Below are 230,686 nucleotides of genomic sequence, written 5' to 3'. Positions count from 1 at the left end.
TTATTGTTTTTTCTGAAAATTCAAGATTTGAATTTTTTAATATTTGAAAATCATGCACTTTACCATTATCAGCAAAAATATCAACAATTTTTTTATTAAAAAAATCATATACAATTTGAAATTTTATAGAATACATTCAACTTTTACCAGAAAAATATTCTAACTGTAGTTTTTTTTAGTTGGTCTTTCAATTTCAATCTCAGTTGAATCAATTAAATAAAATTGAAATTCATTTGAATTTTCTTGTTTTTTATCAATTTTTAATTTATATCTTTCTTTTAAAAATTGGTAATCTTTGTGGTTACTAAGTTTATTTTCTACTCAAGTAATATTTCGAAAACAACTTGATGGGCTCATTTTAGATTTAATACTCATTTGAAAAAAAGTATAATATTCTTTTCAGTATAATAAAGTCATCATTAATCTTTCTTCTACTGAAAGTTTATTTTTTCGACCTTTATTTTTTTCTAATTTTTCTATTTCAATTAATTTTTCTAACATTTCATTAAAATGAAAACGTTTTATACCAAAATATCTATAAAATTCTTCATTTTTTAATTTTTTTAAATTTTCAAAAATCATTTTTATCAACACTTTTCTAAATTTATTGTTAATAACAAAATTATAAAATAAATTTTAAAATTATTAATTGACTTTTAAAAAATTTAATTACGGAATATGTCTATAATTTATTACCTATGGAAACTAATCATATTAATACTGAAATGCAAGAAACACCATTTACTAATGAAACTGCAAGATTAATTAATGATAATAGATTCACAATTAATAGTGAAACTGCAAGTCAATATTATGGTAGTGATAATATGAGCGAGGTACCATTAAATCATGATAATGCTTCATTAAATTGAGATTATAACCACATGAGTTTATAATGTTACCTTTAATTATTAGAATTATCTATTCTGCATTAGAAACTAATGATATTAGAACTGCAATTATTAGTTTATTAAAGTTATATAGTAAAAATCAAAGTTTAAAATCAGTTTTAGATAGTGAAAATGTTAATGAAGAAGAACTTGACCAACCATATTCAACTTTTAATCCAAATATTATTAAAAAACTTATTTCAATTTTAAAACCTAGTGAATTAACTGAATTAAAAACTCAATTAGATAAATTAGTGTTTAAACCTATAAAGAAAATTAATAAATTATTTAAAGATAATGATAATAAAGAATCAGAATCTAATGAAGAAGATGATAAAGATGATAAAGGTTGAATAATATTATCAAGTTCTTGATTTAAAAAGGGTTTATTTTATAAATCTAATCAATCATTAAAATTTGGTGTATTACAAGGTTTATTTCAATCAGATACAAGTAAAAATAAACGTTGATATGGTGTATATACTTATCCAAATGTACCAGAAGAAACTTGAAATTTAATGAAAGCAGCAAAAGGTAAAAATGGTAATGGTGCTGGAACAATATTTTGAAGATATTTTTTAAGAGGTTTTTTACCCAGTCAAATCCGTTCATATGTAAAGAAACAACTTAAAGAACAGAAAGGTATTAGTAAAGGTAAACAACGCTATAACATTATTAAATCAACTAATATTAACGTTTTAAAAAAAACTGCATTTATTAATAAATTAGAACGTGGTTTTTTTAAACTTAAAGAATTTAAAACATTACCAAAAACTGAATTAGGTAGTAGAGCATGAAGAGTAGAAAGAAAAGAATATTTAACTTTTCATAAAACTAATAATTTAAATAAAAATATTCGTATTTCAATTTATAAAAATAAAAGTAAATATAAAACATGAAAGTAGGTGATAATTATTATTGAATTAGATAAACCAATTAAACCAATTGGTATATGAAATACTATTAATCCAATATCAAAAGATAATAAAGAATATAAAAGATTAAATAAGATTTGATTTAATAAAAATAGTACTCATATAGATAAAATAAAAATTTTAATATCAAATATTTTAAAAATAACAAGTCATATTATTGGTATGTTAATAACATTATTTTTTACAATAACACCATGATTAATACCTAAAATACCAATAGAAATGGGAATTGGAAGTTATACAAGTCAATATAATTTTACTTGACCTGACCATTTAATATTAACTTTATTTCCTATGTTTGGTCATATTGGATTAAATTTAGTAACTAAATTAGGTAATTATGGAAAATTAATTAAATATTTATTAATAACTATACCAATTATTATTACAAGTCCTTATTTAATATATCAATATAAAAAAATTAAAAAACATAAAAAAGAATGTCATTTATGTAAACAACATTCAAATAAAATACAATTGGAGGAATAAAAAATGAATTTTTCAATAGAATTAATATCAGCAGTAATAGGAGGAGCAGTTGCTAGTGGAATATGTATTACTTTAGCATTTCTATTATTTGGAAAATCAATAAAAAAATCAAAACAATCAAATTTAGCAAAAGAATTAAAACGTAATAAAGAATTAGAATTTATTACAGCAAATATTAAACAATTAAATACTCATTTACAATTAGAAACTACATCAACTGCTAAATTACTTGATAGTTTTAATGTAGATAAAGAACAAGTAGATAATTTTGTTTTATTACAAAAATCTAAAAAGAAAGAATTAACTGAAAAAGATAAACAAAAAGCAACTAAATTTAAAATTTAAAGGGTTTAAATACCCTTTATTTTACATTAAGGAGTAAATTATTATGGCTATTAAAGACCCAATTTTATTTATAACAGTTGAAGAATTTAAATTATCTAAATATTTTAATGAATTATTATTTGATAAAATTACTACTCCAGATAATGAAATTTGATTTGCAATATCTGTAGCAAGTAGTAACATTGACTATTTAAGTGGTTTTACTATTTCAAAAAAATGACCAGAAATAACACCAACTGATTTTACAGATAATATTCAAACTGCAACTACTCATTATGTTAGATTTTTATTAACTAAAGATGTAGATTATTTACGTGGTCAAGGTTCAATTAGTCAAGGTGGATTAACTTATAGTGAAACTAATCCAGATGACCCATATTTTATCCCACCAGAAGTATTTAATTGTTTAAGAAAAATTAAAGAATATCCAAATATTAAAGGTTTTAATTTAAAAGGTATAGAACCACAAAAAAATAATTGATTTAATAAATTTATTTCAAATTGTGGTGAAGATAGTCCGTTAAATGCATACATACCTTATAATAATATAAAATCATTAGATTCTAGAACTAAAATTACTATATATCATCCACAAAATATGTTAAGACCAATTGTTAATATTGATACTAGGGGTATTAATACAAGTACTACTATACCAGAATTTAAAAGTCCTAAAGAAACTATAGATATTAAATATTATGAATCTAATCATACTGTAAATGCTGATATTAGTAATAAAATACAAAATGAAATAGATAAAAAACAAAATAAAAGTGAAACAGTTTTTATTTGAAAAAGTAGTGTTGGTTCTAGTGGTAAATATGATGGTGGTGGGTATTTAAGTATGTCTAATAAGCAAATTACTAGTCTTGGAACTCCTACATCACCAAGCGATGCAACTACAAAACAATATGTTGATGATAAAGTAAATATTAAACAAGATAAATTAACTGCTGGTGAAAATATTACTATTGATGAAAATAATAAAATTAGTGCTACTGGTGGTGGTAGTGAATCATTATGAGAAATAGACCAAAATAGTCCAAATATAATACAACCTAAAGAAAAAAGAATTATTACTTTAAATAATACTAGAATGGTTGATATAGCAGACCCTATACAAGCACAAGATGCTGTAAATAAAAGATATGTTGATAATAAGATACAACCAATTCCAAGTATTCCACAATGAAAAGAAGTAGGAACAAAAATAAATATAAATCATATTAAATATACTTTTAAATCAAATACTAAATATAAAATTTATTATAATTTTGAAAGTCAATCAAGTAGTAAAAAATTTGCTTTTATTTGTAAAGAATTTTTATACGGTGAGTTAAATACTGATGTTCAAACTTTGGATTGAGATAAAGTTAATGATAGAATAATGGTTTCTTTACAAATGCAAAATGATACTATTGCTATTGTTAGTGACCCTACAAGATATGGTCAACTTTTAAAATTAGAAGAATTACAGGAATAATATTATGAATAAAGAATTTACTTATTTACATGAAATTAGTTATTGATTATTAAATAAAAGTGATTTTACTCATAGTGAATATAATTTAAGTGGAAGTAGATATTCAAGTAAAACATATAGTATTGCAGAAGAATTAGCAATATTAATTGCTATTTCAATTAAAGTTAATAAATCAATTGCTGTATATTGTTTTAGAAAATTAAATAAAGATATTAATGATTTAGTTAAAGAAATTTATAATGCTTTAATAACAATTGGATTAAATGATTATAAAGATTTTACTTTAAAATATCCAAATAAACAAGCAGATTTTCGTTTTAAAGGTAGTAAATCATTTATTAGAGTAATGGGTGTATATAGTAATAGTAATGATAGAATACCTTTAAAAGGGCTTTCTCGTAGTGAAATAAAAGGTTTTGATTTAGCAATTGAATGATGTGAAGAAGCAAATGGGGCGCATTTCAAACTTGGATATGATTTAATAAAAATATAAATGAGAGATAAAACTCTCATTTTTAATTGTTGAACAATTATAATTAATTATTTTATTAAACCAGCACTTTATTAAAGTAATTAATTATTCCATAACTAAATAAAAAATTATGTAGGCTATTGTGCTGGAATATACCAATAGTAATTTTTGTCATGCTCTTTGAAAATTTCAGAAATTTTGGTTCCCTTCCGCTAGAACCCCTACCCTCCAAGGCTTTGCTACTTACAGTAGCATAAGCCTTACGTAGAGTAGTAGAAGTATTAGTTAGTAGTATATAAGCCTTTTATCACTGTAGGTGATAAGGCTTATACGTAGAAAGGATTTGTAATGATTAATGTTAATTTAGATTTAAATACAAAAATACAAGAAACAAAAAATGGTGGAATATTATTAGAAATTGGTGAATATGAAACATGATTTCCTAAACAATATACTAGTATTGACGAAAATAATAAAAAAATAGCATTAAAAATATTTGAAAATTTTGATTATAAATTAGGTAAAAATTCAATTACAGAAAATATGAAAAGTATTAAAGGTAGTGAAGTTTTAAAATATATAAAAAATATTCCAGATATTACTACAAATGAAAATGAATTAATATCTTGTGAATTTTATGAACAATATAATGGTTATTATATTTTTAAAAATGATAAAAATCAAGAATGTTTTAAATATAACATTACATGAGAACAAGATATGAAAAGTTTTAAAATAAATAATCCATATAATGATAATGATTTAGCAATAAATTATATTGTTACACCAATGAAAGATATAAATACTCATAATGAAAAAATATTTTATTTAAAGTATTAAAGGAAATTAATATGTTACTTAATGTTGAAAAAATAGAATTAATTAAAAATTTATGTAATGAAAAATTACTTAAAAATAAAAAATATATAGAAATTGAAGAAATATTAAAAATTATAGAAAGGGATTAAAAATGGAAGAAATAGATAATTTAGAAATACAAGAAGATAATAAAGAATTACAAAATAAATTATTAAAAGAACAAATTGAATTAATTGAAGAACAAAAAGAATTTTATAAAAAATCATGAAAAAGTAGAATTATATTTTTAACAATTGGAATAATTATTATGATTTTAACATTAATAATTATTGCTTCTAAACATTAATGAAAGAAATGAATAATTATGGAATGTAGAGAATATAGAATTAAAGGCTCATGTGATATATGTCATAAAAATTCATCATTTTCAAATAGAACTTGTAATAAATGTTTTTATAAATTAATAGGTGAAAAAAATGAAATGTAATATACATAATGAAAAATATATATGATTTTCTGAATTAGAAAATACATATTATTGTAATAAATGTATTGATGAAATGATTGAAAACGATATGTATTTAACATCAAATAATTGAGATTACTTATATGAATATTATATTAATGAATTACAATTAGAAAATTTTAAAGGAGAATATTAAAAATGAAATATGCTTATTTATTAAAATATAAAGTTAATTATGTTTATGAAACAAAATATAAATTATTTTCTACAATTGAAAATGCTAATAATTTTCTTAAAAATTATAAACATCATGTATTAACTGGTAGTTATAATGCTCAAAAATATCAAGAACCAGCATTTATTACACATTATGAAATATTGGTAATGGAAATAGATATAACTATAAATAATATTGAAAATATTTACGTTAATAAAAATACTTTAAAAGGAGTGTAAATATGAATAGATTAGAATTACAAAATGCAATGAAATTAATAGAAAAATTTGAAGAATTACAAGAAGAATTTAATAGTAAATATGAAGATTTTGAAGTTGAAATTGATAATGATGGGGATTTAAAAATTAGTAATGATTATTTTATATATGAAGATGTAAACAAATTAGAACAAGCAATTATTGATTATAAAAAGATTATTAAAGGTTAAAGGAGATAAATAAATATGGTAGCAGCAGCACTTAAAAAACATGAAGATAAATTATTAATTAAAAATTTAAAAATTCGTCTTACTAAAAATGACCATTATGAATTAAAAACATATTGTTATGAAAGAAATATAACTATGAATGATTTTGTAAGGGATTTAATTAAAAATGCAATTAAAAAAAATAGAAAGAGTGATTATAATGAATAATTTATATAAAAAAATACTTAAATTACAATTAGAAATTGGTAGTACACCTAAAAATGGTTTTAATAAATTTGGTAATTATAAATATTGATTATTAAGTGATATTTTTAATAAAGTTAAATTATTATGTAAAGAATTAAATATTGTTATTACACATGAAGATATATTAACAACTGATAGAAAAATAAATTATTTAGATAATAATAAAGAAGTAGAAATAACTTATTTTAAAAGATATACAATTATTGATTTAGATAATGATAAAGAAATAAAATATTTTGATATACTTGCTTGTGCTAAAAATACAGATATAGCAAAAGCAAAAGGTAGTGCAGAAACTTATGCTTATAGATATTTTTTAATGAATTTATTATTATTAAGTGAAGATGAACTTGACCCAGATAATGATAATGTTAATTTAATACAAAATAATAAGCAACAAAATAATTATATTAATAATAATGTAAAAATACAAAATGAAAAATGAGAACCAAGTGAAAAACAATTAGATTATTTTGAAAAATATATGATTACAAATACAGTTTTATTTGATGAATGTATAAGAGAAGATATGGAAAGATTAAATCCAAGTAATAATAAAGATTTTTTAATATTAATGGGTGAAAATTATTTAAAAACTTTATTTGATAAATTTAAAGAAATTCGTGAAAGATTTAAAAATTTAAAAACTAATAATAAAAATGAGTATAGAAATTATGAATAAATGTAAATATTGTAATAAAAGAATTTGATTTTCTCAATATTGATGTATGAATTGTTTAAAAATATTAGTTATAAATTTAAATAAAAATAAGGAAAAAAAATAATGTATTGTCAAGATTGTGGAAACCTTGATTGTAATTTAATGAATTATGAAACATTAAAACATTTTAAAGGAGAATAAATAATGAATAAAGAAAAATTAGTTAGATACATTAATGATGAAATAATGAAAAACGATATAAATAGTGAAATGTTGCTATCTAATTTAAAATTAACAAAATTAAGTTTCAAAATTATGAATGGTGAATTTGATAATGACTAATTATTTACTTTCAATTGACCCAAGTATTAAAAATACTGGATTTACTTTATGAGAAAAAACAAAAAGAATTAGTGAATGTGAAGTTGATTATAGAGAAATAGAATATATATACAAATGAAAACCAATATGAGTAAAAAGTTTTGATTTTAAAAATATTAAAAAAGATGATGATTTTTATAAACAAATAAAATATTTTATTTCTAAAAAAATTCATTTTGAAGAAAAAATAAATGGTATTTTAGATTTAATTATTGAACGTGGTACTTTTCATTCAAAAAATGGTATTGGTTATGAAACTCAAGAACATTTACGTGGTTTTATTGCAGGACAATTTAATAAATTAATAACAAAAAATATGTTAATTAGTCCAAGTGAATGAAAGAAATGATATTTAAAAGAATTAAGATATGATGAAGATGATTTATTTAAAGATAAAAAATGAAATAAAGAAAAATCATTATATATAGTTAGAGGTTTAATTAGACAACAAAATTGAAATATAACAATATCAAATCATGATGAAGCTGATTCATTATTAATGGGTTGATATTATTTAAATAAGGAGAATAAATAATGCTTGAAATATCTAATGCTTTAAAAAATTATTTATCCAATAAACAACCTTATAAAGGTTCAAAAATGTGAGGTATTTATATTTTATATAATAAAAAAGAAAATAAATTAAGTTGTTATAATATTGAAACAAAAGAAGAATATTGAAATTTAATTTTAAATAAAGAAAATATTGAAAATATATGAGAAAGATATAAATTTTATTCATTTGAAAGAGATAATTGTGTTACTGCATATAAAATAGGAAATTTTAAATCAACACCAACCTTAATTGATTTTCAAATATCAACAGATACATTATATTTACATTATATTTTAGGGTTAATTTTAATGGATTTATTAAAATAGAAAAGGATAATAAAAATGACTAAACAAGATATTTTAGAAATAATAGATAAATTAAAAAAAGTTAAATGAAATATTGAAATATTTGAAGGTATGAAAAAAAATATTATTTTTGAAGTAAATAAATATGAAATTTTTAATAAAATAATTAAAAATAATAAGGAAGTAAAATAATGCAAAAACAAAAAGAAGAAAAAGTATTACTTAAATGTATTGTTAAAGATTGTAATAGTAAAGTATTAGTTACTTTAAAAACTTTAAATGTAGAAGATAGTGTAGTTCAATTTTTTAATATGTGTTATTTTCATAAAAAACAATTTAAAAATAAAGTAAAAGAAATTAAAAATGAATTTAAAAATAAGGAGTAAATAATGGTTTGATGAGAAATATTAACTATAGTATCAGTATCAGTAATATTGTTTTTAATGACAATTTCAGTACTAACAGATGTTATAACTAAAATTATTAATTATTGATAATATAACTAAATTGTCTATATTTAATATAGAAAATATTATATAATTAATAAAGAGAAGTTAACTCGTTTCTAATTATTTATAACTTCTCTTTTTTATATTTTAATTTATAATATTAAATATAAAAAAATTAAAGGCGGTTAAAAATGAAAAGATATTTTATCTTTGGAATAGCTAATAAAACAAAAGATAAAATCATACATGAAATTGCTTTTAATCGTTCAAGAAATTTAATGTCAAAAAAAGGTAAAAATACAGTTATTATTCATACTAATAATTATTCAGATATAAAAGTAAATATTGGCGAAATAAAAATTAATTTTGATAAAGAATTTCATGAAAATTTATTAAAAATAGTAACTGAAGCAATATATTTAGTTAAAGAAACTCATACTTCTTATGGAATGGAAAAATGTGATTACAGAGAAAGAGATAAAGGTGGAATAAGTTCTACATTATATAGTTTAACTACAATATGGTATCATAATAGAAAAAATATTGATATATTAGACTTAGCAATTGATTTATTAATAAGAATATGTACAGGACATTTAATTTTTAATGGAAATAAAAGATTATCTGTAATTACATGTAGTATATTTTTAAATTCAATGGGATTATATTTAAAATGAAGTAGTGAAACACATGCTTATTTAAAATATTGAGAAGATTTAATGACCAATATTGCAGATAATAAATATGGAAAAGATATAAAGGAAATAAAAGAAAATAAAGAACTTAATATTAAAAATTTATTTTTAAATTCTATAATGATAAGTAATAAATGAATTTGACAATAAATTATTTAAAAAATGATATAATATATACACATATAAAAGTAAATAGGTGGTTTTAATGACAAAAAAAAGAAAACAATTTAAATATAATGAAAAAATAATACAAAATGCAGTTAAAAATGCTTATGAAGATGAAAAATTAATTAAAATAGTAAAAAGATTAGAGAGGCTTTTATGTAATCTGTGTATCTTTGTTTTACAAAGTACTAGTTTAGATTAATTCTATCTTCAAATTTTATCATAAAATGAGCAATTGCTGTATTTCAATTTTGAATGGGCATTGTTCATTTTTTTGTTATATTTTCAATTGCTAAATAAAATATTTTAAAAACTGCCATATCATTAGGAAAAACTTTTTTATTTCTGATAACTTTTCGTAATTGACTATTTACAGATTCAATAGCATTTGTTGTATAAATAACTCTTTTGATTTCTGTAGGATAACTAATAAAAACCATTAAATTATCTCAATTTTTATATCAAGATTTAGCAATTTGAGGATATTGTTTATTTCACTTATTTTCAAAGGATTCTAAAGCCTGCATTGCTTGTTCTTCACTACATGCAGTATAAATTGGTTTTAAATCTGCAACTAGAGATTTTCTATGCTTATATGAGACATATTTCAAACTATTTCTAATTTGATGAACTATGCATAATTGATGTTTTGTTTTAAGATAAACTGATTGTATTGCTTCTGACATGCCTGTTAAATTATCACTGCAGGCAATAAGAATATCATTTAAGCCACGATTTTTCATTTCTGTTAAATTTGCTAATCAAAATTTAGCACCTTCATTTTCACTAATTCATAAACCTAAAACATCTTTTTTACCTTCTAAATCAACTCCTAAAGCTATATAAACTGATTTATTAATAATCCTTTTATCTTGTCGTACTTTCACTACTATGCAATCAAAATAAACAATCGGATAGACACTTTCTAATGGTCGATTTTGCCATGCTTTTACATCATCAATAACATCATCAGTAATTTGACTAATAACACTTTCACTAATATCAGCACCATGATATAACTCTTGTAATTGCATTCTAATATCTGATAATGTCATACCTTTTGCATATAAAGAAAGAACTTGTTGATCAAAACCATCAAATCTTCTTTGTCTTTTTGCAACTATTATAGGATTAAAATTACTATTGCGATCTCGTGGTACATCAATCTCAATTTTACCTTGTTGAGTTATTATTTTTTTTGAACTTATACCATTACGAGCATTGTCACTATTACTATGTTGATTCTTTTCATATCCCAAATAATTTTGCATCTCAGAATTCAACATTTTTTCTACTAATCTTTTTGTTAATTCTTTATACAATCCTCCCTCTTTAAAAACTGTTGTTAAATCTTCAGTATTTTCTAATAATAAATCTACTGCTTTTGATATTGGATCATTATTATTAATATTTTGCTTTTTAGCCATCTGTAACTCACTCTTTCTAGTCATTTAATTATATTTACTAGAATTAATTAAACATAGTTATTTTTGTAAGTTACACAGATTACTAAACATTACCAGATTAGAAAAAAAATAAAAGTTACCTAAATGGTAACTTTTTAATTAGGTGCCAACCTAATCATATACCGATATACTTACCTAAATGGTAAGTATTTTCACATTATACATTATTTTAAGATTGTGGGGGAATATTATTTTCAAAAGAAAGCAAAAAATAGAGAAGCAACTATTATCATCAAAATTATTGTTGCTGTCATCATAATAGTTATTAAAAAAAACTTATTATTATAGATTTTATCAACAAATTTTTCCTTTTCTATTTCATGAGTTATAACATTTTTTTGTATCCATAATTTACTCCTTGATTATTTAATAATATTATATTATCATAATTATCTTGAATTTAGTATTATTTTATATATATTTGCTTTAATACTATTAATATATATTCTAGAATATGCTTTATCATCTTCGCCAATTTTTCCTGTAATATATCACATATCTTCAATTTTACCTAATGTTGATTGTAAATAAAAATTTCATCTAAAATTTTTATTATCAATTATACAAAAACCTAGAAATTTATTATTTTCATATTTTATATTTCAACCACCAATATTACCATTATCATTTATAGTAAAATTATAACTATTTAACTGATAATCAGTATCAGTTCTTCCATACATATATGCTATTCCACTTTCTTTTTCAAGTTGTATTGTAGTACCTTGTTTATTGTGATTTCAATGATAAATATGATTTCCATTACGTGGTTGTGTATCTCTGAAAATTAAATCTTTAAGCATAATCTCTTGAAATCCATTATGTTTCTTTGGATTTAAAAAATTTTCTTCTATGGAAAAATCAGTATATAAAGTTGATGTTATAGTAGGAATTGAATTATTATGAATTTCTTTTTTTGTTTCAATATCATAATCATAATAAATAGTTATTGATTTATAATATCTTTTTAAGTTATTAAAAGGACATATTCCGTAATTAAATTTAATTAATTGTCAATAAAATTGTTTTAAAACTATTTAGTGTTATTGAATATAGAAATAAATATTTTTTGAAAAAATAGTTTAAAAAATGAGTTTACATTTTAAACAAAAAATTGTTAATAATATTTTTATATTAACTCGATAAAAATTTAAATTTTAAAAAAATATTTTTAATATTTTTTTTATTTTAATGGTTTTATTTTATTAAAAATTTCACAAAGTAAGTTAAATCTTAAGTACATAAGTCTAAATTTAGATTTTCTACATTTATTTACTAAAATTTTGAATCTTTTCAATCAAGCAAAGACATGTTCAACTTTAATTCTAATTTTAGATACAATCTTATTGTATTTTCTTTCTTGTTTAGTTAATTTTTTATTTTTAGTTCTTTTAATTGGTATTATTGTATTTTTATAAATATTTTGTATACCTTGATATCCTAAATCACCAATAATTATTGTTTTTTCTGAAAATTCAAGATTTGAATTTTTTAATATTTGAAAATCATGCACTTTACCATTATCAGCAAAAATATCAACAATTTTTTTATTAAAAAAATCATATACAATTTGAAATTTTATAGAATACATTCAACTTTTACCAGAAAAATATTCTAACTGTAGTTTTTTTTAGTTGGTCTTTCAATTTCAATCTCAGTTGAATCAATTAAATAAAATTGAAATTCATTTGAATTTTCTTGTTTTTTATCAATTTTTAATTTATATCTTTCTTTTAAAAATTGGTAATCTTTGTCGTTACTAAGTTTATTTTCTACTCAAGTAATATTTCGAAAACAACTTGATGGGCTCATTTTAGATTTAATACTCATTTGAAAAAAAAGTATAATATTCTTTTCAGTATAATAAAGTCATCATTAATCTTTCTTCTACTGAAAGTTTATTTTTTCGACCTTTATTTTTTTCTAATTTTTCTATTTCAATTAATTTTTCTAACATTTCATTAAAATGAAAACGTTTTATACCAAAATATCTATAAAATTCTTCATTTTTTAATTTTTTTAAATTTTCAAAAATCATTTTTATCAACACTTTTCTAAATTTATTGTTAATAACAAAATTATAAAATAAATTTTAAAATTATTAATTGACTTTTAAAAAATTTAATTACGGAATATGTCTAAAGTATTAATTAATAATGTAGGGTCTAATAAAGATTTTAAATCAACTTCATAATTAACTTCTTTACTTTTATTAGCAAGTCATCAATTTTCAGTATTATCTTTTACTGGAATTGAACTTGTATCTGTTAAAGGTAAATTATTTGCTATCATTTCTATTTTTAAATTTGGAATTATTATAATTGATTTTGCTATATTTTGTGGACTTGGTGGCAATATTTTTGCTGGATATGAAAATGTAGTTTCTTCACTTTCTTCATATTCATCATGATTTAATTTATACAAAGTAGTTCAATTAAAAGCATTACCAGTTAAATAACCCATATTATTATAACGAAATTGCGCAACTGATATTTCATTATAATCACCTTGATAAGTAAAAGGATTATCACTATAAAATGTATGTCTTTCTTCACCTTGATGTAAACTTTGTGTAACAATTGTATCAATAATATAAGCATAATTTGAACCATCAATAACTCCATTACTTGTAGGATTTCATTGACAATCTTTATCTTCATTTGTAAATGGTGAAGCTATATCTAAAAACTCTGTATCTTCTGCTACAATATAAACTTTATTATTTTTCTTTTGTGATAAATCAACTGTACTTATTTGTTCTTTAACTTCTAACTTTTTACCAGTAGTAGGGTCTCATGGATAAACACTTACTCTATCACTTAATTTCATTGTCATAGCAGTTGTTGAAACATTTGCACCTAATAATTTACCAATAGTAAAATCATTATCATTTGTAAATACATTTAATGGAATTAAACCACCATTACCAATAATACTTTCTAAATTACTTGTAAAAAATGCACTCATAAAACCATTAAAATATAACATTTTTTTATATTGTTGAGCATTTTGAGTAATAACTCAACTACTTCATATACCTAATGTTAAAGCATTTAATAATTTACCAATTAAAGGAATATCACTTAAAGCAAAAGGTAATCATTGTTGACTATCATAAGGCATTTGTATTAAAGGACTAAATACAACTGAATTAAAATTTAATATAGCAGACATATATTTTTGAGATATTTTACTATAATCTACAGTTGGACTACCTATAATTAAATGCGTATCTGGGTCTTTATATTTAAAATTACTACTCATATCAACATTATAATTACCAGTTAAATTATTTATATTTCATTCACTATCTCAAAAGAATTTTGCTTCTCCTACTGATGTACCATTACTTAATCTTGCTTTATCTTTATCAAAAGAAAGCATACCTTTAAAATCTTTTGTTACAAATAAATTATCTTGAAAATTTAATGAAGTTTTTAATCATTCTGTAAAATTTTTAAAATTAGTAAATCCAGTAGGTTGTGCATTCATTATATTATAAAATGTAGTTTCTGGATGACTACTTGTTGTTATTTTATCATTTATACCAGCAATTAAACCACCATTAGTTTTAGTATCAGTTGTACATAAATCATTATTACCAGCAATAAATAATCTTCTTGAAGCAAATACTTTACTTTCAAATATTTCTTCATTATTTTGTTGAATTGGTTCTTGACCTTGAAGAATAGGTCTTCCATAATAATAACAACTTGATAATAATTCTAATCCATAACTTTGTCTATGAGAATATCTTACTCCTATATCACGCATTAAAGTACGATTTAAAGTTACTTTTCCTTGTTGAATAGTAGGGAAAGCATAACCACTACCTGGACTTGCATATTGTACAAAATCAAGTGTATTTTGACCACTAGAAACTACTCTATCATTTAAACTACTAAAAGTTAATACTTGCATACTAAATGCACCATTATAAGGACTATAATAATTTGTTACATTTGAAATATATAATAATTGTCTATCTTGATTTTTACCACTATTACCCCCAATATTTTCATTTTCATCATTAAATACTACAAAAAATTGTAAATAATCATCAATTGTAATATGTTCTTCAAACATTACTAAAGTATATTGTCTTTTAGTTTGTACTGTTTTAAATATTTGATTATTTGGTAAATTACTAAAATCAACACCACTTGTATCATCAATTAAATAAGCATTTCAATAATCTCCAATTTTATATTGTTTTGTATAAAATTCATCTTGACCACTAGATTTATGAGTTTCTGGGTCAATTTTACCTTTATTTTTTTGATATATTTTTGTACTATTTTTTCAAATACATACAACTGGAGTAGTACCAGTTAATATTAATTCATATTGTCCAAAATCACTTATTTTACTATTAATTGGTTTATAACCAGTTTCAGTTAAAGGAATTGCACCATTATTTATAACAAATGGAAATATTTTTCAATAACTACATCTTTTAATTAGCAATTGTTGTCTTTTTAATTGAAGATGTAGATGTTTCATTAATTGAATTTGTTGATGTATCATTTTTATTTTCTCCTAATAATTTTATTTCTTCTTTATCTTCTTCCATTATTTCTTTATAATGTTTTTTTGCTTGTTGTTTTGTTACTTCATCTAATTCAGCAATAGCTTGTGTATATGACATTGTTCTATCTGCTAATCTTTGACTAATCATTTCTTGTTTTAATAATTGGTCAGTCATAGCAATAGGTAAAAATTTAAAACTATAAGGTCTATCACCAATACCATCTCATAATTTTTCATGAATTAATAACATATCAAAAAATCTATAAAAATAATATGAATAATGACTTATTTTAGTTTCTGTAGTTTCCATATCATTTTTATTATTAAATAATGATTTAGTTTTATTTTCATAATTTACACCAGAAAATTCACTATAATCATAACCAGCACCATTTCATATATCTTTTCCTAAATCATCTTTATCTAAAATATAATTACTAGCTTTAAAATCACCTTGAATAACTTCCATACCACCAGCACCAGATTTATTATAGCTAGCAGTACCAACATTAACTACAATATTTTTTTTAGGATTATCAATTATTTTTCCATGTTCAATCATATTTTTAACAGTTTCATTATCAAATGCACCAAATAATGTTGTAACATTTAATTCTCTATCAACATTTCTTTGAGTATAAGATTTATGATAATATTCAATTAAATTTCAAACTGGATAAGTATCTGGATATGCATTTAAAGTTGTTGAATTACCATAAAAATTAACCATTGGTAAATTTGTTATTTCTAATATTGGTAAATAATTTCAAGGATTTTTAATTTCATAACTATATTTTGGTATTAAATTAGGTTTTAATTTTGTATGTGCTGTTCCTAAAATAATTTCTTTTTCATTTTTATTATCATTTTTATAAGTTTCAAATCTTATTTTTCCATTTTCAGCAATTACTCAAGTTAATGTTGCACTATCTGCTTGTTCATTTATAAAAAAGAATTCTGCACATTGTTCTTCTTCATTATATTTAGCAACTCTACCAGCAAATGAATTAGGTAATACTTTTAAACTTGTACTATTATCTTTATAAATAATAGGCATTATATATACTTTTCCAAGTAAACTTTCTTGTATTCCAAATTTATATAATTTTTCAAATCATTTATCACTAATAATTTTATTAGTAAAATATTTTAAAATATTTTCTTTTTCACTATCAAATAATAAACCTTTACCTAATCATAATTTAGTTGATTTTTGAGCAATTCTCATAGGAATATTACTATATCATTCTCTTCTATTACAAGAAAGATATTCTAATGGATTATTCATTTTTATCATTCCTAAAATTTATTTTTATTAATTAATAATTCATTATTAATATTATTAATTAATCATTTCATTTTATGCATTGAAGCATACATTCTTGCATCTCAATAATTATCATATAAATCAAGCATTTGTGGTTCATTATTTGAATTTTCTAATTTAGATTTTGCTAATCATTGCATTTTTGATAATTCTTCATGTGTATTAGGACATCTTTTTCAATTAATACTTAATATACCTTTAATCATACAAATAGTATCTCAATCAATTCTATCTCTTAAATACATTGTAGTTTTATCTACTGGAGTAAAATTTAATCAATTTATTTTTCTTTTTTCTACTTCTTTTTTAAGAATATCAATAACTGCCAGTCCACCACTACCATAATCAACATAACAAGTAAATCCAAATTTCATTGCTTGAAATTTAATACTTTCATCTAAATAATAATCAATAATATTATTAGCTAATTCATATGTATCTTTAAATTTCATAATAGCATTACTATGATAAAATTCACTTTCTTGATGTATTCTTCTAGTTTTTTCATTTTCACCAATAAAACATAAAACAGCAACAGTAGGATGAGCTTGTGAACTTGTAGCAAAACCTAAATCTAAACCACCAACTATTTCATTAACATTAAAATCTAATTCAGTTTTAAGTTTATTTAAATATCTTGCAAATATAGAACCAGTTAAAACATTAGGTACACCATAATATCAACTTTGTGCTTTAATAGGGTCTAATTCTTTTAATTCTTCTAAATCATTAATTTTATCTTGTTTTAAATTATGTTCATTTAATTTTCAATTTGAATAATGAAATAATTTAAACATTTGATTTTCTTCTATTGATTTTATTTGTTCATTATTACATTTCATTATTTCTAAATTAAAAGGTACTCTATTATTCATATATTCAATAAAATATTGATAAATATTATCTGGATTACAACTTCTAATTTTAATTATTTTTTTAGCATTACCTAATGCAAATGTAATTGCTTGAAATTCAGCTTGACTAAATTCATTTGCTTCTTCACATCATTCAATTGTTAAATCAAAACCTTTTATTTCACTTCTAGAAAGCCCTTTTAAAGGTATTCTATCATTACTATTAGAATACACACCCATAACTCTAATAAATGATTTTGAACCTTTAAAACGAAAATCTGCTTGTTTATTTGGATATTTTAAAATAAAATCTTTATAATCAAAACGAACATTAATTAAAGCTTCATTAATTTCTTTAGTTAATTCATTAATATCTTTATTTAATTTTCTAAAACAATATATAGCAATTAATTTATTAATTTTAATTGAAATTGCTATTAACATTGCTAATTCTTCTGCAATACTATATGTTTTACTTGAATATCTACTTCCACTTAAATTATATTCACTATGAGTAAAATCACTTTTATTTAATAATCAATAACTAATTTCATGTAAATAAGTAAATTCTTTATTCATAATTTTATTCCTGTAATTCTTCTAATTTTAAAAGTTGACCATATCTTACAGGGTCACTAACAATAGCAATAGTATCATTTTGCATTTGTAAAGATACCATTATTCTATCATTAACTTTATCTCAATATAATGTTTGAACATCAGTATTCAACTCACCATATAAAAATTCTTTAGACATAAAAGCAAATTTTTTAATACTTGATTGACTTTCAAAATTATAATAAATTTTATATTTAGTATTTGATTTAAAAGTATGTTTAATATGATTTATATTTATTTTTGTTCCTACTTCTTTTCACTTCTCTTTATTTATCATATTTTGTTCATCATTTGTTAATCTAGTTAATAAATCATCAACTCTTAATGCTAATTCATTAATAGCACCAAAAATTGATTTAGAAGATGTTTTTAATGAGCCACCATAAGTATTAATTTTTAATAATTCATTTGCTACACCAAGTGAAGAATTTGGATTTGTATCAACTATTAATTTATTATCTTTTCATTCAAAATAATCATTATTAAAATATTTAGTTCATGACATTAAATCAATAATTTCTTGTTTTGTTTTTAATATTTCATTAATAGCACCAGCAATAGTTTTATTAGTAGTTTCTAAATTAGGAATTTTAGTACCAATAGTATTGATAGCAAAAGCATATTGAAATTGTTCTTTATTCATTTTATCTTCTAATTTTTTATCTACTTCTTCTTTTTTATAATAATCTGATAAATCTGCACTTCCACCAGTAGCACTAATTTTATTATTTTCATCAATAGTTATATTAGTACCAGCAATTAATTTATTTTGTTTTTTATCTAATAAAGTATCAACATATACTTTATTTGTAGAATCAGTTTCAAAAGTAGGTGTTCCAACATCAATTATTCTTTTATCATTTGCACTAATACCTTTATCATCTTTTGAATTTATAAAATTAGAATTATCTTTATTTACTTCTCATAATGAATTACCACCAGTAGCACTAATAACTTTCTTTTCTTGACCTTCTTTACCATTTACTAATTTCATACTATCATTACTAAAATATTTAGTAAATAATTCAATTGTTGTTAAATTATCAAATGATTTAATACCAGTAGTATCAATTCATAATTGAGTTCCAATTAAATGTTTAGGATTTTTAGGATATATTTTTACTCTTGTATCATTTGTTTTTAAATTTATTAATTCTAAATATCTTGTTAAAGGACTATCTTCACCACAATTACTATAAAAATTACTAAAAAAATAATTTCTTTTAGGTAAAACATCTAAATTAAAACCAGTAATATTTGGATATTCTTTAATTTTTCTTAAACAATTAAATACTTCTGGAACAATAAAATAAGGGTCAGTAGGATTATTTTCACTATAAGTCATTCCACCTTGACTAATACTTGATTGACCACGAATATAATTACTATCTTTTGTTAATAAAAATCTAACATAATATGCAGTTGCAGTTTGTATTTCATCAGTAAATTCTGTTAATGTAGTTTCTGGTCATTTTTTACTAATTTCAAAACCACTTAAATAATCAATATTATTACTTGCAACTGAAATAGCAAATCAAATTTCATTATCTGGTGTTGTAGTATCATCAAATTCTAATTTATTAAATCCTTTTCAATTTTTAAATTCTTCAATTGTAATAAACATTAATGGGTCTTTAATAGCCATAATAATTTACTCCTTAATGTAAAATAAAGGGTATTTAAACCCTTTAAATTTTAAATTTAGTTACTTTTTTCTTATCTTTTTCAGATAATTCTTTCTTTTTAGATTTTTGTGCTATTACAAAATTATCTATTTGTTCTTGTTCTACATTAAAACTATCAAGTAATTTAGCAGTTGATGTAGTTTCTAATTGTAATTGAGAATTTATTTGTTTAATATTTGCTTTAATAAATTCTAATTCTTTATTATTTTTTAATTCTTTTGCTAAATTTGATTGTTTTGATTTTTTAATAAATTTTGATAAAAATAATAAAACAATAGTAACAATTACTCCACTAGCAACTGCTCCACTTAATACTGCTGATATTACTGTTGTAGATAAATTCATTTTTTATTCCTCCAATTGTATTTTATTTGAATGTTGTTTACATAAAAGACATTCTTTTTTATGTTTTTTAATTTCTTTATATTGATATATTAAATAAGGACTTGTAATTATTATTGGAATAGTTATTAATAAATATTTAATTAATTTTCCATAATTACCTAATTTAGTTATAATATTTAATCCAATATGACCAAACATAGGAAATAAAGTTAATATTAAATGGTCAGGTCAAGTAAAATTATATTGGACATATTCCGTAATTAAATTTAATTAATTGTCAATAAAATTGTTTTAAAACTATTTAGTGTTATTGAATATAGAAATAAATATTTTTTGAAAAAATAGTTTAAAAAATGAGTTTACATTTTAAACAAAAAATTGTTAATAATATTTTTATATTAACTCGATAAAAATTTAAATTTTAAAAAAATATTTTTAATATTTTTTTTATTTTAATGGTTTTATTTTATTAAAAATTTCACAAAGTAAGTTAAATCTTAAGTACATAAGTCTAAATTTAGATTTTCTACATTTATTTACTAAAATTTTGAATCTTTTCAATCAAGCAAAGACATGTTCAACTTTAATTCTAATTTTAGATACAATCTTATTGTATTTTCTTTCTTGTTTAGTTAATTTTTTATTTTTAGTTCTTTTAATTGGTATTATTGTATTTTTATAAATATTTTGTATACCTTGATATCCTAAATCACCAATAATTATTGTTTTTTCTGAAAATTCAAGATTTGAATTTTTTAATATTTGAAAATCATGCACTTTACCATTATCAGCAAAAATATCAACAATTTTTTTATTAAAAAAATCATATACAATTTGAAATTTTATAGAATACATTCAACTTTTACCAGAAAAATATTCTAACTGTAGTTTTTTTTAGTTGGTCTTTCAATTTCAATCTCAGTTGAATCAATTAAATAAAATTGAAATTCATTTGAATTTTCTTGTTTTTTATCAATTTTTAATTTATATCTTTCTTTTAAAAATTGGTAATCTTTGTGGTTACTAAGTTTATTTTTTACTCAAGTAATATTTCGAAAACAACTTGATGGGCTCATTTTAGATTTAATACTCATTTGAAAAAAAGTATAATATTCTTTTCAGTATAATAAAGTCATCATTAATCTTTCTTCTACTGAAAGTTTATTTTTTCGACCTTTATTTTTTTCTAATTTTTCTATTTCAATTAATTTTTCTAACATTTCATTAAAATGAAAACGTTTTATACCAAAATATCTATAAAATTCTTCATTTTTTAATTTTTTTAAATTTTCAAAAATCATTTTTATCAACACTTTTCTAAATTTATTGTTAATAACAAAATTATAAAATAAATTTTAAAATTATTAATTGACTTTTAAAAAATTTAATTACGGAATATGTCTATTGATTAGTTTGATTATCAATAATTAAATTAGTGATTGGATGAGTATAATTACCTATTCCCATTGATATTGGTATTTTAGGTATTAATTAAGGTGTTATTGTAAAAAATAATGTTATAAACATACCAAGACTATGACTAGTTATTTTTAAAATATTTGATATTAAAATTTTAATTTTATCAATATGAGTACTATTTTTATTAAATCAAATCTTATTTAATCTTTTATATCCTTTATTATCTTTACTTAATGGATTAATAGTATTTCATATACCAATTGGTTTAATTGGTATATCTAATTCAATAATAATTACCACCTACTTTCATGTTTTATAAAAATTAGAATTTTGTTTAATTTTTATTTATTTTCTTGTATGTAAAGAATTTTTTAATAATTGTTTTCTTTCATATCTTCATTGTGTACTTCCAATTTCATTTTTAGATAAAGTTTTATATTCTTTTAATTTAAAAAAACCTTTTTCTAATCTATTAATAAAATGCATAGTTTTTTGTACATTAATATTATTTGGATAAATTACACTAGTATCTTGTGAACCATAATATTTACCTTTTTTAGCTAATTCACTTTTAACATATTTTCTTAATTGACTTGGTAATCATTTTCTATTTCAAAATTTTCAAAATATTGTTCCAGCACCAGAACCATTTTTACCTTTTGCTTGTGTCATTAATATTCATATTTCTTGTGGAAATGTTGGATAAGTATAAGGACCATATCATATTTGTCTTTTATCATTATCACTTTGAAATAATGTTGTTAAAGTTCCAATTTTTAAATTTTTATTATCAACAATAAATCTACCTTTTTTAAATCATGAACTTGATAATACTTCTCATGCATTATTTGGTATTTCTTCTTCATTTTCTTTAAATAAATTTGATAATTTATTTACATAATTTTTAACTGTTCTAATTTCTGTTGGCATAATAGAATTTTTAAAACTATTTATTGGATTTTTAAATTTATTAATTTCATTTTGTAATATAGATAATTCACTTGGTTTTAATATACTTGTTAATTTTTTAAGTATATTTGGATTAAAAACACTATATGGTTGATGTATTTCTTTTTCACTAATATTTTCACTATCAAATACTGCTTTTAATGATTGATTTTTATAATAAGTTTTTAAAGCATTTATTAATGCTAATTTAATATCATTACTTACTAAAGCATTATATATTCATTCAATAATTAAAGGATTCATTATAAACTCATGTGATTATAATCTCAATTTAATGAAACATTATCATGATTTAATGGTACTTCACTCATATTATCACTACCATACTGACTACTTGTTTCACTATTAATAGTAAATCTATTATCATTAATTAATCTTGCAGTTTCATTATTAAATGGTGTTTCTTGCATTTCTTGGTTATGATGTGTTGTTTCTATTGGTAAAAGATTATGGATTATTTCACTTGCACCAGCAACTATGGTAGGTACTGCATAAGCATTATTAAAATCATTATTTATCCCCATTGCTACACCACTACTAATCAAACATCCACCAGTAGCCATATTACAAATCTTTCTTATTGTTTCAAATTTATTAGGTATTAACTCAGTTAATCCACTAATAAGATTTGAAATACCATAAGCATTTAAAGAAAAATATGTATCTCAATCCATTAAATGATTATCAGTGCTATTATTACTAAATAATAAATCATCTGGAAAAGGATTAACTGGTGTTGTACTTGGAAATGGATTAGGAGTTGGATTAGGATTAATATTTATATTAGTAAATTTAGCATAATTAACTAAACCAATTGTTCCTAATCCTAATGCTATTTTTTTAGAACTATTAATTAATTTAGTTTTAGTATTTGGTCTTTGATTTAAATTTCAAATATCTAAACCTAATTTTTTACCAAATAATAAACTATTAATTGAACCTAATACTGGATTATCTATTACTTGACCATAATAAGCACTTGTACCAATCATTGCTGATAATGGACTAATTGAAGAACGAATTATCTTTAATAAAGTATAATTATTTAATTGTATATCTTCAGAAATTGGCATTTTCATTAACTCCTTTTACATTAGTTTGTTTTTCTATTTTAATTATTACTTTACCTTCACAATGTATATTATCTCCTAAACATATAGCATAACTATCATGTACATCACTAACAATAAAATAATCATTTCTTAATTTAGGATATTCATCTAATAAAATTGCTCTAATATCATTACTAGTAGTTAAATCTTGTGGTTTTGGTGAATAAATAGTAATATGTGCTTTTTCATCAAAATATTTATAAATATATTCCATAATTATTTTTTAGTAAATTCTAAATTTACTACTCCATAATAATCACTATTATTACCAGTCATAGTTGCACTTGTTGATTTAATATCAAATTTTGCTTTACCTTTTTCATAACCAACATTACCAGCATTTATTATTGCATTTTCTAATTCATCATTAGTAGGAGTTGCACCAGCCATAGTAATTTTTCCTAAATTTCTATAATAAATAACATCTTCTAAATTTAATTTATTTATATCATCATATAAAGTTGATTGATAAGTTGCATTTTCATTTTTAGGATTAGTTAAAAAATCTTTTGCTCTTGCTTCTTTTATTTCTTCAACTGTAGGCATAGTTGGTCTAATTAAATACATTAAATTTGGTCTAATAGCACTTGGTAATGCAAATAAACATTTACCAATAATTTTAATATTATCTGTATCATTATCTAATTTTTGTCTTATTTTAGTAAATGAAATTGGCATACCTCACATATATCTATTAACTACAAAACCATGTGTATTTTTTAAACTATAATCTTTTTCTAAATGCATTGCTTTTTCAGTATCATGAATAAATTCTTGTTCTAAATAAAAACTTTCTCAAAATTCCATACCAGCAATTAAACTTGTATATCTTCTACCATATGCTAATGTATCTGCTGAAATTTGACTATAATTTAAAACAGTAAATGCTTTTGATAAACCTAAATTACTATCAATTCCAGTTGCTCCCATTAAATCTTCTCTATTAGTTCCTACAGTAATATAATTTACTAATTTAATTAATTTATTATTTCTTGCTCAAATTTTATAATAAGCTTCTTTTGCTTGTTCTGCATTCATATTAATTAAATCTAATGGTAATACTAATGATTTAGCAATAGCATAATCTTGAATACCATTTAAAAATATTAATTCTAAGTTTTCACCTAAATTTCTCATAAATGAAGCTGTTCAATTTGAAACAATTTGTACTGCAATATCTTTTGGTGCTTTCATAAATCTTTCAATATCAAATTCTGGAATTTCAAAATCAATTGTTAAATATTTATTAATTTCTAATTTAGTTGTATAAACATCACCTTTTTGTCTTTTAGTACCTTTATCTCATTCTCATGTTGAACCTCATAATACACGAACTGTTGCTCTAAAAATAGCAATACCAACTCCAGCCATTTCACCAATTTGAGCAGCACTACAAGTTCCACGCATAAACATGGTTGATTTTTCACTTGTTAATTCACCACGTACTTGTGCTTCAAGTACACTTAAAATAGCATTTTCTGTTGGATTATTACCTTTAATAAAAAATGCTTCAGGTATTTTTATAGCTCCCATAATAAAACTTCTTTCTATTTACTAATAGATTGAAAAGCTTCATTTCTAGTAATTTCAACTAAATCTTCTAATTCTTTTTTATTAGTCATTCCTTGTGTCGTTGCTTTATTTTTTAAATCTTGAGCAATTTTAAAATGGTCTAATGAATTATTATGTAATTGTAAAATTAAATCAGTAGGATTAATTGAATTATCTTGTTGTTTATTTTCTTGTTTAATAGGTTCTGTTTTATCAATTAAAAAATCTTTATAATCTTCATTTATTTTATTAAATGCTTCTTGTTTAGATAAAGATTTATAATTATCAGTACTCATTAAATTTTTAATTAAATTTACTTTTTTAGTATCTTTAATATTTGAAAATAATTGTTGCTCTTCAAAACTATTAATTTTATTTTCATATTCTTTTATTTTTGTTTCATATTCATTTAATTTATTTTTTGTTGGTTCTAATTCTTTTTTAATTACTTCATCTTTTGCTTCTGCAAATACAACATTTCTTTGTTGTTTTAATATATCTTGTAATTCTTCAAAAGAATAAGTCTCTTTTTTATCAACATTAAAATTATTCATTTTAAATGTGCTCCCTTGTTAATAAATTTTTGATAAATTCCCTTGTAAATTATGTTAATAAATAACATAATCGCTTTATTAAATTATATCATTTTTATCCTTTAAAATAAAGAAAAAAACCTATATTTATTATAGGTTTCTAATCATTATTTTCTATTTTTCTAGGTTCAGAAATATTAATAATTATATTACTTTTTTCGTTATTTTCTTCTACTTCTTGTGGAAATGCTAATCTTCAATAATCAAATTTTAATTGTGGAGTTGCTAATGCTTCTTTTAATAGTTCAACTTCTATTTTTTGACATGCTTTATCGTATTCAATGATAAAGTTTTTTGCTCATTTTGGGCTTCTGTGTCGCCAATGAAATATGTTTTTTCTATCAATTCCTAATGCTAAATTTAATCCTTGCTTAGTATATGGTTGGTTTTCTTTAGAAAAATATTTTCTTATTTTTAATTTATAATTTCCTAATTCTTTTCTTTGTTTTGGCATATTATCACCTTTAAATCATTATTATCATTAAATATATTATAACATTTACTACTATTCTTATATATAATCATTTGTAATTAAAAGAAAGGATTAATGCCTATGATTTTACTATCTGAAAAACTTGATAACTATCAACATAAAATAAATCATGAAAAACAAATGTTATTAGATTATGATAATAAAATATTAAAATATGATAATGATTGATTTTTAAATCAATATGATAGAAGTAAATATAAAGTAATAAAACGTAGAAAACATTTAATAAAAAGTGAATTTGGAATATCTTATTTACCATTACATACATATAAAAATAAATTAACAAATGAAATTATAACTCCAACAAGAACATATATTGATATTGATAAATATAAAAATTATACAAATTGAGTTAATAAATTAATAATAATTAATGCAGATTTAAATAATATTACATATCCTATAATTAAACATAATTTAAAAATAGATATATCTTTATCAACTATTTGTAGAAGAGTAAAGAAAACTAATATATTTGTACAAGAATTACCAAAAGAAAAAATAAAAATATTACCAACAGATTATATTTATATACAATCAGATGAATCTTATAATAATTTAATTGATAATAAGAAAAAAATAAAATTTAGGCATAGAACAGTAAGTATTAGTACTGGTTTTGATTTAAATAAATCTACTGATAATAGACATGTTTTAGAAAATAAATATATTTTTGTTATTTCAACTAGAAAAGGTCAAAGAATTACTAAAAAAGAATTTGCTAAATCTATAATAACTAATTTAGATAATATTTTTATTGGTTATACTAATGAAAATTTAAAATTAACTGGTGATGGTGCAACTTATCTTAAATCTACTGCTAATTATTTAAAAATTGATTATGCTGTAGATAAATGACATCCATTACAAAAATTAAAACAAGTATTTATTGTAGGAAAAGGTAAAAGAACAAAAGAAAATAATAAAAAATTAAATTATGCTTATTATAAATTATTTTTAAATGGTAATTATTATAAATTATTAGATTATTTAAAAGAAAATAATGCTGATGAAAAAATATATGAATATTTTAAAAATAATAAAAAAGGTATTGAAAATCAAAATGCTATTTGAAATATTGGTTGTAGTGCTGAAAGTGATGTTTATCATTTAATAAAATCAATATCTAATAATAATGCAAAAATTTATTCAAAAGAAGCATTTTTTAATTTATTAAAATTAAAACAAGCAAGAATTAATAAATTAAAAGTGTTTGTTTAAATTTATAAAATTTAATAAATCTAAACCTAAATAGTTAGGAATTTTTATTTTATAAAATTTAATAAAATCTATATTAAGAGTTGACATTAACCCTATTTAGGGTTATAATATTTATAAAAATTAATAATTTATTTTATCTTTTATTTAAAGAAAATTAAATTATATCCACATTTGAAATACGTTCAGCAAATGAATTTACTCAAGCAGAATTTCAAGCAATTACTTTTGCATTAGGTAATGCTAAAAAAAGAATTAAAATAAAAAGTTGTAATCCAGATAATATTTATCAATATTTTATTGAATATATGGATAAAATAGTACCTTTTAATTTAGAAATTATGAAAGAAAATAATGAACAAATTAAATCAATATTTGACAATAATATTTTTAAATTATTTCATTATTCAAATTGAAAAGTAAATGCTCATAATCTTACATTAGATATGATTAATGATTTAGAAGAATTAAAAGTATTAGACCCGATAAAAGCACAAAGTTGATATTATGGTGTACCTAGTATTCTTACTGGTGCTATATTTGCAAGATATTTAGATAAAGTAGGTACTAAATTAGATTTTCAAGTTGAAAGATTAACTGGTGGATTAGATATTGGAATGGCAACAAGTTCAAGTGGTCATCCAACTGCTGCTTCATTATGATTTATTGGTGAAAATGATAATAGTAGAAGAGCACATAAAGAAAGTGAATTTTATCATAGTAATGTTACTATGCAATATAAAGATACTGATACTTTAGCAAATGATATTATTAATTATTATTTAAATGAAAGTAAACGTTATATAGCAATGTTATTTGGTTTTATTTGTTATGTTGATTATGGTAATGGTGGATTAGTATTTATTGATGTTTTAAAAAGTTGAGTTAAAAAACGTAATATAACATGATTAAAATTTATAGCAGTAGATAAATCAACTTTATATTTAAATGATAGAATTGATTTTACAACATTTTGTATGCTTAAAAATATTATTAGTTTTAATTGAGAAAGATGTTCAGAAACTAAAAGACAATATAGTTTAATGCAATGATTAGATAAAAAGAAATTAGATAGTATGCATAATTGATGTTCTGTTTTAAGATAAACTGATTGTATTGCTTCTGACATGCCTGTTAAATTATCACTGCAGGCAATAAGAATATCATTTAAGCCACGATTGGATGGGTTACAATTTATTGGACACTAATTACGTAGACAAGTAAACAAATTTGTTAAAAGAAAGGAACTATAATTATGGCCAATATTAACTCATATACCGATGAATTTAAAAAACAAATAGTAGCTTTATATCAAAGTGGCAAATCAGTATCTTGCCTTGCTAAAGAATATAATGTTACAAGAGCAGCTACTTACAATTGAATTAAGCAATTTAGTAATTCAGGAAGTTTTAAAACTAAAGATAATCGTTCTTTTGAAGAAAATGAATTAATTAAATTAAGAAAAGAATTAAAGCAATTACGAATGGAAAATGATATTTTAAAGCAAGCAGCACTAATAATAGGCAGAAAATAGAAATTATTGTCAAAAATAAAGCTAAATATAAAATTCGCACAATGTGTCGTTTTTTAAAAATATCTAAATCAACATATTATTTTAATTTAAAGAAAAAAGAAAATAAAATCAAAAATAATATTTATGATGAAGCTGTTATTAGTGCTTTTAAAGAAAATAAAGAAGTTTATGGTACTAGAAGATTAAAAAAAAATTCTAGAAAACCAAGAAATTTATTTATCGCGCAGAAAAATTAAAAAAATTATGAATGAACATAATTTAATATCAAAATATACTAAATTATCATTCAAAAATCATAATAACAAAGTTAACGATAGTCAAATAACTAATCTTGTTAATAGAAAATTTAAGAATAGGATTAAAAATGAAGTTATTGTTAGTGATTTAACTTATGTACAAGTTAATGGTAGGTGAAACTATATTTGCCTATTAATAGAACTATTTAACCGCGAAATTATCGAACATAGTGTTGGAGTTAAAAAAGATGCATCATTAGTACATCAAGCATTTATGCAATCAAATCGCTGTTTAAAAGATATTCAAATATTTCATAGTGATCGCGGTAATGAATTTAACAATAAAATTATTGATAAACTTTTACTAGCATTCAACATTAACCGTTCTTTAAGTAAAAAAGGTTGTCCTTATGATAATGCTGTTGCTGAAGCAACTTTTAAAACTTTTAAAACCGAATTTATTAATGATAAAAATTTTACATCATTAATCCAATTAAAATTAGAATTATTTGATTACATCAATTGATATAACAATATAAGGATTCACAGCACTTTAAACTACTTAACTCCAGTTAAATATCAACAACAAATGTTTACCAAAAAATAGTCCTAAAAAGTGTTGCCATTCCACATCATCAGTAATTTGACTAATAACACTTTCACTAATATCAGCACCATGATATAACTCTTGTAATTGCATTCTAATATCTGATAATGTCATACCTTTTGCATATAAAGAGAGGCTTTTATGTAATCTGTGTATCTTTGTTTTACAAAGTACTAGTTTAGATTAATTCTATCTTCAAATTTTATCATAAAATGAGCAATTGCTGTATTTCAATTTTGAATGGGCATTGTTCATTTTTTTGTTATATTTTCAATTGCTAAATAAAATATTTTAAAAACTGCCATATCATTAGGAAAAACTTTTTTATTTCTGATAACTTTTCGTAATTGACTATTTACAGATTCAATAGCATTTGTTGTATAAATAACTCTTTTGATTTCTGTAGGATAACTAATAAAAACCATTAAATTATCTCAATTTTTATATCAAGATTTAGAAATTTGAGGATATTGTTTATTTCACTTATTTTCAAAGGATTCTAAAGCCTGCATTGCTTGTTCTTCACTACATGCAGTATAAATTGGTTTTAAATCTGCAACTAGAGATTTTCTATGCTTATATGAGACATATTTCAAACTATTTCTAATTTGATGAACTATGCATAATTGATGTTCTGTTTTAAGATAAACTGATTGTATTGCTTCTGACATGCCTGTTAAATTATCACTGCAGGCAATAAGAATATCATTTAAGCCACGATTTTTCATTTCTGTGAAATTTGCTAATCAAAATTTAGCACCTTCATTTTCACTAATTCATAAACCTAAAACATCTTTTTTACCTTCTAAATCAACTCCTAAAGCTATATAAACTGATTTATTAATAATCCTTTTATCTTGTCGTACTTTCACTACTATGCAATCAAAATAAACAATCGGATAGACACTTTCTAATGGTCGATTTTGCCATGCTTTTACATCATCAATAACATCATCAGTAATTTGACTAATAACACTTTCACTAATATCAGCACCATGATATAACTCTTGTAATTGCATTCTAATATCTGATAATGTCATACCTTTTGCATATAAAGAAAGAACTTGTTGATCAAAACCATCAAATCTTCTTTGTCTTTTTGCAACTATTATAGGATTAAAATTACTATTGCGATCTCGTGGTACATCAATCTCAATTTTACCTTGTTGAGTTATTATTTTTTTTGAACTTATACCATTACGAGCATTGTCACTATTACTATGTTGATTCTTTTCATATCCCAAATAATTTTGCATCTCAGAATTCAACATTTTTTCTACTAATCTTTTTGTTAATTCTTTATACAATCCTCCCTCTTTAAAAACTGTTGTTAAATCTTCAGTATTTTCTAATAATAAATCTACTGCTTTTGATATTGGATCATTATTATTAATATTTTGCTTTTTAGCCATCTGTAACTCACTCTTTCTAGTCATTTAATTATATTTACTAGAATTAATTAAACATAGTTTTTTTGTAAGTTACACAGATTACTAAACATTACCCATTTTTACCATAATTTAAACTACTACTTCCTAATATTTTAGTTTTTTTTTCTGATTTATTAACTTTAGTTTTTAAAATTTTAATATCACTTTCTAACTCATTAATTTTAGTATTTAATCCATTATGTTCGCCAATTAATTTATCAAAACTATCCTTACTATATTTATTATTAATTGCTTTAATTTTATTACTTTTTCACATTCCACAAGTTAAAAATTTAAGTGGTCAATGTCACCATCTTCTTGCTAATTGTTTTTCATTTTTGAAATTCAAATTAAAATTATTAATTTGTCCACATATTTTATTTTTAGCTTTTTTTAGTATTTTTAAATCATGTATTTTTTCTTGCATTTCTTTAAAAATTTCATTAATGTCTGAACTATCATATAGTGTTAAATCATCTAAACTTTTAGAACTATCTCTATGCTTTATTTCAACTTCTAAATCAGTTTGTGAACCTAATACAAATAATTTATCTTCTGAAGTAGTTAAAACATTACTTAAATCATATTTATATATATTTTTAAAATCTATTGCCAATGTTCCCTTATTTGCTTGTGCTTCTAAAAAACTAATAGTTACAGTAAACAAAGATAAAATTGGCATTATTGCTTTATCAGAATATTTTTTAGTACTTTTTCCGCAATTATCTTGAAGATATTTAAGATTTTTAATAACATTAGGAATATCTGCAACCAAAGATATACCTTTTAATTCTTCAATAATTCTTTTAAAATAAGGAATTTGAGTATTATGTTGTTTTTGATATCTTAACTTTATACTTTCAAGTTTTTTTATTAACTCTGTTGCAGATGACAGTTTTTCTTTTACCATTTTTTAATTTCTCCTCTTTTAAAAAATAAAAAAACCCATTTATTTTTAATAAAAATAAGGGTTAGAAAACTTATATTAAGTTTATGATTTTTATTATACTATCTTTTTTTTAAGATTTTATTAATATACTTTTGTCATAAAATAATAATTAGTTTTTCTAAATTTTAAAAATTATTTATGTAAAAAAACTAAACATTTTCCTTTTTTAATAATTAGTTTTGGTCTTTCTTCTTTGTGAACATCTAGAATAAAGTAGACACAGAATTGTAACCTTTGTGTTAAAAATACTTTAAGGAAGGTGTTAATTTTTTTTATGGCTAAATGACTATCAAAAGAAGAAAAGTTAAAAATAATAAAAATAAGTAAAATTAAAACGATTGATAAAACTGCATTAGAATATGGTATTGGCCGATCATCAATAAAAGAATGAATTAAAGCATACAAATTATTAGGTGAAGAAGGTTTAGAATATGGCAATGGAATTCGTGCTAAAAAAACCAAAAGAACAGGTCGAACCAAATCTTTAAATTTTAATGAAATGACAAAACAAGAATTAATTCAATATATTGAGGTAATGAACGATATAAAAAAGTATTTAGAAAAATCGACAAAAAAGAAGAAATATTTTCTGATTTTCTCCTTGAAGAAAAAATATCAGATTAGTTATTTATGTTGATTTTTAAAGGTTTCAAAATCAGGATATTACAAATGAATTAAAAACGGAATGAATGAATTTAATAAATGAGATAAATTTTTAGCTAATATAATTAAAAATATTTTTTATGAATTTAAAGAAATTTATGGTTATAAAATGATAACTTTATTAATTAACAAAATTTATAATTTAAAATTAAAATTTCATGTTGTATATAGATATATGAGAAATATGGGTTTAAAAGCTAAGGTTCGCATAAAGAAATTTGATTATAAAACTAAATCAGGAAGTTTAAGATATGATAATTTATTAAATCGTGATTTTTCAACTACTGATTTAAATCAAAAATTAGGTACTGATATAACTTATTTATTGACTAATGGTAAAACATATTATTTATCAATTGTTAAAGATTTTCATAATAATGAAATATTAGATTATAAAATAAGCGCAAGTTTAGATATGACATTTGTTGTCCAAAACATTATTCAAGCTTGAGTTAATGCTCAAAAACCTACTTCATGAATTTTACAATCAGACCAAGGATTTCATTGGACATATTCCGTAATTAAATTTAATTAATTGTCAATAAAATTGTTTTAAAACTATTTAGTGTTATTGAATATAGAAATAAATATTTTTTGAAAAAATAGTTTAAAAAATGAGTTTACATTTTAAACAAAAAATTGTTAATAATATTTTTATATTAACTCGATAAAAATTTAAATTTTAAAAAAATATTTTTAATATTTTTTTTATTTTAATGGTTTTATTTTATTAAAAATTTCACAAAGTAAGTTAAATCTTAAGTACATAAGTCTAAATTTAGATTTTCTACATTTATTTACTAAAATTTTGAATCTTTTCAATCAAGCAAAGACATGTTCAACTTTAATTCTAATTTTAGATACAATCTTATTGTATTTTCTTTCTTGTTTAGTTAATTTTTTATTTTTAGTTCTTTTAATTGGTATTATTGTATTTTTATAAATATTTTGTATACCTTGATATCCTAAATCACCAATAATTATTGTTTTTTCTGAAAATTCAAGATTTGAATTTTTTAATATTTGAAAATCATGCACTTTACCATTATCAGCAAAAATATCAACAATTTTTTTATTAAAAAAATCATATACAATTTGAAATTTTATAGAATACATTCAACTTTTACCAGAAAAATATTCTAACTGTAGTTTTTTTTAGTTGGTCTTTCAATTTCAATCTCAGTTGAATCAATTAAATAAAATTGAAATTCATTTGAATTTTCTTGTTTTTTATCAATTTTTAATTTATATCTTTCTTTTAAAAATTGGTAATCTTTGTGGTTACTAAGTTTATTTTCTACTCAAGTAATATTTCGAAAACAACTTGATGGGCTCATTTTAGATTTAATACTCATTTGAAAAAAAGTATAATATTCTTTTCAGTATAATAAAGTCATCATTAATCTTTCTTCTACTGAAAGTTTATTTTTTCGACCTTTATTTTTTTCTAATTTTTCTATTTCAATTAATTTTTCTAACATTTCATTAAAATGAAAACGTTTTATACCAAAATATCTATAAAATTCTTCATTTTTTAATTTTTTTAAATTTTCAAAAATCATTTTTATCAACACTTTTCTAAATTTATTGTTAATAACAAAATTATAAAATAAATTTTAAAATTATTAATTGACTTTTAAAAAATTTAATTACGGAATATGTCTATTATACAAATCCTTCTTATAAAACCTTATGTGACGAATTAAAAATAAAAATTTCGATGTCTAGAAGAGGTAATTCTTGTGATAATGGTGCTACTGAATCTTGATTTGGAACAATGAAAACAGAATTTCTATATCAAATTCTAAGAAAAAACAGAACTATTGAATGAATAAAAGAAAATTTACCCAAATATATTTACTTTTATAATAACGATAGACCTCAAACAAAATTAAAAGGAATGAGTCCAATCGAATATCGATTAGCTCATTCCAAATCAACAAATAATTACTTCATATCTACAAATTTAACACTTACAAACACTATTTTATAAAATTTAATAAAAGGTTACTTTAATTGTCCACTTTTCTTGACAAATTCACAGTTTCAACACCAATAAAAATTGGATTAATAAATTGTTCTCAATTTAAATTATAATCACGACAAACAATTACTAATTGTTTAATATCACTATTTTTCATAATTTGTTAACATCGCAACTTGTTTTTTTACTGAATTATCACTATTTAATAAATAACTACCCGCTACTAGGTAATTAGCACCAGCAGCAATACAATCATTTGCTGTTAAATTATTAATGCCACCATCAACAGCAATTGTAATATTTGGAAAATTATTATCGATATGTTTTACTAACATTTTAATTTTATTAATAGTTAAATCTAAAAAACGTTGTCCACCCGCACCTGGTTGCACACTCATAATTAAAATTGTATCAAGATCTTTCAAATAATCATAAATTTTTGAAATTGGTGTATCAGGATTAATGGCAATTCCTTTTTTAAAACCAGGATTTTTTCACTGCAGAAATTCTTTTAATTGTTCTTCTGTTAATGCTTCATAATGCAAAGTAATATTTTTAACTTGCGGTAAAATTATAAATGGTTTTAAATAATCACATACTTTTGATGTTGTTATCTTTACCATCATATGACAATCAATATTGATATTAGAACTAAATTTACATACATCACTTAATATTTTTGCACCAAAACTTAAATTTTCAACAAAATGATGATCCATAACATCAAAATGAATTCAATTAATTCCTGCATTTTGTAAATTTAATAAATCATCTTTTAAAGATAGAAAGTTAGCAGTTAAAATGCTAGCGGCAATTGTTACTTCTTTTTTCATATATTACCATCCTTTATTTTAAATTATTAATTTTATTGAATTCTATTAAAATTTTACAATAATCTTCATAAAAAAAACTAGAAATTATTTTATTTGCAACTGCTTTTTTAATTGCACATTCTGGTTCTTGCTGATGTAAGCAAGTACGAAACTTACAATTTTGTCAAATATTAGTAAAACTAGGAAAATTAGTAGCAATATCAATACTACTTAGACCTTGTAACTGAAAGACCGAAAAACCAGGTGTATCTGCAATAATACCATCATGTAAAAAATAAAGGCGAGTTTTAGTTGTGGTATGTTTACCACGATTTAAACTTGTAGAAATATCCTGTGTTCATAATTTTAAATTATTATCCAAACTATTTAAAGTTGAACTCTTTCCCACTCCTGAAGTACCTGTTAATATTGATAACTTGTTTGTAAAAACTTTTTTTAAATCTTCAATACCATTTTTTTTAACATTTGAAATAAAAATTGTTGGTAAATTTAAATTCTGATATGCTTTAACTTTTGTTCAAACTTCATTATCTTTAGTTACCAAATCAATTTTTGTAAATATTAAAATTATTTTTAAATGATAATAATTAAAAATTGTTAATAATTTATTTAATAGAAAACTACTAAGAAAAGGATTAACAAGAGAACTAACAATTAATACTTGATCAACATTAGCAATGCTTGGTCGATATAGTTCATTAAATCGAGGTAAAATTGATTCAACCAAAGGATTTTTATCATCTTTAAAATTAACTTTAACATAATCACCAACTAAAATTTTTGCTGTTTGAAATTTTAAATTTCCTTTGATTAAACAAGAAAAAATTTGATTTTCAATTCTTACTTCAACAAAGTTATTTGCAACTCCAATAACTATTCCTTGTTTAAAATTCATAGTGTCCTCCAATTAATATAAAATTAATATGCTTATAATAACACCAATAAGTAATAATATAATTAAAATTAAAAATAATAAAAATTCTTTTTTTAAATAAAATGGTTTTTTTAATTTTTGTGAATTTAAGTAATTTTTCTTAAATAACATATTATTTTTATTTTCCGTTTTTAAACAACAATCTAAATCATTACTCAATTCACTAATTGTCCGATAGCGATCATTAATATTCTTAGCAGTTGCCTTCAAAATAATATTTTCTAAACTTTGTGGAATATTCTTATTAATTTCATGAATTAATTGCATTGGTTCTTTAATATGTTTAGCGGCTAATATTTGTGGATTTTTATGAAAAAAAGGTGGTTTACCAACTAATAATTCATATAATATAATACCCAAAGCATAAATATCACTTTGAATTGTTGGTTTTTGAAATTTTACTACTTCTGGAGCAATATATTTCATTGTTCCTACAACTTGATTAGCATGTTTTTTAACTTCATAATCATCAATAACAGCAATACCAAAGTCTAAAACTTTAATTGCTCCACTACTAGTTAAAATAATATTTTCAGGTTTTAAATCACGATGAATAATATTGACTGAATGACACGCATTAACCCCTTTTAAAATTTCTTTCATAATAACTATAACTTCATTAACTGATAAAACCGAATAATTACTTAAATATTCTTTTAATGTTTTACCTTCTAATAATTCAAAAACTAAGCATCAATCTTTCTTATCAATAAAAACATCATATACCAAAATAACATTGGGATGTCTAACTCTAGATACTGCTCTAATTTCTTGCAAAAATCGTTCTTTTATTAAGTCATCTAGCGGTGAAATTGGATTAATTACTTTTAAAGCAACTTGCCGATTTAAATATTTATCTTGTGCTTCATAAACTTTAGCCATACCACCCGAACCAATAATTTTTAAAATATGATAACGATTATTCAATAATTTATTTATTTCCATTAGTTTCACCATTACTTTTAAATTTATTTTTTAAAAATTACTAACTTATTTATAATTTATATTTTACACAAAAATATCAAAAGACTAAAATTTTATTTCCATTAATAATGCAGTAACATTATCAGTTGAAACATTAAGTAATGCTTGCTTAATTAATAATTTAACTTTATTATTAATATTTCCATTTTTTTCTAAAATATTAACTATTTCATATTCTTCTAAAAAATCATGAACACCATCACTAGTTAAAAGAAAATATGATGGAATTATTAATGGTAAATGAAAAATATCGGTTTTTAATGGCTTACGTGGACCAAGAGCACTAGTCAATGCCTTTCAATAAGTGTGATTTAAATCAAAACTTGATTCTTTAGTTGTATTTTTTTGTAAATATAAATTTAAAATATTATGGTCAACTGTTAACTGTTTTAATCCTTGTTCACTATATTGATAAATACGTGAATCACCAATATTTACTAAATAAGCTTTGTTATTAGTAATTAAAATTATTACCATAGTTGTTCCCATATCAAGCGCTTGTTCATTACTTAAACTAAAATTATTCATTTCAATTTGAATAATTTCTATCTTTTCTTGTAATCATGCATGAATTTGTTTATCATGTTTTAATTTAGTAAAATCTGTTGTTTCAAAAAATTTTTTTAACATACTAACAGCCATATTACTGGCCACTTCACCACATTTATGACGACCCAATCCATCACAAACAACACCAATAACTTGTCCAGTGTTATTTGTTAAATATAAAACGGCATCTTGATTATTTGTACGATAATTACCAACATCTGTTTTATAACTAGCATTTATTTTCATAAACTGTCCCTCTATATTCCTTTTTTTAATTTACAAATATAAAATCCATCAGTATTGTTATTAAAACCAAAAAATTGTTTTTCTGCAATGATTGTCATATCTGGGTGATTTTTAACAAAATTCTCAATTTGATTTTGATTTTCTTTAATATTGAAAGTACAAGTAACATACACAACTATCGCTTCAGGTTTTAAAAGTTGATAAGCCTTATTTAATAATTTTGCTTGAACAGTAATTAACTGATTAATTTCTTCTTTACTTTAATTGATAAGTTTAACTTCTGGTTTTCTTTTAATTAAACCTCAAGCAGTACTAGGAGCATCAATTAAAATTTTGTCAAATTTATTATTAAAATCTAATATTGTAGAATCACCATATTTAAGTTCAGTATTTGTTACGCCTAATTTTTTCAAATAAGTAGCACCAATTTTTAATCGTTCTTCATTTATATCACAAGCAACTATCTTACCGTGATTAGACATTAAAGCTGCCATATGGGCTGTTTTACTAGCAATTCCTGCACACATATCTAATACTTCATCATATGGTTGTGGATCTAAAATATGACTAACTAGCATACTTGCTTGATCTTGTTTAATAATTTCACCATTTTCATATAATTTTGTGTTAAAAATTGACTTTGAACTAATAATACCATCAGATACTATCTCGCTTAAACAAAAGTTAAAAGATTTATAATTTTCATTGTTTAACACTTTATTAACAGTAGTTTTTAATGTATTAACTCTAAAACTAATTAATGGCATTCTTAAGTTATCTTTTATCAATTGATTTGCAATATTAATACTAAATTGTGATTTTATTAAAGAGTATAATCAACTAGGATAACTATATTTAATTAATTTAATATTTTGTTTACTTTCGTTTTGTAAGTTAAATTCTGATCTAAATTCAGTAAAACATAAATCTAATACTTTAGAAATAATAAATGTTAGTTTATTATCAATGGTGCTTACTTTTTTTAAAGTATTTTCAATGAAGATTTCTTTATTAGTAATTTCTAAAAAATAGATTTCATATAAAACTATTCATAATAAAATAGTTATGTGAAAAGGAATAGTAATTACTGATTTCAAAACATTTCATATTTGATTTAATAGACTTCTTGCAAAACTATGATATTAATCATATTTTTTAAGTTTAAAAATTTATTTTAATAACACTTTTAATATTTTTTAAAAATTATTATTCAAAATATGTTTTATTTTTTGTCATTAAAATACAACAAAAATTATTATTTCAAATAAAAAAATAAAATATTAAATTATCAAATATATTTAAATTAATAATTGTAAATTATAAATTGAAGCTATTAAATTAAATCTTAATGCAAATTTTTTTCTTCTATTTCGATATTTTTCACTAATAATTTTAAATTTTTTAAGAATCGCAAAAACATGTTCAATAACAACTCTCATTTTTGAAATAGCCTTATTATTTTTCTTTTCTTCTTTAGTTAAAGGGTTTTTCTTTGATTTTCGTTTAGGTAATAAGACATTTTTATGTATGTTTTGTATACCTTGATATCCTAAATCTACTAAAATAGTTGTTTCTGATAAAAATTTCGTTTTTGAATTTTTTAAAATTTTAAAATCATGATTTTTACCATAAGAAAAATAAGAACTTATAATTTTTTTACTATCTTTTTCAATTATGACTTGAGTTTTTATTGTATGTTTTTTCTTTTTTCCTGAATAATATTGTTTTTGACTTTTTTTGGGCGTTGAATAGTACTTTCAGTCACATCAATGATAACTGTTTTATCTTTAAAATTATTATTTAACAGTGATTTTTGCCCATCAAGTTGTTGAAAATCAGGATGTTTTATTAAAGTATTTTCTATTCACTTGATATTCCTATAGCAACTACTTTCACTAATTCCATAACTTTTAGCAATATGAAAATAAGTTCGATACTCTCTTCAATATTCTAAAGTCATTAATAAACGATTTTCTAATGATAATTTATTAGGTGTACCACCATTTTTAAACTTTTTTACTTCTTCTGTCTTTAAAATTTCTAGAATTTTATTAAAAATAATATCATTTATACCAGTTAATCTTAATAATTCTGGATTATTAATAGTTTTTAATTTATCAAACATCATAGATTACCTATCTTTTTTATTTTTAATTTTATTTTAAAAATTTAATTTTTAATAGATAGGTTTTGCAAGAAGTCTAATATATAATCTAAATAAATTTGATTTTTTAAGGTTCCTAGTACTATCTTTTCAATTGCTTCTTTTTCTGATAATGTTAGATTTTTATCTCGCATCATTTGTGCTAATAAAACATTACAATGACCTTTTTCTAGGATTACTTGTACTAGAATTTTATAAACATCATTTTGAATTATCATTATTTAACCCCACAGAATTTTTAATTATAAATATATTATAACTTAAATTATATTTTTAATTTTGATAAGTATTTTACTACTATAACTATTAAAAAATGCATCATTACAATGCATTTTTAGTAATAAATTATTATTTTTAATAAAAAATAAACTATTAAAAGTCACTCTTTATATTTACTTTACCTTTTCATTTTTTACAATCTTCACCATATTTATACATATTATTAATTTTAATACCAAGAATAATTCCTGATCATATTGCACAAGGTGTATTAGGACAAATTATAACTAAATCTTTCATTAAAATTGTTGATTCAGATCCACCATGATATGATAAATGAATAATGCCCCATAATACTCATAAACTGTTAGCTGTTGTATAAAGAATAAATGTAAGTAAAGAAATACCATCTGTTTTTTTAGTTTTTATTGTTTTTAAAGACTGTGGACAAAATGCTATAACAGCAATAAGTGCTCCAATAATCCCTATTATAGTAATAATTCATCATTCAGTATTTGCCATTATTTTTATTCCTCCAAAGTTTTAGCATTTTTGCCCAACGTTTTCATATTTTTTACTTTAACATAAATAATACAATTAGTTGCAGTCATTGTTACTGTATACGGTATTATTAAGGTAGAACCTCAAATTGCAATTTCAAGAGTATCAGCACCTTCTGGTCACATTACTGGTAATGTTACTGAAAGTATTCCAAATATCAAGAAAAAAAGATTAGCAATATTATAAATAATATAAGTTGATAAGATTATATGTTTAGTTTCCTTAGTTTTTATTGTTTTTATTGCTTGTGGAATAAATGTTATAATAGACAATATTCCGGCTAAATAACCTATAATTCCAATAAAAGTTTGCATTTTCATCCTCCATTAAATTTTAAAAATATCTTAGTAGTTTTTTTAAAACTATTAATATACTTATTTCTTGTTTTATTAACAATAACATTATTTTACTTTTTATCATTTAAAATAGAAAGTGTTTAGTTAATATTTTTTCAAATAAATCTAAAAAAATGAAAAATAATTTATAATAAAAAAATAAAAAACCACTAAAATAGTAAAAATTTATTTAAAATAAAATAATAAATTTAAAAAATATTAGTTAAAAATTAAATAAAATTTTAATTTTAATTTTACAATAAATATAAAATTATGAAATAAATTCGCCTTTTTATAAAAAAGTGAATTTATTATTGTATATTCATTTTTTCAATTATAGACTTAAATTAAGATTTACTTAGAATTCAAAAATAAACAATAAATAATAATTTTTCAATTAAAACTATATTCTATAAAAAAATAATTTGTTATCAATTTATGTTATTAACAATATTTTTAATATTGTCATAAATTTAACTTATCATTTTATTTTTTATAAATTTACAAACTAATTTAATGTTCTTACACCATTTCATATTTTTTTAAAATCCTAAATATTATAAATATAATCTATGTTCTAAGTAAATCTTAAATTATGGGAATATATAAAAAAGTATTGGAGTTAAAAATGAAAAAAAATAATTTTATTTATGCGAGATATCATAAAGAAGATAACTGTTTAGATGTTTATGACACTATGGAAGAAGCAATATTAAAAGTTTACCACATTGATAAAACTAATAAAAAACGCTATTATCAAGTCTATAATAATATTTGTCGTTCTTATCAAAAATATAAAAATAATTTTGGAAATGTTGTTTGTTATGAAGGTTTTTGATTTAAAATACCACTAAATGAAAATGGCTATTAAAATTAAAAAAATAAAATAGTTATACTATGAAATGGTTAAGGATACTTAATAAAAATATTTTTTAATTTTATAGTTAAAACTCAATAAATTAAAAAACCATTACTTTGATTTATAAATATTTATTTTATTAAATTTTTTCAATTATTTCTTTAGTTTAAAACTTTAATTATTAATAAGAATTTAAATCATAATATTTAATATTTTATTATTTATAAGTTGAAAAAATCTGAATGTTAGTAAACTAAATTAACCTTTACTAACATTCTTTTTTAGATTTAAAGTTTTTTATATATTTTCTAAAAAACAGAATACTTAATCATTTTTTATAAAACTACTTTTTTATTAGACTTCTTTTACTCATTGATTAGGTACTACTGAAAAACCAATAGTATTATTACCAGTATGTGTTTTTAAAATATTACATAATGGTTCAACTTTATATTTGGTAAATCCTCTATTTTTTACTTTTTTAATTGCTTCATCAATAATATCTTTTCTACATCAACCATCAATAATATATATTGTTTCTTTAGTAACATCTTTAATTTTAGTAATAATATCTAACATTTCTTCCATAGCTTTACTTAAGGTTCTAACTCTACCAATATTATCAATTGTTTCTTTACATCTTAAAATTGGTTTAAAACGTAAAAAATTACCAATTCTTGCTTTACTCATTGGTAATCTACCACCACGAGCCAAAAATTTTAAATCATTAGGAGCAATATAAGATTCATAAGTTTTACGAAATTTATTTAAAATTCCTAAAATTTCAGGAATTTTTTTTCCATTTTTAACAAGAGTAAAAGCAATTAAAACCATAAATTTTAAAGTTATTGAAGCAGCACCTGTTTCTAAAATATGAACTTTATTTTTATATTTTTCTTCTTTTTGTAAAACTTGTGAACTTGCATATTGTCCTGAAGCATTATTAGCAATTGGTAAAAATAAAATTTGATCATATTTACTTAAAGCATTATCTCAATATTGTTCAAGTTTACCACGACTAGTTTGACTAGTTTTTAAAATACAGTGTTCATCAATCATCTTTTTACGAATTGTTTCGCTATCAATATCAATGTTATTATCATCATAAGCATTTTCTCCTTCAATAATATTTAAAGGAATAATTATTATTTCAGGATATTTTTTCATATCTTCAACGGTAAAACCAGTAGCTGAATCACTTACAATTCCAATTTTCATTTTGTTTGCTCCTAACCTTTTATACTAATAAATTATAGTAAAATTATAACAAATTTATTTTACTATATATCGTTTTAATTTGAAAAAATATAAAGTGACTATAAACTTATTAGTAGTAAAAATAAAAATGGTCTTAATTAGTCAATAATTAAGACCATTTTTTAATTACTTTTAAGTTAAATAAATAATACGATCAGCAATAATTTCTGTATAGTAAAAATCATTAGCTTTATTAGCAAATGTTTGAATTCTACCTTTAATACCAATAATTGCATTTTTTCTTAATAGTGTTTTTAATTCCTCTGTATTAGCTATTCAAGTTTTAATAGTGATAAAATCAATTTGAAATTGATTTTGACGATTTTTAAAAGGTTTTTCAACAGCCATTATAAACTGGCCGTATCCCAGATATGACTAGATTTTAAACCAAGTATATAGGGGCTTTGCCCCTAGTTGCTTCGCAACTCACCCCAGTGGCGTAAACGCCACGGCCAACCAACCAAGGTTCTGGTTGGTTTCGACCAATAATATAGGTTTACTCTTTTTTAACATCTTTCTTATTTTTCTTAGAATATTTATTTCTATAATAACAAGTACGGCATACAGTATTTTCAGTTTCTTTCTTTTCAGTTTGTAATATATTAGCCAACTTATCTAATCCTACTGCTCTAATATCATCAACAGTAAAATCTAATGGTTGTGATTGTTCATAGTCTTTAACAGTACTTAATTCACTCTTTAACGAATGAATATAATTTAAAGCACGACTATTATATCTTTGTAAATAAGACCTAGGAAATCATAAACTAAAAGTCATAGTTTCACCACTATAACTAGGTGGTAATCCACCACGTTTAATTATTCGCTTTGTTTGTCTTTTAGATAATACAACTTTATTATAATCATCAACATTAGTATAAATATTTAGTTTAAACTTAACTAAAAATAACAAAATACGCATTGTTTTAACTTGCACAATATATTCAACTTTTTCACGTGCTTGTTTTGGTATTCTATCGGGATGTTGTTCAATCATATACATAATTCCATTAAAGTTATGACCTATTAATTTACAAAACATTCCTAAACTTTCTTGTGTTTCTTTAAATTCGGGCGACAAATCATTACTATTAATTTTCAAACCTAACTCATCTAAAACAACCATATCACACTCTTTAAAAGCATAATTACTATTTAATTGATTAAATTTAAAAACATCATCATAAGAACAACGATAACTATACTCATTAGGAACTTTAATAGGAATAGGACTTACTACCCTACCCTTATGTTTTTGTGCTAAACAACAAGCAAGAGCAGATTTACCAGTACGTGGTGGTGCTGAAATTATATAACTACCTACACGTTGTAATATTTTTATATTTTTTCTAGTTATTAAAAATGGATAAAATATTATTAATAATATAACTCCTAAAAGTAAATAACCATATCAAGGCATTATTTAACCACCTTACTTTTATTTTTAAACTTATTTTTAATTCAAAAACAAAACTCTACAAAATATGAACTTAAAATAAAGGGAAAAATAAAATCAAAAAAGAAAATTAAAATTTTTGAACCAAAACTAGCATTTTCAAAAAATAACTTTAATTTGTCTACATCAAAATCAAAAAATAACGCAGTAAGCGATGATATTAAAAAACAAAAAATAACTCCACTACAAATTTCAAATAAATCTTTCTTTTTCATAATAAACTCCTAACCAACTAAAAATCCTACTGCTTTTAAAAATACTCATAAAGTTAAAACTTGTTCTAAACCACTAGTAAAATCAACATTTAAAACAGAACTAATAGTATCATCAAAAATACGTCTCAATAATCCGTCAAGTTTAGCAAAAAATTCTCTTAAAGGTTCAACGGGTAAAACTTTACCAACAACACCATAAAGTACTCATCTAAAAGCATTACGCAATTGACCAAAAACATCATATCAACTAACTCGTTCATACTCAGGATTAAAAGGACTATTTGGTGGAACTGGTGTTACTTTCTCACTTGAAAAAATATTAACTTGACCAAATAAAACATCTGGTGGAATAGTTAAATCTGTAGTTCCATGAATATCAAAAAATACAGTTAAATGTCTTAAATTTGGAACACGCACCGGCATAGATATAAAATTAGACTTCTTGCAAAACCTATCTATTAAAAATTTAATTTTTAAAATAAAATTAAAAATAAAAAAGATAGGTAATCTATGATGTTTGATAAATTAAAAACTATTAACAATCCAGAATTATTAAGATTAACTGGTATAAATGATATTATTTTTAATAAAATTCTAGAAATTTTAAAGACAGAAGAAGTAAAAAAGTTTAAAAATGGTGGTACACCTAATAAATTATCATTAGAAAATCGTTTATTAATGACTTTAGAATATTGAAGAGAGTATCGAACTTATTTTCATATTGCTAAAAGTTATGGAATTAGTGAAAGTAGTTGCTATAGGAATATCAAGTGAATAGAAAATACTTTAATAAAACATCCTGATTTTCAACAACTTGATGGGCAAAAATCACTGTTAAATAATAATTTTAAAGATAAAACAGTTATCATTGATGTGACTGAAAGTACTATTCAACGCCCAAAAAAAGTCAAAAACAATATTATTCAGGAAAAAAGAAAAAACATACAATAAAAACTCAAGTCATAATTGAAAAAGATAGTAAAAAAATTATAAGTTCTTATTTTTCTTATGGTAAAAATCATGATTTTAAAATTTTAAAAAATTCAAAAACGAAATTTTTATCAGAAACAACTATTTTAGTAGATTTAGGATATCAAGGTATACAAAACATACATAAAAATGTCTTATTACCTAAACGAAAATCAAAGAAAAACCCTTTAACTAAAGAAGAAAAGAAAAATAATAAGGCTATTTCAAAAATGAGAGTTGTTATTGAACATGTTTTTGCGATTCTTAAAAAATTTAAAATTATTAGTGAAAAATATCGAAATAGAAGAAAAAAATTTGCATTAAGATTTAATTTAATAGCTTCAATTTATAATTTACAATTATTAATTTAAATATATTTGATAATTTAATATTTTATTTTTTTATTTGAAATAATAATTTTTGTTGTATTTTAATGACAAAAAATAAAACATATTTTGAACAATAATTTTTAAAAAATATTAAAAGTGTTATTAAAATAAATTTTTAAACTTAAAAAATGGAGGCTTTTATGTAATCTGTGTATCTTTGTTTTACAAAGTACTAGTTTAGATTAATTCTATCTTCAAATTTTATCATAAAATGAGCAATTGCTGTATTTCAATTTTGAATGGGCATTGTTCATTTTTTTGTTATATTTTCAATTGCTAAATAAAATATTTTAAAAACTGCCATATCATTAGGAAAAACTTTTTTATTTCTGATAACTTTTCGTAATTGACTATTTACAGATTCAATAGCATTTGTTGTATAAATAACTCTTTTGATTTCTGTAGGATAACTAATAAAAACCATTAAATTATCTCAATTTTTATATCAAGATTTAGCAATTTGAGGATATTGTTTATTTCACTTATTTTCAAAGGATTCTAAAGCCTGCATTGCTTGTTCTTCACTACATGCAGTATAAATTGGTTTTAAATCTGCAACTAGAGATTTTCTATGCTTATATGAGACATATTTCAAACTATTTCTAATTTGATGAACTATGCATAATTGATGTTCTGTTTTAAGATAAACTGATTGTATTGCTTCTGACATGCCTGTTAAATTATCACTGCAGGCAATAAGAATATCATTTAAGCCACGATTTTTCATTTCTGTTAAATTTGCTAATCAAAATTTAGCACCTTCATTTTCACTAATTCATAAACCTAAAACATCTTTTTTACCTTCTAAATCAACTCCTAAAGCTATATAAACTGATTTATTAATAATCCTTTTATCTTGTCGTACTTTCACTACTATGCAATCAAAATAAACAATCGGATAGACACTTTCTAATGGTCGATTTTGCCATGCTTTTACATCATCAATAACATCATCAGTAATTTGACTAATAACACTTTCACTAATATCAGCACCATGATATAACTCTTGTAATTGCATTCTAATATCTGATAATGTCATACCTTTTGCATATAAAGAAAGAACTTGTTGATCAAAACCATCAAATCTTCTTTGTCTTTTTGCAACTATTATAGGATTAAAATTACTATTGCGATCTCGTGGTACATCAATCTCAATTTTACCTTGTTGAGTTATTATTTTTTTTGAACTTATACCATTACGAGCATTGTCACTATTACTATGTTGATTCTTTTCATATCCCAAATAATTTTGCATCTCAGAATTCAACATTTTTTCTACTAATCTTTTTGTTAATTCTTTATACAATCCTCCCTCTTTAAAAACTGTTGTTAAATCTTCAGTATTTTCTAATAATAAATCTACTGCTTTTGATATTGGATCATTATTATTAATATTTTGCTTTTTAGCCATCTGTAACTCACTCTTTCTAGTCATTTAATTATATTTACTAGAATTAATTAAACATAGTTATTTTTGTAAGTTACACAGATTACTAAACATTACCAAAAAATGTGATTAATATCATAGTTTTGCAAGAAGTCTAATATATTTTTGAGCCATTTTTCTTCTTATTTTTTCAACTTTAATCATATGTTCTTCACAAAAATATCTTACTTGTACATTATCTTTATCTAATTTTGTTGGTAAATTAGTACAATTTGTTATATGTTTACCAAGTTCATTAACTTCACTAAAACAACATGGTATATTTTCTTTATTCATAATTTAACCTTTCTTTTCTAACTCTTTTATTTTGTTTTTGCTTACATAAGTTATTAGAACCTGTTTGGAATCTTTTGAAAAATTATTAATACAGTTTTTGAGTTTTAATTTATGTTAAAAATAACATGATTAAATGTATTTTATTTTTTTTATTTTTATTATTAAAAAAAATATAAGTGCTTTTTAAATAATTTGCCTGTATTTTGTTAAAATTTTTTGAACATGAAAAAAGATCCTAAACAGGTTCTTACATTTATGGGAATAGACTCTACCATAACCACATTTATTATTCTTTTTAATTTTTATTATCATTATTTTTAAAACAATTTTTACAATTTGGTCAATTATAATGTTGTTTACAATCAATACACATTTTCATTAGTTATTTCTCCTTCTTATTTTTTTGGATGTTGAAATTGAACAGCTTTACAATTATTACATCTAAATATTAATTCAATACTTACATCTTCATGTTCACAATTAGTCATTAGTTAATTTCTCCATTTTCTATTTTTTTAATTAATAAACCGAAAATTCCTCTAAAATTTATATTTTTAATATGTTCAAGTAATTTTTCTTTATTAATTTCAACTTTTTTCATTATCTAATACCCTTTCTATGTTCTCTTACATGTTCAATATTTTCTTCATCTCCAATTATTATTTCTCCACAAAAAACACATTTATACTTTGTTCAATATTCCATTATTTATTCTCCTTAATTTCAATAACATAATCAATTTTTATATTTTTATAATTATTTAAATGAGTTTTACATAATCCTAATTTTGTATTTTTTGTAATTGAACAAACATATATTTCTTGATTACTATTATTATTTTTACAAGGATAACTATCACAATATCATATTCAATCATAATCATTAATCATATTATTTATTCTCCTTATTTTTATCTTTCTTTTCTAAATCTTTTGCAATTGAATTTAATAGATTTAAAACTTTATATTCATTTTTTAAATCTATAATTATATAAATTAAAAATATTAAAATAGTTATACTTGTTATTAATATCGGTACTATTAATAAAATTTTTCATAATATCATTTTTTACTCTTTTCATTTTTTAAATCATTTAACATTGATTGAACAAAATGCACGATTTATATTCATATTTCAATTATTAAAGATTTCACCAGTTACTAAAATTTCATCATTTTTGTTTAATAAAATACATCGATTATAAAGTTTTGGGTTATTAAAAATTAAAGTAACATAATTTAATCCATTTCATTGACCACGAACACTATAATATAATTCTTTATTACCTTTTTCGTAATATTTTGCTTCAATACTGTTACTCAGTTTTACTGTTAATTTGACATAATTTGCTTTATCTTTCATGTTTATAATTTCCTTAAATAATATTGAATATGCTTATATGCATCTTGTTCATGTTTTGTAAATTTTATATTTCCTTTATAATTTTCTATTTTAGTTTTATTTTTTGGTTCACTTTCTTGATAATCTCAATTCATAACATCTTGAACTAATACCATTAATGCACCAATAATTTTAGGAGTTGCTAATGGATTAGTTAATAATTGTTTTGAACTTAAAAAGAAATTTTCTACAGTAACTAATATTTTATGATTATCAAAAAATTTTTTTATTCCTGAAAGGTGTTTTTTATAAAAGTTTTTACTTTCTAAAACAGTTTTTGTTTTAAATGTGTTATAAAATAAAATACTATTAGTTTCGCTTGAATATATAACAATTCCATTATTGCCAATACCAGCAGGGTCAATACCAATAATTAAGTCATATTTCATTATTCAAAGTCACCATTTTAATTTCATCTCTTAATTTAATAATAAATCCGAATGGAGTTAAACCTTGTGTATCACCAATATAAAAGGTTTCATAATCAAGTATTCTATTAATTATTTTTTCTTTATATTCATTAATTACTTCTTTTTTAAAATCTTTTCTTAATTTTTCTATATTATTTAAATATTCTTCTGTTATTTCTTTACTACGTTTTTTATTATATTCATTAATAATTTCTTGGTCTTTAACAGAAAATGGTTTTTCTTTATCCATATTTATGCCTCCTACTTAACCTAATATTTAAAATACAGTCATAACAAATTGCTTTACTATTTTTATCTCTTAAAAAATATTTTCTTGTTTTTATATCATCAGTATTAAAGAATAAATAATCAAATTTATGTTGTTTACATGTTCAACAAAAATACTTTTTCATTATGAGTTGAAAGTTCCTTATAAGAAGTAACTATATAATTAATTGGTAAAGCATCATGTTTATATGGATTATTTATTTTAAAACCTTTTCTGTTTTCTTCTCACGTAATGTTATATTTAAAACAAGGATTAGTAATTGGATGGGTTACAATTTATTGGACACTAATTACGTAGACAAGTAAACAAATTTGTTAAAAGAAAGGAACTATAATTATGGCCAATATTAACTCATATACCGATGAATTTAAAAAACAAATAGTAGCTTTATATCAAAGTGGCAAATCAGTATCTTGCCTTGCTAAAGAATATAATGTTACAAGAGCAGCTACTTACAATTGAATTAAGTAATTTAGTAATTCAGGAAGTTTTAAAACTAAAGATAATCGTTCTTTTGAAGAAAATGAATTAATTAAATTAAGAAAAGAATTAAAGCAATTACGAATGGAAAATGATATTTTAAAGCAAGCAGCACTAATAATAGGCAGAAAATAGAAATTATTGTCAAAAATAAAGCTAAATATAAAATTCGCACAATGTGTCGTTTTTTAAAAATATCTAAATCAACATATTATTTTAATTTAAAGAAAAAAGAAAATAAAATCAAAAATAATATTTATGATGAAGCTGTTATTAGTGCTTTTAAAGAAAATAAAGAAGTTTATGGTACTAGAAGATTAAAAAAAATTCTAGAAAACCAAGAAATTTATTTATCGCGCAGAAAAATTAAAAAAATTATGAATGAACATAATTTAATATCAAAATATACTAAATTATCATTCAAAAATCATAATAACAAAGTTAACGATAGTCAAATAACTAATCTTGTTAATAGAAAATTTAAGAATAGGATTAAAAATGAAGTTATTGTTAGTGATTTAACTTATGTACAAGTTAATGGTAGGTGAAACTATATTTGCCTATTAATAGACCTATTTAACCGCGAAATTATCGGACATAGTGTTGGAGTTAAAAAAGATGCATCATTAGTACATCAAGCATTTATGCAATCAAATCGCTGTTTAAAAGATATTCAAATATTTCATAGTGATCGCGGTAATGAATTTAACAATAAAATTATTGATAAACTTTTACTAGCATTCAACATTAACCGTTCTTTAAGTAAAAAAGGTTGTCCTTATGATAATGCTGTTGCTGAAGCAACTTTTAAAACTTTTAAAACCGAATTTATTAATGATAAAAATTTTACATCATTAATCCAATTAAAATTAGAATTATTTGATTACATCAATTGATATAACAATATAAGAATTCACAGCACTTTAAACTACTTAACTCCAGTTAAATATCAACAACAAATGTTTACCAAAAAATAGTCCTAAAAAGTGTTGCCATTCCAAATTTTAGTTTTGTTATCAGTTATTTCACCCATAAATCAACTATTATGCTGTTCATAAAATGTTAATGGTTCAAGTTTTATATCATTAAGATAATATTCTTTTGGAGTCGTTGGTTTATTAACAGTTATTTTTTGCTCAGAAATATATGGTTCTAATAATTTTACTAATTCATTACCATTTAGTTCTCTTTTAACATTGTCTAAATTAAAAACTCAATATGTGTAACTGTTATCAACAATAAAAGAATTATTTTTAATCATCCATTTTGGAAGTGATAATTTATATTCAACATAATCAATAAGAATAGATTGTGGTTTATCTTTAACAATTTGTTCTTTTTTAAATTCTATTTGCATATTAATCTGCACATCAATCACAAACATATCCATATGGATTTTTATAATCCAAATGTTCTTCTATATCATAATCATCTTCATATTTTTTAATATCATGTTGTTCTGCTTCTAATTCTGTTTTAAAGCGATAAAGCATATTCATTTTGTCATCTTCATATAATTCATTACATTCAACACATCTTTTTCTTCTTTTTTTAATTTTATTATCAATCTTTCTTAGTGCTTCATAATCAAGAATTTCTATTGCCATAATAATCCTTTCATAATATGTCCTGTTGCTTTCTAGCATAAAGGACATATATTTTAATTTTTATATTATTAATACTATTCGTTTTATTCATTCCAGAAATTCTGGGCTCAAAAATAAATTGTGAAATTTTAAAAAACATTGAGGCATTCGATTCAATATTTATTTAATTTGTGTTTAACAAATTAATATTTTAATTGAACCGGCACTGCTCAATTTTTTTTACAAGTTTGAAATTTATTTTCTCGCCCAAAAAATTTTTCAAAAAAAATAAAAAATAAAACCAACACTTGCTCACTGGGGAGTGGCAAGGTTGGTTAAATAAAGAATAGAATTAATACAATAGGTCCCTACAACAGGTCTATATATACTAGTTTCCAATTCGCTCCCACCCCAAGAATTACCATTACTGGTTAGTATATTTTATTAGGTATCACTCCACTTTTTATTTATCCATGCAAGTCCACATGTTCTAGCTACTATTTTTAACAACTGTGTTGTAGTTCACTGTTTTAGTTCCCTAACACGTGTTGATAATAGCGTTAAAGAGGGTTATTAATTATTAACTTTCTCCTACTTGGTCATTGCGTGTAGTAGATATTTAAAGGATGTTAATAATAAAAATTTTAAAATTTTACAATTACAAAAAAAAAGACAAGATTTTTATTCTCGTCTTTTGTCATTTATTTTTAATTCAAGGGTAAAAAAAGAAAGGAGCTATTTTTAAAACTTTTTAGTTACCGACATCTTCGACACGCTCCCATAAATTTTTAGAAATGAAAATATAAAAATAATAATTAAAATACTATACAAATTTTTAATTTTAATCAATTTAAAAATTTAAATTATATTAGAAATTTTTTATCATAACAAAAAAATTTGAAAAATAATTTAAATTATCAAACATTAGTATCTGCTTTTTTAATAATTCAATTATCAAATAAAATATGATTATTTTTATGATTCTTAATCATTCCAGTTAAAAAACTAGTGTTTGCATAACGAATAGTTAAATAATTATAACCATGCATACCACCCGCATTTCTTTTAACTTTAAATGTATTATCATCTAATTTTTCCACACTATTTATATCACTTAAAGTAGTATTTTTTGCTCCTTTTCAAAGACCATTTAAAGTAACTGAAATATTACCTTTAATAAGATCTTCGCTTGTAGCTTTAGAATTTATTTTTGAACTAATATAGTCACTAATATCACTCATTTTTTTATTATTTTGAACAAAGTCATCAAAATCTCCAGGATTCATATATATTGTTAAATTATTATTAGTAGTTATATCAATACGCCCTTCAGCAAATGCACTTTTTGTATAAAATATTTTACCTAATGCTATTGCTGTTTGCTCTGCTCATTCACCTTGCGTTTGATTAGGACTAATATTAATAAAATCTAAATTCATTGGTGTTAATCTTAATCCTGAAATGCTTCAATCACTAATAGTGATTTTTCCAAAAGCATTAATTTTCTTTTTATTTTCTTCAGGCACTCCTTGTTTTCCAACAAGTCACTTAGTAATCTCATCTGAAAAAGCTGTTGCTGTTGGTGATAAATAATTTTTCAAAGAATCAATTGCTTCATCAATTGTAGGTTTAGTAAGCGCTTCATACATATGATCACTACTAGCATAAACATCATTTTTTTGAAGCACTTCTGATTGAGCATTAATATCAACTTTAGTAATATTAACTTTATTGTTATTAAGTTTTTCAGTAATTAATTCTTTTGCTTTTTGTAATAAACTTTCACTATCAGTAGTGGCGTTTTCCATTTCTATCATAAAATTTTTTAATACTTTTGTTACATTACTAGTTGAAGCTTCAATTAAATCTTTTAAATTAGCACCAGTATTAGCGTAATTAAAATCAAAAATATTAGATACTTCAATTTCTGTCTTTTTGTTACTTTCATCTTTATAAGATAATTTTAATTTTAAATCTGCAGTAAGTTTATATCACATTGTTATGTTATACGTTGCTGGATCATAATTTTCAATACCAAAATCAGCATTTTCCTTAGTTCAATTGAATTGTTTATTTGTCATTGTTGTTTCATTAAAATCAATTTTTAAAATTTCACTAGTAGTTATATTATTAAATAATGGTTTTAAATCAGATGGTTGTAATAAATAATCCTCAATAATAAGATTTGTAATATCTTTTTGAAGCCTAGTTAAAAATATATCTTTTATTTTACTATCAACTAGAGTGTCACTATCTTTAGATAAACTATTTAAATTATTAGTAATATCTTTTCCAGATTCACCAAATTCATCTTCAAAAGTTAAATTCTTATATTCACTAATTAAATTTGCAAGTCCTAAACTAATTTGCTCTTTAGCTTTTTTTAATAATTCTTGTACATCAGCATTTTCCGATACTTCATCATCAGTATCAGAACTATTACCATTTCCACATGCCATTACATTTACTGCTAATGGTGCTGTTAATCCAAAAATTGCTAATAATTTTAATATTCCCTTCACTCTAGTACCCTCCTAAAATTTCTTTTAATATCTTTTATTAAAGTTTTAGTAAATTCTATAATATTTATAATTAAAATGTTGTGAATATATTAATTTTAATATTTATGTAAACTAATAATTTGATTATTTTTCTACTTATAATATATTATAAGTATTAATAGAAACTAAACTATTCATATTCTATATATAAATTAATTTATTATAATTTTTGTAATAGACTTCTTGCAAAACTATGATATTAATCACATTTTTTAAGTTTAAAAATTTATTTTAATAACACTTTTAATATTTTTTAAAAATTATTGTTCAAAATATGTTTTATTTTTTGTCATTAAAATACAACAAAAATTATTATTTCAAATAAAAAAATAAAATATTAAATTATCAAATATATTTAAATTAATAATTGTAAATTATAAATTGAAGCTATTAAATTAAATCTTAATGCAAATTTTTTTCTTCTATTTCGATATTTTTCACTAATAATTTTAAATTTTTTAAGAATCGCAAAAACATGTTCAATAACAACTCTCATTTTTGAAATAGCCTTATTATTTTTCTTTTCTTCTTTAGTTAAAGGGTTTTTCTTTGATTTTCGTTTAGGTAATAAGACATTTTTATGTATGTTTTGTATACCTTAATATCCTAAATCTACTAAAATAGTTGTTTCTGATAAAAATTTCGTTTTTGAATTTTTTAAAATTTTAAAATCATGATTTTTACCATAAGAAAAATAAGAACTTATAATTTTTTTACTATAGACATATTCCGTAATTAAATTTTTTAAAAGTCAATTAATAATTTTAAAATTTATTTTATAATTTTGTTATTAACAATAAATTTAGAAAAGTGTTGATAAAAATGATTTTTGAAAATTTAAAAAAATTAAAAAATGAAGAATTTTATAGATATTTTGGTATAAAACGTTTTCATTTTAATGAAATGTTAGAAAAATTAATTGAAATAGAAAAATTAGAAAAAAATAAAGGTCGAAAAAATAAACTTTCAGTAGAAGAAAGATTAATGATGACTTTATTATACTGAAAAGAATATTATACTTTTTTTCAAATGAGTATTAAATCTAAAATGAGCCCATCAAGTTGTTTTCGAAATATTACTTGAGTAGAAAATAAACTTAGTAACCACAAAGATTACCAATTTTTAAAAGAAAGATATAAATTAAAAATTGATAAAAAACAAGAAAATTCAAATGAATTTCAATTTTATTTAATTGATTCAACTGAGATTGAAATTGAAAGACCAACTAAAAAAACTACAGTTAGAATATTTTTCTGGTAAAAGTTGAATGTATTCTATAAAATTTCAAATTGTATATGATTTTTTTAATAAAAAAATTGTTGATATTTTTGCTGATAATGGTAAAGTGCATGATTTTCAAATATTAAAAAATTCAAATCTTGAATTTTCAGAAAAAACAATAATTATTGGTGATTTAGGATATCAAGGTATACAAAATATTTATAAAAATACAATAATACCAATTAAAAGAACTAAAAATAAAAAATTAACTAAACAAGAAAGAAAATACAATAAGATTGTATCTAAAATTAGAATTAAAGTTGAACATGTCTTTGCTTGATTGAAAAGATTCAAAATTTTAGTAAATAAATGTAGAAAATCTAAATTTAGACTTATGTACTTAAGATTTAACTTACTTTGTGAAATTTTTAATAAAATAAAACCATTAAAATAAAAAAAATATTAAAAATATTTTTTTAAAATTTAAATTTTTATCGAGTTAATATAAAAATATTATTAACAATTTTTTGTTTAAAATGTAAACTCATTTTTTAAACTATTTTTTCAAAAAATATTTATTTCTATATTCAATAAAACTAAATAGTTTTAAAACAATTTTATTGACAATTAATTAAATTTAATTACGGAATATGTCCTATCTTTTTCAATTATGACTTGAGTTTTTATTGTATGTTTTTTCTTTTTTCCTGAATAATATTGTTTTTGACTTTTTTTGGGCGTTGAATAGTACTTTTAGTCACATCAATGATAACTGTTTTATCTTTAAAATTATTATTTAACAGTGATTTTTGCGCATCAAGTTGTTGAAAATCAGGATGTTTTATTAAAGTATTTTCTATTCACTTGATATTCCTATAGCAACTACTTTCACTAATTCCATAACTTTTAGCAATATGAAAATAAGTTCGATACTCTCTTCAATATTCTAAAGTCATTAATAAACGATTTTCTAATGATAATTTATTAGGTGTACCACCATTTTTAAACTTTTTTACTTCTTCTGTCTTTAAAATTTTTAGAATTTTATTAAAAATAATATCATTTATACCAGTTAATCTTAATAATTCTGGATTGTTAATAGTTTTTAATTTATCAAACATCATAGATTACCTATCTTTTTTATTTTTAATTTTATTTTAAAAATTTAATTTTTAATAGATAGGTTTTGCAAGAAGTCTAATATTTAAATTTTTAAAAAGAAAAAATAAACTACTCAAATTGAGTAGTTTTAAAATATTTTAGTTAATTAAAATATTCGATAAATAGGCATTATTACTAAAACAATATACTTTAATTTAAAATGATAGAAAAATTTGGGAGATTGTCAAAAATCCGGAATAAATTAATTCATATAGTCGTATTATAATTTTAGACAAGAAATAATTTGGATTTTTATGAAATTGTATTTAAATAATATATTTTTTTAAAAATATTGCAACTAAAATACTTATAATTAAATTTAGTAAGTGCTAAACTTATGAAATAATGTTAAGGAGAATTTAAAGATGACAATTAAAGCACTTAAAAAATTACAGTTAATAACCGTATTACTATTTATTTTTAGTATTTTAATTATGACTATAGGTTTAACTCTTATAGGTTCTTGTGATTATCATTCTCATATTTATAATTTATTAACAAAAAAACATATAAATCTAGAAAAAAATGGATTTGAAATATTAAGTACAACCAGTATAATCCATATTTTAGGTTGTTCTCCGAAATTTGTATGCTCAATAACTAATTGTAATGGAAATTATTATAATTGAATTCAATTACAAATTGGAGTGATTTTTTGTCTAATTTTAGTACCAATTTTAATAATTATAATTTTATCATTAACTTTTTTCATTATTGGTTTAAAAGTAAAAATAAAAAATAATAATTTTTGAGATGCTATTCAAAATTGTGAAATAATAAGTAACTATTACATACATTAAAACTATGTTTCTAAATTTATCTTATTACATTTAAAAATAACCATTTTAATATAAATATCTATACTATATGTTCTATTACCAAGCATTTCTTTTAAAATATATCAAATATTACTTTCAGCAAAAGTACCAATATTTCATTTTGCACCTTGATTTTCAATTCCTTGTTTATTATTTTTAAAAATTCTTAAAGTTTCTTTATTAACTTTTGTTTTAATTAAAAATTTTATTAATTCATCATAATTACCATTACAAAAATAATCTTTAGCAATTTTATAATTATTATATTTTTCTTTATTAATAATTAATTTTCTTTTACCAGAATTAGGTTTATATGCTGTTCATAAATATTTTAAACCATGATATTTATCAAAAACATAATATGCTCCTAAATATTTTGCTAAAGTTCTAATTCAAGTTGCACTATCACCACAAATAATAATTTTTGCTTGTTCAATGTTTTCATAAAATTTTTGACAATGTTCTTTAACAAATTCAGCAGTTTTTTTAATTCCAATTGCTGTTTTTGTTGGCCTTATAATTGCTTTTACTCTTTTATTTTGTACTTTGTGATTAATATTATCTGTATATGTTACTATTAATCGCATAGAATGTTTTATACCTTTACGTTTAAAATTTCAAAATTTTCGGTGACCATCATCAATTGCTACAAAAATAGGCTGATTTTTTTTAATTTTACTTTTACTGGATTTGCTTCAATTATTTCAAAATTTTTAAAAACTCTATGAATAGAACTAAGACTAATATTTGCTTTTTTTATAATAGACTTCTTGCAAAACCTATCTATTAAAAATTAAATTTTTAAAATAAAATTAAAAATAAAAAAGATAGGTAATCTATGATGTTTGATAAATTAAAAACTATTAACAATCCAGAATTATTAAGATTAACTGGTATAAATGATATTATTTTTAATAAAATTCTAGAAATTTTAAAGACAGAAGAAGTAAAAAAAGTTTAAAAATGGTGGTACACCTAATAAATTATCATTAGAAAATCGTTTATTAATGACTTTAGAATATTGAAGAGAGTATCGAACTTATTTTCATATTGCTAAAAGTTATGGAATTAGTGAAAGTAGTTGCTATAGGAATATCAAGTGAATAGAAAATACTTTAATAAAACATCCTGATTTTCAACAACTTGATGGGCAAAAATCACTGTTAAATAATAATTTTAAAGATAAAACAGTTATTTGATGTGACTGAAAGTACTATTCAACGCCCAAAAAAAGTCAAAAACAATATTATTCAGGAAAAAAAAAAAACATACAATAAAAACTCAAGTCATAATTGAAAAAGATAGTAAAAAAATTATAAGTTCTTATTTTTCTTATGGTAAAAATCATGATTTTAAAATTTTAAAAAATTCAAAAACGAAATTTTTATCAGAAACAACTATTTTAGTAGATTTAGGATATTAAGGTATACAAAACATACATAAAAATGTCTTATTACCTAAACGAAAATCAAAGAAAAACCCTTTAACTAAAGAAGAAAAGAAAAATAATAAGGCTATTTCAAAAATGAGAGTTGTTATTGAACATGTTTTTGCGATTCTTAAAAAATTTAAAATTATTAGTGAAAAATATCGAAATAGAAGAAAAAAATTTGCATTAAGATTTAATTTAATAGCTTCAATTTATAATTTACAATTATTAATTTAAATATATTTGATAATTTAATATTTTATTTTTTTATTTGAAATAATAATTTTTGTCATTAAAATACAACAAAAATTATTATTTCAAATAAAAAAATAAAATATTAAAAGTGTTATTAAAATAAATTTTTAAACTTAAAAAATGTGATTAATATCATAGTTTTGCAAGAAGTCTAATATCTCAAATATCTCTGTATCTTTTTCCATTAGCAAAATATTCAATGATAGTTTGCTCAATATCTTCACCGATTCTTTTATATTTTGGTAGTTCTAGTATTTCATCAACTAAACAAATACGAACTCATTTTTGTAATTTTTCATCAAAATATTCATAAATTCTTCTTTTATAAGTTACCATTCCATATATAATTTTTCTTGTTCGATATTGAAAATCAACAATTTTATATTTCTTTTTATCTCTTGTATTTTTTATTCTTCAATCTAGTTTTTCTCATTTCTTTGTTATATGTTCTAAAACTAATTTATCAATTTTTGCACTTTGTTCTCTAAAATTTCATTTATAATTAAAATTCACATTTACTTCTTCTAACTATTTTAAAAAATTCTAAATTTATTGTAAAGATATTTAAAAAATTAATTTACTTAATTATTATATAAATATATAAGTGTAATTTTAAATAAAATAAAAATTATTTAAAAAATAACTTTCATATTTGCTATATAATAAACAATTTCAATATAATTAATAGTATAGGTATTACAAAATAAACATCTTTAATTTAGGCGTTTATTTTGCATTTAAAAGCATACTTGTAAAAATAATCAAAAATAGTATAATTTATAGGTAAAATCAAGGAAAAAGGAGAAAAAAATGAAAACATTAGAATTGGAATATAATTGAGTTTTTAATTTTTTAAAATCTGCACAAATTAATAATGGTAATGAAGAAGTAATTAAAAATAAAGTTGAACTAGCAAAAACTACAATTAATGATATGAATAATGAAATAACAAAAATTAAAAAACAACCAAAAGTTAAAAATTTTTTTATTACACTTTTTAGTTTTGGGATTATTAACAAAAACAAAGAAAATAAAAAGAAAATTTTTGAAATTAATGAAAAAATAAAAAGATTAAATAAAGAAATTAACATATGAAATTTAATTTTTAAAAAAAGACAAAAAAATACTAATATTCAAAATCTAGTAAATCATATAAATAAAATGCCAAATAATGAACAAAATCATTATTATTCAAATAATCGTACAGTTTTATAAAATTTAAAAAAGGAGTAATTTAATATGAAAACATGAATAAAAACAAATTTAAGTAAAATAACATTAGCATTAGCATTAACTGGTGCTACAACTGGAACAATAGGATTAATCATGGGGGGTTCTTACCCATGAAAATAATTTCAAATATTCATATGAAAAACCAGACCATAGTATAGTTTTGAGGCTTTTTAATAATCTGTGTTTCTTTGTTTTACAAAGTTACTAATTCAGATTAATTCTGTCTTCAAATTTTATCATAAAATGAGCAATTGCTGTATTTCAATTTTGAATGGGCATTGTTCATTTTTTTGTTATATTGTCAATTGCTAAATAAAATATTTTAAAAACTGACATATCGTTAGGAAAAACTTTTTTATTTCTGATGACTTTTCGTAATTGACTATTAACAGATTCAATAGCATTTGTGGTATAAATTACCCTTTTTATTTCTGCAGGATAACTAATAAAAACCATTAAATTATCTCAATTTTTATATCAAGATTTAGCAATTTGTGGATATTGTTTAGTTCATTTATTTTCAAATGATTCTAAAGCTTGCATTGCTTGTTCTTCCCTACATGCAGTATAAATTGGTTTTAAATCTGCAACTAGAGATTTTCTATGCTTATATGAGACATATTTCAAACTATTTCTAATTTGATGAACGATGCATAATTGATGTTCGGTTTTAGGATAAACTGATTGTATTGCTTCTGACACGCCTGTTAAATTATCACTACAAGCAATCAGAATATCATTTAAGCCACGATTTTTCATTTCTGTGAAATTGGCTAATCAAAATTTAGAACCTTCATTTTCACTAATTCATAAACCTAAAACATCTTTTTTACCTTCTAAATCAACTCCTAAAGCTATATAAACTGATTTATTAATAATCCGTTTATCTTGTCGTACTTTAACTACTATACAATCAAAATAAACAATCGGATAAACACTATCTAATGGTCGATTTTGCCATGCTTTGACGTCATCAATAACATCATCAGTAATTTGACTAATAACACTTTCACTAATATCAGCACCATGATATAACTCTTGTAATTGCATTCTAATATCTGATAATGTCATACCTTTTGCATATAAAGAAAGAACTTGTTGATCAAAACCATCAAATCTTCTTTGTCTTTTTGCAACTATTACAGGATTAAAATTACTATTACGATCTCTTGGTACATCAATTTCAATTTTACCTTGTTGGGTTATTAATTTTTTTGAACTTATACCATTACGAGCATTGTCACTATTACTATGTTGATTCTTTTCATATCCCAAATAATTTTGCATCTCAGAATTCAACATTTTTTCTACTAATCTTTTTGTTAATTCTTTATACAATCCTCCCTCTTTAAAAACTGTTGTTAAATCTTCAGTATTTTCTAATAATAAATCTACTGCTTTTGATATTGGATCATTGTTATTAATATTTTGCTTTTTAGCCATCTGTAACTCACTCTTTCTAGAAAATTAATTATATTTACTAGAACTAATTAAACATAGTTATTTTTGTAAGTTACACAGATTACTAAACATTAACATAGTTTTTGGTAAGTATCAAATTTGAGTTGATAAAACAACTTCATCAGATGTATTTTCACTATATTTTTCATCTGTTAAACAACATAAAGTTGATATAGAATGGGATGGTAAATATCCAAATGGATATTTTGATTGATAATTAAATTTCTAAATTTATATAAGAGATATTTTCATTATATTTATCGAATAAATTAATATTTTTTAAATCAATTTCTTGTTTCTCTGTTATTAAAATTAAATCATAATTTCCAGAACCAAATATTCCGCTAATTTCAATCCGATTTAAATTATTAATCGGATTTTCAATTTGTAATTCAAATTCAATATTATTATCAATTTGTGAAATTTCTTTATAAAATTCTAATTTAGAAAATAATTGAGATTTATTTGAACCATATAAATTTAAAACATTTTCAATTTTAATTTTATTAATAATTACTATTGTAAAATATTTTCCATATTCTCCATTTCCTAATGTTCAATCAGCAGGAATTAATGACGGAATATTATTACTTTCTAATTCATTGGTAATAGATAATCAATTAAATTGATTATCATCTAGTTTAAATAATTCATTTTGACTAATATCATTATTTTTTAAATTAATATTATTAATATCTGTAAAATCAAAATATTTAGATTTTAATATTACCTTTACATCTTTAAATTCTCAAACTTTACCAGTATCTGTATGTATAGGATTTGATTTTAATTCAAAATAATAAGGTAATAAAATTTTATTATCGTCATTTAATCCTTTATTAATTGACATATTTGAATATATATTATTTGATAACATAATAATTAATTGTTTAAATATTTGAACTTGTGGTAAATTTATATAATTTGGATAATCTAATTTTCATTCTTTAAATAAATTAGTAATAACATCATCAGGCTTTTGACCTTCAAATTTTTGTCTTAATTTAGCAATATCATTTTTAGGATTTCCGTTTTCATATACAGCACCATCAAAATTTCTGTTATAAGTATATGTATAAGTTAGCATATCTAATAATAGTTGTTGTAAACTATCAATTGGTGGTTTATCATTTATTTCAATTTCAATTGAATTAAAGTTTTGTGATAATTCAATAGCAATAACTCTACTTGGATATGGTGGGTTTGGTTCTTGATGACTATATAAGAAATATTGTTCGTTCTTTTTCATTTCAAAATCTGGTAATTTTTTCGGTACTGGTTTTCCACCATCATATTTACCAATTTTAGCATATGTTATTTTTGCATTATTAATAATTTCTTTTCTTGTTTCACTTCCACCACCAATAGCAATTAAATCTAAAACTGATTTTTCTTCTCCAATAAATTGTTTTGCAAGATTTCAAGGTAATATTTGTTCACTGAATCATTGTTGTAATATTCTAACTTTTGGTTGAGTTTCAATAGGCATTGATAATAGCGGAAATGCTATCTTATCTTTAACAAACAACTTTGGGTATACTTCCATATTGTCAACTTCACCAAGTACCTTTATATTGCCAAAAATGATGCTTCTAGGGGCTTTAATTTTTAAACCAATAACTATGGTATCTTTATCTAATGGTTTTTGTAATTTAATAATGATTGGATAACCATCTCTTGTTTTAAAATCTTTAATTTTAATAATAGTAATACTTTTAGTACTTCTTGTTTTTGGATTTTGATAAGGTTGTGAATAATTATTAATGATATATAAATTATTAATATTAGCTTCTGTTAATGGTTCATTAATAGATACAGCATATAACTTAAATTGATTTAATAAATTTATTTCTTGAAATATTAGCCTTCTTGCAAAACCTATCTATTAAAAATTTAATTTTTAAAATAAAATTAAAAATAAAAAAGATAGGTAATCTATGATGTTTGATAAATTAAAAACTATTAACAATCCAGAATTATTAAGATTAACTGGTATAAATGATATTATTTTTAATAAAATTCTAAAAATTTTAAAGACAGAAGAAGTAAAAAAGTTTAAAAATGGTGGTACACCTAATAAATTATCATTAGAAAATCGTTTATTAATGACTTTAGAATATTGAAGAGAGTATCGAACTTATTTTCATATTGCTAAAAGTTATGGAATTAGTGAAAGTAGTTGCTATAGGAATATCAAGTGAATAGAAAATACTTTAATAAAACATCCTGATTTTCAACAACTTGATGGGCAAAAATCACTGTTAAATAATAATTTTAAAGATAAAACAGTTATCATTGATGTGACTGAAAGTACTATTCAACGCCCAAAAAAAGTCAAAAACAATATTATTCAGGAAAAAAGAAAAAACATACAATAAAAACTCAAGTCATAATTGAAAAAGATAGTAAAAAAATTATAAGTTCTTATTTTTCTTATGGTAAAAATCATGATTTTAAAATTTTAAAAAATTCAAAAACGAAATTTTTATCAGAAACAACTATTTTAGTAGATTTAGGATATCAGGGTATACAAAACATACATAAAAATGTCTTATTACCTAAACGAAAATCAAAGAAAAACCCTTTAACTAAAGAAGAAAAGAAAAATAATAAGGCTATTTCAAAAATGAGAGTTGTTATTGAACATGTTTTTGCGATTCTTAAAAAATTTAAAATTATTAGTGAAAAATATCGAAATAGAAGAAAAAAATTTGCATTAAGATTTAATTTAATAGCTTCAATTTATAATTTACAATTATTAATTTAAATATATTTGATAATTTAATATTTTATTTTTTTATTTGAAATAATAATTTTTGTTGTATTTTAATGACAAAAAATAAAACATATTTTGAACAATAATTTTTAAAAAATATTAAAAGTGTTATTAAAATAAATTTTTAAACTTAAAAAATGTGATTAATATCATAGTTTTGCAAGAAGTCTATTATTTTAATTTAAAGAAAAAAGAAAATAAAATCAAAAATAATATTTATGATGAAGCTGTTATTAGTGCTTTTAAAGAAAATAAAGAAGTTTATGGTACTAGAAGATTAAAAAAAATTCTAGAAAACCAAGAAATTTATTTATCGCGCAGAAAAATTAAAAAAATTATGAATGAATATAATTTAATATCAAAATATACTAAATTATCATTCAAAAATCATAATAACAAAGTTAACGATAGTCAAATAACTAATCTTGTTAATAGAAAATTTAAGAATAGGATTAAAAATGAAGTTATTGTTAGTGATTTAACTTATGTACAAGTTAATGGTAGGTGAAACTATATTTGCCTATTAATAGACCTATTTAACCGCGAAATTATCGGACATAGTGTTGGAGTTAAAAAAGATGCATCATTAGTACATCAAGCATTTATGCAATCAAATCGCTGTTTAAAAGATATTCAAATATTTCATAGTGATCGCGGTAATGAATTTAACAATAAAATTATTGATAAACTTTTACTAGCATTCAACATTAACCGTTCTTTAAGTAAAAAAGGTTGTCCTTATGATAATGCTGTTGCTGAAGCAACTTTTAAAACTTTTAAAACCGAATTTATTAATGATAAAAATTTTACATCATTAATCCAATTAAAATTAGAATTATTTGATTACATCAATTGATATAACAATATAAGAATTCACAGCACTTTAAACTACTTAACTCCAGTTAAATATCAACAACAAATGTTTACCAAAAAATAGTCCTAAAAAGTGTTGCCATTCCACCATCCAGTTTTTAATTTATCAAACATCATAGATTACCTATCTTTTTTATTTTTAATTTTATTTTAAAAATTAAATTTTTAATAGATAGGTTTTGCAAGAAGTCTACTTAATACTAATATATTATATATTAATTTATAATTCAAAAATAAAAAAAATTAATAATATAAAACATACTAAAAAAATAACAATTACTAAAAACCTATCACTAATTAAAATATCTGATTAATCATAGGTTTTTAATATAACTTTTTATATTCTTAATAAATCAATTGATTTACATCTTTATTATAATTTTTAATTTGATTTAAATAAAAAAAAATAAACAAAACTGTTTATTTCATAATTTCACATATAATGGTGGGACTAAATGGACTTGAACCATCGACCTCACGCTTATCAAGCGTGCGCTCTAACCAGCTGAGCTATAGTCCCAAAAAGAGCAACAGAGATATTATATATTTGTTCAAGCACGATTGCAATATATAATAACAATATTTTATTTAATTTTTATTTAATTTTTATTTAATATTCTTATAATAAAAATTTATATTTTTAAAAGTAAAAAAAATTTTTTGTATAATTTATTCATACAAGGTTTTATTAAAAGGGGATTCAGAATGACAAAGATTAAAATACATATCTTAAAAATTGAAAAATGAAATCAAAATTTAGGAAAAGAAGCAACACTAAATGATGATGATATAAAAGATATAAATGAGAATGAGAATATAGAGAAAATTAATGATGATATTATTGCAAAATCACCTACGTTTTCATAATCATATTTTTATTGTATATTTATTAAAATTTTTTAATAAAAAATACTAAATATGAATTAAGTAAAATGATATAATTTATATATAATTTAGTTGTTAAATTATATAAGTTTGAGAGGTAAAAAAATGAATGGCAATAAAAATGAAATGAAAATAAAACTCAAAGAAATTTATTTATTAAAATATAAAACAAATCAAAGTGATGACATAAAATATAAAGCATTTGAAACATTAGAATTAGCAACACTATTTCATCTAAGTTTTAAAGAAATAGTGACAAAATTTGGATATCCTAATCGCGAAATTATTCACTATGAAATTATTGTAATACCATTTAATTTAGATGCAAGTAGAATATTGAATCAAATTAATAAATCAAAATAATATTAAGAAAATATTCAAATATTTTCTTAATATTATTCATTTATATAATTAATTAAAACTTTGCTTATACAATCAATAATTGTAAAAACAATATAAATTTGTTATCATTTTTACATAAAATAATATAGTTCTTAACTTATTATTTTTATTATCTAAAAATGTTTTTTTTATATTTAAAGAGGTATCAAAATGAAAAAAGTTAAAATATTACAGTTAACAACTATAATATTATTTGCAATCATGGTTTTAATTATAATTACTGGTTTATACTTAATTTGATTTAGTAACTTTTATTTTAAATTCGATAATAAGGAACAATGTCATTCAAATTTTAAAGATGGATATACAATATTAAAACATTTTGGTTTAAGTTATACTATTAGCACTTCGGCAAGTTCTTTCTGTAACTTAAATCATTTTCCTGATAATTACTATCCTTGAATTCAATTACAGATTGGAGTTATCTTTTGTATAATTATCGTTCCAATTTTATTATATACAGTATTTCTATTCATAGTAATTATTTTTATTTTTAAAATAGAAGAAAAAAATAATAATTTTTGAGATGCAATCGAAAATTGTGAAATTATTAATAATTACTATGTTCATTAATTTTTATTAATATACTTTATCTTATTAATATTTTAAAAACTAAATATTTTCTAAATATTATAATATTTTTATTATAATGTTTTTTATTTTTTTAATAATTTTATTTTATTCTTTTAAAAAATAACTTCCCTTGATAATTTTGATTAGTTTTATCACTATAGTTTTTGCTTCCAATATATAAATTATTATCTGCAGCTAATAAACTTACTACCGCACCATAATCTTTATTTCAACCAAATACTTCAGTAAAAGTAATACCACCATCAGATGACTTATATAATCCACCTTTAAAAAATTTATTATCAATAACTTGAACTCTACTTCCAACATATAAATCATTATTAACAACAGCTAAACTTCAAATTTCACCATAATTTTTATTATTTCTTCAACCAATAGTTTCTGTTATTTTTTTCTCCTTTAAGAGAAAGTTTAAATAGTCTACTTTCATATAGTTGATTTCTACTTCCAATATATAAATCATTACCAAAAACTATTAAACTCCAAACTTCACCATTATTTTGGACATATTCCGTAATTAAATTTAATTAATTGTCAATAAAATTGTTTTAAAACTATTTAGTGTTATTGAATATAGAAATAAATATTTTTTGAAAAAATAGTTTAAAAAATGAGTTTACATTTTAAACAAAAAATTGTTAATAATATTTTTATATTAACTCGATAAAAATTTAAATTTTAAAAAAATATTTTTAATATTTTTTTTATTTTAATGGTTTTATTTTATTAAAAATTTAACAAAGTAAGTTAAATCTTAAGTACATAAGTCTAAATTTAGATTTTCTACATTTATTTACTAAAATTTTGAATCTTTTCAATCAAGCAAAGACATGTTCAACTTTAATTCTAATTTTAGATACAATCTTATTGTATTTTCTTTCTTGTTTAGTTAATTTTTTATTTTTAGTTCTTTTAATTGGTATTATTGTATTTTTATAAATATTTTGTATACCTTGATATCCTAAATCACCAATAATTATTGTTTTTTCTGAAAATTCAAGATTTGAATTTTTTAATATTTGAAAATCATGCACTTTACCATTATCAGCAAAAATATCAACAATTTTTTTATTAAAAAAATCATATACAATTTGAAATTTTATAGAATACATTCAACTTTTACCAGAAAAATATTCTAACTGTAGTTTTTTTTAGTTGGTCTTTCAATTTCAATCTCAGTTGAATCAATTAAATAAAATTGAAATTCATTTGAATTTTCTTGTTTTTTATCAATTTTTAATTTATATCTTTCTTTTAAAAATTGGTAATCTTTGTGGTTACTAAGTTTATTTTCTACTCAAGTAATATTTCGAAAACAACTTGATGGGCTCATTTTAGATTTAATACTCATTTGAAAAAAAGTATAATATTCTTTTCAGTATAATAAAGTCATCATTAATCTTTCTTCTACTGAAAGTTTATTTTTTCGACCTTTATTTTTTTCTAATTTTTCTATTTCAATTAATTTTTCTAACATTTCATTAAAATGAAAACGTTTTATACCAAAATATCTATAAAATTCTTCATTTTTTAATTTTTTTAAATTTTCAAAAATCATTTTTATCAACACTTTTCTAAATTTATTGTTAATAACAAAATTATAAAATAAATTTTAAAATTATTAATTGACTTTTAAAAAATTTAATTACGGAATATGTCTATAATAACAAAGTTAACGATAGTCAAATAACTAATCTTGTTAATAGAAAATTTAAGAATAGGATTAAAAATGAAGTTATTGTTAGTGATTTAACTTATGTACAAGTTAATGGTAGGTGAAACTATATTTGCCTATTAATAGACCTATTTAACCGCGAAATTATCGGACATAGTGTTGGAGTTAAAAAAGATGCATCATTAGTCCATCAAGCATTTATGCAATCAAATCGCTGTTTAAAAGATATTCAAATATTTCATAGTGATCGCGGTAATGAATTTAACAATAAAATTATTGATAAACTTTTACTAGCATTCAACATTAACCGTTCTTTAAGTAAAAAAGGTTGTCCTTATGATAATGCTGTTGCTGAAGCAACTTTTAAAACTTTTAAAACCGAATTTATTAATGATAAAAATTTTACATCATTAATCCAATTAAAATTAGAATTATTTGATTACATGAATTGATATAACAATATAAGAATTCACAGCACTTTAAACTACTTAACTCCAGTTAAATATCAACAACAAATGTTTACCAAAAAAATAGTCCTAAAAAGTGTTGCCATTCCAAGATAGTATATATTAATAATAAAGAAACTGATGTTGAACAAAAAATAATAGAACAATATAGAGTTTATTTTTGTAAAAAAGAACTTTTAGAAGAAAGTCAATTCATAAAAAATGAAAATGATAAGCAAGTAGTTATTAGAAAAAAATCTATTTTAGATTTTAAAAATAAAGAAAATATTAATGGTGTCAATAATAATGATGAAAAGATTAAAGAAAGTAAAAATACTTTAGGTAAACGATTAGGTAGGTGAGTTGGAAAATTTTTTATTTTTGCCTTTGAAACTTATATTTTTGGTGTTGTTTCAGGAATTATTTCTGTTCTTGCACTTAAAATTTCTTTTGCAATGGCGCTTTGCTGATGAACTCCTGGGGCTTTAGGAATAGCAACACTTACTGCTTTGCCTATAGGTTGATGTGTAGTTTTAGCAATTGTAGCAGTATTAGGTGTTCAGATACTAAAAGAATATGGAATTAAACCTTTATTAAAAAAAATGTGAAACTTGGTAGAATCAAAAAAAGCAAAAAAACTAGAAATGGAGGACTTAAAAGAAATAGATTTTCATAATATCAATTCTAGAGTTTTAAAAAACTATTTAAGTTCTCAAAAAAACATACCTTTTGATGAAATTAGACCAAGTTTTGAACAAAATATTAATATAATTAAAAATAGAAAATTGTCTCATCAAACTCAAGAAAAATTTGAGGGCGCATTACAAACTTGGATATGATTTAATAAAAATATAAATGAGAGATAAAACTCTCATTTTTAATTGTTGAACAATTATAATTAATTATTTTATTAAACCAGCACTTTATTAAAGTAATTAATTATTACATAACTAAATAAAAAATTATGTAGGCTATTGTGCTGGAATTAACCAATAGTAATTTTTGTGTTGCTCTTTGAAAATTTCAGAAATTTTGGTTCCCTTCCCCTAGAACCCCTACCCTCCAAGGCTTATGCTACTGTAAGTAGCATAAGCCTTACGTATAGTAGATAGAAGTATTTAGTTAGTAGTATATAAGCCTTTTATCACTGTAGGTGATAAGGCTTATACGTAGAAAGGAATTTATATGACAACTGTTAATTTTGACATTAAAAGTAAAGTTGGAGAATCATATAAAAATGAAAAAAATAAAGGTGGTATATTATTAGAAATTGGTGAATATGAAACATGATTTCCTAAACAATATACTACTATTGATGAAAAAAATAAAAAAATAGCATTAAAAATATTTGAAAATTTTGATTATAAATTAGGTGAAAAATGAGTACAAGAAAATATTGAAAGAAATATTGAAAGTATTAAAGGTAGTGATATTTTAAAATATATAAAAAATATTCCAGATATTACTACTAATGAAAATGAATTAATATCTTGTACATTTTATGAACAATATAATGGTTATTATATTTTTACAAATGATAAAAATCAAGAATGTTTTAAATATAACATTACATGAGAACAAGATATGAAAAGTTTTAAAATAAATAATCCATATAATGATAATGATTTAGCAATAAATTATATTGTTACACCAATGAAAGATATAAATACTCATAATGAAAAAATATTTTATTTAAAGTATTAAAGGAAATTAATATGTTATTAAATGTTGAAAAAATAGAATTAATTAAAAATTTATGTAATGAAAAATTACTTAAAAATAAAAAATATATAGAAATTGAAGAAATATTAAAAATTATAGAAAGGGATTAAAAATGGAAGAAAAAGATAATTTAGAAATACAAGAAGATAATAAAGAATTACAAAATAAGTTATTAAAAGAACAAATTGAATTAATTGAAGAACAAAAAGAATTTTATAAAAAATCATGAAAAAGTAGAATTATATTTTTAACAATTTGAATAATTAGTATGATTTTAACATTAATAATTATTGCTTCTAAACATTAATGAAATGAATGAATAATTATGGAATGTAGAGAATATAGAATTAAAGGCTCATGTGATATATGTCATAAAAATTCATCATTTGCAAATAGAACTTGTAATAAATTTTTTTATAAATTAATAGGTGAAAAAAATGAAATGTAATATCCATAATGAAAAATATATTTGATTTTCTGAATTAGAAAATACATATTATTGTAATAAATGTATTGATGAAATGATTGAAAACGATATGTATTTAACATCAAATAATTGAGATTACTTATATGAATATTATATTAATGAATTACAATTAGAAAATTTTAAAGGAGTGTAAATATGAATAGATTAGAATTACAAAATGCAATGAAATTAATAGAAAAATTTGAAGAATTACAAGAAGAATTTAATAGTAAATATGAAGATTTTGAAGTTGAAATTGATAATGATGGGGATTTAAAAATTAGTAATGATTATTTTATATATGAAGATGTAAATAAATTAGAACAAGTAATTATTGATTATAAAAGAATTATTAAAGGTTAAAGGAGATGAATATAAATGGTAGCAGCAGCACTTAAAAAACATGAAGATAAATTATTAATTAAAAATTTAAAAATTCGTCTTACTAAAAATGACCATTATGAATTAAAAACATATTGTTATGAAAGAAATATAACTATGAATGATTTTGTAAGGGATTTAATTAAAAATGCAATTAAAAAAAATAGAAAGAGTGATTATAATGAATAATTTATATAAAAAAATACTTAAATTACAATTAGAAATTGGTAGTACACCTAAAAATGGTTTTAATAAATTTGGAAATTATAAATATTGATTATTAAGTGATATTTTTAATAAATTTAAATTATTATGTAAAGAATTAAATATTGTTATTACACATGAAGATATATTAACAACTGATAGAAAAATAAATTATTTAGATACTAAAGAAGTAGAAATAACTTATTTTAAAAGATATACAATTATTGATTTAGATAATGATAAAGAAATAAAATATTTTGATATACTTGCTTGTGCTAAAAATACAGATATAGCAAAAGCAAAAGGTAGTGCAGAAACTTATGTTTATAGATATTTTTAATGAATTTATTATTATTAAGTGAAGATGAACTTGACCCAGATAATGATAATGTTAATGTAATTCAAAATAATAAGCAACAAAATAATTATATTAATAATAATGTAAAAATACAAAATGAAAAATGAGAACCAAGTGAAAAACAATTAGATTATTTTGAAAAATATATGATTACAAATACAGTTTTATTTGATGAATGTATAAGAGAAGATATGGAAAGATTAAATCCAAGTAATAATAAAGATTTTTTAATATTAATGGGTGAAAATTATTTAAAAACTTTATTTGATAAATTTAAAGAAATTCGTGAAAGATTTAAAAATGTAAAAAATAATAATAAAAATGAGTATAGAAATTATGAATAAATGTAAATATTGTAATAAAAGAATTTGATTTTCTCAATATTGATGTATGAATTGTTTAAAAATATTAGTTATAAATTTAAATAAAAATAAGGAAAAAAAATAATGAATAAAAGAAAACAATTTAAATATAATGAAAAATTAGTTGAACATGGAATTAAAGTAGCAAAAAAAGATAAACAATTAATGAAAATATTAAAAAAACTAAGTTTAAATTAAGGAGAAATAATTATGAATAATTATTTACTTTCAATTGACCCAAGTATTAAAAATACTGGATTTACTTTATGAGAAAAAACAAAAAGAATTAGTGAATGTGAAGTTAATTATAATGAAATTGAATATGTATACAAATGAAAGCCAATATGAATGGGAAGTTTTAGTTTTAACAATAAAAAATTAGATTTTATTGATTTTCAAGGTGAAATATTTTTTCAGAGAAAAAGAGATGAAGATATAGATTTAATTATTGAACGTGGTACTTTTCATTCAAAAAATGGTATTGGTTATGAAACTCAAGAACATTTAAGAGGTTTTATTGCTGGACAATTTAATAAATTATTAACAAAAAATATGTTAATAAGTCCAAGTGAATGAAAAAAATGATATGTAAAAAATGATAAATATTGTTCTGCTATTACATTTGTAAATGGTATAAATTATAAATGAGATAAAAATGTTTCTTTATTTACGTGTGAAAATTTAATAGAAGAAAATAATTGAAATATAACAATATCAAATCATGATGAAGCAGATAGTTTATTAATTGGTTGATATTATTTAAATAAGGAGAATAAATAATGAGCAAAGAAAAAATAAAAGTTATTGAAGAATTGATTTATTTAGAAAAGAAAAAATTTATTCAAAATCCTACTATTTTAAATTATAAAAAAATGGAAAAAAATGTTGATGAATTAAAAAAAGTTAAATGAAATATTGAAATATTTGAAGGTATGAAAAAAAATATTATTTTTGAAGTAAATAAATATGAAATTTTTAATAAAATAATTAAAAATAATAAGGAAGTTAAATAATGCAAAAACAAAAAGAAGAAAAAGTATTATTAAAATGTATTGTTAAAGATTGTAATAGTAAAGTATTAGTTACTTTAAAAACTTTAAATGTAGAAGATAGTGTAGTTCAATTTTTTAATATGTGTTATTTTCATAAAAAACAATTTAAAAATAAAGTAAAAGAAATAAAAGAATATTATAAAAATAAGGAGTAAATAATGACTAAACGTGAATTTTTAATTAAATGAAAAGTAGATAAAGAAGTAGATATTAAATTACATTATGTTGGTAAAGCTAATTTAGTTTTAAAACATGAATATGAAAATGAATATGATGAAGAAAAATTTGATTTTGTAAAAAATGATATTGATAATTATATTGAATTATTAAATGATTATAAAAATATTGAATGAGATAATAATTAAATTATCTATATTTAATATAGAAAATATGATATAATTAATAAAGAGAAATTACTCATTCCTAAATAATTTCTCTTTTTTTATTTTTTTTAATTTATAATATTATTAACAAATAAAAAAATGGGAATGAGTTTTTATTTATGAGTAATAATATAAAAGAATATTGAATATTTATTGATGATAGTGGTAAATTATATGATAATAAAAAATTTGCAAACTATACTGCAGTAGTATTTGATAATAAAGAAAAATATTTAAATTTTAAAAAATGTTTTCGCGAATTACTAAAAGAAATTAATGGTGGAAAAGAAATAAAAGGTTCTAAATTTTGAAGTAGAACATCACATAAAAATAAAATCTTAAAATTATTAAGTGAACATAATATTAAAAGTTTTTCACTAATGATTAATATAAATAAACTTAAAAACAAATATAAAAATGATATTCAAACTGAAAGAATACTAAATATTTGTATTGCAATTTTATCTCAATATATTATTAATCAACTTAATTTATTAAATTGTAAAATATCATTATATATTGATGAACAAATTAGAAATCAATTTAATAAATTAAATGGAAAAAGTATTGAAAATTTTTTAAATTATAAATCTAATAATGATAAATATACTATTTTTTCACAATGAATTTTTAGAGAAAAAAATATAATATTTTATGTAAAAGATGATTGTAAATCACATTTATATAGTGGTATTATGGTAGCAGATAAAATAGCAAATGGAATTAATAGAATATATAATGATAAAAACAAAGAAGTTGAAAATTATTTAAAAATTCATAATATTAAAGTAAAAAAGAAATTTTGACCTAAATTTTTTGAAGAAATATTTTAATTTAAATGTGGTATAATTATATTATGTTAGTATGGTATTCATTTGAAATAATAATGAACTAAGTACATTAGTGTTGCCTTACTAATATTTTTTTATATAAAAAAAGTTACCTAAATGGTAACTTTTATATTAGGTGCCAACCTAATAATATAACAGTGAAAATTATATACTTATCTTTCTCTATAACCCTTGATAAGTATTACAATAAATTATACATTAATATTTAAGATTGTGGGGAAATATTATTTTGGTTAGATTTTATCTTATTTTTTGTAACTTTTAAAATTACTCAACCTATAAAAAAACCAATAGAAACCACAAATCATAAAGATAACATTTTAATTAAAAAAATTCTTCCACTACTAAAATATTTAGTCATATCATCAGTAATAATACTTACATTATCATAAAATTTATCTCAATAAATTAATGTCCCTAAATAATAAATTGATATAATTAAATAAATAAAACTAATAACTATTAATCATGTTTTTTTTTCTTTAAATTTTATTTTTTTTAAAATATTTTTCATATAATAGTACTCCATAAAAACATTTATCATAAACATAAATATTTTAACATATAAAATAATTTTTATCTTGAATTTAAAATTATTTTATAAATATTAGTTTTAATATTACTGATATATCTTTTTCCATGTGTATATATTAAATTGTTTTTTCAATCATTTATACATTCAATTTTACCTAAATTTGCTTGTAAATAAAAATTTCATTTTAGATTTTTATTATCAACAATACTCATCGCAATACATGAATTTGTTTCATAATTTTTATTTACTGTTCTTGCTAAACTTCCAAAATGTACTGATAGATTAAATTCATAACCAGTTAAATTATATGGCATTGAATTATTATTACTATAAGTATAAATATATGCTAATCCATTTTCATCATTATTATCATTTGGATGTAAAAATTCTTGTTTATATTCATTAATTGTTGGATTATTATTACTTAATATTAAATCTTTTAAATCAATAGTTTTACTTATATTTTGACTTTTTGCCGGTCTAAAAGTTTCGTTTGTAGAATATACTACTAATTTATTATCATGAGAATTTTTTATTTCTTCTTTTGTTTCAATAACATAATCGTAATAAATAGTTATTGATTTATAATATCTTTTTAAATCATTAAAATACTTAATTAATAATGTAGGGTCTAATAAAGATTTTAAATCAACTTCATAATTACCTAATTTATTTGAATTATTAGTAAGTCAAACATTAAAATTAGGTTTATATGATACCGAACTTGTATCAATTAATGATACATCATTTGTTGTCATTTCTACTTTTAAATTTGGAATAATAATTATTGATTTTGCTATATTTTGTGGACTTGGTGGTAATATTTTTGCAGGATAACTAAATGTAGTTTCTTCAGTTTCTTCATATTCATCATGATTTAATTTATATAAAGTAGTTCAATTAAAAGCATTTCCAGTTAATGCACCCATATTATTATATCTAAACTGAGCAACTGATATTTCATTATAATCACCTTGATAAGTAAAAGGATTATCACTATAAAATGTATGTCTTTCTTCACCTTGATGTAATGATTGAGTTACAATTGTATCAATAATATAAGCATAATTTGAACCATCAATAACTCCATTACTTGTAGGATTTCATTCACAATTAGTATCTTCATTTGTAAAAGGACTTGCTATATCTAAAAACTCACTATCTTCAGCTAAAATATAAACTTTATTATTTTTCTTTTGTGATAAATCAACTGTACTTATTTGTTCTTTTTCTTTTAATTTTTGTCCATTTTCAGGATTTCATGGATAAACACTTACTCTATCACTTAATTTCATTGTCATAGCAGTTGTAGAAACATTTGCTCCTAATAATTTACCAATAGCAAAATCATTATCATTTGTAAAAGCATTTAAAGGAATTAAACCACCATTACCAATAATATTTTCTAAATTACTTGTAAAAAATGCACTCATAAAACCATTAAAATATAACATTTTTTTATATTGTTGAACATTTTGAGTAATAACTCAACTACTTCAAATACCTAATGTTAAAGCATTTAATAATTTACCAATTAAAGGAATATCACTTAAAGCAAAAGGTAATCATTGAGTACTATCATAAGGCATTTGTATTAATGGCGAAAATACAACACTATTAAAATTTAATATTGCTGACATATATTTTTGACTTATTTTTGAATAATCAACAGTTGGACTTCCTATAATTAAATGAGTATCTGGGTCTTTATATTTAAAATTATTTGACATATCTACATTATAATTACCTGTTAAATTATTTATATTTCATTCACTATCTCAAAAGAATTTTGCTTCTCCTACTGATGTACCATTACTTAATCTTGCTTTATCTTTATCAAATGCTAACATACCTTTAAAATCTTTTGTTACAAATAAATTTTCTTGAAAATTTAATGAAGTTTTTAATCATTCTGTAAAATTTTTAAAATTAGTAAATCCAGTTGGTTTAGCGTCCATAATATTATAAAATGTAGTTTCAGGATGACTACTTGTTGTTATTTTATCATTTATACCAGCAAGTAAACCACCATTATTTTTAATATCAGTTGTAGATTTTTCATTATTACCAGCAATAAATAATCTTCTTGAAGCAAATACTTTACTTTCAAATATTTCTTCATTATTTTGTTGAATAGGTTCTTGTCCTTCAATAATAGGTCTTCCATAATAATAACAACTTGATAATAATTCTAATCCATAACTTTGTCTATGACTATATCTTACTCCTATATCACGCATTAAAGTACGATTTAAAGTTACTTTTCCTTGTTGAATAGTAGGGAAAGCATAACCACTACCTGGGCTTGCATATTGTACAAAATCAAGTGTATTTTGACCAGTAGAAACTACTCTATCATTTAAACTACTAAAAGTTAATACTTGCATACTAAATGCACCATTATAAGGACTATAATAATTTGTTACATTTGAAATATATAATAATTGTCTATCTTGATTTTTACCACTATTACCCCCAATATTTTCATTTTCATCATTAAATACTACAAAAAATTGTAAATAATCATCAATTGTAATATGTTCTTCAAACATTACTAAAGTATATTGTCTTTTAGTTTGTACTGTTTTAAATATTTGATTATTTGGTAAATTACTAAAATCAACACCACTTGTATCATCAATTAAATAAGCATTTCAATAATCACCAATTTTATATTGTTTTGTATAATATTGGTCTTGTGAAGACACTTTATGAGTTTTTTCATTAATTTTACCTTTATTTTTTTGATATATTTTTGTACTATTTTTTCAAATACATACAACTGGAGTAGTACCAGTTAATATTAATTCATATTGTCCAAAATCACTAATTTTACTATTAATTGGTTTATAACCAGTTTCAGTTAAAGGAATTGCTCCATTATTTATAACAAATGGAAATATTTTTCAATAACTACATCTCTTTATTAATTGTTGAGTTTGTTTTAATGCTAGATGTGCTTGTTTCATTAATTGAATTTTCATTGCGTTGCTTATTATCATTTGTATTATCTCCTAAATGTTTATTTAAAAATTTACTTTCTTCAATAATATGTTCTAATTTTTGTTTTGCCATTAATGTATCAATATTTTCATATAAACTAATTGCTTCAATTACTGATAATGTACCATTATTTAATCTACTATTAATTAATTCATCTTGTACTAATTGGTCAACCATAGCAATTGGTATAAATTCAAAACTATAAGGTCTTTCACTTTTACCATTTCAATATACTTTTCCATTTTCATTTTTAGAAGAAGTTACTAACATATCAAACATTCTATATAAATAAGTTGTATAATGTGTTATTTTTACTTCTGTTGTTTGCATATCAAATTTATTATTCATTAATGTTTTAGTTTTATTTTCATAATTAATTCCATTAAATTCATCATAATCATAACCAGCACCATTAAATATTTGTTTTGCTGTACCATTATAATCAAGTCAATATTCACCAAATTTTGGATTACCTTGTACAATATCAACTCCACCATTACCACCTTTTACATAATTTGCAGTAGTAATATTTAAAAATGCGTCTTTAATAATTGATTGAAAATCATCACTTAAATTTAAAGCTTTAAATTTTTCATTATCAATAATTCCATAAAATCTAGTTAAATTTAATATTCTTTCTTTTCTTTTTTGTTTAATAATATGTTGTAAATCTCATATTAAATTTCATACTGGTGCACAATCTGGATATGCATTCATTTGTGTACTATTACCATAAAAATGAATTTGTGGTAAATTTGTAATTTCAACAATTGGTAAATAACCAAATGGATTTTTTAATTCATATTGTTGTTTTAATTGACTTTCTGGTTTAATTTTTGATTTTGTACTACCTAATAAAATTTCTCTATTACCATTAAATATTTCAACTTTTACTTTTGAATTTTCTATTGTTACTCATGTTAAACTACCATTATCACTTTGTTCATTCATAAAAAATAATTCTGCTGATTGTTCTTGTTCATTAAATTTAGCAACACGTGACATAAAACTTGGACTTGGTAAAGTTAAACTTAATTCACCATTTTTAGTTAACATTCATATTAAAAAACATTTACCTAATAATGAATTTTGAATACCAAATTGATATAATTTTTCATTTCATTTATCTTTATCTTTTAATTTATTTAAAAAATTTAATAAGTCTTTATTTTCACTTTTAAATAATAAACCTTTACCTAATCATAACATTGTACTTTTATTTGCAATAATTCTAGGTATATCTAATTCTCAATTATCTTCATGTATACTAAAATATTCTGTTGGACTATAATTCATATTATCACTCCTTATTATTAATAAAACTATATTGTTTACCAAATTCAAATTTAGTTTTATTAATTAATAATTCATTATTTATTTGTTCAATTAATCATTTCATATCATTCATTAATGCATAACAATCACTATCTCAAGTATCATCATATAAATCTAACATTTTAGGTTCATTATTTGAATTTTCTATTTTAGATTTAGATAATCATTGAATTAAACTATATTGTCTTTTAGTTTCTGGACAATTATTTCAATCATAACTTAATATATTTTTAATTAATCCAGTAGTAGTAAAATCAATTCTATCTTTTAAATACATTACTGATTTATCTACTGGTTCAAAATTTAATCAATTCATATTTCTTTTATTTTTTTCTACATTTAAAACATCAATAAATGCTTGACCACCATTACCATAATCAACATAACAAGTAAAACCTTTAAACATAGCAAAATATTTTTGTGCTTCAATTAAATAATAATCAATAATACTATTTGCTAATTCATAAGTATTTTTAAAATACATTGCTGGTTGACCATTAATATTAGCATTACTATGATAAAATTCACTTACTTTATGTGCTCTTCTTCCATTATGATTTTCACCAATAAATCATAATGAAGCAGCAGTTGGATGACCACTACTACTTGTTGCCATACCTATATCTAATCCTCCAGTTATTTTAGAAACTTGAAAATCTAATTCAGTATTTACTTTATCTAAATATCTTGCAAATATAGCACCTTGTAAAACACTAGGTACACCATAATATCAAGATTGTGCTTTAATAGGGTCTAATACTTTTAATTCTTCTAAGTTATTAATTATATCTTGTGATAAGTTATGTTTATTTAATTTTCAATTTGAATAATGAAATAATTTAAATTTATTATTATCAAATACTGATTTTATTTGTTCATTTTTTACTTTCATTATTTCTAAATTAAAAGGTACACGTTCATTCATATAATTAATATGATATTGATATATATTATCTGGATTACAAGTTGTTATTTTAATTCTTTTTTTAGCATTACCAATAGCAAATGTTATTGCTTGAAATTCTGCTTGACTAAATTCATTTGCTTCTTCTTCTCATTCTATTGCTAAATCAAAACCTTTTATTTCTGCTCTAGAAAGACCTTTTAAAGGTATTCTATCATTACTATTACTATATACACCCATCACTCGTATAAATGATTTATTACCTTTAAATCTAAAATCTGCTTGTTTATTTGGATATTTTAAATTAAAGTCTACATAATCATTAAATCCAGCAGAAATAAATGCTTCATATATTTCTTTAACCATATCATTAATATCTTTATTTAATTTTCTAAATCCATAAATAGCAACTTTTTTATTTAATTTAATTGCTACTGCAAATAATACTGGTAATATCATTGCAACATTAAATGTTTTACTACTATATCGTGATCCACTAAAATTATATTCATCATGTGTAAAATCAGATTCACCTAATAATCAATAAACTATTTCATATATAAATGTAAATTCTTTATTCATAATATTATTCCTGTAATTCTTCTAATTTTAAAAGTTGGCCATATCTTGTAGGGTCACTAACAATAGCGATTGTATCATTTTGCATTTGTAAAGAAATTATTATTCTCTCATTAACTTTATCTCAATATAATGTTTGAACATCAGTATTCAACTCACCATATAAAAATTCTTTACACATAAAAGCAAATTTCTTATTACTTGATTGATTTTCAAAATTATAATAAATTTTATATTTAGTATTTGATTTAAAAGTATATTTAATATGATTTATATTTATTTTTGTTCCTACTTCTTTTCATTGTGGAATACTTGGAGTTGGTGTATTTTTTAATTCAATATCTCAAATATTTTCTTCTATTTCATTTGTAGTTAAACTACCAGACCTTATTTGTAATTTTGATTTAATATCAACTTTAATAGTATCTTGTAATTCTTCTAATGAAAATATATTCCCATATTGTTTATTTTCTCCAATAATAATTAATTGACTTTTTCTATTAACAGTTCCTAATTTAATAATTAATGAAGCATCTTCATTATCAATTTTACCTTTAACAAGCATATAATCTCCACCTATATGAGTAGAACTAGATTTAAATTCTATTTTTAGTTTTACACTTGTTTGATTAAAAGGTGGTTTATCTCATGTTATAAATGCTCTATAATATTTATTAAAACTAAGAGCAAAATCTTCTCATGTACGATTATCAAGACTTTTACCTATTATTTTTCAATTTTCTTTATCTTGTTTTTTATCAATATTAATTTTATTTTCATTAATAGCACCAACAATAGTTTTATTACTAGTTTCTAAAGTAGGAATTTCTTGACCAATAGCATTCATAGAAAAAGCAATTGGAAATTGTGATTTTGTATCTTCTAATTTTTTATCTACTTCTTCTTTTTTATAATAATCTGATAAATCTGCACTTCCACCAGTAGCACTAATAGTATTAGTTTTTTCATCAATCTTAATATTTTCACCAGCAGTTAATTTATTTTGTTTTTTATCTAATAAAGTATCAACATATACTTTATTTGTAGAATCAGTTTCAAAAGTAGGTGTACCAACATCAATAATTCTTTTATCATTAGCAGAAATACCTTTATCATCTTTTGAATTAATAAAATTAGGATTATCTTTATTAACTTCTCATAATGAATTACCACCAATAGCACTAATAACTTTCTTTTCTTGAGTTTCTTTACCATCAACTAATTTCATAGTATCATTACTAAAATATTTAGTAAATAATTCAAGTGTTGTTAAATTATCTATTGATTTAATACCCCTAGTATCAATATAAAGTACTGAACCCATAATATTTTTTGGATGACTAATAGTAATTTCAGTTCTAGGGTCTGATGATTTTAAATTAAGAGTTTGTAAATAAATTTCTCATGGATTTTGTTCACCACCATTACCCATAAATTTTTTAAATCAATTTTGTTTAGGTGAAACATTAAGATTAAAACCTTGCATAGTTGGATATTCATTTATTTCTTTTAAATAATTAAATACTTGTGGAACAATATAATAAGGTTCTTCTGGATTATTTTGTGAATAAGTAATACCACCTTGACCAATACTTGCTTGACCACGTGCATATTCAACACCTTTACCTAATAAAAAATTAACATAATGAGTAGTTGCTGTTTGTATATTTTCAGTAAATTTTGTTGGATTTATTTCTGGTCATTTTTTTGAAATAGTAAAACCACTTAAAAAATCAATATTACTACTTGCAATTTCTATTGCATATCTAATTTCACTATCTGGTGTTGTAACTTCATCAAATAATGATTTATTAAATCCTTTTCAATTTTTAAATTCTTCAATTGTAATAAACATTAATGGGTCTTTAATAGCCATAATAATTTACTCCTTAATGTAAAATAAAGGGTATTTAAACCCTTTAAATTTTAAATTTAGTTACTTTTTTCTTATCTTTTTCAGATAATTCTTTCTTTTTAGATTTTTGTGCTATTACAAAATTATCTATTTGTTCTTGTTCTACATTAAAACTATCAAGTAATTTAGCAGTTGATGTAGTTTCTAATTGTAATTGAGAATTTATTTGTTTAATATTTGCTTTAATAAATTCTAATTCTTTATTATTTTTTAATTCTTTTGCTAAATTAGATTGTTTTGATTTTTTAATAAATTTTGATAAAAATAATAAAACAATAGTAACAATTACTCCACTAGCAACTGCTCCACTTAATACTGCTGATATTACTGTTGTAGATAAATTCATTTTTTATTCCTCCAATTGTATTTTATTTGAATGTTGTTTACATAAAAGACATTCTTTTTTATGTTTTTTAATTTCTTTATATTGATATATTAAATAAGGACTTGTAATTATTATTGGAATAGCTATTAATAAATATTTAATTAATTTTCCATAATTACCTAATTTAGTTATAAGATTTAATCCAATATGACCAAACATAGGAAATAAGGTTAATATTAAATGGTCAGGTCAAGTAAAATTATATTGATTAGTTTGATTATCAATAATTAAATTAGTTATTGGATGAGTATAATTACCTATTCCCATTGATATTGGTATTTTAGGTATTAATCAAGGTGTTATTGTAAAAAATAATGTTATAAACATACCAAGACTATGACTAGTTATTTTTAAAATATTTGATATTAAAATTTTAATTTTATCTATATGAGTACTATTTTTATTAAATCAAATCTTATTTAATCTTTTATATTCTTTATTATCTTTACTTAATCGATTAATAGTATTTCATATACCAATTAGTTTAATTGGTTTATCTAATTCAATAATAATTACCACCTACTTTCATGTTTTATAAAAATTAGAATTTTGTTTAATTTTTATATATTTTCTTGTATGTAAAGAATTTTTTAATAATTGTTTTCTTTCATATCTTCATTGTGTACTTCCAATTTCATTTTTAGATAAAGTTTTATATTCTTTTAATTTAAAAAAACCTTTTTCTAATCTATTAATAAAATGCATAGTTTTTTGAACATTAATATTATTTGGATAAATTACACTAGTATCTTGTGAACCATAATATTTACCTTTTTTAGCTAATTCACTTTTAACATATTTTCTTAATTGACTTGGTAATCATTTTCTATTTCAAAATTTTCAAAATATTGTTCCAGCACCAGAACCATTTTTACCTTTTGCTTGTGTCATTAATATTCATATTTCTTGTGGAAATGTTGGATAAGTATATGGACCATATCATATTTGTCTTTTATCATTATCACTTTGAAATAATGTTGTTAAAGTTCCAATTTTTAAATTTTTATTATCAACAATAAATCTACCTTTTTTAAATCATGAACTTGATAATACTTCTCATGCATTATTTGGTATTTCTTCTTCATTTTCTTTAAATAAATTATCAAATTTATTTACATAATTTTTAACAGTTCTAATTTCTGTTGGTATAATAGAATTTTTAAAACTATTTATTGGATTTTTAAATTTATTAATTTCATTTTGTAATATAGATAATTCACTTGGTTTTAATATACTTGTTAATTTTTTAAGTATATTTGGATTAAAAACACTATATGGTTGATGTATTTCTTTTTCACTAATATTTTCACTATCAAATACTGCTTTTAATGATTGATTTTTATAATAAGTTTTTAAAGCATTTATTAATGCTAATTTAATATCATTACTTACTAAAGCATTATATATTCATTCAATAATTAAAGGATTCATTATAAACTCATGTGATTATAATCTCAATTTAATGAAGCATTATCCTGATTTAATTGTACTTCGCTCATATTATCACTACCATATTGACTAGTTGTCTCACTATTAATTGAAAATCTATTATCATTAATTAATCTTGCAGTTTCATTATTAAATGGTGTTTCTTGCATTTCTTCAATATGATTTGTAGTTTCCATAGGTAGTAAATTATGAATAATTTTAGAAGCACCAGCAATTATGGTAGGTACTGCATAAGCATTATTAAAATCGTTATTAATACCCATTGCTACACCACTACTAATCAAACATCCACCAGTTGCCATATTACAAATTTTTCTTATTGCTTCAAATTTATTAGGTATTAACTCAGTTAATCCACTAATAAGATTTGATATACCATAAGCATTTAAACTAATATATGTATCTCAATCCATTAAATGATTATCAGTGCTATTATTACTAAATAATAAATCATCTGGAAAAGGATTAACTGGTGTTGTACTTGGAAATGGATTAGGAGTTGGATTAGGATTAATATTTATATTAGTAAATTTAGCATAATTAACTAAACCAATTGTTCCTAATCCTAATGCTATTTTTTTAGAACTATTAATTAATTTAGTTTTTGTACTTGGCATTTGATTTAAACTTCATATATCTAAACCTAATTTTTTACCAAATAATAAACTATTAATTGAACCTAATACTGGATTTCCTATAAGTTGACCATAATAAGCGCTTGTACCAATCATTGCTGATAATGGACTAATTGAAGAACGAATTATTTTTAATAAAGTATAATTATTTGATTGTACAATGGTGTCATTTGGCATTTTCATTAACTCCTTTTACATTAGTTTGTTTTTCTATTTTAATTATTACTTTACCTTCACAATGTATATTATCTCCTACACATATAGCATAACTATCATGTACATCACTAACAATAAAATAATCATTTCTTAATTTAGGATATTCATCTAATAAAATTGCTCTAATATCATTACTAGTAGTTAAATCTTCTGGTTTTGGTGAATAAATAGTAATATGTGCTTTTTCATTAAAATATTTATAAATATATTCCATAATTATTTTTTAGAAAATTTTAATTCTATTTCTTCAATATAATCTTTATCATTACCAGTCATAGTAGCACTTATTGATGTAATATTACTAAATGTTGCTTTACCTTTTTCATAACCATTATTACCAGCATTTATTATTGCAGTTTCTAATTCATCATTAGTTGGTGTATCACCAGCCATTTTAATTTTTCCTAAATTTTTAAAATAAATTAAATCATTTAAACTAATTCTAAAATCATCAAAATCAGCAATTTTAAATGTTACTGGTGCTTTTTCTCTTTTTTCTGGAGTTAATTTAATTCAATTAGTTCAACAATGTTTTTGTGCTTCTTTAATTTCATCAACAGTTGGCATTTTTTCCATAATAATAAATGATAATCAACCACGAATTGCTGTTGTTATACCATAAAGTGCTTTACCTAATGTTTTTTGATTTAATGTATTATTATCAATTAAATTTACTATTTTTTGAAAACTATTAGGTTGTGCAAATGCATTTTTATGTACAAAAACTCCTAATACTTTTTTTAAATCAAATGTTTTTTCTAAATGTAAACCAGTTTTAGTATCTTTAACCATATCTTTATTTAAAAACATATGTTTATATAAATACATACCAAATACTGATTGTTTATATAATTGACCACTTGCTACAGTATCAGCAGCAATTTGACCATAATTTAATCTTAAATATGCTTTTGTTAATTGTAACATTGGAGTAAATCCTAATGCACCAATAAAATCACTTACATTTGTACCAATTTCAGTTTCAGTTATATTTCCTAATAATTCATTCATTTTATCACCAATTTGATAAAATGCTGATTTTGCTGTATCTTCTGTCATTTCTAACATATTAATAGGAATTACTTGTGATTTAGCAATACAATAATCTTTAATACCTTGTAAAAAAATACATTCTTGAATAAATAAATAATTTCTTAATGCACTTTCTGCTCATATTGATAACATATTTGCTTTTAATGGAATTGGACTTGACATAAATCTATTCATATCAAAATCTTCAGTTCTTCAATCAATAACTAATATTTGGTCTAAAATAACACTAGTTGTTCTTAATGTTGTTCATTGTTTATTTGTTCCAACTTCAACATCATATTTTGAACCTCAACGTAAACGTTCAGCAATACGATAATATGCTTCTACTGCTCCAGGTATTTCACTTATTTGTTCTGCAACTGCACTTGCTTTTAAAAACATCATACTTTCATCATTATAAAGTATACCTTTTACTTGTGCTTCCATAGCAGTTAACATTGCTTTATTTCCATTATTACCACCAGTAATTAAACCAGTTGGAACTTGTGGAATAGCCATAATATCTCTCCTTTTGAGAAATATTTAATTATTTACTAAATAAAAATTCTAAAAATTTAATCATTTCTTGTTTAGTTTTTGCACCAACAACTTCTGTATTTTTTAATAATTCTTCATTTTTAGATGTAATATTATTATCTAATTCAAAAAGTGTTTTTGGATTAAAAAACTCTTGTTTAGATTCTTCATTTTTAATAATTTCTTGTTTTTTAATTTCTTTATTATGTAAATTATTATTAAATATTTCTGCATAATCTTCTTTTATTTTATTTAAAGCAGAATGTTTATCAAGTTCTTTATATTCAGTATTAATTAATGATTTAACTATTTTTAATTGTTTATCATTAAAACCATTAAATAATTCTTTTTCTTGATATTCATTAACTTTATTTTCATATTCTTTTAATTTTGTTTCATATTCATTTATTTTTGGTTCTAATTCAGTTTTAGTATTTTTATAAACAAAATTTCGGTGTTGTTCTAATAAATTTTCTAATTCTTCATTAGTATAATTTTTATTTTTATCTCAGTTAAAGTTTTCCATATTTAACTCCTAAACTCACAGAATGGCTACTGTTTCCTTAATATTAATTATATCATTTTTATCCTTTAAAATAAAGAAAAAAACCTATATTTATTATAGGTTTCTAATCATTATTTTCTATTTTTCTTGGTTCACAAATATTAATAATTATATTACTTTGTATGTTATTATCTTCTTCATTAATATCAAATTCATTAGGATGAGATTTTAATCAATGAGTATTACTATCTGAAAAACTTGATAACTATCAACATAAAATAAATCATGAAAAACAAATGTTATTAGATTATGATAATAAAATATTAAAATATGATAATGATTGATTTTTAAATCAATATGATAGAAGTAAATATAAAGTAATAAAACGTAGAAAACATTTAATAAAAAGTGAATTTGGAATATCTTATTTACCATTAAGAACATATAAAAATAAATTAACAAATGAAATTATAACTCCAACAAGAACATATATTGATATTGATAAATATAAAAATTATACAAATTGAGTTAATAAATTAATAATATTAAATGCAGATTTAAATAATATTACATATCCTATAATTAAACATAATTTAAAAATAGATATATCTTTATCAACTATTTGTAGAAGAGTAAAGAAAACTATTATATTTGTTCAAGAATTACCACAAGAAAAAATAAAAATATTACCAACTGATTATATTTATATTCAATCAGATGAATCTTATAATAATTTAATTGATAATAAGAAAAAAATAAAATTTAGGCATAGAACAGTAAGTATTAGTACTGGTTTTGATTTAAATAAATCTACTGATAATAGACATGTTTTAGAAAATAAATATATTTTTGTTATTTCAACTAGAAAAGGTCAAAGAATTACTAAAAAAGAATTTGCTAAATCTATAATAACTAATTTAGATAATATTTTTATTGGTTATACTAATGAAAATTTAAAATTAACTGGTGATGGTGCAACTTATCTTAAATCTACTGCTAATTATTTAAAAATTGATTATGCTGTAGATAAATGACATCCATTACAAAAATTAAAACAAGTATTTATTGTAGGAAAAGGTAAAAGAACAAAAGAAAATAATAAAAAAGGTATTGAAAATCAAAATGCTATTTGAAATATTGGTTGTAGTGCTGAAAGTGATGTTTATCATTTAATAAAATCAATATCTAATAATAATGCAAAAATTTATTCAAAAGAAGCATTTTTTAATTTATTAAAATTAAAACAAGCAAGAATTAATAAATTAAAAGTGTTTGTTTAAATTTATAAAATTTAATAAATCTAAACCTAAATAGTTAGGAATTTTTATTTTATAAAATTTAATAAAATCTATATTAAGACTTGACATTAACCCTATTTAGGGTTATAATATTTATAATAATTAATAATTTATTTTATCTTTTATTTAAAGAAAATTAAATTATATCCACATTTGAAATACGTTCAAATTTGATGCAAAGAGTATTAATAATATTCCAATTTCAGCTAATACTTGAAATAAAGTAAAATGTTTATTTCAACATAATTAATAAGTTAACAATTTTGTTGATAATAATAAAATTTTAATCTATAAAATTAATACTATTTTCTCTTTTCTCTTATTTTATGGCTAATATTCATGTTATTATTACTAAGTAATTAAAAAAATATTAATGAGGTATAAGATGAGTATTGTCACAATTGAGAATTTAACACATGCTAATGGTGGAAAAGTTTTGTATAAAAACGCCACTTTACAAATTAATAAAGGTGAACATGTGGCATTAATTGGTATGAATGGTGTTGGTAAAACAACATTATTAAATATTATTAATGGAACAGTATCTGCAGATCATATTAATTTAAATATTCATCCTAAAATTAAAATTGGCTATTTGGATCAACATCAAGAGGTTAATTTAGAATTAACAGTTTTACAATATTTGCGTGAAAGTTATCAAAAACTTTTTGAACGTGAACAACAAATGGAAAACTTATATGCAGAAATGGCTAATAATTATAATGAAGAGTTATTAACGAAAGCAATGAAAATTCAAGATGAATTGACACACCAAGGATTTGATACTATTAGTAAAAAAATTGGTCTTTTAGTTGATGGATTGGGTATTAATTTACAGCTTTTAGAACAAACTTTAGGTAGTTTAAGTGGTGGTCAAAGAGCAAAAGTGTTATTAGCAAAATTATTATTAAATGAAGATGATTTTTTATTACTTGATGAACCAACTAATTTTTTGGATATTGAACAAATTAATTGATTAGCTAAGTTTTTACAAAATTACCCTAGTGCATTTTTATTGGTGTCACATGATCGTAATTTTATTAATACAACATGTAATATTATTTTTGATATTGATAATTATATGATTACTCGTTATGTTGGTAATTTTGAAAGTTTTTTAGAACAAAAAAGTTTACATCATCGTCAATATGAATCAGCATATTCAAATCAAAAGAAATTAATTGAAAAATTAAAAACTTATATTAGTAAAAATGCAGCACGTGCTTCAACTGCTAAAAGTGCTGAATCAAGAAGAAAACAATTATCTAAAATTAATGTTTTAGAAAAACAGCAAATGCAGTCTCCTCCAAAGTTTTATTTTAAGTATTATAAAACAACGAGTTCAATTGCTGTGCAAGCTAAAAACCTTGAAATAGGTTATCATAAACCATTAATTAAGCCACTTACTTTTGTTATTAAGACTGGTAGTAAGTGAGTTGTTAAAGGGTATAATGGAATTGGTAAAACTACTTTCTTGCAAACATTAGCCGGTAATATTCCAGCACTTGCTGGAAATATTAATTTAGATGATCGAATGCAAGTAGCATATTTTCATCAGACTGAAGTAATGACTAGTACTACTCCATTTAATTATTTAAAAGAGTTAGATATTAAATTAAATGATGTTGAGATTAGAAGAATTTTAGCAAGTTTTGGCTTGCGTAGTAATTTAGTAATGAAACCAATGAACTTACTTTCTGGTGGTGAACAAACTAAGGTTAGATTAGCAGCATTGGCATTAAAACCTTACAACTTATTAATTTTAGATGAACCAACTAATCATATTGATGTTTTAGCTAAAGAGTCTTTATTAAAAGCATTGCAAGAATTTGAAGGCACTGTATTATTGACAACTCATGATACTAATTTTAATAATAGTTGAGTTGATGGTGTTTTAGATTTTGAAAAATTAACAAATTAGTGAAATTAAAATAGTTATTTTTAATATTTAAATTATCCTTTACGATTACGGTCGTCACGGTCTCGTCTGCTAAATCCACCACTGTTTCCTCAACTAGAATCACCACGGTCAGAACGTGGTCTAAAGTTTCCACGATCAGAAGAATTTCTATCCCCTTGTGTTCTTGCTCCACGTTCAGCAAAACGTTTTTCACGTTCTTCTGTGATTTTTACAAGTGTTGTTAAAGTTGCATTAATAGTAATTACTGTTTCTTTTAAAACTTTAATTTCTTCTAATAATGCTTCGATTGTTTGATTGTTTTCCATTAACAATGCCTCTTCTTTCTGGCGCCTAATTGATAAATCTGATAATAATATCTGATATAATGAGATTAATAAGCACTTAATTAAGTATAGCATTAAAATTAAAATTGTATAGTATATAGTCATATATTTTATAGTTAAAAATAATTATTATTATGATAACTATAATTTTTTATTAAATATCTAGTAAATAATATTATTAAAATTAGTTTTTTATTTTACTAAAGTAATACTTTTAAATTTAAAAGTACGTATACCTTGAAAATCAATTAAATTTTCAATATCAATAGCAGTGATAATAAAATGATATGTAGTGTTTTTAATTTTATATGTAAAATCATATTTTAAATTAATTGTTTCAATATTATTGATGGTAGTTTTAGTCATAGTAATATTAGAAGTATTACCTATTTTTTTATTAATGCCGGTTGTGTTATCAGCATCAAAATAAACTTCATAGTTATCTTTAATTCATTGATTATTATTAGTAGTAATAATATTTTTAATTCCTAATTTATGACTTTCATCAGTAGTACCAAGTAATAAATTTAAGATATTATTTAGTTGACTGTGTGGTTCAAGCATAGTTTTTTGTAAAATATCCAGTATTGAACCTTGAGTAAAAGTTGGATATTCTGGATCATCTTTATTAATGTGTCCACTTAATGATTTATATAATTCTTCGACATCGGTTGCTGTTACATCACTTTTATTAATTATGTTTTTTAGAGTAACAATAGTATCATTTTTAAAAATTATTAAGAGACCAGTAGTATTATTAAATAAAAAATTCTCTAAATCTTGTAAATCAATATTAATACCTTCATTACCTGGATATTGTTCTGAAATTTTGGTAATTAGATCAGTAATACTAGTAATAATGTTTTTAACACTATCTGTATTAATTGCTTTGATAATGGTATCAATTAATGGACTAGGATCATATGCACTATCACCAATAAGCCCGCCTAAGGTTAAATTTGCTGATATAGGTAAAAGACCAATTTTAACTTTTAAATTAAGTTTAACATCATAAAGAAATGTATCGAAACCACGAGTTTCTGCTGTAGTTTTACCAAATACGGTTAGAAGTATTTGTTTTAATTTTTCTGGTTGGCTAATTAAAGATTTTATAGTATTGATAATATCAAGTAAATTATAGCTACCAGCACTTGGCTTTGATGAATAACCATTACCAATTGTTAAATTTTTAACACCTTCAGTAATATCGGGCATATCTAATATTCATTTTTTAATAACCGGAATAATTGCTTCAATAATTGTTAAGATATAAAGTGGGTTAGTTAAAAGATAGGGAAAGTATTTTTCAATATCAGCAAAAAATCCTTTATCATCAATTTGAACATCCGGTGGATTTATACAATTAACAGTTATATATTCTGAAAGAATATTACCTAAATACCTTGGAGTTTTACCATCTTTACCAAAAATTTTATTGTCTTCACTCATTTTTCAAAACAAGTAATTAATTAAAGTGCCACCATGATATAAATCATAATCTTGTTTTGATTTTCAATTTTCAACTTTATGACCAGGAAATTGACCAAAACTTGGACTTATTTTTCATTCTCCATCATCATTTCAAGCGCTATAAGGTTGACCACTATCATCTTTTCAATTATTCATAAACTTAGTTAATGTTTCTTCATCAGTGGGTGTCGAAGTTTGTTGATCAGATCAACTGCCATTGACTAAATTACCAAATATTCTAGTTAGCGGATTTAAAAAATTAGAACCATAGTTATTAATTAAATTGGCAACTAATTGTAATCCAGCTGGTAAAGTGCTTAAGTCACCTTGTAATGATTTTAAAAAACTAGAAATGGGGTCCATACCAGCACCTACAACTATATTTTCTAATTGTGGGTTAGCCATAATTGATATAGTTCTAATATAATCAAGTGATGAAAAAATATCATTAACTTGTTTTTTACTATTGATGGTTTTAGTTAATTCACCTGTTCCAGAAGCTTTAAAAAAAATATCAGGATCAAAATTATTTACATCAATTTTTCGATTTTCCCCTCAACGTGTTTGTAAATCACCTCAATTATCTAAACTAGTATTTTTAGTTAAATTATTAATACTATTATTTTTAATTTTTCCCATAATATCATCATTAGTACTACTAGTATCAGCACCTAACTCTTTTGACATAACCATACTTTTAATTAAAGCAGAAGTTTGGTCAGCAAAACTTTTAGCGATACTATTAGTTACACGGTTAACATAAAAATTAAAGGTACAAGCTGATAGAGGTAAAATAGTGGCACTTGCTATTAAGATAATTCCTAACTTGGTAAATACTTTTTTCATAGCAGTTCTCCTTAAATAAAGTGTTATTTTTGTCAATTTTATTTTACTAAAATTTAATACATTTAACTCTGAAAATAATTAAATTCATTTCTTACAAATTGTATCATTAGTTATTTTAATTTTAAAATTTATTTAAATAAACCATTTAAATATGGTAATATATCAAACAGAGAAAAATTAAACATTAGACTTCTTGCAAAACCTATCTATTAAAAATTTAATTTTTAAAATAAAATTAAAAATAAAAAAGATAGGTAATCTATGATGTTTGATAAATTAAAAACTATTAACAATCCAGAATTATTAAGATTAACTGGTATAAATGATATTATTTTTAATAAAATTCTAAAAATTTTAAAGACAGAAGAAGTAAAAAAGTTTAAAAATGGTGGTACACCTAATAAATTATCATTAGAAAATCGTTTATTAATGACTTTAGAATATTGAAGAGAGTATCGAACTTATTTTCATATTGCTAAAAGTTATGGAATTAGTGAAAGTAGTTGCTATAGGAATATCAAGTGAATAGAAAATATTTTAATAAAACATCCTGATTTTCAACAACTTGATGGGCAAAAATCACTGTTAAATAATAATTTTAAAGATAAAACAGTTATCATTGATGTGACTGAAAGTACTATTCAACGCCCAAAAAAAGTCAAAAACAATATTATTCAGGAAAAAAGAAAAAACATACAATAAAAACTCAAGTCATAATTGAAAAAGATAGTAAAAAAATTATAAGTTCTTATTTTTCTTATGGTAAAAATCATGATTTTAAAATTTTAAAAAATTCAAAAACGAAATTTTTATCAGAAACAACTATTTTAGTAGATTTAGGATATCAAGGTATACAAAAGACATATTCCGTAATTAAATTTTTTAAAAGTCAATTAATAATTTTAAAATTTATTTTATAATTTTGTTATTAACAATAAATTTAGAAAAGTGTTGATAAAAATGATTTTTGAAAATTTAAAAAAATTAAAAAATGAAGAATTTTATAGATATTTTGGTATAAAACGTTTTCATTTTAATGAAATGTTAGAAAAATTAATTGAAATAGAAAAATTAGAAAAAAATAAAGGTCGAAAAAATAAACTTTCAGTAGAAGAAAGATTAATGATGACTTTATTATACTGAAAAGAATATTATACTTTTTTTCAAATGAGTATTAAATCTAAAATGAGCCCATCAAGTTGTTTTCGAAATATTACTTGAGTAGAAAATAAACTTAGTAACCACAAAGATTACCAATTTTTAAAAGAAAGATATAAATTAAAAATTGATAAAAAACAAGAAAATTCAAATGAATTTCAATTTTATTTAATTGATTCAACTGAGATTGAAATTGAAAGACCAACTAAAAAAAACTACAGTTAGAATATTTTTCTGGTAAAAGTTGAATGTATTCTATAAAATTTCAAATTGTATATGATTTTTTTAATAAAAAAATTGTTGATATTTTTGCTGATAATGGTAAAGTGCATGATTTTCAAATATTAAAAAATTCAAATCTTGAATTTTCAGAAAAAACAATAATTATTGGTGATTTAGGATATCAAGGTATACAAAATATTTATAAAAATACAATAATACCAATTAAAAGAACTAAAAATAAAAAATTAACTAAACAAGAAAGAAAATACAATAAGATTGTATCTAAAATTAGAATTAAAGTTGAACATGTCTTTGCTTGATTGAAAAGATTCAAAATTTTAGTAAATAAATGTAGAAAATCTAAATTTAGACTTATGTACTTAAGATTTAACTTACTTTGTGAAATTTTTAATAAAATAAAACCATTAAAATAAAAAAAAATATTAAAAATATTTTTTTAAAATTTAAATTTTTATCGAGTTAATATAAAAATATTATTAACAATTTTTTGTTTAAAATGTAAACTCATTTTTTAAACTATTTTTTCAAAAAATATTTATTTCTATATTCAATAACACTAAATAGTTTTAAAACAATTTTATTGACAATTAATTAAATTTAATTACGGAATATGTCCAAAACATACATAAAAATGTCTTATTACCTAAACGAAAATCAAAGAAAAACCCTTTAACTAAAGAAGAAAAGAAAAATAATAAGGCTATTTCAAAAATGAGAGTTGTTATTGAACATGTTTTTGCGATTCTTAAAAAATTTAAAATTATTAGTGAAAAATATCGAAATAGAAGAAAAAAATTTGCATTAAGATTTAATTTAATAGCTTCAATTTATAATTTACAATTATTAATTTAAATATATTTGATAATTTAATATTTTATTTTTTTATTTGAAATAATAATTTTTGTTGTATTTTAATGACAAAAAATAAAACATATTTTGAACAATAATTTTTAAAAAATATTAAAAGTGTTATTAAAATAAATTTTTAAACTTAAAAAATGTGATTAATATCATAGTTTTGCAAGAAGTCTATTATAAAAACTATCTATTATTTATTTTAAAATTATCCTATATATTAATTTTGTATAAGTGTGATATTATTAATCCATATGTGAAGTTAATAATTAAAATTAAATGCAAAATTTATGCAAAATTTTAATTTCAGGAATTAGGGAGAACTGTAATGGCAAGGTTAAATAAACGCGAAAAAGCGAATGATAAAAAAATGGTGTCTACTAATAAGAAAGCAAAAAAAAGTTTATTTAAGAATGCGTTACTATTAAAGCAGACTTTAGTTGCTACATGAAAAAGTAAATTACAATTAGTTATTTTATTATTACTTACTGCTTTTGCAACTTCGTTGGTTACTGGAAGTTGAATTTCGTACGTTAGAATGATTGAAAGAAGCAATCAATTAGGATTAAATGATCTTAAGTTTGATGCTGTTTTACCTTATTCACCAGTGTCGCAAGGTATTAAACAAATTGCTAATCAAGCTTTTAGTTTAAAGTTAGGTCGATTTTATGTTCAAAATGGAACTGATAGTAAAAGTACTAAAGCGCTTTATTTTGATGATACAAAAATAGGCACAGATCAAGAAATCCTACCAATCACTAAAGATAACTTAACTATTGATTATACTCGTGATAATACAGGTAATATTACTGGGTTTAATGATATAAGATGAACAACCCCAGATAATCCTTTAATTTTTAATTTGAATAATAATAATGTTAAAGCAAGCATCTATGGTCAATTATTATTAAAGTCAAAAAATGCTGCTAATGAGAATTTAAAAAACCATTTTAAAACAGCAGCAGATGATTTATATCGTGATGTTTTTTTAAAAAAAACAGCACCCAATATTCTTCAATCTATTAATACTTTTATTAAGGAATGGATTACAAAACATTCAACAGAACCGATATTAAAGGAGACTGATAATGATAAAGTTACCACTTGAATTTTAGAAAATAAAATAAATTTTAGATCTTCTTCTAATGATGCTACTATTCCTGATAGTGTTAATTTACAAGATCAAACAGAAAGAAATGAACTTTTTATTAAAGTAGTTAAGGAAACTGAAATTGATCCAAGATTAGATAATGAGTATGGTATGAATGGTCAATGAATGAGAATTTATCGTAATTTTTCTGCAACAGAATCAGATAGTAACATTTATACTAATTTTACTAATACTTCTATTGGTTATCATTCACCTTTTAACTATAATATGATTAGTGATGGCACTGAAAGAGACGCTTTTTCTTCATATTTAATTCGTGCGGTTGCAGCATTACAAATGCGTGATTTATATGTTCGTAATCAATTTACTGCCAGTGCTGGAGTAATTAATAATACTCAAATTAATACTAAAATTATTGATATTGGTTTACCTAATGCTTTAAATCATACTAATCTAAAAGTATTTGAAGGTGTTGCACCAACAAGTAAAAATGAAATAGTTATTACGCCACAATATGCAAGAAAAAATAAAAGTAATAAAGCGTATAAACCAGGCGATCATATTAATATTAATGGTACTGACTTTATTGTTAGTGGTATTGGTGGTGATGCTTATGATATTTATCCAACGATTAGTGACTTAGATCCAATTCCCAATACAAGAACTGAATTTATTGCTTATGTTACACCTTCAGCATGAAATGATGGAAATTGATATAAGACAGCAGATAAAACTGATAATACTTTAATGTATTTTACAAAATGAAATAATGTTCCTAAAAATAGTATTCATGAATTTGATGTTGATTTATTTAATGATTTTTTTCAAAAAACAATATTTAGTGATAATGGTGTTAGTGATTTAAATCAATATGATTATAATAAGTATTTAGTTGAGAAATATGGTAATACAGTTCCAACACCACAATCTTCTTCTACATATCTTATTAATCCAAATCCTGTAGTTACAAGTAGTAATAGTCAGTTTTCGCTTTATAATAGTAAAGAAAAGATATTTAATTCAGCAATAATTGGATTTTTATTTGCAGCAATAGCAGGAGTATTATTTTTACTAACGGTTGTTATTTTTATTACTACTTTAATTGTTAAAAAAGCAATCCAACATGGACAAGTTTCAATGGGTATTTTAAAATCAATAGGTTATAAAACATGACAAATTACGATTTCTTATTTGGCATATCCATTATTAACACTATTAATTGCAATTCCAATTGGCTGAATTGTTGGTCTTGTAATTCAGGTATATTTAACTGAGATTTTTAATACTTTATTTGTTTTACCATATAATGTTTTTAACTTTGATGTTGTTCCATTATTTATTTCAATTGTTTTAATTATTGGTTTTATTACAATTGTTACTTTATTAACTGCCTTTCGTCTTTTAAAACGTGATCCTTTATTTTTAATTAAAAAAGATAGTGATTTAGCTTTAGGTGTTCCTAAAAGTAGAGCTAGCAAGTTTTTACAAAATAATTTTCGTCTTCGTTTTTTATTATCATTATCAAAAACTAGTTGAAAAAAAATTTTAGTTACTTCGGGAGTTATTACTTTAGCTTCACTTTCAATTGTAGCAACAACACTAGTTCCTGCCACTATTAATAGTTTAAAAGTTAATTATTTCAAAACTCAAAAATATAAAAATTATTATGAGTATCAAACACCAATGCCGAATATGCCAATGAGTAAATATGGATTATATTCATGAGATTTTTTTAATCGACCAAGCGGTGAGAAATATTATCCAACTTATGGTGCTATGCCTTGACCTGAAGATAAAATTGTTTATGATGAGAAAAAGGCACGTGTTGGATGATATAATCCATTATTGTTTAAAAAAGAAAAATTAACTAATAATTTTGCTGATATTTTTACTTTTGATTCATCTTTTCCTGAATCTGAAAGAGCAGAGTTTATAAAAAAAATGTCCTCTTATTATCAAGAACAATCAACAGGGACATTAGATCTTAATGATTTAGTTTGATCATATAGTTGATTAGGTGGCAAAGCCTTTAGTAATCAGTTAATAACTGATTTAAGTAAAGAAGATAATACACCATCAAAAATATTTTCATATAATATTGTTAATTTTGCAAGTGGCCAATTACCTAATATTTTGCAAGTTCACAATCCTGGAGTGCCACCTGGTTCAGAGGCAATTAAAGAAATTTTAAAGCAAGTATTACCAGGCTTTGTTCGTCAGAGTATTGATAGTTTGCCAAGACCTAATATTAAAGAAGATCCTTATGATTATTTTAGTATTGGTCATAATACTATTGCTTTTAATCCAAAAACTACTAATAATGGTGATATTAATGGACCAGATGAAGAATTAGTAACACAGTTTAAAGTTGGTGTTGATGAAAGTACAAAAATTGCTAAAAAAGAACTAATGGATGTTATTGGTATTAATCCCAATACTGCGATGTTGGTATTAAAAAATGATGAAGTTAAAGCTTTAAAATATAATGCTAATGCTAATGCTATTCCAATGGTTATCAATCGTGCTTTTCAATCTAAATTTGGATTAGATGTTGGTTCACAATTTAGTGGTGTACCACAAGTTAATACTCTATGTTATAAAAATATTGATGGTAAAAGTATTCCTTTACCAAAAGAAAATTGATATTACGGTGAAACACCACCAACAGATTCTTATACTACAAATGGTGGCATTTGATCAAAAAGTGGAACAAAATGAAATTATCGTGGTGATCAAAAAATAAAATTATCTGATAATAGTAAAGAATATAGTGATATCCACGGCACTAGGTATAATGGTATGTATGATGAAAAAGGACAACCAATTATAAATAATGAACCTAGTACTTGAAATAATGTTAATGATATTTGATTAAAATTGCCTTCTGATATTAGTGATAGTGCTAAAAGTGGTAAAATTCCAACAGCTGATAATGCTAAAACAATTGATTTTGATTTATCACGTATTTCCGATTCAACAGGTGAATGAATTAGACTTTTTTCATATGATTTGGTAAAGCCATATAATGGATTTGATCCTAAAGATCCATTAAGTATTTTATTAAACCGCCCAGCAGAATGATTTATGGGAATGGTTAATAATAATATTTTAACTAAAGAAAATAATATTAATGCTGATAGTTTACAAGCAGATATTAAAAATAACATGCCAACATGATGAAAAAATATTACGGGTAATGATAATCCACTTCATACATATCAAGTTGTGGGAGTTCAAGATTCTTATGATACTCCTAAAGCCTATGTTGATCAAAAATGAGCTAATGAAATTATGGGTTATAGTTATATTGATGATAATCCTTATTATTCAGGAACGGATGTATTTCAATGATTTAATGGTAAGTTAAGTGCTAATGCTAATGTTTTTGATTTAATTGGAAGAATGAGTTTTAAATCAAATTTAGATGATTATACTATTTATGCAACCACTAGTTTAAGTGGTAATCAAAATATACCAATGGTCAAAAAAAATTATTTATTATCAAGACAACAAGCAATGCTTACTAAAATGTCAGATATTGCTTTCAGTGCTAGTGCTTTATTTATTGTGACAACGATTATTTGTTCAATATTAATTGTTATTATGATTACTGATTTATTTACCGATCAATTTCGTCGTTTTATGGCTCATATGAAAGCAGAAGGATATACTAATTGAGAAATTAATTCTTTTACTTTAGGTATTTTTACACCTTGAGCATTACTTGGTTATATTGTAGGATTTGCTCTAGGTTTCCTTGCTATTTATGGTTTAATTTCTATTCTTACTAGTTTTGTTGGTGTGGCTTTACCATTTACAATAACATGATGAATATTACCAGTAAGTTTTACCATAATTGGTGGTATATATATATCAACATTTATTATCAATAATCATGAATTAAATAAAATGAATTTAATTGAATTATTAAAATCTGATGAATAAAATAAAGTTTACTAAAGAATGTTTGGTAAATTTAAATATTTAAATTTACCAAATTAATAGTCAAATATGTATACTTTATTTGAAAACTAAATATAGTTTTTAACTCATTACTTTATTTTAAAGTAAATGGGTTTTTATTTTGAAAGGAGAAAAAAAGAAATTTGAAAGATGAATCATTAATTTCTAATTATTATGATATATTAAATGTATTACCAACAGCATCAGTAGCAGAAATTAAAAAAAAATTCAAACAGACTGCTCTAAAAACTCACCCAGATAAAAATAATAATCCTCAATCAAAACTTAAAATGCAAGAATTGAATGAAGCAAAAAGAATATTAACGGATGAAAACTTAAGAAAAGTTTTTGATCAAAAACTTTTTATTTACTTTTTACAAAATGGTAATAATAAGGTAGTTATTTATTTTATTAGTAAGAAAATAAATAATTTAAATATAAATGAAAAAGATAATTCTGGTAATACTCCTTTACATTATGCATGTTTTCATAATTTTTTAGAAACTGCAGATCTATTAATTAAATATGGTGCTAATATAAATGCCAAAAATAATAGCGATAATACTCCTTTACATTATGGTATAATGGGTAATGCTGATTTAAAATTTATTAATTAATTAATTAATAAAGTTGCTAAATTTATTGAGAAAGATAAAATGGGTAATGATAGTTTATCTTTTGCCAAAGATTTTTCAAAAGATAAGAAAGTTTCTAAATTTTTTTTAAAAAAAATGCAAAAATTAAGAATAAAACAAAATCAACAAATCTTATTAAATATAACTAAAAGAATTACTAATATTGAAAGAGAAATTATCAATATTGAAAGAGATATTGCACATTTTGAACAGAAAAAAGCAAATTCAGTATTAAATTATATTATTATTATTTTTACTTTTGGTTGTGTTAATAAGAACAAAGATATAAATAAGGATATTTTAATTAAGACTGATCAACTTAAAAATTTATTTTTAGAAAAAGAAATTGCTAATAATGAGAAACATGTATTTGAAGAAAAAATAAAGCGATTAAGTTTTAATAAAACTAAAAAAATAAATGCAATGGATTTAGAAAATCAACCTTCAACAAATGGATATAACCCATCAAATTCATCATGTATTTAATAAAACAAGTTAAAAGATTGCAAAAGCAATCTTTTATTTTTAGCTAAAATCAAGAAAAAATGATTGATATTTTTTGGATTTATTATTAAATTAAAATATAATAAATTACTTATTAAATAAAACTTTTAAATCGTACTATTAATATTTTAATAAAATTAAAGTATTAATGTCATAAATAACTAGTTATTTATTGGTATAATAAACAATGTAGGTGAAAATATGGCATTTTTTAAAAATTTAAAGACAAAATTATTTGGTCAAAAGACAACTAAATATGATCAGGGCCTTAAAAAGTCAAGAACATTATTTGCATCTAAAATTAAAGCATTAGCAGCGCGTTATCATCAACTTGATGAACAATATTTTGAAGAATTAACTGAAGTATTAATTTTAGCAGATGTTGGATACAAAATGGCAGAAACTATTACTGATGAAATTCGTCATGAAGCTAAAATTCAAAAATTAACAAAACCAAAAGATATTAATGATATTATTATTGATAAAATGTTTGTTATTTATACTGATGGTCAGTTGGTTTCTACAAGATTAAATTTTAGTAGTAATAATATTTCGTTATTTTTAGTTGTTGGTGTTAATGGTAATGGTAAGACAACATCAGCAGCTAAATTAGCAGCTAAATTAAAAACACAAGGTAAAAAACCAATTCTAGTTGCTGCTGATACTTTTCGTGCTGGTGCAGTTGAACAATTGCAAATTTGAGCAGAAAGAATTGGTATTCCTTGTTATTTAGGAACACCAAAGCAAGATCCAGCTAGTGTTGTTTATGCTGGAATTGAAGCAGCTAAATCTGAAGGTTGTGATGTTATTATTGTTGATACAGCAGGGAGATTAGAAAATAAAGTTAATTTGATGCAGGAGTTAAAAAAGATTAATAAAATTATTACTCAGAAATTAGGACATGAAGCTAATGAAACATTGTTAGTAATTGATGCTACAACTGGACAAAATGGTATTAATCAAGCGCAAGAATTTATGAAAATTGTTTCTTTGACTGGCATTATTTTAACAAAAATGGATGGCACTGCTAAAGGTGGCATTATTCTTGCTATTAAGGAAGAATTAGATATTCCTGTTAAATTAATGGGTTTTGGTGAAGGTATTAATGACTTGGAAGAGTTTGATTTAGATAAGTATATTTTTAGTTTAACAAGTGATTTGTTTGTGGAGTATGAAAATGAATAGTTTAGAAAAACAAGTTTTATATTATACTTTATTTGCTTTTTATAATACATTATTAACAGCAAAACAAAAACAATATTTTACAAATTACTTTATTGAGAATTTATCTTTACAAGAAATCGCTGATTTACAAAAAGTATCACGAACGGCTGTTCATGATAGTCTACAAAAAGTTATTATTTTATTAAATAAATATGAAAGTAAGTTGCATCTTTATGAAAAATATAAAAAACGACAAGTAATATATGAAAAATATACGGAAAAGTATAATTTTATTAAAGTTTTACAAGAAATTGATAAAATAGAATAAAGCAGGTGGAAATTAATGAAAATTTTAATAATTGGTGATATTTACAGTATTGTTGGTAGACAAATGGTTAAATATTGAATTCCTAAAATAAAAAAGGAATATGAAAATCAATTTAAGATTGATTTAGTAGTTGCGAATGGTGAAAATACTACTCATGGTAAATCATTATGTAAAAAACACTATGATGAATTAAAAAATGCTGGTATTCATATTATTACTACCGGTAATCATATTTTTGGTCATCCTGATGTTGCTAAGTATATTAATACAACTCCCGATTTATTGCGTCCTTTAAATTATAATCCTTATCATCCAGGTAATGGTACAATTTTAGTTAAAGTTGGTAATAAAAAAGTACGTGTAACAAACTTAATTGGTCGTACTTTCATGGATAAATCTGATAATCCTTATTTTGCTCTTGAACAACTTATTACGATTGATAAACAAAATAGTGAAGAAAAAAGTGACATTCATATTATTGATTTTCATGCTGAAGCAACAGCGGAAAAGTTATCTTTTGCTTGAAATTTTGATGGTCAAGTTACTTGTGTGGTAGGGACTCATACTCATGTTCAAACAGCAGATAATCGTTTATTACCAAAAGGTACTGCTTTTATTAGCGATGTTGGAATGACAGGTCCGTTTTATTCTATTATTGGTGCTAAAGCTGAAGAAGTTATTATTCGTGATAAAAAAAGTATGCCGGCAAAATTTAGTCCAGCTGATGGTGAAGGTCAATTTTCAGCTGTTTTATTAACTATTAATGATGAGACAAATAAAGCACAAAAAATTGAACGTATTTTTATTCATCCACAAGCACCTAATTTTAAAATTTACGAATAATTACAAATATAGGAAGGGACTAACTTTAACATGATATGAAACAATGCTAATTTTTTTACTGATAAAAATGGTTTATATTCGATTTTAATTGGGATTAGTATATTAATTATTTTAATAATTTTAAGAATTTTATTAATGGCAAAAATTAAAGATAATGTTCATGTACAACAAGCTGCTGAAATACGAGAAAAGGTAATTATTTTACGTGATGGTTATGAAGTAAAATTATTTAAGCAAATGGTTGATAAAAGTACAGTCATTATTATTGGTGCTCATGGCTTGCAAGGTCAAAAAGATGATTTTAAATTATTAAGTTCTTTTTGTAAAAAATCACAACTATCTTTAATTACTTATGATCGAAGAGGTAATGGTAAAAATGGACAAGATTGAAAATTTAAATCATTAGGTACTGATATTAATGATTTAAAAGATATAATAAGTGCAGTAAAATCTAAATATCCTAATCAAAAAATTATTGTTTTTGGTGAATCATTAGGCGCAGCTATTGCCAGTCATGTTGTTAAAAATAATTCACAAGTATCAGCATTAATTACTAGTAATTTAGTAACTAAAAAAAATCTTTATCAATTTTCATTAAGTTTTATTATTTGTTTTTGTTTTGCTTTTATTTTTAATTCTAATATTCAAATGCCAATCTATGTTGAAAATCAAGATATTTCTAGTAATAATGCTCATATTACTAATATAAATCAAAGATATAGTAATCGTCAAAATTGATCATTACGTTTTTTACTACAATTTAAAAAAATTAATAAAAAAAGTATAATGGAAATTAGTAATTCAAAACTTCCAACGTTAATCTTGCAAAGTGCTGATGATGTATTTAGTGATTTTCATCAACTTAAAATTAATAAAAAATATTGGAAGAAACATCATAGTTATGTTTTTATTTTTGATGGTAAACATGCTTTAATTAATGAACCTAATATTAAAGATATATTTGATAATGAAATTATGCCATGAATTACAAAAAAAATTTTACTTGAGAAAGGTTAAAAAATATGAAATTAATACCTAATATTACCCATCCTCTTTTTACTAGTGAGTCTGTTGCTCCTGGTCATCCTGATAAGATTTGCGATCAAATTGCTGATGCAATTTTAGATGCTTTTTTAAAACAAGATCCACATGCCAAAGTAGCATGTGAGGTTTTTATTACTATAAATTTTGTTTTAATTGGTGGTGAAGTTCATAGTCATGCTCAAGTTGATTATCAAGCAATTGCGCGAAAAGTTATTACTGAAATTGGTTATATAAATGATGAAATTGGATTTAATGGTTTTACTTGTGAAATTAAAGTGTTAATTCATGAACAATCACCTGATATTTTACAAGGTGTTGAATTAAAAAATCATCAAATTGGTGCTGGTGATCAAGGAATAATGTTTGGTTATGCATGTCAACAAACATCAGAATATATGCCATTAGCAATTATTTTAGCACATGAATTAATTAAACGAGCTACAAAATTACGAAAGGAAAAAAAATTTAAGTATGCACTTCTTGATATGAAAGCGCAAGTTACTATTGATCAAGAAGACCCTAAAAATTTAAAAATACATACTATTTTAATGAGCATTCAACATCAAGCAAATTATGATGAAAAACAATTTAAAACATTTATTCATAAAGAAATTATGCAATATATTGCTAATAAATATCATTTAAATATTGATTTTAAATATTTAATTAATCCAACTGGTAAATTTGTAATTGGTGGACCTGCTGGTGATACTGGTTTAACAGGAAGAAAATTAATGGTTGATACTTATGGTGGAGCTGCTTGTCATGGTGGGGGAGCTTTTTCAGGAAAAGATCCCACTAAAGTTGATAGAACGGGTGCTTATTATGCTAGGTATATTGCTAAAAATATTGTTGCTGCTAACTTAGCAAAGATTTGTGAAGTACAATTAGCTTATGCAATTGGAACTCCTGAACCAATTGCAATATTTGTTAATACTCATCAAACTATTATTTCCGGTTTAACAGAGGCAAAATTAACAGAAATAATTTATCAAGTCTTTGATTGTTCTGCTAGTGCTATGATTGATAAATTAGAGTTATTTAAACAAAATTATCAACAATTATCAACTTATGGTCATTTTGGTAGAAATGATTTACAATTACCTTGAGAGAAATTAGATAAAGTTAGTTTATTGAAAACTTATTTATCAAAAAAATAAGATGGGGAGAGATATTTTATGTTTTTAGAAGTAATAGCTACATCTTTAAAAGATATAGAAAAAATTAATAATTCTTTAGCTAATCAAGTTGAGCTTTGTACTGCTATGGAATTTGGTGGTTATACTCCAAATTATGAATTGATTGCTGAAGCATGTAAAATTTCATTGAAACCAGTAATGGTTATGGTTAGAAATAATAATAATAATGGTTTTAATATTACTGATAATGATTTTAAAATCTTTAAAAGAGATATTGAATTTATTAAAACAACTCATGCATCAGGTATTGTTTGTGGTATTTTAACTAAAGATAATAATATTGATGTTGAAAGAATGAGTGAAATTATTAAATTAGCAAAGCCTTTAAAAATAACTTTTCATGGTGCTTTTGATGAAATTTTTAATAAAAAACAAGCTTTAGAACAGTTAGTAAAATTAGGTGTTACTACAGTTTTAACTTCTGGTGGTCAAGATAATATTGTAAATAATATTAATAAATTTAAAGAATTAAAGAAATTAAATTTACCAATAAAAATTCTTGCTGGTGGTGGAGTTAATTTAGAAAATATTAATGTTTTATTAAAAAATGGTATTAATGATATTCACGTTGGAAAATGTGTGCACGAAGATAATAATTTTAATAATCCTATTAATTATCAATTAATTAATAATATTAAAAATATGGCATAAATAATAAAAAGTTTTATAATAGATAAGATTAAACATTTAACAAGGTTACTGTTCTGAATTTGTCAAGAAAAGTGGACAATTAAAGTAACCTTTTATTAAATTTTATAAAATAGTGTTTGTAAGTGTTAAATTTGTAGATATGAAGTAATTATTTGTTGATTTGGAATGAGCTAATCGATATTCGATTGGACTCATTCCTTTTAATTTTGTTTGAGGTCTATCGTTATTATAAAAGTAAATATATTTGGGTAAATTTTCTTTTATTCATTCAATAGTTCTGTTTTTTCTTAGAATTTGATATAGAAATTCTGTTTTCATTGTTCCAAATCAAGATTCAGTAGCACCATTATCACAAGAATTACCTCTTCTAGACATCGAAATTTTTATTTTTAATTCGTCACATAAGGTTTTATAAGAAGGATTTGTATAATGAAATCCTTGGTCTGATTGTAAAATTCATGAAGTAGGTTTTTGAGCATTAACTCAAGCTTGAATAATGTTTTGGACAACAAATGTCATATCTAAACTTGCGCTTATTTTATAATCTAATATTTCATTATTATGAAAATCTTTAACAATTGATAAATAATATGTTTTACCATTAGTCAATAAATAAGTTATATCAGTACCTAATTTTTGATTTAAATCAGTAGTTGAAAAATCACGATTTAATAAATTATCATATCTTAAACTTCCTGATTTAGTTTTATAATCAAATTTCTTTATGCGAACCTTAGCTTTTAAACCCATATTTCTCATATATCTATATACAACATGAAATTTTAATTTTAAATTATAAATTTTGTTAATTAATAAAGTTATCATTTTATAACCATAAATTTCTTTAAATTCATAAAAAATATTTTTAATTATATTAGCTAAAAATTTATCTCATTTATTAAATTCATTCATTCCGTTTTTAATTCATTTGTAATATCCTGATTTTGAAACCTTTAAAAATCAACATAAATAACTAATCTGATATTTTTTCTTCAAGGAGAAAATCAGAAAATATTTCTTCTTTTTTGTCGATTTTTCTAAATACTTTTTTATATCGTTCATTACCTTAATATATTGAATTAATTCTTGTTTTGTCATTTCATTAAAATTTAAAGATTTGGTTCGACCTGTTCTTTTGGTTTTTTTAGCACGAATTCCATTGCCATATTCTAAACCTTCTTCACCTAATAATTTGTATGCTTTAATTCATTCTTTTATTGATGATCGGCCAATACCATATTCTAATGCAGTTTTATCAATCGTTTTAATTTTACTTATTTTTATTATTTTTAACTTTTCTTCTTTTGATAGTCATTTAGCCATAAAAAAAATTAACACCTTTCTTAAAGTATTTTTAACACAAAGGTTACAATTCTGTGTCTACTTTATTCTAGATGTTCAGTATTATTTTCTATTAAAAATTGAACTATTTCAATGTGACCATAATCAGCGGCTGTTATTAAGGCACCCTCCATATCGAACTTATTGTTATCAGGATTAAGTAGTAAAGTTTTAACTGTTTGTAAGTCACCTTCTTCAATAGCTGTTAAAAATTTATTTTTAGGCATTTCTTTATCTTCCTTTTCTAAATTAAAACAAAAAACCTATTTATTTTGAAATAAAGTAAATAGGTCAAAAACTTATATTAAATTTTAATAATATAATATCACATTTTCTTTACTAGTAATAGATAATTATAATTTTTAATTAAAAAATAATTTTAAAATATATAAAAAAGAAAAGAAATTTTTTAAAAAATAACTTAATTTACAAGTATTTTTGCATATTAAAGTTATATTGTAAAATATTCGGTTTTCATATATTATTAATTCAAAATCTTTATTGGTTTTTAAATTAACTTATTATTTTTAAGCGAGGTAAAAAATGAAAAACTTAGTAAAATTATTATCGATCTTAACAATATCAACACCAATACCATTATCAGTTGTTGCTTGTGATAATAACACAACACAAAAAACAGAATTAAAAGATAAAATTACTAAACTAACAACAAATATTACTGTAGATGTTAATAAAAGTAATAAAAAATTAGATACATTAATAAATAATACAATAGAAGTTAAAAACTTAAATCCAAAGTTAGGTAACCCTGTAATTAAATATTTTAGTGATAAAGAAGCTAAAAATGATATAACTACTAAATTACAAAAAGTTGGTGATTTATATATAGTTATTACTAGCAATAGTAATGATTTGAATTATCAAGGTTCAACAGCGCCAATTAAAATAAATATAAAAGAACAATCTGATAAAACTGATTTAAGTACTATTACTCAATTAACTGGTTTAGACATTATTGCTAATCCAAGTAAAAGTTATAAAGAATTAATTAGTAATATAAATAGTTTTGATGAATTTAAGTCAATACCATTAGCTGCTGGTTATCAACTTCAATTTTATAACGAAAATAATGAAGAAATAACAAACAATAAACAAGAACTTGAAAAAGTATCTAAAATAGTTGTCAAAATAAGTAGTAATTCAAATGATCCAAATTATCAAGGTTCAACAATGATTGATATAACTAAACAAACAATTATTTCAGATATTGATATGCAAAATTATTTTGCAAAGACAACTTTGCCATTCGCTTCATGAGCACCAGCAACTTCAACTAAAGCAACAATGAATAAACAAGAAGCAGTAACAGATGTTATAAATAAATTAAAAAAATTACAAAAAGATTCAGAATTAGCTGTTAAAGTTTTATTAAAAGGTATGTATAAAGAAAAAATTGATTTTAATAAGCTTAGAAATGAAAATGAAATTTATGATAAAAATGAAAAGCCAGTACCTAATGATTGATTTAAAGATAAAGAATCAGATAAAGAAGCAAATGTATTGATTTTTTATGGTAATACAGAAACTGGTTATTTTTATCCTATAAAAATAAATATAAATTAATTTATTAAAATTTATGATAAAAAATAAACTCTCTTTTAATTAAAAGAGAGTTTTTATTATTTAAACTTTTTTATTTTTTTCTTTTAAATTTTGATGTTTATAGAACATTCTATTTTCAATACTTGCAATACGAGCAGTTGATTCACCAACATTAATATTAACCAATGCTTCATCAATTGCATAGATCTTTGCATCTAAGTTATCTAAATGATGTAAAATTTCAGCTTCTATTGTTTTTGGTAAGACAGGTGAACCATATTCATATTTACCATGACTAGCTAATATTAGATGCTGTAATAAAACTACGATTTCTTCTTCTAAGTTAATATTTAATTCCTTACAAGCGAGTGTAACTTGCATTGCGCCTAATGAAATATGACCAATCATTTTACCTGATAGTGTATATGAACTAATAGGATTATTATTTAATTCAACCATTTTTCCATAATCATGCATAATGATTCCTGCATATAATAGTTCACTATTAATATTACGATCATTATAAAGTGCTACTACTTGTTTTGCCATTCTTAACATTGTTACTGAGTGTCATAATAAACCGCTTTGAACAGCATGATGCATTTTAACTGCTGCTGGTCACTTCTTATAATCATCAATATTTTTTTTATTAAAACATTGGATTAATACTTTTTTTAAAATTGGATTTTTAAATTCCTTTATTGTTTGACTAATTTCAGTTCATGCTTCAATAATATTAATTGGTGCTTGTGTAAGTAATAAATCATAATATTCACTAGGATTAGTAATAATAGTTCAATTATTAATTTTTAGTTGTATTTCATTATTATAATTAATGCTATTTGCTTCAATTTTAATTACTTGTCCTATTGTTAATTGTTCAATAGTTTCTTTGCTTACGTCTCAAATTCTTGCTGAAATTGTCCCAGTTTTATCTTGTAATTGTAAGTTTAAATAATTAGTATTGTTAGAAGCAACACCTTGAATTACTCGATTAATAATTACTACTAAACTTAAAACATTATTAGGTTTAATATCTTTAATTACAGTCATTTTTTAGTTCCTTTCTATCATTTTATATCTTTGATATTTAGATATTTGATAGCTAATTCTTCATACATTTTTCTCATTTTTAATTGTGCATCATTAATGGTTTTATCAACACAAACAAAATAGAATTTAATTTTTGGCTCAGTTCCACTAGGTCTAACAGCAAATCATGAACCATCACTGAAGTAAAATTTTAGTAAATTTTGCGATGGCATTCCATGTAAACCAGTTTGATAATCTTCAACTTTAATTGTTTTAATATTATTAAGTGTTGGTATTTTACTAGTTCTTAATGTTTCTAACATATTATTAATAGTATTTTGTCCTGTTTTGCCTTTTAAAATAAGATTAACAGTATAACAGTAATAATATCCAAATTTTTGATAAATATTTTCTAAAACATCAACTAATGTTTTTTGTGACTTTTGATAATATCAAGCCGCTTCTGCTGCTACTATTGCTGATTGAATACCATCTTTGTCACGAGTAATATCTTTAATAACATAACCATATGCTTCTTCAAAACCAAAAACAAAGTTAATGTTACGTGCTTTTTCTTTTAGCATTTCTGCACCAATTCATTTAAAACCAGTTAACGTTTTAATAACTTGACATCCATATGATTTAGCAATCATATCAGATAAATTTGAAGTAACAAATGTATTGTACATAACAGGATTTTTTGGCATTGTTTTATTAAGTTGATAATGGCTTAATAAATATTCTAATAAAATTGGTGCTGTTTCATTACCTGTTAATAATACATAATCATTATTATGTTTTACAGCAATACCAATGCGATCAGCATCAGGATCATTTAAAATAATTAATGGTGCATCATGTTTTTTAGCATGTTTAATTGCTAAATCAAATGTTGGTTTTACTTCGGGATTGGGCGACACTACACCTTTAAAATCAGGATCATAGTTAGCTTGCTCTGTTACTAAAATAATTTCATAACCGCATTTTTCTAAAATTGGTTTAACTCATTCACGACTAGTACCGTGTAGATTAGAAAATACAATTTTAAAGTTACGATTTTTAACTTGTGGATAAAACTGTAAATTTTTAATATCGTAACGATAATTATCTTCTACTGTTGAAGGCACTTCTTTAATTAGGTTAGTATCATAATCGAATGTTAATTGAAAATCATCAGGCAATTGTTCCATTTTATTGCTAATTATATTGGTAACATTAGGAAGAAATTGACAGCCATATTGATCATAAATTTTATAACCATTATATTCAGGAGGATTATGACTGGCTGTAATAACAATTCCAGCAAGAGCATTAACTTTTCTAATACTATATGAAAGTACTGGTGTTGGTCTTAAATCATTATTTTTAAATAAAAAAACAGGAATTTTATGTTTAGCTAAAGTTTTTGCTGTTAACATTGTAAATTCTGCTGAAAAGTGACGATTATCATGAGCAATAATAACACCACGAAGTAAGTCTTTTTCAGAAAAGGCAGATTTTAAATATTGAATAAATGCGACAGTTGCCTTCATAATAATAATTTCATTAATTCTGCCGGTACCAACTCCAGTAATACCACGCATGCCAGCTGTACCAAATTCTAAAGTTGTAGTAAAAGCATCTTCAATTTCATTTTTAGACATTGTAGTTAATTGTTTTTTTAAGTGTTGCGGTAAGTTTTGCTTTTTTCAAATCTCATATGTTTTTAGTACATTCATTATTATTTCTCCTTTATAATAAAAAATTAAGTTTATAGGTAAATCATACTATAAAATAAGAAGAAAATAAATTTTAGTAGTTAATCTAAACATAAACTTTGAATTAAATAATAAAAAATAAAATTATTAAAAATTTCAATTTCAATCTTTAATAATTTTATTTTATTTTTATATTGATTGTGAATTGGTTTTATTTATAATTGTTGTTGGTTGTTTGTCATTTTTAATAGAATTTATTGCTTTAATGTTTATTTTTTTATTTGGTTCTGAACTTTTAATTAGTTTATATAATGGTACTTGTTTGTTATCTTTATTAAGATACTGATCACTAGTAATAGTACCAACAAGTTTTTCATTATTATTTAGTAATATTTCAGCAAGAGATGTTGTTATTGGTAATTGTGGTTTAATTTTTCTTGAATTTGTTGTTGTTTTTTCTTTTTCTGTTATAAGATTTTCTGATTTTTTACTATATAGCACTTCTAAATATCTCCTTTTTCAAATTAAAAACCTATTTACTTTAAAATAAAAGTAATGGATGGGTTACAATTTATTGGACACTAATTACGTAGACAAGTAAACAAATTTGTTAAAAGAAAGGAACTATAATTATGGCCAATATTAACTCATATACCGATGAATTTAAAAAACAAATAGTAGCTTTATATCAAAGTCGCAAATCAGTATCTTGCCTTGCTAAAGAATATAATGTTACAAGAGCAGCTACTTACAATTGAATTAAGCAATTTAGTAATTCAGGAAGTTTTAAAACTAAAGATAATCGTTCTTTTGAAGAAAATGAATTAATTAAATTAAGAAAAGAATTAAAGCAATTACGAATGGAAAATGATATTTTAAAGCAAGCAGCACTAATAATAGGCAGAAAATAGAAATTATTGTCAAAAATAAAGCTAAATATAAAATTCGCACAATGTGTCGTTTTTTAAAAATATCTAAATCAACATATTATTTTAATTTAAAGAAAAAAGAAAATAAAATCAAAAATAATATTTATGATGAAGCTGTTATTAGTGCTTTTAAAGAAAATAAAGAAGTTTATGGTACTAGAAGATTAAAAAAAATTCTAGAAAACCAAGAAATTTATTTATCGCGCAGAAAAATTAAAAAAATTATGAATGAACATAATTTAATATCAAAATATACTAAATTATCATTCAAAAATCATAATAACAAAGTTAACGATAGTCAAATAACTAATCTTGTTAATAGAAAATTTAAGAATAGGATTAAAAATGAAGTTATTGTTAGTGATTTAACTTATGTACAAGTTAATGGTAGGTGAAACTATATTTCCCTATTAATAGACCTATTTAACCGCGAAATTATCGGACATAGTGTTGGAGTTAAAAAAGATGCATCATTAGTACATCAAGCATTTATGCAATCAAATCGCTGTTTAAAAGATATTCAAATATTTCATAGTGATCGCGGTAATGAATTTAACAATAAAATTATTGATAAACTTTTACTAGCATTCAACATTAACCGTTCTTTAAGTAAAAAAGGTTGTCCTTATGATAATGCTGTTGCTGAAGCAACTTTTAAAACTTTTAAAACCGAATTTATTAATGATAAAAATTTTACATCATTAATCCAATTAAAATTAGAATTATTTGATTACATCAATTGATATAACAATATAAGAATTCACAGCACTTTAAACTACTTAACTCCAGTTAAATATCAACAACAAATGTTTACCAAAAAATAGTCCTAAAAAGTGTTGCCATTCCAGTAAATAGGTAAAAACTTATATTAATTTTAGGAAAATTATATCATAGTATCTATATTAAATATAGATATTTTTCATTTATTTTTGTATTAGATAACTATTGTTTAATTAGAAATAGTTACCTCCTTAGAAGTTTTATAATTGAATTGTTTATAAAAAATACATGTATATGAAATTAAATATTAATACTTATATAAGTGTTAATTATAATTTTCATCAAAAGTATTATTTTTTATGTTATTATATATTCATAATTTAATAACTGTTCAGTCTTAATATAGATATATCTCTATGTTAGGATTTTTATTAAATTAAAGTTTTAAAGAAAAGTAAAAAAGATTAAAAGAAATTCCTAAAGATAAAACTAAAACAAATTAATTAAAGTAGCAGTAAGCAATAGAACAGTTCTTGCTTATGCTTGAGACCCCAGGTTAGTCAATAAGAAACATTGTGAGGTTGAGTTACAAATTATGAAACAAATGATTATTTTTGTTTCTATTGTTACACCTGACTATGTAGAGATGAAAAGATTAGTTAAAAAAATGACAAAAACAAGTGAGTGATTTAATAAATAAAACTGAAGTTCCAATCAGTGAATATAAAAAATTTTGTTTTAAAAACAATTTCAGGACAATTATAAATAAAGATTACATTTGTAATCTTTATTTATCTCTTTATATTAATTTTAAGTTATTAATTTTTTTTATTGATTTTACTTGGAATTTCTTGTAAATGAGTTACAATTGTATTAAAGTTTTAAAGGAACTTTGGAACAAAATATTTTGGTTTTTTTATAGACCTCGTTTAAATTTTTGTATTTAAATTAGGTTTTTTGTTTTATTATATCGTTTAAAGGAGTGAGAAATATGAAATCACAATTTTATAGAGATGGAATAATTTATTATGCAATGAATTTAGAAAAGTGAGCAAATCTTGAAAATAAAACTTACTTTATAAAATATCATGATGTGATTTTAAAATTAACTGATATCATTAATTGTTATGATTTAAAAAATATTTCTGAAGTAAAAGTTTATAAGTTCTTAGCAGATGCTTTTAATAGTCGAATTTTAAAAGAAGTAGGGGATAACTAATGAAAATTAATTTAGAAGAATGCACAAATAATAAAATAAAATATTTAGAATCATTACCAGAAAGAACTAATGGAATGTCTTTAGTTATGTATCCAGTAAATTCATGAGCAGAAATAGTTAATAAATGTGCTTGCAATAATTCTAGTGATGAAGAAACAGCAGCAGTACTACAAACTAAAAAAGGTCCTAAAATATAAACCATTATAAAATAAAAAAAGGCTTATTAATTAGGGCTTTTATTTTTTTATAATGGAGCGGGTGATGGGAATCGAACCCACGTCTTCAGCTTGGAAGGCTGTAATAATACCATTATACGACACCCGCAGTTATGTTAACCACCATGTATTTATATCATATTACTAAAATTAAAGTCAACTACTTTTGATAAACAAGTTAAAAAAAATTATTTTTTAATCTTTTTTTCAATATGTTTATTTTTTTTCTTTTTAAATAAAAGAAGTTTTTCTTTAAAGAAATAAGAAACAATGACAAAAATAATTGAAGCTATAGCAAAAAAATGAGCAATTAATCATATAATTCAGAATTTATTAATATTTAAACTAAAAAGAAAAGTTGTGGACAATATTGTGATAATTAGTGACAATGTTAAAAATACTAATAAAATTTGTTTTTTATTAGTAACTCATATTGGCATAATAAAAATAAATAGAATTATACTAGTAATTGGTCAAATCATAATTTGAATTGAAGTATTCATAATTTTGGCAACAAATGAGTTTTGAGATTTAGGAAAAAAATTATTAGTCATAAACATTAATCAAACTAAAAATAAAAATAAAGAAGCAATTGTTAAAGTTATTTTGCTAATTAATAAAATTTGTTTTAATTTATTTTTTTCCATTTCACTCACCATTTAATAATAAGTTTTGTAATCTGGCATCAAAATGCCAGATTACAAAAAAACCTAATTATAATACTTTATCATAAGTATACTAAAATATTTTAAAAAATATTATTCTTTGTTTTTTTCTTTTCTTTTTTGTTTTTTATGACTCTTAAAATCCATTATGACAAAGAAAATAAAAAGACCAATAATACTTACTAAAGAAATTACCATTAAAATAATTGCTCCAACATCCATGTTTTTTAACCTCTTTCAGTTTTTGTTTTTATTTTAAATAATTTATTAAAACCATTATGAATATTTTTATGATAAGTTAAGATAAAAGTTAAAAGTAAAACTAACCCAACACCAAGTGTTAGACCAACTGTACCATAAACAAAATTAGCATTGATAATATTAATAATAAAATCATAGATACCAGTAGCAATATTAATTAAAATTAAAATTGGTGCGATAATTAAAATTACTATTTTATATCCTTTTGTTCATTTCATTCATGAATTTTCATTATTATATAATTTTAATGTATCATATAGTTTTCAGCCATATGGACTAATACCAATTAATAAAATAAACCCAATTATTAGTAGTCAAATTTGTGCTACTCAGATTGCTAGCCCATTAAACAGCGCTGGTGAATTACTAAAGGTGAATAATACTGATACTGCCATTGCTCCTAATAATGATATTGCTAATGCTTGTTTGCGCTTTAAATGAATTTCATATTCTAGACCATTTACCATTGATTCAACTTGACCAATTAGTGAGGACATACCCGCAAAGAAAAGTGTAACAAAAAATAATATTGCTAAAATATTTCCTAAAATAGGAACTTGATTATTAATAATAGCAAATAATTGTGGTATTACTTGGAAAATCAAAGCAGGTCCTGCTTGAAATACATCTTTAATATCAGTTTTACCTTGATTTTGAGCAATTGCACCTATTGAATTAAAAACAATAATTGTTGTTAATATACCAATAACGCTAGTACCAAAGGCTACTACAAAAGCTTGATTAGTACTATCTTGTTTTTCGGGAGCATGAGCTGCATAAATATAAATGGTTCCTGTACATGTTGATAACATAAAGAATGATTGACCAAAAGCATCTTTTCATAATCCAGGATTTAATAATTCTTTAGCATCTAAATCAAACATTAGATTTAATCCAAGTTTAGCACCTGATAATGTACTAGTATAAATTGCTAAAATAATAATCATTAAAAATAAAAATGGAATCATAATTTTATTGGCTTTTTCAATTCCTTTTTCAACACCACCTAGTAGAATGATACCCAAAATAATTCAGACACCAATTGTTGCAAGTAAAATCATTCAATTTAAGTTACCTAGGCTATTTAAATTGCTAATATCTTGATCATTTGTTTGTTGTAAAATATTATGATAAAAATAAGAACCTTTATTTAAATTAGAAGTAAAACTAATAATAATATTAATTAAAGTTCATCCTACTAAAACACTATAATAAGTACTTAGTAAAATAACGGTTGTTGAATGCAATCAAGAGAAAAAAGCACCCTTTTTACCTCCAACCTCACTAAAAAATTCAATATGATTTTTTCGATATTTATTACCAATTGTCATTTCAATAAATAAAACTGGTATTGCACAAATTACCATACATATTAAAAAAGGGATTAGAAAAGCACCATGATGGTTATACATTTGAGTTGGAAATCCTCAAATACCACCTAATCCTACTGCCGAACCCATTACTGAAAGTAAGAATCCTAATTTTGAGATATTTAAGCGTTGTTTTTTCATATTAATAAATGACCTCCTTTATAACAGTTAATTATACAAAAAAAATATTTTATTAAAACCAATTTCAGTAAATAAAATTTTGCGATGTTATTTATTAATAATGTGTATTGGAAAATATATAGAAAATCAAAATTTTATTTTATTTAATAAAATGATATTATTACAAATAAATAATAGACTTCTTGCAAAACTATGATATTAATCACATTTTTTAAGTTTAAAAATTTATTTTAATAACACTTTTAATATTTTTTAAAAATTATTGTTCAAAATATGTTTTATTTTTTGTCATTAAAATACAACAAAAATTATTATTTCAAATAAAAAAATAAAATATTAAATTATCAAATATATTTAAATTAATAATTGTAAATTATAAATTGAAGCTATTAAATTAAATCTTAATGCAAATTTTTTTCTTCTATTTCGATATTTTTCACTAATAATTTTAAATTTTTTAAGAATCGCAAAAACATGTTCAATAACAACTCTCATTTTTGAAATAGCCTTATTATTTTTCTTTTCTTCTTTAGTTAAAGGGTTTTTCTTTGATTTTCGTTTAGGTAATAAGACATTTTTATGTATGTTTTGTATACCTTGATATCCTAAATCTACTAAAATAGTTGTTTCTGATAAAAATTTCGTTTTTGAATTTTTTAAAATTTTAAAATCATGATTTTTACCATAAGAAAAATAAGAACTTATAATTTTTTTACTATCTTTTTCAATTATGACTTGAGTTTTTATTGTATGTTTTTTCTTTTTTCCTGAATAATATTGTTTTTGACTTTTTTTGGGCGTTGAATAGTACTTTCAGTCACATCAATGATAACTGTTTTATCTTTAAAATTATTATTTAACAGTGATTTTTGCCCATCAAGTTGTTGAAAATCAGGATGTTTTATTAAAGTATTTTCTATTCACTTGATATTCCTATAGCAACTACTTTCACTAATTCCATAACTTTTAGCAATATGAAAATAAGTTCGATACTCTCTTCAATATTCTAAAGTCATTAATAAACGATTTTCTAATGATAATTTATTAGGTGTACCACCATTTTTAAACTTTTTTACTTCTTCTGTCTTTAAAATTTTTAGAATTTTATTAAAAATAATATCATTTATACCAGTTAATCTTAATAATTCTGGATTGTTAATAGTTTTTAATTTATCAAACATCATAGATTACCTATCTTTTTTATTTTTAATTTTATTTTAAAAATTAAATTTTTAATAGATAGGTTTTGCAAGAAGTCTAATAAGAAAAAACAAGGTTTTTAAGTAAACTTTAAAAAAGTAATATTAAAAAATAAAACTCCTCCTTATATAAGGAAATAATAAAAATTTATTTTTAATATTATTAATTTAATTATTTAAGTTATTAAAATTATTTTTCATAATTTCAATATTAATGATTATATTACTTTCATTTATTTAATATAGGGTTATAATACAACAAGTAATAAATAAAGACTAGAGTTTAGCTCATATTTAAGCATTGTAATTCTTAATATGGGTGTTTTTATATTAATTTTATTACTTTAAATTATTTTTTAGAAAGGATGAAAAATATGGATTCATCACCAGCAAGAAGTTATTCTTCTACAGAACAATTATTATCAAATGATTTAATATCAACTAATGATAGAAATAGGGTAGTATCTACTATAAGAGATGTGTTACTTACTCTTGGTAATTGAATGGTAACTGGGGGTAACTATTTATTATATCAAGATGGAGTATTATCACTAGCACCAGCATTATGTTTTATGGGGGAAGGAGCAATTAATTCAAAAATTTCGTTAACTAATTTAATATTAAGATATTGAAATATTAATAATGTAAGGATTAATAATTTATTAACAGTAGAAAGTTTTGCAACAGCACCATTATTACCACTAGCAGTAGCTTTACTTAACTGACCAACACTCAATCCAGATACATTACCTGTTACATATGCTTTTATTACAGCAGCAGCTTCAAGTTTAAATCATATAGTGACAATTAGTAAAAAAATATCAGAATGTTGTGCACCTAATAATGAAGAAAATGCAATAAATCAACAACGTAATATATGACAAAAAATAGGTAATACAGCTGCAAGTTTATTAGCACCAATAACTATTGCTAGTGCAATTACTGGTGTTAGTCTTTTTGCATATCATGAATTAAGTAATCCAAATAATAATGATGATGATCAACCATTTTATAAAAAAAGATCAACGGCTTTTTGAGAAACAATAGCTGGTCTTGCAATAGTTGGTAATGGTTTATTAGTAAATACTGGAATGGAATTATATGAAAATTGATGTGCGGATGTTAATGATTTTGATGAGGAAGATAATTATGAAAATATTTCTAGCAGTACATCTTCACCATCATCATCAAGTTCTGAAGATAGTGATGATAATAATCCATTATTAAATAAACCTTTTAATCCAGAAAAAATTAATAATGGAGAGGAAACACAATCAGTCATGTCAACTTCTCATGTTGTTGAAATAGCTGATCCTAAACCACTTAATACAGCAGCATTAAATTCTGAAGAACGTTTGCCTGTTAAACAACAATTTTTAGAACGTCGATTATCAGTTTAATAATATTTAATATTATAAAAATAAAAAGGTATTCTTAAAACAATACCTTTTTATACTAGTAATTTAATATTAGTGGTGCCCAGAGCGGGACTCGAACCCGCATGATTTCTCGGTAGATTTTGAGTCTACTGCGTCTGCCATTTCGCCATCTGGGCAAAATATAGTTTACTTGCTTATAAAAAATGAGGAATACTTCCTCGTCATTAATAAATATATAAAATGGTGCCCAGAGCGAGACTCGAACTCGCACAACCTGTAAAAGTCATCGGATCTTAAGCCCGACGTGTCTGCCATTTCACCACCTGGGCATCAAATGGTGTCCCCGGCAAGGATCGAACTTGCGACACCTCGGTTAAAAGCCGAGTGCTCTACCGCTGAGCTACGAGGACAAATTAATAAAATATATGGCTGAGGTGGTTGGATTTGAACCAACGCATGACGGCGTCAAAGGCCGTTGCCTTACCGCTTGGCTACACCCCAATAAGTAATATGGTGGAGGGGGAGGGAGTCGAACCCCCGAACTCGAAGAGATCTGGTTTACAGCCAGGTGCAGTTGGCCACTTTGCTACCCCTCCATAAATAATAATGGTGCTGATGACAGGAATCGAACCTGCAACCTACGGTTTACAAAACCGTTGCTCTGCCGGATTGAGCCACATCAGCAGGTAAATGGTGGAGTATGACGGACTTGAACCGCCGACCTATTGCTTGTAAGGCAATTGCTCTCCCAGCTGAGCTAATACTCCTTATTTATTGTTTTATTAGAATTATTTATTCTTAAAAAACCTTAATCATTATAATAGATATTTTTCACATTTACAATTATTTTTTAAAGATAATGTAAAATTATTTTATTTTTAATTATTTTTTACAAGTCTTATTATTTTTGGATACAGTTGTTATTTAAAAGTAGTAAAAAAATAAAAATAGCAATTTATTAATTTTAAAAAATTCTTATTTTTCACATTAAAGTAAGAATTTTTTTATTTATTTTATAGCAGTAATATAACAATGATATAATTAAAAAAAATAGGTGATAATAATGATAACTAAAAATTGATGAAAAAAATTACCTCTTGATGAAAAAATAATTACTATTTTATTTTTTTCTGGTTTTATATTTTTGTTATTAGGGTTAATTATGTTATTAAGTATTAAAATAGAAAACATTTTTAATGGATTTAATTTTATTTATATAAATGGTGTAATTGATAGTTTAACCTATCAAAGTAGTCAGGGAATAACAATAGATATTTTCTTTTTAAAAGTAGGAATTATTTTTACTATTTTCTTAATGCCAATTTGTTCTGGCTGTAGTATAATTTGATTTATTATTAAACGATTAATTTTTAAAAAATAGAGGTGAATAATGAAAAATAATGATTCATTTATTGAAATTATAAATAAAACTTTGGATAAAACAGTTAATTTAAATTTTAAAACTTTAAAAGGTCATAATATTATATTTATTGTTGATATGGTTAATGGCTTTGCTAAAAAAGGAAATTTATTTTCACCCAATATTAATTCAATTATTAAACCAATTAAAAATTTATTAGCAAAAGTAAATACTAATGAAACTAAAGTTATTGCTTTTAATGATGCTCATAATGAACATAGTCCCGAATTTCATACTTTTCCTAGTCATTGTTTGGAAAATACTATTGAATCAGAGTTAGTAGAAGAATTAAAATTTGACAATATTAAGATTATTAAAAAAAATAGTACTAATGGTTTTTTTGCTTTTGATTTTAAGCCAAATTTACAATGGGATAACATTATTATTGTTGGTTGTTGTACTGATATTTGTATTTATCAATTTGCTATTAGTTGTAAAACTTGATTTAATCAGCACAATAAAGAAGTAAATGTTATTGTTCCAATGACAATGACAAATACTTATGATCAACCAGAGCATCCAGCTCATATTTTAAATCAATATGCATGATATTCAATGCTTAAAAATGGCATTACTATTGTTAAGGATGTTATTTAATTAAAGTAGAATTTTAAATAAAATAAATTTATATAAATAATAAATTTTTATACATATTATTTAATAATTTTTATATTTAGAATAGAAATTATGATAAAATGATAAAATAATTTAATAAATGTTTATACCTAATATAGAAATTATTCTATATTAGGTTTTATTAAATTAAAATATTAGAAAAGGAAGATTAAAAGATGGCTAGTAAAGTAATTCAATCAGAAAGCGAGTATCAAGAATTTGAAAATCAGCAATTAATAATAAATATTTTTGAAAAATTTGAATTTAATTTAAATTTTAGAAATATGAGTTATGAAGATTTATCAATATTAAATATAAAATTATTAAATAATGAATTTAATGATGTTTATCAAGAGATTATTAAGAATAATGAAATAAATGAAAAATTATCTTTCATTTTTATTGAATGTATTAATCAAGGTTTTTCTGAAAAAAAAGCACAATATTCTATTCAAGAGCAAATAACTAAGCATATAGTAGAAAGTTTTTTAATTAAAGAACAAGAACAAAAAATGGTAAATGAAATAAATCAATTTGATTTTATAAATGCACCATCAACTAGCACTGGTATATATCATTTACCATCATTTAAAATACAACTTAACTTATAATTACATTTATTTAGATTATTATTTACAAAAAAATGTCATAATATAATATTGTAAATTAATAAGTGAAGAACAACTAAGTAAGTTATATAAAAACCATTCTTTTCAGAATGGTTTTTATATAACTATATTTTAATGTTTTATTAAATTTATTATTAGGAAATTATTTTTTACCTAATAATGTAAACATTTTCTTTTTGTATACTTCAACACCAGGTTGGTTAAATGGGTCAACACCTAATAATTTTGCACTAACAGCACAAGCCTTCATAAAGAAATAACTAGCATAACCAAACATTTTGCCATCCATTGTATCCCATTCTAATAAAATATTTGGTGTTTTTCCTACTATTTCATCACTATGAGCTTCAATAGTTCCTTGTAAGGCAATATTATTAATTTCATGTAAAGAATGTTTTGTTAAATAGTTTAATTGATCATTGTTTTCTTTATCAAGTGGAATTTTGATATCTTTATTAGGTTTTTTGATTTTTATTACTGTTTCAAAAAACATTTTTGAACCTTCTTGAATAAATTCGCCCATTGAATGTAAATCAGTTGAAAAAACAACACTAGCTGGTAATAATCCTTTGCCATCCTTACCTTCTGACTCACCAAATAATTGTTTTCATCATTCACATAACATTTGCATTTGTAATTCATAGCTTACTAAAATTTCAACTGCTTTATTATTAGTTTTATGTAAATGATAGCGAGAAACTGCATATAAATAGGCATCATTAACATCAATTTTATCACTTTTACATTCTTTTGCTGCTAATTGCGCACCAGCAATAATTTCTTCACAGTTAATTCCTGCTACCATCATCGGAAAAATACCAACAGGAGTTAAAACAGAGTATCTACCACCGATATTATCGGGAATAACAAAGCTTTCATATCCTTCTTCTTTTGCCAAATCATGGAGTACTCCTCTTGTTTTATCAGTAGTAGCGATAATTCTGTTATTAACAATATTCTTATTTTTCTTTTGTTTAATTAATAGTTCTTTTAACAAACGAAAGGCAATTGCTGGTTCAGTAGTAGTTCCTGATTTAGAAATAACATTAATGGCAAATTCTTTATCTTTTAAATATGATAAAACTTGGTGAACATAAGTTGAACTCATGGTATTACCCATATAAATTACTTTAACAGGAGCCATATTATTAAATAAACCTTGCACCATATCAATTCCTGCTCTAGCACCTAAGTATGATCCACCAATACCAATTACTACTAAAACTTGTATTTCTTTTTGTAGTTTCAATGCTAGAGTTTTCATTCGTTTTCAAGACTCTTGAAAAGTAATGTCTTTTTGGTATGCAAATGGAAAATCAATTCATCCTAATCAACCATCTTCATTTTTAGCATTACTTTCCAGTTCAGCGTTAATCACCGTTACTTTTTCTTGATATAAAGTTGATAATTCTTTCATATCTAAATTAGTAAACTTTAAATTAGTTTTTATCACTATTCTATAACCTCCTTATAGTATTTAAAATTAAAATATTAATTCGTAATAATACTATTTAATATTTATAATAAAAATATAGTTGTAAAAATTTTAGATTGCAAGAAAAAAATAAAAAATATTGCTATTTAATGGCAATATTTTTTATTATTTGGAAGAAAAATAGTATTTTAATTATTTTCTTCTTTTTTAAATCAATTATCAACAGTTTCTCTTATTGGTGCAAATCCTTTACCATTTTCTTCAATTGAAGAATTATTCTTTGCAACTAATCCTTGTTCTTTTGTACTTAAACTTAATTGTTGTTTAGTATGATCAATACCTGTTATTTCTGCTTTAACTGATGTACCAATTGTAAAATAATCACTAACATTTTTAACAAATTTAGGGGTAATACGACTAATGTGAATTAAACCAGAAAATCCATTTGGACACTTACAAAAAACTCCAAATTCCTTTATTCCAGTTGGAGTTACGGTAATAATGTCACCAACTTGAAATTGTTGAACATTTGATTCATTTTCTTCATTTTTAATAATTGTACTCATAATAAGTTAATTCCTCTTTCTTTTGTATAATTTAATAATACATAAAAACATTATAACATTATATTTAATCTTGAAGTTAAAATTAATATTATTAATTTTATGAATTTTTAAACATTAGAATGAGAAATTATTAATTGATTTTAAATTTAAAGATTATTAAAATATTAAATTTGTTAGCAATTTCTTTATTTTTAAAGAAATGAATGTTACTTGTAACAATATTACTAATTTTTTTTAATATTTTTCTTTATTTTATACTTAAAATGGTAAGTTAATATAGATATTTTCGACATATTCCGTAATTAAATTTAATTAATTGTCAATAAAATTGTTTTAAAACTATTTAGTGTTATTGAATATAGAAATAAATATTTTTTGAAAAAATAGTTTAAAAAATGAGTTTACATTTTAAACAAAAAATTGTTAATAATATTTTTATATTAACTCGATAAAAATTTAAATTTTAAAAAAATATTTTTAATATTTTTTTTATTTTAATGGTTTTATTTTATTAAAAATTTCACAAAGTAAGTTAAATCTTAAGTACATAAGTCTAAATTTAGATTTTCTACATTTATTTACTAAAATTTTGAATCTTTTCAATCAAGCAAAGACATGTTCAACTTTAATTCTAATTTTAGATACAATCTTATTGTATTTTCTTTCTTGTTTAGTTAATTTTTTATTTTTAGTTCTTTTAATTGGTATTATTGTATTTTTATAAATATTTTGTATACCTTGATATCCTAAATCACCAATAATTATTGTTTTTTCTGAAAATTCAAGATTTGAATTTTTTAATATTTGAAAATCATGCACTTTACCATTATCAGCAAAAATATCAACAATTTTTTTATTAAAAAAATCATATACAATTTGAAATTTTATAGAATACATTCAACTTTTACCAGAAAAATATTCTAACTGTAGTTTTTTTTAGTTGGTCTTTCAATTTCAATCTCAGTTGAATCAATTAAATAAAATTGAAATTCATTTGAATTTTCTTGTTTTTTATCAATTTTTAATTTATATCTTTCTTTTAAAAATTGGTAATCTTTGTGGTTACTAAGTTTATTTTCTACTCAAGTAATATTTCGAAAACAACTTGATGGGCTCATTTTAGATTTAATACTCATTTGAAAAAAAGTATAATATTCTTTTCAGTATAATAAAGTCATCATTAATCTTTCTTCTACTGAAAGTTTATTTTTTCGACCTTTATTTTTTTCTAATTTTTCTATTTCAATTAATTTTTCTAACATTTCATTAAAATGAAAACGTTTTATACCAAAATATCTATAAAATTCTTCATTTTTTAATTTTTTTAAATTTTCAAAAATCATTTTTATCAACACTTTTCTAAATTTATTGTTAATAACAAAATTATAAAATAAATTTTAAAATTATTAATTGACTTTTAAAAAATTTAATTACGGAATATGTCTTTTATTTTATAAATATTATTAAAAATATTAGGATTTATTATAATAATCCTGATTTTTCAAGTAATTCTTCTAGAAAAGTTCCCTTGATTTTTTTTAATGCACCTCTACGGAAAATTTTTAAGATGAGAGGAACTGAACATCTAGAATAAAGTAGACACAGAATTGTAACCTTTGTGTTAAAAATACTTTAAGGAAGGTGTTAATTTTTTTTATGGCTAAATGACTATCAAAAGAAGAAAAGTTAAAAATAATAAAAATAAGTAAAATTAAAACGATTGATAAAACTGCATTAGAATATGGTATTGGCCGATCATCAATAAAAGAATGAATTAAAGCATACAAATTATTAGGTGAAGAAGGTTTAGAATATGGCAATGGAATTCGTGCTAAAAAAACCAAAAGAACAGGTCGAACCAAATCTTTAAATTTTAATGAAATGACAAAACAAGAATTAATTGAATATATTGAGGTAATGAACGATATAAAAAAGTATTTAGAAAAATCGACAAAAAAGAAGAAATATTTTCTGATTTTCTCCTTGAAGAAAAAATATCAGATTAGTTATTTATGTTGATTTTTAAAGGTTTCAAAATCAGGATATTACAAATGAATTAAAAACGGAATAAATGAATTTAATAAATGAGATAAATTTTTAGCTAATATAATTAAAAATATTTTTTATGAATTTAAAGAAATTTATGGTTATAAAATGATAACTTTATTAATTAACAAAATTTATAATTTAAAATTAAAATTTCATGTTGTATATAGATATATGAGAAATATGGGTTTAAAAGCTAAGGTTCGCATAAAGAAATTTGATTATAAAACTAAATCAGGAAGTTTAAGATATGATAATTTATTAAATCGTGATTTTTCAACTACTGATTTAAATCAAAAATTAGGTACTGATATAACTTATTTATTGACTAATGGTAAAACATATTATTTATCAATTGTTAAAGATTTTCATAATAATGAAATATTAGATTATAAAATAAGCGCAAGTTTAGATATGACATTTGTTGTCCAAAACATTATTCAAGCTTGAGTTAATGCTCAAAAACCTACTTCATGAATTTTACAATCAGACCAAGGATTTCATTATACAAATCCTTCTTATAAAACCTTATGTGACGAATTAAAAATAAAAATTTCGATGTCTAGAAGAGGTAATTCTTGTGATAATGGTGCTACTGAATCTTGATTTGGAACAATGAAAACAGAATTTCTATATCAAATTCTAAGAAAAAACAGAACTATTGAATAGACTTCTTGCAAAACCTATCTATTAAAAATTAAATTTTTAAAATAAAATTAAAAATAAAAAAGATAGGTAATCTATGATGTTTGATAAATTAAAAACTATTAACAATCCAGAATTATTAAGATTAACTGGTATAAATGATATTATTTTTAATAAAATTCTAGAAATTTTAAAGACAGAAGAAGTAAAAAAGTTTAAAAATGGTGGTACACCTAATAAATTATCATTAGAAAATCGTTTATTAATGACTTTAGAATATTGAAGAGAGTATCGAACTTATTTTCATATTGCTAAAAGTTATGGAATTAGTGAAAGTAGTTGCTATAGGAATATCAAGTGAATAGAAAATACTTTAATAAAACATCCTGATTTTCAACAACTTGATGGGCAAAAATTACTGTTAAATAATAATTTTAAAGATAAAACAGTTATCATTGATGTGACTGAAAGTACTATTCAACGCCCAAAAAAAGTCAAAAACAATATTATTCAGGAAAAAAGAAAAAACATACAATAAAAACTCAAGTCATAATTGAAAAAGATAGTAAAAAAATTATAAGTTCTTATTTTTCTTATGGTAAAAATCATGATTTTAAAATTTTAAAAAATTCAAAAACGAAATTTTTATCAGAAACAACTATTTTAGTAGATTTAGGATATCAAGGTATACAAAACATACATAAAAATGTCTTATTACCTAAACGAAAATCAAAGAAAAACCCTTTAACTAAAGAAGAAAAGAAAAATAATAAGGCTATTTCAAAAATGAGAGTTGTTATTGAACATGTTTTTGCGATTCTTAAAAAATTTAAAATTATTAGTGAAAAATATCGAAATAGAAGAAAAAAATTTGCATTAAGATTTAATTTAATAGCTTCAATTTATAATTTACAATTATTAATTTAAATATATTTGATAATTTAATATTTTATTTTTTTATTTGAAATAATAATTTTTGTTGTATTTTAATGACAAAAAATAAAACATATTTTGAACAATAATTTTTAAAAAATATTAAAAGTGTTATTAAAATAAATTTTTAAACTTAAAAAATGTGATTAATATCATAGTTTTGCAAGAAGTCTATTGATTAGTGTATTTAATTTTTAGATTAAAATATTAATTAGTAAAAATATAGTCTAATGGTATATCTCAATTATCGTGATTAATTATATAAGGAATTTTTTGAATAGCAAAACCAAGTCCTATTTTACTAAAGTTAAATTTATTTTTAGATAAATAACGATCGTAAAAACCTTTACCATAACCAATACGATAATAATCTTTATCAAAAGCAATCAATGGTACTAACATACAATCAATTTGACTTCCTATAACTTTTTGGCAATTTAAACTTGGTTGTCCAATTTTAAAATCATTATCAAATACGATATCGTTTCAACTATTAATAAAGTAAAATTCCAAATGCTCACCATTCATTCTTGGTAAACAAACTTGTTTTAGATTTTTTCATAATAATTCAATAATTTCTTTAGTTTCTACTTCATATGGTAAGGAATTATAAAGAGCAAATACATTATTTTGTTTAAAATAATGTGATTCATTAAATTTATTCAAAATAATTTTATTTCACTTTTGATAATTATTTTTAGAAACATTTTTTAATTTTTTTAAATAAATGGTTCTTAAACTAATTTTATCCTTAATTTCCATTTCCATTTTTTTCACATTCTTTCTCAATTATTTTATTAATACCATTAATACCAATAAGGGCACATTTAATTCGATTACGTTGTCTTGGTACATTTTTAAAAGCAAGCATATTTTCAATTATTTTATCATTAAATTGCTTTTCTGATAACATTGCTTGATAATTAATAATAATTTCTTTTATTTGTGATATTGTTTTACCTTCAATTAAAATACAAAAAAGATCGGTTGCTGCAGTTGAAATAGCACACCCAATTCCAGTAAAGCGTGCTCTATTAATAACTTTATTTTTGATAGAAATTTCAACATGAAAATTATCAACACATGATTCATTGTTTTGATGATATGTCAAACTATTTGGTAAATTTTTAAAACCTTTATTTTTTGGATTACTATAGTGTTCAACAATTAGTTTGCGATAATAGTCTTGATTGTTATTAAAAGAATTCATTTAAAAAATCTCCTCCTTCATTAATCCCTTTTTTTAAAGCTATTACTAATAAGTCAATATCTTTTTTGCAATTGTATATGTAAAAACTAAGACGAATTGTTACTTCAGCGTTAATTATATTAGGTAATAATTTAGCACAATAAGTTCCACTGCGGACGCATATATTTTGTGTTCCTAAAAAATTAGCAACATCTTGTGCAAATACTTTTTTAATATTAAATATTATGCTACTACTATTGCCATCAATATTATAAATTTCAATGTTATTTCCTAACTGTGCTGTTAATTGTTCAATTGCGTATTTTTTTAGTAAAATTTCATGATTTCTAATATTTTCAATACCAATGTTTAATAAATACTTAATAGCTGCACCTAGCCCAAATACACCCGCAATATTTTGTGTTCCACCTTCAAAACGATAAGGACTATCTAATAAGTTAAATTTACCATTTTCATAAATATCACCATTCATGCCTCCACCCAATATTAGTGGATCTAGCATATTTAATCATTCGTTTTTTCCTCAAAAGACACCGATTCCAGTTGGACCAAAAACTTTATGACCAGAAAATCCAAAAAAATCAATATTTCAATTTTTAACATCGGTTTTTATATGTCCTATTGATTGTGCACCATCTATTATTACTAAAATATTTTTAAAAATTCAATTATCACTTTTAACATTTTTTTTACCATATTCTTTAATAAAATTAGTTAATGTTTCAGTATCATTTTCTATTGTTAAAGAATTATTAATATTTGCAAAAGCAACTATTCTGGTTTTAGGTGTTAAAAGTTTTTTTAAATTTTCAACAGTAATGACTCCTTGTTTATTTGTTTCAATAAATTTTATTTTAATTTTTTTAGTTTGTATCAAACGATAAAATGGTAAGAGTAATGAGCTATGTTCTAAAGTGGTTAATAAAATTTCATCATTTTCTTGTAAATATTTTTCTAAGCCAAAAGCAATTTGATTATAAGCAAAAGTTGCTGAAGGACAAAAAACTATTTCGTTTTCGTTACTATTAATAAATTTACTAATTGTTTTTCTAGTATCTTCAAATATATCATTTCCCTTAACAGCAAGTTGATAATCTTGACTATGTGGATTAATACAATATTTTTCATAATAATCCCTAACAGCATCAATAACTATTTGTGGTTTTAGTGAAGAAGCCGCTGTATCTAAATAAACTAAATCAGGATTATTTTTAAAAAAGGGAAAATCAGTTTTAAAGGTATTATCATTAATGTTTATTTTTTTATTCATATTTACTCCTATATCATTACACCAAATATAATATACTTATACTAATGATTATACACTTAATTTTGTGCTAATTTTCTTAAAATTAAAAAATGAATAAAATATTAGTTGTGCACTATAAAGTAATAATATTTTAAAAAATTAATATTTTAAATTTTTTAAAATAAATAATTGGTAATTAGTTATTTCATTTTAAAATTAATTAGAAAAAACTATCCCTTAAATATAAATTTTATGTTAAGATATCTTAGTAAAATAAATTAAAAAATCTTTTTTTGCTATAGATTTAATTAAAAGGAGTGAATAAAGTGCGCAATATTCTTGCCTTAGTTGCAGCTTTCACGTTATCATCAACATCAACTATGTCTATTATAGCTTGTAATAATTCAAATGAAAGAGGCACAACTAATGTTTTCGACTGAAATAGTGCTTTTATAGATACAAGTACTACGACTGACACCTTTTTTAATTACTTATTAAATAATCCCAATAGTGGATGAGGTAAAACATTATATACTGATATTAATCAATATATTAATCTTTCAATTTTAAAAAATACTCCAGAATATAAAGATGATTATCTTGCTGCTTTGACAGCAGCTGAATCTGAGATGGAAAATAAAATAAAATCATTACAAGCAAAATATGGTCGTTCATGAGAAAAACAATGAAAGAAAGTATTGGGCGATGATGATGTTAATACTTACATTGATAATATTTTAAAAAAGAGTGCTTTAGGTATTATTCAACGTAGTTATGTTACTAGTAATTATAAGGATTATAAATACTACAATCAAAATGAAATTAATATTTGATTAAAGGATTTATGAGAACAAGTAAAGAGTGAAAACAATCCAAATCGTACTTATGATAGTGTAAAACAGTACATTAATGGTAAAACAAGTATTACTGATGCTGGTAAATATTCTAGCAAAATTTGAGTTGTTGCTAATGCCAATAGTTTAAATCCTGATCTTACCGATTTTAAACAATTAGATGATGCTGTTAAAGCTGCTAAAACATGAACTGGTGTTAATATTAGTCTTCCTGTTGTAAAAACTAGTGATGATAAAAATGATAGTAATTATGAAATAGATTCATACAATACTATTGATGGCTTATTAAGTGATAATCAATCTAAAATAGCTAAAGTAATGTTAAGAAATCAAGAATTAATTTGAACTCGTCAAATTGTTATTCCTTTTGATTCTAATGCTAAACCTTTACAAGAAAAGATTAGTGCTTCTCAGTTTTCTCAAAATAAAACTAAAATTAATGAAATTTTAAAGAATATTAGAACTAATGGTTTTGATCAAACATTCACTGAAGAAAAAGGGGCCGCTACTACTGATGTTACTAAAACTGGTGATTTAGGATTAATGAATATTACTAAATCTTCACAAGAGAATAGTCCTTTTTATTATTACTTATATCGTTATGTAACTAGTGCTGAAGGTGTTGGTAAAAATGTTGATGGTATTCAACCATATAAATTAACACAATTTACTTCACCAAATGACAAGGAAAAGGGTTTAGATGACTTAATTCCTTATATAGACCGTGATACTATTAAAGATAAAGGTAAAGATGGTACTAGCCAATATAATGATTTAGTTTATATGAAAGATATAAAAGGACCACAACTTCCTGATGCTGCAGTTAATAATGGACCTGGAGTTGGCATTTTTATTGATACTGGTGGTATTCATTTTATTCAAACGCCAGGTATCACATATCAACAGCAAGACAAACCTAAAAGCGATCAATCAACTTATAATATAATTAAAACATTTAAAAATCATAGAAAAGATACTTATCAGTGAAAAGACTTAGCACCGTTATCTGAGCGTCCAGGTGGATTATCTGATTCTCCTTATCTTGATTATTTACAAACTGGTTTTTTACTACAAAAATATACTCCAAATACAACTCTTACTTTTAATTTAAATGATGCATTAACAGCCTTTACTGGAGGTACTGGTAGCCTTGGTGATGCAACTTGATGAGATTATAATTTATACTTTAATAATAACTCGAGTTTAATTCATTGAAATTTACAGGATATATTTGGTTCAAGTCCTCTTGATCCAACTGATACGAAAATTAATAGCTTTGTTGAAAAAATGAAAAGTTGATTTGATAAAACTAAAGAAAATCGTTGAAACAATAGACAAGGTATTAATATTAATGCAACATTTAAGGATAATATTATAAAAACTAATAATACATGAGATGGCTTTACACAAGATGCACCAGTTGCTCGTATGGATACTAATATTGCTAATTATCTAGATGTTGTTGGGAAACGAACATTATGATGATATGATCCAAGTATCATTAGTTCTTAGACGGGAGGTATAAAAAATGAAAAAGAGAAAAAAGATTTTACCATTATTAACTTCAGTTACTCTTTTATCTGGCCCTGTATTATTATTAGTTGCTTGTGATAATGAACGTGATATGAGTAATTTACCTAGTGGTAAAATTCCTGATGATTATAAAAATCGTGTATTATTTAATTTTTTAGGAGTAAATTTTAATGAAACGATTTCTGCTCAGTTTAAGAATACTTATTCACAAGGTCTTGATTTTATTTTAAAAGATGTTGAAGGAACAATTGCTCAGCAAAAATTTTATGAATTTTTTCATAAGAAACTTCATTATAGTGAAGACACAAAAAATGCAGATGGTACTACTGCAATAATGGGAGAAGCCAATAAAGCTTTTATAAAACTTAAAGATGATTTAGGATTAAGTTTATTAACTCAAAAGTACTTAAGTGGTATTAATACAGCCAATTCACTAGATAAAGTATCAGCAGCAGATAATAATGAGTTATTATTTCAAAATCAAAGTTGACATCAGGATGGTACAAGTAAATTTAATTATCAAAATGTAGATTTTTATAAAGAAAAAAATAAAGATACTGGTAAAGTTAATGATCCTGATCAAATATTTACTCCTGATAGTTTATATAAAGATTATGGTGATAAAGATGCTGCTTTTGATGAACAATTAGCTGCCATTGCTAAACATCCAGATGACAATTATAGTAATGAAATTGGTAAATTATTACCAAATGATGCTAAAAAATGAAATAGTAGTGCTGGTATTAATAAAACACAAAAAAGTCTTTCTGGTACTGATATTCCAACTTATTCAAAATATTTAAAACGTTTCCAATGATGATTACGTTTTCGTTATCAACAATATTATCAATATGAAATTTTACCAGCATTAAATCAAACTTTATTTACAATGTCTTATATTTTAGACAATATTATTGATATTAAAGATAATGAAGCAGGTAAACCTATAATTTCAACACAAACAAATAATCTTTACATAAGTCAATTACAAGATACTACTGGTTGACAAAAGAGTAACTATAATGTAAATTGAAACTTTACTACTGATTTAGCAAATGCGCAAAGCATTGATAAAAAATGAAATAGTAGTCCTTCTGAACCTCCAAAGTGAGAATCAATTGTTAAAGATGATGATTCAGGAAAAGGAAAAACTTTAAATTCTGATTTTTTTACTCAATTAACAAGCGGTAATGCCTCAACTATTAGTGAAATTGATCCTAATTTTGGTGCTAATGGTTTCTTAAGTACTGCAACTAATAATCAATTGGCTGCAGGTTGAGTATCTAATGGTGGATTACATTACACTACGAATAATAATATTGCTACATTTACTTACTCTGCTCCTATTTATTTCCTAAACCTTTTACAAAATTTAGATTTTAGTTTTTTAATTAATAAAAACGAAGGCTGAGTTCCAGAAATTAGTAATTTAATTCATTCATGAAACATTAGTGGTAATGCTAGTCTTAAGACAGATTTCTCTAAGTATATAAGAGCTGATGGTAAGGAAAGCACTATTACCCAAGAAACAAAGTGAAATATATTTTGACAAATGTTATATTCTATATCTGCTACTGATTCTGCAACTAAAGATTCACCAGCAGCTGAAAACTTTAAAATCGCTGCCCAAAATTTATTTCCAACATATATTCCAAAAAATAATATATATGAAGAAGAGTTTTGAAATAAGGTAAAAGAGTTTTATCCATAATAATACTTAATATTTTAAGTTATACTTATAAAGTAAGTTGAGGTGAAATATATGACAAATAAAGCATGCATTTTTTGTACAATTATTAAAGATACAAATAACTTAATTTTTGAAGATACAAATACAGCAGCATTCATGGATATCAATCCCGTAACTAAAGGACACATTCTAGTAATTCCAAAGCAACATTTTGAAACTTTTATTGATACTACACCTAAAATAGTGAGCGATGTTAGTATCACAACTCATAAAATTGCTAATTTGCTAATAAAAACTATTCCCGAAATTAAAGGATTTAATATTTTAACTAATAATGGTAGCGAAGCATTTCAAGAAGTATTTCATTATCATGTTCATATTATTCCAAAATATATTCGTGAAAAAGGGTTTTTAATTAATAGGACAAAAGAAAATGTTACAATTGATGATATTAATAATCTTAAAAAAATACTAAAATCACAATTAATGTAAAACAAATATTTAAGGAGGAAAAAAATGAAAAGTCTTAAGTTATTAACTTTACCTAAAATATTAATGCTAATTGGTGCTGTATGAATTATTGTTTTTAGTTTATTGTATGCAGCGGGAGTTATAACTTATAGTTTCTATGGCTGAAATGAAAATGGAGCTACATTAGTTATAATAGGTATTATTTATATTCTAATACCATTTTCAGTTAAACCCGGATTATGATCAAGACTATGAGCACTATTTATATCATTTCTTTCAGTTATAATAGTTATTGGTTTATTTGTTGGCAAAGATGTAGATTATAAGTCAACATGAACTTATATTAATGCTTTACCACATATTATCATGGCGTTTGGTTCTATTTTATGAATATTTAATAGTAAATAAGTCATAAAATAATTATTAATAACTTAAAATATTGGACAATACATTATCCAATATTTTTTTTATAATTTTGGTTGAAAATAGTATTAAACCAATTTTTAATAAATAATTAATAATATTTTTAGAATTTATTTTCAACATAAATAATAAGAAAAAAATATTATAATAGTTATTATTATCAAATTTTATAAAAATTATTAATTGATGAGTGGCATAACTACCTTTTTGTTTTCATCAAAAAAGCATTTTTTATTAATGATGCTATAATTTTAAGCATTAATAAAAAAAAATAAAGGAGATTGAGATATGAAAAAAAGAAAAGTGTTACATTGTTCAAGCTGTAATAAAGAAATTAATGGTAATGATTTAGCTTCAAACTCAAAAACAGCAAGAAAAATTATGAAATGCCCAGAGTGTGCTAATCAATAATTTTTTGATTATTAATAAAATTTATACTATTATCAATAGCCGTTATCAACTAATTTTACAAATTTTTACTGATTGTTTTAGATTTCTAAAACAATTTTCATCTTAATTGTTAATAAAACAAATTAGAATTAAAAACAATACTAGTCTATATCTATTGATATCAAAGGCAAGAATATAAAGAACTTATTTCTGAAATCAAAATATGGAGGAGTATTATATGTCTAAAAAAAATAAAAATTCAAAAATTATTGCTGGAATAATTAGTTCTGCGGTTTTAATTAGTGGTGCAACTACTGGTATTTTATATAATTCTGAAATGGAAGAAAATATTGAAGAAGAAATTGAAATTGAAAAGAAAAAAAACTTAGAAATAATTTTTCTTAAAGGAAAAAGAAATTTAGGTAAAATTTATATTGGACAAGACATAACTACTATAAATGATGATGAAAAAGTAAAAAAAGAAATTATAGATATTTTTAGTAATAAATATAATATAGATGTAACTAGTTTGGAAATTAAAATTGTTACTAATCAAAATGAAGCAATAATTACTTCAATAAATGAAGATATCTATATTGGAACAGTAAAGCTTAAGTATAGTCCTAATAGATCTTTTGTAACGTTAGATTATATTGTTCCTGATTTGAATATAAGAGATAAACAAGTTCCTACTTACTCTTATCAACATCATCAAGAAATTTTATTTGGAAAAAATGATATTTTAAATGATAAGGAATTTAAAAATTTACCTGCTGTAAATGATTTTATTAATATTTTAAATGAACAAGTTAAATTTAAAGCAAGTGAAGAATCAAATAATGCTTTTAAAAAGTTAGAAAATAATAATGATAATTTTAAAGATTTTGAAGATTTAAAAAAACAATTTAATGATCATTATCTTTTATTTGATGGCAAAATTGATTTTGAATCATTTATTAAAACAATTAGTAATTATCATATAAATGCAAATATTGATGAATTAAAAACAGGAATATGTCGGTTTTATAATATTTTAGCTCAATTATATGGAAAAAATAATGTTTTTAAAATGTTAGAAAAAATTGAATTAGATCAAAAGTTGTGAGAACAATCTAAAAATAAATATGTCAGGAGAAGCACATTTTGGTTCTTGTAATGATAATATGTGTAATACTAAAATAATACTTGATACAGATATTTTTAGAGATATAAAGTATGGAATGGAAGTTATGGTACATGAATATGGTCATATTTTGGATTCTTTAATTCGTAATAAACAAAATAATAATTTTGATGCAAGAAAATATATGATTTCATCATTAGCAAACGGAACTAAGATTAATAATAGACTTCTTGCAAAACCTATCTATTAAAAATTTAATTTTTAAAATAAAATTAAAAATAAAAAAGATAGGTAATCTATGATGTTTGATAAATTAAAAACTATTAACAATCCAGAATTATTAAGATTAACTGGTATAAATGATATTATTTTTAATAAAATTCTAGAAATTTTAAAGACAGAAGAAGTAAAAAAGTTTAAAAATGGTGGTACACCTAATAAATTATAATTAGAAAATCGTTTATTAATGACTTTAGAATATTGAAGAGAGTATCGAATTTATTTTCATATTGCTAAAAGTTATGGAATTAGTGAAAGTAGTTGCTATAGGAATATCAAGTGAATAGAAAATACTTTAATAAAACATCCTGATTTTCAACAACTTGATGGGCAAAAATCACTGTTAAATAATAATTTAAAGATAAAACAGTTATCATTGATGTGACTGAAAGTACTATTCAACGCCCAAAAAAAGTCAAAAACAATATTATTCAGGAAAAAAGAAAAAACATACAATAAAAACTCAAGTCATAATTGAAAAAGATAGTAAAAAAATTATAAGTTCTTATTTTTCTTATGGTAAAAATCATGATTTTAAAATTTTAAAAAATTCAAAAACGAAATTTTTATCAGAAACAACTATTTTAGTAGATTTAGGATATCAAGGTATACAAAACATACATAAAAATGTCTTATTACCTAAACGAAAATCAAAGAAAAACCCTTTAACTAAAGAAGAAAAGAAAAATAATAAGGCTATTTCAAAAATGAGAGTTGTTATTGAACATGTTTTTGTGATTCTTAAAAAATTTAAAATTATTAGTGAAAAATATCGAAATAGAAGAAAAAAATTTGCATTAAGATTTAATTTAATAGCTTCAATTTATAATTTACAATTATTAATTTAAATATATTTGATAATTTAATATTTTATTTTTTTATTTGAAATAATAATTTTTGTTGTATTTTAATGACAAAAAATAAAACATATTTTGAACAATAATTTTTAAATAATATTAAAAGTGTTATTAAAATAAATTTTTAAACTTAAAAAATGTGATTAATATCATAGTTTTGCAAGAAGTCTAATAAATCGGACGTATGAGATTAACCCTTAGAATTATGAGTAACATTAACAATATAACTGCAAATTCTATGATTTGTTATTTAAATTATAACATATATTTTAAAAATATTAAAAAATATAATTACAAAATTACATTTAAACAAAACAAAAATTCTAATATTAAAATTAGGTTTTAAAAATATTAAGTTTCAACTTATTAAGTACTATTTATATAACTTCTAGCATTTAAATAATTTGCTTTTGCTATTAACATATTATTTAATGTTTGATAATTATATATTTTTGCTCCATTAGTTAAAGATTTTAAAAAATGATAAACATCACTTTCAGCAGAACAACCAATATTTCAACTAGCATTTTGATTTACAATACCATGAGCATTATTTTTAAAATAATTATAAGTTTTTTCATTAACATTAGGTTTTAAAAAAGAAAGTAATTGATTACAATCACCACTTGAAAAAGTAGTAGCACCTTCAATATATTTAGTTCAATCATGAGTTTCTTTTTTCTTACCACGAACTCCAACAAAAGATTTTCATAAATAATTTAAAGCATGAAACTTATCTAAAATATAATAACATCCCAATCAACTTGCCATTGCTTTAATTCATAATGCACCATCACCAGCAACTACTAAATTATAATTATGATATTCTCATTGAACACCTAATATATTTAAATTAATATCATAATGATTAAGAATAGTTTGTGTTGTAAAATTATATAATTGTTCTTGATTTAAACCATTACCAGATTTAAATAATAAAAATGCAGTTATTTTCTTATCTAATTTATTTCTATATGAATAAATTTCTTTTTTTCCTAAATTAAAAGTTAAAATTCTACAACAATATTGCTGTTTTAAACCATTTTCATCTCAACAAGTAATAAAAGCATCATCTGCACATATATTTAATTTTTGATTATCTAATACTTTAAATTTTTCTTCTGGTATTCATTTTGCAATTTTTGCATTTTTAAAAATTCTTGAAATAAGATTTTTAGAAAAAGAAGTATATTTAAATTCTGATTGAATATTAAAATAACCCTTTTTACTTATTAAATTTTCAATTAAATTATCTAATATATCAAAATATAAATCATTAGTAATTCTTGCTCTTTTTTTAATACCAAATTCTTCATAAATTGGATAATAAGTTTTTTTATTTATTTTATCTCAATAAACTCTTTGTCTAAAAGTTCCTATTCCAATGGGAGTATTTACTGTTCTATTACATGTTCAAGCAACTTTATATTGATTTTTATCTCTATTTAGAAAAAAATATTCATCAAAAACCTGTATTTTTTGAAAATATTTTGCTAAAATATCAGTGATTTCAGATTTTAGAAATTCTTTAAAACTAAACATTTTTTAACACCTTTCTATTTATTTTTTAACTCCAAGTATTCTATCAAATTTATTAAAATATTGTTGAAAAATGTTTGGTTTTAGAGTATAATATTAAAGAACGATAAAATAAACTGCAAATTCTATTTACGTTTAAAAGATAACTAATAAAAGTTATCTTTTCTTTTTTAATAAAATAATGTACAATAAAGAAAAATATAAATAGAAAAGGAAAATAAAAAAATGCTAGAAAGAACATTATGGATATTATTAATAATAGTAGTAGAGATGACATGAATTTTATTAATACATTATGGAATTAAATATTGTAATAATGATAAAATTTTTGGTATTTTTTTGATAACAATTCCATTGCCTATAATAGGTACTTTTATTGGTTGCATGATTATATATAAATCACAACATCCCGAATATAAATTTTGAAAAATTTTAGAAAATAAAATTAAGAAAATATTTAAATTTAAAAAAATAAAAAATAAAATTAAAAATGGAATTCCTAATGTATAAAAATATTATTAAAATAGATAAAAAAAGTGATATTAACAAAAAATGACCAAATTTTAATAATAAAATTAAGAGTTATAAATTAGTTTTAAAAAATAAAGAATATAATTTATTTTTTGCCTATGGTGAAATTATTAAATTAAATAATATAGAACTGGATATAAGTGAAATACAAAAATATGGAGGTTGGGGTCTTGCTTTAAAAGGATTAGTAAGAGAACATTGATTAAGAGATATTGAAAATAAAACAGAAGAAGAAATATTAAAAGATAAAGAAAAATTATTTAAAAAAGGAATAAATGGTAAAAAATAGCATTATACTGCTATTTTTTGTTATAATTATATTATAAAAATTAAATAAAAAAATATATGAAGTAATTAATAAAGTTAATAAGTTATTACGAGCAAAGTCTAACTTAAAGATTATATTAATTATAGCATAAATTTTTGTGTTTTTAAAGCATATGAAAGGAGATTTTTATGTGCAAGAAGAAAAAATAAAAATAAGAACAATTTTTAATGATGCAAAAGTCTTAAAACAAGAATTAGTAAATTATTTTACTCATTGTAATGATAATAAAGAAGTTCCTACTAAGTTAGGTATGTTAATTTATTTAGATATAACTGAAAATACTTTAAAAAAATGAAAAGAAAAAAAGAGAAATACTTTTTTACAACAAATTAATTGAGCGCATTCTCAAATTGAACACTTAAATTTACAAAGATATTTAAAGTCACACTCTTCTAATTCTTCATGATATTTAGAAAGAGCATATGTTAATAAATATCACTTATCTACTAAAATTGATATAAAAAATAATGATAATACCACCCCTATAGCAATTAGTTTAGAAAATAAGAGTAAAAATAAATGTTAGAACATTTTGGATATCTTAATGATATTTTAAAACAAATGTATTATAAAAAATCTTTAACTGTTAAAAGAATTGACCAATTAGGTAGTCGTAAATCTGGTAAAACTATTCAAGATTTTGATTTTGAATGTAAAGCAACTGTATTACCTAATACAAAAGTTAAAACTTATGTTTTTAGAAATATGAGTGAACAATTATATGATACTTGAAAACAATTAAAAAATAGATGAGTATTATTTGCTATTGGTTTAGAATATACAATGTCTGAAACTCGTAAAACTATTAATTATAGAGATAGTGAAATTGAATGTCGTGCGTTATATAAACAAAATAATAGTGAAATTAAATTAACTGGTTTACCAGATAATTCAAAATATGATTATGTAATTAGACATGTTGATGAAGCACATCAAATTGCTGAAAAAGATTGACAAGATATGGCAGATGCTATTCGTGGTTGTAGTCAATTATTAGAAATTAATAGTTGTAATCCTTGAAGTATTTTAAATTATTATATTAAAAATGTAGTTACATATTGTCCACAAAATGAAAAACAAATAATTAATGAATATGAACAATTTTATTTTAATGAAAAAGATAAAAGAATTGTTCATTATCAAAATTGAAAACTTAATTATTTATTACCAAAACATGAAGGTCAACGATTATTAGAATTAGAAAAATTAGACCCAATATCTGCAAGAGTAAGAAGTCATGGTTTAGTAGGTTATGAATCTGGTGGAATATATACACATTTAATTCATAAAATATCACGTTTATTACAACCAAGTTATAGATTTAGTGCTGGAAGATTATGGGTTTAAAGATGATGCTATGGCATGTTTATTAATAGGTTTTGATTATAATTTTAAATTTGTTAATGTTATTGATTGTTTAAAAATAGAAAATAAATTAATTCGTTATGATAATAAACAATTAGCAAGATTAGTAGTAGAGTTTTATATTAAATTAGCAAAAGAAAATAATTTGTTATATGAATATGGATTAACTGTATATTGTGATTTTAGTAATTATACATTTATTGAAATGTTAAATGATACAGTAATTAAATATAACGTTAATTCATGGCTCTATTTTAAAGATTGTGTGAAATTAAGACTTGAGTTTAGAATAGGTAAGAATGTGGCTTTAATGGCTTCAGAACGCTTAAATATTAGTATGAATGCACAAGAATTATTAGATGAATTTAGATTAGCAATATGAGATGAAAAAAGTATTAAACAAATACCTTTGCCGGGCAATGACCACCTCAGAGATGCTTTTGATTATGCTATAGAACCATATATTAGAAATTTAAGTGCAAATATAAATCCTTATTTTGAAAGGAAGTAACATATGAATAATCATAATACTGAAATATTAACTCCTAAGTGATGTATGATAAATCTTCAAGAAATAATAGCAAATCATGCTTCAAAATTATTATGAGGTAATGGTTATACTTTAACAAGTGAACATCCAGAATATAAAAATGCTATTGAAAAATTAAAAGAATGAAATAATTTTGATAGTTTATTTTATCAAGATTGTCATATTAAATCTGGTTATGGTTATAGTATTGTTCAAATTGATAAAAGTAAAACTGGTAGAATATCATTAAATTTTGCTCAGCCATATGCTCAATCAAGAGTTGCAAGAGTATTAGAAACTGAATATAGTGCATCAACATGGTCAAGAGTACAGTATGATGACCAAAGTATTTATGTTAAAACAACATATACTCGAAATCAAATAATTAGATATTTTACAAGTGATTATGTTACTTTAGATGGTTTACAAGAAAAAATAAGTAAAGATTTACAATTACCATTAATAGAAAATCATAATTTAGGTATTATTCCAGTTAAATTTATGCAAAATTTACCTAAAAAGAATTTCTTTGGTGGAGTTATTGGTGATTATTATCCAGATATGACTGCTTGTAAAGGATTACAAAAATTATTGAATAAAACATTTGAATCAATTGAACATGAACTTGAATATAATGTTACTCGTGTATTTTTAGATATTACTGAACAAGAAATAAATCAATCTAAAACTGCTTTTGATTTAAAAAAATTAATAGGTAAATTTATTTTACAAGCAAATTTAAGAAGTTTAGGAAGTACTAGTGGAACACCACCAATTGCTATTTTACAAGGTAATCCCATTTTAGATAAATATGGTGAATTTATACAATTTATTATTGATAAAGCATTTGAGGGTAGTGGCTATAGTCCAGTAAATGATACTACAAGTCAAAAAACTGAAGCAGAAGTATTAATTACTAATTCAAGAGATATGGAAACTACTAGAATTAAAAGAACTTTAAATCAAAGTGATTGAAATGAAATATTTCAAAGATGTTTTATTTTAATGGGATTAGATGGTGATAAATCTAAATGAACATTTGAAATTAAAGAAAATACTATTATAGATAGATTAAAATCATTAGAAATTAATGAGAGAAAATTAGCATTAGATTTAACTAATAGAAAACGTATTCTTGTGCAAGAAGAAGGTGTTAGTGAAGAAGAAGCAATGAACATTCTTGAAGAAAATAGAAGAATGAGAAAAGAAGAAATTGATTTTGATAATAAATTAGTAAAAGATATTGATGGAGAAACTAAAAATGATACCGAAAATAAATCATCAATTAATTAAAACTGTATGAAAAAGTACAGGTGAAATTGAAAAAGATTTTACACAAAATAAAGATTTACAATTTCGTGTTTGTCCTTTTACTATTATTTTAGGTGCTATAAATTCAACAGAAACGGGATATAAACCACCAACTAGTATTCCTAATGATTATACTTCATTTAGTAAGATATTCACTGGTAGAGAAGCAATACAAGCAGTTTGAGACCATTCTTATTTTCCTATTCAAAAGACATATTCCGTAATTAAATTTTTTAAAAGTCAATTAATAATTTTAAAATTTATTTTATAATTTTGTTATTAACAATAAATTTAGAAAAGTGTTGATAAAAATGATTTTTGAAAATTTAAAAAAATTAAAAAATGAAGAATTTTATAGATATTTTGGTATAAAACGTTTTCATTTTAATGAAATGTTAGAAAAATTAATTGAAATAGAAAAATTAGAAAAAAATAAAGGTCGAAAAAATAAACTTTCAGTAGAAGAAAGATTAATGATGACTTTATTATACTGAAAAGAATATTATACTTTTTTTCAAATGAGTATTAAATCTAAAATGAGCCCATCAAGTTGTTTTCGAAATATTACTTGAGTAGAAAATAAACTTAGTAACCACAAAGATTACCAATTTTTAAAAGAAAGATATAAATTAAAAATTGATAAAAAACAAGAAAATTCAAATGAATTTCAATTTTATTTAATTGATTCAACTGAGATTGAAATTGAAAGACCAACTAAAAAAAACTACAGTTAGAATATTTTTCTGGTAAAAGTTGAATGTATTCTATAAAATTTCAAATTGTATATGATTTTTTTAATAAAAAAATTGTTGATATTTTTGCTGATAATGGTAAAGTGCATGATTTTCAAATATTAAAAAATTCAAATCTTGAATTTTCAGAAAAAACAATAATTATTGGTGATTTAGGATATCAAGGTATACAAAATATTTATAAAAATACAATAATACCAATTAAAAGAACTAAAAATAAAAAATTAACTAAACAAGAAAGAAAATACAATAAGATTGTATCTAAAATTAGAATTAAAGTTGAACATGTCTTTGCTTGATTGAAAAGATTCAAAATTTTAGTAAATAAATGTAGAAAATCTAAATTTAGACTTATGTACTTAAGATTTAACTTACTTTGTGAAATTTTTAATAAAATAAAACCATTAAAATAAAAAAAATATTAAAAATATTTTTTTAAAATTTAAATTTTTATCGAGTTAATATAAAAATATTATTAACAATTTTTTGTTTAAAATGTAAACTCATTTTTTAAACTATTTTTTCAAAAAATATTTATTTCTATATTCAATAACACTAAATAGTTTTAAAACAATTTTATTGACAATTAATTAAATTTAATTACGGAATATGTCCAAAATAAAGATAATCCAGATGAAGCATATAAACAATTACAAGTTGGTGATGTATTTTATGGAAATATTTTAAGTGACCAATTAGGTATTACTTATTCAGCAACACCAGCAAATAATGCTTTTATTCAAGAACAAGCAATTAAAAATGTAGTTATTAATATCCCAAATGAAAAAAAGAATTTTGATTTTATTAATAATATTGTTTCAAATTTATATAAGTTATATATGATTCCAGAAATTAATAAAGTTATAAATACTGATAAATCAATTAAAGTTGATAGACAATGATATATTCTTGAAGTTGCTAGTAAAACTTATAATAATGAAAATAAAGAACTTGCATATATTCAATGTACTTTTAGTTCATTAAATGATAAATTAGCACATAGTGGATTAGCAATTAATCAATATGTACAATTAGGTGCGCCTGCTGACCCCGTTCCATTACCAGCATTAGATGAAAATAATAATATTATTTTAGATAGTAATTATTTAACACCATTACCAGTTACTCATTGTCAAATATCTTTTTATGGTTCAGTAAAACCTATTTCAATAGCATTATGGGGTAGAGATATTGATAATAATCATGAAAATACTAAACAACATAAATATAGACAATATCCAAGTAAATTATTATTTCCATGAGAATATCAATGTTCAACTTATGACCCAGTAAGTTTTCAAGCATTACCAGAAACTAATTATGTTTTAACTGTACGTGGTGAAAGTACAATGGATAGTTATCAAGATTGGCAAAAAGTAATTGCACCAAATTATGATGATGGTGCAACAAAACATTATGAAGGTCATTTAAGAACTAATGTTGAAAAAACAACAACTACAAATAAACTGGATGCTTCTAAAAGATTAGTAAATTATTGAGATAATAATTTTTTAAATGGTGCTGAAATTGAATATTATAATTATGCAACTGCTGGTAATCCATATTTTCAATATTATAATAAAAATAATAAAAAATTTATTGGTAATACTCATTATAATATGAATAATAATAAATTTAAACAGTTAAATACTATAAATGCATTACATTATTTTATTTAGGACATATTCCGTAATTAAATTTAATTAATTGTCAATAAAATTGTTTTAAAACTATTTAGTGTTATTGAATATAGAAATAAATATTTTTTGAAAAAATAGTTTAAAAAATGAGTTTACATTTTAAACAAAAAATTGTTAATAATATTTTTATATTAACTCGATAAAAATTTAAATTTTAAAAAAATATTTTTAATATTTTTTTTATTTTAATGGTTTTATTTTATTAAAAATTTCACAAAGTAAGTTAAATCTTAAGTACATAAGTCTAAATTTAGATTTTCTACATTTATTTACTAAAATTTTGAATCTTTTCAATCAAGCAAAGACATGTTCAACTTTAATTCTAATTTTAGATACAATCTTATTGTATTTTCTTTCTTGTTTAGTTAATTTTTTATTTTTAGTTCTTTTAATTGGTATTATTGTATTTTTATAAATATTTTGTATACCTTGATATCCTAAATCACCAATAATTATTGTTTTTTCTGAAAATTCAAGATTTGAATTTTTTAATATTTGAAAATCATGCACTTTACCATTATCAGCAAAAATATCAACAATTTTTTTATTAAAAAAATCATATACAATTTGAAATTTTATAGAATACATTCAACTTTTACCAGAAAAATATTCTAACTGTAGTTTTTTTTAGTTGGTCTTTCAATTTCAATCTCAGTTGAATCAATTAAATAAAATTGAAATTCATTTGAATTTTCTTGTTTTTTATCAATTTTTAATTTATATCTTTCTTTTAAAAATTGGTAATCTTTGTGGTTACTAAGTTTATTTTCTACTCAAGTAATATTTCGAAAACAACTTGATGGGCTCATTTTAGATTTAATACTCATTTGAAAAAAAGTATAATATTCTTTTCAGTATAATAAAGTCATCATTAATCTTTCTTCTACTGAAAGTTTATTTTTTCGACCTTTATTTTTTTCTAATTTTTCTATTTCAATTAATTTTTCTAACATTTCATTAAAATGAAAACGTTTTATACCAAAATATCTATAAAATTCTTCATTTTTTAATTTTTTTAAATTTTCAAAAATCATTTTTATCAACACTTTTCTAAATTTATTGTTAATAACAAAATTATAAAATAAATTTTAAAATTATTAATTGACTTTTAAAAAATTTAATTACGGAATATGTCTTTATAATCCTATTAGTGAAATACCTTTAACAGTTAGAGAAACTATTAAAATTAATCTTAATACTATACCAGTATTTGGTTCATTTATGAATGCTTTTGTTGGTGGTTTAGATATTGGTGCAAAGTTAAGTAGTAATTTATTAATACCTCAATTTCCTTATATAAATGGCTTAATATCTGCTGAATTATATAATTTTTATACAACATTATTATATAGTTCACAAAGTACTAATCCAGCATTAATTCCATTAGATGTATTTAGAAATGAAACACCAGATACTATTCAATCTGTATTAGGTACAGCAAGTCATATGACATCATTTACATTTAATTTAACTGATAATCTTAATATGACTAGATTTAATGCAGAAAATGGAAGTATATTATTTGATTCAGTAGAAACAACTGAAAATTTAGGTCAATTTTCATCTGGTAGTCCTGACCAAGTACGGTTATTACCAAAAGATGATTCTACAAATTCATTATTACAAACACCAGATTTTACTAATACAAATATTGTTAAATGAGCAATTGATATGATTGATATAAAAGTTGTTGGTAAAAGTAATTTTAAAATAACATTTTATTCAATGCCAGATAATAGAAGTGGTGCTGTTAATGATAATTTTAGTATTTGAAGTGGTACTTATCAAACAGTTGGTAAAGCAAGTAATAATAGTAGATTAATTCAAAATACATTTATTTTAGCAAATAATACTTTTAAATTTGACCAACCATTTAATTATCCACAAACAATTCAACCACCCCCATTAATAGAAAGAGCGCATCCTATATTTATTGATTTAAGTAATCAAAGTCAATATGGAATTAATAATGATATTAATAGAACATTAGAAGCATCGCTAAATGATATTTTTCAAATGAGACCGCATACTTTAGAAGATGTTAAAGGTAAGTTTCATAATAGTATTGGTATTTATGTAAATCAATATGGTTATGATAATATTGATAAATTTAAAGAAGATTATGAAAGTATAACATTTAATTTTACATTAAATATGAAGGATAATTGAAATTTTTCTCCAGATAATCCGAGTTATACTAATTCAAAAAGTTGATTTACACCTATTAAAATAAATTTAAATGATATTGGTAATTTGCCAGATAACCAAAATGATACTGCGCTTTTTCAAAATAAGGATATTATTTATAATAATAATTCTGGAAATCATAATGATAGTAATAATAATTGAATATTTAATATAAATAATCGTACTAGTTTACCAATTAGTCAAACTGCTTCTTTAACAAATGCAGAAAGATTAAATAATATATATATTAATGATTTATTATGAACAAATGATACTCCAAGTAGTGGTCACACAATACCTTCATCAACATGATTTAAAATAATGGCTTTTAAAACAAAAGCATATCAAAGTGAAGATGATAACTTAATCGTAAGACATATTCCGTAATTAAATTTTTTAAAAGTCAATTAATAATTTTAAAATTTATTTTATAATTTTGTTATTAACAATAAATTTAGAAAAGTGTTGATAAAAATGATTTTTGAAAATTTAAAAAAATTAAAAAATGAAGAATTTTATAGATATTTTGGTATAAAACGTTTTCATTTTAATGAAATGTTAGAAAAATTAATTGAAATAGAAAAATTAGAAAAAAATAAAGGTCGAAAAAATAAACTTTCAGTAGAAGAAAGATTAATGATGACTTTATTATACTGAAAAGAATATTATACTTTTTTTCAAATGAGTATTAAATCTAAAATGAGCCCATCAAGTTGTTTTCGAAATATTACTTGAGTAGAAAATAAACTTAAGACATATTCCGTAATTAAATTTTTTAAAAGTCAATTAATAATTTTAAAATTTATTTTATAATTTTGTTATTAACAATAAATTTAGAAAAGTGTTGATAAAAATGATTTTTGAAAATTTAAAAAAATTAAAAAATGAAGAATTTTATAGATATTTTGGTATAAAACGTTTTCATTTTAATGAAATGTTAGAAAAATTAATTGAAATAGAAAAATTAGAAAAAAATAAAGGTCGAAAAAATAAACTTTCAGTAGAAGAAAGATTAATGATGACTTTATTTTACTGAAAAGAATATTATACTTTTTTTCAAATGAGTATTAAATCTAAAATGAGCCCATCAAGTTGTTTTCGAAATATTACTTGAGTAGAAAATAAACTTAGTAACCACAAAGATTACCAATTTTTAAAAGAAAGATATAAATTAAAAATTGATAAAAAACAAGAAAATTCAAATGAATTTCAATTTTATTTAATTGATTCAACTGAGATTGAAATTGAAAGACCAACTAAAAAAAACTACAGTTAGAATATTTTTCTGGTAAAAGTTGAATGTATTCTATAAAATTTCAAATTGTATATGATTTTTTTAATAAAAAAATTGTTGATATTTTTGCTGATAATGGTAAAGTGCATGATTTTCAAATATTAAAAAATTCAAATCTTGAATTTTCAGAAAAAACAATAATTATTGGTGATTTAGGATATCAAGGTATACAAAATATTTATAAAAATACAATAATAGCAATTAAAAGAACTAAAAATAAAAAATTAACTAAACAAGAAAGAAAATACAATAAGATTGTATCTAAAATTAGAATTAAAGTTGAACATGTCTTTGCTTGATTGAAAAGATTCAAAATTTTAGTAAATAAATGTAGAAAATCTAAATTTAGACTTATGTACTTAAGATTTAACTTACTTTGTGAAATTTTTAATAAAATAAAACCATTAAAATAAAAAAAATATTAAAAATATTTTTTTAAAATTTAAATTTTTATCGAGTTAATATAAAAATATTATTAACAATTTTTTGTTTAAAATGTAAACTCATTTTTTAAACTATTTTTTCAAAAAATATTTATTTCTATATTCAATAACACTAAATAGTTTTAAAACAATTTTATTGACAATTAATTAAATTTAATTACGGAATATGTCCTCAGTTGAATCAATTAAATAAAATTGAAATTCATTTGAATTTTCTTGTTTTTTATCAATTTTTAATTTATATCTTTCTTTTAAAAATTGGTAATCTTTGTGGTTACTAAGTTTATTTTCTACTCAAGTAATATTTCGAAAACAACTTGATGGGCTCATTTTAGATTTAATACTCATTTGAAAAAAAGTATAATATTCTTTTCAGTATAATAAAGTCATCATTAATCTTTCTTCTACTGAAAGTTTATTTTTTCGACCTTTATTTTTTTCTAATTTTTCTATTTCAATTAATTTTTCTAACATTTCATTAAAATGAAAACGTTTTATACCAAAATATCTATAAAATTCTTCATTTTTTAATTTTTTTAAATTTTCAAAAATCATTTTTATCAACACTTTTCTAAATTTATTGTTAATAACAAAATTATAAAATAAATTTTAAAATTATTAATTGACTTTTAAAAAATTTAATTACGGAATATGTCTGTAGTTCAATATCAATTTATAACTACATTTGATGCACCTACAAAAATTCTCAAACCTGGATTTGCTAATGCTAATTGAAACTTACAAACTACATCATTGGTAATTAATCCAAAAAGTTCAACTTAGAAAGGTGGTGGTAATTATGTTAAATGAAAATGAAATGAAAGAAGGTAATAGTATGGAAGAAAAAGAAAAAGATGAACAAAAAGAAACTGAATCAAATTGAACAGAAAATGAATCAAAAGAGCCAAAAAGTGAATCAAAAACCGAAGAAAGTGAATCAAAAGACAATGAAACTGAAGAATCTAAAGAACCAACTTTAGAAGATAAATATAAAGAATTAGAAGAAAAATATAAAGTTTTATATAAAGAAAAAACTGATAAAGATAGAGAAATTAGACATTCAGAAAGTTATAAAAAATATGATTTATCACAAGAAAATATTGATTTATTAAAAAGATATCTTGGAGATAAAGAAGATATTGAAGAAGAATTATCATTATTAAATAAAGATTTTCCACATTTATTTAATAAAAATAAAGATACAAATATTAGTAATTCTTTAGATATAAAAGATAAATTTAAAGAAGAAAAAGAAGATGAAGTAGATACTAGAAAAATAGGAATGGTAGGTTAAAAATATGGCAATTATTACAACACAATCAACAACAATTAATGACCCAAGTAATCCAACTGGGAAATTAGATTTATCAGTTAAATATATTAAAAATTTAAAAGTTTTATTATCAAAAAGAGTAGCATTAATTAATGCAACAGTAGAAAATAGAGAACAATTAGATGCTGGTACTGCTATTTATAATATTACTAAAAGAAATATTACTGAAGATTATACTGCTGGTGCTGGAGCAAATAATAATACTGCATCTGATTCAATACAAATTTTGTTAAATAAGAAAAAAGAAATTAATTTTGAAGAAGAAACATTAGATTTAAAATTATTAGGTGCAAAATATGAAGATGGTAATCTTCTTGTATCAGATAGTTTAGCATCAAGTTGAATTGATGCAAAAGCAAAATCAGTAGAAATATATTTAGTTGCTAAATTATTATCATTAGGAGTTAAAACAGCCAAAGATAATGGCATTATTAATATTGCATTACCAAGTAATCCAAAAATAGATGATTATCGTATGCTTTTATGATTAAAAATATCAAATACATTAGCAACATTAAAAGCACGTATTAATGATGAATATATTGGTACAGATGAAGAAGATTATGTATTATGAGTATCTAGTTTCTTTAAACCTTTAGTATTATTATCAACTACAACTTTAGGTAGTGATAGTGCAAGTCAAGCATTAAAAGATGGTAAAATTGTAGAAATTGGTGGTATTAAAATTATAGAATGTCCATGATTAGGAAGAAATTATCCAGCTGGAGTTATTGATAAACAAGAATCATTTAATTTTTTAGGATGTGATGCTGTATTAGTACATAAAGAAGCATTAGCATTTCCATTTAATCGTGGTCAAGATAATACTTTTGTTTTACAAAGTAATGGTAATGTTAAGAATTTTCATAAGTTTTTAGTTTCAGAAGGTAAAGCATTAAGACCAGATTTAGTTAAAGGATTTACAGTTACTTCAAGTATAGATATTGCTACAGCAATTGAATTTACAAATTTAGGAAAAATAACTATGGCTGGTGATGCTCCAACTGCAGATGAAGTAGAAAAAGCAGTTATTGCTAAAAATCCTAATTATCGAAAAGGTAATGCTAATTTTTCAGATTTAACAGCAACAAGTGCTAATGTTGAAGGTAAAACTTTATATGATGGTTCTTTACAAGTAACTTTTACAAAGAAGTAATTTAAATGCCTATTATCTTACTTTTAAGAATAATATTAGAAACTGCTGTTAGTGATATACAAACTGCTGAATTAATAGAAAAATTTAAAAAAAATAATTCATTATTTAATAGTTTTTTAAAAAATCCAGCAGGAATATTAAAAAATCAATTAATGTCAAAAGTATTAGGACAAGGTAAATCTCAAAAAGAATTATCTGAATTTCAACAAGTTTTACAAAAATTAACAAATTTACCAGTAATTCATAAAAAAATAATGACACATATTACTAATAATAATATTGCTAAATTACAACATATTCAAAAACAATATTTAAATGGTAAGTCATTAATGGATAAGGGTAAAGAAATTATTATGAATTCTTTAACACAAGAAGATTATGACAGTATGATTGGAGTTTATGTAAATCTTTCTAGTAGTGCATTAGCGGGTGGTATGTGAACTCCAGTAGTACAAGCACAATCTGGTACTTATGGTATTGCTACATTAACATATAGAACTAATTTAAGTAAATCATATGATTATTTTAATGTTTCAAGAGAAACTTGAATTGATATGTGTAAATCTATGGGTGCTTATGGTACTGGTGCTAATAGTGTATTTATCAGAGAGTATTTAGGTGGAGTAAATAAAACTAGAAAAGAAATGAATGCTACTGTTAGAAAAAATGTTAGTCAATTAAATAGAGCAGTAACTAAACCTAATAAATCAGTTATTAGTACAGTTAATAAATCACAAGCAGTACAAGGATATGGAAGGTATAAAGATTATGGAAAACAAAAATAATATTGATTGAAATGTAAATTTAAATTATATTACAAAAGATGATTTAAAAACTATATATGGTTTTATACCAGATGCTGACCAAACTACTACTGATAATACTAAAACTGATTTTACTATTATGGCAATTGCTATTTCAAGTGAAAGAATTAATACTATTACTGGTAATCAAATTGAAGTAATAGGATTTAAAAATCTTAATGAAACTCAACAAAATTTAGTTAAAAGAGCAACAGCAAGAATGACTATATATTATTTAACTGATGGAATGGCATTTATAAGAAGTAGTGTTTCTATTAGTGGTAATGGTTTATCAAGTAGTATTAGTCCACCAAGTGAACCAGATTATGTTTTAATGGAAGTATATAATTTATTACAACAAGCAAATTTACATACTCCAAGAAAAGCAATTAATAATCCTATTTCATGTAATACAGACAATTTTAATACACCTAGTATTTTTGATGAAAGTGATACAAGAGTAATAACTTGAGATTCTGGTAATAAAACATTTTTACGAAAAGAAGGAATAATTGCTGGTACTGGTATAAAAATAGATGATATTACTGATACTATACCTAAATTAAAAATTCATGTTGATAGTAATATTGATTCATTATGAGAAATTAATATAGATAATCCTAATTTTATAAAGCCAAAAGATGATAAAGGTATTAGTGCAAATGATAAACGTATTATTGATGTTGGTACACCTACTTTTTTAAGTGATGCTACAACTAAAGAATATGTTGATAATTTAATTGATAAAAAACAAGATAAATTAATTGCTGGTGAAAATATTAAGATTGATGAAAAAAACTAATACTATTAGTGCTACTGGTGGTAAAGTAGATTTATCAGATTATTATAAAAAAGAAGAAATAGATAAAAAATTAGAAGATACAAAAGCACAATTTCCGATTGCATTTCAAATAAATGCTCTAAGTCAAGAAATTCCTAATTTAGAAACTACTAATAAAACAGTTGTTGGTGCTATTAATGAATTAAAAGAAAAAATAAAAGACAAAAAATTTTCAAATGATTATTTTAAATATAATACTGAAACAAATGAAATTTTACTAAATGATGAAGAAAATTCATTACTTTGTAAGGAATTATTAGAAAATAATGAATATAAAATATTAAAAACTCAAAATAAAAAATTATTACAAGCAATTAATGAAATATTAGAAAAACAACCACAACCAAGTCCAAGTCGTTCAAATTGAAAAGAAGTAGGAAAAGTTATAACAGATAAAAATAATAATAATCAAAATTTTATAAAATATATATTTAAAGATAAAACACATTATAGAATATATATAAGTTATGGTGATTATACAAGTAAAGAAAATAATAAAAATTATAGTTGACAAATAATTAATTTTTATTATCAATTAGATACAAGCGTTGTAAAAAGTAGTTTATGAATAGCAAATAATAACAATAACCAACAAACTGAAATTAATATTTATAACAATAGAATAATGTGGGGTATGGGTAGAGATTATATTTTTAAAAAATTAGAAGAATTACAGGAATAATATTATGTTTTTTAAAATAATAAAAATTATTTTAGGTTTAATTGGAGTAATTCTATCGTCAGCAACAGCGGGTTTAATTATATTTATCATTGTAAAAATAATATTAAAAATTAATCAAATATTTTAGAAAGGTGGTGATTAATATGGATACTACAACAATTATTATAGTTGCTAATTTATGTATTAATGGGGGTTATGTTTTAATTAAATTAGGAAAAGCATTTATTGCTTTTGGCAAATCTTTAACAGACCCTAATAAAAAAGAAATTAAAAAACAAAATAAAATTAATAAATTACAAAATAAATTAAATTCTATTAATAAACAACCAGAAGTAAAAAGTATTTATTAAAAAAACAGAGGCTTTTATCGAGTTAATATAAAAATATTGAGGCTTTTATGTAATCTGTGTATCTTTGTTTTACAAAGTACTAGTTTAGATTAATTCTATCTTCAAATTTTATCATAAAATGAGCAATTGCTGTATTTCAATTTTGAATGAGGCTTTTATGTAATCTGTGTATCTTTGTTTTACAAAGTACTAGTTTAGATTAATTCTATCTTCAAATTTTATCATAAAATGAGCAATTGCTGTATTTCAATTTTGAATGGGCATTGTTCATTTTTTTGTTATATTTTCAATTGCTAAATAAAATATTTTAAAAACTGCCATATCATTAGGAAAAACTTTTTTATTTCTGATAACTTTTCGTAATTGACTATTTACAGATTCAATAGCATTTGTTGTATAAATAACTCTTTTGATTTCTGTAGGATAACTAATAAAAACCATTAAATTATCTCAATTTTTATATCAAGATTTAGCAATTTGAGGATATTGTTTATTTCACTTATTTTCAAAGGATTCTAAAGCCTGCATTGCTTGTTCTTCACTACATGCAGTATAAATTGGTTTTAAATCTGCAACTAGAGATTTTCTATGCTTATATGAGACATATTTCAAACTATTTCTAATTTGATGAACTATGCATAATTGATGTTCTGTTTTAAGATAAACTGATTGTATTGCTTCTGACATGCCTGTTAAATTATCACTGCAGGCAATAAGAATATCATTTAAGCCACGATTTTTCATTTCTGTTAAATTTGCTAATCAAAATTTAGCACCTTCATTTTCACTAATTCATAAACCTAAAACATCTTTTTTACCTTCTAAATCAACTCCTAAAGCTATATAAACTGATTTATTAATAATCCTTTTATCTTGTCGTACTTTCACTACTATGCAATCAAAATAAACAATCGGATAGACACTTTCTAATGGTCGATTTTGCCATGCTTTTACATCATCAATAACATCATCAGTAATTTGACTAATAACACTTTCACTAATATCAGCACCATGATATAACTCTTGTAATTGCATTCTAATATCTGATAATGTCATACCTTTTGCATATAAAGAAAGAACTTGTTGATCAAAACCATCAAATCTTCTTTGTCTTTTTGCAACTATTATAGGATTAAAATTACTATTGCGATCTCGTGGTACATCAATCTCAATTTTACCTTGTTGAGTTATTATTTTTTTTGAACTTATACCATTACGAGCATTGTCACTATTACTATGTTGATTCTTTTCATATCCCAAATAATTTTGCATCTCAGAATTCAACATTTTTTCTACTAATCTTTTTGTTAATTCTTTATACAATCCTCCCTCTTTAAAAACTGTTGTTAAATCTTCAGTATTTTCTAATAATAAATCTACTGCTTTTGATATTGGATCATTATTATTAATATTTTGCTTTTTAGCCATCTGTAACTCACTCTTTCTAGAAAATTAATTATATTTACTAGAATTAATTAAACATAGTTATTTTTGTAAGTTACACAGATTACTAAACATTACCAAAAAACACCTTAATTGGTGTTTTATTTTTGTTTAATATACGCGTGTGCATAATCATTACAATTATTATCTTGGCAATTATCTAAATGATAATTAATTTTTCCTAATTGCCTTGAACCAATCATATTAAATGTTTCTTTATTATCATTGTCTATATATCAATCTTTTTTTGGTCTCATTATTTACTCCTTATATTAAATAAGTATAATATAACATAATTATAAACTCATATGATTATAATCTCAATTTAATGAAGTATTATCATAATTTAATGGTACTTCATGTAAATCACTACCATATTGACTACTTGTTTCACTATTAATTGTAAATCTATTATCATTAATTAATCTTGTAACTTCATTTGTAAATGCTGTTTCTTGCATTTCTTCAATATGATTTGTAGTTTCCATAGGTAGTAAATTATGAATAATTTCAGAAGCACCAGCAATTATTGTAGGTAATGCATAAGCATTATTAAAATCGTTATTAATACCCATTGCTACACCACTATTAATCAAACATCCACCAGTTGCCATATTACAAATTTTTCTTATTGCTTCAAATTTATTAGGTATTAACTCAGTAATTCCTGCAATTAAATTTGCTATACCATAGCTATTTAAACTAATAAATGTATCTCAATCCATTAAATGATTAGAAGAGTTAATAAGATTACTAAATAATAAATCTGGTGGAAATGGGTTTACTGTTGTAGTTGTTGTGGGACTTTCTGTTGGATTAGGATTAATATCTGCATTAGTAAATTTACTATAATTAACTAATCCAATTGTTCCTAATCCTAATAATATTTTTTTAGAACTATTAAGTAATCGAGAATTTGTGCTTGGCGTTTGGTTAAGATTTCATATATCAATTCCTAGTTTCTTGCTAAATAATAAAGCATTTATACTAGCTAGTATTGAATTATTAATTACTTGACCATAATAAGCACTTGTTCCAATCATTGCTGATAAGGGGCTTATTCCAGTTCTAATTAATTTGGTTAAAGTATAATTTGATTGTGAGTTTTCTGTATTTGGCATTTTATTCTCCTTTTATAAATTTAAATTGCATATTTCCAATAGTATCTCTATTATTACCAACTATAATTAAATATCCAGTTTGATTATTTTCTAATATTCATGAATAAAAAATATCTTGTGGATATAATTTTGGATATAAATTTAATCCTAATAAATAACATAAAGCATCTTCTTTATTTTTTAATAAATTTACTGTTGGACATTTTATTTCTTTTGGACTTTTTTCATTATAAAATCATTCAGTTCTAATATTTCTCATTATTTCACATCCTTTTATGAACTGATCAGCACCGTAATAAACGGTGGACTATAGAATTATAATGTTATCCAAATTTTAATAATTCTATAGTTTCGTTCTGTATAAAATAAAATTTAGGACTTACATTGACATATTTAAATAAAATAAAAAAAGGAACGGGTAAAGGGTTATATGTCAAATGCCTAAATATTAATTATTTTTATTTTTTATTTAATTCTTCATTTTCATATTGAATAAAACAGATTTCATGCATATATCACTTTACTTTTTTGAAGCAAAAAATTTTTTTATAATTTTTTATTCAATTACCATCCATTATTGATTTTTTACAATAATCACATTTATAAATTATCATTATCAAATTCTCCATTTTCAATTAATTCCTTTAAAATAAATAAAGTTACATCAGTTCTACGTTCTGGTTCTAATTTAATTAAATTATTAATATGATTAATTATTTTTTCTTTATTAATACAATTTTTATGTCTTGATTTATTAATTTCATCAACTTTAATTCTATGCCCTAAACAATAGGCTCTACCATTTTCATCAATAGATTCATTAGCTTTAATTTGACATTGTATTAATTTTTCATTTTAAGTTTCAGTTCACATACATATCATGATAAATTTACCTTTCATTAAACTTCAAAATTTTCTATTATTTCTTCTTCCTTTTCTAAGGACATATTCCGTAATTAAATTTAATTAATTGTCAATAAAATTGTTTTAAAACTATTTAGTGTTATTGAATATAGAAATAAATATTTTTTGAAAAAATAGTTTAAAAAATGAGTTTACATTTTAAACAAAAAATTGTTAATAATATTTTTATATTAACTCGATAAAAATTTAAATTTTAAAAAAATATTTTTAATATTTTTTTTATTTTAATGGTTTTATTTTATTAAAAATTTCACAAAGTAAGTTAAATCTTAAGTACATAAGTCTAAATTTAGATTTTCTACATTTATTTACTAAAATTTTGAATCTTTTCAATCAAGCAAAGACATGTTCAACTTTAATTCTAATTTTAGATACAATCTTATTGTATTTTCTTTCTTGTTTAGTTAATTTTTTATTTTTAGTTCTTTTAATTGGTATTATTGTATTTTTATAAATATTTTGTATACCTTGATATCCTAAATCACCAATAATTATTGTTTTTTCTGAAAATTCAAGATTTGAATTTTTTAATATTTGAAAATCATGCACTTTACCATTATCAGCAAAAATATCAACAATTTTTTTATTAAAAAAATCATATACAATTTGAAATTTTATAGAATACATTCAACTTTTACCAGAAAAATATTCTAACTGTAGTTTTTTTTAGTTGGTCTTTCAATTTCAATCTCAGTTGAATCAATTAAATAAAATTGAAATTCATTTGAATTTTCTTGTTTTTTATCAATTTTTAATTTATATCTTTCTTTTAAAAATTGGTAATCTTTGTGGTTACTAAGTTTATTTTCTACTCAAGTAATATTTCGAAAACAACTTGATGGGCTCATTTTAGATTTAATACTCATTTGAAAAAAAGTATAATATTCTTTTCAGTATAATAAAGTCATCATTAATCTTTCTTCTACTGAAAGTTTATTTTTTCGACCTTTATTTTTTTCTAATTTTTCTATTTCAATTAATTTTTCTAACATTTCATTAAAATGAAAACGTTTTATACCAAAATATCTATAAAATTCTTCATTTTTTAATTTTTTTAAATTTTCAAAAATCATTTTTATCAACACTTTTCTAAATTTATTGTTAATAACAAAATTATAAAATAAATTTTAAAATTATTAATTGACTTTTAAAAAATTTAATTACGGAATATGTCTTAATTCTTTTAATTTAGATAAAGTAGAATTTATATCATTATTATCAATTTCATGATTTGAATTAATAATTTTTACTTCTTCACCAGTATTATCTTTATAAGCAATTGTTTCTTCATCAATTACTACACCTTGGTCTAATTGAAGTGCTAAATTAATATCATCTTGATTATTTAATACTATAATTGGTGTTTTATTAATTTCGCGAATTAATGCTTTAACTACTGTTTTTAAAGCCATTTGGTCAAAAGCAGAAGTTCATATATGATTTAATTTTCATTCTTGATTTTTTTTATTATAAGTTTTGCCATATTTATCTCTATGTTGATTTATTTCTTCAACAGTCATTCCTTTATAAAAATTATTAATTTTACCATTTTTATCTAAAAGTGAAATATAACAATAATAACCAATAGTATTAATAGTTTTTCTTTCAAAAATTAATGCTGGATTAATTTCTCATTTATTATTTTCTTGATTAAATTTATGTGCAGTTGTTATTTTTTCTCTTTGAAAATCAATTACTAATCCAGTTCTTTGTAATAATGTTAATCAACCATCTTCTTGAATTTGTACTTGTAATTCATCACCATAAGGAATTAATGCTAATTCTTTTTTAATAGGATTAATAGAAAGATTTAACTTATATAAATTTATTAAAGCATTAATTAAACTTTGAGTATTCATATTTTTTAAATCTTTACTAGAATTTATAATCATTTCATAATAATTTCTAAATTTTATATATTCTTCTTTATTACTTTTAATAAAATTAGGAATTTTTAATTCATTTTTATTATTACTCATTATTTTCTTCTCCTTTTTTATTTAATAATTCTAAAATTTCATCTAATTTTTTATTAATTTTTCCTAAATGTTTTAATAAAATTAAAATTGACTTATCCATGATTATCATCCTTACTTACTATTTCATCAACTATTTTTTCTAAACAATTCATACATCAATTTTTACTTAATCAGATTCTTTTATTACATTTTTTACATTTATTCATATTTATTTATCCTTGTTTTAGTAAACTTAATTCATATTTAATTTGTTTTCTAATTTCAAATTCAATTACTTCATCATGTGCATATTCTAATAATTCATTTAAATATTTAATATTTTCTTTAATTTGTTTTATTTTCATTTTTATTTTCTCCTTTAAAATATTTTGTTTTTGCATTAAATCATTCAATTAATAATTCATTTGTTATTTCAATTTCTATTTCTTCTTGACTATTTTTATTAGTTAAATAAACATAAGTTTTATTACATGGACTTATACCATTAGCAAGTAACATACAATAATAAGCAGTTAATTGTAATTTAATTCTTTTGAATTTATCTTCATCAATACAAGCATATGTTTTATAATCAACTAAATAATATTTATTTTCTTTTTTATCTAAATAAACTAAATCTGGTGTTCCTGCAACTAAAGTATCAGTAATAGGTTTTTCAATAATAAATTCATAATTATTTTTATCTTTAAATTTTTCTTTTAAAAAAATAAGTGATTTTTTACAATAAGAATAATTTATATTATTAGTTACTGGTTTTAATTTTTTTAATAAATTATTAATAATATTTTCTTGATTAATATTTTGTAAATATAATTCATTAAGTTTATGAACTCATTTACCACGAACTGAAGCATTTTTTAATACTTCTGCTGAGATATGACTATATCCAAAACCTAAATAATTATCAATAATTCTAGAAACTGAAATTAATTCTTTATCTTCTAAAAAATATTGATGTGTTTCTTTTTTAAAAATTAATTTACTCATATTTATTTCTACCTATTAATATTCAAAAACATTTATTACATAATCTATTACCAAAAGAAGATTGTTTTCTACAATTATCACAAGAACCATTCATTCTATATTCTCTATATTCCATAAATATTTTTACCTTTCATTAATTAAGTTTTTTATTTAATTCCTTATTATTTAAATTTATGTCTAATTCCATTACTAATATTTCATATTTTTCAATATAAGCCTCTTTGATTAAATGATGTTTATAATTTCTATGAAAGTTATTAGCATTTTCAACTGTAGAAAAGGCTTTATATTTTATTTGAGAAGTATAATTAACTTCATATTTTAATAAGTAAACATATTTCATATTTATTTTTTCTCCTTTATTTTATTTATTGTGTTATGATATTGTTAATGAGGTATGTATTTATATATAAAACCCCCTATTTTTTTAAATAATACAAATGTAATTATTAATTAGATTAATGGGGTATTTACTGAGCCATAATAAGGCTATTCAAATTAATCTATAATTACATTAAGCGATATACTGTTATTTTCTAATTTGCTTAACATTAGAATCCTTTTATACTGATAGAAAGATAGGCCTATAGCCAACAGTTATTTTTTTTCTTTCCGACAGGGTATTAAGTTTTAATCTTTTAACAAAAAAAGAACGATAGTTATATCGTTCTTTGTTATCCAATTATTAATCTAAGGGTTAAAGTGATGCGCCCAATAAACTTATCAAAAACTTTTAAGTTATGGTATTGTTAGAAGTTGATATGGAAGAACATCATATATTAGACTTCTTGCAAAACCTATCTATTAAAAATTTAATTTTTAAAATAAAATTAAAAATAAAAAAGATAGGTAATCTATGATGTTTGATAAATTAAAAACTATTAACAATCCAGAATTATTAAGATTAACTGGTATAAATGATATTATTTTTAATAAAATTCTAGAAATTTTAAAGACAGAAGAAGTAAAAAAGTTTAAAAATGGTGGTACACCTAATAAATTATCATTAGAAAATCGTTTATTAATGACTTTAGAATATTGAAGAGAGTATCGAACTTATTTTCATATTGCTAAAAGTTATGGAATTAGTGAAAGTAGTTGCTATAGGAATATCAAGTGAATAGAAAATACTTTAATAAAACATCCTGATTTTCAACAACTTGATGGGCAAAAATCACTGTTAAATAATAATTTTAAAGATAAAACAGTTATCATTGATGTGACTGAAAGTACTATTCAACGCCCAAAAAAAGTCAAAAACAATATTATTCAGGAAAAAAGAAAAAACATACAATAAAAACTCAAGTCATAATTGAAAAAGATAGTAAAAAAAATATAAGTTCTTATTTTTCTTATGGTAAAAATCATGATTTTAAAATTTTAAAAAATTCAAAAACGAAATTTTTATCAGAAACAACTATTTTAGTAGATTTAGGATATCAAGGTATACAAAACATACATAAAAATGTCTTATTACCTAAACGAAAATCAAAGAAAAACCCTTTAACTAAAGAAGAAAAGAAAAATAATAAGGCTATTTCAAAAATGAGAGTTGTTATTGAACATGTTTTTGCGATTCTTAAAAAATTTAAAATTATTAGTGAAAAATATCGAAATAGAAGAAAAAAATTTGCATTAAGATTTAATTTAATAGCTTCAATTTATAATTTACAATTATTAATTTAAATATATTTGATAATTTAATATTTTATTTTTTTATTTGAAATAATAATTTTTGTTGTATTTTAATGACAAAAAATAAAACATATTTTGAACAATAATTTTTAAAAAATATTAAAAGTGTTATTAAAATAAATTTTTAAACTTAAAAAATGTGATTAATATCATAGTTTTGCAAGAAGTCTATTGATTTATTTCCAGAAGCTTTTGGTCGTTGAATAATGACTCCTGAACAAAATCGTGATCTTGGATGAGAAAAATTAGATAAATTTTTTCGAATAGATTTACTTAAATTATTATAATAACAAAAAATATATCTTTATAATCATAATAAGGACAAAATAAACTTTGTCCTTATTATTAATTTTGTTTATTAATTAAAAATTGTAAATAAAGTTATTAATTGTTCATTATGTTATGAAAATTAATGTTGTTTAATGCAATGTTAACATATGTCATACGACCAAATGAAGAATTTAAAAAACAATACCATTGAAAGTAAATATTATCATTATCATGCCAAAGATCTAAGTTAAGAGCAATTTCTGTTCCTCATTCTCCACCATCTTTAGTATTAATATAAGCAATAAAAAGAACATTAGCATTACCGGCTTTTTTATATTGTTCAATTTTTGCAGTATTAGTTGCTAGTGTTGGACTACTTTCAATTCCTGTTGAAGTTGATACTTTGAAATATGAATTAATAAAAGAAAAAGTTGGATACATATTAGTGAAGGTATTTCATTCTCTCGCGTAATTGCTTCACTTAAGAATATTATAAACATTAGAATTATCAGTAGCGATTGATGTTCCATTATGTCAATCTGAAAAAGAATAATTTATTTTATCATTAATAATATTATTAGTGTTTTTTCAATTATTATAATAAATAGCCACTAGATTATTACTTTTATCAAAAATTCAATTTAATGAATAGTTTTTAGTAGTTAATGTTAGTGGTGATTTATTCAAAAAATTATAAACATTTTGATTATCAATAATTAAATTAATAATGTTACTAGTTAATTGATTGTTAATTTGCCCTTTTAAACTAGTTTGATTAATAAAATACACTGCTAAGTTATTAGCTATTGTCTTACTAATTTTATTATCATGTGTTGCTTTAGCAATATAATATAAACCTAGTGTTTCATTTAGATTATTGCTATGTTCAACTTTATCAGCACCTGCTTGATTAGAAATATCAATATGTTTTTCAATATCACCTTGTTGAATATATTTTCAATTATTATAACCAGTAAAGTATGAATCAGAATATTCACTTTTACTATATGGATTATAATCATCTTTAATAATAGTTACTTTTTTGTGGGTGTTCATTTCTTGTTTTGTATTTTCAATATTTACTTTATCTTTATCAGGAATATTTATATTAGGGTTATAAACTAGGTTACCATAGTTATCTACTAAAAAAGTATTCCTTGCTTTAGGAAAAGTGTATTTTGCTAAAGATAATGTATCATAACTATAAAATTTATGATCTGTTATTGATTCATTAGTAATTCACTCACTATTGCTTAAATAGTTAAATTGGTTATTGAATGAAGTATTATTTTCTTCTAATTGATTTATTAGTACAGTATTTTCAATATTTTTATTATTAATATTGTTTCCTAAAAAAGTTAAAGGTGGTATCACACTTAAAAAAATTAAATATTTATTCATAATTTTATACCTCTATTTTTTAAATAATTATTTAAAAAATTAATAATTATATATTTTATAACACTTTAGTCATTAAAAAGTGTTAATTTAATTATAAACATTTTATTTGAAATTAGCAAAAACTAAAAAACTTAAATAAATAATGTGTATTAAATGTACTTTACAATATGTTTCAATATTAATAATTTGCATATTAAATAAGTTCTTTTTTAAGTTATAATATTTATTTATAACCCAATGAAAAAAAATAATAATTTATTTATTGGAAAAATATTATTATTATGATAATATTCTACAAAAGAATATAAAGTTTTTTAATCCTCTTATTTTAATTTTAAAATAAATGGGTTTTTTATTTTTAGAAAGGAAGAAAAAATAATGGCAGCTGAAACTTATATTAGAAAATTAAAATTATCGCCAACATTTGCATTCACAACACAACAAATCCGTTCATTGACGAAAGAGCAAAGAGAAGCGATTGATAAAAAACAAACACCAGTATTTACAATGGAACAAATAAGAACATTCACACTTGAACAAATGGAACAATTTGCAATTGATCCAAATCTTATTGCTGAAGCGATGAGATTATCAGAAGAAGAAGAACAAGTGGAACTGGCAAAAAAATTATCGTTAGAAAAAGAAAAACAATCTGACATAATAGTAAAAGAATTTAAAGAAACATCAATGCCCTCATCCCAAACATTTAAAGTAGAGACAGAAGTAAAATTAGTTACTGAAGAGGAAATACTAAAACAAGGAGTAAGACCCAAAGGAAGTAAGATTACTCAACATACAAATAATAATCATCAAGAAAAGGTAATAATTTCCGAACCAACCATTTCACCATCTCTTTATGAAAGTAGTTTAGATTTACAAGCAACCAATGAAGATGATGAATTTGGTTTTGTAGTTGTTGATGAACCTTATAAAACATTACCATCAGAAGAAGTATCTGAGAAAGAGCAAGAAGATATTGATAGAGCAATTGCATTAGAGGCTTTATCATTAAAAAGACAAGAAAGAAATAATAAAGCAATTGGTTTATATTTAGAAGAACAAGAAGAACTTGAAAAATCAGCAAAAACACAATCAAATTTAATGCAAGTAATCAAAAAATCTGAAATAGAAGAAATTAAAGTTTTAGAACAACAAAAAATAAATATAATTTTAAATTTCTTAATTAAATTAGTAACTTTTGGAAAAATTAATAAAAATAAGAAAATTGAAATAGAAATTAGTCAAAAATGAAAAAAAATATCAGAATCATGTAGTAAAAAAACAAAAACAAATCCAACATTATTTTCAAAATCATCTGGAAAAGATTTTAATAAACAACAAGTAAACAATGAATCAGCAAACCTACCATTAATAAACTTAAATAAACCAAGAACATCACAAATGTAAAATATTAAGAAAAGAGTTATCTTATTTAAGATGAAATATTATTTTTTTTATCTTGGGGTGACCTTTTCTTTTTTAATTTGTTCAAAGATTCAATTTAGTTAAAATAAAATTATATTTTTTGTCATTATTATTTATACTTTTTTAATTATTTTTAAAAAATTACCTATTTTATTAAGAATATTGTTAATATTATATTAAATAATAACTATTAAAAATTTAAGGAGAAATTATGGAAAATAAAATTAATTTAGATAAATTAACTATTAATTCAATTCGTATGTTAGGAGTACAAGCAGTTAATGCTGCTAAAAGTGGCCATCCTGGTATTGTTTTAGGTGCTTCACCAATGACTTTTTCTTTATTTAAAAATCATTTATCTTTTAATCCAAAAAATCCAAAATGATTTAATCGTGATCGATTTGTTTTATCAGCAGGTCATGGTAGTGCTTTATTATATTCAATATTACATCATGCTGGTTATAAATATACAATCAATGATATAAAACAATTCCGTCAATTAAATAGTAATACACCTGGTCATCCCGAATATCATTTAGACTATGGAGTAGAGACGGCTACTGGACCATTAGGTCAGGGTATCGCTAATGCTGTTGGAATGGCGCTTACTGAGAGTTTTCTTAGTGCTAAATATAATCAAAAAGATCTTAATATTATTGATCATTATACATATGCAATTTGTGGTGATGGTGATTTACAAGAAGGTATTGCACAAGAAGCACTTAGTTTTGCTGGACATTTTAAATTAAATAAACTAATTATTTTATATGATTCAAATGATGTTCAATTAGATTCATCTGTTAAATTAGTATATTCAGAAAATTTAAAAATGCGTCTTCAAGCATTAGAGTGAAATTATTTAAAAGTTGAAGATGGTGAAGATGATAAACTTATTTCTGAAGCTATTAAAAAAGCAAAAGTTAGTGATAAACCAACTTTAATTGAAATTAAAACTATAATTGGTTATGGGGCTAGTAAACAAGGAACACCGAGTGTTCATGGCTCTCCTTTAATGGAAGATATTAAAACAGTTGCTAAAAATTTAAACTGAGAATATCCTGAATTTACTGTTCCAAAAGAAGTAATTACTTACTTCACACAAACAGCACTTAATCATGGTTCTAAAATAGAATTAGTTTGAAATCAAAAAGTTGAAAAATATGCAAAATTATATCCAAAATTGTATAAAGAAATTAAATCAGCATTGAAAAATGAAATTTTTAATGAAGATTATCAATTAAATAAAATTGATTGAACTTCAATTATTGGGGTAAATCCACAAGCAACAAGAGTAGACTCTGGTAATATTTTAAAACTTTTATCAGCTCATTGTCCAACATTAATTGGTGGTAGTGCTGATTTAGCTGGCTCAACTAAAGCATTAGTAACAGACAAAGACTTTCTACCTCTTGATCATTCAGGAAGACATATTCATTATGGAGTAAGAGAATTTGCAATGGGCGCTATTGTTAACGGTATGACGTTACATCAAGGCACAATTCCTTTTGGTTCTACTTTTCTTGTGTTTAGTGATTATCTAAAGCCTGCATTACGATTAGCAGCTTTAATGTCAATTCCATCTTTGTTTATTTTTAGTCATGATAGTATCGCAGTTGGCGAAGATGGTCCTACCCATGAACCAGTTGAACAACTAACAATGTTAAGAACTATTCCTAATTTTAATGTAATTCGCCCCGCTGATACAAAAGAAACAATTGGTGCATATTTAATGGCATTATCTAGTAAAACTAACCCTAGTGCTATTATTATTACTAGACAAAATTTACCACAACTTGCAAATAGTAATATTGAGGCAGTTCAAAAAGGTGCTTATATTATTAGTAAAGAGAATAGTAGTAAAGCTTTAGATTTAATTATTATTGCTACCGGTAGTGAAGTTTCATTAGCTATTGCTAGTCAAGAACAACTATGAAACGATCAAAAACTTAATGTTCGTGTAGTTTCAATGCCTTCTACTTTTATTTTTGATAAACAAGATAAAACATATCAAAATAAAATTTTACCTAATGATATTATAAAAGTTGCTATTGAAATGGGTTCTAAAGATAGTTGATATAAATATGTTGCAGGTAATGGCTTTGTTATTGGCGTAAGTACTTTTGGTATTTCTGCTCCTGATAAGGTAGTACTAGAAAAATATGGCTTTACATCAAATCAAGTGTGTGATAAAATTAATAAGTTTTTAAACAATAAGTAAGGAGAAATTAATAATGATGGTTTGGTGAGCAGTATTAATCATTGGCATTGCTAGTGCGTTAATTGGTGGATTAGTTGGTTTTATTGTTACTAAGAAGATTTTCGAAAAACAATTACAGAAAAATCCTCCTATTAATGAAAATATGATTCGTGCAATGTATTTACAAATGGGGCGTAAACCTACTGAATCTCAAATTAAATCAGTAATGCAATCAATGAAACGTCAACAAAGTACTACTAAAAAACGATAATTTTTATTAAATATAAGTTGTAAAATAGTTACCATTATGGTAACTATTTTTATTCATTATATTTGTGATAAATTTAATGTTTTATATATCCACTTGTTGATGACTTATTTTGTGGATAATTTTCTTCATTGGTAATGTTTAGTAATCTGTGTAACTTACAAAAATAACTATGTTTAATTAGTTCTAGTAAATATAATTAATTTTCTAGAAAGAGTGAGTTACAGATGGCTAAAAAGCAAAATATTAATAACAATGATCTAATATCAAAAGCAGTAGATTTATTATTAGAAAATACTGAAGATTTAACAACAGTTTTTAAAGAGAGAGGATTGTATAAAGAATTAACAAAAAGATTAGTAGAAAAAATGTTGAATTCTGAGATGCAAAATTATTTGGGATATGAAAAGAATCAACATAGTAATAGTGACAATGCTCGTAATGGTATAAGTTCAAAAAAATTAATAACCCAACAAGGTAAAATTGAAATTGATGTACCAAGAGATCGTAATAGTAATTTTAATCCTATAATAGTTGCAAAAAGACAAAGAAGATTTGATGGTTTTGATGAACAAGTTCTTTCTTTATATGCAAAAGGTATGACATTATCAGATATTAGAATGCAATTACAAGAGTTATATCATGGTGCTGATATTAGTGAAAGTGTTATTAGTCAAATTACTGATGATGTTATTGATGACGTCAAAGCATGGCAAAATCGACCATTAGATAGTGTTTATCCGATTGTTTATTTTGATTGTATAGTAGTTAAAGTACGACAAGATAAACGGATTATTAATAATCCGTTTATATAGCTTTAGGAGTTGATTTAGAAGGTAAAAAAGATGTTTTAGGTTTATGAATTAGTGAAAATGAAGGTTCTAAATTTTGATTAGCCAATTTCACAGAAATGAAAAATCGTGGCTTAAATGATATTCTGATTGCTTGTAGTGATAATTTAACAGGGATGTCAGAAGCAATACAATCAGTTTATCCTAAAACAGAACATCAATTATGCATAGTTCATCAAATTAGAAATAGTTTGAAATATGTCTCATATAAGCATAGAAAATCTCTAGTTGCAGATTTAAAACCAATTTATACTGCATGTAGTGAAGAACAAGCAATGCAAGCTTTAGAATCATTTGAAAATAAATGAACTAAACAATATCCACAAATTGCTAAATCTTGATATAAAAATTGAGATAATTTAATGGTTTTTATTAGTTATCCTGCAGAAATAAAAAGGGTAATTTATACCACAAATGCTATTGAATCTGTTAATAGTCAATTACGAAAAGTCATCAGAAATAAAAAAGTTTTTCCTAACGATATGTCAGTTTTTAAAATATTTTATTTAGCAATTGACAATATAACAAAAAAATGAACAATGCCCATTCAAAATTGAAATACAGCAATTGCTCATTTTATGATAAAATTTGAAGACAGAATTAATCTGAATTAGTAACTTTGTAAAACAAAGAAACACAGATTATTAAAAAGCCTCTCTTCATTTAATTCTTGTTTAATTTTTTTCTGTCATTTTTTTTCTTTTTCTTGATTAGTATTTAATTTATTAATGTTACATTTAAATATTTTCTTTATTTTTTGTTCAATTTTTAAAATTCTTTTCTTATCAATTTTTAATCCAATTAATATTAAATTTTCTTTTATATTTTTTACTGAATTATTTGTATTTAAATGTATTAATATATTAGACTTCTTGCAAAACTATGGAATGGCAACACTTTTTAGGACTATTTTTTGGTAAACATTTGTTGTTGATATTTAACTGGAGTTAAGTAGTTTAAAGTGCTGTGAATTCTTATATTGTTATATCAATTGATGTAATCAAATAATTCTAATTTTAATTGGATTAATGATGTAAAATTTTTATCATTAATAAATTCGGTTTTAAAAGTTTTAAAAGTTGCTTCAGCAACAGCATTATCATAAGGACAACCTTTTTTACTTAAAGAACGGTTAATGTTGAATGCTAGTAAAAGTTTATCAATAATTTTATTGTTAAATTCATTACCGCGATCACTATGAAATATTTGAATATCTTTTAAACAGCGATTTGATTGCATAAATGCTTGATGTACTAATGATGCATCTTTTTTAACTCCAACACTATGTCCGATAATTTCGCGGTTAAATAAGTCTATTAATAGGCAAATATAGTTTCACCTACCATTAACTTGTACATAAGTTAAATCACTAACAATAACTTCATTTTTAATCCTATTCTTAAATTTTCTATTAACAAGATTAGTTATTTGACTATCGTTAACTTTGTTATTATGATTTTTGAATGATAATTTAGTATATTTTGATATTAAATTATGTTCATTCATAATTTTTTTAATTTTTCTGCGCGATAAATAAATTTCTTGGTTTTCTAGAATTTTTTTTAATCTTCTAGTACCATAAACTTCTTTATTTTCTTTAAAAGCACTAATAACAGCTTCATCATAAATATTATTTTTGATTTTATTTTCTTTTTTCTTTAAATTAAAATAATATGTTGATTTAGATATTTTTAAAAAACGACACATTGTGCGAATTTTATATTTAGCTTTATTTTTGACAATAATTTCTATTTTCTGCCTATTATTAGTGCTGCTTGATTTAAAATATCATTTTCCATTCGTAATTGCTTTAATTCTTTTTTTAATTTAATTAATTCATTTTCTTCAAAAGAACGATTATCTTTAGTTTTAAAACTTCCTGAATTACTAAATTGCTTAATTCAATTGTAAGTAGCTGCTCTTGTAACATTATATTCTTTAGCAAGGCAAGATACTGATTTGCCACTTTGATATAAAGCTACTATTTGTTTTTTAAATTCATCGGTATATGAGTTAATATTGGCCATAATTATAGTTCCTTTCTTTTAACAAATTTGTTTACTTGTCTACGTAATTAGTGTCCAATAAATTGTAACCCATCCACTGGATTGTTAATAGTTTTTAATTTATCAAACATCATAGATTACCTATCTTTTTTATTTTTAATTTTATTTTAAAAATTAAATTTTTAATAGATAGGTTTTGCAAGAAGTCTATTATCTTTAATATCATGAAATAATGAGTTATTTGAAAATTCTGGTCTGTATTTAATAATTTCTACTTTTGCCTTATTTGTAATATATTCTTCATATTCTTGATAAAATATGTTTTCTAATATATTTTTTATGTTTTTATCATAAAATAAACTATTATTAATAATGATTGTCAAAGCCGTATCACCATTTTGATTTATGAAATGAATATTTGCATTATTTATTAGTAAAGTATTAACTATTTGTGCTAGTCCATTTTTAGCAGCTAAATGCAAGGCTGTATCACCATTTTGGTTTGCGTGGTTGATATTAGCCCCATTTTCTATTAAAACATTAATTATACTTAAATAACCTTTTTTAGTAGATATTATTAGTGCTGTATCACCATTTTGGTTTGCGTGGTTGATATTAGCCCCATTTTCTATTAAAATTTTAATGGAATCTATAAGTTGATAATAGTGACTTGCTACTATTAAAGGACTATCACCATTTTCGTTTGTATAATTTATATTAGTATTTTTTCTATTAAATTATTGATCTCTTTTTTTATTTCAGAACTAATTTTTTCTTCTTTAATTATATAATCCCAATAATTAAAATATGTAATATTTTGATATGAAGTGACAGAATTTAAAATAACTGATATTATTTTTTCACCATTAATATCTTTATCATTTATTATTTTGTTCCTCCTTTTTGAAATCAAAAACCCATTTATTTTAGTAAAAAATAAATGGGTTAGAAACATATAATAATTAATAATTATATTATAACACTTTTAGTATTAATTTTATTATTGTTTAAATCATTTGTAAATCTATTTCTATGTTTAATATTATTTAGATGTATATAAAAAAATCAGTATTAATAAGTAAATACTGATTTAATATTAGTTATCTTTTAGTGATAGTGCTGTTAATAATTTATTGTATGTAGCAACATCTTGTTTTTTAAAGTATTTTAAGAAACGTTTTCTGCTTGCTACCATTTTTAACAAACTTCGTTTTGCAGTAATATCTTTTTTTTGTACTTGTAGATGGGCTGTTAATTCTAAAATTCTTTTTGTTAAATTAATAATTTGAACTGCAGAAGAACCAGTATCCTTGGCATTTAAGCGAAATTTTTTAATCAATTCATCTTGTTTAATTTGTTCCATATTTGACAACTCTCCTTTAAATATAATTCGGCTTAAGCAAAGCTAATATCGGAGAGAATATTAACAATGTTAAGTCAACATGGCTATAATAATACATTAATTTTAAACATAAAACAAGTATTTTTTAAAAAAATATTTTTATTGAGTTTGTATAAAGAGATGATTTTTTATTTTTTTTCTTCATTTGCTTTTTTATTTTTTTTATCAAAAATAGTCACTTTACGTTCAGTATGATTAAGAATTCTTTTACAATTATCTCAATGACGAATAATAATTAATATTCAAATTAGAGCCATAGTTATATTAACAATATAGTATTGAGTGTCTTCTTGGGAAAGAAAAGAATGCAGTGGTATATTCGGTATTCATGATAAGATAAAAGCAAGTATCATCATTAACATTGAAGATAAAGATGACATTCTACTTAAATATAAAATAAATCATCAACTAGCAATTGTGATAACGGAATAAATAGGATTAATCATTAATAGTACTCCTAATGAAGATGCAGCTCCTTTACCACCACGAAAACCATAAAATAGTGGTCAACAGTGACCAATAATTGTAGCAAGACCAGTTGGATAAATATATGCTTGTTTAAACATTGTTTCATAATTAGGATTAGTAATATCAATAAAGGTTAAACCGTATGCAATTAAAATAGGAATAGCGGGCTTAAAACCATCAATAATTAAAATAATAGCTCCCCATTTACCACCCATAACTCGTGTTGAATTAGTAGCACCAGCATTTTTAGAGTAATAATCTCTAACATCGGTTTTAAATTTTAATTTACTAATAATAATTGAAGGTGAGATTGAGCCAATTAAATAACCAATGATAATAAAAATAAAAGTTCCTAATAGATTAATATGTGCCATTTTTTTCTCCATTCTTGTGCAAGTATTATGTTAATAAAAATTTTATTTTTTGGAAGTTAAATTGTTCTTTTTATCTTTATTATTATAATATAAATTATAAATTATTAATGTTAATAATATGATATTAATAACTGTAACCAAAGGCATTTGCTGCTAGTAAGGGAATGTTTTTAATTAAACTAGCATAAATTATGAATGAAGTTAAGCCTATTTGATATATGCTATAAGAAATTAACGATAAACCTTTTGTGTTTTTAGTTTTAATTAGTTTAATAGTTTGTGGTAAAAAGACAACTGAAATAAAAAAGGCACCTATATATCCAATAATATCAATTGCAATATTAGACATTTTTTTCCTGCTTATTTTTTTGTTTAATTAAATTGTTAACAATAATCCCAATTATTATGAAATTTAGTGTAGCAGTAATAGTTTGACAAGTAATCATGGGAATATCATTACGAAGTATGCCAAATATTAAAAAAGTAAGACCCCCCAGTTGATAGATACTATATGAAAAAATAGAAAGACCTGAAGTATTTCTTGTTTTAATTAGTTTAATAGTTTGTGGTAAGAATGCCAAAGGAATACAAATGGCTGCAAGATACCCCAATATTTCTATAAAAATGTTCATTTTTTGAGGCTTTTATGTAATCTGTGTATCTTTGTTTTACAAAGTACTAGTTTAGATTAATTCTATCTTCAAATTTTATCATAAAATGAGCAATTGCTGTATTTCAATTTTGAATGGGCATTGTTCATTTTTTTGTTATATTTTCAATTGCTAAATAAAATATTTTAAAAACTGCCATATCATTAGGAAAAACTTTTTTATTTCTGATAACTTTTCGTAATTGACTATTTACAGATTCAATAGCATTTGTTGTATAAATAACTCTTTTGATTTCTGTAGGATAACTAATAAAAACCATTAAATTATCTCAATTTTTATATCAAGATTTAGCAATTTGAGGATATTGTTTATTTCACTTATTTTCAAAGGATTCTAAAGCCTGCATTGCTTGTTCTTCACTACATGCAGTATAAATTGGTTTTAAATCTGCAACTAGAGATTTTCTATGCTTATATGAGACATATTTCAAACTATTTCTAATTTGATGAACTATGCATAATTGATGTTCTGTTTTAAGATAAACTGATTGTATTGCTTCTGACATGCCTGTTAAATTATCACTGCAGGCAATAAGAATATCATTTAAGCCACGATTTTTCATTTCTGTTAAATTTGCTAATCAAAATTTAGCACCTTCATTTTCACTAATTCATAAACCTAAAACATCTTTTTTACCTTCTAAATCAACTCCTAAAGCTATATAAACTGATTTATTAATAATCCTTTTATCTTGTCGTACTTTCACTACTATGCAATCAAAATAAACAATCGGATAGACACTTTCTAATGGTCGATTTTGCCATGCTTTTACATCATCAATAACATCATCAGTAATTTGACTAATAACACTTTCACTAATATCAGCACCATGATATAACTCTTGTAATTGCATTCTAATATCTGATAATGTCATACCTTTTGCATATAAAGAAAGAACTTGTTGATCAAAACCATCAAATCTTCTTTGTCTTTTTGCAACTATTATAGGATTAAAATTACTATTGCGATCTCGTGGTACATCAATCTCAATTTTACCTTGTTGAGTTATTATTTTTTTTGAACTTATACCATTACGAGCATTGTCACTATTACTATGTTGATTCTTTTCATATCCCAAATAATTTTGCATCTCAGAATTCAACATTTTTTCTACTAATCTTTTTGTTAATTCTTTATACAATCCTCTCTCTTTAAAAACTGTTGTTAAATCTTCAGTATTTTCTAATAATAAATCTACTGCTTTTGATATTGGATCATTATTATTAATATTTTGCTTTTTAGCCATCTGTAACTCACTCTTTCTAGTCATTTAATTATATTTACTAGAATTAATTAAACATAGTTATTTTTGTAAGTTACACAGATTACTAAACATTACCCATTTTTTCTCTTTTTAATTAATTTAATTTATCATAATAATTATAATAAAATATTGTGAAAATAGTTATTTATTTTATTTTAAATAATAAAAAATGTGTTTTGCTAAACACATCATTAATTTATTTTTCTTCTTCTTTAATGAAACATTTTTTACATAAAGATTTTCCTTCTTTTGTATCAAGAATGTCAAAAGGTTCAAACATCATTCCGCAATCAAAACATTTTACAGTTTTTGTTAAAGATTCATCATCAGTTTTTTTGTTTTTTTTATTGAATCATTTCATTATATCCTTCCTTTCTAAATATATTAAATAAGTGTGTTAATGACACACTTATTTAATTAATATATTTATTTAGCACAATCTTTACACAAACATTTACCATCTGCTGCTTTAGTACATTCAGATGAATTTTTCATTTTCCCACAACCATCACATTTTTTTTGATCTTTTGCTTCTCCAGTTTTATCCCTTTTTTTAAATGGTCACATATATATAACTTCCTTTCCTCATATCATAATTACTCTACTCAATTATAACAAATTTTATTATTTTCTATGGTATTAACTATTTTTAAAACTTTTTTTGTTAAATTTTGATTAATTATTTTTTTCTATTTTAAGAATATTATTTTTGATTTCTTCAATTTCTTCAATATCAGTTATTCTATTAAATAAGTGAAAAAGCATATAGTTTAATTCTTTTGGTTTATGAAAGTGTTTTTTAAAAAATATTATTGTTTCATCAATAGTTGCCATTAGCGTTACTGCTTGTTTGGTGTTAATGCTATTATTTTGTAATGGTATACGAACAAGTGTTGGCAATTGACTAACAAACATGTAGTCTTCTAAAGATTTTTCTTTTTGTGTATAATAGAAAATTTGAAAAGCACTAATTTTAGCAGCAATTGTTTTAATAGCATTTTTTACTGCTGTAACTTGTGAATTAAGCATATTTTTGATTAATAAGGTAATGAAGATGGTAATTGTTCCAATTGGTAAAATAATTGATAAAATTAAGTCTAAGTTAACATTAAACTTTTGAGCAAATATTGATTTTAATAAAGTATAACCATTTTGAAATAAAATAACAGATAAAAATAAAGCAAAGTTTGGTGTTTTTCATCATTTATGCATAATTAATATTTCTGTTTTAATTTTTAAAATATATCAAAAGAAATAAGAAGTTAATACCAAGATAGTACCATAAATTAATACAATGATAGTTGTTAGAAAATTGAAAAAACTAAAAACAATAGCTAAATTAACTGTAAAACCTAGATACATTTTAATATCATAAATTGGATAATCATTAGCAAATTGAGTTGTTAAACCATATTTTCTTTGAAATGCTCGACGACGATAAAGTTTAATAATGATAATAATATAAAAAAGTAAAGCGATTAAAGCGATTAAAATTGTAATAAAGATATATGAATAAGCAGTATTAATGCTATTTAAACGTTGTGTTCATGCGCTTCCTCAGTCACTTATTGGTGAATCATCATGTTTAGTAAAAATAAATGACATTAATGAAAAATCAATTAATGGATAATAAATATCCATTAATTTTTTATAGAAAGGAATTTTGTCACTTTCTTGTTTTGCATTAGCAATTTGTTCTAGTAGTTCTTTAACATTATTTTCTTTATCAATTCTTGTTCTTTCATTTAAAAATAAGACTAATGCAGTAATTAGTAATGTAATAAATATTATTCAAAAAAATAATAGACTTCTTGCAAAACTATGATATTAATCACATTTTTTAAGTTTAAAAATTTATTTTAATAACACTTTTAATATTTTTTAAAAATTATTGTTCAAAATATGTTTTATTTTTTGTCATTAAAATACAACAAAAATTATTATTTCAAATAAAAAAATAAAATATTAAATTATCAAATATATTTAAATTAATAATTGTAAATTATAAATTGAAGCTATTAAATTAAATCTTAATGCAAATTTTTTGCTTCTATTTCGATATTTTTCACTAATAATTTTAAATTTTTTAAGAATCGCAAAAACATGTTCAATAACAACTCTCATTTTTGAAATAGCCTTATTATTTTTCTTTTCTTCTTTAGTTAAAGGGTTTTTCTTTGATTTTCGTTTAGGTAATAAGACATTTTTATGTATGTTTTGTATACCTTGATATCCTAAATCTACTAAAATAGTTGTTTCTGATAAAAATTTCGTTTTTGAATTTTTTAAAATTTTAAAATCATGATTTTTACCATAAGAAAAATAAGAACTTATAATTTTTTTACTATCTTTTTCAATTATGACTTGAGTTTTTATTGTATGTTTTTTCTTTTTTCCTGAATAATATTTTTTTTGACTTTTTTTGGGCGTTGAATAGTACTTTCAGTCACATCAATGATAACTGTTTTATCTTTAAAATTATTATTTAACAGTGATTTTTGCCCATCAAGTTGTTGAAAATCAGGATGTTTTATTAAAGTATTTTCTATTCACTTGATATTCCTATAGCAACTACTTTCACTAATTCCATAACTTTTAGCAATATGAAAATAAGTTCGATACTCTCTTCAATATTCTAAAGTCATTAATAAACAATTTTCTAATGATAATTTATTAGGTGTACCACCATTTTTAAACTTTTTTACTTCTTCTGTCTTTAAAATTTCTAGAATTTTATTAAAAATAATATCATTTATACCAGTTAATCTTAATAATTCTGGATTGTTAATAGTTTTTAATTTATCAAACATCATAAGACATATTCCGTAATTAAATTTTTTAAAAGTCAATTAATAATTTTAAAATTTATTTTATAATTTTGTTATTAACAATAAATTTAGAAAAGTGTTGATAAAAATGATTTTTGAAAATTTAAAAAAATTAAAAAATGAAGAATTTTATAGATATTTTGGTATAAAACGTTTTCATTTTAATGAAATGTTAGAAAAATTAATTGAAATAGAAAAATTAGAAAAAAATAAAGGTCGAAAAAATAAACTTTCAGTAGAAGAAAGATTAATGATGACTTTATTATACTGAAAAGAATATTATACTTTTTTTCAAATGAGTATTAAATCTAAAATGAGCCCATCAAGTTGTTTTCGAAATATTACTTGAGTAGAAAATAAACTTAGTAACCACAAAGATTACCAATTTTTAAAAGAAAGATATAAATTAAAAATTGATAAAAAACAAGAAAATTCAAATGAATTTCAATTTTATTTAATTGATTCAACTGAGATTGAAATTGAAAGACCAACTAAAAAAAACTACAGTTAGAATATTTTTCTGGTAAAAGTTGAATGTATTCTATAAAATTTCAAATTGTATATGATTTTTTTAATAAAAAAATTGTTGATATTTTTGCTGATAATGGTAAAGTGCATGATTTTCAAATATTAAAAAATTCAAATCTTGAATTTTCAGAAAAAACAATAATTATTGGTGATTTAGGATATCAAGGTATACAAAATATTTATAAAAATACAATAATACCAATTAAAAGAACTAAAAATAAAAAATTAACTAAACAAGAAAGAAAATACAATAAGATTGTATCTAAAATTAGAATTAAAGTTGAACATGTCTTTGCTTGATTGAAAAGATTCAAAATTTTAGTAAATAAATGTAGAAAATCTAAATTTAGACTTATGTACTTAAGATTTAACTTACTTTGTGAAATTTTTAATAAAATAAAACCATTAAAATAAAAAAAATATTTTTAATATTTTTTTAAAATTTAAATTTTTATCGAGTTAATATAAAAATATTATTAACAATTTTTTGTTTAAAATGTAAACTCATTTTTTAAACTATTTTTTCAAAAAATATTTATTTCTATATTCAATAACACTAAATAGTTTTAAAACAATTTTATTGACAATTAATTAAATTTAATTACGGAATATGTCCATAGATTATCTATCTTTTTTATTTTTAATTTTATTTTAAAAATTAAATTTTTAATAGATAGGTTTTGCAAGAAGTCTAATATAATATTTACAAATGGTGTTACAAAAACTGATAAATATAAAGTAGTTATAAAAACAAGTCCAAATGGAGTAGTTGGTCATGATATTTTTCCAATTAAAAAAACAGATTTTAATAGTAATTTTCAAAGTGAATTTAAAGTAGGTCAATCAGTAAGTAAATTTCAAATTAAGAGTGATTTGACTTCAATGTTAGATAATTTTAAAGATAATGTTAAAACAATCTTTGGAATCCAAAAATTATTAAATAAAGGACCACTAAAATTATTAGTAACAAAAAATGATAAAACAACAGGTAATTTTATGGCCAATGATAAAATTACAGTTAGATTTAAAATCGGTGAAGTTATGATTCTTGTAGGAGAAGAATTAATAGTTAACCCTTAATAATAACATCATATTCAATGCTAATTATGTTTAATAAAATATATCAAAAAAATAAAAAATAGTTTTTAAAACTATTTTTTATTTAATATAACAGGAATAATTAAAGGGTTTCTTCTTTTCTTTTTAAATATATAAGGTGCTAATGTTGATTTGATAGCATTTTTTATTGTAGCAAAAGTAGGTCTTTCACTTTTTAATACTTCATTAATAGCTTTTGTTAGTAATGATATTGCTTCAGATACTAAAGGTGCTGCATCACGAACATAGAAAGAACCGCGAGAAATAAACGTTGGTGGTGCTAATAATTTATTATTTTGTGAATCAATAGAAACAACAATTGCAATTAAACCATCTTTAGAAAGAATTTGTCTATCACGGATTACTGCAGCAGTTGTTACTCCAGACATATCTTTACCACCATCAACATAAATAGGATCAGCAGCAATGCGTTTATCGCTTAAAGAACATTTACCATTATCCATAATAATTGGATCACCGTTAGCACAAATAAATATATTTTCTTCAGGGATTCCAATTGATACAGCTGTTTCTTTATGAACTTTTAACATTCGATAATCACCATGCATTGGCATAAAGTATGATGGTTTAATTAAATTTAACATTAATTTTTGTTCTTCTTGTGAAGCATGACCAGAAGTATGCAATCAATTTAATGGTGAATTTTCTTCAACAATCGCACTAAGTCGTGTTAGTTTATTAACTACTCTTTCAACGTCAGCACGGTTACCGGGAATTGCTGATGAAGAGAATATTACTGTATCACCGGGTATAATTTTTATTTGACGATGTTCGCGATTAGCAATTCTTGATAATGCTGCCATTGGTTCACCTTGGGAACCCGTACAAATAATAACAATTTGATTATTATCATATTTTTTAGCTTCTTCTGCTTTAATAAATGAACTATCACGAACTTTTAAATGTCCCATTTGACGAATAACATTAACTATTCTTTCTAAACTTCTTCCAACAACAATAACTTTTCTATTATGTTTTGTTGCAACTTCAATAATTTGTTGTAAACGGTGTACATTAGAAGCAAAAGTAGAAATTAAAATTCTGCCCTTTGCTTTAGCAAATATTTCACTAATTCTTTTAACAACAAGCATTTCTGTCATTGTATAACCGGGTACTTCAGCATTCGTTGAATCTGCTAAAAATAATGTTACTCCTTTTTGACCCATTTGTGCCATTTTATCAATATCTGCTTTATGACCTAAAGGTGTTCAATCGAATTTATAATCACCTGTTGTTACAACAGTTCCATTTGAATTTTCTACACAAATTCCATATGCATCAGGAATTGAATGATTAACAGCAAAAAAACTAATAATAAATCTGTTAGTTTTAATTTTACTATTACCATCAACAATTTTTATTTTTATTTTTGATTTTATTCCTTTGTCCTTAATTTTATGACGAATTAAAGCTGCTGCTAAGTTAGGACCATAAATAGCTGGAATATCACTAATTTCTTTTAATAAGTATGGTATACCACCAATATGATCTTCATGACCATGAGTAATAAATATTCCTTTAATTTTATGTTTATTTTCTTTTAGGTAACTATAATCAGGAATTACTGCTTCAATTCCTGGCATAGAAGCATCAGCAAATTTTACTCCAGCATCAATAATAATAATTTCATTATCTTGTTCAATTACATAAGTATTTTTTCCAACTTCTTCTAGCCCACCAAGTGCAAAGATTTTCGTGACGAACTTTTTAACTGGCATAGTATTTTTTGTGGGTGTATCACTCATATTTTTTCTCCTTCATTCATATTTTAAAATTATAAGGAAATAACATAAAACATAACATAAAAAAATGTAATGAATTTAATCATGTTTTTACTTATTACTTATTTGGTATATTATATTTAACTATAATAAAACAATTTAAAAACTTAAGTTTATCATTCTACTTTATATCATAATCCATTTATCATCATTAAGTCAAGGATTATCCTTATTAATGTGATGATAAAAGAGTTTTCCTTCTAAATGGTGTTGCTCATGTTGAAAAACAATTGCTTCATAACCTCTAACAGTTAAAGTTACTTTTTTCTTTTTTAAATAGTCATAACCTGTAACGTTGATTTTATAACTACGTGGAACTAAACCTTCATGAGGGTGATTAGTTACACTTAAACAACCTTCACCTTTTTTTAAATAAGCTATTTGTTTGCTTTTACCAATGATTTTTGGATTTATTAATGCATGTTCATAGTAAATAATCTTTTCATTTTTATCAGGAATTGGTAATAAAATATAATACATTTTTATATTTTCTCCAATTTGTGGTGCAGCAATACCAATAGCTTCGGTTAAAATGTTGTTAGCATTAAATTCTTTATCTTGTGATGCTTTTACTCAATCAATCATACGTTTCATAATATTTTCATCTTTAGGTGTTAAGGGTAAAATAACATCAGCACAAGGTTTTAATAAACTAGGTTTTGTATCTTCAGTAATTCAAGATGCTGATGGTACTTCGTTTTGTAATTTTTTTAACATTGCAGATCCTTTCATCAGTTTGTAATAAATAATAAATTAAACTAATTTGCTTTTATCAAATTTAATGATAAAGTTATTATAAACTAAATTTTGGAGAAAACATGAAAATTATTGCTGGAAAATTAAAAGGAAAAAAAATAATTACTTTAGATGGTTTATCAACACGGCCAACCTTAAATCGAATTAAAGAAAATATTTTTAATATTATGTTAAATTATTGTAGTTTTGAAGATAAAATTGTTGTTGATTTATTTGCTGGAAGTGGTAATTTAATTCTTGAAAGTTTATCACGAGGGGCAAAATTTGCTTTTGCAAATGATATTAATAAAGCTGCTTGTAATATTATTAATCAAAATTGTTTTGCTTGTAATTTACAAGAACAAGTTAAATTAAGTAATTTGGATTATCAAATTTTTAGTAAAACACTAGTACAACAGTGTGATATTGTTTTTATTGATCCACCGTTTGCAAATATTACTTGTCAACAGTGAATTATTGATTTCTTTTATAAAAATAATTTACTTGCTAATAATGCTTTAATTGTTTTAGAAACAAATGTACCACTTGAAAATTTACAATTAAATTTCCATTTTAAAGTAGTATCTAATAAAAAATACGGTAAAATATATATTAAAATAATTCAATTTTATGAAAAGTAGAAAGTAGAATGTAAATGGCACAAAAAAAAGGAAAATTAATTATTCTTTCTGGACCAAGTGGTGTTGGTAAGGGTGCAATTATTGCTAAATTATTTGCTGATAAATCATTAAATTTAGCATATTCAGTTTCGATGACAACAAGAAAACCACGTAATAAAGAACAAGATGGCATTAATTATTTTTTTGTTGATGTATCAACTTTTTTAAATCATGTTAAAGGTAATGATTTTTTAGAATATACAAATTTTATTGGTAATTACTATGGTACTAATAAGAGTTATGTTTTAAATTTGCAAAATCAAGGTTATAACGTTATTTTGGAAATTGAGGTTGATGGTGCTAGTCAAGTTTTAAAAAATTATGAACATCGCAATGATATTATGAGTATTTTTATTATGCCTCCTTCTTATCAAGAATTAGAACAAAGAATTCGTATGCGTGCTAGTGAGTCAGAAGCAATTATTGAGAAAAGATTAAATAAAGCAAAAGAAGAATTTAAAGTTCAACATGAATATGATTATATTGTTATTAACGATGACTTAGATATTGCTGTTAAAGAAATAACAGATATTATTAAAAATAATATTAATTAGTTTTTGATTTGATAGTTTAGAATTAAATATTAAAAACATTTAACGATGTTAATTTGTATAAAAATATAATGGTATAGAAAACTATATTACAATAATTTTATAAACTTGATATTAAGTTTATTTTAAATCCTATTTCTTTAATTTTAAAGCAATAGATTTTTTATAAACTTTTTAAATGTTAAAAATGTTTTTTATGATTTTTTTGTAATTTTGGTAACCAGAATCAGCCAAAATTTGTATTTTTGGATTAATAAAAAGTAAAAATTATAAGTAGTGCTAAAAGAAAAAAAGTGTTGAAATAAGTTTTTGTATTAAAAATTATTAAAAACTAATAAGTGTTACAATTAAACAAAGGGGGAAATATATTATAGATTTAAGTTGATATGATTGTATTAAGGATTGAAAATTTTATTTTAAATTAGGTTTTGGTTTATTTTTTCTAGCAGTTTTATTATATGGATTATTATCATCTTTAATTAATGGAATTACTGTAACTGATCAACAAAAAAAAGATGCTAGAAACTGAATGTGATTTACTGAAGATAAAGGAGATTTTATTTTAAATTATTTTTCTTTTTTTACAATTCAAACTAATGTTTTTGTTATTATTTGATTAATATCATCTGCTATTTTTTGAGAACAAGAAGGTACAATTAATAGTAAATGATTTGGCCAATATATGACTTTAGCAGTAACAACTTTTATTACTATTACAGGTATTGTTTTTAATGTTATGTTATTACCAACTTTAGTAAATCAACTACAAACCTTTTATGCATGATTTACTAATATTGTCCAACATATGGTAGTTCCAATTATAATGATTATTTACTTTTTTATTATGCCAAGAGAGCAAGGTAGTGTTTTCACAACTAAAGAATTTTGAAAAAAGCGTATGTGAATGTACTATATTTATCCAGTTATTTGAGCAGTTATAATGTTAATTCGTGGTGAATTTCGTTGACAAGCAGGAAAGGTTTGAGCTTATCAATATTTCTTTTTAAACATTTACAAATCTTTTTATGGTATTATTCCAGGGGCTATATGATTATTAATAACTGCATTATTAATTATTTTGATTATTTTTAGTATTTCAACTTTATTTAATTTAATTAATTTAAAACAATTAAAACGAAAATATCATATTATTTAAATGATACGACAAAATAAAAAAACAAATCTTGCTATGATCGTGTTTCGTTTGGTTTATAGTTTTATGAAAAGAGATTACAATTATTATATTTGTTAATTTTAATTATAGAATACTTTAATATACTAATATTATTAATTTATAATAAAGGTTAACAATTAAGGTAGGTTTAGAATAGTCTTTAAGTGTGTATTCATTTTTAAAAACAAAACAGGCATAATTGAGTTAGTCATAAATTTAAATAAAAATAATAAAGTTAAATCAAAGAATATAACAAAATAATTTGATAAAAATACTATTTATAATTAAGAAGTAGATTATAACGTAAAGTATTTTTACGTTGTGAAAAGAGAATTTAAAAAATATTAGATAAAAACTAAATAAAAAAATATAGAAAAGAAATGATTAAAGATAATGAATGTATAGTATTTTTATTGATAAAGATTAATAAATTTCATTTCTTAAAAAAATATTGTAAGAAGTATCTTTAGCTTTAAAGGAATTAGCAAAACTATCAAATGCATTAAAAATGATAATACAATTAAAACAAAAATTATCTTCAAGAGAAAATAGTAAAGATAGTGATAATGATTTTTTAATAAAAGCAGAAGTAAATAAGAATTTATCAACATTATCCGTAGTAAATAAAAATTATCTTCATAACACTGTACCAAATTTATAGTTAATAAAGATAATTAACAAATAATAATTTTATAAACTTATATAAGATAAAATCTAAAATTATCAAAAATATTAGTACTCCTTTTAAATTTATTTTTAAAAGGAGTATTTTGTAAATTATGATAAGTTATTATACTAATAATATCAAAAATAATTTTTTTACTTTATAATTAAAGTAGTGGAATCAAAAAATAAAGGAATGGTGGTATTTAATATGAGTGTATTACCGTTAAATATTATTTCGACTGTAATTTCAGCAGATATTGGAACAGTTATTGCTGAAATAGCGGTTTTATTTGGAATAACCATTTCTTTATTAATGACAATTCTTATTTTAATAGTTATGAATACCTTTATTCGTGGTAAAAAAGTTTGATGAACAACAAGAAATAAATCTCATATGAAACTACTAGCAACTTCAGAAAAAAGAATGTTAGCAAGTGTTTTAGCAGAAGCAGTGATTAAATTAGCAGAAGAAAAAATTGGAGCACTAATTACTATTGAAAGGAATGTTTCATTAAATGAATATACTGATTTGGGAGTAAAAATTGATGGTGAAGTAACTTCACAACTATTACAATCTATTTTTATTAAAGGTTCACCATTGCATGATGGTGCAGTTATTATTCGTTTAGGTCGTATTGAATGTGCCTCTACTTATTTTCCACTAACTAATAAAAAAATATCTAGTCAATTTGGTTCACGTCATCGTGCTGCTATTGGAATATCAGAGCAAACCGATGCAGTATCAGTTATTGTTAGTGAAACTAATGGTTCTGTTTCAATAGCTCGTAGTGGTAAGTTTTTACAAGTTGAAAACTTAAATAATCTTGTTCGTACACTATATGATGAATTAGCTTCAACTAAAGAAATGGTTCAACAAGTATAATAATGAAAAGTTTGTTATTAGTAGATATTGGTAATACATTAATTAAGATTGCTATGATTAATGATAGTGAAATTATTGAACAATGAGCAGTAATAGAAACCAAAAGTAAAACTGCAATTGTTCAATTGAAAAAAGCATTTAAATTAAATAAAAAATTACATTTTGAAGAAGCTGTTATTAGTTGTGTTGTTCCAAATTTTTTAATAATAATAGAAAAATTAATTGTTTTTACATATAATTTAAAACCGTTAATTGTTGATTTTAATTTACTAAGTTCTTTACCTTTAAAACTTAATTTAGAAAATCGTCAATTAGCTAGTGATTTGATAGCATTATCATATGCTGCTTATACTAAGTATCACAATGCGATAGTTGTTAGTTTGGGAACTGCTACTACCTATAGTGTTGTTGTTAATGATGTTTTGGTTGGCGTTATTATTGGACCTGGATTTAGTACAAGTAAAGATGCATTGATTGATAATGCTGCTTTACTTGTTGATTTTGAAATGCAACATTATCAATCAATGTTAGGTAAAAATACTAATCATGCTTTATCAATTGGTTATGGTTATGGTTTTAGTGCAATGATTAATAGTATAGTTGCTAGAATTAAAAATGAAACAAATATTAGTTTACCTGTAATTTTAACAGGAGGTAGTGTACCAATTTTAAAATCTTATTTTGATTTTTCTTATATTTATGAACCACAAATGTTATTTTTAGGTTTAGTTGATATTATTAAATATTTTAGAAGTAATAATAAAATAAAAGATTAATATCTTTTAATATATTTAAAATATAAGGAAAGGAGAATAAAACTATGTTGATGTTAATAAAAATTTATAAATTAACTAGTGCACAAATTATTATAATAACTATTATTAGTTTATTAATTTTTACTATTATCGTTTTAACAAGTTTATTAGTAATTTTTAGTTCGTATAAAAATAAACAATTTATGATTTATAAAAATTTGCAATATATTCAAAATATTAATATTAAAGAAAGATTAAATCGTATTAATCAAATGGTACAAGCAAATGAACAATATAGTTCTATTTTAGGGATTTGAATTAGTCGTTATAATCTTTTTTTAAAAAAAGATTTAAATAAGGTTTTTAAAAAATATATTCAAATTTTAAAATTACAAAATAATAAAGAATTATGAAAAAGATATAAATTAATGTATAGAATGCATAATAAAAGTAATAATTTAAAAAATCAATTGCAGTTATTAACAATTGAAATAGATTATTTTATTAGTATTGATCAATTATTACGAGAATATCAATTATTTTTTAAACAAAATTTTAATTATTTACAAGATCAAATGATCAAGATTAATTTACAAAACGATCTTAATCGAGAACAATTAGATGAAGTTATTAAAATAATTAATGATATGTTTAAAGAATTAGAAACAAATATTAATGCTATTAATGTTAGTCAAATTATTACTATTTTAAGTGAGATTGCGATTGCTGTTGTAACATTGGCAGAAATTTTAGATAATTTACCAACACTTCGTTATATTATAACATATGAAATTAAACAGAAAATGGCGGCCTTAAAAAATAAATATCAAATGATAAAAATAAATAATACTTTACTTTTACAATACGAACAATTAGTAGCAAACGTTGATGAAAAGTTAAGTTTTATTAATAAACAAATTAATAATTTACAATACAAAAAAGCTAAGGTTAACACTCAAGAAATATTAAAATTAATTGCCACTTTTAGTAATAAAATTGATAAAGAACAAATATTTTATAATATTTTTAAACAAAATTATGAAATATTTTTAGTTATGAGTTTTAATTTTAATGAAATATTTGAAGCTATTAAAAATGAAATTGCTCTTTCAAATAAAATTAATTCTAAAATGATAGAAAATAGCAAAATAACTAACTTAGAAACTATTATTAATAAACAACTTGCTACTGTTAATCATTTTGATAATTTATTAATCATAGAACATCAAAAATCAATAAAAAATACTAGTTATGAAACATTAGTGATGTTATTAGCGGCGTTATTTGAAAATAGTATTGTTGTTTTTAATAGTTTAAAAGAGTATAATAAATTGTTGAATGAACAAAATAAAGCAAAAATTAAATTTAAAACTTATGTTGATAAAATCAATTCAATGATGTTACAAATTGATAATATTTTAAATAATATTAATTTTTATTATTTAAATGAAATTTATAAAGAAAAGTTTAGTGATTTACAATATTTAATAAATGATACTATTTTAAATTTTAAAAATGGAAATTATGATAATTCTTCTTTTAGTAAATTTAATGATTTACAAAATAAAATTTTTCATCTTTATACTGAATTAAAAATGGAAATTACTATTCATAAATTATCACATTTAACTCTTGTTTATGCTAATCGTCATCGTTCAATTAATCAGCAACTTAATAGTAAATTTAATGAAATTGAAAATAATATCACTAATAATCATAATCAAAAAGCATTAACATTATTATTGGAATTAATGGAATAAATTTTAAAAAAGAGGAAAATTAAATGGTACCAATTATTATTATTCGTTATGGTGAATTAACAACTAAAAGTAAAAATCGGATTGATTTTATTAAACAATTAAAAATAAATATTAAGTATGCTCTTAGTGATTATAAACAAATAAATATTATTCATTTTCATGATCGGATGGAATTAACTAATTTATCTCTTGACGTAATGAATGATGTTATTAATATTTTGGTGAAAATATTTGGTATTAGTTCATTATCACCTGCTTTTAGAATTGCTAAAAATATGGAAATATTATCAGAAAAAGTAATATCATTAATTTTAAGTCAAGATCTAAAAAATTTTAAAACATTTAAACTTTTTGTTAGTTGTAGTGATAAGAGTTTTTCATTAAATTCAGAACAAATAGTTAAAATTATAGCTTCTATAATTTTAAAAAAAACAGATTTAAAAGTTAATGTTACTAATCCTGATTTAAAAATAAATATCAAAGTTAATAAGGATGATATTTATTTATTTGCAAATAAAATTATTGGTGCTGGTGGATTTCCAGTAGGTAGTTCAGGGAAAGTATTATTATTATTGAGCGGTGGTATTGATTCCCCTGTAGCAGCATATAAATTAATGAAACGAGGATTACAAGTTCAATATTTACATTTTGCTACTCCACCTTTTACTTTACCAACAGCATTAAAAAAAGTAGAAACTTTAGTTCAAATTTTAGCACCTTATAATGCTGGTAGTAAAAATTTATATATTTGCAATTTTACTAACTTGCAAAATGAATTAAGTCATATTAAGAAAGAAAGTTATCGTATTACTTTAATGCGTAGAATGTTTATTAGAATTGCTAGTTTATTTGCAGAAAAATATAAAATTCAAGCATTAGCAACTGGTGAAGCGATTGGTCAGGTTGCTTCACAAACATTAGCAAGTATTAATGCTATTAATATTGTTAGCAATTTACCAATTTTGCGTAGTTTAATTGCCGAAGATAAAGTTGATATTATTAATCTTGCTAAAAAAATTGGTACTTATGAAACATCAATTTTACGATTCGCTGATTGTTGTTCATTATTTGTTCCCAAAAACCCTGTTACACAACCAAAGATTAATGAATGTGAACTTTTAGAAAATGATTTAAAGCAAATAATTGATTGAGAACAAATTTTAATAAATAGTTTTAAAGATATTGAAAAAATATAAATAAATTTATTAATAATTTAATAGTTTTAATAAATTGCAGTTTATTTACTTTAAATATAAAAAAAGAGTGAAGTTTCACTCTTTTTGTTATTTTTTAATGAGGCTTTTATGTAATCTGTGTATCTTTGTTTTACAAAGTACTAGTTTAGATTAATTCTATCTTCAAATTTTATCATAAAATGAGCAATTGCTGTATTTCAATTTTGAATGGGCATTGTTCATTTTTTTGTTATATTTTCAATTGCTAAATAAAATATTTTAAAAACTGCCATATCATTAGGAAAAACTTTTTTATTTCTGATAACTTTTCGTAATTGACTATTTACAGATTCAATAGCATTTGTTGTATAAATCACTCTTTTGATTTCTGTAGGATAACTAATAAAAACCATTAAATTATCTCAATTTTTATATCAAGATTTAGCAATTTGAGGATATTGTTTATTTCACTTATTTTCAAAGGATTCTAAAGCCTGCATTGCTTGTTCTTCACTACATGCAGTATAAATTGGTTTTAAATCTGCAACTAGAGATTTTCTATGCTTATATGAGACATATTTCAAACTATTTCTAATTTGATGAACTATGCATAATTGATGTTCTGTTTTAAGATAAACTGATTGTATTGCTTCTGACATGCCTGTTAAATTATCACTGCAGGCAATAAGAATATCATTTAAGCCACGATTTTTCATTTCTGTTAAATTTGCTAATCAAAATTTAGCACCTTCATTTTCACTAATTCATAAACCTAAAACATCTTTTTTACCTTCTAAATCAACTCCTAAAGCTATATAAACTGATTTATTAATAATCCTTTTATCTTGTCGTACTTTCACTACTATGCAATCAAAATAAACAATCGGATAGACACTTTCTAATGGTCGATTTTGCCATGCTTTTACATCATCAATAACATCATCAGTAATTTGACTAATAACACTTTTACTAATATCAGCACCATGATATAACTCTTGTAATTGCATTCTAATATCTGATAATGTCATACCTTTTGCATATAAAGAAAGAACTTGTTGATCAAAACCATCAAATCTTCTTTGTCTTTTTGGAACTATTATAGGATTAAAATTACTATTGCGATCTCGTGGTACATCAATCTCAATTTTACCTTGTTGAGTTATTATTTTTTTTGAACTTATACCATTACGAGCATTGTCACTATTACTATGTTGATTCTTATCATATCCTAAATAATTTTGCATCTCAGAATTCAACATTTTTTCTACTAATCTTTTTGTTAATTCTTTATATAATCCTCCCTCTTTAAAAACTGTTGTTAAATCTTCAGTATTTTCTAATAATAAATCTACTGCTTGTGATATTGGATCATTGTTATTAATATTTTGCTTTTTAGCCATCTGTAACTCACTCTTTCTAGTCATTTAATTATATTTACTAGAATTAATTAAACATAGTTATTTTTGTAAGTTACACAGATTACTAAACATTACCTTTTTAATAGTAAACTATAAAATATTACAATAAGTATTTTGATTACTTGTTGAAGTTTGATTTTGTAAATCAATTGCATTTATTTCATTTACTAATAATTTTGTTTTTTCAATTCTTTTATTGATTTCATTTATTTTTTTCTTATCAATCTCTAATTGAGCAAGTTTTAAATTTATTTGTAATTTTTGATATGGATTTGGTTCTCTAAAGTCAATATTGGTTGTTATTTTTTGTACTTCATTTGCTAATTCTTGAAGAGATTTAACTTCAAAATTATTTTTATTGGTTGTAACATTAAGAATAGTAGGTAATCCAAATTTATATCGTTGCTTTATTTCTTGTTCATAAATTTCATAGGCTAATCTTTCAACTATTTTTGGGTGTTTGTTTTTAGCAGCTATTGTTAAAGCTGTATCACCATTTTCAATGGTATCTAGTAAAAGATTAGCATAGTTATAATAACCATTTGTTTTTAAATATTTGGATATAATTATTTGTCCATTAATATTATTTAATATTCAAGGATCAGGTCTATTTTTAACTATATGATAAATATCAACACCATTATCTATTAAGATGTTAACTACATCTAAATGACCATTTTGCGCTGCTCATATTAAAGCGGTTATATCATCGCATATATAATTAACATTGCCACCATTTTTAATTATTTTTTTAATTACTTGTAGATCACTGATTTTAGCAGCTTTTATTAAATTAATATTTTGAATATCCATTTTTTTCTCCTTATTTGATTAAAAATAACAAACTCACTTACTTTAAAATGAAGTAATAAGTTGAAAAACTTGTATTAAGTTTATGCAGATTTTAACATATTATTGGTTTTAATATGTAAAAAAATATATTATAATTTTTCCCAAATTATTTATTATTAATTATTGAAAAAATAATGTTTATTTTTTCTTTTTTAATATAAATTTTAGAAATAAAATTTATTTTTTTATTTTATTTCTAAAAAAGTTGATTTTAAGTGTTTTAAATAGTTTTGTATTAAAAACAATAACTTAAGAATAACCTAGCAAGATAAAATGATGTTAAAATTAACTTGTAATATAAGTCATTCAAGAATTGTAGGGGATAGTATGAAATATATAGTTAATTTAAATGTTCGTTCTAATTATTCATTTCTTTCATCAACTATTAAAATAAGTGATTATATTGAATTTGCTAAAAAAAATAATTTAAAAGTTCTATCTTTAGTAGATAAAAATATAATGTATGGTGCTTATGAATTTTGTAATTTATGTATAGAGAATGATATTAAACCATTAATTGGTTTAAATTGCGTTTGAGAAAGTGCTACTGATAAAGTTGAATTAACTATTATGGCAACTTCATATGCTGGTTATCAAAGATTAATAGAGCTTTCTACTATTATTAGTACTAATAATAATATTGTTACTACTAATGATGTAAAAAAATATCTTAATCAAACACGTGAAGTTTTAGTTATTATTCATGCTAATAATAAAAATATTAGATATATTAAAAATAATTATGATATTTTAAATTCAACAGGTCATGAATTAGTTTATTTTGGTTTAGTACCTAGTGATATGGATAATATTACTTTATTAAAATCGATTACATCTAATATTATTCCAATTGATTTGGTTTTATATTTAGATGAAAAACAACATCGTACTTATCAAATTTTACAAGCTATTAAAGAACAAAAAACATTAAAATCAGAAGATTTATCAAAAAGTAATGACTTTTTATATAAAACTAAACAAGATTTAATGCAACATTATCCAAATGAAATTATTGAAAATATTGAAAAGGTTATTTGACTATGTAATTTAAAATTTCCTAAAAATAAGCCAAATAGTGCAGAATTAAGTTTACCAAAATTTACTTGCCCTAATAATCTTACTAGTAATTTATATTTGCAAGAATTATGTAAACAGGGATTAGAAGCGCATTTTCAAAGTCGTGAAATTCCTGAAACATACGTTAAAAGAGTTTTATATGAATTACAAGTAATTAATGAAATGGGTTTTGCTGATTATTTTTTAATTGTTAATGATTATGTTAAATTTGCAAAAAGCAAGAATATAATGGTTGGACCAGGTAGAGGAAGTGTTGCTGGTAGTTTAGTAGCATATGTTTTAGCAATTACTGGTGTTGATCCTATTGCTTATAATTTAATTTTTGAAAGATTTTTAAATCCAGAACGAATATCATTACCAGACATTGATATCGATTTTGAAGATACAAGAAGAGATGAAGTTATTAATTATATTCATCAAAAATATGGCAAAGAACATGTTGCATATATTGTTACTTTTCAAACAATTGCTAGTAAAATGGCAATTCGTGATTTGGGAAGAGTTTTTCAAGTTAATATTGAAGATATTAATGAAATGACAAAATTAATACCAATTCAATATAATTTTGAAATAGATATGGCTATTAAACAATCACCAAAATTAGCATGATATGCAAATAAGTATCCTTTATTGTTTACTTTAACGAAAGAAATTCTTGGTTTTCCACGACAAACTAGTACTCATGCAGCAGGAATCGTTATTACAAGAGCACCGTTAGTTACTGCTATTCCATTACAACTAGGATTTCAAGGTATTTATCAAACGCAATTTCCAATGCAAACCCTAGAAGCTCTTGGTTTAATAAAAATGGATATTTTAGGATTACGTAATTTAACTATTTTGCAAAATATTTTACAACAAGTAAGCAAACATTATTTTTTAAATTTAAAATTATCTCAAATTCCTTTAAATGATGAAAAAAGTTTTAACATTATTAAAAATGGTGATACAACCGGTATTTTTCAATTGGAATCTTCAGGAATGCGTCAAATTTTAATTAAAATGAAAGTTGATAACTTAGAAGATATTATTGCTAGTTCTTCTTTATTTCGTCCTGGACCACAAGAGTACATTCAAGATTATATTAATCGTAAATTAGGAAAACAAAAAGTTACGTATATTCATGAAGATTTAAAACCTTATTTAGCATCAACTTATGGCATTATTATTTATCAAGAACAAATATTATTAATTTTACAGAAAATTGCTGGTTATTCATTAGGAAAAGCTGATTTAATTCGTCGTGCAATTAGTAAAAAAGATACTACAGTTATGAAAGAACAAGCAAACTCATTTATTAAAAGTGCTGTTAATAGAGGTTATTCACCAAGAGTTGTTAAGAAAATATGAGAAGATATTGAAAAATTTGCTCGTTATGGATTTAATCGATCTCATGCTGTCGCTTATTCATTAATTAGTTATTATTTAGTTTATTTAAAAGCAAATTATCCATTGGCATTTATGGTGTCGTTATTAAGTAGTGTTATTGGTAATGATCAAAAAATGTTACAATATTTGAATGAATGTCAAAAATATCAAATTAAAGTTTTACCACCATCAATTCAATTTTCTGGCATTGATTTTTTAATTGATGGTGCTAAAAAAGCTATTCGTTATAGTTTACAAGCAATTAAGCAAATGAGTCAAGGTAGTTGTAGTAATCTTATTAAAGAACGTACTAGTAATGGATTTTTTCAAGATTTTTTTAACTTTTGTGCTCGGGCAATATTTATTGGTTTGAATCGTAAAAACATTGAACATTTAATTGCTGCTGGTGCGTTAGATGATATTCAATCAAATCGAACAATGTTATTATTAAACTTGGATGCTGCATTAGAATATGCAAATATGGTGCAGGTAAAAGATGAAACTAGTGGCGAATTATCATTAAATTTTAATTTAATTGCTAAACCAATTATGTTACAAAGAGAAGATGATTGAAATAATAATAGTATTAATGAACATCGTGCATTAGGACTTTATTTAAAATATAATCCTAAATTACTATGAAAAGAGCAATTAGATCCTCATAATAAAGCTATTGATTTAGCATATATTAATAATTATGTTGATCAACATGTTAGAGTATATGGAGTTATCAATAATATTAGAGTAATTAAAACTAAAACTAAAAAATTAATGGCTTTTTTTGAAATGCAAAATGATAGTAATGTTATTGAAGTAACGGTTTTTGAAAAGTTATATCAAATATACCAAGAATATTTACAAGTTAATAAAGTAATTTTAATGGAAGGAAAAGTAGAAATTTATAATGATAATATTCAGTTAATTTTATCAAGAGTAATTAAAAATTTATAGTAAGCATATAATTTTATCTATGCTTACTATATTAAATAATAAATATAATCAATAGTTTTTAAATTTCTTACTTTAATTTCTAATAATAAATAAAAAATTAATGAACATAGTAATTATTAATAATTTCACAATTTTCAATAGCATCTCAAAAGTTATTATCTGCTTTTTTTATTTTTAAATAAATATTTAAAAAGATTAGTAATATAGTTATAAATAATAAAATTGGACTTAAAATTATAGCAAAAACAATTCCAATTTTTAGTTGTACTAATGATTTAAGATTATAGTTTTCAACAATATTTTGGAAGAGGTAATGTTTACAAAAATATAATTTATTATTAGTTAACATATAAATTAGACCATGTTCTTTTATTAAATTAAAACCATTTTCTTTTGTTATTATTTCTTGTTTTCGATAATAATTATAGAAAGAAGGAATATATTTTATATCATTTTTTATGTTAAAAAACTTTATTAAGGTTAAAGATGTAAATATAACCAAAATAGTTAAAATCAATAGTGATAGTGTTATTAAATTTATTTTTTTAAGTTTCTGAATTTTCATTTCTAAAAATCTCCTTATATTTTATTTATAGGTTAATTTTATTTTGTTAGGAAAGTATTATAATATATTTTTTATTAAATAAAATTAAATTATGAAATATTTATATATAATATTTTAATAATGATTTGCTATTATTTTTTTGTTTTTTTGTTATATTATAAGTAGTAATATTTATTACCAATTTACGATGAATTGCAAAGCAACGAGCATTAAAATTCCAATATATTTATTTAAAATTTCAGTTTATTATTTTATTTTAAAGTAACTGTTTTTCGTTTAAAGGAGCACACATCACCATGGCAATTAAAGATGTACAAAGAGATGGTAATTGTTTATTATGAGCAGTAATCGTTTCATATTTAGAACAAGTTAAAACTAATAAAAACCAATTTAAAACAACATATAAATCGCTTTTTGGTATAGAATTCGGTTGAGAACGAATTTTTAATTTTGCTGATTTTAATTTTGCTGATAAAGAAAATGAAAAATTAGTTAAAGTCTTTCGTAATCGTATTTGTGATTATATTGAAACAAATTTAGATACAAAACGTCCAAATAATAAAGCTAATTTTAGATTAATGTTATTAGATAGTGAAATTAATAAAAAAAATAAAGAATTATATCCTAACAATAGTGAAGATACACAAATAAGAAAAACTTTAGAACAAATGAGAAAAAATGGTGAAATAACAGGTTCTGTTGAAATTGAAGCAATTTGTAATATTTTAAATTGTGATATTATTAGAATTAATGAAGATTTTGATATTGCAAGTAGGGAAAGATTTGAACCAGATAATGTAATTGCTAATAATGAAGTGAAGTTATACTATCAAGCTCGACATTATCAATATTTTTCAAATGTTACTAATCAAACACCAGCAAAAAGAAATGAGGAAGAAACTACAAAAGTAGTAACACCTTCATTTGAAGTTAATTCAGGTAATAATAGTTTTCAAGAAAGTATTTCATTTCCAAGAGAGGAAAGTGCAGATTTTTTAATTAATGCTAGATTGAAACTTAAAAATCAGTTGTCTGATAAAGAAATTAATGAAGAAACACAAAATGCTATAATTGATATTTTTATTGAAGATATAATTAAAGTACCAGCACATCAAAAAAATGAAATATTAGAAAAATCTATTTTTGAATTAAATAATCAAGAACAATTATTTACAAATCCTAATCTTGTTTTTGAATCATTTATTAAACCAATAATTAATGGTTCAAAAAAAGGAGATCAACAATTATTAAAAGAAATTACTAATACAAATACTAATTAATTAGTATTATCACTTTTGTATTTATTGATTTGTTATATTAATAAAAAATAACCAAATATTTGGTTATTTTTAGTATATTTTTAAATTTATTTTACTTGGTATTTAATAGTTGCATTTATATTAAAAAAAGAATTTGGTAAATGTTTGTTTTCATAATCATAATTATGTAAATTTCCTCCCACATTATTAAGTTTTAATTCTTGATTATCAGTAATTATCATTTGTTCTGGTTTAAAACGAAAATAAATTCCTTGTTCCATTAATCCAATTTTATAATGTGATATTCTAATTTGTCTGACATAATTTTCCAATTTTGTAAAAATTTCTTTTTTATTTGTTTCTGTAGGTTTTACATCTATAATTCAAGGATCTATTTTAGAACCTATTTAAGACATATTCCGTAATTAAATTTTTTAAAAGTCAATTAATAATTTTAAAATTTATTTTATAATTTTGTTATTAACAATAAATTTAGAAAAGTGTTGATAAAAATGATTTTTGAAAATTTAAAAAAATTAAAAAATGAAGAATTTTATAGATATTTTGGTATAAAACGTTTTCATTTTAATGAAATGTTAGAAAAATTAATTGAAATAGAAAAATTAGAAAAAAATAAAGGTCGAAAAAATAAACTTTCAGTAGAAGAAAGATTAATGATGACTTTATTATACTGAAAAGAATATTATACTTTTTTTCAAATGAGTATTAAATCTAAAATGAGTCCATCAAGTTGTTTTCGAAATATTACTTGAGTAGAAAATAAACTTAGTAACCACAAAGATTACCAATTTTTAAAAGAAAGATATAAATTAAAAATTGATAAAAAACAAGAAAATTCAAATGAATTTCAATTTTATTTAATTGATTCAACTGAGATTGAAATTGAAAGACCAACTAAAAAAAACTACAGTTAGAATATTTTTCTGGTAAAAGTTGAATGTATTCTATAAAATTTCAAATTGTATATGATTTTTTTAATAAAAAAATTGTTGATATTTTTGCTGATAATGGTAAAGTGCATGATTTTCAAATATTAAAAAATTCAAATCTTGAATTTTCAGAAAAAACAATAATTATTGGTGATTTAGGATATCAAGGTATACAAAATATTTATAAAAATACAATAATACCAATTAAAAGAACTAAAAATAAAAAATTAACTAAACAAGAAAGAAAATACAATAAGATTGTATCTAAAATTAGAATTAAAGTTGAACATGTCTTTGCTTGATTGAAAAGATTCAAAATTTTAGTAAATAAATGTAGAAAATCTAAATTTAGACTTATGTACTTAAGATTTAACTTACTTTGTGAAATTTTTAATAAAATAAAACCATTAAAATAAAAAAAATATTTTTAATATTTTTTTAAAATTTAAATTTTTATCGAGTTAATATAAAAATATTATTAACAATTTTTTGTTTAAAATGTAAACTCATTTTTTAAACTATTTTTTCAAAAAATATTTATTTCTATATTCAATAACACTAAATAGTTTTAAAACAATTTTATTGACAATTAATTAAATTTAATTACGGAATATGTCCTTAGAATCTTGGGAGCGTGTCGAAGATGTCGGTAACTAAAAAGTTTTAAAAATAGCTCCTTTCTTTTTTTACCCTTGAATTAAAAATAAATGACAAAAGACGAGAATAAAAATCTTGTCTTTTTTTGTAATTGTAAAATTTTAAAATTTTTAATAAACCTCTTTAACGCTATTATCAACACGTGTTAGGGAACTAAAAAAGTGAACTACAACACAGTTGTTAAAAATAGTAGCTAGCATGTGGACTTGCATGGATAAATAAAAAGTGGAGTGATACCTAATAAATTATACTAACCAGTAATGGTAATTCTTGGGGTGGGAGCGAATTGGAAACTAGTATATATAGACCTGTTGTAGGAACCTATTAGACTTCTTGCAAAACTATGATATTAATCACATTTTTTAAGTTTAAAAATTTATTTTAATAACACTTTTAATATTTTTTAAAAATTATTGTTCAAAATATGTTTTATTTTTTGTCATTAAAATACAACAAAAATTATTATTTCAAATAAAAAAATAAAATATTAAATTATCAAATATATTTAAATTAATAATTGTAAATTATAAATTGAAGCTATTAAATTAAATCTTAATGCAAATTTTTTTCTTCTATTTCGATATTTTTCACTAATAATTTTAAATTTTTTAAGAATCGCAAAAACATGTTCAATAACAACTCTCATTTTTGAAATAGCCTTATTATTTTTCTTTTCTTCTTTAGTTAAAGGGTTTTTCTTTGATTTTCGTTTAGGTAATAAGACATTTTTATGTATGTTTTGTATACCTTGATATCCTAAATCTACTAAAATAGTTGTTTCTGATAAAAATTTTGTTTTTGAATTTTTTAAAATTTTAAAATCATGATTTTTACCATAAGAAAAATAAGAACTTATAATTTTTTTACTATCTTTTTCAATTATGACTTGAGTTTTTATTGTATGTTTTTTCTTTTTTCCTGAATAATATTGTTTTTGACTTTTTTTGGGCGTTGAATAGTACTTTCAGTCACATCAATGATAACTGTTTTATCTTTAAAATTATTATTTAACAGTGATTTTTGCCCATCAAGTTGTTGAAAATCAGGATGTTTTATTAAAGTATTTTCTATTCACTTGATATTCCTATAGCAACTACTTTCACTAATTCCATAACTTTTAGCAATATGAAAATAAGTTCGATACTCTCTTCAATATTCTAAAGTCATTAATAAACGATTTTCTAATGATAATTTATTAGGTGTACCACCATTTTTAAACTTTTTTACTTCTTCTGTCTTTAAAATTTCTAGAATTTTATTAAAAATAATATCATTTATACCAGTTAATCTTAATAATTCTGGATTGTTAATAGTTTTTAATTTATCAAACATCATAGATTACCTATCTTTTTTATTTTTTTTGAAAAAATTTTTGAGCCCAGAATTTCTGGAATGAATAAAACGAATAGTAGTATTATTAATAATCTAAAAATTAAAATATATGTTCTTTATGCTAGAAGCAACAGAACATATTAGAAAAGGATTATTATGCAAATAGAATTTAAAAAAGAACAAATTGTTAAAGATAAACCACAATCTATTCTTATTGATTATGGTGAATATAAATTACAATGTCCAAAATGAATGGTTAAAAACAATAGTTTTATTGTTGATGATAAATATACATATTGAGTTTTTAATTTAGAAAACATTAAAAAAGAAATAAATGGTCAAGAATTATTAAATTTATTACAACCATATATTAAAGACCAAAAAATAACTGTTAATAAACCAATTGCTCCAAAAGAATATTATCTTAATGATATAAAACTTGAACCATTAGAATTTTATGAACATCATAATAGTTGATTTATGGGTGAAATAACAGATAACAAAACTAAAATTACTAATCCTTGTTTTAAATATAACATTACGTGAGAAGAAAACAGAAAAGGTTTTAAAATAAATAATCCATATAATCATAATGATTTACCAATTAATTATATAGTTGCTTCGTATAAGGAAATTTCAACTCATAATGAAAAAGTATTTTTGTTGAACATGTAAACAACATAAATTAGATTATTTATTCTTTAATACTAATGATATAAAAACAAGAAAATATTTTTTAAGAGATAAAAATAGTAAAGCAATTTGTTATGACTGTATTTTAAATATTAGGTTAAGTAGGAGGTATAAATATGGATAAAGAAAAACCATTTTCTGTTAAAGACCAAGAAATTATTAATGAATATAATAAAAAAGGTAGTAAAGAAATAACAGAAGAACATTTAAATAATATAGAAAAATTAAGAGAAGATTTTAAAAAAGAAATTATTAATAAATATAAAGAAAAATTAAAAAAAGATTTTAAAAAAGAAGTTATTAATCAATATAAGAAAAATTTAATTTGTTCATTAAATATATTTTTAGGTCATTATATAGGACATATTCCGTAATTAAATTTAATTAATTGTCAATAAAATTGTTTTAAAACTATTTAGTGTTATTGAATATAGAAATAAATATTTTTTGAAAAAATAGTTTAAAAAATGAGTTTACATTTTAAACAAAAAATTGTTAATAATATTTTTATATTAACTCGATAAAAATTTAAATTTTAAAAAAATATTTTTAATATTTTGAGGCTTTTATGTAATCTGTGTATCTTTGTTTTACAAAGTACTAGTTTAGATTAATTCTATCTTCAAATTTTATCATAAAATGAGCAATTGCTGTATTTCAATTTTGAATGGGCATTGTTCATTTTTTTGTTATATTTTCAATTGCTAAATAAAATATTTTAAAAACTGCCATATCATTAGGAAAAACTTTTTTATTTCTGATAACTTTTCGTAATTGACTATTTACAGATTCAATAGCATTTGTTGTATAAATAACTCTTTTGATTTCTGTAGGATAACTAATAAAAACCATTAAATTATCTCAATTTTTATATCAAGATTTAGCAATTTGAGGATATTGTTTATTTCACTTATTTTCAAAGGATTCTAAAGCCTGCATTGCTTGTTCTTCACTACATGCAGTATAAATTGGTTTTAAATCTGCAACTAGAGATTTTCTATGCTTATATGAGACATATTTCAAACTATTTCTAATTTGATGAACTATGCATAATTGATGTTCTGTTTTAAGATAAACTGATTGTATTGCTTCTGACATGCCTGTTAAATTATCACTGCAGGCAATAAGAATATCATTTAAGCCACGATTTTTCATTTCTGTTAAATTTGCTAATCAAAATTTAGCACCTTCATTTTCACTAATTCATAAACCTAAAACATCTTTTTTACCTTCTAAATCAACTCCTAAAGCTATATAAACTGATTTATTAATAATCCTTTTATCTTGTCGTACTTTCACTACTATGCAATCAAAATAAACAATCGGATAGACACTTTCTAATGGTCGATTTTGCCATGCTTTTACATCATCAATAACATCATCAGTAATTTGACTAATAACACTTTCACTAATATCAGCACCATGATATAACTCTTGTAATTGCATTCTAATATCTGATAATGTCATACCTTTTGCATATAAAGAAAGAACTTGTTGATCAAAACCATCAAATCTTCTTTGTCTTTTTGCAACTATTATAGGATTAAAATTACTATTGCGATCTCGTGGTACATCAATCTCAATTTTACCTTGTTGAGTTATTATTTTTTTTGAACTTATACCATTACGAGCATTGTCACTATTACTATGTTGATTCTTTTCATATCCCAAATAATTTTGCATCTCAGAATTCAACATTTTTTCTACTAATCTTTTTGTTAATTCTTTATACAATCCTCCCTCTTTAAAAACTGTTGTTAAATCTTCAGTATTTTCTAATAATAAATCTACTGCTTTTGATATTGGATCATTATTATTAATATTTTGCTTTTTAGCCATCTGTAACTCACTCTTTCTAGTCATTTAATTATATTTACTACAATTAATTAAACATAGTTATTTTTGTAAGTTACACAGATTACTAAACATTACCAATATTTTTTTTATTTTAATGGTTTTATTTTATTAAAAATTTCACAAAGTAAGTTAAATCTTAAGTACATAAGTCTAAATTTAGATTTTCTACATTTATTTACTAAAATTTTGAATCTTTTCAATCAAGCAAAGACATGTTCAACTTTAATTCTAATTTTAGATACAATCTTATTGTATTTTCTTTCTTGTTTAGTTAATTTTTTATTTTTAGTTCTTTTAATTGGTATTATTGTATTTTTATAAATATTTTGTATACCTTGATATCCTAAATCACCAATAATTATTGTTTTTTCTGAAAATTCAAGATTTGAATTTTTTAATATTTGAAAATCATGCACTTTACCATTATCAGCAAAAATATCAACAATTTTTTTATTAAAAAAATCATATACAATTTGAAATTTTATAGAATACATTCAACTTTTACCAGAAAAATATTCTAACTGTAGTTTTTTTTAGTTGGTCTTTCAATTTCAATCTCAGTTGAATCAATTAAATAAAATTGAAATTCATTTGAATTTTCTTGTTTTTTATCAATTTTTAATTTATATCTTTCTTTTAAAAATTGGTAATCTTTGTGGTTACTAAGTTTATTTTCTACTCAAGTAATATTTCGAAAACAACTTGATGGGCTCATTTTAGATTTAATACTCATTTGAAAAAAAGTATAATATTCTTTTCAGTATAATAAAGTCATCATTAATCTTTCTTTTACTGAAAGTTTATTTTTTCGACCTTTATTTTTTTCTAATTTTTCTATTTCAATTAATTTTTCTAACATTTCATTAAAATGAAAACGTTTTATACCAAAATATCTATAAAATTCTTCATTTTTTAATTTTTTTAAATTTTCAAAAATCATTTTTATCAACACTTTTCTAAATTTATTGTTAATAACAAAATTATAAAATAAATTTTAAAATTATTAATTGACTTTTAAAAAATTTAATTATGGAATATGTCTATAGAACAATACAAAAAAGAAAAAGAAACATTTTATCAAAATCAATTAAAAGGTTCAGTTGATATTATTGAATTATTAATTAATAAAATAAAATCCAAAGAATTTGATTAATAATTCAATATGATTTAATTATTGGAATTGACCCTGCTGGTATTGGTAATAACGGAATTGTTATATATTCAAATGAAACTAATAATATTGTTTTTAATGAAACATTCAATACATTAACTGTTTTATGAACTAAAAATATTTATAAAGAAAAATTTCAATTAATTAAAGAAAAATTTATTGATAAAAAAATATTAGTTATTGTAGAAAATTTCTTTTTAAATTCAAAACAATTATTAACTAATCCATTAGCAACTCCTAAAATTATTGGTTCATTAATGGTATTAGTACAAGATGTTTTCAACTGAGATTATTTCGAAAATCACCCAAAAAATAAAACTAAAATAGAAAATTATAAAGGAAATATAAAATTAACAAAACATGAACAAGATGCTTTTAAGCATATTAAATATTATTTAAAAAATCATAAAAAAATTGAACATCTAGAATAAAGTAGACACAGAATTGTAACCTTTGTGTTAAAAATACTTTAAGGAAGGTGTTAATTTTTTTTATGGCTAAATGACTATCAAAAGAAGAAAAGTTAAAAATAATAAAAATAAGTAAAATTAAAACGATTGATAAAACTGCATTAGAATATGGTATTGGCCGATCATCAATAAAAGAATGAATTAAAGCATACAAATTATTAGGTGAAGAAGGTTTAGAATATGGCAATGGAATTCGTGCTAAAAAAACCAAAAGAACAGGTCGAACCAAATCTTTAAATTTTAATGAAATGACAAAACAAGAATTAATTCAATATATTGAGGTAATGAACGATATAAAAAAGTATTTAGAAAAATCGACAAAAAAGAAGAAATATTTTCTGATTTTCTCCTTGAAGAAAAAATATCAGATTAGTTATTTATGTTGATTTTTAAAGGTTTCAAAATCAGGATATTACAAATGAATTAAAAACGGAATGAATGAATTTAATAAATGAGATAAATTTTTAGCTAAAATAATTAAAAATATTTTTTATGAATTTAAAGAAATTTATGGTTATAAAATGATAACTTTATTAATTAACAAAATTTATAATTTAAAATTAAAATTTCATGTTGTATATAGATATATGAGAAATATGGGTTTAAAAGCTAAGGTTTGCATAAAGAAATTTGATTATAAAACTAAATCAGGAAGTTTAAGATATGATAATTTATTAAATCGTGATTTTTCAACTACTGATTTAAATCAAAAATTAGGTACTGATATAACTTATTTATTGACTAATGGTAAAACATATTATTTATCAATTGTTAAAGATTTTCATAATAATGAAATATTAGATTATAAAATAAGCGCAAGTTTAGATATGACATTTGTTGTCCAAAACATTATTCAAGCTTGAGTTAATGCTCAAAAACCTACTTCATGAATTTTACAATCAGACCAAGGATTTCATTATACAAATCCTTCTTATAAAACCTTATGTGACGAATTAAAAATAAAAATTTCGATAGACATATTCCGTAATTAAATTTTTTAAAAGTCAATTAATAATTTTAAAATTTATTTTATAATTTTGTTATTAACAATAAATTTAGAAAAGTGTTGATAAAAATGATTTTTGAAAATTTAAAAAAATTAAAAAATGAAGAATTTTATAGATATTTTGGTATAAAACGTTTTCATTTTAATGAAATGTTACAAAAATTAATTGAAATAGAAAAATTAGAAAAAAATAAAGGTCGAAAAAATAAACTTTCAGTAGAAGAAAGATTAATGATGACTTTATTATACTGAAAAGAATATTATACTTTTTTTCAAATGAGTATTAAATCTAAAATGAGCCCATCAAGTTGTTTTCGAAATATTACTTGAGTAGAAAATAAACTTAGTAACCACAAAGATTACCAATTTTTAAAAGAAAGATATAAATTAAAAATTGATAAAAAACAAGAAAATTCAAATGAATTTCAATTTTATTTAATTGATTCAACTGAGATTGAAATTGAAAGACCAACTAAAAAAAACTACAGTTAGAATATTTTTCTGGTAAAAGTTGAATGTATTCTATAAAATTTCAAATTGTATATGATTTTTTTAATAAAAAAATTGTTGATATTTTTGCTGATAATGGTAAAGTGCATGATTTTCAAATATTAAAAAATTCAAATCTTGAATTTTCAGAAAAAACAATAATTATTGGTGATTTAGGATATCAAGGTATACAAAATATTTATAAAAATACAATAATACCAATTAAAAGAACTAAAAATAAAAAATTAACTAAACAAGAAAGAAAATACAATAAGATTGTATCTAAAATTAGAATTAAAGTTGAACATGTCTTTGCTTGATTGAAAAGATTCAAAATTTTAGTAAATAAATGTAGAAAATCTAAATTTAGACTTATGTACTTAAGATTTAACTTACTTTGTGAAATTTTTAATAAAATAAAACCATTAAAATAAAAAAAATATTAAAAATATTTTTTTAAAATTTAAATTTTTATCGAGTTAATATAAAAATATTATTAACAATTTTTTGTTTAAAATGTAAACTCATTTTTTAAACTATTTTTTCAAAAAATATTTATTTCTATATTCAATAACACTAAATAGTTTTAAAACAATTTTATTGACAATTAATTAAATTTAATTACGGAATATGTCCAAAGAAAAGAAAAATAAAGATTATATTACCAACAAGCATTAAGCCGAAACCCCGCACTCCCAACGATGTTGACAGCACGGGGTTTCGGCTTAATGCTTGTTGGTAATATACTTTTTCACAATTTTGTTTAATAATTAATTATTATAAAATTATGATTAAATAATTAATATTATTATATAATATTTTTCACAAAAAAATACAAAAATAACTAAAAAACTATTTTTTGTTAATTGTATTGTGGAATATATTAGACTTCTTGCAAAACCTATCTATTAAAAATTTAATTTTTAAAATAAAATTAAATTTTTAATAGATAGGTAATCTATGATGTTTGATAAATTAAAAACTATTAACAATCCAGAATTATTAAGATTAACTGGTATAAATGATATTATTTTTAATAAAATTCTAGAAATTTTAAAGACAGAAGAAGTAAAAAAGTTTAAAAATGGTGGTACACCTAATAAATTATCATTAGAAAATCGTTTATTAATGACTTTAAAATATTGAAGAGAGTATCGAACTTATTTTCATATTGCTAAAAGTTATGGAATTAGTGAAAGTAGTTGCTATAGGAATATCAAGTGAATAGAAAATACTTTAATAAAACATCCTGATTTTCAACAACTTGATGGGCAAAAATCACTGTTAAATAATAATTTTAAAGATAAAACAGTTATCATTGATGTGACTGAAAGTACTATTCAACGCCCAAAAAAAGTCAAAAACAATATTATTCAGGAAAAAAGAAAAAACATACAATAAAAACTCAAGTCATAATTGAAAAAGATAGTAAAAAAATTATAAGTTCTTATTTTTCTTATGGTAAAAATCATGATTTTAAAATTTTAAAAAATTCAAAAACGAAATTTTTATCAGAAACAACTATTTTAGTAGATTTAGGATATCAAGGTATACAAAACATACATAAAAATGTCTTATTACCTAAACGAAAATCAAAGAAAAACCCTTTAACTAAAGAAGAAAAGAAAAATAATAAGGCTATTTCAAAAATGAGAGTTGTTATTGAACATGTTTTTGCGATTCTTAAAAAATTTAAAATTATTAGTGAAAAATATCGAAATAGAAGAAAAAAATTTGAATTAAGATTTAATTTAATAGCTTCAATTTATAATTTACAATTATTAATTTAAATATATTTGATAATTTAATATTTTATTTTTTTATTTGAAATAATAATTTTTGTTGTATTTTAATGACAAAAAATAAAACATATTTTGAACAATAATTTTTAAAAAATATTAAAAGTGTTATTAAAATAAATTTTTAAACTTAAAAAATGTGATTAATATCATAGTTTTGCAAGAAGTCTATTGTGAATCGTACTGTTAGGAAAATCAAAAAATAAAAATAAAAACATCATGAAAAATGTTTTTATTTAAAATTGTGTTATTATTTAGTTGGAGACACTGGAATGGCAACACTTTTTAGGACTATTTTTTGGTAAACATTTGTTGTTGATATTTAACTGGAGTTAAGTAGTTTAAAGTGCTGTGAATTCTTATATTGTTATATCAATTGATGTAATCAAATAATTCTAATTTTAATTGGATTAATGATGTAAAATTTTTATCATTAATAAATTCGGTTTTAAAAGTTTTAAAAGTTGCTTCAGCAACAGCATTATCATAAGGACAACCTTTTTTACTTAAAGAACGGTTAATGTTGAATGCTAGTAAAAGTTTATCAATAATTTTATTGTTAAATTCATTACCGCGATCACTATGAAATATTTGAATATCTTTTAAACAGCGATTTGATTGCATAAATGCTTGATGTACTAATGATGCATCTTTTTTAACTCCAACACTATGTCCGATAATTTCGCGGTTAAATAGGTCTATTAATAGGCAAATATAGTTTCACCTACCATTAACTTGTACATAAGTTAAATCACTAACAATAACTTCATTTTTAATCCTATTCTTAAATTTTCTATTAACAAGATTAGTTATTTGACTATTGTTAACTTTGTTATTATGATTTTTGAATGATAATTTAGTATATTTTGATATTAAATTATGTTCATTCATAATTTTTTTAATTTTTCTGTGCGATAAATAAATTTCTTGGTTTTCTAGAATTTTTTTTAATCTTCTAGTACCATAAACTTCTTTATTTTCTTTAAAAGCACTAATAACAGCTTCATCATAAATATTATTTTTGATTTTATTTTCTTTTTTCTTTAAATTAAAATAATATGTTGATTTAGATATTTTTAAAAAACGACACATTGTGCGAATTTTATATTTAGCTTTATTTTTGACAATAATTTCTATTTTCTGCCTATTATTAGTGCTGCTTGCTTTAAAATATCATTTTCCATTCGTAATTGCTTTAATTCTTTTCTTAATTTAATTAATTCATTTTCTTCAAAAGAACGATTATCTTTAGTTTTAAAACTTCCTGAATTACTAAATTGCTTAATTCAATTGTAAGTAACTGCTCTTGTAACATTATATTCTTTAGCAAGGCAAGATACTGATTTGCCACTTTGATATAAAGCTACTATTTGTTTTTTAAATTCATCGGTATATGAGTTAATATTGGCCATAATTATAGTTCCTTTCTTTTAACAAATTTGTTTACTTGTCTACGTAATTAGTGTCCAATAAATTGTAACCCATCCATTCATTATAAAGAACCATAAAAATAGACGACCATAATTATAGTCGTCTATTTACATTAAAAAATTTTCTTTTTAACAAAACGTTCTTTTTTAAATAATTTCCAAAATAAAGTTCATCTAGAACTTAAATTCTTTACAAATCTTTTCATAAAAAATCAACTCCTTGAAATAAATTTAAATTTAAAATTCCTTAAAAATTCCTTAACTAGGAATATTTACATTTTAATAAATTCATATATTTTTTTCAACTTTTTTGATTAAACGTCAAATTAAAAATAAAAATTACTTGATTTTTAATATTAATTTGGTTTAAAATAAATTTGTAATTAGCAATCTAATAACTTAATTGCTAATTTAAGAAAAACGGAGGTGTTAAGTATGAAAAATGAAATTTCACAAACAAAAAAGAAATTAGATGTACAAAACAATTTTTCTAGACGTAATTATTTAACTGATATATTTGATAATTTTTTTAATGATATTATAGATTTTTCTTATCCTTTAACTTCCAACAATGACGGAGAAAGAACATTTTTACCAAAAACAGATGTTTTTGAAAATGATTCTGAATACTGTTTAGAAATTGAATTACCTGGTGTTTTGCAAGAAAACATTGATTTAAAAATAAATAATAACGTTCTTACAATAGAAGCGAAAAAAGAAGATGTTAATGAAAAGAAAAATAAAAATTATCATATTCAAGAAAGATATTATGGTTCATTCTCTCGCTCTATTAATTTACCATCTAATATAAGTGAAGAGTCTATAGATGCTAATTTTAAAAATGGTATATTAATTGTTAAGATACCTAAAAAAGAACAAACAAAAACTAAAAAAATTACAATTAAATAATTCAAAAAAACTAGTCAATTGACTAGTTTTTTAATATTTATTTTTTTGTGATTTATTATTTTTAATATTATAAATTTGAATATTACTTTTTAAATTTTGGTATCTTTTTTTAGCTTCTTGAACTGATTTTTTAAAATCAACAATTTCTTCTATATTTTTTGTTCTTGATAAAAAATGATTAATATAAACAAAATTAGGATCATATTTAATTTGTTGTAAATAAGGATTAAAAATCCTAATATATTGTTGAGCATCAAATCCTGTTCCTGCTACTCATTGTCATGAACATTGATTAACAATTGGATCATAATCAATTAATTTTTGAGCAAAATATTTTTCTCCTCATCTTCAATCAATATTTAAATTTTTTACTAAATAAGAACCGCAAATCATACGTACACGGTTATGCATAGTACCATAATTATTTAATTCATTCATCCCAGCATCAATTAAAGGAATACCAGTTTCTCCTTTGCATCATTTTTTAAAATTTTCTATATTATTATCCCAAATAATATCATTCATTTTTTTAATTCAATTTGTTCCAAATTTTCATTTTTTTTCTATCATAGCATTATAAGTTGCTTGATAGAAAAAATCTCTTCATATCAATTGTCTAGAAAAACTATTATCAAAATAACCAAATCTTTGAATTGCTCAAAAATGAACTTCACGAATAGAAACTATTCCATATTTAATGGCTGTACTAATATTAGAAGTACTGTTTTTAATTAAATCAATTTTATCACGTTGATTTTGATAATCTTTTGATAAACGAGTAACAATAATTTCTACTTTTTCTCTTGTTAATGGTAAATTAAAGTCATTATCTTTTAAGTTTTTAATATCTTCACAATTTGGTAGCTTCATAGCTCGAAATTTTGGAGTTTTTGATATTGTAATATTAAATTTATTTGTTTTAATTGCATTTCAATAAGGAGTAAAAATTTGATAAAAACTACCATCATCTTTTTTTATTTCATGAGGAGAAAAAAGCATATAATCATGAAATTCACGATAAATAAAACCAATTTCTTTTGCTAAATTTTTTAATTGTTGACTTCTTTCTAGAGCATAAGGGCTAAAATCTTTATTAGTGTAAATTTTATTAATAATTATTCCTTGATTAACTAAATCTCTGATTGCGTTTAATTCGTTTTCTGCTTTTAAAACATTAATATGAATTATTTTATTTAATTGTTTTAAACAAAAAATCATTGCTTGAAATGACTTTAGATTAAAAAATTTATTATTTTTAATTTGTTCATTTGTTAGGATAAAAATTAAATAAATTTCTTTTTCTTCTTTTGATAAAGCAATTAAACCTTTGTTATCATATATACGAAAGTCTCGATGTAAAATAAAAATATTCATTTTTTTATTATAACCTTTTTTTATTCATAAAAGTTTATTTTTTCAAGAATATTAATTATTTCAGTTTTGAAAATTGTATAAAAATAAAAAAAGTTCCTAAATAAAAATTTGGAACTAAAGTTTTTAGGGATTATTTGAAATTTGTGTTTATGTTTAAATTTTATATTCATTTTTTTTAAAATTATTTTGTTCTATAAAAAATAAGAACAATTTAATTATAACATTTTATTTTATAATTTAACACTTATTTATGTAATATATATTTTTAAAAAGGTTTTTAAAACTTGCTGTTTTGTCTTTAAATAAAGGTCATATATGACGTTTATTTAATTATTTATGTTCGGTTTCGTTTTTATTTTCAAATTCTGATTTTGCAATTGGTTTATTTTTATTTTCACATGAACCAGTTTTACATTTTCTATTTTTAAATTTTTCTTTTAATTTATTAAACATTTGTTTTTACCTCAGTTTCTTTTTGAATAATTGCTGATTTAATTGTTTGTTTGTAAATAGATTTTGGTTGAAATTTTGGTGAGTAATGTTCACTCATTTGTAAAGTTTGACCAGTTCTAGGATTTCTAACAGTTCTTGCATTCTTTTTAACAATCATGAATTTTCCAAGATTTGAAATATCAACAAATTCACCAGTTGAATTTTTAGTGATGATGATTTCTGAAAGTTTATCAATGCACTTTTCAACATCTTTTTGATTTAGATTAATTTCATTACTTATTGCTTTTACTAATTCTTTTTTATTCATATTATCCCTCCAAAAATTTTAATTTTAATATTTTTATCTTATTCTTCTTCTTTTTTAAGAATTTCGCGGTTAGGATTTTGTTCGGCTATTATTTGTTTATAAATTGTATCACGATATTTTACACAACCATCAATAACATTATCTAAAGGGTTTTGAGCAATACGTACTTCAAAGATATCTCCTTCATATTTTTGACGAATTAGTTTTGTATTTGATTTATTAGATTTAAATTCAATGAAATATTCTTTAGATAATTCTTCTTTAATGAATTCATCTATTTTTTTAATGTAAGCTCCACCCCCACAAATTGTAATACCTTTACCTTTCTTCTTTAAATCACTAACACTACCAGCAGCTTTTTCTCCAACAGTTCTTAAGACTGTACGAATGGACGGAATAACATGTTCTCTAAATTCAACTTTCATAACATTTTTGCGAATTTCTTCGGCTGTAATTTCAATAGTTTTAGAAATTGACATTGTTTCTCCGGGTTGGGAGTCCAGTCTAGGTAATGAGATTCCCGAAATAGTATACGGTTTTTCATTTTGATATTTCATAAGTGAGCCAACATTTTTGAGAACATCTTCAGCTTCTTTTGTTTCAATTCTTATAGCATGTTTTTTAGCAATATAGTCTTTAATTTTTTGTGTTAAAAAATCTCCAGCACAATGTGTTGTATATGAATATAAAATTGAATCATTATTAATGACAGCAATATCAGTACTTCCTCCTCCAATATCAATACACATAATTGCTGTTCCAAAAATATCTTGTCCTGAACCTAAAGCTGCCATTTTAACTTCTTCTTGTACAAAACCACGAAGTGCTCCTAATTGATGAACAATATTTTCTAGAGCTTCTCTTTGTATTGTATTGATTTCACTTGGTGTAGCCATTAACACAATTAAATTACGATTTTTATCTATTTTTTCTAGTTCTTTAGAATTTTTTATAATATTATTATCAATTTGTTTTGAATTTTTAATTTCAAGTCTAAAATCTTGAAAAATTTTAGCAAGAATACGCTGTAAAGCATCGGGATCAGCAATATTACCATCACGAACTGGACGTTTAATAATAATATTTTCATTGCTTTTATCCATCAATGCTTTTGCTTCTTCACCATAAATAATTATATTTTTTTCATAATCTTCAGCTAAATATGTTGGTGCATCATATCTAAGACCAGTATTAATATATCTAGCTTTAAAATTTTCAGTTCCAATATCTAAAACTAATCACTGATAATCATTTATAGATTTAAGCTTATTACTTTTCTTAATTTCTTTTATTTTTTTAAACATTTTCTTTACCTCATTTTTAAAAAATTTCAAACCCTAAATTTTCTTACTTATAATTTTATCAAATTTACTGAATAAATTTTTAGTAATTATGAAATATGTCTAATAATAAAAGAAGAATCAAAAAAATTATCAAGTTTAAAAATGGAAATTTATAACAAAAATGTAGAAAAATTAAAAAATTTGATGAATTTAAAATTAATAGCTTTGAAAAAATTCTAAGGGTTATAAAATAAACTTACTAAAATTATAAAAAAAGAGATTGCAATTTGAGGCTTTTATGTAATAGACTTCTTGCAAAACTATGATATTAATCACATTTTTTAAGTTTAAAAATTTATTTTAATAACACTTTTAATATTTTTTAAAAATTATTGTTCAAAATATGTTTTATTTTTTGTCATTAAAATACAACAAAAATTATTATTTCAAATAAAAAAATAAAATATTAAATTATCAAATATATTTAAATTAATAATTGTAAATTATAAATTGAAGCTATTAAATTAAATCTTAATGCAAATTTTTTTCTTCTATTTCGATATTTTTCACTAATAATTTTAAATTTTTTAAGAATCGCAAAAACATGTTCAATAACAACTCTCATTTTTGAAATAGCCTTATTATTTTTCTTTTCTTCTTTAGTTAAAGGGTTTTTCTTTGATTTTCGTTTAGGTAATAAGACATTTTTATGTATGTTTTGTATACCTTGATATCCTAAATCTACTAAAATAGTTGTTTCTGATAAAAATTTCGTTTTTGAATTTTTTAAAATTTTAAAATCATGATTTTTACCATAAGAAAAATAAGAACTTATAATTTTTTTACTATCTTTTTCAATTATGACTTGAGTTTTTATTGTATGTTTTTTCTTTTTTCCTGAATAATATTGTTTTTGACTTTTTTTGGGCGTTGAATAGTACTTTCAGTCACATCAATGATAACTGTTTTATCTTTAAAATTATTATTTAACAGTGATTTTTGCCCATCAAGTTGTTGAAAATCAGGATTTTTTATTAAAGTATTTTCTATTCACTTGATATTCCTATAGCAACTACTTTCACTAATTCCATAACTTTTAGCAATATGAAAATAAGTTCGATACTCTCTTCAATATTTTAAAGTCATTAATAAACGATTTTCTAATGATAATTTATTAGGTGTACCACCATTTTTAAACTTTTTTACTTCTTCTGTCTTTAAAATTTCTAGAATTTTATTAAAAATAATATCATTTATACCAGTTAATCTTAATAATTCTGGATTGTTAATAGTTTTTAATTTATCAAACATCATAGATTACCTATCTTTTTTATTTTTAATTTTATTTTAAAAATTAAATTTTTAATAGATAGGTTTTGCAAGAAGTCTAATCTGTGTATCTTTGTTTTACAAAGTACTAGTTTAGTGGAATGGCAACCTTTTTTAGGACTATTTTTTGGTAAACATTTGTTGTTGATATTTAACTGGAGTTAAGTAGTTTAAAGTGCTGTGAATTCTTATATTGTTATATCAATTGATGTAATCAAATAATTCTAATTTTAATTGGATTAATGATGTAAAATTTTTATCATTAATAAATTCGGTTTTAAAAGTTTTAAAAGTTGCTTCAGCAACAGCATTATCATAAGGACAACCTTTTTTACTTAAAGAACGGTTAATGTTGAATGCTAGTAAAAGTTTATCAATAATTTTATTGTTAAATTCATTACGGCGATCACTATGAAATATTTGAATATCTTTTAAACAGCGATTTGATTGCATAAATGCTTGATGTACTAATGATGCATCTTTTTTAACTCCAACACTATGTCCGATAATTTCGCGGTTAAATAGGTCTATTAATAGGCAAATATAGTTTCACCTACCATTAACTTGTACATAAGTTAAATCACTAACAATAACTTCATTTTTAATCCTATTCTTAAATTTTCTATTAACAAGATTAGTTATTTGACTATCGTTAACTTTGTTATTATGATTTTTGAATGATAATTTAGTATATTTTGATATTAAATTATGTTCATTCATAATTTTTTTAATTTTTCTGCGCGATAAATAAATTTCTTGGTTTTCTAGAATTTTTTTTAATCTTCTAGTACCATAAACTTCTTTATTTTCTTTAAAAGCACTAATAACAGCTTTATCATAAATATTATTTTTGATTTTATTTTCTTTTTTCTTTAAATTAAAATAATATGTTGATTTAGATATTTTTAAAAAACGACACATTGTGCGAATTTTATATTTAGCTTTATTTTTGACAATAATTTCTATTTTCTGCCTATTATTAGTGCTGCTTGCTTTAAAATATCATTTTCCATTCGTAATTGCTTTAATTCTTTTCTTAATTTAATTAATTCATTTTCTTCAAAAGAACGATTATCTTTAGTTTTAAAACTTCCTGAATTACTAAATTGCTTAATTCAATTGTAAGTAGCTGCTCTTGTAACATTATATTCTTTAACAAGGCAAGATACTGATTTGCCACTTTGATATAAAGCTACTATTTGTTTTTTAAATTCATCGGTATATGAGTTAATATTGGCCATAATTATAGTTCCTTTCTTTTAACAAATTTGTTTACTTGTCTACGTAATTAGTGTCCAATAAATTGTAACCCATCCAGTTCATAATTTTTAATAAATGTTCTTTAGACATATTCCGTAATTAAATTTTTTAAAAGTCAATTAATAATTTTAAAATTTATTTTATAATTTTGTTATTAACAATAAATTTAGAAAAGTGTTGATAAAAATGATTTTTGAAAATTTAAAAAAATTAAAAAATGAAGAATTTTATAGATATTTTGGTATAAAACGTTTTCATTTTAATGAAATGTTAGAAAAATTAATTGAAATAGAAAAATTAGAAAAAAATAAAGGTCGAAAAAATAAACTTTCAGTAGAAGAAAGATTAATGATGACTTTATTATACTGAAAAGAATATTATACTTTTTTTCAAATGAGTATTAAATCTAAAATGAGCCCATCAAGTTGTTTTCGAAATATTACTTGAGTAGAAAATAAACTTAGTAACCACAAAGATTACCAATTTTTAAAAGAAAGATATAAATTAAAAATTGATAAAAAACAAGAAAATTCAAATGAATTTCAATTTTATTTAATTGATTCAACTGAGATTGAAATTGAAAGACCAACTAAAAAAAACTACAGTTAGAATATTTTTCTGGTAAAAGTTGAATGTATTCTATAAAATTTCAAATTGTATATGATTTTTTTAATAAAAAAATTGTTGATATTTTTGCTGATAATGGTAAAGTGCATGATTTTCAAATATTAAAAAATTCAAATCTTGAATTTTCAGAAAAAACAATAATTATTGGTGATTTAGGATATCAAGGTATACAAAATATTTATAAAAATACAATAATACCAATTAAAAGAACTAAAAATAAAAAATTAACTAAACAAGAAAGAAAATACAATAAGATTGTATCTAAAATTAGAATTAAAGTTGAACATGTCTTTGCTTGATTGAAAAGATTCAAAATTTTAGTAAATAAATGTAGAAAATCTAAATTTAGACTTATGTACTTAAGATTTAACTTACTTTGTGAAATTTTTAATAAAATAAAACCATTAAAATAAAAAAAATATTAAAAATATTTTTTTAAAATTTAAATTTTTATCGAGTTAATATAAAAATATTATTAACAATTTTTTGTTTAAAATGTAAACTCATTTTTTAAACTATTTTTTCAAAAAATATTTATTTCTATATTCAATAACACTAAATAGTTTTAAAACAATTTTATTGACAATTAATTAAATTTAATTACGGAATATGTCCTTTGTAATGTTCCCTCTCTTGCTGTGCGATTGATGAGTTCTGTTTCTAGAGTTGTCATAGCAATATTAGTGGGAATTATATGAATGTTTTCATGTAAATTTATATTTTTAATAATTAAATTAGATTTAATTATATCTACATTTTGTTCAAATAGTTTTTTTGATGAACTACTTGAATTAGTTATTTTAAAATTATTTGAAAGGTTAGCTTGTGGATCTAAATCAATTAGTAAAACCTTTTTATTATTGAATGCTAGTATGCCTGCTAAATTAAATGTAAAGTTAGTTTTTCCAACTCCACCTTTTAATGAACCAACATTATTCAAGCTTGAGTTAATGCTCAAAAACCTACTTCATGAATTTTACAATCAGACCAAGGATTTCATTATACAAATCCTTCTTATAAAACCTTTTGTGACAAATTAAAAATAAAAATTTCGATGTCTAGAAGAGGTAATTCTTGTGATAATGGTGCTACTGAATCTTGATTTGGAACAATGAAAACAGAATTTCTATATCAAATCTAAGAAAAAACAGAACTATTGAATGAATAAAAGAAAATTTACCCAAATATATTTACTTTTATAATAACGATAGACCTCAAACAAAATTAAAAGGAATGAGTCCAATCGAATATCGATTAGCTCATTCCAAATCAACAAATAATTACTTCATATCTACAAATTTAACACTTACAAACACTATTTTATAAAATTTAATAAAAGGTTACTTTAATTGTCCACTTTTCTTGACAAATTCATTTTCTCTTCAAAATATAAGAAAAATGTAAATAAAAAAAATAGATAGGTCTAAATTTGGTGGATGTACCTAATGTGATATTCAATTTTTATAATTTAACTTTATCATAATTATGATAAATATCAAGTAAAATTAAACTATCATTATTTAGTGATAATTTCCTATTAGTTATCTAGTGAAAATTTCCCAAAAAGTGAAGTTAAATATACTTGGTGATAAATATGGAAAGAAGTATGACTATGAAAGAAAAATATAAATATAAAATTATAAATGACATTGTTATTAACAAATTGTCTAAACATCAAGCCAAGAATAAACTTAACCTAACTATTACAAGAATTAACCAATTAATTCAAATTTTTAATAGAGAAGGTAAAATTAGTTTTATTCATAAATCTCGCAATAAAATTTCTAATAAGGCAACAAATTTTGAAATAAAAATTAAAATTATAAGTTTATATAAAACTGTAAATTTCTAAAATAATTTATTTTTTTGGGAAATTTTTACTCAATATTGACAGTTTAAACAAATATTTAATTTAAAAAATCTCTAGTTAGAGATTTTTATTTTTTTAATACTAAACCATATAAATTTTTAAAACGTTTGTATATGAACAAATTAGATGTTTTAAAATCAATTTTAAAGATATAAAAAGATTGCAATTGTAATAGGCTTATTATTTTACCATTTTTGGTATTTTATATTCACTTGCTGAAATTTGTTCTTGAAATGAATTTATATTTTTAATATTTTTAATCATATCTATTGGATTTGAAACATGTTGTATTTCATTTTTTTGAATTTCAGTAAAATAAAATACACAACTATTTAACGATTTTGTTACTAAATCAAATTCTTGTTTTTCAGTTTTTAATGTTTTTACATTATTTTTAATAACATTTTGATTATTATTTTTTTTATTTTTTAAATTTAATAAAATATTTTCAAATTCTATTTTTTTATCCTTATATTTTTCAATTTTTTTTATTAAATTTTTATTTTTATTACAAAAACCTAATGTAAAAATTATAAGTAAATTATTTTTACATTTACTAATTTTTTTTGAATTTAAAAATGTAATATATCGATTATTTTTTGATATTATTTCATTTATCTTTTTTATATTTTTATTTATACATCATCTATTTTTAAAAATTAATTTTTTATTTTCACACTCAAGTTTTTCAATAGGTTTTTTATAAAAATTTTCTATTTTATTATATATAGCATTAAGTAATCTAAGATTTTCTTTTATTTCAAAACCATTATTTTTTAAATCAAATAAGATTTTGGAAATATTTTCTTTTATTTCGTTTTGTTTTTTGAATTTTTTTTCTAACGTTTTTAATTCTTTAATAATTTTTTTCTTTAATTCATTTATATTAATAAAATTATTAACATAATCATTAAAAATAATTTCTTGATTTTCAATTGCCATAACTTCAACTTCTTTCAAAATAAAACTCATTTGCTTTTTAACAAGAAAGCAATGAGTTAAAAACTTATATTAAATTTTTATAAATTAATTATACAAAATATTTTAAAAAAAGTTCACAAATAAAAATTTAGAACTAAAGTTTTTAACGGTTATTTGAAATTTGTGTTTATTTTCCAGTTAAAATTTCCAAAATGATTTACTTTTTTTGGAAATTTTCAATCGATATTGACAGTAAAATTAAAAAACGTTACCAGTGCCATCCACCAAAACCACACCGGTAACTAGATAATTGTAAAATAATTTTTAAAAAATATTAAAAGTGTTATTAAAATAAATTTTTAAACTTAAAAAATGTGATTAATATCATAGTTTTGCAAGAAGTCTAATATCATTTTTGTTTTTCTTAAATAACCAATATAAAAATCTTTATTTCCATTATCATATTGGTTATTTAAGAAAAACAAAACACCCAAAGAAAATAAACCAAAGAAAATAACAAATGCTGTAATTCAATTAAGAATTATTTTTCTAACTATCATTGTAAATATCTTTAATTAAAATTATAAAACTTTAAAATGATTTTTCATAAAATAACTTTTAATATATCCGTAAAAGGGATAATTAAAAATCTTTTAAATTTAGATTTAATATACAAAATATATATCTTAAGTTTTAAATTTAATTATTTTTTAAAATTTAATTTGTTATTTATCAAATTTATTACATATTATTCTTCTTTATTATATATTATAGATAATTAAATTATCTATATTGTATATATAAAATTTTATATTAATTATCCCTTTTACGGATATGAATTATCCCTTTTACGGATATGAATATGGTATAATCATATTAGATTTAAAAATATGTTAAGGAGTTAATTTATGCCAAAGGATTTAATAAATAAGCAAGATAATAAATTTATTAAAAAATCAAATGTGATTGTTCGTGCAGTGACAAATGAGTGTGCAGGAATTATGACTCAAAGGCTGTTTAATTTTGCAATTTTAAATACTAAAAATAATATTCAAAATATTGATCATATAGGATTTTGATTAAAAGATTTTTGCAATTATTATGGTATTCAACAACATAAACTTTATGATAAAGTTGTCCATAAAAACCGAGAAATGACAATAATTATGAAAGAGTTAGAAAATTTAACTAGTTTAAAATTCTTTGTTTTTATAGAAAATGAAAATAAGTATGGGTTTGTAAATGCTTTTTTATCAGGTTTTAATATTGATGGTTATATTAAACTTAAAATTAATAAAGATTTGGTGACAAATTATTTTGTTGATTTAAAAAAAGATTATACAAATATTTATTTACCTTATACAAAAACTGTTACAAGTAAATATTCAATGCGGTTATATAGACATATTCCGTAATTAAATTTTTTAAAAGTCAATTAATAATTTTAAAATTTATTTTATAATTTTGTTATTAACAATAAATTTAGAAAAGTGTTGATAAAAATGATTTTTGAAAATTTAAAAAAATTAAAAAATGAAGAATTTTATAGATATTTTGGTATAAAACGTTTTCATTTTAATGAAATGTTAGAAAAATTAATTGAAATAGAAAAATTAGAAAAAAATAAAGGTCGAAAAAATAAACTTTCAGTAGAAGAAAGATTAATGATGACTTTATTATACTGAAAAGAATATTATACTTTTTTTCAAATGAGTATTAAATCTAAAATGAGCCCATCAAGTTGTTTTCGAAATATTACTTGAGTAGAAAATAAACTTAGTAACCACAAAGATTACCAATTTTTAAAAGAAAGATATAAATTAAAAATTGATAAAAAACAAGAAAATTCAAATGAATTTCAATTTTATTTAATTGATTCAACTGAGATTGAAATTGAAAGACCAACTAAAAAAAACTACAGTTAGAATATTTTTCTGGTAAAAGTTGAATGTATTCTATAAAATTTCAAATTGTATATGATTTTTTAATAAAAAAATTGTTGATATTTTTGCTGATAATGGTAAAGTGCATGATTTTCAAATATTAAAAAATTCAAATCTTGAATTTTCAGAAAAAACAATAATTATTGGTGATTTAGGATATCAAGGTATACAAAATATTTATAAAAATACAATAATACCAATTAAAAGAACTAAAAATAAAAAATTAACTAAACAAGAAAGAAAATACAATAAGATTGTATCTAAAATTAGAATTAAAGTTGAACATGTCTTTGCTTGATTGAAAAGATTCAAAATTTTAGTAAATAAATGTAGAAAATCTAAATTTAGACTTATGTACTTAAGATTTAACTTACTTTGTGAAATTTTTAATAAAATAAAACCATTAAAATAAAAAAAATATTAAAAATATTTTTTTAAAATTTAAATTTTTATCGAGTTAATATAAAAATATTATTAACAATTTTTTGTTTAAAATGTAAACTCATTTTTTAAACTATTTTTTCAAAAAATATTTATTTCTATATTCAATAACACTAAATAGTTTTAAAACAATTTTATTGACAATTAATTAAATTTAATTACGGAATATGTCCTATGAATATTTACGTAGTTATTTATATATGAATGCAAAAACTAAAAAAACACCAAATTATCAACACATTTGAGATTTTGAAAAACTAGCAAATATTTTAAATTTAAATTTAAATAGTAGTTATTTTAAAATTATAACTAAGATGAAAAACAAAATTTTAGAACCAGTTAAAAAAGATTTAGAAAAAACAGATATTATTTTTACTTATGAATTGATAAAAGTTGGTAGAAAATATAGCAAAATAATTTTAAATACGCATTTAGATTTAGAAAAATTTAATTCTCAAAATCCTGAACTTGAAAAAGTATTAACTAAAAAAGAATATAAAGTATATGTGGATAAATCAAAGCCAACAGCAAATGATTTTACTGAAAGTGGTTCAAAACCAAAAAGTAAAATAATTGATCAACCAATTTTAACTGATAAACAACTACAACATATTTTGAAAAATATTGATAATGATTAAAATATGATATTTTAATTATAAAATATATTTTATTTATTTTACGTATTTTACAAATATAAGATAAAATTATATTTATTATCGTAAAATATATTTTACGAATAAAATATATAAAATAATATATAATAAACATATAAAGGAGTGAAAAGAATGCCAATTGAAACCAAAAATGGTATAAAAAATAAAATATTGGAACGTGTAGAAAATACTGCGGCTTTTTCAAAAGAAAATTCAAAAGTAAAAGATAAAAGAATTACAACGGATATGATACCTAATATGTATTGTGAAAAAGAACTTGTTGAAGCTTTTAGAAAAGAAGCAAAAGAAAAAAAGTGACTATATACAACTCTAATGAATGAAATTCTTAGAGAACGTTATGGGAAAGGAAACAAAAAAAATGAAAATGATTAGTTTTTGTAACAAAAAAGGAGGAGTTGGAAAAACAACTCTTTGTAAAAATATTGCTTACAAATTAGCATTAGAAAATAAAAAAGTTTTAGTTATTGATTTAGATAGTCAAGGTACTATAACATTAGAATTACAACAAGATAATACAGACATTAAAAAAACAATGGGGAAAATAATTGCTTCTGTTGAAGATATAAGTATTGATAAAATTATTCAAAAATCTAAGTATAAAAATATAGATATTATTGCTTCTAGTGAAAATGTTAGAAAATCTATTTTTTTAATAAAAGATTTATATGAAGAAAAAGAAAAATATTTAATTAGAGACTTAATATATAAAATTAATAAAAATATTTTTGATAATTATGATTATGTATTAATTGATTATCCGCCAACAGTAGATGAATTAAGTTTAAATTATTTATTAATTAGTGATTTAATATTAATTCCAATAAATAGTGGTATAGGTAGTTATAAAGGTATAGTTGATTTACAAAATACTTTGAATTATATTACTAATATTGATAAAAGAGATATGCCTGTAATTAAATTAGTTTTTAATAATATAAAGGATAATGAGAATACATCTAATATATTAGATTGACTAAAAGAAAAAAAATATAGCAATTATTTAGTAACTACCAATATTAAGCATTCTGATACATTTATTAAAACTGAAAATGATTTAAGTAGTATTTGAGACAGTCAATACTATTGACGTCAAAAACAAGCATATGAAGAACTTATTAAAGAAATTATATAAAATAATAATGTATCTTTATTTCAATAAGTTAGTTAAGTAGCAATTAAAACTACAACTAAATGTTGTCATTCCATTATCATCATGTGAAAAAGAATACACATTTGATTCTTTATATCGTGATAAATTTATTTATTGTAGTGGAAAGTGATATAAAAAATTATTTGATAATACAGTAACAAAATTTAAAAAAATGAAATATTAAAAGATAATTTAAAAAATATTAATTTAAAGGAAAACACAATGTCAAAATTTAATCTTGAATTTATTAAAGAACAAGTTTCAAACTCTATTTTTAATCGTGGTTTAATTATGTATAAAAATAACAGTATTAAACTAATAAACCAAAAGATAAATAATAATGCAAAAAATCAATCATTAATAATTGAATGTGAAGTATTATCTTCACAAGGTCAAGAAGAATACGAAGTAAATTTATATTTTGATTTTTATGATGGTGATATTAATTTTACTAACAAATATTGTGATTGCATGTATTTTCAAATTAATAATGCAATTTGTAAACACATAATTGCTTCGTTAATTTATTGTTATCATAAATCATCAAATCAATTTTTAATTTGATCAGGTGTAGAAAATGCACAAAAAAATTTAATTTCTTTTTTTAAAAAACAAGAAATACAAAACGAAAATCCAATGATTCCTATAGTAAAATGTAATATTAAAATTAATATTGAAAATATGTCATTAGCCAACTTGCAGTTGCAAGTTGGCATTAATCAATTATTTGAAGTTAAAAATATTTTTGAATTTATTAAATTGATTACTGATACTAACCCTACTATTTTTGAACAAAAAACATTTTTTAAAAAATATGGATTTTCATTAAATAAACAAGAACAAAAATTATCTCTTAATTTACAAAAAATTGTTAATTTTTTGTATGATGAATTTGAAATATTTAATATGACATTACCTAATGGTAACATTATTAATTTTTATAATTTTGAGGATAATAATAATAAATTTAGGTTATTACCAGTTCAACTGGAACGCCTTTTAAAAAAAATAAAAGGCGAAACAATAGACTTAATATATTTAGGAACAATATATTATGACATTTTAATTAGTGAAGAAAACTATGAATCAAAATTAAATATTAATTTACTTAATAACAAAATAATTATTAGTAATCAAAAAGAAAAACCTTTATTTTTAAGTTCAAAGCTACAAAGTATTTTAGAAAATAAAAAAGTTTTATTTTTAGGAAATCATCAAAAAAATAATTGTAAAATTTTACAAACTATGAATTCTCAAAATCAAATATCATTTGATGAAAATGATAAACAAGATGTTATACAATATATAATTTCACCATTATTAGAACATAACAATGATAATATTGCTATTGATCCAATAATCACTAATAATATTATTAATACTAAATTAATTATTGAAAGTTATTTTGATTTTGATGGAGAATATGTTATTTTAAAATCTGTTTTCAAATATGATGATATTATTTTTGATATTAATGATAGTAATAGTAATTCAAATAAAATTGTTCTTCGTGATTACATAAAAGAGAAAAATTATTTATCTCTTTTTTCTGAACTGCCTTTTGAAAAAAATGATGATAAATTGATATTAAATGATTTAGAATCAATTATTAAATTGGTATCTAATCTTTTATCTGTAATAGAACAACAATCAATTATTTACTATACTGAAAATTTTCAAAATGTGCGATTAATAAAAACAAAAATTAATAGTTCAAATATTAGTATTAATGAAAATCAACAACTTTTAGAATTTAATTTTAGTTTAGAAAATATTACACAAGATGAACTTAAATCAATGTTTATTTCAATAAAAAATGAAAAAAAATATCACCGTTTAGAAAATGGCAATATAGTTGATTTACAAAATAAAACATTAATAAACTTCGTTAAATTATCAGATAAATTTGATATACCATTAGAAAATTTTGCAACTGGTAAATTTTTAATTCCTAAATATCATGCTGCTTTTTTGAATGAAGAACTTTCTAATTTTAAAGATGTGTCTCTTAATAAGAGTTTATACTTTACTGAGTTAATTACAAAAATTACAAATTTTAATGATAATAATATTGCTGTTTCATCTTCATTAAATGCTGTTCTTCGTGATTATCAAATTAAAGGACATAAATGATTAAAAACATTAGCATTATTTGGTTTTGGTGGTATTTTAGCTGATGAAATGGGTCTTGGGAAGACTTTACAAACCATTAGTTATATTGTTAAAGAATATGAGTTAAATTCACATATGGACCCAATACTAATTATCGCTCCTGCTTCGATTATTTATAATTGAAAAAATGAATTTAAAAAGTTTGCCCCACAATTAAAAAAAATTATCGTTGATGGAACTAAACAAATACGTAAAGAAATTTTAAAAAATTATAAAAATTACCAAATATTAATTACATCATATCCGTTATTACGTCGTGATTTTATTGAATATGAGAGTTTATCATTTTCACATTGTTTTATTGATGAAGCACAACATATTAAAAATCCTACTTCATTAAATGCTAAAGTAACAAAAGGTATTAATTCTACAATTAAATTTGCTTT

At 22.1% G+C, this 230,686-nt stretch carries 275 protein-coding genes, 9 tRNA genes and 9 pseudogenes (2 of these 293 cut by a window edge); 147 read left to right on the top strand and 146 right to left on the bottom strand.

The window, feature by feature from the left end:
• Both AACL24_RS12200 and AACL24_RS12195 read right to left on the bottom strand, forming a co-directional pair.
• Positions 1 to 136, bottom strand: partial view of a transposase family protein gene (locus tag AACL24_RS12200; protein WP_339045908.1) — the start only. The gene continues 272 nt to the left of window position 1, outside the view; the window shows 136 of its 408 coding nt (coding positions 1–136); the start codon lies at positions 134 to 136; its stop codon lies off the left edge, out of view.
• Positions 137 to 159: 23 nt separating this feature from the next.
• A complete protein-coding gene (locus AACL24_RS12195; protein WP_339045912.1) occupies positions 160 to 582 on the bottom strand; it encodes a transposase family protein in 423 nt (140 codons plus the stop codon).
• 116 nt (positions 583 to 698) lie between these two features.
• Here AACL24_RS12195 and AACL24_RS12190 point away from each other — a divergent pair, with 116 nt between their 5' ends.
• The 21 genes from AACL24_RS12190 (at position 699) to AACL24_RS12090 (ending at position 10,224) form a co-directional block, all read left to right on the top strand.
• The gene (locus AACL24_RS12190) at positions 699 to 896 is read left to right on the top strand and encodes a hypothetical protein (protein WP_339047009.1); all 198 of its coding nucleotides are present in this window, start codon (positions 699 to 701) and stop codon (positions 894 to 896) included.
• Complete coding sequence (locus AACL24_RS12185; protein WP_339047007.1) at positions 896 to 1,795, top strand: hypothetical protein; 900 nt, start codon at positions 896 to 898, stop codon at positions 1,793 to 1,795. Before AACL24_RS12190 ends, AACL24_RS12185 begins: the two co-directional genes overlap by 1 nt.
• Positions 1,796 to 2,314, top strand: a complete 519-nt coding sequence (locus tag AACL24_RS12180) for a hypothetical protein (RefSeq protein WP_339047005.1) — start codon at positions 1,796 to 1,798, stop codon at positions 2,312 to 2,314. It begins immediately after the preceding gene.
• A 3-nt stretch (positions 2,315 to 2,317) separates the two neighbouring features.
• Positions 2,318 to 2,659: a hypothetical protein gene (locus AACL24_RS12175; RefSeq protein WP_339047003.1), complete on the top strand. Its 342-nt coding sequence runs from the start codon at positions 2,318 to 2,320 to the stop codon at positions 2,657 to 2,659.
• Between the two features lie 43 nt (positions 2,660 to 2,702).
• Entirely contained in the window at positions 2,703 to 4,142 is a 1,440-nt protein-coding gene (locus AACL24_RS12170; RefSeq protein WP_339047001.1) for a hypothetical protein, read from the top strand.
• A gap of 4 nt (positions 4,143 to 4,146) precedes the next feature.
• Positions 4,147 to 4,635 carry a hypothetical protein gene (locus AACL24_RS12165; RefSeq protein ID WP_339046999.1) on the top strand — a complete coding sequence of 163 codons (489 nt, stop codon included), beginning with the start codon at positions 4,147 to 4,149 and terminating at the stop codon, positions 4,633 to 4,635.
• A gap of 327 nt (positions 4,636 to 4,962) precedes the next feature.
• Positions 4,963 to 5,454 carry a hypothetical protein gene (locus AACL24_RS12160; protein WP_339046997.1) on the top strand — a complete coding sequence of 164 codons (492 nt, stop codon included), beginning with the start codon at positions 4,963 to 4,965 and terminating at the stop codon, positions 5,452 to 5,454.
• A 130-nt stretch (positions 5,455 to 5,584) separates the two neighbouring features.
• Positions 5,585 to 5,779: a hypothetical protein gene (locus tag AACL24_RS12155; protein WP_339046995.1), complete on the top strand. Its 195-nt coding sequence runs from the start codon at positions 5,585 to 5,587 to the stop codon at positions 5,777 to 5,779.
• A gap of 18 nt (positions 5,780 to 5,797) precedes the next feature.
• Entirely contained in the window at positions 5,798 to 5,920 is a 123-nt protein-coding gene (locus AACL24_RS12150) for a hypothetical protein (protein WP_339046993.1), read from the top strand.
• A complete protein-coding gene (locus tag AACL24_RS12145) occupies positions 5,910 to 6,095 on the top strand; it encodes a hypothetical protein (RefSeq protein ID WP_339046991.1) in 186 nt (61 codons plus the stop codon). Before AACL24_RS12150 ends, AACL24_RS12145 begins: the two co-directional genes overlap by 11 nt.
• 2 nt (positions 6,096 to 6,097) lie before the next feature.
• Entirely contained in the window at positions 6,098 to 6,355 is a 258-nt protein-coding gene (locus AACL24_RS12140) for a hypothetical protein (RefSeq protein ID WP_339046988.1), read from the top strand.
• 2 nt (positions 6,356 to 6,357) lie between these two features.
• Positions 6,358 to 6,564, top strand: coding sequence for a hypothetical protein (locus tag AACL24_RS12135; protein ID WP_339046985.1), 207 nt, complete (start codon positions 6,358 to 6,360; stop codon positions 6,562 to 6,564).
• A 15-nt stretch (positions 6,565 to 6,579) separates the two neighbouring features.
• Positions 6,580 to 6,771 (top strand): hypothetical protein, encoded by a 192-nt coding sequence (locus AACL24_RS12130; RefSeq protein ID WP_339046859.1) that lies wholly within the window; start codon positions 6,580 to 6,582, stop codon positions 6,769 to 6,771.
• Positions 6,764 to 7,492 carry an ERF family protein gene (locus AACL24_RS12125; protein WP_339046983.1) on the top strand — a complete coding sequence of 243 codons (729 nt, stop codon included), beginning with the start codon at positions 6,764 to 6,766 and terminating at the stop codon, positions 7,490 to 7,492. Before AACL24_RS12130 ends, AACL24_RS12125 begins: the two co-directional genes overlap by 8 nt.
• 183 nt (positions 7,493 to 7,675) lie before the next feature.
• Positions 7,676 to 7,813 carry a hypothetical protein gene (locus AACL24_RS12120; protein ID WP_339046981.1) on the top strand — a complete coding sequence of 46 codons (138 nt, stop codon included), beginning with the start codon at positions 7,676 to 7,678 and terminating at the stop codon, positions 7,811 to 7,813.
• Positions 7,806 to 8,387: a hypothetical protein gene (locus tag AACL24_RS12115; protein WP_339046980.1), complete on the top strand. Its 582-nt coding sequence runs from the start codon at positions 7,806 to 7,808 to the stop codon at positions 8,385 to 8,387. The genes AACL24_RS12120 and AACL24_RS12115 overlap by 8 nt, the downstream gene beginning before the upstream one ends.
• Positions 8,387 to 8,734 carry a hypothetical protein gene (locus AACL24_RS12110; RefSeq protein ID WP_339046978.1) on the top strand — a complete coding sequence of 116 codons (348 nt, stop codon included), beginning with the start codon at positions 8,387 to 8,389 and terminating at the stop codon, positions 8,732 to 8,734. Before AACL24_RS12115 ends, AACL24_RS12110 begins: the two co-directional genes overlap by 1 nt.
• A gap of 15 nt (positions 8,735 to 8,749) precedes the next feature.
• On the top strand, positions 8,750 to 8,905 hold the full coding sequence (locus AACL24_RS12105; protein WP_339046976.1) for a hypothetical protein: 156 nt from the start codon (positions 8,750 to 8,752) through the stop codon (positions 8,903 to 8,905).
• Entirely contained in the window at positions 8,905 to 9,099 is a 195-nt protein-coding gene (locus AACL24_RS12100; protein WP_339046974.1) for a hypothetical protein, read from the top strand. Before AACL24_RS12105 ends, AACL24_RS12100 begins: the two co-directional genes overlap by 1 nt.
• Positions 9,100 to 9,353: 254 nt before the next feature.
• Positions 9,354 to 10,007 carry a type II toxin-antitoxin system death-on-curing family toxin gene (locus tag AACL24_RS12095; RefSeq protein ID WP_339046972.1) on the top strand — a complete coding sequence of 218 codons (654 nt, stop codon included), beginning with the start codon at positions 9,354 to 9,356 and terminating at the stop codon, positions 10,005 to 10,007.
• Between the two features lie 55 nt (positions 10,008 to 10,062).
• The gene (locus tag AACL24_RS12090; RefSeq protein ID WP_339046970.1) at positions 10,063 to 10,224 is read left to right on the top strand and encodes a hypothetical protein; all 162 of its coding nucleotides are present in this window, start codon (positions 10,063 to 10,065) and stop codon (positions 10,222 to 10,224) included.
• Here AACL24_RS12090 and AACL24_RS12085 read toward each other — a convergent pair.
• From AACL24_RS12085 to AACL24_RS11990, 20 genes are all read right to left on the bottom strand, one after another.
• On the bottom strand, positions 10,211 to 11,449 hold the full coding sequence (locus AACL24_RS12085) for an IS256 family transposase (RefSeq protein WP_339049448.1): 1,239 nt from the start codon (positions 11,447 to 11,449) through the stop codon (positions 10,211 to 10,213). The genes AACL24_RS12090 and AACL24_RS12085 overlap by 14 nt on opposite strands.
• Before the next feature lie 428 nt (positions 11,450 to 11,877).
• Positions 11,878 to 12,291: a hypothetical protein gene (locus AACL24_RS12080; protein WP_339046968.1), complete on the bottom strand. Its 414-nt coding sequence runs from the start codon at positions 12,289 to 12,291 to the stop codon at positions 11,878 to 11,880.
• Positions 12,292 to 12,671: 380 nt separating this feature from the next.
• Entirely contained in the window at positions 12,672 to 13,079 is a 408-nt protein-coding gene (locus tag AACL24_RS12075) for a transposase family protein (protein ID WP_339045908.1), read from the bottom strand.
• Between the two features lie 23 nt (positions 13,080 to 13,102).
• A complete protein-coding gene (locus AACL24_RS12070; RefSeq protein WP_339046966.1) occupies positions 13,103 to 13,318 on the bottom strand; it encodes a hypothetical protein in 216 nt (71 codons plus the stop codon).
• Entirely contained in the window at positions 13,308 to 13,526 is a 219-nt protein-coding gene (locus AACL24_RS12065) for a hypothetical protein (protein WP_339046964.1), read from the bottom strand. Before AACL24_RS12065 ends, AACL24_RS12070 begins: the two co-directional genes overlap by 11 nt.
• Positions 13,527 to 13,609: 83 nt before the next feature.
• Positions 13,610 to 16,015 carry a hypothetical protein gene (locus AACL24_RS12060; RefSeq protein WP_339046962.1) on the bottom strand — a complete coding sequence of 802 codons (2,406 nt, stop codon included), beginning with the start codon at positions 16,013 to 16,015 and terminating at the stop codon, positions 13,610 to 13,612.
• Complete coding sequence (locus AACL24_RS12055) at positions 15,945 to 17,306, bottom strand: hypothetical protein (protein ID WP_339046960.1); 1,362 nt, start codon at positions 17,304 to 17,306, stop codon at positions 15,945 to 15,947. Before AACL24_RS12055 ends, AACL24_RS12060 begins: the two co-directional genes overlap by 71 nt.
• 11 nt (positions 17,307 to 17,317) lie before the next feature.
• A complete protein-coding gene (locus AACL24_RS12050) occupies positions 17,318 to 18,778 on the bottom strand; it encodes a hypothetical protein (RefSeq protein WP_339046958.1) in 1,461 nt (486 codons plus the stop codon).
• Between the two features lie 4 nt (positions 18,779 to 18,782).
• Positions 18,783 to 20,462, bottom strand: coding sequence for a hypothetical protein (locus AACL24_RS12045; RefSeq protein ID WP_339046956.1), 1,680 nt, complete (start codon positions 20,460 to 20,462; stop codon positions 18,783 to 18,785).
• A 43-nt stretch (positions 20,463 to 20,505) separates the two neighbouring features.
• On the bottom strand, positions 20,506 to 20,847 hold the full coding sequence (locus tag AACL24_RS12040; protein WP_174480417.1) for a hypothetical protein: 342 nt from the start codon (positions 20,845 to 20,847) through the stop codon (positions 20,506 to 20,508).
• A gap of 3 nt (positions 20,848 to 20,850) precedes the next feature.
• Positions 20,851 to 21,045 carry a hypothetical protein gene (locus AACL24_RS12035; RefSeq protein ID WP_339046954.1) on the bottom strand — a complete coding sequence of 65 codons (195 nt, stop codon included), beginning with the start codon at positions 21,043 to 21,045 and terminating at the stop codon, positions 20,851 to 20,853.
• 249 nt (positions 21,046 to 21,294) lie between these two features.
• Positions 21,295 to 21,702, bottom strand: coding sequence for a transposase family protein (locus AACL24_RS12030; protein WP_339045908.1), 408 nt, complete (start codon positions 21,700 to 21,702; stop codon positions 21,295 to 21,297).
• Positions 21,703 to 21,725: 23 nt separating this feature from the next.
• A complete protein-coding gene (locus AACL24_RS12025; RefSeq protein ID WP_339046952.1) occupies positions 21,726 to 22,148 on the bottom strand; it encodes a transposase family protein in 423 nt (140 codons plus the stop codon).
• A 190-nt stretch (positions 22,149 to 22,338) separates the two neighbouring features.
• Positions 22,339 to 22,566: a hypothetical protein gene (locus tag AACL24_RS12020; protein ID WP_339046950.1), complete on the bottom strand. Its 228-nt coding sequence runs from the start codon at positions 22,564 to 22,566 to the stop codon at positions 22,339 to 22,341.
• Between the two features lie 45 nt (positions 22,567 to 22,611).
• Positions 22,612 to 23,478 (bottom strand): hypothetical protein, encoded by an 867-nt coding sequence (locus tag AACL24_RS12015; RefSeq protein WP_339046948.1) that lies wholly within the window; start codon positions 23,476 to 23,478, stop codon positions 22,612 to 22,614.
• Entirely contained in the window at positions 23,478 to 24,308 is an 831-nt protein-coding gene (locus AACL24_RS12010; RefSeq protein ID WP_339046946.1) for a hypothetical protein, read from the bottom strand. Before AACL24_RS12010 ends, AACL24_RS12015 begins: the two co-directional genes overlap by 1 nt.
• The gene (locus AACL24_RS12005) at positions 24,277 to 24,561 is read right to left on the bottom strand and encodes a hypothetical protein (RefSeq protein WP_339046944.1); all 285 of its coding nucleotides are present in this window, start codon (positions 24,559 to 24,561) and stop codon (positions 24,277 to 24,279) included. Before AACL24_RS12005 ends, AACL24_RS12010 begins: the two co-directional genes overlap by 32 nt.
• Before the next feature lie 2 nt (positions 24,562 to 24,563).
• A complete protein-coding gene (locus AACL24_RS12000) occupies positions 24,564 to 25,880 on the bottom strand; it encodes a hypothetical protein (protein WP_339046942.1) in 1,317 nt (438 codons plus the stop codon).
• A 14-nt stretch (positions 25,881 to 25,894) separates the two neighbouring features.
• Positions 25,895 to 26,452, bottom strand: a complete 558-nt coding sequence (locus tag AACL24_RS11995) for a hypothetical protein (RefSeq protein WP_339046940.1) — start codon at positions 26,450 to 26,452, stop codon at positions 25,895 to 25,897.
• 139 nt (positions 26,453 to 26,591) lie between these two features.
• Complete coding sequence (locus AACL24_RS11990; protein WP_339046938.1) at positions 26,592 to 26,945, bottom strand: hypothetical protein; 354 nt, start codon at positions 26,943 to 26,945, stop codon at positions 26,592 to 26,594.
• 99 nt (positions 26,946 to 27,044) lie between these two features.
• On the opposite strand from AACL24_RS11990, the gene AACL24_RS11985 reads away from it, so the two are divergent.
• Both AACL24_RS11985 and AACL24_RS11980 read left to right on the top strand, forming a co-directional pair.
• A complete protein-coding gene (locus AACL24_RS11985) occupies positions 27,045 to 28,205 on the top strand; it encodes an Mbov_0401 family ICE element transposase-like protein (RefSeq protein WP_339046936.1) in 1,161 nt (386 codons plus the stop codon).
• Positions 28,206 to 28,510: 305 nt separating this feature from the next.
• Positions 28,511 to 29,308, top strand: coding sequence for a hypothetical protein (locus AACL24_RS11980; RefSeq protein WP_339046934.1), 798 nt, complete (start codon positions 28,511 to 28,513; stop codon positions 29,306 to 29,308).
• On the opposite strand, the pseudogene AACL24_RS11975 reads toward AACL24_RS11980, so the two are convergent.
• Positions 29,275 to 29,382: pseudogene (locus AACL24_RS11975) on the bottom strand (transposase); the annotation flags it as partial. The gene AACL24_RS11980 and the pseudogene AACL24_RS11975 overlap by 34 nt on opposite strands.
• Before the next feature lie 75 nt (positions 29,383 to 29,457).
• Between AACL24_RS11975 and AACL24_RS11970 the strand changes: the two are divergent.
• Positions 29,458 to 30,579, top strand: a pseudogene (locus tag AACL24_RS11970) (IS3 family transposase).
• Here AACL24_RS11970 and AACL24_RS11965 read toward each other — a convergent pair.
• From AACL24_RS11965 to AACL24_RS11955, 3 genes are all read right to left on the bottom strand, one after another.
• A complete protein-coding gene (locus AACL24_RS11965; protein WP_339049447.1) occupies positions 30,535 to 30,708 on the bottom strand; it encodes a transposase in 174 nt (57 codons plus the stop codon). The pseudogene AACL24_RS11970 and the gene AACL24_RS11965 overlap by 45 nt on opposite strands.
• 44 nt (positions 30,709 to 30,752) lie before the next feature.
• Positions 30,753 to 31,991: an IS256 family transposase gene (locus AACL24_RS11960; protein WP_339049446.1), complete on the bottom strand. Its 1,239-nt coding sequence runs from the start codon at positions 31,989 to 31,991 to the stop codon at positions 30,753 to 30,755.
• A gap of 88 nt (positions 31,992 to 32,079) precedes the next feature.
• Positions 32,080 to 32,919 carry a hypothetical protein gene (locus AACL24_RS11955; RefSeq protein WP_339046932.1) on the bottom strand — a complete coding sequence of 280 codons (840 nt, stop codon included), beginning with the start codon at positions 32,917 to 32,919 and terminating at the stop codon, positions 32,080 to 32,082.
• A 313-nt stretch (positions 32,920 to 33,232) separates the two neighbouring features.
• Between AACL24_RS11955 and AACL24_RS11950 the strand changes: the two genes are divergently transcribed.
• Positions 33,233 to 34,156: an IS3 family transposase gene (locus tag AACL24_RS11950; RefSeq protein ID WP_339046930.1), complete on the top strand. Its 924-nt coding sequence runs from the start codon at positions 33,233 to 33,235 to the stop codon at positions 34,154 to 34,156.
• A gap of 173 nt (positions 34,157 to 34,329) precedes the next feature.
• On the opposite strand, the gene AACL24_RS11945 is transcribed toward AACL24_RS11950, so the two are convergent.
• On the bottom strand, positions 34,330 to 34,737 hold the full coding sequence (locus AACL24_RS11945) for a transposase family protein (RefSeq protein WP_339045908.1): 408 nt from the start codon (positions 34,735 to 34,737) through the stop codon (positions 34,330 to 34,332).
• Between the two features lie 23 nt (positions 34,738 to 34,760).
• Positions 34,761 to 35,183 (bottom strand): transposase family protein, encoded by a 423-nt coding sequence (locus AACL24_RS11940; RefSeq protein WP_339045912.1) that lies wholly within the window; start codon positions 35,181 to 35,183, stop codon positions 34,761 to 34,763.
• Between the two features lie 158 nt (positions 35,184 to 35,341).
• Between AACL24_RS11940 and AACL24_RS11935 the strand changes: the two genes are divergently transcribed.
• Positions 35,342 to 35,614, top strand: coding sequence for an IS3 family transposase (locus tag AACL24_RS11935; RefSeq protein ID WP_339046928.1), 273 nt, complete (start codon positions 35,342 to 35,344; stop codon positions 35,612 to 35,614).
• Positions 35,615 to 35,633: 19 nt separating this feature from the next.
• Here the strand turns inward: AACL24_RS11935 and AACL24_RS11930 are convergent, their stop codons facing one another.
• From AACL24_RS11930 to AACL24_RS11885, 10 genes and pseudogenes are all read right to left on the bottom strand, one after another.
• On the bottom strand, positions 35,634 to 35,762 hold the full coding sequence (locus tag AACL24_RS11930) for a hypothetical protein (RefSeq protein ID WP_339046926.1): 129 nt from the start codon (positions 35,760 to 35,762) through the stop codon (positions 35,634 to 35,636).
• Positions 35,752 to 36,438 carry a ribulose-phosphate 3-epimerase gene (locus AACL24_RS11925; RefSeq protein WP_252319571.1) on the bottom strand — a complete coding sequence of 229 codons (687 nt, stop codon included), beginning with the start codon at positions 36,436 to 36,438 and terminating at the stop codon, positions 35,752 to 35,754. The genes AACL24_RS11930 and AACL24_RS11925 overlap by 11 nt, the downstream gene beginning before the upstream one ends.
• A gap of 13 nt (positions 36,439 to 36,451) precedes the next feature.
• Entirely contained in the window at positions 36,452 to 37,333 is an 882-nt protein-coding gene (gene rsgA, locus AACL24_RS11920; RefSeq protein WP_174481522.1) for a ribosome small subunit-dependent GTPase A, read from the bottom strand.
• Positions 37,334 to 37,345: 12 nt separating this feature from the next.
• On the bottom strand, positions 37,346 to 38,317 hold the full coding sequence (locus tag AACL24_RS11915; RefSeq protein WP_339046923.1) for a serine/threonine-protein kinase: 972 nt from the start codon (positions 38,315 to 38,317) through the stop codon (positions 37,346 to 37,348).
• An 84-nt stretch (positions 38,318 to 38,401) separates the two neighbouring features.
• Positions 38,402 to 39,151 carry a protein phosphatase 2C domain-containing protein gene (locus AACL24_RS11910; protein ID WP_339046921.1) on the bottom strand — a complete coding sequence of 250 codons (750 nt, stop codon included), beginning with the start codon at positions 39,149 to 39,151 and terminating at the stop codon, positions 38,402 to 38,404.
• 11 nt (positions 39,152 to 39,162) lie between these two features.
• A pseudogene (locus tag AACL24_RS11905) lies at positions 39,163 to 39,918 on the bottom strand (RsmB/NOP family class I SAM-dependent RNA methyltransferase).
• A gap of 531 nt (positions 39,919 to 40,449) precedes the next feature.
• A protein-coding gene (locus AACL24_RS11900; protein ID WP_339045885.1) for an IS5 family transposase occupies positions 40,450 to 41,279 on the bottom strand; the annotation gives its coding sequence in 2 pieces (ribosomal slippage) (positions 40,450 to 40,883 and positions 40,883 to 41,279; 831 coding nt in all).
• Between the two features lie 41 nt (positions 41,280 to 41,320).
• Positions 41,321 to 41,533, bottom strand: coding sequence for a hypothetical protein (locus AACL24_RS11895; RefSeq protein ID WP_339046919.1), 213 nt, complete (start codon positions 41,531 to 41,533; stop codon positions 41,321 to 41,323).
• 154 nt (positions 41,534 to 41,687) lie between these two features.
• Positions 41,688 to 42,056, bottom strand: a complete 369-nt coding sequence (locus tag AACL24_RS11890) for a SemiSWEET family sugar transporter (protein WP_339046917.1) — start codon at positions 42,054 to 42,056, stop codon at positions 41,688 to 41,690.
• A 5-nt stretch (positions 42,057 to 42,061) separates the two neighbouring features.
• Positions 42,062 to 42,409 (bottom strand): SemiSWEET family sugar transporter, encoded by a 348-nt coding sequence (locus AACL24_RS11885; protein ID WP_339046915.1) that lies wholly within the window; start codon positions 42,407 to 42,409, stop codon positions 42,062 to 42,064.
• A gap of 616 nt (positions 42,410 to 43,025) precedes the next feature.
• Between AACL24_RS11885 and AACL24_RS11880 the strand changes: the two genes are divergently transcribed.
• Positions 43,026 to 43,301 (top strand): hypothetical protein, encoded by a 276-nt coding sequence (locus AACL24_RS11880; RefSeq protein WP_339046913.1) that lies wholly within the window; start codon positions 43,026 to 43,028, stop codon positions 43,299 to 43,301.
• A 342-nt stretch (positions 43,302 to 43,643) separates the two neighbouring features.
• Here the strand turns inward: AACL24_RS11880 and AACL24_RS11875 are convergent, their stop codons facing one another.
• The 5 genes from AACL24_RS11875 to AACL24_RS11855 all read right to left on the bottom strand — a co-directional run bounded on the left by AACL24_RS11875 (position 43,644) and on the right by AACL24_RS11855 (position 46,640).
• The gene (locus tag AACL24_RS11875) at positions 43,644 to 44,507 is read right to left on the bottom strand and encodes a DegV family protein (protein WP_339046911.1); all 864 of its coding nucleotides are present in this window, start codon (positions 44,505 to 44,507) and stop codon (positions 43,644 to 43,646) included.
• A gap of 171 nt (positions 44,508 to 44,678) precedes the next feature.
• Entirely contained in the window at positions 44,679 to 44,894 is a 216-nt protein-coding gene (locus AACL24_RS11870) for a single-stranded DNA-binding protein (protein WP_339046909.1), read from the bottom strand.
• 148 nt (positions 44,895 to 45,042) lie between these two features.
• Entirely contained in the window at positions 45,043 to 45,966 is a 924-nt protein-coding gene (locus AACL24_RS11865; RefSeq protein WP_339046907.1) for a hypothetical protein, read from the bottom strand.
• Positions 45,966 to 46,217, bottom strand: coding sequence for a hypothetical protein (locus tag AACL24_RS11860; protein ID WP_174481476.1), 252 nt, complete (start codon positions 46,215 to 46,217; stop codon positions 45,966 to 45,968). Before AACL24_RS11860 ends, AACL24_RS11865 begins: the two co-directional genes overlap by 1 nt.
• A gap of 9 nt (positions 46,218 to 46,226) precedes the next feature.
• Positions 46,227 to 46,640 (bottom strand): hypothetical protein, encoded by a 414-nt coding sequence (locus AACL24_RS11855; protein WP_339046904.1) that lies wholly within the window; start codon positions 46,638 to 46,640, stop codon positions 46,227 to 46,229.
• An 87-nt stretch (positions 46,641 to 46,727) separates the two neighbouring features.
• Between AACL24_RS11855 and AACL24_RS11850 the strand changes: the two genes are divergently transcribed.
• Positions 46,728 to 47,557, top strand: a protein-coding gene (locus AACL24_RS11850; protein ID WP_339045885.1) for an IS5 family transposase whose coding sequence is annotated in 2 segments (ribosomal slippage) — positions 46,728 to 47,124 and positions 47,124 to 47,557 — 831 coding nt in all. Because the reading frame shifts where the segments join, the coding sequence is not laid out codon by codon here.
• A 190-nt stretch (positions 47,558 to 47,747) separates the two neighbouring features.
• On the opposite strand, the gene AACL24_RS11845 is transcribed toward AACL24_RS11850, so the two are convergent.
• The 7 genes from AACL24_RS11845 to AACL24_RS11815 form a co-directional block, all read right to left on the bottom strand.
• Positions 47,748 to 48,986, bottom strand: coding sequence for an IS256 family transposase (locus AACL24_RS11845; RefSeq protein ID WP_339046650.1), 1,239 nt, complete (start codon positions 48,984 to 48,986; stop codon positions 47,748 to 47,750).
• A gap of 105 nt (positions 48,987 to 49,091) precedes the next feature.
• Complete coding sequence (locus AACL24_RS11840; RefSeq protein ID WP_339046902.1) at positions 49,092 to 49,298, bottom strand: hypothetical protein; 207 nt, start codon at positions 49,296 to 49,298, stop codon at positions 49,092 to 49,094.
• A gap of 704 nt (positions 49,299 to 50,002) precedes the next feature.
• Positions 50,003 to 50,188: a hypothetical protein gene (locus tag AACL24_RS11835; protein ID WP_339046900.1), complete on the bottom strand. Its 186-nt coding sequence runs from the start codon at positions 50,186 to 50,188 to the stop codon at positions 50,003 to 50,005.
• A 1-nt stretch (position 50,189) separates the two neighbouring features.
• Complete coding sequence (locus tag AACL24_RS11830) at positions 50,190 to 50,363, bottom strand: hypothetical protein (RefSeq protein ID WP_339046679.1); 174 nt, start codon at positions 50,361 to 50,363, stop codon at positions 50,190 to 50,192.
• A gap of 3 nt (positions 50,364 to 50,366) precedes the next feature.
• Entirely contained in the window at positions 50,367 to 50,660 is a 294-nt protein-coding gene (locus AACL24_RS11825; protein ID WP_339046898.1) for a hypothetical protein, read from the bottom strand.
• Between the two features lie 2 nt (positions 50,661 to 50,662).
• A complete protein-coding gene (locus tag AACL24_RS11820) occupies positions 50,663 to 51,088 on the bottom strand; it encodes a hypothetical protein (RefSeq protein ID WP_339046896.1) in 426 nt (141 codons plus the stop codon).
• The gene (locus AACL24_RS11815) at positions 51,039 to 51,359 is read right to left on the bottom strand and encodes a hypothetical protein (RefSeq protein ID WP_339046894.1); all 321 of its coding nucleotides are present in this window, start codon (positions 51,357 to 51,359) and stop codon (positions 51,039 to 51,041) included. The genes AACL24_RS11820 and AACL24_RS11815 overlap by 50 nt, the downstream gene beginning before the upstream one ends.
• Before the next feature lie 375 nt (positions 51,360 to 51,734).
• Here AACL24_RS11815 and AACL24_RS11810 point away from each other — a divergent pair.
• A pseudogene (locus AACL24_RS11810) lies at positions 51,735 to 52,855 on the top strand (IS3 family transposase).
• A 2-nt stretch (positions 52,856 to 52,857) separates the two neighbouring features.
• Here AACL24_RS11810 and AACL24_RS11805 read toward each other — a convergent pair.
• The 4 genes from AACL24_RS11805 to AACL24_RS11790 all read right to left on the bottom strand — a co-directional run bounded on the left by AACL24_RS11805 (position 52,858) and on the right by AACL24_RS11790 (position 56,596).
• A complete protein-coding gene (locus tag AACL24_RS11805; protein WP_339046893.1) occupies positions 52,858 to 53,235 on the bottom strand; it encodes a hypothetical protein in 378 nt (125 codons plus the stop codon).
• 1 nt (position 53,236) lies between these two features.
• Positions 53,237 to 53,485 (bottom strand): hypothetical protein, encoded by a 249-nt coding sequence (locus AACL24_RS11800; RefSeq protein WP_339046891.1) that lies wholly within the window; start codon positions 53,483 to 53,485, stop codon positions 53,237 to 53,239.
• Positions 53,486 to 54,378: 893 nt separating this feature from the next.
• Positions 54,379 to 55,986 (bottom strand): hypothetical protein, encoded by a 1,608-nt coding sequence (locus AACL24_RS11795; RefSeq protein ID WP_339046889.1) that lies wholly within the window; start codon positions 55,984 to 55,986, stop codon positions 54,379 to 54,381.
• 394 nt (positions 55,987 to 56,380) lie between these two features.
• The gene (locus AACL24_RS11790; protein ID WP_339049445.1) at positions 56,381 to 56,596 is read right to left on the bottom strand and encodes a transposase family protein; all 216 of its coding nucleotides are present in this window, start codon (positions 56,594 to 56,596) and stop codon (positions 56,381 to 56,383) included.
• A 251-nt stretch (positions 56,597 to 56,847) separates the two neighbouring features.
• Here AACL24_RS11790 and AACL24_RS11785 point away from each other — a divergent pair, with 251 nt between their 5' ends.
• Together AACL24_RS11785 and AACL24_RS11780 are read left to right on the top strand one after the other, a co-directional pair.
• Positions 56,848 to 57,285: a transposase family protein gene (locus tag AACL24_RS11785; RefSeq protein ID WP_339046404.1), complete on the top strand. Its 438-nt coding sequence runs from the start codon at positions 56,848 to 56,850 to the stop codon at positions 57,283 to 57,285.
• Between the two features lie 7 nt (positions 57,286 to 57,292).
• Positions 57,293 to 57,700, top strand: coding sequence for a transposase family protein (locus tag AACL24_RS11780; protein WP_339045908.1), 408 nt, complete (start codon positions 57,293 to 57,295; stop codon positions 57,698 to 57,700).
• Positions 57,701 to 57,929: 229 nt separating this feature from the next.
• Here the strand turns inward: AACL24_RS11780 and AACL24_RS11775 are convergent, their stop codons facing one another.
• Together AACL24_RS11775 and AACL24_RS11770 are read right to left on the bottom strand one after the other, a co-directional pair.
• Entirely contained in the window at positions 57,930 to 58,370 is a 441-nt protein-coding gene (locus tag AACL24_RS11775; RefSeq protein WP_339046887.1) for a transposase family protein, read from the bottom strand.
• Between the two features lie 839 nt (positions 58,371 to 59,209).
• Positions 59,210 to 59,812, bottom strand: a complete 603-nt coding sequence (locus AACL24_RS11770) for a hypothetical protein (RefSeq protein WP_339046885.1) — start codon at positions 59,810 to 59,812, stop codon at positions 59,210 to 59,212.
• Between the two features lie 251 nt (positions 59,813 to 60,063).
• On the opposite strand from AACL24_RS11770, the pseudogene AACL24_RS11765 reads away from it, so the two are divergent.
• Positions 60,064 to 60,891: pseudogene (locus tag AACL24_RS11765) on the top strand (IS5 family transposase).
• A 144-nt stretch (positions 60,892 to 61,035) separates the two neighbouring features.
• Here AACL24_RS11765 and AACL24_RS11760 read toward each other — a convergent pair.
• Positions 61,036 to 61,422: a UPF0236 family transposase-like protein gene (locus AACL24_RS11760; RefSeq protein ID WP_339046883.1), complete on the bottom strand. Its 387-nt coding sequence runs from the start codon at positions 61,420 to 61,422 to the stop codon at positions 61,036 to 61,038.
• 297 nt (positions 61,423 to 61,719) lie between these two features.
• Here AACL24_RS11760 and AACL24_RS11755 point away from each other — a divergent pair, with 297 nt between their 5' ends.
• The gene (locus tag AACL24_RS11755) at positions 61,720 to 62,124 is read left to right on the top strand and encodes a hypothetical protein (RefSeq protein WP_339046881.1); all 405 of its coding nucleotides are present in this window, start codon (positions 61,720 to 61,722) and stop codon (positions 62,122 to 62,124) included.
• 222 nt (positions 62,125 to 62,346) lie between these two features.
• Here AACL24_RS11755 and AACL24_RS11750 read toward each other — a convergent pair whose 3' ends face one another.
• A complete protein-coding gene (locus AACL24_RS11750; protein WP_339046879.1) occupies positions 62,347 to 63,585 on the bottom strand; it encodes an IS256 family transposase in 1,239 nt (412 codons plus the stop codon).
• 235 nt (positions 63,586 to 63,820) lie between these two features.
• On the bottom strand, positions 63,821 to 65,149 hold the full coding sequence (locus AACL24_RS11745) for a hypothetical protein (protein WP_339046877.1): 1,329 nt from the start codon (positions 65,147 to 65,149) through the stop codon (positions 63,821 to 63,823).
• A 391-nt stretch (positions 65,150 to 65,540) separates the two neighbouring features.
• On the opposite strand from AACL24_RS11745, the gene AACL24_RS11740 reads away from it, so the two are divergent.
• Both AACL24_RS11740 and AACL24_RS11735 read left to right on the top strand, forming a co-directional pair.
• Positions 65,541 to 66,370, top strand: a protein-coding gene (locus AACL24_RS11740; protein WP_339046819.1) for an IS5 family transposase whose coding sequence is annotated in 2 segments (ribosomal slippage) — positions 65,541 to 65,937 and positions 65,937 to 66,370 — 831 coding nt in all. Because the reading frame shifts where the segments join, the coding sequence is not laid out codon by codon here.
• Positions 66,371 to 66,536: 166 nt separating this feature from the next.
• The gene (locus AACL24_RS11735) at positions 66,537 to 67,316 is read left to right on the top strand and encodes an IS3 family transposase (RefSeq protein ID WP_339046875.1); all 780 of its coding nucleotides are present in this window, start codon (positions 66,537 to 66,539) and stop codon (positions 67,314 to 67,316) included.
• Positions 67,317 to 67,695: 379 nt separating this feature from the next.
• On the opposite strand, the gene AACL24_RS11730 is transcribed toward AACL24_RS11735, so the two are convergent.
• Positions 67,696 to 67,772 (bottom strand) — tRNA-Ile (locus tag AACL24_RS11730).
• A gap of 185 nt (positions 67,773 to 67,957) precedes the next feature.
• Here AACL24_RS11730 and AACL24_RS11725 point away from each other — a divergent pair.
• The 3 genes from AACL24_RS11725 (at position 67,958) to AACL24_RS11715 (ending at position 69,112) form a co-directional block, all read left to right on the top strand.
• Positions 67,958 to 68,119 (top strand): hypothetical protein, encoded by a 162-nt coding sequence (locus AACL24_RS11725; RefSeq protein WP_252319474.1) that lies wholly within the window; start codon positions 67,958 to 67,960, stop codon positions 68,117 to 68,119.
• Positions 68,120 to 68,242: 123 nt separating this feature from the next.
• Positions 68,243 to 68,500 carry a hypothetical protein gene (locus AACL24_RS11720; RefSeq protein ID WP_281748997.1) on the top strand — a complete coding sequence of 86 codons (258 nt, stop codon included), beginning with the start codon at positions 68,243 to 68,245 and terminating at the stop codon, positions 68,498 to 68,500.
• Between the two features lie 189 nt (positions 68,501 to 68,689).
• Positions 68,690 to 69,112 carry a hypothetical protein gene (locus AACL24_RS11715; protein WP_339046872.1) on the top strand — a complete coding sequence of 141 codons (423 nt, stop codon included), beginning with the start codon at positions 68,690 to 68,692 and terminating at the stop codon, positions 69,110 to 69,112.
• A 100-nt stretch (positions 69,113 to 69,212) separates the two neighbouring features.
• On the opposite strand, the gene AACL24_RS11710 is transcribed toward AACL24_RS11715, so the two are convergent.
• From AACL24_RS11710 to AACL24_RS11700, 3 genes are all read right to left on the bottom strand, one after another.
• On the bottom strand, positions 69,213 to 69,563 hold the full coding sequence (locus AACL24_RS11710; RefSeq protein ID WP_339046870.1) for a hypothetical protein: 351 nt from the start codon (positions 69,561 to 69,563) through the stop codon (positions 69,213 to 69,215).
• Between the two features lie 304 nt (positions 69,564 to 69,867).
• Complete coding sequence (locus AACL24_RS11705) at positions 69,868 to 70,245, bottom strand: transposase family protein (protein ID WP_339046868.1); 378 nt, start codon at positions 70,243 to 70,245, stop codon at positions 69,868 to 69,870.
• A gap of 23 nt (positions 70,246 to 70,268) precedes the next feature.
• Positions 70,269 to 70,691 (bottom strand): transposase family protein, encoded by a 423-nt coding sequence (locus AACL24_RS11700; RefSeq protein ID WP_339045912.1) that lies wholly within the window; start codon positions 70,689 to 70,691, stop codon positions 70,269 to 70,271.
• 47 nt (positions 70,692 to 70,738) lie between these two features.
• Here AACL24_RS11700 and AACL24_RS11695 point away from each other — a divergent pair, with 47 nt between their 5' ends.
• The 14 genes from AACL24_RS11695 to AACL24_RS11630 all read left to right on the top strand — a co-directional run bounded on the left by AACL24_RS11695 (position 70,739) and on the right by AACL24_RS11630 (position 77,015).
• Positions 70,739 to 71,371 (top strand): IS3 family transposase, encoded by a 633-nt coding sequence (locus AACL24_RS11695; protein WP_422398099.1) that lies wholly within the window; start codon positions 70,739 to 70,741, stop codon positions 71,369 to 71,371.
• 338 nt (positions 71,372 to 71,709) lie between these two features.
• The gene (locus tag AACL24_RS11690; protein ID WP_339046867.1) at positions 71,710 to 72,120 is read left to right on the top strand and encodes a hypothetical protein; all 411 of its coding nucleotides are present in this window, start codon (positions 71,710 to 71,712) and stop codon (positions 72,118 to 72,120) included.
• Positions 72,121 to 72,439: 319 nt separating this feature from the next.
• Positions 72,440 to 72,958 (top strand): hypothetical protein, encoded by a 519-nt coding sequence (locus AACL24_RS11685; RefSeq protein ID WP_339046865.1) that lies wholly within the window; start codon positions 72,440 to 72,442, stop codon positions 72,956 to 72,958.
• Positions 72,959 to 73,088: 130 nt separating this feature from the next.
• A complete protein-coding gene (locus AACL24_RS11680; protein ID WP_339046863.1) occupies positions 73,089 to 73,283 on the top strand; it encodes a hypothetical protein in 195 nt (64 codons plus the stop codon).
• Between the two features lie 130 nt (positions 73,284 to 73,413).
• On the top strand, positions 73,414 to 73,596 hold the full coding sequence (locus AACL24_RS11675; protein WP_339046861.1) for a hypothetical protein: 183 nt from the start codon (positions 73,414 to 73,416) through the stop codon (positions 73,594 to 73,596).
• A gap of 2 nt (positions 73,597 to 73,598) precedes the next feature.
• Positions 73,599 to 73,805, top strand: a complete 207-nt coding sequence (locus tag AACL24_RS11670) for a hypothetical protein (protein ID WP_339046860.1) — start codon at positions 73,599 to 73,601, stop codon at positions 73,803 to 73,805.
• A gap of 15 nt (positions 73,806 to 73,820) precedes the next feature.
• A complete protein-coding gene (locus tag AACL24_RS11665) occupies positions 73,821 to 74,012 on the top strand; it encodes a hypothetical protein (RefSeq protein ID WP_339046859.1) in 192 nt (63 codons plus the stop codon).
• Positions 74,005 to 74,367, top strand: a complete 363-nt coding sequence (locus AACL24_RS11660; protein WP_339046858.1) for an ERF family protein — start codon at positions 74,005 to 74,007, stop codon at positions 74,365 to 74,367. Before AACL24_RS11665 ends, AACL24_RS11660 begins: the two co-directional genes overlap by 8 nt.
• On the top strand, positions 74,367 to 74,729 hold the full coding sequence (locus AACL24_RS11655; protein WP_339046857.1) for a hypothetical protein: 363 nt from the start codon (positions 74,367 to 74,369) through the stop codon (positions 74,727 to 74,729). Before AACL24_RS11660 ends, AACL24_RS11655 begins: the two co-directional genes overlap by 1 nt.
• 228 nt (positions 74,730 to 74,957) lie before the next feature.
• Positions 74,958 to 75,527, top strand: coding sequence for a hypothetical protein (locus AACL24_RS11650; RefSeq protein ID WP_339046459.1), 570 nt, complete (start codon positions 74,958 to 74,960; stop codon positions 75,525 to 75,527).
• The gene (locus tag AACL24_RS11645) at positions 75,527 to 75,760 is read left to right on the top strand and encodes a hypothetical protein (protein ID WP_339046461.1); all 234 of its coding nucleotides are present in this window, start codon (positions 75,527 to 75,529) and stop codon (positions 75,758 to 75,760) included. The genes AACL24_RS11650 and AACL24_RS11645 overlap by 1 nt, the downstream gene beginning before the upstream one ends.
• Complete coding sequence (locus AACL24_RS11640) at positions 75,760 to 75,954, top strand: hypothetical protein (protein ID WP_339046856.1); 195 nt, start codon at positions 75,760 to 75,762, stop codon at positions 75,952 to 75,954. The genes AACL24_RS11645 and AACL24_RS11640 overlap by 1 nt, the downstream gene beginning before the upstream one ends.
• 3 nt (positions 75,955 to 75,957) lie before the next feature.
• Positions 75,958 to 76,164 (top strand): hypothetical protein, encoded by a 207-nt coding sequence (locus AACL24_RS11635; protein ID WP_339046855.1) that lies wholly within the window; start codon positions 75,958 to 75,960, stop codon positions 76,162 to 76,164.
• Positions 76,165 to 76,301: 137 nt separating this feature from the next.
• Positions 76,302 to 77,015 carry a hypothetical protein gene (locus AACL24_RS11630; RefSeq protein ID WP_339046854.1) on the top strand — a complete coding sequence of 238 codons (714 nt, stop codon included), beginning with the start codon at positions 76,302 to 76,304 and terminating at the stop codon, positions 77,013 to 77,015.
• A 223-nt stretch (positions 77,016 to 77,238) separates the two neighbouring features.
• On the opposite strand, the gene AACL24_RS11625 is transcribed toward AACL24_RS11630, so the two are convergent.
• The 12 genes from AACL24_RS11625 to AACL24_RS11570 all read right to left on the bottom strand — a co-directional run bounded on the left by AACL24_RS11625 (position 77,239) and on the right by AACL24_RS11570 (position 90,084).
• Positions 77,239 to 77,547, bottom strand: coding sequence for a hypothetical protein (locus AACL24_RS11625; protein WP_339046853.1), 309 nt, complete (start codon positions 77,545 to 77,547; stop codon positions 77,239 to 77,241).
• Positions 77,548 to 77,609: 62 nt separating this feature from the next.
• Positions 77,610 to 80,570: a hypothetical protein gene (locus AACL24_RS11620; protein WP_339046852.1), complete on the bottom strand. Its 2,961-nt coding sequence runs from the start codon at positions 80,568 to 80,570 to the stop codon at positions 77,610 to 77,612.
• Complete coding sequence (locus AACL24_RS11615) at positions 80,482 to 81,867, bottom strand: hypothetical protein (protein WP_339046851.1); 1,386 nt, start codon at positions 81,865 to 81,867, stop codon at positions 80,482 to 80,484. The genes AACL24_RS11620 and AACL24_RS11615 overlap by 89 nt, the downstream gene beginning before the upstream one ends.
• A 1-nt stretch (position 81,868) precedes the next feature.
• The gene (locus AACL24_RS11610; RefSeq protein ID WP_339046850.1) at positions 81,869 to 83,392 is read right to left on the bottom strand and encodes a hypothetical protein; all 1,524 of its coding nucleotides are present in this window, start codon (positions 83,390 to 83,392) and stop codon (positions 81,869 to 81,871) included.
• 4 nt (positions 83,393 to 83,396) lie between these two features.
• The gene (locus AACL24_RS11605; RefSeq protein WP_339046849.1) at positions 83,397 to 85,265 is read right to left on the bottom strand and encodes a hypothetical protein; all 1,869 of its coding nucleotides are present in this window, start codon (positions 85,263 to 85,265) and stop codon (positions 83,397 to 83,399) included.
• Between the two features lie 43 nt (positions 85,266 to 85,308).
• Positions 85,309 to 85,650: a hypothetical protein gene (locus AACL24_RS11600; RefSeq protein ID WP_174480417.1), complete on the bottom strand. Its 342-nt coding sequence runs from the start codon at positions 85,648 to 85,650 to the stop codon at positions 85,309 to 85,311.
• Positions 85,651 to 85,653: 3 nt separating this feature from the next.
• Complete coding sequence (locus tag AACL24_RS11595) at positions 85,654 to 86,208, bottom strand: hypothetical protein (protein ID WP_339046848.1); 555 nt, start codon at positions 86,206 to 86,208, stop codon at positions 85,654 to 85,656.
• The gene (locus AACL24_RS11590) at positions 86,209 to 87,120 is read right to left on the bottom strand and encodes a hypothetical protein (RefSeq protein ID WP_339046847.1); all 912 of its coding nucleotides are present in this window, start codon (positions 87,118 to 87,120) and stop codon (positions 86,209 to 86,211) included.
• Positions 87,120 to 87,950 (bottom strand): hypothetical protein, encoded by an 831-nt coding sequence (locus tag AACL24_RS11585; RefSeq protein WP_339046846.1) that lies wholly within the window; start codon positions 87,948 to 87,950, stop codon positions 87,120 to 87,122. Before AACL24_RS11585 ends, AACL24_RS11590 begins: the two co-directional genes overlap by 1 nt.
• Complete coding sequence (locus AACL24_RS11580; RefSeq protein ID WP_339046845.1) at positions 87,919 to 88,203, bottom strand: hypothetical protein; 285 nt, start codon at positions 88,201 to 88,203, stop codon at positions 87,919 to 87,921. Before AACL24_RS11580 ends, AACL24_RS11585 begins: the two co-directional genes overlap by 32 nt.
• A 2-nt stretch (positions 88,204 to 88,205) precedes the next feature.
• Positions 88,206 to 89,540, bottom strand: coding sequence for a hypothetical protein (locus AACL24_RS11575; RefSeq protein ID WP_339046844.1), 1,335 nt, complete (start codon positions 89,538 to 89,540; stop codon positions 88,206 to 88,208).
• Positions 89,541 to 89,568: 28 nt separating this feature from the next.
• Positions 89,569 to 90,084 (bottom strand): hypothetical protein, encoded by a 516-nt coding sequence (locus AACL24_RS11570; RefSeq protein WP_339046843.1) that lies wholly within the window; start codon positions 90,082 to 90,084, stop codon positions 89,569 to 89,571.
• 161 nt (positions 90,085 to 90,245) lie between these two features.
• Between AACL24_RS11570 and AACL24_RS11565 the strand changes: the two genes are divergently transcribed.
• Complete coding sequence (locus tag AACL24_RS11565; RefSeq protein WP_339046842.1) at positions 90,246 to 91,343, top strand: hypothetical protein; 1,098 nt, start codon at positions 90,246 to 90,248, stop codon at positions 91,341 to 91,343.
• Between the two features lie 403 nt (positions 91,344 to 91,746).
• Positions 91,747 to 93,282, top strand: a complete 1,536-nt coding sequence (locus AACL24_RS11560) for an ABC-F family ATP-binding cassette domain-containing protein (protein ID WP_339046841.1) — start codon at positions 91,747 to 91,749, stop codon at positions 93,280 to 93,282.
• 32 nt (positions 93,283 to 93,314) lie between these two features.
• Here AACL24_RS11560 and AACL24_RS11555 read toward each other — a convergent pair whose 3' ends face one another.
• Both AACL24_RS11555 and AACL24_RS11550 read right to left on the bottom strand, forming a co-directional pair.
• Complete coding sequence (locus AACL24_RS11555; RefSeq protein ID WP_338987746.1) at positions 93,315 to 93,587, bottom strand: hypothetical protein; 273 nt, start codon at positions 93,585 to 93,587, stop codon at positions 93,315 to 93,317.
• A 210-nt stretch (positions 93,588 to 93,797) separates the two neighbouring features.
• Positions 93,798 to 95,921: a hypothetical protein gene (locus AACL24_RS11550; protein WP_339046840.1), complete on the bottom strand. Its 2,124-nt coding sequence runs from the start codon at positions 95,919 to 95,921 to the stop codon at positions 93,798 to 93,800.
• A 261-nt stretch (positions 95,922 to 96,182) separates the two neighbouring features.
• Here AACL24_RS11550 and AACL24_RS11545 point away from each other — a divergent pair, with 261 nt between their 5' ends.
• From AACL24_RS11545 to AACL24_RS11485, 14 genes and pseudogenes are all read left to right on the top strand, one after another.
• Positions 96,183 to 96,623, top strand: a complete 441-nt coding sequence (locus AACL24_RS11545) for a transposase family protein (protein ID WP_339046839.1) — start codon at positions 96,183 to 96,185, stop codon at positions 96,621 to 96,623.
• Positions 96,620 to 96,841, top strand: coding sequence for a hypothetical protein (locus tag AACL24_RS15610; protein WP_422398098.1), 222 nt, complete (start codon positions 96,620 to 96,622; stop codon positions 96,839 to 96,841). Before AACL24_RS11545 ends, AACL24_RS15610 begins: the two co-directional genes overlap by 4 nt.
• Positions 96,842 to 96,881: 40 nt before the next feature.
• Positions 96,882 to 97,304 (top strand): transposase family protein, encoded by a 423-nt coding sequence (locus AACL24_RS11540; RefSeq protein ID WP_339045912.1) that lies wholly within the window; start codon positions 96,882 to 96,884, stop codon positions 97,302 to 97,304.
• A gap of 23 nt (positions 97,305 to 97,327) precedes the next feature.
• Complete coding sequence (locus tag AACL24_RS11535; RefSeq protein WP_339045908.1) at positions 97,328 to 97,735, top strand: transposase family protein; 408 nt, start codon at positions 97,328 to 97,330, stop codon at positions 97,733 to 97,735.
• Between the two features lie 199 nt (positions 97,736 to 97,934).
• Positions 97,935 to 98,174, top strand: a pseudogene (locus AACL24_RS11530) (transposase family protein); the annotation flags it as partial.
• Positions 98,175 to 98,505: 331 nt separating this feature from the next.
• Positions 98,506 to 103,233: an ABC transporter permease gene (locus AACL24_RS11525; RefSeq protein ID WP_339046838.1), complete on the top strand. Its 4,728-nt coding sequence runs from the start codon at positions 98,506 to 98,508 to the stop codon at positions 103,231 to 103,233.
• A gap of 161 nt (positions 103,234 to 103,394) precedes the next feature.
• A complete protein-coding gene (locus tag AACL24_RS11520; protein WP_339046837.1) occupies positions 103,395 to 103,868 on the top strand; it encodes an ankyrin repeat domain-containing protein in 474 nt (157 codons plus the stop codon).
• A 39-nt stretch (positions 103,869 to 103,907) separates the two neighbouring features.
• The gene (locus AACL24_RS11515) at positions 103,908 to 104,372 is read left to right on the top strand and encodes a hypothetical protein (RefSeq protein WP_339046836.1); all 465 of its coding nucleotides are present in this window, start codon (positions 103,908 to 103,910) and stop codon (positions 104,370 to 104,372) included.
• Between the two features lie 219 nt (positions 104,373 to 104,591).
• Entirely contained in the window at positions 104,592 to 105,575 is a 984-nt protein-coding gene (ftsY, locus tag AACL24_RS11510) for a signal recognition particle-docking protein FtsY (RefSeq protein WP_339046835.1), read from the top strand.
• Positions 105,568 to 105,882: a YlxM family DNA-binding protein gene (ylxM, locus tag AACL24_RS11505; protein WP_339046834.1), complete on the top strand. Its 315-nt coding sequence runs from the start codon at positions 105,568 to 105,570 to the stop codon at positions 105,880 to 105,882. Before ftsY ends, ylxM begins: the two co-directional genes overlap by 8 nt.
• 15 nt (positions 105,883 to 105,897) lie before the next feature.
• Positions 105,898 to 106,725, top strand: coding sequence for a TIGR00282 family metallophosphoesterase (locus tag AACL24_RS11500; RefSeq protein WP_339046833.1), 828 nt, complete (start codon positions 105,898 to 105,900; stop codon positions 106,723 to 106,725).
• A gap of 30 nt (positions 106,726 to 106,755) precedes the next feature.
• Complete coding sequence (locus AACL24_RS11495) at positions 106,756 to 107,742, top strand: alpha/beta fold hydrolase (protein ID WP_339046832.1); 987 nt, start codon at positions 106,756 to 106,758, stop codon at positions 107,740 to 107,742.
• An 11-nt stretch (positions 107,743 to 107,753) separates the two neighbouring features.
• The gene (metK, locus tag AACL24_RS11490) at positions 107,754 to 108,929 is read left to right on the top strand and encodes a methionine adenosyltransferase (RefSeq protein ID WP_422398097.1); all 1,176 of its coding nucleotides are present in this window, start codon (positions 107,754 to 107,756) and stop codon (positions 108,927 to 108,929) included.
• Between the two features lie 18 nt (positions 108,930 to 108,947).
• Positions 108,948 to 109,619, top strand: coding sequence for a copper homeostasis protein CutC (locus AACL24_RS11485; RefSeq protein WP_339046830.1), 672 nt, complete (start codon positions 108,948 to 108,950; stop codon positions 109,617 to 109,619).
• A gap of 102 nt (positions 109,620 to 109,721) precedes the next feature.
• Here the strand turns inward: AACL24_RS11485 and AACL24_RS11480 are convergent, their stop codons facing one another.
• Both AACL24_RS11480 and AACL24_RS11475 read right to left on the bottom strand, forming a co-directional pair.
• A complete protein-coding gene (locus AACL24_RS11480; protein WP_339046829.1) occupies positions 109,722 to 110,942 on the bottom strand; it encodes an IS3 family transposase in 1,221 nt (406 codons plus the stop codon).
• Positions 110,943 to 111,004: 62 nt separating this feature from the next.
• Complete coding sequence (locus tag AACL24_RS11475; protein WP_339046828.1) at positions 111,005 to 111,187, bottom strand: ankyrin repeat domain-containing protein; 183 nt, start codon at positions 111,185 to 111,187, stop codon at positions 111,005 to 111,007.
• A 316-nt stretch (positions 111,188 to 111,503) separates the two neighbouring features.
• Here AACL24_RS11475 and AACL24_RS11470 point away from each other — a divergent pair, with 316 nt between their 5' ends.
• Positions 111,504 to 112,544 (top strand): hypothetical protein, encoded by a 1,041-nt coding sequence (locus AACL24_RS11470; protein ID WP_339046827.1) that lies wholly within the window; start codon positions 111,504 to 111,506, stop codon positions 112,542 to 112,544.
• Between the two features lie 60 nt (positions 112,545 to 112,604).
• On the opposite strand, the gene AACL24_RS11465 is transcribed toward AACL24_RS11470, so the two are convergent.
• The 3 genes from AACL24_RS11465 to AACL24_RS11455 all read right to left on the bottom strand — a co-directional run bounded on the left by AACL24_RS11465 (position 112,605) and on the right by AACL24_RS11455 (position 115,753).
• The gene (locus AACL24_RS11465) at positions 112,605 to 113,576 is read right to left on the bottom strand and encodes a 3'-5' exoribonuclease YhaM family protein (protein WP_252318981.1); all 972 of its coding nucleotides are present in this window, start codon (positions 113,574 to 113,576) and stop codon (positions 112,605 to 112,607) included.
• A 14-nt stretch (positions 113,577 to 113,590) separates the two neighbouring features.
• Positions 113,591 to 115,273, bottom strand: coding sequence for a phospho-sugar mutase (locus tag AACL24_RS11460; RefSeq protein ID WP_339046826.1), 1,683 nt, complete (start codon positions 115,271 to 115,273; stop codon positions 113,591 to 113,593).
• A gap of 168 nt (positions 115,274 to 115,441) precedes the next feature.
• On the bottom strand, positions 115,442 to 115,753 hold the full coding sequence (locus tag AACL24_RS11455; protein WP_339046825.1) for a hypothetical protein: 312 nt from the start codon (positions 115,751 to 115,753) through the stop codon (positions 115,442 to 115,444).
• A 131-nt stretch (positions 115,754 to 115,884) separates the two neighbouring features.
• Between AACL24_RS11455 and AACL24_RS11450 the strand changes: the two genes are divergently transcribed.
• From AACL24_RS11450 to AACL24_RS11440, 3 genes are all read left to right on the top strand, one after another.
• Positions 115,885 to 117,005, top strand: a protein-coding gene (locus AACL24_RS11450) for an IS3 family transposase (protein ID WP_339046824.1) whose coding sequence is annotated in 2 segments (ribosomal slippage) — positions 115,885 to 116,128 and positions 116,128 to 117,005 — 1,122 coding nt in all. Because the reading frame shifts where the segments join, the coding sequence is not laid out codon by codon here.
• Positions 117,006 to 117,892: 887 nt separating this feature from the next.
• Complete coding sequence (locus tag AACL24_RS11445; protein WP_339046823.1) at positions 117,893 to 118,120, top strand: hypothetical protein; 228 nt, start codon at positions 117,893 to 117,895, stop codon at positions 118,118 to 118,120.
• A gap of 74 nt (positions 118,121 to 118,194) precedes the next feature.
• Positions 118,195 to 118,317 (top strand): hypothetical protein, encoded by a 123-nt coding sequence (locus AACL24_RS11440; protein ID WP_339046822.1) that lies wholly within the window; start codon positions 118,195 to 118,197, stop codon positions 118,315 to 118,317.
• Positions 118,318 to 118,370: 53 nt separating this feature from the next.
• Here the strand turns inward: AACL24_RS11440 and AACL24_RS11435 are convergent.
• Positions 118,371 to 118,444 (bottom strand) — tRNA-Gly (locus AACL24_RS11435).
• 161 nt (positions 118,445 to 118,605) lie between these two features.
• Here AACL24_RS11435 and AACL24_RS11430 point away from each other — a divergent pair.
• Positions 118,606 to 118,998: a hypothetical protein gene (locus tag AACL24_RS11430; protein ID WP_339046821.1), complete on the top strand. Its 393-nt coding sequence runs from the start codon at positions 118,606 to 118,608 to the stop codon at positions 118,996 to 118,998.
• A gap of 95 nt (positions 118,999 to 119,093) precedes the next feature.
• On the opposite strand, the gene AACL24_RS11425 is transcribed toward AACL24_RS11430, so the two are convergent.
• From AACL24_RS11425 to AACL24_RS11415, 3 genes are all read right to left on the bottom strand, one after another.
• Positions 119,094 to 119,222 carry a hypothetical protein gene (locus tag AACL24_RS11425; protein WP_255495923.1) on the bottom strand — a complete coding sequence of 43 codons (129 nt, stop codon included), beginning with the start codon at positions 119,220 to 119,222 and terminating at the stop codon, positions 119,094 to 119,096.
• 5 nt (positions 119,223 to 119,227) lie between these two features.
• Positions 119,228 to 120,772, bottom strand: a complete 1,545-nt coding sequence (locus AACL24_RS11420; protein WP_339046820.1) for a sodium-dependent transporter — start codon at positions 120,770 to 120,772, stop codon at positions 119,228 to 119,230.
• Positions 120,773 to 121,126: 354 nt separating this feature from the next.
• A protein-coding gene (locus AACL24_RS11415; RefSeq protein ID WP_339046819.1) for an IS5 family transposase occupies positions 121,127 to 121,956 on the bottom strand; the annotation gives its coding sequence in 2 pieces (ribosomal slippage) (positions 121,127 to 121,560 and positions 121,560 to 121,956; 831 coding nt in all).
• Between the two features lie 389 nt (positions 121,957 to 122,345).
• Here AACL24_RS11415 and AACL24_RS11410 point away from each other — a divergent pair.
• A complete protein-coding gene (locus tag AACL24_RS11410; RefSeq protein ID WP_339046818.1) occupies positions 122,346 to 123,371 on the top strand; it encodes a hypothetical protein in 1,026 nt (341 codons plus the stop codon).
• 73 nt (positions 123,372 to 123,444) lie between these two features.
• Here the strand turns inward: AACL24_RS11410 and AACL24_RS11405 are convergent.
• The 7 genes from AACL24_RS11405 to AACL24_RS11375 form a co-directional block, all read right to left on the bottom strand.
• Positions 123,445 to 123,526, bottom strand: a tRNA-Leu gene (locus tag AACL24_RS11405).
• A 65-nt stretch (positions 123,527 to 123,591) separates the two neighbouring features.
• Positions 123,592 to 123,679 (bottom strand) — tRNA-Leu (locus AACL24_RS11400).
• A gap of 6 nt (positions 123,680 to 123,685) precedes the next feature.
• Positions 123,686 to 123,760, bottom strand: a tRNA-Lys gene (locus tag AACL24_RS11395).
• A gap of 16 nt (positions 123,761 to 123,776) precedes the next feature.
• Positions 123,777 to 123,851: transfer RNA gene (locus tag AACL24_RS11390), tRNA-Gln, on the bottom strand.
• A 10-nt stretch (positions 123,852 to 123,861) separates the two neighbouring features.
• Positions 123,862 to 123,946, bottom strand: a tRNA-Tyr gene (locus AACL24_RS11385).
• A gap of 11 nt (positions 123,947 to 123,957) precedes the next feature.
• Positions 123,958 to 124,034, bottom strand: a tRNA-Thr gene (locus tag AACL24_RS11380).
• 7 nt (positions 124,035 to 124,041) lie between these two features.
• Positions 124,042 to 124,117 (bottom strand) — tRNA-Val (locus AACL24_RS11375).
• A gap of 296 nt (positions 124,118 to 124,413) precedes the next feature.
• Here AACL24_RS11375 and AACL24_RS11370 point away from each other — a divergent pair.
• From AACL24_RS11370 to AACL24_RS11360, 3 genes are all read left to right on the top strand, one after another.
• Positions 124,414 to 124,731: a hypothetical protein gene (locus AACL24_RS11370; RefSeq protein WP_252318954.1), complete on the top strand. Its 318-nt coding sequence runs from the start codon at positions 124,414 to 124,416 to the stop codon at positions 124,729 to 124,731.
• A gap of 9 nt (positions 124,732 to 124,740) precedes the next feature.
• A complete protein-coding gene (locus tag AACL24_RS11365; RefSeq protein WP_252318952.1) occupies positions 124,741 to 125,367 on the top strand; it encodes an isochorismatase family cysteine hydrolase in 627 nt (208 codons plus the stop codon).
• A 194-nt stretch (positions 125,368 to 125,561) separates the two neighbouring features.
• Entirely contained in the window at positions 125,562 to 125,996 is a 435-nt protein-coding gene (locus AACL24_RS11360) for a hypothetical protein (RefSeq protein WP_339046817.1), read from the top strand.
• 160 nt (positions 125,997 to 126,156) lie between these two features.
• Here the strand turns inward: AACL24_RS11360 and AACL24_RS11355 are convergent, their stop codons facing one another.
• The 4 genes from AACL24_RS11355 to AACL24_RS11340 all read right to left on the bottom strand — a co-directional run bounded on the left by AACL24_RS11355 (position 126,157) and on the right by AACL24_RS11340 (position 129,358).
• Positions 126,157 to 127,467 (bottom strand): glucose-6-phosphate isomerase, encoded by a 1,311-nt coding sequence (locus AACL24_RS11355; RefSeq protein WP_339046816.1) that lies wholly within the window; start codon positions 127,465 to 127,467, stop codon positions 126,157 to 126,159.
• Positions 127,468 to 127,637: 170 nt separating this feature from the next.
• On the bottom strand, positions 127,638 to 128,015 hold the full coding sequence (locus AACL24_RS11350; protein ID WP_252318945.1) for a S1 RNA-binding domain-containing protein: 378 nt from the start codon (positions 128,013 to 128,015) through the stop codon (positions 127,638 to 127,640).
• A gap of 489 nt (positions 128,016 to 128,504) precedes the next feature.
• On the bottom strand, positions 128,505 to 128,912 hold the full coding sequence (locus AACL24_RS11345) for a transposase family protein (RefSeq protein WP_339045908.1): 408 nt from the start codon (positions 128,910 to 128,912) through the stop codon (positions 128,505 to 128,507).
• Positions 128,913 to 128,935: 23 nt separating this feature from the next.
• On the bottom strand, positions 128,936 to 129,358 hold the full coding sequence (locus AACL24_RS11340; RefSeq protein ID WP_339045912.1) for a transposase family protein: 423 nt from the start codon (positions 129,356 to 129,358) through the stop codon (positions 128,936 to 128,938).
• A 313-nt stretch (positions 129,359 to 129,671) separates the two neighbouring features.
• On the opposite strand from AACL24_RS11340, the gene AACL24_RS11335 reads away from it, so the two are divergent.
• Together AACL24_RS11335 and AACL24_RS11330 are read left to right on the top strand one after the other, a co-directional pair.
• Positions 129,672 to 130,730, top strand: a complete 1,059-nt coding sequence (locus AACL24_RS11335; protein WP_339046815.1) for an IS3 family transposase — start codon at positions 129,672 to 129,674, stop codon at positions 130,728 to 130,730.
• A 73-nt stretch (positions 130,731 to 130,803) separates the two neighbouring features.
• Positions 130,804 to 131,633 (top strand): IS5 family transposase gene (locus AACL24_RS11330; protein WP_339046814.1). Its coding sequence is split into 2 segments (ribosomal slippage): positions 130,804 to 131,200 and positions 131,200 to 131,633, totalling 831 coding nucleotides; the frame shifts between segments, so codons are not numbered across the junction.
• Positions 131,634 to 131,846: 213 nt separating this feature from the next.
• Here AACL24_RS11330 and AACL24_RS11325 read toward each other — a convergent pair.
• The 3 genes from AACL24_RS11325 to AACL24_RS11315 are packed head-to-tail and all read right to left on the bottom strand — an operon-like array spanning position 131,847 to position 134,119.
• Positions 131,847 to 132,407 carry a 5-formyltetrahydrofolate cyclo-ligase gene (locus tag AACL24_RS11325; RefSeq protein ID WP_339046813.1) on the bottom strand — a complete coding sequence of 187 codons (561 nt, stop codon included), beginning with the start codon at positions 132,405 to 132,407 and terminating at the stop codon, positions 131,847 to 131,849.
• Positions 132,391 to 132,849: a Fe-S cluster assembly sulfur transfer protein SufU gene (gene sufU / locus AACL24_RS11320; RefSeq protein ID WP_339046812.1), complete on the bottom strand. Its 459-nt coding sequence runs from the start codon at positions 132,847 to 132,849 to the stop codon at positions 132,391 to 132,393. The genes AACL24_RS11325 and sufU overlap by 17 nt, the downstream gene beginning before the upstream one ends.
• The gene (locus AACL24_RS11315) at positions 132,836 to 134,119 is read right to left on the bottom strand and encodes an aminotransferase class V-fold PLP-dependent enzyme (RefSeq protein ID WP_339046811.1); all 1,284 of its coding nucleotides are present in this window, start codon (positions 134,117 to 134,119) and stop codon (positions 132,836 to 132,838) included. Before AACL24_RS11315 ends, sufU begins: the two co-directional genes overlap by 14 nt.
• A gap of 305 nt (positions 134,120 to 134,424) precedes the next feature.
• Between AACL24_RS11315 and AACL24_RS11310 the strand changes: the two genes are divergently transcribed.
• The 8 genes and pseudogenes from AACL24_RS11310 to AACL24_RS11275 all read left to right on the top strand — a co-directional run bounded on the left by AACL24_RS11310 (position 134,425) and on the right by AACL24_RS11275 (position 141,709).
• Positions 134,425 to 136,464: a hypothetical protein gene (locus AACL24_RS11310; protein ID WP_339046810.1), complete on the top strand. Its 2,040-nt coding sequence runs from the start codon at positions 134,425 to 134,427 to the stop codon at positions 136,462 to 136,464.
• A gap of 16 nt (positions 136,465 to 136,480) precedes the next feature.
• Positions 136,481 to 138,196: a hypothetical protein gene (locus AACL24_RS11305; protein ID WP_339046809.1), complete on the top strand. Its 1,716-nt coding sequence runs from the start codon at positions 136,481 to 136,483 to the stop codon at positions 138,194 to 138,196.
• Between the two features lie 51 nt (positions 138,197 to 138,247).
• Positions 138,248 to 138,667 (top strand): HIT family protein, encoded by a 420-nt coding sequence (locus AACL24_RS11300; protein WP_252318901.1) that lies wholly within the window; start codon positions 138,248 to 138,250, stop codon positions 138,665 to 138,667.
• 24 nt (positions 138,668 to 138,691) lie between these two features.
• A complete protein-coding gene (locus AACL24_RS11295) occupies positions 138,692 to 139,054 on the top strand; it encodes a hypothetical protein (RefSeq protein WP_252318892.1) in 363 nt (120 codons plus the stop codon).
• Positions 139,055 to 139,357: 303 nt separating this feature from the next.
• Positions 139,358 to 139,480 (top strand): hypothetical protein, encoded by a 123-nt coding sequence (locus AACL24_RS11290; protein ID WP_256468302.1) that lies wholly within the window; start codon positions 139,358 to 139,360, stop codon positions 139,478 to 139,480.
• 217 nt (positions 139,481 to 139,697) lie between these two features.
• On the top strand, positions 139,698 to 140,615 hold the full coding sequence (locus AACL24_RS11285; RefSeq protein WP_339046808.1) for a hypothetical protein: 918 nt from the start codon (positions 139,698 to 139,700) through the stop codon (positions 140,613 to 140,615).
• Positions 140,584 to 140,832, top strand: coding sequence for a hypothetical protein (locus AACL24_RS11280; RefSeq protein ID WP_339046807.1), 249 nt, complete (start codon positions 140,584 to 140,586; stop codon positions 140,830 to 140,832). The genes AACL24_RS11285 and AACL24_RS11280 overlap by 32 nt, the downstream gene beginning before the upstream one ends.
• 48 nt (positions 140,833 to 140,880) lie before the next feature.
• Positions 140,881 to 141,709, top strand: a pseudogene (locus AACL24_RS11275) (IS5 family transposase).
• 375 nt (positions 141,710 to 142,084) lie between these two features.
• Here AACL24_RS11275 and AACL24_RS11270 read toward each other — a convergent pair.
• The gene (locus tag AACL24_RS11270) at positions 142,085 to 143,260 is read right to left on the bottom strand and encodes an Mbov_0401 family ICE element transposase-like protein (protein ID WP_339046312.1); all 1,176 of its coding nucleotides are present in this window, start codon (positions 143,258 to 143,260) and stop codon (positions 142,085 to 142,087) included.
• 222 nt (positions 143,261 to 143,482) lie between these two features.
• Here AACL24_RS11270 and AACL24_RS11265 point away from each other — a divergent pair, with 222 nt between their 5' ends.
• From AACL24_RS11265 to AACL24_RS11220, 10 genes are all read left to right on the top strand, one after another.
• Positions 143,483 to 143,767 carry a hypothetical protein gene (locus tag AACL24_RS11265; protein ID WP_339046310.1) on the top strand — a complete coding sequence of 95 codons (285 nt, stop codon included), beginning with the start codon at positions 143,483 to 143,485 and terminating at the stop codon, positions 143,765 to 143,767.
• Positions 143,760 to 144,077, top strand: coding sequence for a hypothetical protein (locus tag AACL24_RS11260; protein ID WP_339046308.1), 318 nt, complete (start codon positions 143,760 to 143,762; stop codon positions 144,075 to 144,077). Before AACL24_RS11265 ends, AACL24_RS11260 begins: the two co-directional genes overlap by 8 nt.
• Positions 144,078 to 144,246: 169 nt before the next feature.
• A complete protein-coding gene (locus tag AACL24_RS11255; protein WP_339046806.1) occupies positions 144,247 to 144,642 on the top strand; it encodes a terminase small subunit in 396 nt (131 codons plus the stop codon).
• Positions 144,636 to 145,463: a phage terminase large subunit gene (locus tag AACL24_RS11250; RefSeq protein WP_339046805.1), complete on the top strand. Its 828-nt coding sequence runs from the start codon at positions 144,636 to 144,638 to the stop codon at positions 145,461 to 145,463. The genes AACL24_RS11255 and AACL24_RS11250 overlap by 7 nt, the downstream gene beginning before the upstream one ends.
• 10 nt (positions 145,464 to 145,473) lie before the next feature.
• Positions 145,474 to 145,992: a hypothetical protein gene (locus AACL24_RS11245; protein ID WP_339046804.1), complete on the top strand. Its 519-nt coding sequence runs from the start codon at positions 145,474 to 145,476 to the stop codon at positions 145,990 to 145,992.
• A gap of 3 nt (positions 145,993 to 145,995) precedes the next feature.
• Entirely contained in the window at positions 145,996 to 147,303 is a 1,308-nt protein-coding gene (locus tag AACL24_RS11240; RefSeq protein ID WP_339046803.1) for a hypothetical protein, read from the top strand.
• On the top strand, positions 147,272 to 147,592 hold the full coding sequence (locus tag AACL24_RS11235; protein ID WP_339046802.1) for a hypothetical protein: 321 nt from the start codon (positions 147,272 to 147,274) through the stop codon (positions 147,590 to 147,592). Before AACL24_RS11240 ends, AACL24_RS11235 begins: the two co-directional genes overlap by 32 nt.
• Positions 147,593 to 147,632: 40 nt before the next feature.
• A complete protein-coding gene (locus AACL24_RS11230) occupies positions 147,633 to 148,055 on the top strand; it encodes a transposase family protein (protein WP_339045912.1) in 423 nt (140 codons plus the stop codon).
• A gap of 23 nt (positions 148,056 to 148,078) precedes the next feature.
• On the top strand, positions 148,079 to 148,486 hold the full coding sequence (locus AACL24_RS11225) for a transposase family protein (protein WP_339045908.1): 408 nt from the start codon (positions 148,079 to 148,081) through the stop codon (positions 148,484 to 148,486).
• Between the two features lie 426 nt (positions 148,487 to 148,912).
• Positions 148,913 to 149,752 carry a hypothetical protein gene (locus AACL24_RS11220; protein WP_339046801.1) on the top strand — a complete coding sequence of 280 codons (840 nt, stop codon included), beginning with the start codon at positions 148,913 to 148,915 and terminating at the stop codon, positions 149,750 to 149,752.
• A 201-nt stretch (positions 149,753 to 149,953) separates the two neighbouring features.
• Here the strand turns inward: AACL24_RS11220 and AACL24_RS11215 are convergent, their stop codons facing one another.
• A complete protein-coding gene (locus tag AACL24_RS11215; RefSeq protein ID WP_339045908.1) occupies positions 149,954 to 150,361 on the bottom strand; it encodes a transposase family protein in 408 nt (135 codons plus the stop codon).
• Positions 150,362 to 150,384: 23 nt separating this feature from the next.
• A complete protein-coding gene (locus AACL24_RS11210; RefSeq protein ID WP_339045912.1) occupies positions 150,385 to 150,807 on the bottom strand; it encodes a transposase family protein in 423 nt (140 codons plus the stop codon).
• A gap of 67 nt (positions 150,808 to 150,874) precedes the next feature.
• Here AACL24_RS11210 and AACL24_RS11205 point away from each other — a divergent pair, with 67 nt between their 5' ends.
• The 4 genes from AACL24_RS11205 (at position 150,875) to AACL24_RS11190 (ending at position 153,667) form a co-directional block, all read left to right on the top strand.
• Positions 150,875 to 152,347 carry a hypothetical protein gene (locus tag AACL24_RS11205; protein WP_339046800.1) on the top strand — a complete coding sequence of 491 codons (1,473 nt, stop codon included), beginning with the start codon at positions 150,875 to 150,877 and terminating at the stop codon, positions 152,345 to 152,347.
• An 87-nt stretch (positions 152,348 to 152,434) separates the two neighbouring features.
• Entirely contained in the window at positions 152,435 to 152,773 is a 339-nt protein-coding gene (locus AACL24_RS11200) for a transposase family protein (protein WP_339046799.1), read from the top strand.
• A gap of 40 nt (positions 152,774 to 152,813) precedes the next feature.
• Entirely contained in the window at positions 152,814 to 153,236 is a 423-nt protein-coding gene (locus tag AACL24_RS11195) for a transposase family protein (RefSeq protein WP_339046798.1), read from the top strand.
• Positions 153,237 to 153,259: 23 nt separating this feature from the next.
• A complete protein-coding gene (locus AACL24_RS11190; RefSeq protein ID WP_339046797.1) occupies positions 153,260 to 153,667 on the top strand; it encodes a transposase family protein in 408 nt (135 codons plus the stop codon).
• 183 nt (positions 153,668 to 153,850) lie between these two features.
• Here the strand turns inward: AACL24_RS11190 and AACL24_RS11185 are convergent, their stop codons facing one another.
• Positions 153,851 to 154,252: a transposase family protein gene (locus tag AACL24_RS11185; protein WP_339046796.1), complete on the bottom strand. Its 402-nt coding sequence runs from the start codon at positions 154,250 to 154,252 to the stop codon at positions 153,851 to 153,853.
• Positions 154,253 to 154,348: 96 nt separating this feature from the next.
• On the opposite strand from AACL24_RS11185, the gene AACL24_RS11180 reads away from it, so the two are divergent.
• The 7 genes from AACL24_RS11180 (at position 154,349) to AACL24_RS11150 (ending at position 158,862) form a co-directional block, all read left to right on the top strand.
• Positions 154,349 to 154,480 carry a hypothetical protein gene (locus tag AACL24_RS11180; RefSeq protein WP_339046795.1) on the top strand — a complete coding sequence of 44 codons (132 nt, stop codon included), beginning with the start codon at positions 154,349 to 154,351 and terminating at the stop codon, positions 154,478 to 154,480.
• Between the two features lie 16 nt (positions 154,481 to 154,496).
• A complete protein-coding gene (locus AACL24_RS11175; RefSeq protein ID WP_339046794.1) occupies positions 154,497 to 154,991 on the top strand; it encodes a hypothetical protein in 495 nt (164 codons plus the stop codon).
• Positions 154,992 to 154,995: 4 nt separating this feature from the next.
• On the top strand, positions 154,996 to 156,186 hold the full coding sequence (locus tag AACL24_RS11170; protein ID WP_339046793.1) for a hypothetical protein: 1,191 nt from the start codon (positions 154,996 to 154,998) through the stop codon (positions 156,184 to 156,186).
• A 5-nt stretch (positions 156,187 to 156,191) separates the two neighbouring features.
• A complete protein-coding gene (locus AACL24_RS11165; protein WP_339046294.1) occupies positions 156,192 to 156,971 on the top strand; it encodes a hypothetical protein in 780 nt (259 codons plus the stop codon).
• Positions 156,955 to 157,791 (top strand): hypothetical protein, encoded by an 837-nt coding sequence (locus AACL24_RS11160; RefSeq protein WP_339046792.1) that lies wholly within the window; start codon positions 156,955 to 156,957, stop codon positions 157,789 to 157,791. The genes AACL24_RS11165 and AACL24_RS11160 overlap by 17 nt, the downstream gene beginning before the upstream one ends.
• The gene (locus tag AACL24_RS11155) at positions 157,775 to 158,512 is read left to right on the top strand and encodes a hypothetical protein (RefSeq protein ID WP_339046791.1); all 738 of its coding nucleotides are present in this window, start codon (positions 157,775 to 157,777) and stop codon (positions 158,510 to 158,512) included. Before AACL24_RS11160 ends, AACL24_RS11155 begins: the two co-directional genes overlap by 17 nt.
• A gap of 143 nt (positions 158,513 to 158,655) precedes the next feature.
• A complete protein-coding gene (locus tag AACL24_RS11150) occupies positions 158,656 to 158,862 on the top strand; it encodes a hypothetical protein (protein ID WP_339046290.1) in 207 nt (68 codons plus the stop codon).
• A gap of 189 nt (positions 158,863 to 159,051) precedes the next feature.
• On the opposite strand, the gene AACL24_RS11145 is transcribed toward AACL24_RS11150, so the two are convergent.
• The 11 genes from AACL24_RS11145 to AACL24_RS11095 all read right to left on the bottom strand — a co-directional run bounded on the left by AACL24_RS11145 (position 159,052) and on the right by AACL24_RS11095 (position 165,659).
• Positions 159,052 to 160,290, bottom strand: coding sequence for an IS256 family transposase (locus tag AACL24_RS11145; RefSeq protein ID WP_339046650.1), 1,239 nt, complete (start codon positions 160,288 to 160,290; stop codon positions 159,052 to 159,054).
• A gap of 116 nt (positions 160,291 to 160,406) precedes the next feature.
• Positions 160,407 to 160,562, bottom strand: a complete 156-nt coding sequence (locus tag AACL24_RS11140) for a hypothetical protein (protein WP_339046286.1) — start codon at positions 160,560 to 160,562, stop codon at positions 160,407 to 160,409.
• Between the two features lie 39 nt (positions 160,563 to 160,601).
• Positions 160,602 to 161,426, bottom strand: a complete 825-nt coding sequence (locus AACL24_RS11135; protein ID WP_339046790.1) for a hypothetical protein — start codon at positions 161,424 to 161,426, stop codon at positions 160,602 to 160,604.
• 1 nt (position 161,427) lies between these two features.
• Entirely contained in the window at positions 161,428 to 161,685 is a 258-nt protein-coding gene (locus tag AACL24_RS11130; RefSeq protein WP_339046282.1) for a hypothetical protein, read from the bottom strand.
• Positions 161,686 to 162,569: 884 nt separating this feature from the next.
• Positions 162,570 to 162,977 (bottom strand): transposase family protein, encoded by a 408-nt coding sequence (locus AACL24_RS11125; RefSeq protein ID WP_339045908.1) that lies wholly within the window; start codon positions 162,975 to 162,977, stop codon positions 162,570 to 162,572.
• Between the two features lie 23 nt (positions 162,978 to 163,000).
• Complete coding sequence (locus tag AACL24_RS11120; protein ID WP_339045912.1) at positions 163,001 to 163,423, bottom strand: transposase family protein; 423 nt, start codon at positions 163,421 to 163,423, stop codon at positions 163,001 to 163,003.
• Positions 163,424 to 163,510: 87 nt separating this feature from the next.
• The gene (locus AACL24_RS11115) at positions 163,511 to 164,329 is read right to left on the bottom strand and encodes a RecT family recombinase (protein ID WP_339046789.1); all 819 of its coding nucleotides are present in this window, start codon (positions 164,327 to 164,329) and stop codon (positions 163,511 to 163,513) included.
• A gap of 212 nt (positions 164,330 to 164,541) precedes the next feature.
• Positions 164,542 to 164,673 carry a hypothetical protein gene (locus AACL24_RS11110; protein ID WP_339046788.1) on the bottom strand — a complete coding sequence of 44 codons (132 nt, stop codon included), beginning with the start codon at positions 164,671 to 164,673 and terminating at the stop codon, positions 164,542 to 164,544.
• On the bottom strand, positions 164,654 to 165,316 hold the full coding sequence (locus AACL24_RS11105; protein ID WP_339046787.1) for a PD-(D/E)XK nuclease family protein: 663 nt from the start codon (positions 165,314 to 165,316) through the stop codon (positions 164,654 to 164,656). The genes AACL24_RS11110 and AACL24_RS11105 overlap by 20 nt, the downstream gene beginning before the upstream one ends.
• Positions 165,309 to 165,431 (bottom strand): hypothetical protein, encoded by a 123-nt coding sequence (locus AACL24_RS11100; RefSeq protein WP_339046272.1) that lies wholly within the window; start codon positions 165,429 to 165,431, stop codon positions 165,309 to 165,311. The genes AACL24_RS11105 and AACL24_RS11100 overlap by 8 nt, the downstream gene beginning before the upstream one ends.
• 18 nt (positions 165,432 to 165,449) lie before the next feature.
• The gene (locus AACL24_RS11095) at positions 165,450 to 165,659 is read right to left on the bottom strand and encodes a hypothetical protein (RefSeq protein WP_286641247.1); all 210 of its coding nucleotides are present in this window, start codon (positions 165,657 to 165,659) and stop codon (positions 165,450 to 165,452) included.
• Positions 165,660 to 166,172: 513 nt separating this feature from the next.
• Between AACL24_RS11095 and AACL24_RS11090 the strand changes: the two genes are divergently transcribed.
• A protein-coding gene (locus AACL24_RS11090) for an IS5 family transposase (protein WP_339046786.1) occupies positions 166,173 to 167,002 on the top strand; the annotation gives its coding sequence in 2 pieces (ribosomal slippage) (positions 166,173 to 166,569 and positions 166,569 to 167,002; 831 coding nt in all).
• 393 nt (positions 167,003 to 167,395) lie between these two features.
• Here the strand turns inward: AACL24_RS11090 and AACL24_RS11085 are convergent.
• Entirely contained in the window at positions 167,396 to 168,682 is a 1,287-nt protein-coding gene (locus tag AACL24_RS11085; RefSeq protein ID WP_339046785.1) for a hypothetical protein, read from the bottom strand.
• A gap of 378 nt (positions 168,683 to 169,060) precedes the next feature.
• On the opposite strand from AACL24_RS11085, the gene AACL24_RS11080 reads away from it, so the two are divergent.
• The 4 genes and pseudogenes from AACL24_RS11080 to AACL24_RS11065 all read left to right on the top strand — a co-directional run bounded on the left by AACL24_RS11080 (position 169,061) and on the right by AACL24_RS11065 (position 174,037).
• A complete protein-coding gene (locus tag AACL24_RS11080) occupies positions 169,061 to 170,089 on the top strand; it encodes a hypothetical protein (RefSeq protein ID WP_339046784.1) in 1,029 nt (342 codons plus the stop codon).
• A 229-nt stretch (positions 170,090 to 170,318) separates the two neighbouring features.
• Entirely contained in the window at positions 170,319 to 172,325 is a 2,007-nt protein-coding gene (gene tkt, locus AACL24_RS11075) for a transketolase (protein WP_339046783.1), read from the top strand.
• 16 nt (positions 172,326 to 172,341) lie between these two features.
• Positions 172,342 to 172,575, top strand: a complete 234-nt coding sequence (locus tag AACL24_RS11070) for a YneF family protein (RefSeq protein ID WP_422398096.1) — start codon at positions 172,342 to 172,344, stop codon at positions 172,573 to 172,575.
• A gap of 224 nt (positions 172,576 to 172,799) precedes the next feature.
• A pseudogene (locus tag AACL24_RS11065) lies at positions 172,800 to 174,037 on the top strand (IS256 family transposase).
• A gap of 292 nt (positions 174,038 to 174,329) precedes the next feature.
• Here AACL24_RS11065 and AACL24_RS11060 read toward each other — a convergent pair.
• From AACL24_RS11060 to AACL24_RS11015, 11 genes are all read right to left on the bottom strand, one after another.
• A protein-coding gene (locus AACL24_RS11060; protein ID WP_339046781.1) for an IS3 family transposase occupies positions 174,330 to 175,450 on the bottom strand; the annotation gives its coding sequence in 2 pieces (ribosomal slippage) (positions 174,330 to 175,207 and positions 175,207 to 175,450; 1,122 coding nt in all).
• A 161-nt stretch (positions 175,451 to 175,611) separates the two neighbouring features.
• Positions 175,612 to 176,145: an ankyrin repeat domain-containing protein gene (locus tag AACL24_RS11055; RefSeq protein WP_339049444.1), complete on the bottom strand. Its 534-nt coding sequence runs from the start codon at positions 176,143 to 176,145 to the stop codon at positions 175,612 to 175,614.
• Positions 176,146 to 176,525: 380 nt separating this feature from the next.
• Complete coding sequence (rpsO, locus tag AACL24_RS11050) at positions 176,526 to 176,792, bottom strand: 30S ribosomal protein S15 (RefSeq protein ID WP_252319942.1); 267 nt, start codon at positions 176,790 to 176,792, stop codon at positions 176,526 to 176,528.
• A 167-nt stretch (positions 176,793 to 176,959) separates the two neighbouring features.
• The gene (gene plsY, locus AACL24_RS11045) at positions 176,960 to 177,673 is read right to left on the bottom strand and encodes a glycerol-3-phosphate 1-O-acyltransferase PlsY (protein ID WP_339046780.1); all 714 of its coding nucleotides are present in this window, start codon (positions 177,671 to 177,673) and stop codon (positions 176,960 to 176,962) included.
• A gap of 124 nt (positions 177,674 to 177,797) precedes the next feature.
• Entirely contained in the window at positions 177,798 to 178,022 is a 225-nt protein-coding gene (locus AACL24_RS11040) for a SemiSWEET family sugar transporter (protein WP_339046779.1), read from the bottom strand.
• Complete coding sequence (locus tag AACL24_RS15605; protein WP_422398052.1) at positions 178,015 to 178,305, bottom strand: SemiSWEET family sugar transporter; 291 nt, start codon at positions 178,303 to 178,305, stop codon at positions 178,015 to 178,017. Before AACL24_RS15605 ends, AACL24_RS11040 begins: the two co-directional genes overlap by 8 nt.
• Positions 178,306 to 178,351: 46 nt before the next feature.
• The gene (locus AACL24_RS11035; protein ID WP_339049434.1) at positions 178,352 to 179,590 is read right to left on the bottom strand and encodes an IS256 family transposase; all 1,239 of its coding nucleotides are present in this window, start codon (positions 179,588 to 179,590) and stop codon (positions 178,352 to 178,354) included.
• Positions 179,591 to 179,804: 214 nt separating this feature from the next.
• Entirely contained in the window at positions 179,805 to 179,969 is a 165-nt protein-coding gene (locus AACL24_RS11030) for a hypothetical protein (RefSeq protein ID WP_174481051.1), read from the bottom strand.
• Positions 179,970 to 180,034: 65 nt separating this feature from the next.
• A complete protein-coding gene (locus tag AACL24_RS11025; protein ID WP_252319951.1) occupies positions 180,035 to 180,175 on the bottom strand; it encodes a hypothetical protein in 141 nt (46 codons plus the stop codon).
• A 108-nt stretch (positions 180,176 to 180,283) separates the two neighbouring features.
• Positions 180,284 to 181,249: a hypothetical protein gene (locus AACL24_RS11020; protein WP_339046778.1), complete on the bottom strand. Its 966-nt coding sequence runs from the start codon at positions 181,247 to 181,249 to the stop codon at positions 180,284 to 180,286.
• Positions 181,250 to 181,591: 342 nt separating this feature from the next.
• A protein-coding gene (locus AACL24_RS11015) for an IS5 family transposase (protein ID WP_339046777.1) occupies positions 181,592 to 182,421 on the bottom strand; the annotation gives its coding sequence in 2 pieces (ribosomal slippage) (positions 181,592 to 182,025 and positions 182,025 to 182,421; 831 coding nt in all).
• 103 nt (positions 182,422 to 182,524) lie between these two features.
• Here AACL24_RS11015 and AACL24_RS11010 point away from each other — a divergent pair.
• The 3 genes from AACL24_RS11010 to AACL24_RS11000 all read left to right on the top strand — a co-directional run bounded on the left by AACL24_RS11010 (position 182,525) and on the right by AACL24_RS11000 (position 184,044).
• A complete protein-coding gene (locus AACL24_RS11010) occupies positions 182,525 to 182,947 on the top strand; it encodes a transposase family protein (protein ID WP_339045912.1) in 423 nt (140 codons plus the stop codon).
• 23 nt (positions 182,948 to 182,970) lie between these two features.
• Complete coding sequence (locus AACL24_RS11005) at positions 182,971 to 183,378, top strand: transposase family protein (RefSeq protein ID WP_339045908.1); 408 nt, start codon at positions 182,971 to 182,973, stop codon at positions 183,376 to 183,378.
• A gap of 468 nt (positions 183,379 to 183,846) precedes the next feature.
• On the top strand, positions 183,847 to 184,044 hold the full coding sequence (locus AACL24_RS11000) for a hypothetical protein (RefSeq protein ID WP_339046776.1): 198 nt from the start codon (positions 183,847 to 183,849) through the stop codon (positions 184,042 to 184,044).
• A 71-nt stretch (positions 184,045 to 184,115) separates the two neighbouring features.
• On the opposite strand, the gene AACL24_RS10995 is transcribed toward AACL24_RS11000, so the two are convergent.
• Positions 184,116 to 185,828, bottom strand: coding sequence for a ribonuclease J (locus AACL24_RS10995; RefSeq protein WP_339046775.1), 1,713 nt, complete (start codon positions 185,826 to 185,828; stop codon positions 184,116 to 184,118).
• A gap of 162 nt (positions 185,829 to 185,990) precedes the next feature.
• A complete protein-coding gene (def, locus tag AACL24_RS10990; RefSeq protein ID WP_339046774.1) occupies positions 185,991 to 186,581 on the bottom strand; it encodes a peptide deformylase in 591 nt (196 codons plus the stop codon).
• A 101-nt stretch (positions 186,582 to 186,682) separates the two neighbouring features.
• Here def and AACL24_RS10985 point away from each other — a divergent pair, with 101 nt between their 5' ends.
• From AACL24_RS10985 to thiI, 8 genes are all read left to right on the top strand, one after another.
• Entirely contained in the window at positions 186,683 to 187,240 is a 558-nt protein-coding gene (locus AACL24_RS10985; protein WP_338957664.1) for an RsmD family RNA methyltransferase, read from the top strand.
• A gap of 14 nt (positions 187,241 to 187,254) precedes the next feature.
• Complete coding sequence (gmk, locus tag AACL24_RS10980) at positions 187,255 to 187,833, top strand: guanylate kinase (RefSeq protein WP_252319969.1); 579 nt, start codon at positions 187,255 to 187,257, stop codon at positions 187,831 to 187,833.
• A gap of 526 nt (positions 187,834 to 188,359) precedes the next feature.
• A complete protein-coding gene (locus AACL24_RS10975) occupies positions 188,360 to 188,986 on the top strand; it encodes a Pr6Pr family membrane protein (RefSeq protein WP_339046773.1) in 627 nt (208 codons plus the stop codon).
• Between the two features lie 526 nt (positions 188,987 to 189,512).
• Positions 189,513 to 189,665, top strand: a complete 153-nt coding sequence (locus AACL24_RS10970; protein WP_338987642.1) for a hypothetical protein — start codon at positions 189,513 to 189,515, stop codon at positions 189,663 to 189,665.
• 213 nt (positions 189,666 to 189,878) lie between these two features.
• A complete protein-coding gene (locus tag AACL24_RS10965) occupies positions 189,879 to 190,553 on the top strand; it encodes a diadenylate cyclase (RefSeq protein ID WP_252320291.1) in 675 nt (224 codons plus the stop codon).
• Between the two features lie 2 nt (positions 190,554 to 190,555).
• Positions 190,556 to 191,329 (top strand): type III pantothenate kinase, encoded by a 774-nt coding sequence (locus AACL24_RS10960; RefSeq protein WP_339046772.1) that lies wholly within the window; start codon positions 190,556 to 190,558, stop codon positions 191,327 to 191,329.
• A 47-nt stretch (positions 191,330 to 191,376) separates the two neighbouring features.
• Positions 191,377 to 193,068, top strand: coding sequence for a hypothetical protein (locus AACL24_RS10955; protein ID WP_339046771.1), 1,692 nt, complete (start codon positions 191,377 to 191,379; stop codon positions 193,066 to 193,068).
• Positions 193,069 to 193,091: 23 nt separating this feature from the next.
• The gene (gene thiI / locus AACL24_RS10950; protein WP_339046770.1) at positions 193,092 to 194,264 is read left to right on the top strand and encodes a tRNA uracil 4-sulfurtransferase ThiI; all 1,173 of its coding nucleotides are present in this window, start codon (positions 193,092 to 193,094) and stop codon (positions 194,262 to 194,264) included.
• Between the two features lie 140 nt (positions 194,265 to 194,404).
• Here thiI and AACL24_RS10945 read toward each other — a convergent pair whose 3' ends face one another.
• The gene (locus AACL24_RS10945; RefSeq protein WP_339049443.1) at positions 194,405 to 195,643 is read right to left on the bottom strand and encodes an IS256 family transposase; all 1,239 of its coding nucleotides are present in this window, start codon (positions 195,641 to 195,643) and stop codon (positions 194,405 to 194,407) included.
• A 108-nt stretch (positions 195,644 to 195,751) separates the two neighbouring features.
• A complete protein-coding gene (locus AACL24_RS10940) occupies positions 195,752 to 196,474 on the bottom strand; it encodes an ankyrin repeat domain-containing protein (protein ID WP_339046769.1) in 723 nt (240 codons plus the stop codon).
• Between the two features lie 366 nt (positions 196,475 to 196,840).
• On the opposite strand from AACL24_RS10940, the gene AACL24_RS10935 reads away from it, so the two are divergent.
• Together AACL24_RS10935 and AACL24_RS10930 are read left to right on the top strand one after the other, a co-directional pair.
• Positions 196,841 to 199,909 (top strand): DNA polymerase III subunit alpha, encoded by a 3,069-nt coding sequence (locus AACL24_RS10935; protein WP_339046768.1) that lies wholly within the window; start codon positions 196,841 to 196,843, stop codon positions 199,907 to 199,909.
• A gap of 861 nt (positions 199,910 to 200,770) precedes the next feature.
• Positions 200,771 to 201,754, top strand: coding sequence for an OTU domain-containing protein (locus AACL24_RS10930; RefSeq protein WP_339046767.1), 984 nt, complete (start codon positions 200,771 to 200,773; stop codon positions 201,752 to 201,754).
• A gap of 86 nt (positions 201,755 to 201,840) precedes the next feature.
• Here AACL24_RS10930 and AACL24_RS10925 read toward each other — a convergent pair whose 3' ends face one another.
• Positions 201,841 to 202,065 carry a hypothetical protein gene (locus AACL24_RS10925; protein ID WP_339046766.1) on the bottom strand — a complete coding sequence of 75 codons (225 nt, stop codon included), beginning with the start codon at positions 202,063 to 202,065 and terminating at the stop codon, positions 201,841 to 201,843.
• 180 nt (positions 202,066 to 202,245) lie between these two features.
• Between AACL24_RS10925 and AACL24_RS10920 the strand changes: the two genes are divergently transcribed.
• Positions 202,246 to 202,668, top strand: a complete 423-nt coding sequence (locus AACL24_RS10920) for a transposase family protein (RefSeq protein WP_339045912.1) — start codon at positions 202,246 to 202,248, stop codon at positions 202,666 to 202,668.
• Positions 202,669 to 202,691: 23 nt separating this feature from the next.
• On the top strand, positions 202,692 to 203,099 hold the full coding sequence (locus AACL24_RS10915; RefSeq protein WP_339045908.1) for a transposase family protein: 408 nt from the start codon (positions 202,692 to 202,694) through the stop codon (positions 203,097 to 203,099).
• A 746-nt stretch (positions 203,100 to 203,845) separates the two neighbouring features.
• Here AACL24_RS10915 and AACL24_RS10910 read toward each other — a convergent pair.
• Positions 203,846 to 204,675, bottom strand: a protein-coding gene (locus AACL24_RS10910) for an IS5 family transposase (RefSeq protein WP_339045885.1) whose coding sequence is annotated in 2 segments (ribosomal slippage) — positions 203,846 to 204,279 and positions 204,279 to 204,675 — 831 coding nt in all. Because the reading frame shifts where the segments join, the coding sequence is not laid out codon by codon here.
• 153 nt (positions 204,676 to 204,828) lie between these two features.
• Between AACL24_RS10910 and AACL24_RS10905 the strand changes: the two genes are divergently transcribed.
• Positions 204,829 to 205,347 (top strand): hypothetical protein, encoded by a 519-nt coding sequence (locus AACL24_RS10905; RefSeq protein WP_339046765.1) that lies wholly within the window; start codon positions 204,829 to 204,831, stop codon positions 205,345 to 205,347.
• A gap of 134 nt (positions 205,348 to 205,481) precedes the next feature.
• A complete protein-coding gene (locus AACL24_RS10900; protein WP_339046764.1) occupies positions 205,482 to 205,739 on the top strand; it encodes a hypothetical protein in 258 nt (85 codons plus the stop codon).
• Positions 205,740 to 205,965: 226 nt separating this feature from the next.
• Here the strand turns inward: AACL24_RS10900 and AACL24_RS10895 are convergent, their stop codons facing one another.
• From AACL24_RS10895 to AACL24_RS10885, 3 genes are all read right to left on the bottom strand, one after another.
• On the bottom strand, positions 205,966 to 207,204 hold the full coding sequence (locus tag AACL24_RS10895) for an IS256 family transposase (protein ID WP_339046650.1): 1,239 nt from the start codon (positions 207,202 to 207,204) through the stop codon (positions 205,966 to 205,968).
• Between the two features lie 104 nt (positions 207,205 to 207,308).
• On the bottom strand, positions 207,309 to 207,716 hold the full coding sequence (locus AACL24_RS10890) for a transposase family protein (protein WP_339045908.1): 408 nt from the start codon (positions 207,714 to 207,716) through the stop codon (positions 207,309 to 207,311).
• 23 nt (positions 207,717 to 207,739) lie between these two features.
• Positions 207,740 to 208,162, bottom strand: a complete 423-nt coding sequence (locus AACL24_RS10885; RefSeq protein ID WP_339046763.1) for a transposase family protein — start codon at positions 208,160 to 208,162, stop codon at positions 207,740 to 207,742.
• 488 nt (positions 208,163 to 208,650) lie between these two features.
• On the opposite strand from AACL24_RS10885, the gene AACL24_RS10880 reads away from it, so the two are divergent.
• From AACL24_RS10880 to AACL24_RS10860, 5 genes are all read left to right on the top strand, one after another.
• The gene (locus AACL24_RS10880; RefSeq protein WP_339046762.1) at positions 208,651 to 208,824 is read left to right on the top strand and encodes a hypothetical protein; all 174 of its coding nucleotides are present in this window, start codon (positions 208,651 to 208,653) and stop codon (positions 208,822 to 208,824) included.
• 62 nt (positions 208,825 to 208,886) lie between these two features.
• Entirely contained in the window at positions 208,887 to 209,855 is a 969-nt protein-coding gene (locus AACL24_RS10875) for an IS3 family transposase (RefSeq protein ID WP_339046761.1), read from the top strand.
• 83 nt (positions 209,856 to 209,938) lie between these two features.
• Complete coding sequence (locus tag AACL24_RS10870) at positions 209,939 to 210,361, top strand: transposase family protein (RefSeq protein ID WP_339046760.1); 423 nt, start codon at positions 209,939 to 209,941, stop codon at positions 210,359 to 210,361.
• A 23-nt stretch (positions 210,362 to 210,384) separates the two neighbouring features.
• Positions 210,385 to 210,792 (top strand): transposase family protein, encoded by a 408-nt coding sequence (locus AACL24_RS10865; protein WP_339045908.1) that lies wholly within the window; start codon positions 210,385 to 210,387, stop codon positions 210,790 to 210,792.
• 526 nt (positions 210,793 to 211,318) lie between these two features.
• Positions 211,319 to 212,148, top strand: a protein-coding gene (locus AACL24_RS10860) for an IS5 family transposase (protein ID WP_339046759.1) whose coding sequence is annotated in 2 segments (ribosomal slippage) — positions 211,319 to 211,715 and positions 211,715 to 212,148 — 831 coding nt in all. Because the reading frame shifts where the segments join, the coding sequence is not laid out codon by codon here.
• A gap of 300 nt (positions 212,149 to 212,448) precedes the next feature.
• Here AACL24_RS10860 and AACL24_RS10855 read toward each other — a convergent pair.
• Positions 212,449 to 213,569 (bottom strand): IS3 family transposase gene (locus tag AACL24_RS10855; protein WP_339046758.1). Its coding sequence is split into 2 segments (ribosomal slippage): positions 212,449 to 213,326 and positions 213,326 to 213,569, totalling 1,122 coding nucleotides; the frame shifts between segments, so codons are not numbered across the junction.
• A gap of 453 nt (positions 213,570 to 214,022) precedes the next feature.
• Here AACL24_RS10855 and AACL24_RS10850 point away from each other — a divergent pair.
• Positions 214,023 to 214,496 carry an Hsp20/alpha crystallin family protein gene (locus AACL24_RS10850; protein WP_339046757.1) on the top strand — a complete coding sequence of 158 codons (474 nt, stop codon included), beginning with the start codon at positions 214,023 to 214,025 and terminating at the stop codon, positions 214,494 to 214,496.
• A 30-nt stretch (positions 214,497 to 214,526) separates the two neighbouring features.
• On the opposite strand, the gene AACL24_RS10845 is transcribed toward AACL24_RS10850, so the two are convergent.
• From AACL24_RS10845 to AACL24_RS10820, 6 genes are all read right to left on the bottom strand, one after another.
• Positions 214,527 to 215,870: a deoxyribodipyrimidine photo-lyase gene (locus AACL24_RS10845; protein WP_339046756.1), complete on the bottom strand. Its 1,344-nt coding sequence runs from the start codon at positions 215,868 to 215,870 to the stop codon at positions 214,527 to 214,529.
• Between the two features lie 330 nt (positions 215,871 to 216,200).
• Complete coding sequence (locus AACL24_RS10840; protein WP_339046755.1) at positions 216,201 to 216,323, bottom strand: hypothetical protein; 123 nt, start codon at positions 216,321 to 216,323, stop codon at positions 216,201 to 216,203.
• Complete coding sequence (locus AACL24_RS10835) at positions 216,316 to 216,630, bottom strand: HU family DNA-binding protein (RefSeq protein WP_339046754.1); 315 nt, start codon at positions 216,628 to 216,630, stop codon at positions 216,316 to 216,318. Before AACL24_RS10835 ends, AACL24_RS10840 begins: the two co-directional genes overlap by 8 nt.
• A gap of 38 nt (positions 216,631 to 216,668) precedes the next feature.
• Positions 216,669 to 217,934, bottom strand: coding sequence for a rod shape-determining protein (locus AACL24_RS10830; protein WP_339046753.1), 1,266 nt, complete (start codon positions 217,932 to 217,934; stop codon positions 216,669 to 216,671).
• 463 nt (positions 217,935 to 218,397) lie between these two features.
• Positions 218,398 to 219,227, bottom strand: a protein-coding gene (locus tag AACL24_RS10825) for an IS5 family transposase (protein WP_339046752.1) whose coding sequence is annotated in 2 segments (ribosomal slippage) — positions 218,398 to 218,831 and positions 218,831 to 219,227 — 831 coding nt in all. Because the reading frame shifts where the segments join, the coding sequence is not laid out codon by codon here.
• Between the two features lie 135 nt (positions 219,228 to 219,362).
• Positions 219,363 to 220,483, bottom strand: a protein-coding gene (locus AACL24_RS10820; RefSeq protein ID WP_422398051.1) for an IS3 family transposase whose coding sequence is annotated in 2 segments (ribosomal slippage) — positions 219,363 to 220,240 and positions 220,240 to 220,483 — 1,122 coding nt in all. Because the reading frame shifts where the segments join, the coding sequence is not laid out codon by codon here.
• A gap of 205 nt (positions 220,484 to 220,688) precedes the next feature.
• On the opposite strand from AACL24_RS10820, the gene AACL24_RS10815 reads away from it, so the two are divergent.
• Both AACL24_RS10815 and AACL24_RS10810 read left to right on the top strand, forming a co-directional pair.
• On the top strand, positions 220,689 to 221,111 hold the full coding sequence (locus AACL24_RS10815; protein WP_339045912.1) for a transposase family protein: 423 nt from the start codon (positions 220,689 to 220,691) through the stop codon (positions 221,109 to 221,111).
• A 23-nt stretch (positions 221,112 to 221,134) separates the two neighbouring features.
• Positions 221,135 to 221,542: a transposase family protein gene (locus tag AACL24_RS10810; RefSeq protein WP_339045908.1), complete on the top strand. Its 408-nt coding sequence runs from the start codon at positions 221,135 to 221,137 to the stop codon at positions 221,540 to 221,542.
• Positions 221,543 to 221,715: 173 nt separating this feature from the next.
• Here AACL24_RS10810 and AACL24_RS10805 read toward each other — a convergent pair whose 3' ends face one another.
• Positions 221,716 to 222,069, bottom strand: coding sequence for a ParA family protein (locus AACL24_RS10805; protein ID WP_339046750.1), 354 nt, complete (start codon positions 222,067 to 222,069; stop codon positions 221,716 to 221,718).
• 158 nt (positions 222,070 to 222,227) lie between these two features.
• On the opposite strand from AACL24_RS10805, the gene AACL24_RS10800 reads away from it, so the two are divergent.
• Complete coding sequence (locus AACL24_RS10800; RefSeq protein WP_339046749.1) at positions 222,228 to 222,455, top strand: IS3 family transposase; 228 nt, start codon at positions 222,228 to 222,230, stop codon at positions 222,453 to 222,455.
• A gap of 268 nt (positions 222,456 to 222,723) precedes the next feature.
• Positions 222,724 to 222,969: pseudogene (locus tag AACL24_RS10795) on the top strand (ISNCY family transposase); the annotation flags it as partial.
• Between the two features lie 210 nt (positions 222,970 to 223,179).
• On the opposite strand, the gene AACL24_RS10790 reads toward AACL24_RS10795, so the two are convergent.
• Both AACL24_RS10790 and AACL24_RS10785 read right to left on the bottom strand, forming a co-directional pair.
• Entirely contained in the window at positions 223,180 to 223,941 is a 762-nt protein-coding gene (locus AACL24_RS10790) for a hypothetical protein (RefSeq protein WP_339046747.1), read from the bottom strand.
• Between the two features lie 344 nt (positions 223,942 to 224,285).
• Complete coding sequence (locus AACL24_RS10785) at positions 224,286 to 224,480, bottom strand: hypothetical protein (RefSeq protein ID WP_339046746.1); 195 nt, start codon at positions 224,478 to 224,480, stop codon at positions 224,286 to 224,288.
• A gap of 348 nt (positions 224,481 to 224,828) precedes the next feature.
• Between AACL24_RS10785 and AACL24_RS10780 the strand changes: the two genes are divergently transcribed.
• The 7 genes from AACL24_RS10780 to AACL24_RS10750 form a co-directional block, all read left to right on the top strand.
• Positions 224,829 to 225,335: a replication initiation protein gene (locus tag AACL24_RS10780; protein ID WP_339046745.1), complete on the top strand. Its 507-nt coding sequence runs from the start codon at positions 224,829 to 224,831 to the stop codon at positions 225,333 to 225,335.
• An 87-nt stretch (positions 225,336 to 225,422) separates the two neighbouring features.
• Entirely contained in the window at positions 225,423 to 225,845 is a 423-nt protein-coding gene (locus tag AACL24_RS10775; protein ID WP_339045912.1) for a transposase family protein, read from the top strand.
• Between the two features lie 19 nt (positions 225,846 to 225,864).
• Positions 225,865 to 226,275, top strand: a complete 411-nt coding sequence (locus AACL24_RS10770) for a transposase family protein (RefSeq protein ID WP_339046744.1) — start codon at positions 225,865 to 225,867, stop codon at positions 226,273 to 226,275.
• A 196-nt stretch (positions 226,276 to 226,471) separates the two neighbouring features.
• Complete coding sequence (locus AACL24_RS10765; RefSeq protein WP_339046743.1) at positions 226,472 to 226,942, top strand: hypothetical protein; 471 nt, start codon at positions 226,472 to 226,474, stop codon at positions 226,940 to 226,942.
• A gap of 147 nt (positions 226,943 to 227,089) precedes the next feature.
• Entirely contained in the window at positions 227,090 to 227,350 is a 261-nt protein-coding gene (locus AACL24_RS10760) for a hypothetical protein (RefSeq protein ID WP_339046742.1), read from the top strand.
• Complete coding sequence (locus AACL24_RS10755; protein ID WP_339046741.1) at positions 227,343 to 228,110, top strand: ParA family protein; 768 nt, start codon at positions 227,343 to 227,345, stop codon at positions 228,108 to 228,110. The genes AACL24_RS10760 and AACL24_RS10755 overlap by 8 nt, the downstream gene beginning before the upstream one ends.
• A 240-nt stretch (positions 228,111 to 228,350) precedes the next feature.
• Positions 228,351 to 230,686, top strand: the 5' portion of a protein-coding gene (locus AACL24_RS10750) for a DEAD/DEAH box helicase (RefSeq protein ID WP_339046740.1). It continues 949 nt past the right edge of the window; the window shows 2,336 of its 3,285 coding nt (coding positions 1–2,336); its start codon is at positions 228,351 to 228,353; its stop codon lies beyond the right edge, outside the window.

It is taken from the genome of Spiroplasma endosymbiont of Colias croceus, from assembly GCF_964020095.1.
In the GTDB taxonomy this organism is placed as follows: domain Bacteria; phylum Bacillota_I; class Bacilli_A; order Mycoplasmatales; family VBWQ01; genus Spiroplasma_E.
This window is presented reverse-complemented; position numbering and strand designations above follow the sequence as displayed.